General features: G+C 62.2%; 211 protein-coding genes, 4 tRNA genes, 3 rRNA genes and 1 riboswitch (2 of these 219 only partly in view). Of the genes, 120 read left to right on the forward strand and 98 right to left on the reverse strand.

Annotated features, from left to right (window positions below; genetic code table 11):
• The 9 genes from ACR3EK_RS15350 to dnaK all read right to left on the reverse strand — a co-directional run.
• Positions 1-693: the 5' portion of an ABC transporter substrate-binding protein gene (locus ACR3EK_RS15350; RefSeq protein ID WP_480633823.1), read on the reverse strand. It extends 243 nt beyond the left edge of the window; the window shows 693 of its 936 coding nt (coding positions 1-693); the start codon lies at positions 691-693; its stop codon lies off the left edge, out of view.
• A gap of 20 nt (positions 694-713) precedes the next feature.
• Complete coding sequence (locus ACR3EK_RS15355) at positions 714-1,676, reverse strand: ThiF family adenylyltransferase (RefSeq protein WP_480633824.1); 963 nt, start codon at positions 1,674-1,676, stop codon at positions 714-716.
• Positions 1,673-2,269 (reverse strand): thiamine phosphate synthase, encoded by a 597-nt coding sequence (locus ACR3EK_RS15360; protein ID WP_480633825.1) that lies wholly within the window; start codon positions 2,267-2,269, stop codon positions 1,673-1,675. The genes ACR3EK_RS15355 and ACR3EK_RS15360 overlap by 4 nt, the downstream gene beginning before the upstream one ends.
• Positions 2,266-3,036: a thiazole synthase gene (locus ACR3EK_RS15365; RefSeq protein ID WP_480633826.1), complete on the reverse strand. Its 771-nt coding sequence runs from the start codon at positions 3,034-3,036 to the stop codon at positions 2,266-2,268. The genes ACR3EK_RS15360 and ACR3EK_RS15365 overlap by 4 nt, the downstream gene beginning before the upstream one ends.
• 2 nt (positions 3,037-3,038) lie before the next feature.
• Entirely contained in the window at positions 3,039-3,233 is a 195-nt protein-coding gene (gene thiS / locus ACR3EK_RS15370) for a sulfur carrier protein ThiS (protein ID WP_170342698.1), read from the reverse strand.
• Entirely contained in the window at positions 3,217-4,194 is a 978-nt protein-coding gene (locus tag ACR3EK_RS15375) for an FAD-dependent oxidoreductase (RefSeq protein WP_480634032.1), read from the reverse strand. Before ACR3EK_RS15375 ends, thiS begins: the two co-directional genes overlap by 17 nt.
• The gene (gene thiD / locus ACR3EK_RS15380) at positions 4,191-4,994 is read right to left on the reverse strand and encodes a bifunctional hydroxymethylpyrimidine kinase/phosphomethylpyrimidine kinase (RefSeq protein ID WP_480633827.1); all 804 of its coding nucleotides are present in this window, start codon (positions 4,992-4,994) and stop codon (positions 4,191-4,193) included. The genes ACR3EK_RS15375 and thiD overlap by 4 nt, the downstream gene beginning before the upstream one ends.
• 46 nt (positions 4,995-5,040) lie before the next feature.
• Positions 5,041-5,143: riboswitch (TPP riboswitch) on the reverse strand.
• Between the two features lie 126 nt (positions 5,144-5,269).
• Positions 5,270-6,412: a molecular chaperone DnaJ gene (gene dnaJ, locus ACR3EK_RS15385; RefSeq protein ID WP_170361153.1), complete on the reverse strand. Its 1,143-nt coding sequence runs from the start codon at positions 6,410-6,412 to the stop codon at positions 5,270-5,272.
• Positions 6,413-6,486: 74 nt separating this feature from the next.
• The gene (gene dnaK, locus ACR3EK_RS15390) at positions 6,487-8,394 is read right to left on the reverse strand and encodes a molecular chaperone DnaK (RefSeq protein ID WP_170342692.1); all 1,908 of its coding nucleotides are present in this window, start codon (positions 8,392-8,394) and stop codon (positions 6,487-6,489) included.
• A 213-nt stretch (positions 8,395-8,607) separates the two neighbouring features.
• On the opposite strand from dnaK, the gene ACR3EK_RS15395 reads away from it, so the two are divergent.
• Positions 8,608-9,210 carry an alpha-ketoglutarate-dependent dioxygenase AlkB family protein gene (locus ACR3EK_RS15395; RefSeq protein ID WP_170342689.1) on the forward strand — a complete coding sequence of 201 codons (603 nt, stop codon included), beginning with the start codon at positions 8,608-8,610 and terminating at the stop codon, positions 9,208-9,210.
• Here ACR3EK_RS15395 and ACR3EK_RS15400 read toward each other — a convergent pair.
• Positions 9,207-10,028, reverse strand: a complete 822-nt coding sequence (locus tag ACR3EK_RS15400; RefSeq protein ID WP_093963926.1) for an ABC transporter permease — start codon at positions 10,026-10,028, stop codon at positions 9,207-9,209. The two genes, ACR3EK_RS15395 and ACR3EK_RS15400, sit on opposite strands and share 4 nt — an antisense overlap.
• 122 nt (positions 10,029-10,150) lie before the next feature.
• Here ACR3EK_RS15400 and cysQ point away from each other — a divergent pair, with 122 nt between their 5' ends.
• From cysQ to ACR3EK_RS15435, 7 genes are all read left to right on the forward strand, one after another.
• Positions 10,151-10,948, forward strand: a complete 798-nt coding sequence (gene cysQ / locus ACR3EK_RS15405; protein ID WP_480633828.1) for a 3'(2'),5'-bisphosphate nucleotidase CysQ — start codon at positions 10,151-10,153, stop codon at positions 10,946-10,948.
• A complete protein-coding gene (locus ACR3EK_RS15410) occupies positions 10,948-11,748 on the forward strand; it encodes a 3-deoxy-manno-octulosonate cytidylyltransferase family protein (RefSeq protein ID WP_480633829.1) in 801 nt (266 codons plus the stop codon). Before cysQ ends, ACR3EK_RS15410 begins: the two co-directional genes overlap by 1 nt.
• 73 nt (positions 11,749-11,821) lie before the next feature.
• Entirely contained in the window at positions 11,822-12,805 is a 984-nt protein-coding gene (gene galE, locus ACR3EK_RS15415) for a UDP-glucose 4-epimerase GalE (RefSeq protein ID WP_170529520.1), read from the forward strand.
• Between the two features lie 7 nt (positions 12,806-12,812).
• On the forward strand, positions 12,813-13,856 hold the full coding sequence (locus ACR3EK_RS15420) for a glycosyltransferase family 2 protein (RefSeq protein WP_480634033.1): 1,044 nt from the start codon (positions 12,813-12,815) through the stop codon (positions 13,854-13,856).
• Between the two features lie 185 nt (positions 13,857-14,041).
• The gene (locus ACR3EK_RS15425) at positions 14,042-15,028 is read left to right on the forward strand and encodes a glycosyltransferase family 2 protein (RefSeq protein ID WP_093963921.1); all 987 of its coding nucleotides are present in this window, start codon (positions 14,042-14,044) and stop codon (positions 15,026-15,028) included.
• Entirely contained in the window at positions 15,025-16,728 is a 1,704-nt protein-coding gene (locus tag ACR3EK_RS15430; protein WP_480633830.1) for a DUF5927 domain-containing protein, read from the forward strand. The genes ACR3EK_RS15425 and ACR3EK_RS15430 overlap by 4 nt, the downstream gene beginning before the upstream one ends.
• Positions 16,729-16,734: 6 nt before the next feature.
• The gene (locus tag ACR3EK_RS15435; RefSeq protein ID WP_480633831.1) at positions 16,735-18,171 is read left to right on the forward strand and encodes a nodulation protein NodH; all 1,437 of its coding nucleotides are present in this window, start codon (positions 16,735-16,737) and stop codon (positions 18,169-18,171) included.
• Here the strand turns inward: ACR3EK_RS15435 and ACR3EK_RS15440 are convergent.
• From ACR3EK_RS15440 to hslO, 8 genes are all read right to left on the reverse strand, one after another.
• A complete protein-coding gene (locus tag ACR3EK_RS15440; protein WP_170340715.1) occupies positions 18,155-18,673 on the reverse strand; it encodes a L,D-transpeptidase family protein in 519 nt (172 codons plus the stop codon). The two genes, ACR3EK_RS15435 and ACR3EK_RS15440, sit on opposite strands and share 17 nt — an antisense overlap.
• A 56-nt stretch (positions 18,674-18,729) precedes the next feature.
• On the reverse strand, positions 18,730-19,515 hold the full coding sequence (locus tag ACR3EK_RS15445) for an ion transporter (protein ID WP_170364388.1): 786 nt from the start codon (positions 19,513-19,515) through the stop codon (positions 18,730-18,732).
• A 20-nt stretch (positions 19,516-19,535) separates the two neighbouring features.
• Positions 19,536-20,765 (reverse strand): class I SAM-dependent RNA methyltransferase, encoded by a 1,230-nt coding sequence (locus ACR3EK_RS15450; RefSeq protein ID WP_480633832.1) that lies wholly within the window; start codon positions 20,763-20,765, stop codon positions 19,536-19,538.
• Between the two features lie 39 nt (positions 20,766-20,804).
• Positions 20,805-22,637, reverse strand: a complete 1,833-nt coding sequence (locus ACR3EK_RS15455; protein WP_480633833.1) for an ABC transporter ATP-binding protein — start codon at positions 22,635-22,637, stop codon at positions 20,805-20,807.
• Positions 22,634-24,484: an ABC transporter ATP-binding protein gene (locus ACR3EK_RS15460; RefSeq protein WP_480633834.1), complete on the reverse strand. Its 1,851-nt coding sequence runs from the start codon at positions 24,482-24,484 to the stop codon at positions 22,634-22,636. Before ACR3EK_RS15460 ends, ACR3EK_RS15455 begins: the two co-directional genes overlap by 4 nt.
• Before the next feature lie 191 nt (positions 24,485-24,675).
• The gene (locus tag ACR3EK_RS15465) at positions 24,676-25,827 is read right to left on the reverse strand and encodes a CCA tRNA nucleotidyltransferase (protein WP_480634034.1); all 1,152 of its coding nucleotides are present in this window, start codon (positions 25,825-25,827) and stop codon (positions 24,676-24,678) included.
• Positions 25,827-26,426, reverse strand: a complete 600-nt coding sequence (locus ACR3EK_RS15470; protein WP_480633835.1) for a CoA pyrophosphatase — start codon at positions 26,424-26,426, stop codon at positions 25,827-25,829. The genes ACR3EK_RS15465 and ACR3EK_RS15470 overlap by 1 nt, the downstream gene beginning before the upstream one ends.
• Positions 26,416-27,402 (reverse strand): Hsp33 family molecular chaperone HslO, encoded by a 987-nt coding sequence (hslO, locus tag ACR3EK_RS15475; protein WP_093963913.1) that lies wholly within the window; start codon positions 27,400-27,402, stop codon positions 26,416-26,418. Before hslO ends, ACR3EK_RS15470 begins: the two co-directional genes overlap by 11 nt.
• A 76-nt stretch (positions 27,403-27,478) precedes the next feature.
• Here hslO and ACR3EK_RS15480 point away from each other — a divergent pair, with 76 nt between their 5' ends.
• A complete protein-coding gene (locus ACR3EK_RS15480) occupies positions 27,479-27,922 on the forward strand; it encodes an NUDIX hydrolase (protein WP_480633836.1) in 444 nt (147 codons plus the stop codon).
• Here ACR3EK_RS15480 and ACR3EK_RS15485 read toward each other — a convergent pair.
• On the reverse strand, positions 27,919-29,184 hold the full coding sequence (locus ACR3EK_RS15485) for a PP2C family protein-serine/threonine phosphatase (protein WP_480633837.1): 1,266 nt from the start codon (positions 29,182-29,184) through the stop codon (positions 27,919-27,921). The two genes, ACR3EK_RS15480 and ACR3EK_RS15485, sit on opposite strands and share 4 nt — an antisense overlap.
• 157 nt (positions 29,185-29,341) lie before the next feature.
• Here ACR3EK_RS15485 and ACR3EK_RS15490 point away from each other — a divergent pair, with 157 nt between their 5' ends.
• On the forward strand, positions 29,342-29,668 hold the full coding sequence (locus tag ACR3EK_RS15490; protein ID WP_170364374.1) for an Hpt domain-containing protein: 327 nt from the start codon (positions 29,342-29,344) through the stop codon (positions 29,666-29,668).
• A 4-nt stretch (positions 29,669-29,672) separates the two neighbouring features.
• Here ACR3EK_RS15490 and ilvA read toward each other — a convergent pair whose 3' ends face one another.
• Positions 29,673-30,899 carry a threonine ammonia-lyase IlvA gene (gene ilvA, locus ACR3EK_RS15495; protein ID WP_170364371.1) on the reverse strand — a complete coding sequence of 409 codons (1,227 nt, stop codon included), beginning with the start codon at positions 30,897-30,899 and terminating at the stop codon, positions 29,673-29,675.
• A gap of 59 nt (positions 30,900-30,958) precedes the next feature.
• Positions 30,959-31,726 (reverse strand): hypothetical protein, encoded by a 768-nt coding sequence (locus ACR3EK_RS15500; protein ID WP_170364369.1) that lies wholly within the window; start codon positions 31,724-31,726, stop codon positions 30,959-30,961.
• 134 nt (positions 31,727-31,860) lie between these two features.
• Between ACR3EK_RS15500 and ACR3EK_RS15505 the strand changes: the two genes are divergently transcribed.
• The 4 genes from ACR3EK_RS15505 to msrA (ACR3EK_RS15520) all read left to right on the forward strand — a co-directional run bounded on the left by ACR3EK_RS15505 (position 31,861) and on the right by msrA (ACR3EK_RS15520) (position 34,641).
• Complete coding sequence (locus ACR3EK_RS15505) at positions 31,861-33,087, forward strand: argininosuccinate synthase (protein WP_170373152.1); 1,227 nt, start codon at positions 31,861-31,863, stop codon at positions 33,085-33,087.
• A 32-nt stretch (positions 33,088-33,119) separates the two neighbouring features.
• Complete coding sequence (locus ACR3EK_RS15510) at positions 33,120-33,518, forward strand: DUF1810 domain-containing protein (protein ID WP_480634035.1); 399 nt, start codon at positions 33,120-33,122, stop codon at positions 33,516-33,518.
• Between the two features lie 80 nt (positions 33,519-33,598).
• Positions 33,599-33,880: an SCP2 sterol-binding domain-containing protein gene (locus ACR3EK_RS15515; protein ID WP_005979840.1), complete on the forward strand. Its 282-nt coding sequence runs from the start codon at positions 33,599-33,601 to the stop codon at positions 33,878-33,880.
• Positions 33,881-33,975: 95 nt separating this feature from the next.
• A complete protein-coding gene (gene msrA, locus ACR3EK_RS15520; protein ID WP_480633838.1) occupies positions 33,976-34,641 on the forward strand; it encodes a peptide-methionine (S)-S-oxide reductase MsrA in 666 nt (221 codons plus the stop codon).
• Here the strand turns inward: msrA (ACR3EK_RS15520) and ACR3EK_RS15525 are convergent.
• The gene (locus ACR3EK_RS15525) at positions 34,638-35,510 is read right to left on the reverse strand and encodes a ribokinase (RefSeq protein WP_480633839.1); all 873 of its coding nucleotides are present in this window, start codon (positions 35,508-35,510) and stop codon (positions 34,638-34,640) included. The genes msrA (ACR3EK_RS15520) and ACR3EK_RS15525 overlap by 4 nt on opposite strands.
• Before the next feature lie 4 nt (positions 35,511-35,514).
• Positions 35,515-37,770 carry an NADP-dependent malic enzyme gene (locus ACR3EK_RS15530; protein WP_480633840.1) on the reverse strand — a complete coding sequence of 752 codons (2,256 nt, stop codon included), beginning with the start codon at positions 37,768-37,770 and terminating at the stop codon, positions 35,515-35,517.
• A gap of 160 nt (positions 37,771-37,930) precedes the next feature.
• Here ACR3EK_RS15530 and mutS point away from each other — a divergent pair, with 160 nt between their 5' ends.
• On the forward strand, positions 37,931-40,546 hold the full coding sequence (gene mutS / locus ACR3EK_RS15535) for a DNA mismatch repair protein MutS (RefSeq protein WP_480634036.1): 2,616 nt from the start codon (positions 37,931-37,933) through the stop codon (positions 40,544-40,546).
• A 35-nt stretch (positions 40,547-40,581) separates the two neighbouring features.
• Here the strand turns inward: mutS and ACR3EK_RS15540 are convergent, their stop codons facing one another.
• Together ACR3EK_RS15540 and hrcA are read right to left on the reverse strand one after the other, a co-directional pair.
• The gene (locus ACR3EK_RS15540) at positions 40,582-41,145 is read right to left on the reverse strand and encodes a nucleotide exchange factor GrpE (protein WP_093963902.1); all 564 of its coding nucleotides are present in this window, start codon (positions 41,143-41,145) and stop codon (positions 40,582-40,584) included.
• A 10-nt stretch (positions 41,146-41,155) separates the two neighbouring features.
• Positions 41,156-42,220 carry a heat-inducible transcriptional repressor HrcA gene (hrcA, locus tag ACR3EK_RS15545; RefSeq protein WP_170342649.1) on the reverse strand — a complete coding sequence of 355 codons (1,065 nt, stop codon included), beginning with the start codon at positions 42,218-42,220 and terminating at the stop codon, positions 41,156-41,158.
• A gap of 113 nt (positions 42,221-42,333) precedes the next feature.
• Between hrcA and rph the strand changes: the two genes are divergently transcribed.
• The 4 genes from rph to ACR3EK_RS15565 are packed head-to-tail and all read left to right on the forward strand — an operon-like array spanning position 42,334 to position 45,158.
• Entirely contained in the window at positions 42,334-43,047 is a 714-nt protein-coding gene (gene rph, locus ACR3EK_RS15550) for a ribonuclease PH (RefSeq protein ID WP_170433554.1), read from the forward strand.
• Positions 43,044-43,658 (forward strand): RdgB/HAM1 family non-canonical purine NTP pyrophosphatase, encoded by a 615-nt coding sequence (gene rdgB / locus ACR3EK_RS15555; protein WP_170433552.1) that lies wholly within the window; start codon positions 43,044-43,046, stop codon positions 43,656-43,658. Before rph ends, rdgB begins: the two co-directional genes overlap by 4 nt.
• The gene (gene hemW, locus ACR3EK_RS15560) at positions 43,648-44,802 is read left to right on the forward strand and encodes a radical SAM family heme chaperone HemW (protein WP_480633841.1); all 1,155 of its coding nucleotides are present in this window, start codon (positions 43,648-43,650) and stop codon (positions 44,800-44,802) included. The genes rdgB and hemW overlap by 11 nt, the downstream gene beginning before the upstream one ends.
• 2 nt (positions 44,803-44,804) lie before the next feature.
• Positions 44,805-45,158 carry a YbaN family protein gene (locus ACR3EK_RS15565; RefSeq protein ID WP_170342635.1) on the forward strand — a complete coding sequence of 118 codons (354 nt, stop codon included), beginning with the start codon at positions 44,805-44,807 and terminating at the stop codon, positions 45,156-45,158.
• Here the strand turns inward: ACR3EK_RS15565 and ACR3EK_RS15570 are convergent.
• The 7 genes from ACR3EK_RS15570 to ACR3EK_RS15600 form a co-directional block, all read right to left on the reverse strand.
• Positions 45,148-46,044: a ParB/RepB/Spo0J family partition protein gene (locus ACR3EK_RS15570; RefSeq protein WP_480633842.1), complete on the reverse strand. Its 897-nt coding sequence runs from the start codon at positions 46,042-46,044 to the stop codon at positions 45,148-45,150. The genes ACR3EK_RS15565 and ACR3EK_RS15570 overlap by 11 nt on opposite strands.
• A gap of 20 nt (positions 46,045-46,064) precedes the next feature.
• Entirely contained in the window at positions 46,065-46,868 is an 804-nt protein-coding gene (locus ACR3EK_RS15575; RefSeq protein ID WP_315901682.1) for a ParA family protein, read from the reverse strand.
• Positions 46,861-47,484 carry a 16S rRNA (guanine(527)-N(7))-methyltransferase RsmG gene (rsmG, locus tag ACR3EK_RS15580; RefSeq protein WP_480633843.1) on the reverse strand — a complete coding sequence of 208 codons (624 nt, stop codon included), beginning with the start codon at positions 47,482-47,484 and terminating at the stop codon, positions 46,861-46,863. Before rsmG ends, ACR3EK_RS15575 begins: the two co-directional genes overlap by 8 nt.
• Complete coding sequence (mnmG, locus tag ACR3EK_RS15585) at positions 47,481-49,349, reverse strand: tRNA uridine-5-carboxymethylaminomethyl(34) synthesis enzyme MnmG (protein ID WP_480633844.1); 1,869 nt, start codon at positions 49,347-49,349, stop codon at positions 47,481-47,483. The genes rsmG and mnmG overlap by 4 nt, the downstream gene beginning before the upstream one ends.
• A 12-nt stretch (positions 49,350-49,361) precedes the next feature.
• A complete protein-coding gene (gene mnmE, locus ACR3EK_RS15590) occupies positions 49,362-50,648 on the reverse strand; it encodes a tRNA uridine-5-carboxymethylaminomethyl(34) synthesis GTPase MnmE (RefSeq protein WP_480633845.1) in 1,287 nt (428 codons plus the stop codon).
• Positions 50,649-50,679: 31 nt separating this feature from the next.
• A complete protein-coding gene (rho, locus tag ACR3EK_RS15595) occupies positions 50,680-51,951 on the reverse strand; it encodes a transcription termination factor Rho (RefSeq protein ID WP_093963893.1) in 1,272 nt (423 codons plus the stop codon).
• A 135-nt stretch (positions 51,952-52,086) separates the two neighbouring features.
• Entirely contained in the window at positions 52,087-52,536 is a 450-nt protein-coding gene (locus ACR3EK_RS15600) for a CopD family protein (RefSeq protein WP_093963892.1), read from the reverse strand.
• 403 nt (positions 52,537-52,939) lie between these two features.
• On the opposite strand from ACR3EK_RS15600, the gene ACR3EK_RS15605 reads away from it, so the two are divergent.
• From ACR3EK_RS15605 to dnaQ, 4 genes are read left to right on the forward strand one after another with little or no spacing between them, the layout of a single operon-like run.
• A complete protein-coding gene (locus ACR3EK_RS15605; RefSeq protein ID WP_480633846.1) occupies positions 52,940-53,539 on the forward strand; it encodes a Maf family protein in 600 nt (199 codons plus the stop codon).
• Positions 53,536-54,369: a shikimate dehydrogenase gene (locus tag ACR3EK_RS15610; protein WP_170391389.1), complete on the forward strand. Its 834-nt coding sequence runs from the start codon at positions 53,536-53,538 to the stop codon at positions 54,367-54,369. The genes ACR3EK_RS15605 and ACR3EK_RS15610 overlap by 4 nt, the downstream gene beginning before the upstream one ends.
• Positions 54,366-54,959: a dephospho-CoA kinase gene (gene coaE, locus ACR3EK_RS15615; protein WP_480633847.1), complete on the forward strand. Its 594-nt coding sequence runs from the start codon at positions 54,366-54,368 to the stop codon at positions 54,957-54,959. Before ACR3EK_RS15610 ends, coaE begins: the two co-directional genes overlap by 4 nt.
• Positions 54,952-55,674, forward strand: coding sequence for a DNA polymerase III subunit epsilon (gene dnaQ, locus ACR3EK_RS15620; protein WP_170342610.1), 723 nt, complete (start codon positions 54,952-54,954; stop codon positions 55,672-55,674). Before coaE ends, dnaQ begins: the two co-directional genes overlap by 8 nt.
• 25 nt (positions 55,675-55,699) lie before the next feature.
• Here the strand turns inward: dnaQ and secB are convergent, their stop codons facing one another.
• Both secB and ACR3EK_RS15630 read right to left on the reverse strand, forming a co-directional pair.
• On the reverse strand, positions 55,700-56,200 hold the full coding sequence (gene secB / locus ACR3EK_RS15625; RefSeq protein WP_480633848.1) for a protein-export chaperone SecB: 501 nt from the start codon (positions 56,198-56,200) through the stop codon (positions 55,700-55,702).
• A 54-nt stretch (positions 56,201-56,254) separates the two neighbouring features.
• On the reverse strand, positions 56,255-56,749 hold the full coding sequence (locus ACR3EK_RS15630) for an FxsA family protein (RefSeq protein ID WP_480633849.1): 495 nt from the start codon (positions 56,747-56,749) through the stop codon (positions 56,255-56,257).
• A gap of 108 nt (positions 56,750-56,857) precedes the next feature.
• Between ACR3EK_RS15630 and ACR3EK_RS15635 the strand changes: the two genes are divergently transcribed.
• From ACR3EK_RS15635 to ACR3EK_RS15645, 3 genes are read left to right on the forward strand one after another with little or no spacing between them, the layout of a single operon-like run.
• Positions 56,858-57,517 (forward strand): Tim44/TimA family putative adaptor protein, encoded by a 660-nt coding sequence (locus ACR3EK_RS15635; protein ID WP_170340666.1) that lies wholly within the window; start codon positions 56,858-56,860, stop codon positions 57,515-57,517.
• A complete protein-coding gene (gene mltA, locus ACR3EK_RS15640) occupies positions 57,514-58,554 on the forward strand; it encodes a murein transglycosylase A (protein ID WP_480633850.1) in 1,041 nt (346 codons plus the stop codon). The genes ACR3EK_RS15635 and mltA overlap by 4 nt, the downstream gene beginning before the upstream one ends.
• Entirely contained in the window at positions 58,554-59,141 is a 588-nt protein-coding gene (locus ACR3EK_RS15645; RefSeq protein WP_170391393.1) for a Smr/MutS family protein, read from the forward strand. Before mltA ends, ACR3EK_RS15645 begins: the two co-directional genes overlap by 1 nt.
• Here ACR3EK_RS15645 and ACR3EK_RS15650 read toward each other — a convergent pair.
• The 3 genes from ACR3EK_RS15650 to hslU form a co-directional block, all read right to left on the reverse strand.
• Positions 59,138-60,283 (reverse strand): MFS transporter, encoded by a 1,146-nt coding sequence (locus ACR3EK_RS15650; RefSeq protein ID WP_480634037.1) that lies wholly within the window; start codon positions 60,281-60,283, stop codon positions 59,138-59,140. The two genes, ACR3EK_RS15645 and ACR3EK_RS15650, sit on opposite strands and share 4 nt — an antisense overlap.
• Before the next feature lie 71 nt (positions 60,284-60,354).
• Positions 60,355-61,452 (reverse strand): alpha/beta hydrolase, encoded by a 1,098-nt coding sequence (locus ACR3EK_RS15655; protein WP_170342596.1) that lies wholly within the window; start codon positions 61,450-61,452, stop codon positions 60,355-60,357.
• Between the two features lie 101 nt (positions 61,453-61,553).
• Positions 61,554-62,861 (reverse strand): ATP-dependent protease ATPase subunit HslU, encoded by a 1,308-nt coding sequence (gene hslU, locus ACR3EK_RS15660; RefSeq protein ID WP_170342594.1) that lies wholly within the window; start codon positions 62,859-62,861, stop codon positions 61,554-61,556.
• A gap of 200 nt (positions 62,862-63,061) precedes the next feature.
• Between hslU and ACR3EK_RS15665 the strand changes: the two genes are divergently transcribed.
• On the forward strand, positions 63,062-64,303 hold the full coding sequence (locus ACR3EK_RS15665) for an MFS transporter (RefSeq protein WP_170361080.1): 1,242 nt from the start codon (positions 63,062-63,064) through the stop codon (positions 64,301-64,303).
• 3 nt (positions 64,304-64,306) lie between these two features.
• Here the strand turns inward: ACR3EK_RS15665 and hslV are convergent, their stop codons facing one another.
• The gene (hslV, locus tag ACR3EK_RS15670; RefSeq protein ID WP_093963878.1) at positions 64,307-64,864 is read right to left on the reverse strand and encodes an ATP-dependent protease subunit HslV; all 558 of its coding nucleotides are present in this window, start codon (positions 64,862-64,864) and stop codon (positions 64,307-64,309) included.
• 195 nt (positions 64,865-65,059) lie between these two features.
• Between hslV and ACR3EK_RS15675 the strand changes: the two genes are divergently transcribed.
• Complete coding sequence (locus tag ACR3EK_RS15675; protein WP_170361078.1) at positions 65,060-65,254, forward strand: DUF1127 domain-containing protein; 195 nt, start codon at positions 65,060-65,062, stop codon at positions 65,252-65,254.
• Between the two features lie 128 nt (positions 65,255-65,382).
• Here the strand turns inward: ACR3EK_RS15675 and trxA are convergent, their stop codons facing one another.
• The 8 genes from trxA to regB form a co-directional block, all read right to left on the reverse strand.
• The gene (gene trxA / locus ACR3EK_RS15680; RefSeq protein WP_093963876.1) at positions 65,383-65,703 is read right to left on the reverse strand and encodes a thioredoxin; all 321 of its coding nucleotides are present in this window, start codon (positions 65,701-65,703) and stop codon (positions 65,383-65,385) included.
• Between the two features lie 60 nt (positions 65,704-65,763).
• Entirely contained in the window at positions 65,764-69,123 is a 3,360-nt protein-coding gene (gene addA / locus ACR3EK_RS15685; protein ID WP_480633851.1) for a double-strand break repair helicase AddA, read from the reverse strand.
• A complete protein-coding gene (addB, locus tag ACR3EK_RS15690) occupies positions 69,120-72,047 on the reverse strand; it encodes a double-strand break repair protein AddB (protein ID WP_480633852.1) in 2,928 nt (975 codons plus the stop codon). The genes addA and addB overlap by 4 nt, the downstream gene beginning before the upstream one ends.
• On the reverse strand, positions 72,040-72,726 hold the full coding sequence (locus tag ACR3EK_RS15695) for a nucleotidyltransferase family protein (protein ID WP_170391400.1): 687 nt from the start codon (positions 72,724-72,726) through the stop codon (positions 72,040-72,042). The genes addB and ACR3EK_RS15695 overlap by 8 nt, the downstream gene beginning before the upstream one ends.
• The gene (locus tag ACR3EK_RS15700) at positions 72,723-73,727 is read right to left on the reverse strand and encodes an aminoglycoside phosphotransferase family protein (RefSeq protein ID WP_480633853.1); all 1,005 of its coding nucleotides are present in this window, start codon (positions 73,725-73,727) and stop codon (positions 72,723-72,725) included. Before ACR3EK_RS15700 ends, ACR3EK_RS15695 begins: the two co-directional genes overlap by 4 nt.
• Positions 73,724-74,194 carry a tRNA (adenosine(37)-N6)-threonylcarbamoyltransferase complex ATPase subunit type 1 TsaE gene (tsaE, locus tag ACR3EK_RS15705; RefSeq protein ID WP_480633854.1) on the reverse strand — a complete coding sequence of 157 codons (471 nt, stop codon included), beginning with the start codon at positions 74,192-74,194 and terminating at the stop codon, positions 73,724-73,726. The genes ACR3EK_RS15700 and tsaE overlap by 4 nt, the downstream gene beginning before the upstream one ends.
• A gap of 41 nt (positions 74,195-74,235) precedes the next feature.
• On the reverse strand, positions 74,236-75,744 hold the full coding sequence (locus ACR3EK_RS15710) for a PAS-domain containing protein (protein WP_480633855.1): 1,509 nt from the start codon (positions 75,742-75,744) through the stop codon (positions 74,236-74,238).
• A 66-nt stretch (positions 75,745-75,810) separates the two neighbouring features.
• Positions 75,811-77,208, reverse strand: a complete 1,398-nt coding sequence (gene regB, locus ACR3EK_RS15715; protein WP_480633856.1) for a sensor histidine kinase RegB — start codon at positions 77,206-77,208, stop codon at positions 75,811-75,813.
• 90 nt (positions 77,209-77,298) lie between these two features.
• Here regB and ACR3EK_RS15720 point away from each other — a divergent pair, with 90 nt between their 5' ends.
• Together ACR3EK_RS15720 and ACR3EK_RS15725 are read left to right on the forward strand one after the other, a co-directional pair.
• On the forward strand, positions 77,299-77,925 hold the full coding sequence (locus tag ACR3EK_RS15720; protein ID WP_170340640.1) for an SCO family protein: 627 nt from the start codon (positions 77,299-77,301) through the stop codon (positions 77,923-77,925).
• An 80-nt stretch (positions 77,926-78,005) separates the two neighbouring features.
• Complete coding sequence (locus ACR3EK_RS15725; protein WP_093963867.1) at positions 78,006-78,560, forward strand: ActR/PrrA/RegA family redox response regulator transcription factor; 555 nt, start codon at positions 78,006-78,008, stop codon at positions 78,558-78,560.
• 50 nt (positions 78,561-78,610) lie between these two features.
• On the opposite strand, the gene ACR3EK_RS15730 is transcribed toward ACR3EK_RS15725, so the two are convergent.
• Together ACR3EK_RS15730 and ACR3EK_RS15735 are read right to left on the reverse strand one after the other, a co-directional pair.
• On the reverse strand, positions 78,611-79,684 hold the full coding sequence (locus ACR3EK_RS15730) for an alpha/beta hydrolase (RefSeq protein WP_480633857.1): 1,074 nt from the start codon (positions 79,682-79,684) through the stop codon (positions 78,611-78,613).
• Positions 79,685-79,978: 294 nt separating this feature from the next.
• Positions 79,979-80,572, reverse strand: a complete 594-nt coding sequence (locus ACR3EK_RS15735; RefSeq protein ID WP_170433501.1) for an HD domain-containing protein — start codon at positions 80,570-80,572, stop codon at positions 79,979-79,981.
• A gap of 204 nt (positions 80,573-80,776) precedes the next feature.
• Between ACR3EK_RS15735 and ACR3EK_RS15740 the strand changes: the two genes are divergently transcribed.
• The gene (locus tag ACR3EK_RS15740) at positions 80,777-81,091 is read left to right on the forward strand and encodes a hypothetical protein (protein WP_170361060.1); all 315 of its coding nucleotides are present in this window, start codon (positions 80,777-80,779) and stop codon (positions 81,089-81,091) included.
• A gap of 99 nt (positions 81,092-81,190) precedes the next feature.
• The gene (gene ahcY, locus ACR3EK_RS15745; protein ID WP_170433499.1) at positions 81,191-82,579 is read left to right on the forward strand and encodes an adenosylhomocysteinase; all 1,389 of its coding nucleotides are present in this window, start codon (positions 81,191-81,193) and stop codon (positions 82,577-82,579) included.
• Positions 82,580-82,633: 54 nt separating this feature from the next.
• Here the strand turns inward: ahcY and ACR3EK_RS15750 are convergent, their stop codons facing one another.
• On the reverse strand, positions 82,634-83,281 hold the full coding sequence (locus tag ACR3EK_RS15750; protein WP_480633858.1) for a DUF899 family protein: 648 nt from the start codon (positions 83,279-83,281) through the stop codon (positions 82,634-82,636).
• A gap of 188 nt (positions 83,282-83,469) precedes the next feature.
• Between ACR3EK_RS15750 and ACR3EK_RS15755 the strand changes: the two genes are divergently transcribed.
• Positions 83,470-83,811 carry a DUF2853 family protein gene (locus tag ACR3EK_RS15755; RefSeq protein WP_480633859.1) on the forward strand — a complete coding sequence of 114 codons (342 nt, stop codon included), beginning with the start codon at positions 83,470-83,472 and terminating at the stop codon, positions 83,809-83,811.
• 216 nt (positions 83,812-84,027) lie between these two features.
• On the opposite strand, the gene ACR3EK_RS15760 is transcribed toward ACR3EK_RS15755, so the two are convergent.
• From ACR3EK_RS15760 to tsaD, 4 genes are read right to left on the reverse strand one after another with little or no spacing between them, the layout of a single operon-like run.
• A complete protein-coding gene (locus tag ACR3EK_RS15760) occupies positions 84,028-84,450 on the reverse strand; it encodes an EVE domain-containing protein (RefSeq protein ID WP_170440106.1) in 423 nt (140 codons plus the stop codon).
• The gene (locus ACR3EK_RS15765; protein ID WP_170364310.1) at positions 84,450-84,719 is read right to left on the reverse strand and encodes a YciI family protein; all 270 of its coding nucleotides are present in this window, start codon (positions 84,717-84,719) and stop codon (positions 84,450-84,452) included. The genes ACR3EK_RS15760 and ACR3EK_RS15765 overlap by 1 nt, the downstream gene beginning before the upstream one ends.
• Position 84,720: 1 nt before the next feature.
• Complete coding sequence (locus ACR3EK_RS15770) at positions 84,721-85,683, reverse strand: NAD(P)H-dependent glycerol-3-phosphate dehydrogenase (protein WP_480633860.1); 963 nt, start codon at positions 85,681-85,683, stop codon at positions 84,721-84,723.
• Complete coding sequence (gene tsaD / locus ACR3EK_RS15775) at positions 85,680-86,777, reverse strand: tRNA (adenosine(37)-N6)-threonylcarbamoyltransferase complex transferase subunit TsaD (RefSeq protein WP_480634038.1); 1,098 nt, start codon at positions 86,775-86,777, stop codon at positions 85,680-85,682. Before tsaD ends, ACR3EK_RS15770 begins: the two co-directional genes overlap by 4 nt.
• A gap of 19 nt (positions 86,778-86,796) precedes the next feature.
• Here tsaD and ACR3EK_RS15780 point away from each other — a divergent pair, with 19 nt between their 5' ends.
• From ACR3EK_RS15780 to ACR3EK_RS15790, 3 genes are read left to right on the forward strand one after another with little or no spacing between them, the layout of a single operon-like run.
• A complete protein-coding gene (locus ACR3EK_RS15780) occupies positions 86,797-87,588 on the forward strand; it encodes a uroporphyrinogen-III synthase (protein ID WP_254439103.1) in 792 nt (263 codons plus the stop codon).
• Between the two features lie 53 nt (positions 87,589-87,641).
• The gene (locus ACR3EK_RS15785) at positions 87,642-88,991 is read left to right on the forward strand and encodes a COG4223 family protein (RefSeq protein WP_480633861.1); all 1,350 of its coding nucleotides are present in this window, start codon (positions 87,642-87,644) and stop codon (positions 88,989-88,991) included.
• A 10-nt stretch (positions 88,992-89,001) separates the two neighbouring features.
• Positions 89,002-90,510, forward strand: a complete 1,509-nt coding sequence (locus ACR3EK_RS15790) for a heme biosynthesis protein HemY (protein WP_170510682.1) — start codon at positions 89,002-89,004, stop codon at positions 90,508-90,510.
• On the opposite strand, the gene ACR3EK_RS15795 is transcribed toward ACR3EK_RS15790, so the two are convergent.
• The 3 genes from ACR3EK_RS15795 to ACR3EK_RS15805 are packed head-to-tail and all read right to left on the reverse strand — an operon-like array spanning position 90,507 to position 93,605.
• The gene (locus ACR3EK_RS15795) at positions 90,507-91,547 is read right to left on the reverse strand and encodes an ABC transporter substrate-binding protein (protein ID WP_480633862.1); all 1,041 of its coding nucleotides are present in this window, start codon (positions 91,545-91,547) and stop codon (positions 90,507-90,509) included. The genes ACR3EK_RS15790 and ACR3EK_RS15795 overlap by 4 nt on opposite strands.
• Positions 91,544-92,941 (reverse strand): sensor histidine kinase N-terminal domain-containing protein, encoded by a 1,398-nt coding sequence (locus ACR3EK_RS15800; RefSeq protein WP_480633863.1) that lies wholly within the window; start codon positions 92,939-92,941, stop codon positions 91,544-91,546. Before ACR3EK_RS15800 ends, ACR3EK_RS15795 begins: the two co-directional genes overlap by 4 nt.
• Complete coding sequence (locus ACR3EK_RS15805; RefSeq protein ID WP_170340612.1) at positions 92,934-93,605, reverse strand: response regulator transcription factor; 672 nt, start codon at positions 93,603-93,605, stop codon at positions 92,934-92,936. Before ACR3EK_RS15805 ends, ACR3EK_RS15800 begins: the two co-directional genes overlap by 8 nt.
• A 157-nt stretch (positions 93,606-93,762) precedes the next feature.
• Here ACR3EK_RS15805 and ACR3EK_RS15810 point away from each other — a divergent pair, with 157 nt between their 5' ends.
• From ACR3EK_RS15810 to ACR3EK_RS15865, 12 genes are all read left to right on the forward strand, one after another.
• The gene (locus ACR3EK_RS15810) at positions 93,763-94,731 is read left to right on the forward strand and encodes a Bug family tripartite tricarboxylate transporter substrate binding protein (protein WP_480633864.1); all 969 of its coding nucleotides are present in this window, start codon (positions 93,763-93,765) and stop codon (positions 94,729-94,731) included.
• Between the two features lie 78 nt (positions 94,732-94,809).
• A complete protein-coding gene (locus ACR3EK_RS15815) occupies positions 94,810-95,241 on the forward strand; it encodes a tripartite tricarboxylate transporter TctB family protein (RefSeq protein WP_170340610.1) in 432 nt (143 codons plus the stop codon).
• A gap of 9 nt (positions 95,242-95,250) precedes the next feature.
• Positions 95,251-96,789: a tripartite tricarboxylate transporter permease gene (locus ACR3EK_RS15820; RefSeq protein ID WP_170361033.1), complete on the forward strand. Its 1,539-nt coding sequence runs from the start codon at positions 95,251-95,253 to the stop codon at positions 96,787-96,789.
• A 141-nt stretch (positions 96,790-96,930) separates the two neighbouring features.
• The gene (locus ACR3EK_RS15825) at positions 96,931-98,007 is read left to right on the forward strand and encodes an MHYT domain-containing protein (RefSeq protein WP_480634039.1); all 1,077 of its coding nucleotides are present in this window, start codon (positions 96,931-96,933) and stop codon (positions 98,005-98,007) included.
• 133 nt (positions 98,008-98,140) lie between these two features.
• Positions 98,141-98,974, forward strand: a complete 834-nt coding sequence (locus ACR3EK_RS15830) for an FAD binding domain-containing protein (RefSeq protein WP_170361031.1) — start codon at positions 98,141-98,143, stop codon at positions 98,972-98,974.
• Between the two features lie 14 nt (positions 98,975-98,988).
• A complete protein-coding gene (locus ACR3EK_RS15835) occupies positions 98,989-99,483 on the forward strand; it encodes a (2Fe-2S)-binding protein (protein ID WP_480633865.1) in 495 nt (164 codons plus the stop codon).
• A complete protein-coding gene (locus ACR3EK_RS15840) occupies positions 99,480-101,897 on the forward strand; it encodes an aerobic carbon-monoxide dehydrogenase large subunit (RefSeq protein ID WP_480633866.1) in 2,418 nt (805 codons plus the stop codon). The genes ACR3EK_RS15835 and ACR3EK_RS15840 overlap by 4 nt, the downstream gene beginning before the upstream one ends.
• A 168-nt stretch (positions 101,898-102,065) precedes the next feature.
• Positions 102,066-102,866, forward strand: coding sequence for an AAA family ATPase (locus ACR3EK_RS15845; protein ID WP_480634040.1), 801 nt, complete (start codon positions 102,066-102,068; stop codon positions 102,864-102,866).
• Positions 102,866-104,056: a vWA domain-containing protein gene (locus ACR3EK_RS15850; protein WP_480634041.1), complete on the forward strand. Its 1,191-nt coding sequence runs from the start codon at positions 102,866-102,868 to the stop codon at positions 104,054-104,056. The genes ACR3EK_RS15845 and ACR3EK_RS15850 overlap by 1 nt, the downstream gene beginning before the upstream one ends.
• A gap of 12 nt (positions 104,057-104,068) precedes the next feature.
• Positions 104,069-104,881, forward strand: a complete 813-nt coding sequence (locus ACR3EK_RS15855) for an XdhC family protein (RefSeq protein WP_480633867.1) — start codon at positions 104,069-104,071, stop codon at positions 104,879-104,881.
• A gap of 106 nt (positions 104,882-104,987) precedes the next feature.
• Positions 104,988-105,440: an SRPBCC family protein gene (locus ACR3EK_RS15860; protein WP_093963846.1), complete on the forward strand. Its 453-nt coding sequence runs from the start codon at positions 104,988-104,990 to the stop codon at positions 105,438-105,440.
• Positions 105,441-105,513: 73 nt separating this feature from the next.
• The gene (locus tag ACR3EK_RS15865; protein ID WP_480633868.1) at positions 105,514-106,512 is read left to right on the forward strand and encodes a hypothetical protein; all 999 of its coding nucleotides are present in this window, start codon (positions 105,514-105,516) and stop codon (positions 106,510-106,512) included.
• Positions 106,513-106,568: 56 nt separating this feature from the next.
• Here the strand turns inward: ACR3EK_RS15865 and ACR3EK_RS15870 are convergent.
• Positions 106,569-106,655 (reverse strand) — tRNA-Leu (locus ACR3EK_RS15870).
• 211 nt (positions 106,656-106,866) lie between these two features.
• Between ACR3EK_RS15870 and ACR3EK_RS15875 the strand changes: the two genes are divergently transcribed.
• A complete protein-coding gene (locus ACR3EK_RS15875) occupies positions 106,867-107,850 on the forward strand; it encodes a complex I NDUFA9 subunit family protein (RefSeq protein WP_170539559.1) in 984 nt (327 codons plus the stop codon).
• On the opposite strand, the gene ACR3EK_RS15880 is transcribed toward ACR3EK_RS15875, so the two are convergent.
• Entirely contained in the window at positions 107,851-108,654 is an 804-nt protein-coding gene (locus tag ACR3EK_RS15880; protein ID WP_170588056.1) for an undecaprenyl-diphosphate phosphatase, read from the reverse strand. It lies immediately after the preceding gene.
• 228 nt (positions 108,655-108,882) lie between these two features.
• Between ACR3EK_RS15880 and ACR3EK_RS15885 the strand changes: the two genes are divergently transcribed.
• From ACR3EK_RS15885 to ACR3EK_RS15920, 8 genes are all read left to right on the forward strand, one after another.
• The gene (locus ACR3EK_RS15885; protein WP_170342501.1) at positions 108,883-110,316 is read left to right on the forward strand and encodes an NAD(P)-dependent oxidoreductase; all 1,434 of its coding nucleotides are present in this window, start codon (positions 108,883-108,885) and stop codon (positions 110,314-110,316) included.
• A gap of 29 nt (positions 110,317-110,345) precedes the next feature.
• Positions 110,346-110,783: a GFA family protein gene (locus ACR3EK_RS15890; protein ID WP_005979708.1), complete on the forward strand. Its 438-nt coding sequence runs from the start codon at positions 110,346-110,348 to the stop codon at positions 110,781-110,783.
• A complete protein-coding gene (gltB, locus tag ACR3EK_RS15895; RefSeq protein ID WP_480633869.1) occupies positions 110,780-115,312 on the forward strand; it encodes a glutamate synthase large subunit in 4,533 nt (1,510 codons plus the stop codon). The genes ACR3EK_RS15890 and gltB overlap by 4 nt, the downstream gene beginning before the upstream one ends.
• Positions 115,313-115,488: 176 nt before the next feature.
• Positions 115,489-116,406, forward strand: a complete 918-nt coding sequence (locus ACR3EK_RS15900; protein ID WP_480633870.1) for a Hint domain-containing protein — start codon at positions 115,489-115,491, stop codon at positions 116,404-116,406.
• Between the two features lie 40 nt (positions 116,407-116,446).
• Positions 116,447-117,187 (forward strand): monofunctional biosynthetic peptidoglycan transglycosylase, encoded by a 741-nt coding sequence (gene mtgA / locus ACR3EK_RS15905; protein ID WP_480633871.1) that lies wholly within the window; start codon positions 116,447-116,449, stop codon positions 117,185-117,187.
• Positions 117,188-117,246: 59 nt separating this feature from the next.
• Positions 117,247-117,912: an FtsZ-binding protein FzlA gene (fzlA, locus tag ACR3EK_RS15910; protein ID WP_170364267.1), complete on the forward strand. Its 666-nt coding sequence runs from the start codon at positions 117,247-117,249 to the stop codon at positions 117,910-117,912.
• 75 nt (positions 117,913-117,987) lie between these two features.
• Positions 117,988-119,025, forward strand: a complete 1,038-nt coding sequence (queG, locus tag ACR3EK_RS15915; RefSeq protein WP_170361004.1) for a tRNA epoxyqueuosine(34) reductase QueG — start codon at positions 117,988-117,990, stop codon at positions 119,023-119,025.
• A gap of 71 nt (positions 119,026-119,096) precedes the next feature.
• Positions 119,097-121,100 carry a hydantoinase/oxoprolinase N-terminal domain-containing protein gene (locus ACR3EK_RS15920; RefSeq protein ID WP_480633872.1) on the forward strand — a complete coding sequence of 668 codons (2,004 nt, stop codon included), beginning with the start codon at positions 119,097-119,099 and terminating at the stop codon, positions 121,098-121,100.
• A 3-nt stretch (positions 121,101-121,103) separates the two neighbouring features.
• Here the strand turns inward: ACR3EK_RS15920 and msrA (ACR3EK_RS15925) are convergent, their stop codons facing one another.
• A complete protein-coding gene (gene msrA, locus ACR3EK_RS15925; protein ID WP_149777158.1) occupies positions 121,104-121,616 on the reverse strand; it encodes a peptide-methionine (S)-S-oxide reductase MsrA in 513 nt (170 codons plus the stop codon).
• The gene (gene msrB / locus ACR3EK_RS15930; protein ID WP_005979690.1) at positions 121,613-122,062 is read right to left on the reverse strand and encodes a peptide-methionine (R)-S-oxide reductase MsrB; all 450 of its coding nucleotides are present in this window, start codon (positions 122,060-122,062) and stop codon (positions 121,613-121,615) included. The genes msrA (ACR3EK_RS15925) and msrB overlap by 4 nt, the downstream gene beginning before the upstream one ends.
• A gap of 145 nt (positions 122,063-122,207) precedes the next feature.
• On the opposite strand from msrB, the gene ACR3EK_RS15935 reads away from it, so the two are divergent.
• Positions 122,208-122,729, forward strand: a complete 522-nt coding sequence (locus ACR3EK_RS15935; RefSeq protein WP_480633873.1) for a glutathione peroxidase — start codon at positions 122,208-122,210, stop codon at positions 122,727-122,729.
• On the opposite strand, the gene ACR3EK_RS15940 is transcribed toward ACR3EK_RS15935, so the two are convergent.
• The gene (locus ACR3EK_RS15940; protein ID WP_480633874.1) at positions 122,705-123,592 is read right to left on the reverse strand and encodes a DMT family transporter; all 888 of its coding nucleotides are present in this window, start codon (positions 123,590-123,592) and stop codon (positions 122,705-122,707) included. The genes ACR3EK_RS15935 and ACR3EK_RS15940 overlap by 25 nt on opposite strands.
• A gap of 184 nt (positions 123,593-123,776) precedes the next feature.
• Here ACR3EK_RS15940 and ACR3EK_RS15945 point away from each other — a divergent pair, with 184 nt between their 5' ends.
• Positions 123,777-124,973: a BCCT family transporter gene (locus ACR3EK_RS15945; protein ID WP_480634042.1), complete on the forward strand. Its 1,197-nt coding sequence runs from the start codon at positions 123,777-123,779 to the stop codon at positions 124,971-124,973.
• Between the two features lie 108 nt (positions 124,974-125,081).
• On the opposite strand, the gene ACR3EK_RS15950 is transcribed toward ACR3EK_RS15945, so the two are convergent.
• The 3 genes from ACR3EK_RS15950 to ade form a co-directional block, all read right to left on the reverse strand.
• Positions 125,082-125,369 carry an HU family DNA-binding protein gene (locus ACR3EK_RS15950; protein WP_170340577.1) on the reverse strand — a complete coding sequence of 96 codons (288 nt, stop codon included), beginning with the start codon at positions 125,367-125,369 and terminating at the stop codon, positions 125,082-125,084.
• 130 nt (positions 125,370-125,499) lie between these two features.
• A complete protein-coding gene (locus ACR3EK_RS15955) occupies positions 125,500-126,963 on the reverse strand; it encodes an AMP nucleosidase (RefSeq protein WP_480633875.1) in 1,464 nt (487 codons plus the stop codon).
• Complete coding sequence (ade, locus tag ACR3EK_RS15960) at positions 126,960-128,762, reverse strand: adenine deaminase (RefSeq protein WP_480633876.1); 1,803 nt, start codon at positions 128,760-128,762, stop codon at positions 126,960-126,962. Before ade ends, ACR3EK_RS15955 begins: the two co-directional genes overlap by 4 nt.
• A 127-nt stretch (positions 128,763-128,889) precedes the next feature.
• On the opposite strand from ade, the gene ACR3EK_RS15965 reads away from it, so the two are divergent.
• Positions 128,890-129,315 carry a VOC family protein gene (locus tag ACR3EK_RS15965; protein ID WP_480633877.1) on the forward strand — a complete coding sequence of 142 codons (426 nt, stop codon included), beginning with the start codon at positions 128,890-128,892 and terminating at the stop codon, positions 129,313-129,315.
• Between the two features lie 3 nt (positions 129,316-129,318).
• On the opposite strand, the gene ACR3EK_RS15970 is transcribed toward ACR3EK_RS15965, so the two are convergent.
• A complete protein-coding gene (locus tag ACR3EK_RS15970) occupies positions 129,319-130,203 on the reverse strand; it encodes a LysR family transcriptional regulator (protein ID WP_480633878.1) in 885 nt (294 codons plus the stop codon).
• A 115-nt stretch (positions 130,204-130,318) separates the two neighbouring features.
• Here ACR3EK_RS15970 and ACR3EK_RS15975 point away from each other — a divergent pair, with 115 nt between their 5' ends.
• Together ACR3EK_RS15975 and ACR3EK_RS15980 are read left to right on the forward strand one after the other, a co-directional pair.
• Positions 130,319-131,074 carry a class II aldolase and adducin N-terminal domain-containing protein gene (locus ACR3EK_RS15975; RefSeq protein ID WP_480633879.1) on the forward strand — a complete coding sequence of 252 codons (756 nt, stop codon included), beginning with the start codon at positions 130,319-130,321 and terminating at the stop codon, positions 131,072-131,074.
• Positions 131,075-131,085: 11 nt separating this feature from the next.
• Complete coding sequence (locus ACR3EK_RS15980) at positions 131,086-132,075, forward strand: sterol desaturase family protein (protein ID WP_480633880.1); 990 nt, start codon at positions 131,086-131,088, stop codon at positions 132,073-132,075.
• On the opposite strand, the gene ACR3EK_RS15985 is transcribed toward ACR3EK_RS15980, so the two are convergent.
• The gene (locus ACR3EK_RS15985; RefSeq protein ID WP_480633881.1) at positions 132,072-133,019 is read right to left on the reverse strand and encodes a GlxA family transcriptional regulator; all 948 of its coding nucleotides are present in this window, start codon (positions 133,017-133,019) and stop codon (positions 132,072-132,074) included. The genes ACR3EK_RS15980 and ACR3EK_RS15985 overlap by 4 nt on opposite strands.
• A 78-nt stretch (positions 133,020-133,097) precedes the next feature.
• Between ACR3EK_RS15985 and ACR3EK_RS15990 the strand changes: the two genes are divergently transcribed.
• From ACR3EK_RS15990 to ACR3EK_RS16000, 3 genes are read left to right on the forward strand one after another with little or no spacing between them, the layout of a single operon-like run.
• A complete protein-coding gene (locus tag ACR3EK_RS15990) occupies positions 133,098-134,258 on the forward strand; it encodes an acyl-CoA dehydrogenase family protein (RefSeq protein WP_170360981.1) in 1,161 nt (386 codons plus the stop codon).
• Between the two features lie 2 nt (positions 134,259-134,260).
• Positions 134,261-136,318: an acetate--CoA ligase family protein gene (locus ACR3EK_RS15995; RefSeq protein ID WP_480633882.1), complete on the forward strand. Its 2,058-nt coding sequence runs from the start codon at positions 134,261-134,263 to the stop codon at positions 136,316-136,318.
• Between the two features lie 2 nt (positions 136,319-136,320).
• Positions 136,321-137,100 (forward strand): carnitinyl-CoA dehydratase, encoded by a 780-nt coding sequence (locus ACR3EK_RS16000; RefSeq protein ID WP_480633883.1) that lies wholly within the window; start codon positions 136,321-136,323, stop codon positions 137,098-137,100.
• A 6-nt stretch (positions 137,101-137,106) separates the two neighbouring features.
• On the opposite strand, the gene ACR3EK_RS16005 is transcribed toward ACR3EK_RS16000, so the two are convergent.
• The gene (locus ACR3EK_RS16005; protein ID WP_480633884.1) at positions 137,107-137,742 is read right to left on the reverse strand and encodes a class I SAM-dependent DNA methyltransferase; all 636 of its coding nucleotides are present in this window, start codon (positions 137,740-137,742) and stop codon (positions 137,107-137,109) included.
• A gap of 87 nt (positions 137,743-137,829) precedes the next feature.
• Between ACR3EK_RS16005 and ACR3EK_RS16010 the strand changes: the two genes are divergently transcribed.
• A complete protein-coding gene (locus ACR3EK_RS16010; protein ID WP_480633885.1) occupies positions 137,830-138,690 on the forward strand; it encodes an SDR family oxidoreductase in 861 nt (286 codons plus the stop codon).
• On the opposite strand, the gene ACR3EK_RS16015 is transcribed toward ACR3EK_RS16010, so the two are convergent.
• Positions 138,691-140,310, reverse strand: a complete 1,620-nt coding sequence (locus ACR3EK_RS16015; protein ID WP_480633886.1) for a GMC family oxidoreductase — start codon at positions 140,308-140,310, stop codon at positions 138,691-138,693.
• Between the two features lie 304 nt (positions 140,311-140,614).
• Between ACR3EK_RS16015 and katG the strand changes: the two genes are divergently transcribed.
• The 5 genes from katG (at position 140,615) to ACR3EK_RS16040 (ending at position 148,611) form a co-directional block, all read left to right on the forward strand.
• Entirely contained in the window at positions 140,615-142,822 is a 2,208-nt protein-coding gene (gene katG, locus ACR3EK_RS16020) for a catalase/peroxidase HPI (RefSeq protein WP_480633887.1), read from the forward strand.
• A 689-nt stretch (positions 142,823-143,511) separates the two neighbouring features.
• Positions 143,512-144,970, forward strand: a 16S ribosomal RNA gene (locus tag ACR3EK_RS16025).
• A gap of 148 nt (positions 144,971-145,118) precedes the next feature.
• Positions 145,119-145,194, forward strand: a tRNA-Ala gene (locus tag ACR3EK_RS16030).
• A 28-nt stretch (positions 145,195-145,222) separates the two neighbouring features.
• Positions 145,223-145,299, forward strand: a tRNA-Ile gene (locus ACR3EK_RS16035).
• Positions 145,300-145,786: 487 nt separating this feature from the next.
• Positions 145,787-148,611, forward strand: a 23S ribosomal RNA gene (locus tag ACR3EK_RS16040).
• A 31-nt stretch (positions 148,612-148,642) separates the two neighbouring features.
• Here the strand turns inward: ACR3EK_RS16040 and ACR3EK_RS16045 are convergent.
• Positions 148,643-148,879: a hypothetical protein gene (locus tag ACR3EK_RS16045; protein ID WP_480633888.1), complete on the reverse strand. Its 237-nt coding sequence runs from the start codon at positions 148,877-148,879 to the stop codon at positions 148,643-148,645.
• On the opposite strand from ACR3EK_RS16045, the gene rrf reads away from it, so the two are divergent.
• From rrf to ACR3EK_RS16070, 5 genes are all read left to right on the forward strand, one after another.
• Positions 148,868-148,982, forward strand: a 5S ribosomal RNA gene (gene rrf, locus ACR3EK_RS16050). The two genes, ACR3EK_RS16045 and rrf, sit on opposite strands and share 12 nt — an antisense overlap.
• The 16S, 23S and 5S rRNA genes sit together here with 3 tRNA genes alongside, the layout of an rRNA operon.
• An 87-nt stretch (positions 148,983-149,069) precedes the next feature.
• Positions 149,070-149,146 (forward strand) — tRNA-Met (locus ACR3EK_RS16055).
• A gap of 222 nt (positions 149,147-149,368) precedes the next feature.
• Positions 149,369-149,761 carry an MAPEG family protein gene (locus ACR3EK_RS16060; protein WP_170391678.1) on the forward strand — a complete coding sequence of 131 codons (393 nt, stop codon included), beginning with the start codon at positions 149,369-149,371 and terminating at the stop codon, positions 149,759-149,761.
• A 28-nt stretch (positions 149,762-149,789) separates the two neighbouring features.
• On the forward strand, positions 149,790-150,149 hold the full coding sequence (locus ACR3EK_RS16065; protein WP_170359778.1) for a YciI family protein: 360 nt from the start codon (positions 149,790-149,792) through the stop codon (positions 150,147-150,149).
• A gap of 3 nt (positions 150,150-150,152) precedes the next feature.
• Positions 150,153-151,382: an RNA polymerase sigma factor gene (locus ACR3EK_RS16070; protein ID WP_480633889.1), complete on the forward strand. Its 1,230-nt coding sequence runs from the start codon at positions 150,153-150,155 to the stop codon at positions 151,380-151,382.
• Between the two features lie 48 nt (positions 151,383-151,430).
• Here ACR3EK_RS16070 and ACR3EK_RS16075 read toward each other — a convergent pair whose 3' ends face one another.
• Positions 151,431-151,718 carry a hypothetical protein gene (locus tag ACR3EK_RS16075; protein WP_480633890.1) on the reverse strand — a complete coding sequence of 96 codons (288 nt, stop codon included), beginning with the start codon at positions 151,716-151,718 and terminating at the stop codon, positions 151,431-151,433.
• A gap of 82 nt (positions 151,719-151,800) precedes the next feature.
• Here ACR3EK_RS16075 and mgtE point away from each other — a divergent pair, with 82 nt between their 5' ends.
• Genes mgtE through ACR3EK_RS16095 form a run of 4 tightly spaced genes read left to right on the forward strand, consistent with a single transcriptional unit; the run spans position 151,801 to position 155,612 of the window.
• Positions 151,801-153,174 (forward strand): magnesium transporter, encoded by a 1,374-nt coding sequence (gene mgtE, locus ACR3EK_RS16080; RefSeq protein WP_170367478.1) that lies wholly within the window; start codon positions 151,801-151,803, stop codon positions 153,172-153,174.
• 2 nt (positions 153,175-153,176) lie between these two features.
• Entirely contained in the window at positions 153,177-153,662 is a 486-nt protein-coding gene (locus ACR3EK_RS16085; RefSeq protein ID WP_480633891.1) for an ATP-dependent zinc protease family protein, read from the forward strand.
• Entirely contained in the window at positions 153,659-154,564 is a 906-nt protein-coding gene (gene rimK, locus ACR3EK_RS16090; RefSeq protein WP_093963715.1) for a 30S ribosomal protein S6--L-glutamate ligase, read from the forward strand. The genes ACR3EK_RS16085 and rimK overlap by 4 nt, the downstream gene beginning before the upstream one ends.
• A gap of 4 nt (positions 154,565-154,568) precedes the next feature.
• The gene (locus tag ACR3EK_RS16095) at positions 154,569-155,612 is read left to right on the forward strand and encodes a succinylglutamate desuccinylase/aspartoacylase family protein (RefSeq protein WP_480633892.1); all 1,044 of its coding nucleotides are present in this window, start codon (positions 154,569-154,571) and stop codon (positions 155,610-155,612) included.
• Positions 155,613-155,676: 64 nt separating this feature from the next.
• Here the strand turns inward: ACR3EK_RS16095 and ACR3EK_RS16100 are convergent, their stop codons facing one another.
• The 3 genes from ACR3EK_RS16100 to ACR3EK_RS16110 are packed head-to-tail and all read right to left on the reverse strand — an operon-like array spanning position 155,677 to position 158,704.
• Positions 155,677-156,822 (reverse strand): ABC transporter permease, encoded by a 1,146-nt coding sequence (locus tag ACR3EK_RS16100; protein WP_480633893.1) that lies wholly within the window; start codon positions 156,820-156,822, stop codon positions 155,677-155,679.
• On the reverse strand, positions 156,819-157,745 hold the full coding sequence (locus ACR3EK_RS16105; protein WP_170365693.1) for an ABC transporter ATP-binding protein: 927 nt from the start codon (positions 157,743-157,745) through the stop codon (positions 156,819-156,821). Before ACR3EK_RS16105 ends, ACR3EK_RS16100 begins: the two co-directional genes overlap by 4 nt.
• Positions 157,742-158,704, reverse strand: a complete 963-nt coding sequence (locus tag ACR3EK_RS16110; protein ID WP_480633894.1) for an HlyD family secretion protein — start codon at positions 158,702-158,704, stop codon at positions 157,742-157,744. The genes ACR3EK_RS16105 and ACR3EK_RS16110 overlap by 4 nt, the downstream gene beginning before the upstream one ends.
• A gap of 300 nt (positions 158,705-159,004) precedes the next feature.
• On the opposite strand from ACR3EK_RS16110, the gene iolG reads away from it, so the two are divergent.
• The 10 genes from iolG (at position 159,005) to ACR3EK_RS16160 (ending at position 169,277) form a co-directional block, all read left to right on the forward strand.
• Positions 159,005-160,018 (forward strand): inositol 2-dehydrogenase, encoded by a 1,014-nt coding sequence (iolG, locus tag ACR3EK_RS16115; protein WP_480633895.1) that lies wholly within the window; start codon positions 159,005-159,007, stop codon positions 160,016-160,018.
• 122 nt (positions 160,019-160,140) lie between these two features.
• A complete protein-coding gene (locus tag ACR3EK_RS16120; protein ID WP_170343203.1) occupies positions 160,141-161,061 on the forward strand; it encodes a sugar ABC transporter substrate-binding protein in 921 nt (306 codons plus the stop codon).
• A 62-nt stretch (positions 161,062-161,123) separates the two neighbouring features.
• Positions 161,124-162,230: an ABC transporter permease gene (locus ACR3EK_RS16125; RefSeq protein ID WP_480633896.1), complete on the forward strand. Its 1,107-nt coding sequence runs from the start codon at positions 161,124-161,126 to the stop codon at positions 162,228-162,230.
• Between the two features lies 1 nt (position 162,231).
• The gene (locus ACR3EK_RS16130; protein WP_093963708.1) at positions 162,232-163,053 is read left to right on the forward strand and encodes an ATP-binding cassette domain-containing protein; all 822 of its coding nucleotides are present in this window, start codon (positions 162,232-162,234) and stop codon (positions 163,051-163,053) included.
• Between the two features lie 158 nt (positions 163,054-163,211).
• Positions 163,212-165,044: a 3D-(3,5/4)-trihydroxycyclohexane-1,2-dione acylhydrolase (decyclizing) gene (iolD, locus tag ACR3EK_RS16135; protein WP_480633897.1), complete on the forward strand. Its 1,833-nt coding sequence runs from the start codon at positions 163,212-163,214 to the stop codon at positions 165,042-165,044.
• A complete protein-coding gene (gene iolE / locus ACR3EK_RS16140) occupies positions 165,041-165,940 on the forward strand; it encodes a myo-inosose-2 dehydratase (protein WP_480633898.1) in 900 nt (299 codons plus the stop codon). Before iolD ends, iolE begins: the two co-directional genes overlap by 4 nt.
• 43 nt (positions 165,941-165,983) lie before the next feature.
• Entirely contained in the window at positions 165,984-167,165 is a 1,182-nt protein-coding gene (locus tag ACR3EK_RS16145; RefSeq protein WP_480633899.1) for a phytanoyl-CoA dioxygenase family protein, read from the forward strand.
• A gap of 43 nt (positions 167,166-167,208) precedes the next feature.
• Positions 167,209-168,015, forward strand: coding sequence for a 5-deoxy-glucuronate isomerase (iolB, locus tag ACR3EK_RS16150; protein WP_480633900.1), 807 nt, complete (start codon positions 167,209-167,211; stop codon positions 168,013-168,015).
• Entirely contained in the window at positions 168,012-168,770 is a 759-nt protein-coding gene (locus ACR3EK_RS16155) for an SDR family NAD(P)-dependent oxidoreductase (RefSeq protein WP_480633901.1), read from the forward strand. The genes iolB and ACR3EK_RS16155 overlap by 4 nt, the downstream gene beginning before the upstream one ends.
• 90 nt (positions 168,771-168,860) lie before the next feature.
• Complete coding sequence (locus tag ACR3EK_RS16160; RefSeq protein WP_480633902.1) at positions 168,861-169,277, forward strand: VOC family protein; 417 nt, start codon at positions 168,861-168,863, stop codon at positions 169,275-169,277.
• A gap of 42 nt (positions 169,278-169,319) precedes the next feature.
• Here ACR3EK_RS16160 and ACR3EK_RS16165 read toward each other — a convergent pair whose 3' ends face one another.
• Genes ACR3EK_RS16165 through ACR3EK_RS16175 form a run of 3 tightly spaced genes read right to left on the reverse strand, consistent with a single transcriptional unit; the run spans position 169,320 to position 172,006 of the window.
• Positions 169,320-170,159, reverse strand: coding sequence for a class II fructose-bisphosphate aldolase (locus tag ACR3EK_RS16165; RefSeq protein WP_480633903.1), 840 nt, complete (start codon positions 170,157-170,159; stop codon positions 169,320-169,322).
• Complete coding sequence (locus ACR3EK_RS16170) at positions 170,156-170,992, reverse strand: 5-deoxy-glucuronate isomerase (protein WP_480633904.1); 837 nt, start codon at positions 170,990-170,992, stop codon at positions 170,156-170,158. Before ACR3EK_RS16170 ends, ACR3EK_RS16165 begins: the two co-directional genes overlap by 4 nt.
• 9 nt (positions 170,993-171,001) lie before the next feature.
• Complete coding sequence (locus ACR3EK_RS16175) at positions 171,002-172,006, reverse strand: PfkB family carbohydrate kinase (RefSeq protein WP_480633905.1); 1,005 nt, start codon at positions 172,004-172,006, stop codon at positions 171,002-171,004.
• 96 nt (positions 172,007-172,102) lie between these two features.
• Between ACR3EK_RS16175 and ACR3EK_RS16180 the strand changes: the two genes are divergently transcribed.
• Both ACR3EK_RS16180 and ACR3EK_RS16185 read left to right on the forward strand, forming a co-directional pair.
• The gene (locus ACR3EK_RS16180; RefSeq protein WP_480633906.1) at positions 172,103-173,206 is read left to right on the forward strand and encodes a Gfo/Idh/MocA family protein; all 1,104 of its coding nucleotides are present in this window, start codon (positions 172,103-172,105) and stop codon (positions 173,204-173,206) included.
• 43 nt (positions 173,207-173,249) lie between these two features.
• The gene (locus ACR3EK_RS16185; protein WP_480633907.1) at positions 173,250-174,383 is read left to right on the forward strand and encodes a Gfo/Idh/MocA family protein; all 1,134 of its coding nucleotides are present in this window, start codon (positions 173,250-173,252) and stop codon (positions 174,381-174,383) included.
• Here ACR3EK_RS16185 and ACR3EK_RS16190 read toward each other — a convergent pair whose 3' ends face one another.
• Positions 174,384-175,382 (reverse strand): LacI family DNA-binding transcriptional regulator, encoded by a 999-nt coding sequence (locus tag ACR3EK_RS16190; RefSeq protein WP_170343223.1) that lies wholly within the window; start codon positions 175,380-175,382, stop codon positions 174,384-174,386.
• A 245-nt stretch (positions 175,383-175,627) separates the two neighbouring features.
• Between ACR3EK_RS16190 and ACR3EK_RS16195 the strand changes: the two genes are divergently transcribed.
• Both ACR3EK_RS16195 and amaB read left to right on the forward strand, forming a co-directional pair.
• A complete protein-coding gene (locus ACR3EK_RS16195; protein ID WP_480633908.1) occupies positions 175,628-176,734 on the forward strand; it encodes a saccharopine dehydrogenase family protein in 1,107 nt (368 codons plus the stop codon).
• Between the two features lie 17 nt (positions 176,735-176,751).
• Entirely contained in the window at positions 176,752-178,251 is a 1,500-nt protein-coding gene (gene amaB / locus ACR3EK_RS16200; protein ID WP_480634043.1) for an L-piperidine-6-carboxylate dehydrogenase, read from the forward strand.
• A 44-nt stretch (positions 178,252-178,295) separates the two neighbouring features.
• On the opposite strand, the gene ACR3EK_RS16205 is transcribed toward amaB, so the two are convergent.
• Positions 178,296-179,873: a DUF5928 domain-containing protein gene (locus tag ACR3EK_RS16205; RefSeq protein WP_480633909.1), complete on the reverse strand. Its 1,578-nt coding sequence runs from the start codon at positions 179,871-179,873 to the stop codon at positions 178,296-178,298.
• Positions 179,874-180,016: 143 nt separating this feature from the next.
• Between ACR3EK_RS16205 and ACR3EK_RS16210 the strand changes: the two genes are divergently transcribed.
• Entirely contained in the window at positions 180,017-180,835 is an 819-nt protein-coding gene (locus ACR3EK_RS16210; protein WP_170359822.1) for a sulfotransferase family protein, read from the forward strand.
• Positions 180,836-181,035: 200 nt separating this feature from the next.
• Here the strand turns inward: ACR3EK_RS16210 and ilvD are convergent, their stop codons facing one another.
• The gene (gene ilvD / locus ACR3EK_RS16215; RefSeq protein ID WP_480633910.1) at positions 181,036-182,868 is read right to left on the reverse strand and encodes a dihydroxy-acid dehydratase; all 1,833 of its coding nucleotides are present in this window, start codon (positions 182,866-182,868) and stop codon (positions 181,036-181,038) included.
• Positions 182,869-182,973: 105 nt separating this feature from the next.
• Between ilvD and ACR3EK_RS16220 the strand changes: the two genes are divergently transcribed.
• From ACR3EK_RS16220 to ACR3EK_RS16235, 4 genes are all read left to right on the forward strand, one after another.
• Complete coding sequence (locus tag ACR3EK_RS16220; protein ID WP_480633911.1) at positions 182,974-183,537, forward strand: helix-turn-helix domain-containing protein; 564 nt, start codon at positions 182,974-182,976, stop codon at positions 183,535-183,537.
• 22 nt (positions 183,538-183,559) lie between these two features.
• Complete coding sequence (locus ACR3EK_RS16225) at positions 183,560-183,829, forward strand: CBU_0592 family membrane protein (RefSeq protein WP_170510287.1); 270 nt, start codon at positions 183,560-183,562, stop codon at positions 183,827-183,829.
• Between the two features lie 80 nt (positions 183,830-183,909).
• Positions 183,910-184,764, forward strand: a complete 855-nt coding sequence (gene sseA / locus ACR3EK_RS16230) for a 3-mercaptopyruvate sulfurtransferase (RefSeq protein WP_170365657.1) — start codon at positions 183,910-183,912, stop codon at positions 184,762-184,764.
• Complete coding sequence (locus ACR3EK_RS16235; RefSeq protein WP_480633912.1) at positions 184,764-185,948, forward strand: amino acid aminotransferase; 1,185 nt, start codon at positions 184,764-184,766, stop codon at positions 185,946-185,948. Before sseA ends, ACR3EK_RS16235 begins: the two co-directional genes overlap by 1 nt.
• A 68-nt stretch (positions 185,949-186,016) precedes the next feature.
• Here ACR3EK_RS16235 and ACR3EK_RS16240 read toward each other — a convergent pair whose 3' ends face one another.
• Both ACR3EK_RS16240 and ACR3EK_RS16245 read right to left on the reverse strand, forming a co-directional pair.
• A complete protein-coding gene (locus ACR3EK_RS16240; protein ID WP_480633913.1) occupies positions 186,017-187,345 on the reverse strand; it encodes an ammonium transporter in 1,329 nt (442 codons plus the stop codon).
• A gap of 34 nt (positions 187,346-187,379) precedes the next feature.
• Positions 187,380-187,718 carry a P-II family nitrogen regulator gene (locus ACR3EK_RS16245; RefSeq protein ID WP_093963790.1) on the reverse strand — a complete coding sequence of 113 codons (339 nt, stop codon included), beginning with the start codon at positions 187,716-187,718 and terminating at the stop codon, positions 187,380-187,382.
• A 255-nt stretch (positions 187,719-187,973) separates the two neighbouring features.
• Here ACR3EK_RS16245 and ACR3EK_RS16250 point away from each other — a divergent pair, with 255 nt between their 5' ends.
• Positions 187,974-190,160, forward strand: coding sequence for a transglycosylase domain-containing protein (locus tag ACR3EK_RS16250; RefSeq protein ID WP_480633914.1), 2,187 nt, complete (start codon positions 187,974-187,976; stop codon positions 190,158-190,160).
• Between the two features lie 48 nt (positions 190,161-190,208).
• On the opposite strand, the gene leuB is transcribed toward ACR3EK_RS16250, so the two are convergent.
• Positions 190,209-191,312, reverse strand: coding sequence for a 3-isopropylmalate dehydrogenase (gene leuB, locus ACR3EK_RS16255; RefSeq protein ID WP_093963789.1), 1,104 nt, complete (start codon positions 191,310-191,312; stop codon positions 190,209-190,211).
• A gap of 143 nt (positions 191,313-191,455) precedes the next feature.
• Positions 191,456-192,349 carry a LysR family transcriptional regulator gene (locus ACR3EK_RS16260; protein ID WP_480633915.1) on the reverse strand — a complete coding sequence of 298 codons (894 nt, stop codon included), beginning with the start codon at positions 192,347-192,349 and terminating at the stop codon, positions 191,456-191,458.
• A gap of 96 nt (positions 192,350-192,445) precedes the next feature.
• Here ACR3EK_RS16260 and ACR3EK_RS16265 point away from each other — a divergent pair, with 96 nt between their 5' ends.
• Complete coding sequence (locus ACR3EK_RS16265; RefSeq protein WP_170421068.1) at positions 192,446-193,357, forward strand: Rossmann-fold NAD(P)-binding domain-containing protein; 912 nt, start codon at positions 192,446-192,448, stop codon at positions 193,355-193,357.
• On the opposite strand, the gene ACR3EK_RS16270 is transcribed toward ACR3EK_RS16265, so the two are convergent.
• From ACR3EK_RS16270 to ACR3EK_RS16295, 6 genes are all read right to left on the reverse strand, one after another.
• Positions 193,352-194,398, reverse strand: a complete 1,047-nt coding sequence (locus ACR3EK_RS16270; protein WP_170421066.1) for an endonuclease/exonuclease/phosphatase family protein — start codon at positions 194,396-194,398, stop codon at positions 193,352-193,354. The two genes, ACR3EK_RS16265 and ACR3EK_RS16270, sit on opposite strands and share 6 nt — an antisense overlap.
• On the reverse strand, positions 194,395-195,225 hold the full coding sequence (locus tag ACR3EK_RS16275) for a hypothetical protein (protein WP_093963685.1): 831 nt from the start codon (positions 195,223-195,225) through the stop codon (positions 194,395-194,397). Before ACR3EK_RS16275 ends, ACR3EK_RS16270 begins: the two co-directional genes overlap by 4 nt.
• Before the next feature lie 332 nt (positions 195,226-195,557).
• On the reverse strand, positions 195,558-196,163 hold the full coding sequence (leuD, locus tag ACR3EK_RS16280) for a 3-isopropylmalate dehydratase small subunit (RefSeq protein ID WP_170461225.1): 606 nt from the start codon (positions 196,161-196,163) through the stop codon (positions 195,558-195,560).
• A gap of 43 nt (positions 196,164-196,206) precedes the next feature.
• A complete protein-coding gene (locus ACR3EK_RS16285) occupies positions 196,207-196,761 on the reverse strand; it encodes an HdeD family acid-resistance protein (RefSeq protein ID WP_170343176.1) in 555 nt (184 codons plus the stop codon).
• 38 nt (positions 196,762-196,799) lie between these two features.
• Positions 196,800-198,203 carry a 3-isopropylmalate dehydratase large subunit gene (gene leuC / locus ACR3EK_RS16290; protein WP_170343175.1) on the reverse strand — a complete coding sequence of 468 codons (1,404 nt, stop codon included), beginning with the start codon at positions 198,201-198,203 and terminating at the stop codon, positions 196,800-196,802.
• Positions 198,204-198,254: 51 nt separating this feature from the next.
• The gene (locus ACR3EK_RS16295) at positions 198,255-198,353 is read right to left on the reverse strand and encodes an isopropylmalate isomerase (protein WP_141138497.1); all 99 of its coding nucleotides are present in this window, start codon (positions 198,351-198,353) and stop codon (positions 198,255-198,257) included.
• 116 nt (positions 198,354-198,469) lie between these two features.
• On the opposite strand from ACR3EK_RS16295, the gene ACR3EK_RS16300 reads away from it, so the two are divergent.
• The 4 genes from ACR3EK_RS16300 to ACR3EK_RS16315 all read left to right on the forward strand — a co-directional run bounded on the left by ACR3EK_RS16300 (position 198,470) and on the right by ACR3EK_RS16315 (position 201,361).
• The gene (locus ACR3EK_RS16300) at positions 198,470-199,831 is read left to right on the forward strand and encodes a mechanosensitive ion channel family protein (protein WP_480633916.1); all 1,362 of its coding nucleotides are present in this window, start codon (positions 198,470-198,472) and stop codon (positions 199,829-199,831) included.
• A 164-nt stretch (positions 199,832-199,995) separates the two neighbouring features.
• Positions 199,996-200,355, forward strand: coding sequence for a ribosome silencing factor (gene rsfS, locus ACR3EK_RS16305; protein WP_093963679.1), 360 nt, complete (start codon positions 199,996-199,998; stop codon positions 200,353-200,355).
• A 44-nt stretch (positions 200,356-200,399) separates the two neighbouring features.
• Entirely contained in the window at positions 200,400-200,870 is a 471-nt protein-coding gene (gene rlmH / locus ACR3EK_RS16310; protein WP_170589246.1) for a 23S rRNA (pseudouridine(1915)-N(3))-methyltransferase RlmH, read from the forward strand.
• Positions 200,871-200,875: 5 nt separating this feature from the next.
• Positions 200,876-201,361: a flavodoxin family protein gene (locus ACR3EK_RS16315; RefSeq protein ID WP_480633917.1), complete on the forward strand. Its 486-nt coding sequence runs from the start codon at positions 200,876-200,878 to the stop codon at positions 201,359-201,361.
• Between the two features lie 3 nt (positions 201,362-201,364).
• On the opposite strand, the gene ACR3EK_RS16320 is transcribed toward ACR3EK_RS16315, so the two are convergent.
• Both ACR3EK_RS16320 and ACR3EK_RS16325 read right to left on the reverse strand, forming a co-directional pair.
• Positions 201,365-201,712 (reverse strand): hypothetical protein, encoded by a 348-nt coding sequence (locus tag ACR3EK_RS16320; protein ID WP_480633918.1) that lies wholly within the window; start codon positions 201,710-201,712, stop codon positions 201,365-201,367.
• 35 nt (positions 201,713-201,747) lie between these two features.
• Complete coding sequence (locus ACR3EK_RS16325; protein ID WP_480633919.1) at positions 201,748-202,458, reverse strand: DUF599 domain-containing protein; 711 nt, start codon at positions 202,456-202,458, stop codon at positions 201,748-201,750.
• Positions 202,459-202,539: 81 nt separating this feature from the next.
• Between ACR3EK_RS16325 and ACR3EK_RS16330 the strand changes: the two genes are divergently transcribed.
• The 6 genes from ACR3EK_RS16330 to ACR3EK_RS16355 all read left to right on the forward strand — a co-directional run bounded on the left by ACR3EK_RS16330 (position 202,540) and on the right by ACR3EK_RS16355 (position 208,759).
• Positions 202,540-203,988: an FAD-linked oxidase C-terminal domain-containing protein gene (locus tag ACR3EK_RS16330; RefSeq protein WP_480633920.1), complete on the forward strand. Its 1,449-nt coding sequence runs from the start codon at positions 202,540-202,542 to the stop codon at positions 203,986-203,988.
• Between the two features lie 25 nt (positions 203,989-204,013).
• Positions 204,014-205,114 (forward strand): FAD-binding protein, encoded by a 1,101-nt coding sequence (locus ACR3EK_RS16335; RefSeq protein WP_480633921.1) that lies wholly within the window; start codon positions 204,014-204,016, stop codon positions 205,112-205,114.
• Between the two features lie 4 nt (positions 205,115-205,118).
• Positions 205,119-206,441 carry a glycolate oxidase subunit GlcF gene (gene glcF / locus ACR3EK_RS16340; RefSeq protein ID WP_480633922.1) on the forward strand — a complete coding sequence of 441 codons (1,323 nt, stop codon included), beginning with the start codon at positions 205,119-205,121 and terminating at the stop codon, positions 206,439-206,441.
• Positions 206,442-206,560: 119 nt separating this feature from the next.
• A complete protein-coding gene (locus ACR3EK_RS16345) occupies positions 206,561-207,352 on the forward strand; it encodes a trypsin-like serine peptidase (RefSeq protein WP_260063911.1) in 792 nt (263 codons plus the stop codon).
• Positions 207,349-208,167, forward strand: a complete 819-nt coding sequence (locus ACR3EK_RS16350; RefSeq protein WP_170365630.1) for a trypsin-like serine peptidase — start codon at positions 207,349-207,351, stop codon at positions 208,165-208,167. Before ACR3EK_RS16345 ends, ACR3EK_RS16350 begins: the two co-directional genes overlap by 4 nt.
• Before the next feature lie 124 nt (positions 208,168-208,291).
• The gene (locus tag ACR3EK_RS16355; RefSeq protein ID WP_170372489.1) at positions 208,292-208,759 is read left to right on the forward strand and encodes an Hsp20 family protein; all 468 of its coding nucleotides are present in this window, start codon (positions 208,292-208,294) and stop codon (positions 208,757-208,759) included.
• A 141-nt stretch (positions 208,760-208,900) separates the two neighbouring features.
• Here the strand turns inward: ACR3EK_RS16355 and ACR3EK_RS16360 are convergent, their stop codons facing one another.
• The gene (locus tag ACR3EK_RS16360; RefSeq protein ID WP_170342490.1) at positions 208,901-210,376 is read right to left on the reverse strand and encodes an NAD-dependent succinate-semialdehyde dehydrogenase; all 1,476 of its coding nucleotides are present in this window, start codon (positions 210,374-210,376) and stop codon (positions 208,901-208,903) included.
• A 289-nt stretch (positions 210,377-210,665) separates the two neighbouring features.
• On the opposite strand from ACR3EK_RS16360, the gene ACR3EK_RS16365 reads away from it, so the two are divergent.
• The 7 genes from ACR3EK_RS16365 to ACR3EK_RS16395 all read left to right on the forward strand — a co-directional run bounded on the left by ACR3EK_RS16365 (position 210,666) and on the right by ACR3EK_RS16395 (position 218,113).
• Complete coding sequence (locus ACR3EK_RS16365) at positions 210,666-211,745, forward strand: coiled-coil domain-containing protein (RefSeq protein WP_170583031.1); 1,080 nt, start codon at positions 210,666-210,668, stop codon at positions 211,743-211,745.
• 251 nt (positions 211,746-211,996) lie between these two features.
• Positions 211,997-213,115, forward strand: coding sequence for a hypothetical protein (locus ACR3EK_RS16370; protein ID WP_480633923.1), 1,119 nt, complete (start codon positions 211,997-211,999; stop codon positions 213,113-213,115).
• 21 nt (positions 213,116-213,136) lie between these two features.
• Positions 213,137-215,068, forward strand: a complete 1,932-nt coding sequence (locus ACR3EK_RS16375) for an AAA family ATPase (protein WP_480633924.1) — start codon at positions 213,137-213,139, stop codon at positions 215,066-215,068.
• Positions 215,065-215,724 carry a hypothetical protein gene (locus tag ACR3EK_RS16380; RefSeq protein ID WP_480633925.1) on the forward strand — a complete coding sequence of 220 codons (660 nt, stop codon included), beginning with the start codon at positions 215,065-215,067 and terminating at the stop codon, positions 215,722-215,724. Before ACR3EK_RS16375 ends, ACR3EK_RS16380 begins: the two co-directional genes overlap by 4 nt.
• Before the next feature lie 128 nt (positions 215,725-215,852).
• The gene (locus ACR3EK_RS16385; RefSeq protein WP_480633926.1) at positions 215,853-217,190 is read left to right on the forward strand and encodes a DUF6638 family protein; all 1,338 of its coding nucleotides are present in this window, start codon (positions 215,853-215,855) and stop codon (positions 217,188-217,190) included.
• A gap of 1 nt (position 217,191) precedes the next feature.
• Positions 217,192-217,458: a hypothetical protein gene (locus tag ACR3EK_RS16390; RefSeq protein ID WP_093963662.1), complete on the forward strand. Its 267-nt coding sequence runs from the start codon at positions 217,192-217,194 to the stop codon at positions 217,456-217,458.
• A 10-nt stretch (positions 217,459-217,468) separates the two neighbouring features.
• Entirely contained in the window at positions 217,469-218,113 is a 645-nt protein-coding gene (locus ACR3EK_RS16395) for a DUF1523 family protein (RefSeq protein WP_170359868.1), read from the forward strand.
• 50 nt (positions 218,114-218,163) lie between these two features.
• Here the strand turns inward: ACR3EK_RS16395 and ACR3EK_RS16400 are convergent, their stop codons facing one another.
• The 6 genes from ACR3EK_RS16400 to ACR3EK_RS16425 form a co-directional block, all read right to left on the reverse strand.
• Positions 218,164-219,258 carry a flagellar basal body P-ring protein FlgI gene (locus ACR3EK_RS16400; RefSeq protein WP_170365620.1) on the reverse strand — a complete coding sequence of 365 codons (1,095 nt, stop codon included), beginning with the start codon at positions 219,256-219,258 and terminating at the stop codon, positions 218,164-218,166.
• Complete coding sequence (locus tag ACR3EK_RS16405) at positions 219,255-220,262, reverse strand: flagellin (RefSeq protein ID WP_480633927.1); 1,008 nt, start codon at positions 220,260-220,262, stop codon at positions 219,255-219,257. The genes ACR3EK_RS16400 and ACR3EK_RS16405 overlap by 4 nt, the downstream gene beginning before the upstream one ends.
• Positions 220,263-220,264: 2 nt before the next feature.
• On the reverse strand, positions 220,265-221,704 hold the full coding sequence (gene flgK / locus ACR3EK_RS16410; RefSeq protein ID WP_480633928.1) for a flagellar hook-associated protein FlgK: 1,440 nt from the start codon (positions 221,702-221,704) through the stop codon (positions 220,265-220,267).
• Between the two features lie 38 nt (positions 221,705-221,742).
• On the reverse strand, positions 221,743-223,038 hold the full coding sequence (locus tag ACR3EK_RS16415; protein WP_480633929.1) for a flagellar hook protein FlgE: 1,296 nt from the start codon (positions 223,036-223,038) through the stop codon (positions 221,743-221,745).
• Between the two features lie 97 nt (positions 223,039-223,135).
• Positions 223,136-223,975 carry a flagellar motor protein MotB gene (locus tag ACR3EK_RS16420; protein ID WP_480633930.1) on the reverse strand — a complete coding sequence of 280 codons (840 nt, stop codon included), beginning with the start codon at positions 223,973-223,975 and terminating at the stop codon, positions 223,136-223,138.
• Positions 223,976-224,068: 93 nt separating this feature from the next.
• Positions 224,069-225,406, reverse strand: coding sequence for a FliI/YscN family ATPase (locus ACR3EK_RS16425; RefSeq protein ID WP_480633931.1), 1,338 nt, complete (start codon positions 225,404-225,406; stop codon positions 224,069-224,071).
• Positions 225,407-225,493: 87 nt separating this feature from the next.
• On the opposite strand from ACR3EK_RS16425, the gene ACR3EK_RS16430 reads away from it, so the two are divergent.
• Together ACR3EK_RS16430 and flgC are read left to right on the forward strand one after the other, a co-directional pair.
• Positions 225,494-225,883 carry a FlgB family protein gene (locus ACR3EK_RS16430; protein WP_480634044.1) on the forward strand — a complete coding sequence of 130 codons (390 nt, stop codon included), beginning with the start codon at positions 225,494-225,496 and terminating at the stop codon, positions 225,881-225,883.
• A 10-nt stretch (positions 225,884-225,893) separates the two neighbouring features.
• On the forward strand, positions 225,894-226,065 hold the beginning of the coding sequence (gene flgC, locus ACR3EK_RS16435) for a flagellar basal body rod protein FlgC (protein WP_480633932.1). The gene runs 215 nt beyond the window's last position; only the first 172 of its 387 coding nucleotides appear in the window; the start codon lies at positions 225,894-225,896; its stop codon lies beyond the right edge, outside the window.

Consider the following 226,065-nt stretch of genomic DNA (forward strand, 5'->3'; position numbering starts at 1 on the left):
CTTCTCGGTTGCGGCCAGGAAGCGGGCAATCATGTCCTTGTCCATCGTTTCGGGGTTGGCCACATAGATCAGCTCGTCATAGGGAGGCACGCCTTCTTCCTCGATGTAGAAGCAGCGGCCCGGAACGCCTTCGATGTCCATCTGGTTCAGCTCGAAATTTCGGAAGGCGCCGATCACGGCATCCACCTGCCCCGTCATCAGCGACGGCGACAGCGAGAAGTTGACGTTGATCATCTCGATATCGTCCAGCGACACGCCATGCGCATTCAGCATCGCGGTCAGGATCGCCTCTTCGACACCGGCAACCGAAAAACCGATCTTCTTGCCCTTGAGGTCGGCCAGCGATTTGATCGGGCCGTCCTCGAGAACCAGCAGGCAGTTCAGGGGCGTGGCGACCAGCGTCCCGACCCGTTTCAGCGGCAGGCCCTCGTGGATCTGCAGGTGCAGCTGCGGCTGGTACGACACGGCCAGATCGGCCTGACCGGCGGCCACAAGGCGCGGCGGGGCCGACGGATCGGCGGGCGGGACAATTTCGACCTCAAGCCCCTGTTCGGCGAAATAGCCGTTTTCCTGCGCCACGATGATCGGCCCGTGGTCGGGATTCACGAACCAGTCCAGCAGGACGGTCATCTTGTCCTCAGCCCAGGCGGGCGCGGCGGCCAGCAGGGCAAGGGCGGTGATCAGTTTCTTCATGGTCTGCGTTTCCTTTTGCTTCACGACGTTGCGGCGGCGACCAGAACGATCCGGCCGGGCCAATGGGGGTGGAGTTCCTCGGCCGCGCGCCAGGCGCGCAGCCCGGTGGCACAGCAGAGGGCCAGCGTTTTGCCTTTGTTAGGGTCTGTTTTCAGCGCCTTGACCGTCAGGCGGCGGGCGTCGGGGTGGATCGGCTGGGGGGCCTCATCGACGCTGCGCAGATCGACGATCAGGTCGTCCGGAGTCAGCTGCGCGGGCGCGACAAAGGGAAAATGGCTGTCGGGTTCCGGCGCGGTGTCAAAGCGGAAACCGCTGCTGGTGCAACTTCGCCCGTCCACCTGCACCATCTGGCCCAGCGGCGAGGGATCGAGGCCCAGGATCACGCCCAGCGCCATCTGTGCCTGCATCGCGCCGATCATCGCCACGACCGGTCCCAGAACGCCTGCGGTGGCGCAACTGGCCCCGCTGTCGGGCGCGTCGGGGAACACCGCGCGCAGGGACGGCGCGCCGCCGCAGAACCCGCCGACATACCCCGACAGACCCAGGACCGAGGCGCTGATCAGCGGCGTGCCCTGCGCCAGGCAGGTATCCGACAGCGTAAAGCTAGCCGCGTAACTGTCGGCGCAGTCCAGAACCAGATCGGCCTCGGCCAACAGATCAGCGGCATTCGCCGGTGTCAGAGGGTGTTTCTGCGGCTCGACAGTGATCTCACTGTTCAGCGCCCGGCAGCGTTCGGCGGCGGCATCGGCCTTGGGGCGGCCGCAATCGGATTCGGTGAACAGCGTCTGGCGGTGTAGGTTGGACAGGTCCACCGTATCGGGATCGACGATGGTCAGATACCCAACCCCGGCCCCGGCCAGCAGCGGCAGTGCGGGCGCGGCCAGCCCCCCGGCGCCCACCACCAGAACCCGCGCGCGGGCAAGGCGGTTCTGCCCCTCGGCCCCGACCTCGGGCAGGATCATCTGGCGGGCATAGCGGCTCATCGCGTGACCTCGATCCACCGGCGCACCCGGGCTTCGGGGTCGGGGTTAAGGGTAATGTCGGTTACTACCGAGACGATGTCGGCCCCGGCCTGAAACACACCCGGCGCGCGCTCGGCGCTCATGCCGCCGATGCCGACCAGGGGGATGTCGCCCACGCGTCGTTTCCACTCGGTCACGCGCGGCAGGCCCTGTTGGTGCCATTTCATCTTTTTCAGGATGGTCGGATAGACCGGCCCCAGGGCCACATAGTCCGGATCCATCGACAGCACGCGTTCAAGCTCGTCATCGTCATGGGTGGACACGCCCAGTTTCAGCCCGGCCTTGCGGATGGCGGGCAGGTCGGCGTCGTCCAGATCCTCCTGCCCCAGATGAATCCAGTCACATCCCGCGTCGATGGCCGCCTGCCAATAGTCGTTCACCACCAGCACCGCGCCGTGGTCCCGGCACAGGGCCTGCGCGGTGGCGATTTCCGCGCGCACCACGGCGTCAGGCTGATCCTTGATCCGCAGCTGCACCAGCTTCACACCCAGCGGCAGCATCCGCCGCAGCCAGTCGCTATGATCGAAGATCGGATAGAAGCGGTCGAGCGTCATGACAGAAAGGCCTTTCCGATCACCGGGGTCGAAGGCTCGGCCATGTCGCGCGGCTCGATCGGGTCGGCCTTATGCGCCAATTGCCCGGCCTGCACCGCAAGCGCCATGGCCCGCGCCATCGCCACCGGATCGCCTGCACGGGCGACGGCGGTGTTCAGCAGAACCGCGTCATAGCCCAGCTCCATCGCGTGGGCGGCGTGGCTGGGCAGGCCGATGCCCGCATCCACCACCAGCGGCACGTCGGGAAACTCGGCCCGCATCGCGCGCAGGGCGTATTCGTTGTTCAACCCGCGCCCCGACCCGATCGGCGCACCCCAAGGCATCAGCACCTGGCACCCGGCGGCCAGCAGGCGCTCGGCCACGATCAGGTCTTCGGTGGTGTAGGGAAACACCTGGAACCCCTCGTCGGTCAGAACGCGCGCGGCCTCGACCAGTTGGAACACGTCGGGTTGCAGGCTGTCGGTGTGGCCGATCAGTTCCAGCTTGATCCACGGCGTGTCGAACACCTCGCGCGCCATGTGGGCGGTGGTGACGGCCTCTTTGACGGTGTGACAGCCGGCGGTATTGGGCAGGATCAGCACGCCCAGATCGCGGATCATCGACCAGAATGCCTGACCGGCCCCACCGGCGCCCTCGCGCCGCAGCGAGACGGTGGCGACACCCGCGCCGCTGGCTCGGAAGGCCTGTTCCAGGATCGCCGGGCTGGGATATTGCGCGGTGCCCAACATCAGCGGGTTGGGCAGTTCGGTGCCGTAAAACGTCTTCATCTTCATCCCCCCTGCATCGGTGCGACGACCTCGACCCGGTCGCCCTCGGCCAGTTTATGCGCGATGCGCAGGCTTGAGGGCACGAATTCCTCGTTCACCGCGGTGGCGACGCGGCCGGAAAAGCCGCATTCGGCCAGCAATTCGCCAAGGGTTTCGGCGCGCACCTCGCGCGGCTCGCCGTTAAGCACGATCTTCATCGACCATCTCCGAATGTGTGTTGTTCAGCGCCAGATCGGCCACGCCCCGGGCCAGCGCCGGGGCCAGCAGGTAGCCGTGGCGATACAACCCGTTGGCATAGATCGTCCGCCCCAGCCGGCGGATCCGCGGCAGGTTGTCGGGAAAGGCCGGGCGCAGATCGACGCCGATCTCCAGCACTTCGGCCTCGCCAAAGGCCGGGTTCAGCGCATAGGCCGCACTGAGCAGCTCCAGCATCGAGCGCGCGGTGATGCGGCTGCTGTCCTCGGTTTCGATCATCGTTGCGCCCAGCATATAGATGCCCTCGCCCCGCGGTACGACATAGAGCGGCATCCGGGGATGCAACAGGCGCACGGGCCGGGTCAGCGTCACGTCGGGGCAGCGGATCACCAGCATTTCCCCCTTCACACCGCGCAAATCATGCAGGATGTCGCGCGCGTGCAGGCCACGGCAGTCGATGGCGTTGTCCAGCCGCGACGGGGCCAGCTTGCGGTGGAATTCGACCCCCTTGTCCTGCAAACCGCGATAGAGGTCCTGCAGCGCGCGGCGAGGGTCCAGATGCGCCTCGTCGGTGAAGAACAGACCTTGGGAAAACCCGTGCAGATCAGGCTCTAATTCGAAGATTTTCGCTTGATCGACCTGCGTGAATCCCTCGGTCCGGCGGGCAAAGCGGCGCAGGTCGGGCAGGTCGCGCGTGTTGGCCACGACCAGCGTTCCCTGCCGCGCGACCGGGGTGCGGGCCGCCCACCAGTCGATCGCCTGCTGCCCCAGCCTCAGCACCGGTTCCTCGGCATTTTCATATTCGCACCACGGCGCCAGCATGCCGCCGGCCCACCAGGAACACCCATGCGCACCGGGCGGCCCGCCCGGATCGAACACCTGTACCTGCGCGCCCCGCGCCACCAGTTCCGAGGCCACGGCCAAGCCGGCGACGCCGGCACCTATGACCGACCAGACCGTCACGCCGGCCATACCCGGTGGAAGTGATGTACCGGCCCGTGGCCCGAGCCGACCTGCAACTCATCCGCGCGGGTGATCGCGCCTTGCAGGTAGTCATGCGCCTGCACCACCGCATCGACCAGAGGCAGCCCCTTGGCCAGACCGGCCGCGACGGCCGAGGACAGGGTGCATCCGGTGCCGTGGGTGTTGCGCGTGTCCTGACGGGGCGCGGTAAATTCACCGATGACGCCGTTCTGATCGATCAGCAGATCATGGCAGGTATCGCCCTTCCCGTGTCCGCCTTTCATCAGGACGGCCCCAGCCCCCAGGGTGCACAGGTCATGGCCCTGCGCGACCATCTCCTCGGGCGTTTCGGCGACCAGCCGGTCCAGCAGACAGGCGGCCTCGGGCAGGTTCGGGGTCAGGACGGTGGCGCGGGGCAGCAGCACCTCGCGCAACGTTTGCACCGCCTCGCGCGCCAGCAGGGCATCGCCCGATTTGGCGATCATCACCGGGTCCAGCACGATGGGTCCGGCAAAGCCGGACAGGCCGTCGGCGACGGTTTGGATGATCTCGGGCGTGGCCAACATGCCGATCTTGACCGCGCGCACGTCCAGATCGGACAGAACCGCGTCGATCTGCGCGGCGATCACGTCCAGCGGGATACCATGCACAGCGGTGACCGCCTGCGTGTTCTGGGCGGTGACCGCGGTGATGACACTGGCACCGAACACACCCAGCGCCGACATCGCTTTGAGATCGGCCTGAATACCGGCCCCTCCGCCGCTGTCGGATCCTGCGATGGTCAAAGCGATATGCGCCATGTCGCTCCCTTCTTGCATGTGGGGCAACACGGGCATGGAAAACGTCTGAGTGTTTTAGACCGTTCCCTCCGCCGGTATTGCCCGGATCAGGTTCGATGGGTTGGCTCGCGCCTCTCAGCCCCGGCTCCGGGGCACCCCAACGGTTGGCGCGGACATTCTCAAGGCTGAGGCCGAGAATCAAGGGCCAATTCCGCGCAGTTTCGGGCCAATCTGGACTTAGAAAACAAAAAAGCCGGCGATGGTACGCCGGCCTTTCGGGGTCTGGAACGCTGGGATCAGCTTTGCATCCTTTCCCAGAAGGATTTAACGGACGAGAAAAAGCTTTTCGATTCCGGGTGGTTGTCCTCTCCCAAATCGTCGAACTCCTGCAGCAGCTCTTTTTGCCGCGCGGTCAGGTTGACCGGAGTCTCGACCGCAAGCTCGATGAACATGTCACCGATACCGCCGCCCCGCAGCGCAGGCATACCCTTGCCGCGCAGGCGCATCTGCCGGCCCGACTGGCTGCCGGCCGGAATCTGCACCCGGCCGCGGCCACCGTCAATGGTGGGCACTTCTATCGAGCCGCCCAGCGCCGCCTTCGCCATGCTGACAGGCACGCGGCAATACAGGTTCGGGCCATCCCGCTCGAACAGCTTGTGCGGAGTCACCTCGACAAAGATGTAGAGATCACCCGGAGGACCGCCGCGCATGCCGGCCTCGCCCTCGCCCGCCAAACGGATGCGGGTGCCGGTTTCGACGCCTGCCGGAATGTTGACCGACAGCGCGCGTTCCTTCTCGACCCGGCCCGAGCCGTGGCAGGATTTGCAGGGGTTTTTGATGATTTGCCCCAGACCCGCACAGGTCGGGCAGCTGCGCTCGACAGTGAAAAAGCCCTGTTGCGCGCGCACCTTACCCATGCCGGAACAGGTCGGGCAGGTGGTTGGTTCAACTCCGCCCTCGGCGCCGGTGCCCTCGCAGGACGAACAGGCCACGGCTGTCGGCACGTTGATGGTTTTCTGCAGGCCGGAATAAGCCTCTTCCAGCGAAACCCTCAGGTTGTAGCGAAGGTCCGAACCGCGAGCGGCACGGCGTCCGCCACCGCCACGCTGTCCACCCATGAAATCGCCGAACAGGTCATCGAACACATCGGAAAACGCGCTGGAGAAATCGCCCGATCCAAAGCCGCCACCACGCTGGCCGCCGCCCATGCCATTCTCGAACGCAGCATGGCCGAACCGGTCATACGCGGCCTTTTTGTCAGCGTCGCGCAGAACGTCATAGGCCTCGTTGGCCTCTTTGAAAAGGGCCTCGGCATCCGGGTTGTCTTTGTTGCGATCGGGGTGCAGCTCTTTCGCCTTCCGGCGAAAAGCTTTCTTGATCTCATCCGCCGAAGCACCCTTGGACACGCCGAGCACTTCGTAATAGTCGCGTTTTGACATCGGTATTTCCTTCTGCCTCAACGTAAACGGGCCGGCCCGGCATCCGGACCGGCCCGAATTGGCCCGGTTACCCGTTAGTTGCGCTTGTCATCGTCCAGGTCTTCGAACTCGGCATCGACGATGTCGTCATCGCCGGGACCCGCATCCGCGGCTGCCGGTTCGTCGCTGGCCTCTTCGGACTGCGCCTTGTAGATCGCCTCACCCAGTTTCATGGCCGCTTCGGTCACGTTCTGGATGCCAGCCTTGATCTTGTCGGCATTGTCCGACTCGACCTCGTCCTTGAGGGCCGCCAGCGCCAGTTCGATGGCCTCGATGGTCGACGGATCGACCTTGTCGCCATGCTCCTCGATCGATTTCTCGGTCGCGTGGATCAGGCTTTCGGCTTGGTTCTTGGCTTCGACCAGCTCCTTGCGCTTGCGGTCGGCTTCGGCGTTTTCCTCGGCGTCCTTGACCATCTTTTCGATGTCTTCTTCCGACAGTCCGCCCGAGGCCTGGATCGTGATCTTCTGTTCCTTGCCGGTGCCCTTGTCCTTGGCCGAAACCGAAACAATGCCGTTGGCGTCAATGTCGAAGGTCACCTCGATCTGAGGCATGCCGCGCGGGGCCGGCGGGATGTCTTCAAGGTTGAACTGGCCCAGGATCTTGTTGTCCGCAGCCATTTCACGCTCACCCTGGAACACCCGGATGGTCACGGCGTTCTGGTTGTCCTCAGCGGTCGAGAAGACCTGGGACTTCTTGGTCGGGATCGTGGTGTTGCGGTCGATCAGACGGGTGAACACGCCGCCCAGGGTTTCGATGCCCAGCGACAGCGGGGTCACGTCCAGCAGAACCACGTCCTTGACGTCGCCTTGCAGAACGCCGGCCTGGATCGCAGCACCCATGGCAACGACTTCGTCCGGGTTCACGCCTTTGTGCGGCTCTTTGCCGAAGAACTTGGTCACCTCTTCGATGACCTTCGGCATCCGGGTCATACCACCGACCAGAACAACCTCATCCACGTCGCTGGCCGAGATGCCGGCGTCTTTCAGAGCGGCCTGGCAGGGCTTCAGCGACTTCTTGATCAGGTCGCCGACCAGCGATTCCAGCTTGGCACGGGTCAGCTTCATGACCATGTGCAGCGGCTGGCCGTTCGCGCCCATCGAGATGAACGGCTGGTTGATCTCGGTCTGGGTGGTCGAGCTGAGCTCGATCTTGGCCTTCTCTGCGGCTTCCTTCAGACGCTGCAGCGCCATCTTGTCCTGGCTCAGGTCGACACCGTGTTCCTTTTTGAACTCGTCGGCCAAGTAGTTGACGATGCGCATGTCAAAGTCTTCACCACCCAGGAAGGTGTCACCATTGGTCGATTTGACCTCGAACAGGCCGTCGTCGATTTCTAGGATGGTCACATCGAAGGTACCACCGCCAAGGTCATAGACCGCGATGGTCTGGCTGTCCTGCTTGTCCAGGCCATAGGCCAGCGCGGCGGCAGTCGGTTCGTTGATGATCCGCAGCACTTCCAGACCGGCGATCTTGCCTGCGTCCTTGGTGGCCTGACGCTGAGCGTCGTTGAAATAGGCCGGAACGGTGATCACGGCCTGCGTGACTTCTTCACCCAGATAGCTTTCAGCGGTTTCTTTCATCTTGCCGAGGATGAAGGCCGAGATCTGGCTTGGGGAGTATTTCTGCCCGCGGGCCTCGACCCAAGCGTCGCCGTTGCCGCCATCGACGATGGCGTAAGGCACCATTTTCTTGTCCTTCTGGACTTCTGCGTCATCCACACGACGCCCGATCAGGCGCTTGACGCCAAAAATCGTGTTGTCGGGGTTGGTGACCGCCTGGCGTTTCGCCGGCTGCCCGACCAGTCGCTCGTCTTCGGTGAAGGCGACGATCGAGGGCGTGGTCCGCGCCCCTTCCGCGTTTTCGATGACCTTCGGCTGCGCGCCGTCCATGATGGCTACGCACGAGTTGGTGGTCCCGAGGTCAATCCCGATTACTTTTCCCATTTTTCGATCCCTTTCTTTTCAAGGCGATGTCCCGAGGCCGGAACCCGTTACGGCATCCCTGCCCCGATCTGCTGGGCGCGACAGGTCTACACCATCGCGCGTCCCGGCGTATATAAGGGCGAGGCCTGAGGCCTGCAAGCGTTGTGAAATGCAGGTTTTCGGGAATCTTGGGCCTTTTTTGGCAAGGATTTCGAAAGGAATGAGGTTTCTGTCATGACGCGCCTGAATTTACGGGGGTTCGACATCCGAAAAGGCCATCTGGACGGCGCTGCTCAGCGGCAGATCATCGAGCTACTGCGGCCGATTCTGAAAGCCGCTCCGCTGTTTCATCCCAGCACCGCTTCGGGGCGCAAAATGTCGGTTCGCATGACGTCTGCCGGAACCCTGGGCTGGGTGTCGGACGGGGCTGGATACCGGTACCAAGACGCGCACCCCAAGGGCATGGCGTGGCCTGCCATTCCGGACCCGATCCTGTCGATCTGGCGCGACCTTGCCGGAACCGATCGAGATCCCGATTGCTGTCTGATCAACTACTACGGCGAAGGCGCAAAGATGGGAATGCACCAGGACAAGGACGAGGCCGATTTCTCGTGGCCGGTCCTGTCGGTTTCGTTGGGCGATGACGCCTTGTTCCGGATCGGCAACACGACCCGCGGCGGCAAAACCGAGTCCGTCTGGCTGAGTTCCGGCGACGTGGTCGTCATGGGCGGTCCCGCCCGGTTGGCCTATCACGGTATCGACCGGATCCGCTTCGGCTCTTCGCGCCTGCTGCCCAAAGGGGGCCGGATCAACCTGACGCTGCGCGTGGCAACCTAACGGCGCGCATCCCAGCTTTTCGAGATGTGCTTGCGGGTAAAGAACTCTCCCAGCAACCCGATCATCATCAGGGCGATACCGACCCAAAGCGCATATTCCCAGCTGGAATTGCGCGGAAAATAGTTGCGAAACACGAAACCGCGGCACTGATCGATCACGTGAAACAACGGGTTCCAGGCGAACATGGCCAGCATCCATCCGCCCAGCGCATTGCCCACGAACATCTTGCCCGAGAAGATCATGTTCATCCGGCGATAGACATTGCTGAGAATGGTGGAGGTCTGCGGCATCCACGGCTTGAGCGCCATGAAGACCAGACCGACCGCGCAGCCGGTGTACCACGCAAGGATCAGCATCGCGAACGCGCCGCCCGGGTCCTGCATCTCGATCGGATTGACCGCGACGCTGTAGACGAACAGGATCACCAGGATTGAAACGACCTGCGTGTACAAGGTCCCGAAGGCGGCGGCCAATAGCAGAACCATCATGTTCATCGGCGAATGCAGCATCATGGGATTGTTGGTGCCTCCAAGCCCCGCGATCGCACCGACGGACTTGATATGCGTCATGAACAGAAAGATGCCGGACAGGATGTACAGGATGAACTCACCCCGTATCTTGGCAACCCGTCCGCCCAGAAACGACATGATGAAATAGAACACGGTCGCCATCAAAACGACCTGGACGATGTTCATCATGATGGCGATTACGGCGTTGGAATGCTGCGAGCGGATGTTGCGGACCACGGCATGAAACACCAGTTCCGCAAGGTTGAATGCCCCACCCACAAGGCTGCTGCTTCGCTTGTAATAGAACACTCGAACGCTCTTTCCCGGTTTTGTTCCGCCAGCGTGGCACGAATTCCTTGCCGTTCCGTATCCGGCACAGCATAAGTTCGTCAGGTTTTCGGATCAACAAACCATGGAAACGGAGCATTTTTGTGACCTATGACGACCTCATCCCCGTGATCAGACGCCTGGCCCTGGAAGCGGGCGACAAGATCATGGAGATCTACGATGCCGATGATTTTGACGTGAAGGTCAAGTCCGATTCCAGCCCCGTGACCGAAGCCGACGAAGCTGCCGATGCCTTGATCTCGGCCGGGCTGCGCGCCGCCTTCCCCGACATCCTGCTGGTGACCGAGGAACAGGCCGCGTCGCACAGCCAGCAGGGCGACACCTTTCTGATCGTCGATCCGCTGGACGGCACCAAGGAATTCATCAACCGGCGCGGGGATTTCACCGTGAACATCGCGCTGGTCGAAAACGGCGTGCCCACCCGCGGCGTGGTCTATGCCCCGGCCCGCGGGCGCATGTTCTATACCCTGGCCGATGGCCGCTCGGTCGAGGAAACCGGCGGCCTGGACAAGGACAAACCGGGCGAAGTGACCCCGATTTCAGTCTCTGATCCGGACAATTCGGCGCTTTTGGTGGTGGCCTCGAAATCGCATCGCGATCAGGCCACGGATGACTACATCAACAAATACCAAGTCAAAGACAGCAAGTCGGCGGGCTCGTCGCTGAAATTCTGCCTTGTGGCCACGGGCGAGGCCGACCTCTACCCGCGTGTCGGCCGCACGATGGAGTGGGACACCGCCGCTGGCCACGCGGTGCTGGCCGGTGCCGGGGGCCATGTGGTGCGTTTCGAAGACCACGCACCGCTGACCTATGGCAAGAAAGGCTATGCCAACCCGTTCTTCATCGCCTATGCCCCGGGCGTCGAACTCAAGGAGGCCTGATGTCGGTTCTGATCGCGATCCCCGCCCGCTATGCCTCGACCCGCTATCCGGGCAAACCGCTGGTGCCGCTGACCGGCGCAACGGGAAAGTCCATGACCCTGATCGAGCGGTCGTGGCGCGCGGCCATGTCGGTCTCAGACGTCGACCGGGTGGTGGTGGCCACCGATGACGACCGCATCCGCGCCGCAGCCGAGGGCTTTGGCGCCGAGGTGGTGATGACCTCGGAAAGCTGCGCCAACGGCACCGAACGCTGCGCCGAGGCGCATGACAGGCTGGGCGGCGGGTACGAGATCGTGGTCAACCTGCAGGGCGACGCCCCCCTGACCCCGCATTGGTTCATCGAGGATCTGGTCAATGGCCTGCGCGCCGCGCCCGAGGCCGGCGTAGCCACGCCGGTGCTGCGGTGCGACGGCGAGGCGCTGAACGGGCTGCTGAACGACCGCAGGCATGGCCGGGTGGGCGGCACCACCGCCGTCTTCGCGACCGATCACAGCGCGCTCTATTTCTCGAAGGAAGTGATCCCCTTCACGGCCGAAACCTATGCCGGGTCGGATCCGACGCCGGTGTTCCACCATGTGGGCGTCTACGCCTACCACCCCGACGCGCTGGCCGCCTATCCGGGCTGGCCGGTCGGACCGCTGGAGCAGCTCGAGGGGCTGGAACAGCTGCGGTTCATGGAAAACGGGCGCAAGGTTCTGTGTGTCGAGGTCGAGGCAAAAGGCCGCCAGTTCTGGGAGTTGAACAATCCGCAGGACGTGGCCAAGATCGAAAGCATGATGGCTGCGATGGGGTTGGAATAGGCGCAAATTCCCCGTTCCGCGCGGGCAGCCTGGCAGCTAACTCATGACGGGCAGACATTCGGCAGGACCACGGATGACCAACATACTTGTGACCGGCGGCGCCGGATATATCGGATCTCATGCCTGCAAGGCGCTGGCGCAGGCGGGCTATGTGCCCGTGACCTATGACAACCTTGTCACCGGCTGGCAGGATGCGGTGAAATTCGGCCCCTTCGAACAGGGCGATCTGCTGGACCGCGCGCGGCTGGAGCAGGTCTTTGCCAAGTACCAGCCGGCGGCAGTGATGCATTTTGCCGCGCTCAGCCAGGTCGGCGAAGCCATGAGCGAGCCGGGCCGGTACTGGCGCAACAACGTCACCGGATCGCTGAGCCTGATTGAGGCGGCCGTGGCCGCCGGCTGCCTGGATTTTGTGTTCTCGTCCACCTGTGCAACCTATGGCGACCACGACAACGTGGTGCTGGACGAAACCACGCCGCAACACCCGTTGAACGCCTATGGCGCCTCGAAACGCGCGATCGAGGACATCCTGCGCGATTTCGAACAGGCGCACGGGCTGAACCACGTGATCTTTCGCTATTTCAACGTGGCCGGTGCCGACCCTGACGGCGACGTGGGCGAGTTCCACCGCCCCGAGACGCATCTGGTTCCGCTGCTTTTGGACGCGATCGACGGCAAGCGCGACGCGCTGACCGTCTATGGCACCGATTACGACACGCCCGACGGCACCTGCATCCGCGACTATGTCCATGTCTGCGACCTGGTGGATGCGCATGTGCTGGGCCTGCGCTGGTTGGAACAGGGCAAGGGCAGCCGGGTGTTCAACCTGGGCACCGGCACCGGGTTTTCAGTAAAAGAGGTGATCGCGCAATCGCACAGCGTGACCAATCGCGAGGTGCCTTTCATCACCGGTCCGCGCCGGGCGGGCGACTGCACCAAGCTGGTGTCAGGCTCGACCCGGGCCGAGGCCGAACTGGGCTGGCGGCCCAAACGGTCGCGGCTGGAAGTGATGATCGCCGATGCCTGGCGCTGGCATCAGAATGGCCATTACGAAAAGTGATCGAGCCATGGGCGCCGCGCACCACCATGACGAAAACGCCCCGGGCTGGGTTCGCAGATACCGCCTGCGCCTGAAACGCAAGCGCCTGCTGTGGCGGTCCTTCCGCAGCCGCCACGCGTTGACGCCGGTTTCCGACAAGACCCGGCTGATCGCGCCCACCGACATTCTGGCCTTTACCACCCTGCGCAACGAGATCGAGCGCCTGCCCTGGTTCTTGCGCCACTATCGCAGGCTGGGGGTCGATCATTTCCTGATGGTCGACAACGGCAGCGATGACGGTTCGACCACCTATCTGCTGAACCAGCCGGACGTGTCGCTGTGGCAAACGCAGGCCAGCTATCGCGAGGCTCGGTTCGGGCTGGACTGGCTGACTTGGTTGCAGATGCGGCATGGCCATGGTCATTGGACGCTGATGGTGGATGCGGACGAACTGCTGATCTATGCCCATCACGACGGCCGCGACCTGCACGATCTGACGGGATGGCTGGACCAAATCGGACAGCCGGCCTTTGGCGCGCTGATGCTTGATCTATACCCGAAAGGCCCGTTGGGCGCGGCGCCCTATGATCCCGAGACCGACCCGACCGAAACTTTGAACTGGTTCGATTCCGGCCCTTACAGGGCCCGCCGGCAAGAGCCGCTGGGAAACCTGTGGGTGCAAGGCGGCGTTCGCGAACGCGCCTTCTTTGCCGATTGCCCGGACCGGTCTCCGACCCTGAACAAGATTCCGTTGGTGAAGTGGGACCGTCGCTATGCCTTCGTGAACTCCTGTCACTCGGCCCTGCCCCGACACCTGAATTTTGCCTATGGCGGGCCTTCCGGGCAAACCCCCTCGGGCGTCCTGTTGCACACGAAATTCCTGCCGCAAGTCGTCGAGAAGTCGCGCATCGAAAAACAAAGGCGCCAGCATTTTCATGATCCCGACCAATTCGGGCCATACTATGATGGCATCATTGCCGGGCCCGACCTTTGGACTCCACAATCAGAACGGTATTCAGGCTGGGCGCATCTGCAGAGCCTTGGACTGCTGTCAGCGGGCGGGTGGACGTGAACGGGGAATCCTGTGCCCCAAAAACCCATGCTTGGCTAATGGCTTTTAAATACATTGCTTCGCAAGGTGCGAAAATGTCATAAAACGTTAGTGTCCGGCTCCCGTCTGACCAAATGCGGACCCCGGGCATGCTCGCGTATTACAAGAAGGTTGGGCAGCGCGTGAGCCTTTTGGATTCTTACCGGATGAGACTGCGGCGCAAGCGCCGTCTTGTGCGCTGCATCCGCCGAAGACGCGATCTGCGCACCGTCCGCAACAACACCCGGCAGATCCGGTCCGGTGATGTTCTGCTGATGAGCGTCGTGCGCAACGAAAAGATCCGCCTGCCCTATTTTCTGGACTATTACCGCAAGCTGGGCGTCCGGCATTTCCTGTTCGTCGACAATGACAGCACGGATGGCACGCTGGACTATCTCAAGGCGCAGCCCGATGTCTCGGTCTGGTATACGAATGCCAGCTATCGCCGTTCTACATTCGGGATCGACTGGTCCAACTACTTGCTGCGGAAATACGCCCATGGACACTGGGTCCTGACCGTAGATCCGGACGAGTTCCTGATCTATCCGTTCTGCGACACACGTCCCATCGACGCGCTGACCGACTGGCTGGACGGCACCGGGGTGCGCAGTTTCGGGACGATGCTGCTGGACATGTATCCCGAGGGGCCGATACAGGACGCCACCTATCACGAGGGGCAGGACCCGTTCGAGATTGCCGCATGGTTCGACTCGGGCAACTACATGATCACCAAGAACCCGGCCTATGGAAACCTGTGGATTCAGGGCGGGCCACGAGCAAGGGTTTTCTTTCAGGACAAGCCCGCGAAAGCGCCCGCGCTGAACAAGATCCCTCTGGTCAAATGGGATCGGCGCTATGTCTATGTCAGCTCGACCCATGCGCTGCTGCCGCGCGGCCTGAACCAGGTCTACGACGAGTGGGGCGGCGAGAAAACCAGCGGCGCATTGCTGCATGCCAAGCTGATCAACACGCTGGGTGACAAAGCCCGCGAAGAACTGCAGCGCGGTGAACACTACCGCGCGTCCGGCGAATACAGGGCCTATGTCGACCAGTTGGAGAGCAAACCGGTTTTCTGGTGCAAATGGTCCGAGAAATACATCAACTGGCGCCAACTTGAGATTCTGGGTCTGATGTCCAAAGGGAACTGGGCATGAGCGGGACCCTGGGCATCGTGATGCTGGTCCACACTGCGCTGGACCGGGCTGAGCAGGTTGCCCGGCACTGGACCGCGGCGGGTTGTCCGGTGGTCATCCACGTCGACCGCAAGGTCGACCCGGCTGTGTTCAAAGACTTTGTCGCAGCCTGCGGGGATGATCCGCTGATCCTGTTCTGCGACCGCCAGATCTGCGAGTGGGGCGGCTGGGGCATCGTTGCCGCTTCGCAATCGGCCGCGACGCTGATGCTGGAGCGCTTTCCCGACGTACGCCATGTCTTTCTGTCATCGGGCTCTTGCCTGCCATTGCGCCCGGTTCAGGACCTGATCGATTACCTGAGCGACCGGCCCCGCGTGGATTTCATTGAAAGCGCCACCACTGCCGATGTCAGCTGGACCGTGGGCGGGCTGGACCTTGAACGCTTTACCCTGAGGTTTCCCTTCTCGTGGCGCAAACACCGCAAGCTGTTTGACCGCTTCGTCAAGCTTCAGCGGGCGGTCGGATATCGACGGACAATCCCCAACGGGCTGATCCCGCATATGGGCAGCCAGTGGTGGTGCCTGACGCGGCAAACCCTGACCGCGATCCTGCAGGATCCCAAGCGAGAGGTCTATGATCGATATTTCCGGCATGTCTGGATCCCCGACGAAAGCTATTTCCAGACGCTGGCGCGGCTCTATTCCACACAGATCGAAAGCCGATCGCTGACCCTGTCGAAATTCGACTATCAGGGCCGCCCGCACATCTTCTATGACGATCACCTGCAGTTGCTGCGCCGATCCGATTGCTTCGTCGCCCGCAAGATCTGGCCGCGCGCCGAACGGCTGTATCAGGCGTTTCTGAACGATCAGTCCCTCGCCGGAAAACCCGCCGAGCCAAATCCCGGCAAGATCGACCGCGTTTTCTCCAAAGCGGTCGAGCGTCGTACCCGCGGCCGCGACGGCCTGTACATGCAAAGCCGTTTTCCCCGCCATGGCAGCGAAAATGGCCTGACCGCGTTTCCTTACTCCGTGTTTCAGGGTTTTTCCGAGTTGTTTGAGGACTTTGAAAGCTGGCTGGGCAATGCGTCAGGCGCCCGCGTCCATGGGCATCTTTTCAACCCCAAGCGCGCCGAATTCGCCGAAGGAGAGACCATCCTGAACGGGTCCCTCAGCGACAACGCCATTTTGCGCGACTACAATCCGACGGCGTTTCTGTCGAACCTGATCTGGAACACCCGGGGCGAACGCCAGTGCTTTCAATTCGGCCCCGCCGACACCCAGAAGATCAATTGGTTTCTGGCGCGAGACAAGAACGCTCAGGTCTGCGTGGTCACCGGTGCCTGGGCTGTTCCGCTGTTTCGGTCGAACATGAATTTCGCCGACATCCGCGCCGAAGCGGCCCGCCTGCAAAAGATCGAGACCGAACAGCTTGAGGTGCTGGATTCCGTGTGGACCAAAGCGCGCGTGAATGTTTGGTCAATGGCCGAATTCGTCGAATCTCCGATGGAACACCTGCAAACCGTTCTTGAAGAGATGGGCGCGACGCAGCCCAGCCATCTGATCGAGGCGCCGACGATGGTTGATCTGGCCGGGTTTGGAAAGTTCCTGCAAAACCTCAAGAACCAGGGAATGCACCCTCACCTGATGGGCGACTTTCCTGCCGACGATGTATTCGGCAATCAGACCCGCCCGTATCGCAAGCCCTACCTGGTGCAATGACCCCGCATGCCGACCGACTTTGACTATTTCATCATTCTTGCCGAAATGCGCACCGGGTCGAACCTGCTGGAGGCAAACCTGAATGCGTTGGACGGCGTGCAGTGTCATGGCGAGGCGTTCAATCCCCACTTCATCGGATACCCGAAAGCAACCGAAGTGCTAGGATTTTCACTGGAAGACAGGGATGCTGCGCCGGACCGCCTGATCGAAGCAATGCGTTCCGCGCCGGAGGGTCTGCACGGGTTCCGGTTTTTTCACTCGCACGACCCGCGGGCCCTGACGAAGGCGCTGAACGATCCGCGCTGCGCAAAGATCATTCTCAACCGCAACCCGTTGGACAGCTACATCTCGCTCAAGATTGCGCGGGAGACCCAACAGTGGATGCTGACCAACGTGAAACGAAGGCGGGCCAGCAAGGTTGCGTTTGATGCGGACGAGTTTCGAGACTACGTGGATGAGCAGCAGGCGTTTCAACTGAGTTTGGTCAACCAGCTGCAAAAAACGGGCCAGACCGCATTTTACATCGGTTACGAGGATCTGACCCAACTGGATGTTCTGAACGGACTGGCGGCATGGCTGGGGGTTGAGGCGCGTCTGGATCAACTGGCCCCGGATCTCAAACCTCAGAACCCGGAACCGGCTTTGTCAAAGGTGACCAATCCCGAAGCCATGGATGCTGCCCTTGCGGCGCTGGACCGGTTCAACCTGCACCGAACGCCGAACTTTGAACCACGACGGGGCCCGGCCGTTTCGCGTCATATCGCGGCCGCGGAAACGCCGTTGATGTATCTGCCGATCCGTGGTGGACCGGAACAGATCGTGGTTCAATGGATGTCCGAACTTGATGGCGGCGAGCTAATCACCGACCGAAACCAGAAACAGGTGCGCCGCTGGATGAAGGCGCATCCGGGTCACCGGAAATTCACGGTCCTGCGACACCCGTTGGCGCGGGCGCATTCGGTGTTTTGCGAACGGATCCTCGACACCGGGCCCGGCGCATATGCCGGAATCCGAAACCGGCTGCGCAACGGGTTCAAGTTGCCGATCCCGGGCCAGGTGCGCGATGGAAACTATTCGCTCGAGCAGCACTATCAGGCGTTTTCGGCGTTTCTTGAGTTTCTGCAGCTGAATCTCTCTGGCCAGACCCCGATCCGGGTCGACGGGCTGTGGTGCACGCAGGCCCGCATGCTGGAGGGGATTGCGGGCTTTGCCCTGCCCGACCTCATACTGCGCGAAGAAGAGATGGCGACCGCGCTACCGGATCTGGCCCGCGGCCTGGGGCACAATGCCCCGCCGAAGCCCGGCGTGCCCGCGCCGGACCAGCCCTATTCGTTGGATCAGATCTACGATGGCAAACTCGAGGCGCTGGCCGAGGAAACCTATCAGCGCGATTATCTGCAGTTCGGATTCGGGAAATGGCGGCCTATCAGGGACGCACGGTGATCAACGTACCCTCGTTCACCATCGCATATATCTCTTCGATCTCTTCGTTTTTGACGGCGATGCAGCCAGCGGTCCAATCCGGTGTCTTCTTCGCGCGCTTGAACTCCTTGCGCAGGTTCGGTTGGCCGTGAATGAAGATATCTCCACCCGGGTCGAAGCCCATCGCCTTTGCCTTGGCGATATCCTGGCTGTTGGGATAGGAAATCCCCAGCGACAGGTGATATCGGCTGCGAGGGTTGCGGCGGTCGATCAGGTAACTGCCTTCGGGTGTGCGACCGTCTCCGCGCTTGACCTTTGTGCCGCTTGGAGCGAACCCAAGCTCGACATCATACTCACGCAAGATCTGCTCGTGATGCAGCAGGTACATCTTGCGCGCGCCCTTGTTCACCACGATGGATGTCACCTCGGGTCCGTTGTAGGTCAGAAACCGGGGGCCCGCACTTCCACAAGCCGAAAGGCTCAGTGTTGCCAGTGCACCCAATCCAAATGCTCGACGATCCATGATTTCACTGCCTGCTCGTTTTTTCGCATAATGCCAAAATCCGGCAGAAACGGAAATCACTTTTTGCTGTTCATATGCTCGGTCAGGCGGCGTTCGATCGACTCCAACCGGTCCAGCACCTCGTCCCGATAGGCATCCGTCTTGACTTCATCCTCGGCGTGGTGGGCATCCTGCATCGAATTCACGATCAGACCGACCAGCAGGTTCACGACCGCAAAGGTGGTGACCATGATGAAGGGCACGAAGAACAGCCAGGCGTAGGGATAGACCTCCATCACCGGGCGGACAATGCCCATCGACCAGCTTTCCAGCGTCATGATCTGGAACAGGGTATAGGCCGACAGACCCAGATCACCGAACCACTCCGGAAAGCTGTCCGAGAACAGTTTGGTCGAGATCACCGCGCCGATATAGAACAGGATCGCCATCAACAGGAACACGCTTGCCATGCCCGGCAAGGCCGAGATGAAGCCCTCGACCACCCGGCGCAGGCGTGGCGCAACCGAGATCACCCGCAGCACCCGCAGAATCCGCAGCGCACGCAACACCGAAAGACCCGCACCGCCGGGCACCAAGGCGATACCGACGATCACGAAATCGAAAATGTTCCAGCCATTGAGGAAGAACCGGCGCCCGTTGGCCACCAGTTTCATTGCAATCTCGACCACGAATATGGTCAGGCAGATGGTGTCGAGCAGCACGATCGCCGGCCCGAATTTGGCCATCAGGCCGTCCGAGGTTTCCATGCCCAGCAGAACCGCGTTCACCAGGATGACGCCGGTGATGAATTGCGAAAACCGCGGGTTTTCGACAAAGGCCTGCAGGCGCTGCCGGATCGTCATGCGGAGGGTCTCCTGTCGGGTCATGGGGTCTCTGCCAGTTTGAAGCTGCCCACCAGTTCGCTGTGGGATGACCATCGAAATTGGTCAACCACTTGGACCCATTCAAGGGCATAGCCCGCCTGAACCAGAATTTTTGCATCACGCGCGAAGGTCACAGGGTTGCAGGACACATAGGCGATGACCGGACGGCGGGCCTGAGCCAGCTCGGCCACCTGGGCCTCGGCGCCGGCGCGCGGAGGGTCCAGAACCACGGCGTCGAAGCGGCGCAGCTCGTCCGGCATCAAGGGGCGGCGGAACAGGTCGCGCGCCTCGGTCGCGACCTGTTTCAATCCCGTGGACTTGCGCCAGCCCTGATCCAGCGCACGGGTCATGTCGGCCGCGCCTTCTACGGCATGAACCTCGGCCCGTTGCGCCAGCGGCAACGAGAACGTGCCGCAGCCCGCGAACAGATCAACCACCCGCTTGGCTGGGCCGACAATCTCGAAAACAGCCTGTGTCAGAGCCTGTTCTCCATCTTTCGTGGCCTGCAGGAAGGCCCCCGGCGGCGGGACCACTGTGGCCGGTCCGAACCGCTGTTTTGGTGGGTTGCGCATGGCGATCACCTCGCCATCCCAGGCCAGCCGCGCCAGCCCGTGCTGCTCAGTCGCCTGCGCAAGCGCCAGTTCCAGCGGGCCATCCAGCGGCTTGCCGCCCTGCACCGCCACGTCCAGTCCGGCTTCGGACAGGGTCAGGGTGACCGACAACACTCCCTTGCGGCTGCCGCCCAGTTCGGCCAGCGTCTTGGCCACGGGGATGGCGGCGGTCAGCGCCGGGTCCAGCAGCTGACAATCGGGAATCTCGGTGATCACGTCCGAGGCGCGGCCGTGGAACCCCGCCAGCGCGCCCTTCTTGGTGCGGCGCACAGCGATGGTGGCGCGGCGACGCGACTGCGGTGGCGACGTCAGGATCGGGCGCATCTCGGCCTGCAGCCCCTGAGCTGCCAAGGCGGTACGCACCACCTCGACCTTCCAATCCGCCACGAAGGCGTCCGAGGCATGCTGCAACTGGCAGCCGCCGCAGCTTTTGTAGTGGCGGCAGGGCGGCTTGACCCGATCGTCCGACGGCGTCAGCACCTTGATATCGGTCAGCACCGAGCCGTCCAACGCGCCGCTGACCCGCTCTCCGGGCAGCGTTCGGGGGGCATAGACCGGGCCCTCGACGATGCCGTCGCCCTGATGCCCGAGGCGGAGAATGGTGTATTCCTGCGTCATGGCCTGCCTGATAGCTGGGCTGATGCGCCAACAAAACCCTTATTCGGCGGCTTCGGTCTGGATGAACCCGCCCGACTGGCGGTGCCAGAACCGCGCATACAACCCGCCCTGCGCGAGCAGGGTGTCATGCGGACCGCTTTCCACGATGCGCCCGTGATCCAGAACGATGATCCGGTCCATCTCGCTGAGGGTGGAAAGGCGGTGGGCGATGGCCAGAACGGTCTTGCCTTCCATCACCCGGTGCAGCGCGGTCTGGATCGCGGCCTCGACCTCGGAATCCAGCGCCGAGGTCGCCTCGTCCAGCACGAGGATCGGCGCGTCCTTCAGGATCGCGCGGGCCAACGCGATGCGCTGACGCTGGCCGCCGCTCAGCTTGACGCCGCGCTCGCCCAGATGCGCGTCATAGCCCTTGCGCCCCTGCCCGTCCTGCAGATCGAGGATGAAATCATGCGCCTCGGCCTTTTTGGCGGCGGCGATCATCTGGTCTTCGGTGGCATCGGGCCGACCGTACAGGATGTTGTCGCGGGCCGAACGGTTGAACATCGCGGTTTCCTGCGTGACCATGCCGATCTGGCGGCGCAGGCTGTCCTGCGTGACGCGGGAGATGTCCAGCCCGTCGATCAGAATTTGCCCACTTTCCCTGTCATAGAGCCTGAGTAGCAGCGAAACCAAGGTGGACTTCCCCGCCCCCGAGGCACCGACGATTCCCAGTTTCTCCCCCGGCTGCACCGTCAGCGTCAGGTCCGAGACCCCGCCCACGTCGCGACCATAGGCAAAGCTGACATCACGGAACTCGATCCGGCCTTCAGGCACCGTCAGCTCGGTGGCGTCCGGCGCATCCTCGACCCGGTCGGGCCGCGCCAAGGTTTTCATGCCGTTTTCGATCTCGCCCACATGGGCGTAGATCCCCATCAGGGTGAAGCTGACCCAGCCCGTCATCTGCGCGATGCGGATCGAAATGGCGCCCGCCGCCACGATATCCCCGGTGGTCGCCGACCCGGCCTGCCAAAGCCACAGCGTCGCGCCCAACAGCAGAACCGGCAGAAGCCCCGCCAGTGTCATCAAAATGAACCGGAAACTGGCCGACAGCTTGCCGAAGGCCAGCGACTTGTCGCGCAGCGCAACCATCGAGTCGCGCGCCGCCTGATCCTCGAACTCGGAATGGGCAAACAGCTTAACCGTCTTGATGTTGGTGATCGTGTCCACCACCTGCCCCGACACCATCGCCCGTGCCCCGGCCCGTGCGGCCGAGCGTGTGCGGATGCGCGGCAGGTACCAGCGCACCAGCAGGAAATACACCGCCAGCCAAGCCACGAAGGGCAGCATGACCAGGGGATGAATAGACCCTAACAAAAGCAAAGATCCCACGAGCGAGGCCAAGGCAAAGACGATGGCGCTGATGGTTTCCGATACGACCGAGGTCAGCGCATTGGCCGTCTGCATCTGTTTCTGCGCGATGCGACCGGCAAAATCGTCGTCGAAATAGGTGACCGACTGGCCCAGCGTCCAGCGGTTCAGCTTGGCCAGCACCAGCGGTGGGATGTTGGGCATGACGATATAGTTGTTCGACACCGAGGACAGCCCGAACAGCAGCGGCCGGATCAGCATGAAGAACGCCACGGCGCCCAGGATCATCCACAGGTTTCGCGGTGTCAGAAAGTTCTCGGGGCCGCTGGCGGTCGCGATGTCGATCACCCAGCCCAGAATCCAGGCGGTTCCGGCCTCCATCGCGCCTGCCAGGGCCGAAAACAGCGCAGCGGCGAACAACATGGGCCAGGCCCCTGTCAGGCACCAGCGAATGAACGCCCCCAACCTTTGCGGCGGGGGCGTCTGGGTGGGTTCAAACGGTTTGATCAGGTCTGCGACCGTCATTCTGCTGCCTCGTCCGCGGCCTCGGGGTTCATGAAGCCGCCAGATTGGCGCGCCCAGAACTGGGCGTAAAGACCGCCCTGCTCCAGAAGATCGGCATGGGTGCCTTCCTCGACGATCCGGCCTCCGTCCATCACCAGGATGCGGTCCATCTGGGCGATGGTGCTGAGCCGGTGCGCGATGGCGATCACGGTCTTGCCCTGCATCATGCCGTACAGCGTCTCCTGGATTGCGGCTTCGACCTCGGAATCTAGGGCGGATGTGGCCTCGTCCAACAACAAGATCGGCGCGTCCTTCAGGATCACCCGCGCCAGCGTCACCCGCTGCCGTTGCCCGCCGCTCAGCTTGACGCCGCGCTCGCCCACATGGGCGTCATAGCCGGTGCGGCCCTGCGGGTCCTGCAGGTCGAGGATGAAGTCATGCGCCTCGGCCTGTTTGGCGGCGGCGATCATCTGGTCTTCTGTCGCATCGGGACGGCCATACAGGATGTTGTCGCGCACCGAGCGGTGCAGCAGCGCGCTGTCCTGCTGAACCATGCCGATATTGCGGCGCAGGCTGTCCTGGGTGACAGTGCGGATGTCCTGCCCGTCGATCAGGATCGCACCGCTTTCCACGTCGTAGAACCGCAAAAGCAGCTTGACCAAGGTCGACTTCCCGGCCCCCGAGCGCCCGATCAGCCCGACCTTTTCGCCCGGCTGGATGGTCAGATTGACGTGATCCAGCCCGCCGGTCTCGCGGCCATAATGGTGCGACAGGTCGCGGATCTCGATCCGGCCGTCGGTCAGTTGCAATGGTTTGGCGCCCGGCGCATCCAGCAGGTCGACGGGCTGGGCGATGGTCTCCATCCCCTCGGCCACAACGCCCAGCTGGCGGAAGAAGCTGGTCAGAGCCCACATGATCCAGCCGGTCATGGCATTCAGCCGCAGCGTCAGCGCGGTGGCCGCCGCCACCACCCCGACCGAGGCACTGCCCTGCATCCACAGGTAAATGGCCCAGCCGACCACACCGATGATCAGCACGCCGTTCAGCGCGACCAGAACGGCATCCATGATGGTGAAGATGCGCATTTCGGTCTGGAAGGTGCGCCGGGTCTCTTCGATTGCTTCGCGCGCATAGTCGAGCTCCTGCTGGGCATGGGCGAACATCTTCACCGAGTGGATGTTGGTATAGCTGTCGACCACCCGGCCCGTCACCGTGGACCGCGCATCGGACGCGGCCTGCGACGCCGGCCCGACCCTCTGTACCGTCCAGCGCACCAGCAGCGCATAGAGCGCGAACCAGATCAGCAACGGCAGCAGCAGGCGCGGATCGGCTGCCATCAGCAGGATCGCCGCGCCGATCAGATAGGCCAGCGAGAACGAAATCGCATCGAACACCTGGAACACCACCTCGCCCGCGGCGGGCGGGGTCTGCATGATGCGGTTGGCGATGCGCCCGGCAAAATCATTCTCGAACCAACCGACCGACTGGCGCAGAACGTGCTTGTGCGCCCGCCAGCGGATCAGCGTTCCGAAATTGGGCAGGATCGCGTTGTTCAGCAACAGCACGTCCAGCACATGCAGGATCGGGCGCAGGAACAGGATGAACAGCGCGACCAGGACCAGCTCGGTCCCGTGGGCCTGCCAGACTTCGGACGGCGATGCGCCCAGCAGGTCGACGACCCGGCCCATATAATAGATCAGCCCGATCTCGACCGCGGCCACGATGATCGACATCAGCGCGGCCCAGAAGAAGACGCGCCGAAAAGGGCGGGAATAATCCAGCATGAAAGGCCACAGCCGCGTCGGCGGCGTGTCCACCTCTTCATATGCAACAAAAGGGTCTACGAGGTTTTCGAAATAGCGAAACATGGAGGTGCTCCGATTGAGCAGGAAAATTGAAAATGCGAAAGCAGATGGCGCCAAAACACCACCCGTACGGGTCAGGTGTTCTGGCTTTAGCCGAACCAGATCCCGTAATACATTCGCAGTCCTCCATCCATGTGACAGGCGCAACCTAGCCGAACACCTGCGGGCTTGTCATCCCCTTTTGAGACTTCCCGTCAATATTGCAGCAGCGCGTCCCGGTCCAGCGTGAATTCCGAGGCGATCCAGCGGCTCTCCAGTTCGGCCAGTTTCGCGCCCAGCGCAGGGCCGGAGTAGCGCCCGAGCAGATCGGCGGCCCTGACCGGGAATGTCTCTGCGGCCCCTTTTTTAACGGCCGCGCCCGTCTCAGCCGTCCAGGGCTGTTCCAGAAAGGCGCAGCGAAGCAGAGCAGCGTCTTGTCCGTCTGGCTGTCCCAGCCGATACCCCAGCTCGGCGGCCCCGGCACCGCCCTGCGCCCCGTCTCGGATTCGGATCAAGCGAGCCAACTGCGCCTTGCTGAGGCGCAGGGTTCCGGCAACCTCGGGCGCAGCGATGGCTGCCAGACGGCGCAGCGCGTCGGGGGCAAGCCCGGCCTGCGTTTCAAGATGGATCAGGATCGGCAGCGCCCGATCGTCGGCGCCGGGCAGCAGATGCGCCAGAACGCCGATGCTGCGCATGGCCGCCACTGATGGGGCCGGATCGGGCGCGGCCAGCAGTTTCAGCATCTCGGCCCCGACCCGTTCGCGCGACAGCCGGTCGAGCCCGTCCAGATCGGCCGCAATCGCCGCCAGCGCATCCGGGTCCATCCCGGCCTGCGCATCGCCATACCAGGCGTGGAACCGGAAATACCGCAGCGAGCGCAGATAGTCCTCGCGGATGCGATCTTGGGCCGTACCGATGAACCGCACGCGCCGCGTCTGCAGGTCAGGCAGGCCACCCAGCGGGTCCAGAATGGCGCCGTCGGGGCGGGCATAAAGCGCGTTCATCGTAAAATCGCGGCGGGCGGCGTCCTCTTCCACTTGGTCGGAAAAGGCCACGACCGCGCGTCGCCCATCGGTTTCGACGTCGCGGCGGAAGGTGGTGATTTCATGCGGTATGCCGTCGCTGACCACGGTCACGGTGCCATGATCAATCCCCGTCGGAATTGCCTTCAGCCCGGCCCGTTCGGCCAGGTCCATCACCTGTTGCGGGCGGGCGTCGGTGGCGATGTCGAGATCCGAGACCGATGCCCCCAGCAGCGCATTGCGTACGCAGCCCCCCACGAACAGCGCCTGCGCACCGCCCTCGGTCAGCGCCGCACACACGTTCTGCGTAGCCGGGTTCGTGATCCAGTCTTCGGTGATCCGCATCATTCGTTCATCCGTGCCGCCAACCCGCGCAACATGCGGGCCGTGGCGCCCCAGATGTAGTAGGGGCCATAGGGCACCGCGAAGTAATACCGCCGTGTTCCGCGCCAGATGCGCGATTCAACCACATAATTCGCAGGGTTCAGCACATGCGCAAGCGGAACCGAAAACACCTCGTCCACCTCGCCCGGTTCGGCCACCGGGTCAAAGCCGCGCTCCAGAACCGCGACCACCGGTGTCACGGCGAATGACGTGACCGTTTCATGCACCGGCAACGTACCCAGAATGGTTGGCAGGTCCGGCGGCAGGCCGATCTCTTCCTGCGCCTCGCGCAAGGCGGTGGCGGTCACATCCGCATCGGTGTCGTCCTGCTTGCCGCCCGGAAAGGCGATCTGCCCCGGATGGTGTTTCAGGGCCGAGGACCGCTTGGTCAGGATCAGGCGCGGATCGCTGCGGGCCAGGTCCACGGCGACCAGAACACCCGCAGGGCGCAGTTTGCGCCCCGCAGGCAGAACCGTGCCGGGATTGAGGTCGAAGTCGCTGGACCCGTCACCCGGACGGGCCAACGCCGCGCTCAGACGCGGGATCAGGTCAGCCGGCATCCGGATCTTCGGCCTCGAACCCGACCGATTTCGGATCCAGCACGTAATGCGCGCCGCAGAACTGGCAGTCGGCGGTGACGGTGCCTTCGTCCGTGGTCATCTTCTCGATGTCCTGGGCCGAGTAGATCGACAGGCTTTGACGCACGCGGTCCTCGGAGCAGGTGCAGCCGAACTGCACCGACTGGGCCTCGTACACGCGGGGCTGTTCCTCGTGGAACAGGCGCACCAGCAAATCGGTCGGTGCCACGGACGGACCGATCATTTCAAGATCCTCGACCGTGTCCAGCAGGATGTTGACCCGGCCCCAGTTCTCTTCTTCTTGGCCATCGACCAGATCGGCGGCTGTCAGAACTTCGCCTGTGCCCTCGCCGCTGGCGACAAACGGAGACGCCTTTGGCATGTGCTGCAGCATGATGCCGCCGGCGCGCCAGCGTTCGCCCACACCCGGCTCGGTTGACCGGCCAAAGCTGAGCGAGAAGCGGGTCGGCAGCTGTTCGGACTGCGCGAAATACGCCTCGGCACAGGCGCTGAGCGATCCTCCGGCCAGCGGCGTGATCCCCTGATAGGGTTGCGTCCCCTTGCCCTGGTCGATCAGGATCGCAAAGTATCCCTCGCCCACCTGATCAAAGGGAGCACCTTCGGTCAGACGGTCGCGGTCAAAGCTGGCATAGGCCCTGATCTGCGCGGGCTGGCCCTCTTCGCGCGGGGCGTAATAGTCAGTGGCGATCATCCGCACGGGCCCCTTGGACTGAACCTGCAGCGACAGCTTCCAGCGCAGCGCGACGGTCTGGCCGATCAGCGCGGTCAGCAAGGCCATCTCGGCCACCAGCGCCTCAACCTGCGCGGGGTAGTTGTGCTGCTTCAGGATGCCGTCCAGCACCCCGTCCAGCCGGGCCACGCGGCCACGCATATCCGATACATCAAGTTGAAAGGGCAGGACGGTATCGTCCCACGCGATTTTCGTTCCAAGAGACATGGGGTTTCCTTAAGCGCCGCAAGTTGGCATATCGCCACCATATAGGTCGTACATTCGGGGTTGAAAGGGTCCTTACATGATCAGACGGTTCGGCGAAACCCCGGAACCGGGGCGGAAATACACGCGCCGGGTCGGCGTCTATGCGCTGCTGCCGCGCGGGGCCAGCCTGCTGCTGACCTGCCAGACCGAACCCGGACCCGACTTGCAGCTGCCCGGTGGTGGGATCGACGCCGGCGAGTCGCCAATAGTCGCCCTGCATCGCGAGGTTTTCGAAGAAACCGGTTGGTCGATCGCGGACCCGCGGCGGGTTGGTGCGTTCCGGCGATTCACCTACATGCCCGAATATGATTTGTGGGCCGAGAAGGTCTGTCTGATCTACCGGGCCCGCCCGGTGCAGCGCAAAGGACCACCGACCGAACCCTTTCACGAGGCGGTTTGGATGAACACCGGCGATGCGGTTCACATGTTGGGCAATGCAGGCGACCGGCACTTCGCGCGTCTGCATCTATCCGGGTTTTAGTTTCCGTTGTACTCGAAAAACACGGCTGAAACGTCATCCTCCATCCCCGTTCCCGGCGGCATACCCTGAGTCAATCGCCAGAACATGTCGTCCAGAAACTCGGGCCCGCTGTTTGCTCCTAGGCATTCCAGCGCCATCCGTTGCAGCCCGTCCTCATCCAAAAGATCACCGTTTTTGACACGGCATTCGGTGAAGCCGTCCGAGTACAACAGCAGCTTGTCACCGCGCTGCAGATAGGTTTCGGTCTGCTGGAACGCCACATCGGGCAGCAATCCGATGGGTAGGCCGCCATCCCCAAGGAACTCTGCCCGGCCGGTCCGGCGCAACAGCAGTGGATGGGGGTGCCCAGCCTGAACCATTCTAAGGTGGCCGTTGCGCAGATCCACGATGGCGTAGACCATGGTGAAATATTCCTCGATCCCCGTGTCGGCCATCAGGCGGGCATTCAGGATAGCGGCTACCTGCTCGGGTGGCAGCAGGGCGTAGAACTTGTTGAACCGCTTCTCCATTGCGACGTTCTGATCGAAATGCTGGCTGGTCAGATATCCGCCCAACCGCGCTGTCATCATTGCTGACGTGATACCGTGGCCGGAGACGTCGATGCTGTAGAACCCGATCCGGTTCGCGCCTGGCGAGAACATCCCCACCAGGTCACCCCCGATGTGGCCGCAGGGTTTGAGCAGCAGGCTGACCCGGGACCTGCCAAATTCCCGATACAGTTCCGGCACCAGTGATTCCTGAATCTTGCGCGCCTGGATCAGATCCTTGTCGATGGCGTCATGCGCAAGGCGCAGTTCGGCCAAAGCTGTTTCGATCAACCGGTTCTTGTCCGAAAGTTCGCGCTGCATATCAAGAATGCGGGCCCCTGCCGAAATGCGGGCCCGCAACTCGTCTGCTTCAAGCGGTTTGATCAGGAAATCATCCGCACCGGCATCCAGACCGCGCGCGACTTCCTGCTTCTCACTTTTTGAGGTCAGAAGGATGAAATAGGTATACTGGTCGTTCTCCAACGCGCGAAACGCGCGGCAGAATTCCAGCCCGCCCATGCCCGGCATCACCCAGTCACTGAGCACCAGATCAGGCAGGGCCTTTTTGCAGATCTCGATCGCTTCTTCACCGCTGTCAGCCTCGACAACCGTAAATCCCCATTTCTTCAGCGACGCCACCAAAATACGGCGTTGCAGGCGGCTGTCATCGACCACCAGCACAGTCCGGATGGCTCCAAAATCCAGGTCAGCCTTGGCCTCAATTTGGCTGGACACTCGCACGCGAAACCTCTGCGTATTTTCCAACTGGGGTGGGGCAAAGCTACGGCGCTCGGCTTAACAACCGATGAAAGCTGTTCACCGCAGTGGCTTAACCCGGATTTTACCCCGGACCGGTATTCAGAGACGGTTTCGGTCAAGGTGGAGGACGGTGATGATACACTGGCCAAGGGTGCGCCAGCTGCGTGATGAAGTCGGGTCCGAGGAGTTCGACGAGGTCGTCCGGATTTTTCTGGATGAAGTCGGTGAGGTCATGGGCCGCTTGACGTCGGACACCGACCGATCCGCGCTTGAGCAGAACCTGCATTTCCTCAAGGGCAGTGCATTGAGCCTTGGTTTTGAGAGCCTGTCCAAACTCTGTCAGGATGGCGAACTGCGCGCTGCTGCGGGCCATGGGGCGGAAGTCGATCTGGACGCGGTCATTGCGGCTTTTGACCGCTCGCGCGCGGAATTCATGTCCGGCCTAAAGGACAACCTGTAATCGGTCAGATCACGAATTGTGCCAGCGTCTCGTCCTCGGTGATGTCGGTATAGACGAACCCGGCATCGTCCAGATGCGCAAACAGGCGCAGGAAATTGTCCGGCTTGCTGGTCTCGATCCCGATCAGGACTGAACCGAAATTGCGCGCTGATTTCTTCATGTATTCAAACCGGGCGATGTCATCTTCGGGGCCGAGGATGTTCAGAAATTCCTTCAGCGCACCGGGTCGCTGCGGCAGGCGCAGAATGAAGTATTTTTTGACGCCCGAGTAGCGCTGCGCCCGCTCTTTGACCTCGGGAAGACGCTCGAAATCGAAATTCCCGCCCGAGGTGACGCAGACGACCGTCTTGCCGCGCACAAAGCTCTGGACGTCGCCCACCGCCTCGATCGCCAGGGCCCCGGCGGGTTCCAGCACGATGCCTTCCACGTTCAACATCTCGATCATGGTGGTGCAGATGCGGTCTTCGGGCAGGACGATCACGTCCGACAGATGCCGGTCGCGCAACAGCTGGAACGGCTTGTCACCGATCCGGCCCACCGCCGCGCCGTCGACGAAATTGTCCACCTTGTCCAGCGACACCGGATGGCCCGCCGCCAGCGCCGCGCGCAGACAGGCCCCGCCCGCGGGTTCGACGAACAGGCAATGGGTGCGGTCGCCGAACCACGTCGCCACGCCCGAGGACATGCCGCCCCCGCCCACCGGCAGCACCACGTGATCGGGAAGGCGGCCCAGCTGTTCCTCGATTTCGACGGCCAATGAGGCCTGCCCCTCGATCACGTCGTCATCGTCGAAGGGCGACAGGAAATACCCGCCCTGCTGCGCGCACCAGTCCTGAGCCGCGGCAAGCGTGTGGTCGAAATAGTCGCCAGTCAGGTGGATCTCGACGTTGTCGCCACCAAAGATTCGGGTCTTCTGGATCTTTTGCTGAGGTGTCGTCACCGGCATGAAGATCACGCCTTTGACCCCCATGTGCTTGCACATAAAGGCCACGCCCTGCGCGTGGTTGCCAGCGCTGGCGCACACGAACAGGTCCTGTCCCTGCTGCTTGCGCATGGCGTTGAACGCGCCGCGGATCTTGTAGGACCGCACCGGGCTGAGGTCTTCGCGTTTCAGCCAGATGTCGGCATCGTATTTCTCGGACAGATGGGCATTGCGCTGCAACGGCGTTGCAGGAAACACGGTGCGCATCGCCTGTTCGGCGGCGCGGGCGCGGGTCATGAAATCACTCATGCCGCATTCCCTGCCCCATCAGGCCGACAAGGGCAAGGAATACATCGGTGTACGGGCGATCAGCCCAGTTCGCGCTTTTCGATGAACACGCCGTACATCGTGGTCAGGATGCTGACGTTGATCATCGGCAGGATCAGAATCCCGAAAAACAGGGCGATCAATACACCCAGTACCGGAATGATCGACAAAACTCCGATCGCCAGCTGAACCAGAAACTGAAACAGGAACGAGACCACGATAAGAACGACGATTGTACCTCCGGTACCCAGAGTGTTGTTCCAAGCCTCGGCCAACGTGATCGGCTGGCCGATTGCCGCAGCCGGCAGGATGATGGACAGCCGATAGAAGCAAATAGCCAGGAAAACCAGGTAGCCGATGGTCAGGATGATCGAAACGGCGATCAGTCCTTCGCCCAGCATGCCTGTCAGGATCCCCATCGGCAGGAATGCAATTGCCATCAGGATCCCGAGCATCAGTCCGCGTCCAAAATAGGCCAGAATGCGATCGAACCGAAAGGTGGGCAGCACGCCGGAAGGATACTCTTCCAGAAGAATGTATCTGTGCCAGGCCACCGCGATCCAGCCCATGATGAGGACCATCACGACGAATAGGAGAAACGCGAACAGAACAATGGCCCCCGGGTTCACTCCCGGCGGCAGCCCGTTCGGATTGTCATCAAATGCCTCGAGAGGAATTCCGGACACCATGAACAGGCCGATGATTGCAACCGTTCCGATTACGGCCGGTCCGATAACGATTTGCGCCACCTGCTTGAGATTGCCAAAAACCATCCGAAGCGAGTGGGCAAAAATATTCCATCCGAGCATTCCGAAATTTCCTTAATCAATCCATGGTTGTTACCGTTTGACTGCAATTCCGCCGCCCGGTCAATCCACAGCTTCTTGCCCCCACGTCGAAAACCCGCTAGGGGCCAATCGTCTTACGCATAAGGGGAAGTCAGATGTCCGCGCCCAAGAAAGTTGTTCTGGCCTATTCCGGTGGCCTTGATACCTCGATCATCCTGAAATGGCTGCAGACCGAGTATGGCTGCGAGGTGGTGACCTTCACCGCCGATCTGGGTCAGGGCGAAGAGCTTGAGCCCGCCCGCCAGAAGGCCGAGCTGCTGGGGATCAAGCCCGAGAACATCTATATCGAGGACATCCGCGAGGAGTTCGTCCGCGATTTCGTCTTCCCGATGTTCCGCGCCAATGCGCAGTACGAAGGGCTGTACCTGCTGGGCACCTCGATCGCGCGGCCGCTGATCTCGAAGCGCCTGATCGAGATCGCCAAGGAAACCGGCGCTGACGCGGTGGCGCATGGCGCCACCGGCAAAGGCAATGACCAGGTGCGGTTCGAACTGGCGGCCTATGCGCTGAACCCTGACATCAAGGTGATCGCGCCCTGGCGCGAGTGGGACCTGACCAGCCGTACCAAGCTGCTGGAATTTGCCGAGGCGCACCAGATCCCGATCGCCAAGGACAAGCGCGGCGAGGCACCCTTCTCGGTGGATGCGAACCTCCTGCATACCTCGTCCGAGGGCAAGGTTCTGGAAGACCCCGCTGTACAGGCGCCCGACTATGTCTATCAGCGTACCGTCCACCCCGAGGACGCCCCGAACGAGCCTGAATATATCGAGATCGGCTTTGAAAAAGGCGACCCGGTCAGCATCAATGGCGAGGCGATGAGTCCCGCCACCCTGCTGACCAAGCTGAACGAATACGGCGGCAAGCACGGCATCGGTCGTCTGGATCTGGTCGAAGGCCGGTTCGTGGGCATGAAATCGCGCGGCATCTACGAAACACCGGGCGGCACCATCCTGCTGGAGGCGCATCGCGGCATCGAATCCATCACCATGGACCGCGGCGCGATGCACCTGAAGGACCAGCTGATGCCGCAATATGCCGAGCTGATCTACAACGGCTTCTGGTACAGCCCCGAGCGCGAGATGCTTCAGGCCGCCATCGACAAGAGCCAGGAACATGTCACCGGCACCGTCCGCGTGAAGCTGTACAAGGGTCTGGCCTCGACGGTCGGCCGCTGGTCGGATCATTCGCTGTATTCCGAGGCGCATGTGACTTTTGAGGAAGACGCCGGTGCCTATGACCAGAAAGACGCTGCGGGCTTCATCCAGTTGAACGCGCTGCGGCTCAAGCTGCTGGCGGCGCGCGACAAGCGGTTGTCCAAGTGACCGAGGATGACAGCATAAACGACGAACTGGAAATGTTCATCGAAGCGCAGGACACGGTCTGGTCCGATGTCCTGCGCGAACTGGAACGGGGACAGAAGACCAGCCATTGGATGTGGTTCGTCTTTCCGCAACTGGCCGAGCTGGGCCAATCACACATGGCGCAGCTCTACGGGATCGAGGATCTGGACGAGGCTGCGGCCTACCTGGCCCACCCCGAACTGCGCCGCCGCCTGACCGAGGTGGCCCGGCTGATACTGACCCACGCAGGCAAGGACCCGGCCGAGATTCTAGGCAAGGTGGACGCCAAGAAGTTGCGGTCGTCCATGACCCTGTTCGCCGCCGTGCCTGATGCTCCGCCCGAATTCCAGGCGGTTCTGGATGCGTTCTACGACGGTCAGCCCTGCCTGCGCACGCAGCAGGCCCTGGGCTGAGCGGTTTCCCGTAAGGTCACGCTTGCCCCGGCCCCTGCCCTCTGTCACCCCGAACGCAAGTGCGAAAAAGGGAGGCAGGGATGCTGCAGGAGATCGCCGAGGGAATCCAGAAAGGGCTGGCCGACAAACGCTTTGACGGCTCGTTGAAATTCGATTGCGGCGCCGATGGCGTGATCGTGCTGGCCGACAACACGGCCACAACCCAGGACCGCGAAACCGATTGCACCATCCGCATCTCGCGCGAAAACCTGGGCAAACTGCTGACCGGCAAGCTGAACCCGATGACCGGGGTGATGATGGGCAAGCTCAAGATCTCGGGCGACATGGGCGTCGCGATGAAGCTGGGGCAGTTGCTGGGCTAGGCGATAAACTCGTCTCACCACCGCGTGACAAACGGTTTCAGCCGATTGTCAGCCGGCCCGTTGCGCGGCAGCCTGAGGCGGAAAGGAGATCCGCCATGACCCGTTGCCTCGACCAGATCAAGCTTACCCTTCTGCTTTCGCTGATTGCGCTGGCGCTGATCCTGCGCGCTCAGCCTTCCCCGGCGGCCGGAACCGAGACGCTGACCGTGGCGGGCGGCTGTTTCTGGTGCGTCGAAGCCGATTTCGAATCCGTACCCGGCGTGATCGAGGCGGTTTCGGGTTACACCGGCGGCACGACTCCGAACCCCACCTACAGCCAGGTCACGAGCGGCGGCACCGGCCATTACGAGGCGGTGCAGATCACCTTCGATCCGGCCCGCGTTTCCCGTGAAACCCTGCTGAACCTGTTTTTCCGCTCGGTCGATCCCACCGATGCCGGTGGACAGTTCTGTGACCGGGGCGACAGCTATCGCACCGCGATTTTCGTCTCTGACACAGGCGAAAAAGCTTTGGCCGAACGCAGCAAGGCCGAAGCACAGCGTGCGCTGGGTCAGGCCATCGTGACTCCGGTCCTGTCGCTTGGGGCGTTCTATCCGGCCGAGGCCTATCATCAGGATTACTACAAGGGCAAAAAGCTGGTGTTCACCCGGTTCGGGCCGAAACGCCAGCTGAATGCCTACAAGGCGTATCGCAAGGCCTGCGGCCGCGATGCACGGGTCCGGCAATTGTGGGGCAACGCCGCGCCGTTTGCCGGATCTTAATCCAGCGCGGCCTCGCGCACCTCTTTCAGATCGGGAATGACGTCCGCCGTACCAGGCCGCATCACCATCAGGGCAGCGGCCCGGTTGGCTTGGGTGATGGCCTGCGCCATCGGCATCCCCCGGTCCATTCCCGCCAGAACATATCCGGTAAAGGTGTCCCCGGCCCCGGTCGTGTCCACGGCCTTGACCTTGTGGGCGGGAAACTCTGCCGCCGCCTGCCCGCGTTGATGATAGCGGGCGCCTTTTGACCCCTGCGTGACGATCACATGCTCGACCGGCAGATCGGCCGGAGCCATCCCTGTGGCCTGTTGCAGCTGGGCGGCCTCGACCTCGTTCAGGATCAGGAAATCCAGATAGGGCAGCACCGCCTGCACCGCCGTTGCGCTGAAGGGGGCTGCGGCATAGCACACCGTCAAACCCCGCTCGCGGCCCAGCTTCGCGGCCTCGACCTGTGCGGTGGTCTCGTTCTGGAGCACCAGAAGACCGCCCGTGTCAGAGTCTGCCAGCGCGGCGGAAACCTGACCGGCTCCGATCGCATGGTTGGCGCCGGGGTACAGGATGATCAGGTTTTCGCCCTGCGCATCCACGGCGATGATCGCATGGCCCGTGGGCTGATCGACCTGCGCGATGTGCCGCGTGTCGACCCCGTATTCGGTCAACCGGTCGCGCGCCCACAGCCCGTCGGCCCCCACGGCGCCGATATGGCGCACATGCGCCCCGGCCCGCGCCGCCGCAACCGACATGTTCGCGCCCTTGCCGCCCAGAAACCGCTGCAAATCGCTGGCCGCCAGGGTTTCACCCGGCGTCGGCAGGTGCGGCAGCGCATAGACCATGTCGGCATTGATCGAACCCAGGTTCCAGATTGCCATCGGATCACGCCATGTCGCACGAGGCCAGGATGGCCATGTTCAGGATGTCATTCGCGGTCGAGCCGGTCGAACAGATCTGGATCGGCTTGTCGATGCCGGTCAGGATCGGGCCGATCACCGTAGCATCGGCCATTTCCTGCATCAGCTTGGTGGAAATCGAGGCCGAGTGCCGCGCGGGCACGATCAAGATGTTGGCCGGCCCGGTCAGGCGGCAGAAGGGATAGGCCTCTTGCTGGTGGGCGTTCAGCGCCACGTCGACGGTCATCTCACCTTCGTATTCGAAATCGACGCCGCGCGCCTCCAGCACCTGCGGCGCCTTGTACAGTTTCTCGGTCCGCTCGGAGACCGGATAGCCGAAGGTCGAGAAGCTGACGAAGGCCACCCGAGGCTCCAGCCCCATGTGGCGGGCAACCGTGGCGGCGCGTTCGGCAATCGTCGCCAGATCGTTCTCGTCGGGCCATTCATGCACCAGCGTGTCGCCGATCAGCACGATCCGGCCCTTGTGCAGCAGCGCGGTGATCCCGGCGGCGCCATGGGCGGCGTCGGCGTCGAACACATGGCTGATGCGATCCAGCACATGCGCCGATTTGCGGGTGGCCCCGGTCACCAGACCATCGCCATGCCCATGCGCGAGCATGAGGGCCGAGAACACATGCCGGTCGCGCGCGGCCAGGCGGTGGATGTCCTTGCGGTCAAAGCCTTTGCGTTGCAGTCGCTGATACAGAAAGTCCTTGTAGGCATCGAGATGCGTGGTGTTGGCGGCGTTGACCACCTCCAATTCGCGCACCGCGTCGCCCAGACCGGCGGCTTCCAGCTTGGTCTTCACGTCGTCGGGCCGGCCCACGACCAGCGCCTTGCCGAAGCCCGACCGCTGATACGTCACCGCCGCGCGCAAAACCCGCGGATCGTCGCCCTCGGCAAAGATCATCCGGCTTTGCGCCGCGCGGGCCCGGGCGTTCAGGCCACGCAGAATGCTGGCGGTCGGGTCCATACGCGACTTGAGGCTCAGCTCATAAGCCTCCATGTCAATGATCGGCCGCCGGGCCGCGCCGGTGTCCATCCCCGCCTTCGCGACGGCAGGTGGAATGCGATAGATCAGGCGCGGATCAAACGGCGTCGGAATGATGTAGTCGCGCCCGAAGGTCAGCGATTTGCCATAAGCCAGCGCCACCTCGTCGGGCACGTCCTCGCGCGCCAGACGGGCCAGCGCGTGGGCGCAGGCGATCTTCATCTCGTCATTGATGGCGCGGGCGTGGATGTCCAGCGCCCCGCGGAACAGGTAGGGAAAGCCCAGAACGTTGTTGACCTGGTTGGGGTAGTCGCTGCGCCCGGTGGCCACGATCGCGTCAACGCGCACCTCGTGTGCCTCTTCCGGGGTGATTTCCGGATCGGGGTTGGCCATGGCGAAGATCACCGGATTGTCGGCCATGCTGGCGACCATCTCCTGCGTGACCGCACCTTTGACGGATACGCCCAGAAACACGTCTGCGCCTTTCATGGCCTCTTCCAGCGTACGCAGTTCGGTCGAAATCGCGTGGGCCGATTTCCACTGGTTCATGCCCTCGGTCCGGCCCTGGTAGATCACGCCCTTGGTGTCGCAGACGATGCAGTTTTCATGCCGGGCGCCCATCGCCTTGAGCAGTTCGATACAGGCGATCCCCGCCGCCCCGGCCCCGTTGAGAACGATCTTCACGTCCTCAATCTTCTTACCCGAGATGTGCAGCGCATTGATCAGCCCCGCCGCACAGATCACCGCTGTGCCGTGCTGGTCGTCGTGAAAGACGGGGATGTCCATCTCTTCCTTCAGGCGCTGTTCGATGATGAAGCACTCGGGCGCCTTGATGTCTTCTAGGTTGATGCCGCCGAAGGTCGGCCCCATCAGCCGCACTGCACGGCAGAATTCGTCGGGGTCCTCGGTGTCCAACTCGATATCGATCGAGTTCACGTCGGCGAAGCGTTTGAACAGGACGGATTTGCCCTCCATCACCGGCTTGGACCCCAACGCGCCCAGATTGCCCAGCCCCAGAACCGCCGTCCCGTTCGAGATCACGGCCACGAGGTTGCCCTTGTTGGTATAGTCATAGGCGGTCTCGGGGTTCTCGGCGATGGCTTCACACGGAACCGCCACGCCGGGGCTGTAGGCCAGCGACAGATCGCGCTGCGTGGTCATGGGAACGGTGGCCTGCACCTCCCACTTTCCGGGGGTGGGTTCCAGGTGAAAGGCCAGCGCCTCTTCTTTGGTGATCTTCGCTTTGGGCATTTTGACGGTCGGTTCCATGACTTCGGGGCTTTTCGCCTCATACCGCAGGCAGGGGCGCGCCTCAACGACTATGCGATTTCACCTTTCGTCGCGGTTGGGGGATTTGTAAGGTCGCGCCGGAATACGCCAGAGGGGAGCAGCCTTGTCCAACGTCACGCCGATGATGGCGCAATACCTGGAAATCAAAGAGGCCCACAAAGACGCCCTGCTGTTCTATCGCATGGGCGATTTCTACGAGATGTTCTTCGACGACGCCGTGAACGCCGCCGAGGCGCTGGACATCGCCCTGACCAAGCGCGGCAAGCACAATGGCGAAGACATCCCCATGTGCGGCGTGCCGGTGCATTCGGCCGAGGGCTATCTGCTGACATTGATCCGCAAGGGCTTTCGCGTCGCCGTCTGCGAGCAGATGGAAAGCCCGGCCGAGGCCAAGAAAAGAGGCTCTAAGTCGGTGGTAAAGCGCGATGTCGTGCGCCTTGTCACTCCCGGCACCCTGACCGAGGACGCCCTGCTGGAGGCCCGCCGCCACAACTTTCTGGCCGCCTATGCCGAGGTGCGCGACGAGGCCGCGCTGGCCTGGGCCGACATCTCGACCGGGGCGTTTCACGTGATGCCGCTGACGTCGGTGCGCCTCAGCCCCGAGTTGGCCCGGCTGGCCCCGTCCGAGCTGATCGTGGCCGACGGCACTGAGGCCGGTCTGCGCGACACGGTCCAGGACCTGGGCATCGCGCTCACCCCCATCGGGCGGGCCAGTTTTGACAGCACTGCGGCAGAAAAACGCATCTGCGGGTTGTTTCACGTGGGCACGCTGGACGCGTTCGGCAGCTTTGGCCGGGCCGAGATCTCGGCCATGGGCGCGCTGATCGACTATCTGGAGATCACGCAAAAGGGCAAACTGCCGCTGCTGCAGACGCCGATGAAAGAATCCGAGGATCGCGTCGTGCAGATCGACGCGGCCACCCGCCGGAACCTGGAACTGACGCGATCCTTGTCGGGCGGACGGGCCGGATCGCTGCTGTCGGTGGTGGACCGCACGGTGACCCCGGGCGGTGCGCGCCTGTTGGAACAACGCTTGTCCAGCCCTTCCCGCAACCTGGATGTGATCCATGCCCGGCTGGACGCGGTCGATTTTGCCGCCCAGGACAGCCTTATTGCCGCCGATCTGCGCGAGGCGCTGCGCAAGACGCCCGATCTGGACCGCGCCCTGTCGCGCCTGTCGCTGGAGCGCGGCGGCCCGCGCGACTTGGCCGCCATCCGCAACGGGCTGACGCAGGCGCAGGCGATTGCCGAGATCTGCGCCGGTCAGGACCTGCCGGTGCTGCTGGCGACCGCGGTGCAGAACCTTGTGGGCTTCGACGACCTGCTCGACCTGCTGGATCAGGCGCTGGTCACCGACCCGCCGCTGCTGGCGCGCGATGGCGGCTTCATCGCCCCCGGTTTCGACGCAGAACTGGACGAGGCCCGCACCCTGCGCGACGAAGGTCGCTCGGTCATTGCCGGGTTTCAGCAGAAATACGCGGAACATACCGGCATCGCCTCGTTGAAAATCAAGCACAACAACGTGCTGGGCTATTTCATCGAAACCACGGCCACCCATGCCGAAAAGATGCTGAACCCGCCGTTCAGCGAGACCTATATCCACCGCCAGACAACCGCCAACCAGGTGCGGTTCACTACGGTTGAGCTCAGCGAGATCGAAACCCGCATCCTGAACGCCGGCAACCTGGCGCTTGAGATCGAAAAGCGGCTCTATCAAAGGCTGTCTGACGAGATTCTGGCGCAGGCTGGCCGCATCAATCAGGCCGCGCGCGGGCTGGCCGAGCTGGACCTGACCACCGCGCTGGCCGATCTGGCGCGGGGCGAGAACTGGTGCCGCCCGCAGGTGGACAGCTCGCGCGCCTTCGACATCGTCGCAGGCCGCCACCCGGTGGTGGAACACGCGCTGCGCCAGCAATCCGGTGATGCTTTCATCGCCAATGACTGCGACCTCAGCGCAGAGGACGGAGCGGCCATCTGGTTGCTGACCGGTCCGAACATGGCGGGTAAATCGACCTTCCTGCGCCAGAACGCGCTGATCGCGCTGCTGGCGCAAATGGGCAGTTTCGTTCCAGCCGAACGCGCGCATATCGGACTGGTCAGCCAGTTGTTCAGCCGCGTGGGTGCCTCCGACGATCTGGCGCGGGGCCGGTCGACCTTCATGGTCGAGATGGTCGAAACCGCGGCCATCCTCAACCAGGCCGATGACCGGGCGCTGGTGATCCTCGATGAGATCGGACGCGGCACCGCCACCTATGACGGCCTGTCCATCGCCTGGGCCACGCTGGAACATCTGCACGCCGCCAACCGCTGCCGCGCCCTGTTCGCAACCCATTACCACGAACTGACCGCGCTGGCCGGCAAGCTGGAGGGCGTCGAAAACGCCACCGTCGCGGTCAAGGAATGGGAGGGCGAGGTGATCTTCCTGCACGAGGTCCACAAAGGCGCGGCCGACCGGTCTTATGGCGTGCAGGTCGCGCAACTGGCGGGCTTGCCGGCTTCGGTCGTCGAGCGCGCACGGGTGGTTCTGGACCAGTTGGAGAAGACCGAGCGCGAGGGCGGCAAGCAAAAAGCGCTGATCGATGATCTGCCGCTGTTTTCCGCAGCACCGCCCCCGCCGCCACCGGTTGCGAAGGCCTCGCCAATCACCGACATGCTGGACCAGATCCTGCCGGACGAGTTGACCCCGCGCGAAGCGCTGGACCTGATCTACAAACTGAAAGAGGCGGCCAAATCCTGACCGCCCCATTCAATTGTCAGTGAAGCACTGGCCCGTCAGCTGGCCGGGGTCGAGCTGACCCCCACCTGCGCCGGACGCAGCAGGCGGTCATGCAGCATGAACCCTTCGGCCGAGACCTGGATGATCTCGCCCGCTTTGGTGCCCGGCACAGGGGCTTCGAACATGGCTTCGTGCAGATTCGGGTCGAACTTGTCGCCAACCTCGGGTGTGATCACCTCGATCCCGTGTTTCTGGAATACGTCCTTCAACACGCGCATGGTCAGCTCGACACCTTCGATCAGGCCGGCCGCAACCTCTTTCTGCTCGTCCGTAGCCGCCTCGAGCGCTCGTTTCATGTTGTCGTAGACCGGCAGCATGTCGCGCGCCAATTTGGACCCACCATACTGTTCGGCCTCACGGCGGGCCCTGTCGCCACGCTTGCGTGCGTTTTCCGCATCCGCCAGGGCGCGCATGAACTTGTCGCGCAACTCGTCGCGCTCGGCCTTCAGGGCATCCAGTTCCAGCGCTTCTTCGCTGATCTCGGCCATCTCCTCGGCCAGTTCTTCCGCCTCGGCAGTTGCAATGTCGTCCAGAAAGTCTTCGTTCTTCGGCTCTGCCATCTTTTACCCTCTAGCTCCGATCGGAAATCAGTTTCCCAACCAGTTGCGCCGTATAGTCCACGATCGGCACGATCCGCCCATAGTTCAAACGGGTCGGCCCGATCACGCCAACGGCGCCGATTATCTTTCGATCAGCGTTCATATAAGGAGACACCACCAAAGAGGAACCCGAAAGTGAGAAAAGTTTGTTCTCCGAGCCGATAAAAATGCGCACGCCTTCGCCTTCCTCGGTCAATTCGAGGAATTCGGCTATGTCACGCTTGCGTTCCAGATCGTCAAACAGGACCCGGATTCGCTCCAGCTCCTCTTCCTGACCGGTGTCGCCCAGCAGATTCGCCCGACCACGCACGATCAGACGCGCCGAGTCCGACGCCTCGCCCTCCCAGGCCGCAAGGCCGCTTTCCACAAGCTCGCGGGCCAGCACGTCGATCTCTTGCCTGCGCGCCGCAATCTCGGTCTGGATCATCCGGCGCACATCGGACAGTTTCCGGCCCTCGATCAGGGCGTTCAGGAAATTGGCCGCCTCACGCATCGAACTGGGCGTCTGACCCGGTGGTGGCGTGAACAGCCGGTTCTCCACATGGCCATCTGCGAAAACCAATACCACCAGGGCCCGGTCATGGCCCAGGGAAACGAACTCGATATGCTTGATTTCGGATTCGTGCTTGGGTGTCAGCACCAGCGACGCGCCATGCGTGACGTTCGACAAGGCGGCCCCGACGCGATCCAGCATACCGCTGACATCACCGGAATTGCTGCCCAGCGTCTCATCCAGCTTCTTGCGGTCGTCCTCGCCCAGGTCGCCAACTTCCAGCAGGCCGTCGACGAACATGCGCAGCCCAACCTGTGTGGGCACCCGGCCGGCGCTGACATGCGGACTGCCCAAAAGGCCCAGAAACTCGAGATCCTGCATGACATTGCGAACCGTTGCCGCGCTGACTTTTTCACTGAGCGACCGGCTGAGTGTGCGGCTGCCGACAGGTTCGCCGCTTTCCAGATAGCTTTCGACGATCAGGCGAAACACTTCCCGCGACCGGTCGTTCAACTCGTCCAGAATTTTGCTCGCTTCACTCATCGGTGGTTCCCTTGCTGGGTGGCCATTAAATAGCTGCCAACAGAAAGGTCAATCGGGGTTGCATCGCTGCCATGCCGGGCGTTATCCCCAAGCCAGCAGACAAAGGATATCTCATGCGACCCTCTGGACGAGATTTAAGCGAAATGCGCCCGGTTTCAATCGAGACCGGGTTTACCAAACATGCCGAAGGTTCCTGCCTGATCAAGATCGGCGACACCCATGTTCTGTGTACCGCCACGATCGAGGATCGCGTGCCGCCTTTTATCAAGGGGTCGGGCCTGGGCTGGGTCACCGCCGAATACGGCATGCTGCCCCGCGCGACAAACACCCGGATGCGGCGTGAGGCCGCCAGTGGCAAACAGGGTGGCCGGACCGTCGAGATCCAGCGCCTGATCGGCCGCGCCCTGCGCGCCGGGGTCGACCGCGTCGCCTTGGGCGAACGCCAGATCACCGTGGATTGTGACGTGCTGCAGGCCGATGGCGGCACCCGCTGCGCCTCGATCACCGGCGGCTGGGTCGCGCTGCGGCTGGCGGTGAACAAGCTGATGAAGGCCGGTGACGTGATCTCGGACCCGCTGGTCGATCCGGTCGCCGCCGTATCCTGCGGCATCTATGCCGGCCAGCCCGTTCTGGACTTGGACTATCCCGAAGACAGCGAGGCCGGCGTTGACGGCAACTTCATCATGACCGGTTCGGGCAAACTGATCGAGGTGCAGATGAGCGCCGAAGGTTCGGTCTTCAGCCGCGCGCAGATGGATCAGCTGATGGAACTGGCCGAAAAAGGCGTGTCCGAGCTGGTGGCTGCGCAAAAGGCCGCCACCGCATGACCCGCCGGTTCGAAGGCGATCGGCTGTTGGTGGCCACGCACAACAAAGGCAAGCTCGAGGAGATGGCCCATCTGCTCGAGCCCTTTGGCGTGACCGTCGTGGGCGCGGCCGAGTTGAACCTGCCCGAACCCGAAGAGACCGAGGACACGTTCGTCGGCAACGCGCGCATCAAGGCCCACGCCGCCGCACAGGCCACCGGCCTGCCCGCCCTGTCCGACGATTCCGGCATCACCATTGATGCGCTGGACGGTGCGCCGGGCGTGTACACCGCCGACTGGGCCGAAACCGGAAATGGCCGCGATTTCCTGATGGCCATGGCCCGCGCCCACACCGAGCTTGAGGCGCGCAACGCTCCGCATCCACGTACCGCCCAGTTCCGCTGCACGCTGGTACTGGCTTGGCCCGACGGCCATGACGAGGTGTTCGAGGGCGTCGCACCCGGTCATCTGGTCTGGCCGATCCGCGGCAAGGACGGGTTCGGCTATGATCCGATGTTCGTCCCTGAAGGATTCGACATTACCTTTGCCGAGATGGATCGCTGGGAAAAGAACAAGATCAGCCATCGTGGTCGCGCGGTCGAGCTGTTCGTGAAAGGCTGCTTTGGCGGATGATTGGCGCAACGGGGGCTTTGGCCTGTACGTGCATTGGCCCTTTTGCGAGGCCAAGTGCCCCTATTGCGATTTCAACAGCCATGTTTCCAGAAATATTGATCAAAAACAATGGCTTGACGCCTATCTGCCCGAACTGAAGCGCTCGGCCGCCGAAACCCCCGACCGGGTTCTGAATACGATCTTCTTTGGCGGCGGCACCCCGTCGCTGATGGCGCCCGAAACCGTCGCCGCCGTGATCGACACCGCCCGCAGCCTTTGGCGGCCCGCCAACGACATGGAAATCACGCTCGAGGCCAATCCCGGCTCGGTCGAGGCCGGACGGTTCGCCGCCTATCGCGATGCCGGTGTGAACCGGATCTCGATGGGCATTCAGGCGATGAATGATGAAGATCTGCGGCGGCTGGGCCGAATCCACAGCGTGGCCGAGGCGCGCGCCGCCTTCGACATTGCCCGCAGCTGTTTCGACCGGGTCAGCTTTGACCTGATTTATGCCCGCCAGTACCAGACGCTTGAGGCCTGGCGCGCCGAGCTGACCGAGGCGCTGTCGATGGCGATCGATCATCTGTCGCTGTACCAGTTGACCATCGAGGCCGGCACCGCATTCGGCGACCGCTATTCTGTCGGCAAGCTGCGCGGCCTGCCCGAGGACGACAGCGCCGCCGACATGTATCTGGCCACGCAAGAAATCTGCGAAGCCCACGGCATGCCCGCCTACGAGGTGTCGAACCACGCCGTCCCCGGGGCCGAGTCGCGGCACAACCTGATCTATTGGCGCTATGGCGATTATGTTGGCATCGGACCGGGCGCCCATGGGCGGATCACGGTGAACGGCCAACGGATCGCAACCGAAACCCGTTTGGCACCGAACGCATGGCTGAATGCTGCCACGCAAGGAAATGGCGAAAAGCTGCGGACCCCGCTGACCGCCGAAGAACAAGCGAATGAATACCTCATGATGTGTCTTCGCTTGACTGAGGGTCTAGATATGGACCGCTTCAATCGCCTGTCCGGGCACCCTTTGCCTCAACCCAAACTGGACTATCTGCAAGACATCGGAATGATCACCCAAGACGGCCCCCGCGTTTCCGCCACTGCTGACGGCCGCGCGGTTCTCAATGCGGTGATCCGTGAGTTGCTGGATTAGTCATGCACTATTTGTGGGCCACATTGGGATTGCTCTGCGTCGCGTTGGCCATGATCGGTGTTGCCCTGCCCCTGCTGCCCACCGTTCCGTTCCTACTGTTGGCCGCCTTCTGTTTCGCGCGCTCTTCTTCCCGGCTGCACGACTGGCTGATGTCTCACCGAACCTTCGGCCCGTTGATCCTTGATTGGCAAACCTCGGGCGCGATCCGGCCAGCCGCAAAAAAGGCGGCGACCCTGTCGGTTGCCGCCGTCTTTGGTTTGTCGGTTCTGGTCTCTGTGCCCAGCCATGTCCTGATTATTCAGGCCGTGACCTTGGGCGCGGTGATGATCTTTATCTGGTCACGCCCTAACGGCTGAGCTTGGCGCAGAGATCATCCAGTTGATCCAGGTTTTCATAGGTCAGCACGACCTGCCCGGTCTCGGTTCCGGGCTTGTGGTTGATGACCACCTTCATCGCCAGAATCGCGGAAAGGTCTTTTTCCAAGGCCCGCGTATCCGCGTCCTTACCTGCATTCAGGTCACGCGACCGCGGTGCGGGACGATCTTTGTCGCCCTGTTGCTGCTTCTTGACCAGCGCCTCGGTCGCGCGGACTGACAAGCCGTCTTTCACGACGATTTTCGCCAGTTCGGACGGGTTATCCGCCGTGATAAGGGCGCGTGCGTGTCCGGCCGAAAGTTTACCTTCAATAACAAGGGCTTGAACGTCACCCGGCAGGGACAGCAGCCTCAGAAGGTTGGCAATATGGCTGCGGCTTTTGCCCAGGGCTTCGGCCAACTTTTCCTGGGTGTGGCCGAACCGATCCATCAATTGCTTGTAGCCAGCGGCCTCCTCCACGGCGTTTAGATCAGCGCGCTGGATATTCTCGATGATGGCGACTTCAAGTACTTCGGTGTCGTCAAATTCGCGCACGACGACCGGAATGTCGTGCAACTGTGCCATCTGCGCGGCGCGCCAGCGGCGCTCACCCGCGACGATTTCATATTCGCCGCCGCCGACCGGGCGAACGATCAGGGGCTGGATGATCCCTTTCTCTTTGACCGAGGCAGCAAGCTCGTCCAGTTGATCCTGCGAGAATGTGCGGCGCGGCTGATTCGGGTTTGCCCGCAGCTTCTCGATCGGAACCTTCATGTCCGGCCGACGTGGTTCAGCCGTGACCCGGCCTTCAGGATCCTGTGATACATCCGCCATCAAGGCGGATAAGCCGCGCCCCAATCCGCGAGGTTTTCCTTTTCTGGCGCTCACTTCGCCCTCCTGACAGCCGCTCAGGCAGCCACTTTCTTATTCTTTTGCATGATTTCGCGTGCCAGATGCCGGTACGCCATCGCCCCCAGAGACCCCGAGTCATATTGAAGGACCGGAAGTGCAAATGACGGCGCTTCGCTGACCCGGACATTTCTGGGTATCTTGGTTTTAAATACCATCTCTCCCAGATTGTCACGCGCATCCTTTTCGACCTGCCGGGACAAGTTGTTGCGGTTGTCATACATGGTCAACACAATACCTTCGATTCTGAGGTCTGGATTTGCGGACTGGCGAACCTCTCGAATCGTCAGCATCAGTTGCGACAGGCCTTCCAGCGCAAAGAACTCACTCTGCAGCGGAACCAACACCGAATGCGCCGCCACCATCGCGTTGACTGTCAGCAGATTGAGGGACGGCGGGCAGTCGATCAGAACGAAGTCAAAACCGAACTTGTCGATCGCCGGTTGCCTGAGCGCGTCGTGCAGCAAGTAGCTGCGTTTTTCATTCGAGATCAGCTCAATATCTGCCGAGCTGAGGTCAACCGTAGCCGGAACGATACTGAGGTTTTCGATTTCAGTTTCCTGCACGACGGCCTCCAAGGGCGCCTCGTCCAGGATCAAATCATACGTGGTCCAATCACGATCCTCGACCCCAAGCCCGGTGGACGCGTTTCCCTGCGGGTCCAGATCCACGACCAGAACCTTGCATCCTGCCTCGGCCAAACCCGCCGCCAGATTGATCGCTGTCGTAGTCTTGCCAACCCCACCCTTCTGATTGGCAACCGCCATGATACGAGGTCCTGCAGGGCGCGACAGATCAACCACGTGAGACTCCTTTGATCTTCAGGATGACAGCCTGGGGGTCAGTTAAACTATTAGCCGTCTCCGTGGTGAAATTCCATTCCCGTTGTGCCGCGTCGATTTCTTTTTTCCAGGTGGCGCCTTTGGGAAACACGGCCACTCCATCTTCCCTTAAATGCCTGTCACAAAATGACAATAAAGTCGTAAGGTCCGCGAGCGCCCTCGCGGACAGGACATCGGCGCCTAGGGGATCAACAGCCTCGATCCGCTTTGAAATCACCGAGCAGTTGGCCTTGGTTTCACGGATGACGGTGCGCAAAAACGCCGATTTTCTCTGATCGCTCTCAACCAAGGTAAATTCCGTCTCATGCGAAGCTTCAGAGGCCAGTATCGCGCAGACCAGCCCTGGAAATCCCCCACCGCTTCCCAGGTCGACCCAGTGGTTTTTTGGCTCAACCAAATGAAAGACCTGGATCGAGTCCTTTACGTGCCGCGACCAGACTTCAGGCAGAGTGCTGCGCGAAACCAAGTTGATCTTTGGATTCCACTTCCGCAGAAGATCGACAAAGATTGACAGCTTTTCGAATGTTTCACGTGAAACATTCAAGCCATCGGGCGAAGCGCAGGAGTCTCCGTTCATGCCTTTTTTGCTCTCTGACTGCTTCTGAGTTTTGCCAGCACCAAGGTCAAAGCAGCAGGCGTAACACCCTCCACGCGGCTCGCCTGGGCAATGTTTGCCGGCCGCGCGGCTGACAGCTTCTGCTTCAACTCATTCGAAAGGCCTGTGAGCGACGAATAGTCAAAATCCGCGGGTATGGCATAGGTTTCGTCGCGCTTCATGGCTTCAACATCTCGTTGTTGCCGAGCTATATAGTTAGCGTAGAGCGCGTCCCTTTCGATCTGCCGACGGGTGTCTTGGTCGACATCCTCCAACTGCTGGATCAGCGGCACAAGGTCCTCGAAGCACACGTTCGGAAACGCCAAGACTGCCATTCCGTCCCTGCGGTTACCATCCTGATTTACTTCGATGCCAGCTGCGCGGATTTCCTTGGGTGTATAGGTCCGTTCGGTCAGTACTGACTTCACAGCATCCAGCTTTTCCATTTTTGTTTCAAAAGCCAGGCGACGATGATCCGATATACACCCAATTTCCAGGCCTTGCGGCGTAAGGCGTTGATCCGCATTGTCCGCGCGCAAGGACAGACGGAATTCGGCGCGCGAGGTGAACATCCGATACGGTTCCGCTACACCCCGTGTGGTCAGATCGTCAATCATCACACCAATATAGCTATTGGCTCGGATAAAATGAATTGCATCTCGCCCCTGAACTTCCAGCGCGGCATTCAGGCCTGCGACTAAGCCCTGAGCGGCCGCCTCCTCATATCCTGTGGTTCCATTGATCTGCCCCGCAAGATATAGTCCTGGGATATCCGGCAAGGCCAAGGACGCGTTCAACACACGCGGGTCCACATAGTCGTATTCAATGGCGTAGCCCGGCTGTAAGATCTCTGCAGACTCAAGGCCTTTGATGGATCGGACATACTCGACTTGGACATCCTGCGGCAGCGAAGTCGAAATCCCGTTTGGATACACAGTGTGGTCATTGACCCCCTCAGGCTCTAGGAAAATCTGATGAGAGTCCTTGTCCGCAAACCGAACGATCTTGTCTTCGATCGAAGGGCAATATCGCGGCCCTACTCCCTCGATATGCCCCCCATACATCGCAGAGCGACTCAGGTTCTTCTCGATGATTTCATGGGTTCGGGCGTTCGTGTGAGTGATGCCGCAAGATATCTGCGGCGCCACCGGTGTTTTGGACAAGAATGAGAACATGGCCGGGTCATCATCACCGTCCTGCCGTTCCAATCCGTCCCAGTCGATCGTGCGCCCATCTAGGCGCGGAGGCGTTCCTGTTTTCAGCCGCGCCATCGGCAGGTCATAGCTATCCAACCGCTCAGCCAGTCGTACAGACGGCCTGTCGCCCATACGGCCTCCTGGCCTCTGAACATCGCCGATATGAATCACGCCCCGCAGAAACGTTCCCGAGGTCAGAATCACCGATTTCGCAGTGATTTCAGATCCGTCGGACAGAACCACCCCGGCAACGCGATGACCGTCCATTCGGAAATCTATGACTTCTCCTGTAATGACTTCGAGGTTCTTGCGCGCCTTTGTTTCCTGTTGCATTGCAGCCCGGTACAGCGCACGGTCGGCCTGCGCACGAGGCCCTTGTACGGCGGGCCCTTTACGGCGATTCAGAAGGCGGAACTGAATTCCCGCCCGGTCTGCAACCCGCCCCATAACGCCGTCCAGCGCGTCGATCTCACGAACCAGGTGGCCTTTTCCAAGTCCGCCGATCGCCGGATTGCACGACATGACGCCGATGTCGGTTTCCGAAAGTGTCACCAAAGCTGTCTGAGCACCCATCCGGGCCGCGGCATGGGCCGCCTCGGCCCCCGCATGCCCCGCTCCGATAACGACGACGTCAAACTCCGAATGTTTCACGTGAAACACTCCTCATTTACCCAAACAAAAGCTGGCGAAAATTTCGTCCAGCAGATTTTCCACATCTACTCGACCGACCAAAGACTCCAACGCGCGGATGGCGGTTCGCAGCTCTTCTGCTGCAATATCGTACAGGTCCGGGCCGGAATCCAGAACGCTGAGCGATTCGGACAGAGCGGCCGAGGATTTCAGCATTGCAACACGATGACGTTCCCGGGTGGCAATACCAGAACTTGCGGTTCGTTCTCTCAAGACTACCGATATGTTGTGGATCAGGCGGTCGATTCCCTGACCTGTCTTCCCCGATACACCCTCGGTCCCGTCTGAACGAAGGTCGGACTTCGGCAAAACCTGGATGTCGCCGGATTGCATACCGATTCCCAACGCTTCCGGGTCCTCGGTCAGAAATACGCGAAGGTCGGCATTTTCCGCCCGCTTTCTGGCCAGAGCGATCCCAAGACCCTCTACGTGGTCCTCGGTTTCGCGCAACCCGGCCGTATCCAGCAACGTGACCGGCAAGCCTGCCAGGTCCATCCGCACCTCGATAATATCACGGGTTGTGCCAGCATATTCCGAAGTAATTGCCGCCTCCCGGCCCGCAAGTGCATTCAGCAAGGTCGACTTACCCGCGTTCGGTGGGCCGACGATAGCCACTTCAAAGCCGGAGCGAATCCGCTCGGCAATCCTCACGCCCTTCGCCTCCCGCTCCAGATCCGCCATGACAGCAGTTACAAGCGATCGGACTTCGGGCGACACATCCGTTGGCACGTCTTCATCGGCAAAATCGATGACGGCCTCCAGCAACGAGGCCGCCCGGATCAAATCCCGCCGCCACCGTTCCGCCAAGTCGCCCAATTCACCGGCCAGGATGGTCTGGGCCTGCTTGCGCTGGGCCTCGGTCTCTGCGTCGATCAGATCAGCTAAGCCTTCGACCTGGGCAAGGTCCATCTTCCCGTTTTCAAGAGCACGCCGGGTGAACTCGCCCGGCTCAGCCAGTCGCAGATCCGGCATTTCGGACAAGACGCGCAGAACCGCGTTGACCGAAGCCGTGCTGCCATGGATCTGCAACTCGGCCACATCTTCGCCGGTAAAGCTGGACGGACCGTGGAAGGTCAGGACCAGCCCGTCATCCAGACGCGACCCGTCAGGTGCCCGCAACTCACGCAGGCACATGCCACGCAATGGCAAATCTCCACCCGACAGAACCTTGGCCGCGTGGTGCGACTGCGGTCCTGACAGGCGGATAACAGCAACCCCTGCCTTGCCTTGCGCGCTGGCCAAGGCGAATATCGTATCCATTCGAAGGCCTCGCGTCGGTTACAAGACCGTATCAGGTATTCATCGAGTCGAAGAACTCGGAATTGGTCTTGGTCTGTTTCAGCTTGGACAACAGGAACTCAATCGCGTCGGTTGTGCCCATCGGGTTAAGGATACGGCGCAGAACGAAGGTTTTGGCCAGATCGCCCTTGTCGACCAGCAGGTCCTCTTTGCGGGTGCCGGACTTGAGGATGTCGATCGCCGGGAACACCCGCTTGTCTGCGATTTTGCGATCCAGAACGATCTCCGAGTTGCCGGTGCCCTTGAATTCTTCAAAGATCACCTCGTCCATCCGGCTGCCGGTGTCGATCAGCGCGGTGGCGATGATGGTCAGCGAACCGCCCTCTTCGATGTTGCGCGCTGCACCAAAGAATCGTTTGGGCCGCTGCAGGGCGTTTGCGTCCACACCACCGGTCAAAACTTTGCCGGAAGACGGGACCACAGTGTTGAATGCCCTACCAAGTCTTGTGATCGAGTCGAGAAGAATAACAACATCTCGTTTGTGTTCGACCAGGCGCTTGGCTTTTTCGATCACCATCTCGGACACGGCTACGTGGCGGGTCGCCGGTTCATCAAAGGTCGAGGATACCACCTCGCCCTTCACCGAGCGTTGCATGTCGGTCACCTCTTCGGGGCGCTCGTCGATCAGCAGGACGATCAGGTAGCACTCCGGATGGTTGCGCTCGATCGAATGCGCGATGTTCTGCAGGATCACCGTTTTACCGGTCCGCGGCGGTGCCACGATCAGCGACCGCTGGCCCTTGCCGATCGGCGCAACCAGGTCGATCACACGGGCGGATTTGTCCTTGATGGTCGGATCTTCGATCTCCATCTTCAGCCGCTCGTCCGGATAGAGCGGCGTCAGGTTGTCAAAGGCGATCTTGTGTTTCGCCTTTTCCGGGTCTTCGAAGTTGATCTTGGTCACCTTCGTCAGCGCGAAATATCGCTCGTTCTCTTCCGGGGCCTTGATCTCGCCCTCGACCGTGTCGCCGGTGCGCAGCGAGTGCTGGCGGATCATCTCGGGCGAGACATAGATGTCGTCCGGGCCGGGCAGATAGTTCGCCTCGGGCGAGCGCAGAAAGCCGAAGCCGTCCTGCAGCACCTCAAGCACGCCGTCACCGCCCACGGTCCAGCCCTCATCCGCGCGTTCGCGCAGAATCTGGAACATCATTTCGCCCTTGCGCATGGTCGAGGCGTTTTCGATCTCGAGCTCTTCGGCCATGGCCAGAAGGTCTTTGGGGCTTTTGGCCTTCAGATCGGCCAGATTCAGGGATTCGGTTGTCATGATGATACGGACCTTGGCCGCAAGGGTGCGGCACAGCGTTGAATTTCAAACAGGAAGATGCGCCATCCGGACGGATGGGTTGATCCCTACATAAGGCCGGTCGCCGCCCGAGTCAAACCGGTGCGGAAATGGCCCTCAGAACTTCAGAATGACCGCCAGAACGATAATGACCATCAAAACGGTCGGAACCTCGTTCATCATGCGGTACTGGCGCCCTGTGAGCGTGTTGCGGCCTTCGACGAAATCCTTGCGCCGGGCCAACAGCCAGTGATGGAACCAGGTCATGCCGATCACCGCCGCGCCCTTGACCCAGGGCCAGGACCAGTCCCACCCGACGATGCCGGGAGTGAATACCATGATGAGGCCACAGACCCAGGCTACGATCATCGCCGGCCGCATGATCACGCGCAGCAGCTTTTCTTCCATTTCAAAGAAAATCTCGGGCGCGCCGTCGACGGCCTGCGCCTTTTCGACGTGATAGACGAACAGACGAGGCAAATAGAACAAACCCGCCATCCACGAGATCACCGCCATGATGTGCAGCGATTTCACCCAAGGGTACAGCGTGAAGAGAAGATCGGTCATCGGGTTTCCCGGCACTGGTCGGACCCTCCCTAATAAAAAAAATAGAAAAGAGAAAGGATGATGGTTTTGTAGGGTGGGCAAAATCTGTGGATTATTGTTTTGTCCGCCAGTTTTCCCCAGGTGGATGAATAAATTCCAAAACTGGTTGATTCTGGTGATTTCGTTTTTTACATAATAAAAACAAACAGTTAAATTATAAATCTCGGACCTGTCTTGGGGATAACTCAAGGGACATCTTTTGATGAACAGGAAGTCCCAAGATCCCGAGTTATCCTTGTCCCGACCGGACAGTCTTTGAGCGACTCAGGGAAGTTTCAGGCCGAAATCGCGGGCTTGCGTGTCAACCGGAAAACCATACAAACCGTTCAAGACCAATGATCCACTTGCCCACGGGGTTTTCCACATGACTGTCCCCATCGTACTTGCCTCGGGGTCCGAGATCCGCGCGCAGCTGCTGCGGAACGCCGGGGTGCCGTTTTCCGTCCAGGTCGCCCGCGTGGACGAGGATACCGCCAAACGCGCGCTTGTGGCCGAGGGCGCGCCGCCCCGTGACATCGCCGATGCTCTGGCCGAGCTCAAGGCGCGCAAGATCAGTGACAAGACGCCCGGCGCGATGGTTCTGGGCTGTGACCAGGTTCTGGATTTCGATGGACGTCTGCTGTCCAAGCCCAAAACGCCCGAAGAGGCGCTGGCGCAGTTGAAGGCGATGCGCGGCAAGCGTCACATGCTGCTGTCGGCGGCGGTGATCTATCAGAACGGCGAACCGGTCTGGCGCCATGTCGGTCAGGTGCGGTTGCGGATGCGCGCCAGTTCGGATGCCTATCTGAAGGGCTATGTCGCGCGCAACTGGGACAGCATTCGCCATGCGGTCGGGGCCTACAAGCTGGAAGAAGAGGGTGTGCGCCTGTTCAGCAGCATTGACGGCGACTATTTTAACGTCTTGGGTATGCCCCTGCTGGAGCTGCTCAATTTTCTAGCGGTCCGAGGGGTGATCGAACAATGACCGACAAACGCATTCCACTGGCCGGAGTCATCGGACACCCGATTGCCCATTCCCGATCGCCTGCCCTGCATGGCTATTGGCTGAAGACCTATGGTTTGCCGGGCCATTATGTGCCGATGGATGTTGCGCCTGCCGATCTTGAAACGGTCCTGCGCAGCTTGCCCAAGGCCGGGTTCGTCGGGGCCAATGTCACCGTTCCGCACAAAGAGGCCGCGTTGCGTCTGGCCGATCATGTGTCGGACCGCGCCTCGGTGATCGGGGCGGCGAATACGCTGGTGTTCCGGGCCGATGGCTCGATCCACGCGGACAATACCGACGGGTACGGGTTCATGCAGAACCTGCGCGCGGGCGCGCCGGATTGGGTGCCGCAGGATGGTCCGGCTGTGGTATTCGGCGCGGGCGGTGCTGCGCGGGCGGTGCTGCAGGCGCTGGCCGAGGCCGGCGTGCCCGAAATCCTGCTGACGAACCGCACGCGGTCACGCGCCGATCACCTGAAAGAGGAATTCGGCCAGCGCATCACCGTGGTTGATTGGGTTCAGGCCGGAAACGTGATCGAAAACGCCGAGCTGGTGGTGAACACCACGTCGCTGGGTATGCAGGGTCAGCCCGAGCTGCGCGTCCCGCTGGACGGGTTGCAGCCGGGGACGGTGGTGACAGATCTGGTCTACACGCCGTTGAAGACCCGCCTTCTGGAACAGGCCGAGGCTGCCGGCTGTACGGTCGTCGATGGGCTGGGCATGTTGTTGCATCAGGCGGTCCCGGGGTTTGAGCGGTGGTTCGGCCTGCGCCCCGAGGTCACGGAAGAAACCCGCGCAGCGGTTCTGGCATGAGCTTTGCGCTGGGTCTGACCGGGTCGATCGGCATGGGCAAAAGCACTACCGCCGACCTGTTCGCGCAGGAAGGTTGCGCCGTGTGGGATGCCGACGCCGCGGTGCATCGGCTGTATGCGGAAGGCGGCGCGGCGGTCGCACCGATCCGCGCGGCTTTCCCTGAGGCCATCGAGAATGGGGCCGTCAGCCGCGACGCGCTGAAACGGATTATCGGCGCCGATCCGACCGCGTTGAAACGGATCGAATCCATCGTCCACCCGCTGGTGGCCCGAGATCGCGAGGCGTTTCGACAGGCGGCCAAGTCGGACATCCTTGTCTTTGATATTCCTCTGCTTTTCGAAACTGGCGGCGAGGCGCAGATGGATGCGGTGGCCTGCGTTTCGATCCCCCCGGACGAGCAGAAAAGCCGCGTCATGGCGCGGGGCACGATGACCGAGGCGCAGTTCGAGCAGATCCGCGCCAAGCAGATGCCGAATGACGAAAAATGCGCGCGGTCGGATTTCGTGATCGTCACCGACACTCTGGACCATGCCCGCGCACAGGTGCAGGATGTGGTCAGGCAGATCAGGGCAGGACTGACAGATGCGTGAAATCGTACTGGATACGGAAACCACCGGATTCGATCCCGAAAGCGGCGACCGGATCGTCGAGATCGGGGCTATCGAGCTGTGGAACCACGTCGCCACGGGCGAGACCTATCACGTCTACATCAACCCCGAACGCTCGATGCCGGCCGAGGCCTTCGGCGTGCACGGCATCGGCCCTGACCTGCTGGAGCCGCCGCAACCTGCCGAACCGGGCCAGATCACCCTGAAGGACAAACCTGTCTTTGCGAAGGTCGGGCAGGCCTTCCGCGATTTCGTGGGGGATGCACGGCTGGTGATCCACAACGCTTCATTCGACATGAAGTTCCTCAATGCCGAGTTGGGATGGATGGGCCTGCCCCCGATTCCGATGGAGCAGGCGCTGGACACGCTGGCGATCGCGCGCAAGCGGTTTCCCGGCTCGCCCGCCTCGCTGGATGCGCTGTGCCGGCGGTTCAACATCGACAATTCGAACCGGGTTCTGCACGGTGCGTTGCTCGACTCGGAAATCCTGGCAGAAGTCTATCTGGAGCTGATCGGCGGACGCCAACCAGATTTTGGCCTGTCTTCGGCGTCTGCCGAAAGCTCAACCGGTGGCGACATTTGGCGCCCCGGTCCACGGCCCAACCCACTGCAGCCCCGGATTACCGAGGATGAGCGCGCTGCGCATGATGCATTTGTCGAAAAGCTGGGCGAAAACGCCCTGTGGTCCCGCACCTGATCTGGGTCAGATGCGGGTTGCCTGATCACGCCTCGGTCTTGTCGGACGCCTCGGCCTGACGGCGCATCAACTCGTTGCGGTACAGACCGACGAAATCGATGTTGTCCAGGTTGACCGGCGGGTAGCCACCGTCGCGGGTGATGTCGCTGACGATGCGGCGCAGGTAAGGGAACAGCATCCGCGGGCATTCAATCATCAGGAACGGGTGCAACTGATCATTTGGCACGCCTTCCACGTGGAACAGGCCGCAATAATCGATCTCGCACAGGAACAGGATGTCCTCCAGACCCTTGGCCTTGGACTTGAGGTTCAGCTTGATCGACACCTCGTACTGGTGATCGGCCGAGCGCTTTTTCGCATCCAGGTTCACCTGGACCGAGATCTCGGGCTGCACGTCGCCCGAGACGCCTTTTTGCGCCATCACGTTTTCAAAGGACATGTCCCGGATGAACTGTCCCAGAATGCGCATCTGGATTTGGGGGGCTGCCTGGGGCTCGGTTGTGCCGGCGGTGGTTTCTTCGGTCATGGATCCGCTCCAAAATTTAAATTCGCCACTGCTTATCAAGTTGGGCCGGGCACCTCAATGCTGGTGCGGCCCTTCCACCCATTTCGACGGTTGTGCGGGTTTTGTGCGCACTTCCGAATACTCTCCATCTATGATGTCATCCCCACCGAACGGATCGCGCGCCGCCCCGTATTGCGGGCCGGGACCCATCTCGAACTGGGCAATCGTGACCCGTGATTTGAGATACCGAAAAACCGCGGCCCGCACCCCGGGAACCAGCAGCGCAAAGCCGATTGCGTCGGTGAAGAACCCAGGAGTCATCAGCAGAACGCCCGACAGCAGGATCATTGCACCATTGGCCAGCGGTTCGGTCGGGTCGTCCAGTTCGGAAAAGGCGCGCTGCAGCTGACCCATCGCCATGCGACCTTGTGTCCGCACCATCGCGGTACCCAGAACGGCGGTCAAAACCACGATTGCCAGCGTCGGCCACAGGCCGATCAGACCGCCGACCTGGATAAAAAGGGCGATTTCGATGATCGGCACCAATAAAAATGCCAAGAACAGATACATATGCGCTATCCTTTCCCATAGGCCGGGCTGTGGACTTGCCACCAACTGTCACCTACATAGTGGCACGAGGCCGCGTGTACAAAGTCTCGGTGCTGAAAAGAGGACGAAATGAATTCACCCCTGATCCAGCTTCTGGTGCTGGCTGGCATAGCCATCTTCCTGATCCTGCGTCTCAGAAGCGTGCTGGGCACGCGCGAAGGCTTTGAAAAACCACCGGTGCCGCAGCAACCCGACACCGGGAAGTCGCGTCGTGATTTCGAAGTGATCGACGGCGGTCCGGATCGTGACATTACCGACCATGTGCCCGAAGACAGCGAATTGGCGCAGACGCTGGCCGCAATGAAGCGAGTCGAGCCCAGCTTTTCGGTCAGCGAGTTTCTGCAGGGCGCCCGTGGCGCCTATGAGCTGATCGTCATGGGGTTCGAGCGGGGCAATCTGGATGAAATCCAGCCCTTCCTGTCCGAGGAAGTGTTCGAAACCTTCGTGTCGGTTGTCGCCGATCGCGAGGACAAGGGCCTGACGATCGAGGCCGAGTTCATCGGTGTGCGTGAGATGGGCCTGGTGGATGCACAATTCGACAAGGATTCAAACCGCGCCGAGATCACTGTGCGGTTCGTCGGCGAGCTGACGTCGGTCGTGCGTGACCGGGGCGGTGACATCATCGAAGGCAGCCCCAACACGATCAAGCGCCAAAAGGACAGCTGGACTTTTGCTCGCGTCATGGGCGCGGATGATCCGAACTGGCTGCTTGTCGCCACGGACGCATGATCGGAACGCTCCGGTCGCTGATGCTGGTGGCGGTTCTGACCGCCGCCAATGCCGCCGGAGCTGAGGCGACGCGATCCATCCTGTCATTTGCTGACCTTGATGGCTGGGCCGAGGATGACCACGGCGCGGCTTTGTCCGTTTTTCTGGACACTTGCGGGGACCTGGACGATCCGGACTGGCGTTCGTTGTGTGCGGCCGCACGGACATACGAGCCCGATGCCGCGCGCGCCTTTTTTGAGCTGTTCTTCCGGCCCATCCTGATCGAGGATGAAAAGGCCGCGCTGTTCACCGGATACTTTGAACCGGAATTGAATGGCTCGCGGACGCGGACTGAAACCTACAGATACCCGGTCTACAAGATGCCGCCCGAGGCCCGGGCGACCGGGCAATGGCTCAGCCGGCGCGAGTTGCTGACCAGTGACGTGATGAAGGGCCGCGGTTTGGAAATCGCCTGGGTCGATGACCCGGTCGAGTTGTTTTTTCTGCAGATTCAAGGCTCGGGGCGCATCCGTTTGCCGGATGGCAGTTCCGTGCGTGTTGGATATGGCGGGGCCAACGGCCACCCCTATCGGTCGGTTGGGGTTGAACTGGTCCGGCGCGGTATTCTGGGTGCGCATGATGTGAGCGCCCGGATGATCCAGTCGTGGGTGCGCAAGAACCCCGAGATTGGGGCCGAGCTGTTGATGCACAACCCGTCCTACGTCTTTTTCCGCGAGGTTTCGCGGGTGGCTGCAGACCGTGGACCTTTGGGCGCAATGAACCGGTCGATCACCGCAATGCGCAGCATCGCCGTGGATCCGGCCTATACCCCGTTGGGCGCGCCGGTCTGGGTCGAAAAAGACGGTAAGACTCCGCTGAGGCGCTTGATGATCGCACAGGATACCGGCTCGGCAATCAAGGGCGCACAACGGGCCGACATCTTTTTCGGAACCGGGGACGCTGCGGGACAGGCGGCGGGCCAGCTCAAGGATCCCGGTCGCATGATCGTTCTGCTGCCGATCCAGCGCGCCTATGCCATGCTGCCGGATGAGTTCTGATGACCCGTCGCAAGCTGACCGAAGACGAGATCGAACTGTGGCACAAGGTAACCCGGCAGACCGAGCGGCTGCACCCGGAGATTCCCCAATCCGTGCACCCATCGACCTTGCCGAAACCCAAGCCGAGAAAAGCCCCAAAAGCGCGGATAGACGCCTTTGAACTGGGTCAGAATGCACCGACAAATGGACGCGGCCACAGCTTGAAGCCCGCAATCGGCGATAGCCTGCGCGCCGCACCCGTGCAGATGGACAGCAAGGCCTTTGCGCGGATGAAACGCGGCAAGCTGAAGCCCGAAGGCAAACTGGACCTGCACGGAATGCGGGTCGATACGGCCCATCCTGCTCTGATCCGGTTCATCCTGTCGGCGCAGGCATCGGGAAAACGACTGGTTCTGGTGGTCACCGGCAAAGGCAAGGATAGAGACGAACCCGGCCCGATCCCGACGCCCCGCGGCGTGCTGCGCAACCAGGTGCCTCAGTGGCTGCATTTGCCGCCGCTGGCCCAAGCGGTTCTTCAGGTCAGTCCCGCCCATATCAGCCATGGCGGTGATGGGGCTTACTACGTGTATCTGAGGCGGGTCCGCTAAAGCAGCCGCCGGGCCCTGTGAATACCGATCCAGACTATGCCGCACGTGGCTACGAAGAACCAGGCGATCCACAGGAACTGCGTGCTGAGTGGCACGCCCAGATCGATCAGCCCGCCAGTCAGGCCGGGCCCGACAGCAGACCCCAGCACCATGACGGCGGCAGCCATCGCCTTGATCGCCCCGATGTGACGGGTGCCGTAGAACTCGGCCCAGAACGCGGCGGGCAGCGTACTGTTGGCGCCGACCGAAATGGCAAGACAGGACAAACCGATTACGGCGCCGGGGATTGTCTGGACAAACGCAAACAGGGCAAACCCGGCAGCCATCGGAATCTGATAGAACGGCATCATCCGCGCCGTGCCCCATCTGTCCAACGCCCAGCCCGAGGCGAACATCGCCAAGATCGACACCCCGGTATAGACCGGAAACAACGCAACCAGTTGGATGTGGGCCCAGCCCTTGGTCTGCGCCAGATGGACCTGGTGAAAGAAGAACGCAGTAATGAATGCCGAAGGCCCCATGAGCGCCGGCATCATGAACCAGAAAAGCGGGTTCAATAGCGTTTCGCGCCGGGTCCAGTGCCGCCCAAGCATCCCGGTCGCGCTGGTTTCCCGGGCTAGGCTTTGTGGTGTCCGTTCCTGACGCAGCATTCGCATCAACGCCGGTATTCCCAACAACGCGATGGCGGCGGAGAGCGCCCAAAGAAAATGCCAGTCGACAAAGGCCATGGCGGCGACGAACAGCACGGGCAGCAAGGCTTCGCCGACGGCAAATCCCAGCGTTGCGATGGAGAGCGCCCTGCCCCGCGTGGCCGTGAACCACCGGGCCATCGCAACCATGGCAATGTGACTGCACATGCCCTGGCCGAACAGACGCAGCAGAAAGATAACTACGGGCAACAGGATCACCCAGTGATTGACCGCCATCGCCAGCGCGGCACACGCAAGCCCAACCAGGACAGCCGGGCCCAGAACTCGGACACGATAGATGTCTGTCAGCCCTCCGGCCCAGATCATGACGATCGCAGAAACAGTCGTGCCCAACGAATAAAGACCGCCCCATGCGCCGTGGCTGAGGCCGAACTCGGCCTGGATCTGTCCGGCGAAGATCGAAATGAAAAAGGTCTGCCCGAAACTGGACATGAAGGTCAGCAAGACCCCCGCGCCCAACCACGGAGCATTGTCCGCAAGGAAAAGGCGGACCCCTCGCCCTATCACGGAGTGCTGACCCGCACCTGCCCGGTTTCGGTCAGAACAACCTCGGTCGCACCGGCATCGTTTCGCACGGCCGGCGGCACCAGAAGATCAATGCCGCCTTGATCCCGGCCAAAGGTCCTGCTGACCCGGCCCGCCGCGTTGAGAATCGACAGAAGTGCCGGAGATGTGGCGGCCACGAAATGCGAGGACTCCGCATCCTTGTTGAAGGCCGTGGTGTCGATGATGCTGACCGGGTACTGCGCCAGCTTCTCGGTCGAGCTGATGTTGCCCAGCCGCTCGCCTTTGGCAGTTCCGCGCAGGCGTCCGGACACGTTCAAGATCTTGTCTTTGCGCGAGACCATGATCACGAATGGCTCGGGCGGAGATTTGATCACCGCCATCTGCGACCGGAACACGTCAACGTCGAGATCGGGCGAGATCAGCAATACACCTTCCAGATTGCGCCGCGACCAGCCTGGCTCGCGCAGCTCAGCCTGGCGCATCATCTCCATGGTCAGCGCGCCTCCCATCGAGTGCGCAACGATCAGCACGCGCGGGACGCCCAGGGATTTCAGCGTAGATATGGTTTGTTGCAGCCCGTCGCGGGCAAACAGCATACTGTCCAGATCATAGGCATAGCCCGACCCGGCCCCTCGGCTGGGCCAGGAATAGACCAACGTCTTGCCGGGCAGGCCGATGTCGTGAGCCAACTGAGCCGCGCGAAAAACGGTTTCGGTCTGGGTGGCGTTGTAGCCATGAACAAATATCGTGACTTCCTTGGCGCCGTTCAGCCGTGCTTTCAGATCCTGCTCGGACGGAAATTCGCGCACACCGGCCAAAACGAACTGCCGGCTCGGGTTAGGGTCCGAATAGGAAAACTCAAGCGTCCCGGGGCGGTGGTTCGGCGGGATCGAGACGGTGGTTTCGAGGAATTGCAGGCGGTCAGCGCGACGATACCCGTATGAGCCATCGGCCTCGCGTGCGCGGGTGGTGGCCGCGAACACGGTCTGCGCCGTTCCGACGTCCAACGCTTCGGGCAAGGTGACCGAGATGGATCGATCAACGCAGCCTCCCAAAACGGAAACCGTGACGAAAATGATCAGATAGCGCAGCACGGATCGATCCCAGACCAACAGTTACGTGCTACGCATAGCGTAACCTGCCGACGCGTCCAGATAATTGCGCAGGATCAACCGGCGAAAACCGGCTGATCATGTTACAGAACGTAACGGCTCAGGTCCGTGGATTTGGTCAGCTCACCAAGGTTTTCATCCACAAAGGCCGCGTTGACCACGATTTCCGCACCGGCACGGTCCGGCGCGACAAAGGACAGATCTTCGAAAACGCGCTCCATCACGGTGTACAGGCGCCGGGCGCCGATATTCTCGACGCTCTGGTTCACTTCGGCGGCGATCCGGGCCAGCGCGGCGATCCCGTCCTCGGTAAAGCTGACGGTGACGTTTTCGGTACCCATCAAAGCCGTATACTGGCGGGTCAGCGCGTTGTCCGTCTCGGTCAGGATGCGCACGAAATCCTCTTCGGTCAGCGCACGCAGCTCGACTCGGATCGGCAGACGCCCCTGCAGTTCCGGCAACAGGTCCGAAGGCTTGGCGATATGGAACGCGCCGCTGGCGATGAACAGAATGTGATCGGTCTTGACCGGGCCATGCTTGGTGGACACGGTCGTGCCTTCGATCAGCGGCAGCAGGTCGCGCTGCACCCCTTCGCGGCTGACATCCCCGCCGCGGGTTTCTGCCCGGGCGCAGACCTTGTCGATCTCGTCCAGAAATACGATGCCATTCTGCTCGACCGATTCCAGCGCCGCGCGGGTGACGGCCTCGTCATCCAGCAACTTGTCGGCCTCTTCCCCGATCAGGATGTCATAGCTTTCGGCAACGGTCATGCGACGCTTGACGGTGCGCCCGCCGAAAGCTTTGCCGAAAATGTCGCCCAGGTTCATCATGCCCATCTGACCGCCCGGCTGGCCGGGAATGTCGAACATCGGCATCGGGTTGGACGTGTCGGCCAATTCAAGCTCGATCACCGTGTCGTCCAGCTCGCCGGATTTCAGCTTCTTGCGGAACATCTCGCGGGTGCTCTCGCGGGCGTCCGAGCCGGCGATGGCCTCGATCACGCGGTCCTCGGCAGCCTGATGCGCCTTGGCCTTGACCTCTTCGCGCATGTATTCACGGGTCTGGATGATAGCGGCATCGGCCAGATCGCGGATGATCTGTTCAACATCGCGGCCGACATAGCCGACTTCGGTGAATTTGGTCGCTTCGACCTTGATGAAAGGCGCGCGGGCCAGCTTGGCCAAGCGGCGGCTGATCTCGGTTTTGCCCACGCCGGTGGGGCCGATCATCAGGATATTCTTGGGATAGACCTCGTCGCGGATGTCATCCGGCAACTGCTTGCGCCGCCAGCGGTTGCGCAGGGCCACGGCGACAGCGCGCTTGGCATCCTTCTGCCCGATGATGAAACGATCCAGTTCCGAGACGATCTCGCGCGGGGTCAGGTCGGTCACAGGGCAGTCCTTTCGATGGTCGGCAGTCAGCTGCGGCTTAGGTAAGCACGGGGTCGGCAAAAACAACCGAGACCGCACATTTGGCCGCGTTGGTTAACAATGACCCGGCGCCAATGCAATTCTTTCCTGACCTCCGTGTTGGGAGATTTCGGTGTCCTCTGATAGGGTTGGCGGAATGTGCGCGGGACCCGGAGAGTGAAATGTCCAAGATTGCCAAGATTACCCTGCTGTTCGTGGTGTTCGTGGACTTGATCGGCCAAGGGCTGGTTTTTCCGATCATCAACTCGCTGATCATGGAGACGAAATCGGGCTTTCTGCCGGAAAGCACGCCAATGGGCAGCCGGCACTTCTACTACGGTCTGGTGATCGGGTGTTTCTTCCTGTCCTGGTTTCTGGGCGTCGTCTATGTCTCGAAAGTTTCGGACTCCATCGGGCGCAAGAATGCACTTCTGGTCTGCCTGGGCGGTGCGCTGGCCGGCTATGCGATCACCATTGCGGCGCTGTATCTCAACAGCCTGATCCTGTTGATCGTGGGCCGGTCGATCACCGGGTTCACGGCAGGAAACCAACCCATTGCGCAGGCGGCCATGATCGACGGCAGCACGGATGCAGCCGATCGTGACCGGAACATGGGTTATATCGTGACAGGGGTCAGCTTTGGCCTGGTCGGCGGCCCGATCATCGGAGCGGTCCTGTCGGATGCGGCGCTGTTGGGCAGCGTTGCCACGCTCAAGACCCCATTCTACGGCGCGTTTGTCCTGGTGCTTATCGCGATCCTGCTGGTGCTGTTCTTTTTCAAGGATACCCGAACCGAACGCGAACCCTTCGTCTTTCGCCCCCGCGATGTGACCGACAGCCTGGTCGCCGTACGTGGCCACCCCATGGTTCTGAAGATCCTGCCCGTCTACGCGTTCTTCATGATCGCGAACGTCACCTTCTACGTGTTTGTGGACAATTTCTTGACCAGCGCTTTTGGTTACGGCGTGATCGGCGGCAGCATGGCGATGGTCGTCATCGGTGTTGCGCTGGCCTTCTCAAGTACGTTTCTCGTGAAACCCGCGCAGGAACGGTTCAGCAAGCACAACATCATATATGTTTCGCTGATCGTCATGGTGATCTGCGGCTTTGCCTTTGCCTTCAGCCCCAGCGGCGTGCTCAGCTATGTGCCGGTGTTCCTGTTCTATTTCCTGTTCGGCGTGGCCTACCCGACCCTTCTGGGCCTGTTCTCCTCGTCGGTCAGCGAGGCGGATCAGGGCTGGGTCATGGGCGTAACCACGGCCGTGTTCTGCCTGGCGGGTGGAATCATGTCGCTGATCGGCGGCGGGTTGATGAGCATCGATATCCGCCTGCCCTATTACATCGTGATCGCCTCGGCCATTCTGGGGCTGATCGGGATGCACCGCCGGTGGAAGGGCAAGGAGATTTCGGCCCTGCTGGCCTGACCCCTAGCCCGAAATGCTCTCAACCGTCAGGTTGCCGTTGGTGTAGACGCAGATGTCGGCGGCAATTGCCATGGCCTCGCGGGCAACCTCCTCGGCCGACTTGTCGCTGTCCATCATCGCCCGCGCAGCTGCCAGGGCAAAGTTGCCACCCGACCCGATCGCCGCCACGTCATGTTCCGGTTCGAGCACGTCCCCGGCCCCGGTGATCACGAACAGGTCTCGGCCGTCGGTGACGATCAGCATCGCCTCAAGCTTTTGCAGGTACTTGTCGGTGCGCCAGTCCTTGGCCAGTTCGACCGAGGCGCGGGCCAGTTGACCGGGCGTGGCCTCCAGCTTGGCTTCCAGCCGTTCCAGCAGTGTGAAGGCGTCGGCAGTGGAGCCGGCAAATCCGGCGACGATCTCGAACCCGCCGGGCGACAGGCGCCGCACCTTGCGGGCGGTGCCCTTGATCACGGTCTGGCCCAGGCTGACCTGCCCGTCACCCGCGATGACGATCTGGCCGCCTTTCTTGACGCCGATGATCGTGGTGCCGTGCCAACCGGGAAAGTCGTTCTCCGCCATTCAAGCCTCCGTATCCGTTGATGCCCTATATGGGCCGGAGGCGCGATCCGCGCAACCCGTTCTCAAACTGCCCAAAAGATATGCAATCCGTGCATCACGGGGTTGTCGGACCAGCAATTGTGAGTCGCCTGTCGCAAGACTAGATGAGGCTTACAACCGACACAGGGTCGGCTGTTTCACAAAAGGAATGCGCAAATGGCAACCACCGCAAATATCCATGCGCCGCTCGGAGCAGCTACCATCCTGCGAGTAGTGGACGGCATCTCGCACGCTTTCGAAGCTGCCGCCGAATGGAACACCTCCCGCAAGACCCGCAAGCTGCTGTCGCAACTGAGCGATGCCCAGCTGGAAGATATCGGTCTGGTCCGCGAAGATATCGCCAAGATCTGAATTCAGACCGAATTCGACTAAAGACGAATGGCCGCTTGGATTTCCGGGCGGCTTTTTCTTTTTGCGCAGACCATGCACAAAAAAGGCGCCCGATGAGGAGCGCCTTTTTTGTTGAGTTCCGTTCGGTATCAGATGGATTCGTCGATCCAGCTTTGCAGGGCGGCCTTCGGGGCAGCGCCTGCGCGGTTCGAAACCACCTGACCGTCCTTGAAGATGAACAGCGCGGGAATACCGCGTACGCCCATGGCTGCGGCCGAGTTGGGGTTGCTGTCCACGTCGACCTTGGCGATCTTGACCTTGCCGCCATATTCGGCCGCCAGCTCTTCCAGAGCGGGGCCGATCTGCTTGCAGGGTCCGCACCACTCGGCCCAGAAATCCACCACGACGGGGACGTCCGAGTTCTTGACTTCGGCGTCAAAGGTTTCGTCGGTTACGGCTACGGTCGACATATTCTGTCTCCTGAATGACATGCGGTTGGGATTCGAACGTAGGTGTGCCAATTGGGGAGGTCAAGATATCTGGGCCCGCACCAGCGCATCTGTCACAAGATCGTGTGGCAGCCACATCAGGCGCGCCGTCCGCGTCCACAAAATCGCGGTGCGGATCTCGCGGCCGGGGTAGATCAGCGACAGCGCGGCGGCATAGGCGCCCATCTGGCGCAGCAGGCCCTCGGGGCAGGTTTCGGCCCGATCGGGAACCGTGGCGTTTGATTTGAAATCAATGACTTGCACCACGTCATCCGTCACGATCAACCGGTCGATCACCCCGTGGATCCGGCGACCGTCCAGAGTGGCCGAGACCGGCACCTCGGCCAGCGCGTCCGGGGCAAAGACGGGGGTCAGGTCCGGTGCGGTCAGCACGCCCGCCGCCTCTGCCAGAAGGTCGCGGCGGTCACCGTCCTGCATATCGGGCAGAAGCCGGGCGCAGAGCTGATCCCACCGGTCGCGCGGCGCCGGGGCCAGATGCTCGAGCAGCAGGTGCAGGCGGGTGCCGCGCAGCTTGGCGGCCTCTTCCTCAAGTCCGGTCTCGCCCGGCAGGGCCTTGGCCCCGCCCAGATCGGACGGGCTGAGCGTCTCGGGATCGGGCATCGGCTCGGGCGCGGGCCGGTGGAACAGGTCCGGCAGGGTATCCTGTACCGGCTCCGGGGTCGGGCGATGGTCCAGTGGCAGACCCTCCCAATCGCCATGCGCCAGACGGCGGATGCCGGTGTCGGGGATCTCCGTTGCCCCTGCCCGGCCCATCGCCTCTTCGACCAGTTGGTACCAGCTGGACCCGTCCCGGCCCAGATCGCCGGCCGCCGCCACGATCAGCCATTTCTCGGCCCGGGTCAGCGCGACGTACAGCAAACGCAGCCGCTCGTTCTCCTCGCGTTGGCGCGCGTCTTCGCGGGCACGGGTGACAAGGCTGGGCGACAGGTCGGCGGGCACCTTCCACAGCGGCGTTCCGTCGGCGACCATGATCTCGGCATCGCGGGGCGGCTGCCGCTTGCCGGTGTCCGGCAGGATCACGATCGGCGCCTCCAGCCCTTTCGAGCCATGCACCGTCATCACCCGGATCATGTTACCCACGCCGGTCATCTGGCGCTTGATCTCAAGGTCGTCGGTCTGCATCCAGACCAGGAAACCGGTCAGGCTGGGAATGTCCGACCGCTCATAGGCCAGAGCCTGCGACAGTAGCGCGTTGATGCCGTCCTCGGCCTCGGCTCCCAGACGGCCCAACAATTTGCGACGGCCGTCATGGCGGGTCAGCACCCGTTCGATCAGGTCATAGGGGCGCAGAAAGTCCACCTGCCCGCGCAGATCGTTCAACACAGCCAGCGTTTCGGCAAAATCCCCGGTGCGTTGGCGCAGCGCCGCCCACAGGTACCTTTCCTGCCGGCGATGAGCGAGGTCGAACAGCATCTGCTCGGACCAGCCGAACAGCGGCGATTTCAGCACCGTGGCCAGCGACAGGTCATCCTCGGGCGTGGCCAGAAAGCTCAGCAACGCGGCCAGATCCTTGACCGCCAGTTCCGCGCCCACCTTCAGCCTGTCGGCCCCTGCGATCGGCAGACCCTGGGCCTTGCAGGCGCGGATGATCTCGGCGAACAGGTCCGAGCGGCGCTGCACCAGGATCAGGAAATCCCCCGGCCGCACCTTGCGGCGTACGAATGTGCCGCGCGTGGGGCCGTCTTCGGGGATGGTTTCTCCGGCGTCGATCATGGCCTTGATGCGCGCGGCGATCTGGTTGGCCAGGATCACCGTGTGATGCTGCGCCGCGGGCCGATCGACCGGATCGGTCCAGTCGCCCTCGTCCGCGTCCTCGACCTTTTCCACCACCGGCCACAGATCGACCCGGCCCGGCAGATCGGCTTTGAAGGCGCGGTGCTGCGACTCTTTCTGAAACCCTGCCTCGGCGCGGTTTTCGAACAGAATATCGACCAGCGACAGGATGGAGCTGGAGGAACGGAACGAATATTCCAGCGTCCAATCCCACAGTTTAGAGCCTGATTCCTGCAGTTTCCGCCCGAACTCGGCCTGCATCCGGTCAAAGGCCTGCGGGTCGGCCCCCTGGAAGGAATAGATCGACTGTTTCTTGTCGCCGACCACGAAGATCGTGCGCTCGACCCCTGATCGTGCGCCTTCGCCGCTGGTGAATTCCTGCGCCAGTTTCTCGACCACATCCCATTGATCGGGGCTGGTGTCCTGCGCCTCGTCCACCAGGATGTGGTCGATGCCGCCATCCAGCCGGTACAGAACCCAAGCGGCCACCGCCGGATCGTTCAGCAACAGGCGCGCGCGCAGGATCAGGTCGTCGAAGTCCAGCCAGCCGCGCAGTTGCTTGAGGCGCTCATATTCCGGCAGGAATGCCGCCGCGAAGCGGTGCAGCACCATGGATTTGCGGGCTGCTGCCAGCGCCAGGCGCCCTTCCCGCGCGGCCTCGACACGCCGCATCAGCGACTCAAGCGAATCCATCTGCCCCGCCATAGCCCCCTCGCGCAGCGCCTTGGTGGGAAAACTGCCGATCTTGGCGGTAAAGGGCTCTTTGGCGGATTTTCCGGTCAGGAACACGTCTTCCAGCACGGGCAGCTGACCCAGCGCGGGTTCGGTGAAGCCCGACAGTTTCTCGGCCGCCTTGGCGTCGGTCTTGCCGCCGCCCGCCAGCGCCGGAAGGATCGACCGGATCAGCTCGACCTCGCCGCCCAGAAACACCTGCGCCAGCAGCGCGTCCTCGTCGAAACCCTCGGGCAGGCCAAAACGGGCCAGCACTTCGGGCCATTGCAGCGCGGGCGTGAACAGGGTGCGCTTCTGGGCGATTGCGGCGGTCAGCTTGTCAAAGCCGGTATCGGTGATGTGGCGGGCCACGTCTTCGATCAGGCGGGCCTGCGGGCCTTCGGCGAAATCCTCGACGATTTCCTCGCGCAGAAGGGCCGCGGCGCGGTCTTCCATCTCGGAAAACTGCGGGCTGACCCCGGCCTCGAGCGGGAACCGCCGCAGCAGCGAGGCGCAGAACGAGTGGATCGTCTGGATCTTCAGCCCGCCCGGCGTTTCGATGGCGCGCGCGAACAGGGTGCGGGCACGGGCCAAGCGGTCGGGGTCGATCACCCCCTCGACGCCCAGTTCGGTCAGTTGCCGCAGCAACGCCGCGTCGTCCAGCATCGCCCACTCGCCCAGCCGTTTGAACAGGCGGTTCTGCATCTCGCTGGCGGCGGCCTTGGTGTAGGTCAGGCACAGGATGTGCTGCGGCTGTACGCCGTCCAGCAGCAGCCGCGCCACGCGGTCGGTCAGAACCCGCGTCTTGCCCGAGCCCGCATTGGCCGCCAGCCAGGTCGACGCATCGGGCCGCGCCGCCTGAACCTGCCGTTCGGTCGCATCGTCGCGCGGGGTCATGTCAGATCCTCGGGCCTGGTTTCGGCGGTGCGGTCCCATTCGCCGAACCGCGCCAGGTGGTCATAATCGCCCACGTCGCTGTCCTTGTGCATCATCCGGCGCGACGAAAAGCCCTGATCAGGCTCTAAATAGGCAGAAATCAACTCTTTCAGCTCGGCCAGAACCTTGTCGGGCGGCTCTTTGTCCAGGGGTGCCGGGACCTCTTTGTAGGTGCCGCCCATACCGATGAACACGGCGCTGGCCACGGCCATCGGGTCAAATCCGTCGATCCCGCCCTGCTCGGCCATCGCGGCCTCGATCAGCAGCTGTTTGTCGAACTTGGCCTGCTGCGATTCCGAGGGCGGCGTGCCGGTCTTGTAGTCGATGATGGTCAACGCGCCGCGGCTGTTGCGGTCGATCCGGTCGGCGCGGCCATTCAGGGTGAACCCAAGCGGTTCCAGCGTCAGGCGCATCTTTGCCTCGAACGCGATCGGGCCGCCGTCGCTGCGGCTGCTGATCTCGGCGCGCAGAAAGTCGTCGGCGATCCGCTCCAGCCGCGCCAGCCACAGTTTCCGGGCGGTGGGCCAGGCGACATGCTGATCCAGCAGCGCCTCGGCCCGTTTCAGGAAGTTGTCGCGGGTCAGCAGCGCACCGTCCAGCACGCTGTCCTTGACGAAATGTTCCAGGATCTCGTGGATCACGATGCCGCGCAGCAGGGCGTCGGGCGCCTGTACCAGTGGGTCCAGCGGTTTCAGGCGCAGGACGTGCTTGGCATAGATCGCATAAGGGTCGCGGATCAGCCGCTTGATCTCGGTCACCGAAAGGCGGCGCGGGCGCGCGGCCACCGGCGGGCGCGGTGAAGGACGCGGTGCGGCGGCGATCCGGGGCGCCTGTTCCAGCATCTCGGACCAGCGCAGCCATGTCTTGCCCCGGTCGCGCATCTGTTCCAGCGCCGCGCGGCCGCCCTGATCCGGCAGGCCCTGCAACAGGTTGGTCAACCGGTTCAGCCAGCGTGACGGCACGGTTTCGGCATCATCCGAGCGGACCGCGCGGGTCAGCCAGACCTCGGTCGCGCCGATGGCCTGCTGGAAATCATGCGCCGACAGGCCGATTCGCCGTTCCGGCAGCAACAGGCCGGCACGGTCGCGCATCTGGCGGTTCAGCCAGGGGTCTGGCGCGGGAGCCTCGGGCCAGCTGCCTTCGTTCAACCCGCCCAGGATCAGCAGGTCGGCACCCTGAACGCGCGCTTCGAGCGTGCCCCAGATCATGATCCGCGGGTGGGGGGCGTCGCGGTCGCGGACCTCTTGCCCGGCCAGCAGCGCGCCCAGCAGATCGGCGAAATCCAGCGCCGTCATCTCGCCGCCGTGCTCGGCCTCGTCTGCAAGTCCCGAGATCACCGCCAGCGCCGATTGACCTGCGTTCTTGTCCCACAACTCGCCCGCGCCGTCGGTTCCGGCGCTAGCAATCGCCTCGGCCAGATCGCGCAGGCGCTGCACCCAGTCGGTCAGGGGCAGGGTGCCGCTGATCTGCTGGTTGCAGAAATTGCGGATCAGCCACAGAGCCCACGCATCCGGCACGTCTTTTTCGACGGCAAAACCTGTCAGGCTGGCGCTGTCGGGGAAGGGCGGGCCGTTGCGGCGCAGGTGCAGTTCCAGATCGCGGCTGTGCAACAGATGCGCGCCGCGGTCGCCGGCGCTGTGACACAAAGGGTGTTTCAGCAGGGTCAGCAGTGCCTCGGCATCCAGACGGCGCGCGAACAGCCCGGCCACATGGCGCAGGAACCGGCCCGGTGGCGACAGTTGCAGCGGCAGGCCGGCGCTGTCATCGGGCAGGATGTTCCAGCGGTCCAGCGCGGCGCTGACCTGGCGGGTCAGCATCCGGTCGGGGGTGATCAGGGCGGCGGTCTGGCCGGTCTCGGCCGCCTGCCGCAGGCGCAGGGCGATGGCCAGCGCCTCGGCCCGCGGCGATTGCGCCTCGACCAAGGTGATGTTGCGAGTCGCGGCATCCAGATCGCGCAGCTGCGGGCCTTCGCTCATCCAGGCATCGGTGATCGGGGCAGGGCGCAATGCCAATGAAACCAGACGGTTGCGCGCGGGCGAGGGGGGCTGGTCCGGGGTCCAGGCTGCAATCTGGGCCGGCCCGATCCCCAGTTCGGTCATCAGCTTGCGGAACCGGTATTGCGGGTGATCCTCCGAGGTCATTGCCGAATCCAGCCGCTCCCAGACATGGGCGGGCTGGTCGAAATCGTACCCCGGCAGGATCAGCGCCCCCTGCGGTAGCCGCGCCACCGCCTGCATCAGCATCAGCGTGGTTCCGCGCGAGCCGGTGGACCCGGCCAGGATCACCGGGTGTTGCGGCGGCGCGTCCTGCCAGCGGGCGATCAGGTTCTCGACCACGCGGCGTTGGCGGGCCTGCACGTCCAGGCTGCCATCCTCGGTCTTCAGGAACTGGTCGGCGATGCCGATGAAGGCCTGCGCCCGTGCCCAATGGCCCGACAGGTCGGTCACGTCCAGCTGCCGGATTGCCTCGGGCGGGACGCCTTCGCCCTGCATCTCTTCGATCAGGGCGGCGAGGCTGTCGGACAGGTCGAACAGCGAGGACCGTGCGGCCAGGTCCGGTTGCTGGTCCAGAAGTCGCGCCACCAGTTGCGTCAGTTCCAGCCGGCGACGCAAGGGCGGCACGGCGGGCGGTACCTGATCCAGATCGACGCTTTCGCCCAGATCGGTCACCAGCGAAATGCGGGGCAACAGGCAGGGCGGACCCTGATCGAACAGCTCGCGCACGCGGCGGGCCATGCGGCGGGTGTTCAGCACCAGTTGCACGCGGGCCAGTGCCTCGGGCGGGTGGCCGTCGCAGCGCGCCCGCAGCCCACGCACCAGTGCCTGCGGAAAATCCGCACCGGGCGGCACCGCAAAGACCCGGGGGGTGGCGCTGGGTTCAAACATCGGCCAGCATCTCCTCGGCCAGGGCGATGCCTTCGGGCCGGCCCACATCGCACCAGCGCCCGGGATACTGCAGACCGTACAGCCGGCCATCGCGGTGCATCCGGTCCCACAAGATATTGAGCGAGAACGCTTTTTCCGGAATGTCCGCCAGACCGTCGGTCTTCAGGATCTGAATGCCGCCATAGACGTGACCCGGCCCGCGTTCAAGCCGGCCTTGGGGGTCGATCCTGAAATCTCCGAGGCCTGCATGTCCGATCGTCTGTGCGATCGGCACGCAGATCAACAGAGCGTCCATCCGCGCCGGATCCCAAGCCGCCTTCAGCAACTCCAAAGGGTTGGGCCCGGACCAGATCGCATCGGTGTTCATCGTGAAAACCGGCCCCGGACCCAGCAGCGGCAGGGCCGCGCGCAATCCGCCGCCGGTTTCCAGGATGTCCGGCTGTTCGTGTGAAAGCAGGACACCACGTGGCGCCAAATGATCTGTCAGCTGATCAGCCAGGTAATGCAGGTTCGCGACCACCCGGCGCGGCCTTAGCGCATCCGTCAGGTCCAGCGCATGGTCGATCAGCGGCCGTCCGGCCACTGGGATCAGCGGCTTGGGTCGGGTGCGGGTCAACGCGCCCATGCGGGTGCCGAAACCGGCGGCAAACAGCATGATGGCCTCGGGTGTATCGGTCATCCGGCCCTCAGCCTTGCAAGGTTTTCGGGCGTTGGGGATGGCAGCGCCTGCCGAACCAGATCCGCGACCGAGACCAGCGCCGGATGCTCGAGATCGCGCATCAGATGAGCCCAAGCCGCCGGGATAAGATCCACGTAATGCGGTTTGCCATAGTCGGTGGCAAGGCGGGCAAATCCACCCAGTATCCGCAGGTTGCGTTGGGCGCCGAGGACACTGTACGCCGTGCGGAAATCGTGGTCATCCACACCTGTTGCCGTGATGTAGCGGTTGACCATGCTCATTTCGATTGCGGCGGGCACAGTGCGGCGGACATCCTGCAGCAACGACATCAGGTCATAGGCGGGATGGCACAGCATTGCGCTTTGAAAATCCAGCAGACCGACCCGGCGGACCCCGTCGCGCTCAGGCAGCCAGATCAGGTTCTCGGCATGGTAGTCCCTTAGGGTCGCCACCCGCGTGCCCGAGGTTTCCTGCAGCAATATGTCGGCGAACCGATGCTGAAAACGATCATGGGCGTCTTGGTCATAGGCGCCTTGTATCCCTTGGGCATATTTGGTGAAGGCAAGAGCCGACAATTCCGCCATGAGGGACGGGTCATAGCTGTCCAATGAGGGCAGGGGCCCAGAGTGCAGATGGATCAGCACGTCGGTTGCGGCCTCGTACAATTCACGCTCGACTTTCGGTTGCTTCTCGATCAGGCGGGCAAACAGATCGTCGCCGAAATCCTCCAGTAGGAGGAACCCGTTCTCGGCGTCCTCGGCAAGAATCTCGGGCGCGCTCAGATCGACGGACCGCAGGTATTCTGCCACCCTGACAAACGGTTCCACGTCTTCCCCCTTGTCCGGGGGCGCGTCCATCAAAACGGCGGTCCGCCCGGTGTCCGGGTCGGTCAGACGTTCATACCGGCGGTTCGAGGCGTCTCCGGCCAGCGGCGCGTGCGAGGCTTTGGCCCAAGGGGTCCGTGCGATCAGCGCCTCGGCCAGAACTGCGCGGTTGGTCATGCGATCCTCTTCAATTTGTCGGTCCACTTGGGGTCGGACCACGTCAGCGTCAGGTGTCGGGTTTCTTCGGCAGCAGGGTCGGCGTGAAACTGCAGCAACAGGGCCGAGGCCGGTTGTAGCGGACCCAGCTTGTCAGGCCATTCCACAAGGCAGATCGCCGTATCAAAGGCCTCGGTCAGGCCCAATTCCTCGATCTCATCCACCGAGGTAAGCCGGTACAGGTCGGAGTGCCAGATTTCGCCGGCTTCACCATCGTAAACCTGAATCAGCGTGAATGTGGGCGATGGCACATCTTCGGGCACAGGCAGGGCCGATTGGATCAGATTGCGTGCAAAATGGGTTTTGCCACTGCCGATTGGGCCGTCCAGCAAAATAACGTCGCCGGGCGCCAAATGGGCGGACAGGCGGCTGGCCAGATCGGCGGTTTCTTCCGGTGATGTCAGAGTGATCGAAGCGGGCGAATTCATGGCGCCACAATGAACGGGGGCCGAACCCTCTGCAACCCGGTTCAGGCGGTGATCTGCAACATATCCGGCGTTTCTCCACGCGCGTGTTCGATCGTGAACCGGACGATGGTTGCGCCATTCTGGATAGGGCTGACCGTACACAAGAGCCGGGTGCCGTCGCGCTTGTACAGATCAGAGCTCCACTCGGCCCGGTTGTTGCGCATTTCCACGAAGTCCCGAATATCACCCAGAATTGGATTGGCCTGGCATTGCGACTGCCACTGGCGCGTGACGTCCAGAACCGTGGCTGGTTCAAAGCCGACCTCGTCCGAGTCTCCCCACAGCAGCTGGTAGGCGTAGTTGGTGAAAGCCAGTGTCCCGTCATCGGCAAAAACTGCGACGGCGTCCGCAAGCTTGTCGAGGATTGACTGCATAAGGTCCATCTCGGACCGGAACCGGCGGGTCAGGGTGATCTCGGCCGTGATGTCCTCGAACAGAAAGGCGACGGCGCCGTCGGGATGGGGGCGACCGTTGACCGAATAGACTGAGCCCGACGGCAGTGACCAGGTTTCCTGATAGTTTCCGTCCTCGGCCGCTTCCAGAAGATCGTTCATCTGCCGGCGCCAACTGCGGTAGTTCTTGGGTTCGGGCATCATGTGCTGATCCCGAAGGCGGTCAAAGAAGCTTGAGATATTCGGCCGGCAACTCAGGAAGTCGGGCGGCAATGCGGTCAGGTCGATCAAGGCGGGGTTGAACAGCGCCAACTGGCGGTTTCGATCAAAGATTGCCAGGCCGATCGACAGTTGCGCGAAGGTTTTCGTCATCGTCTGGACGAATTTGCGCTGGGCGGTCTCGGCCTCGACAATGGCGTTTACGTCGACCGCGTAATGCAGGTGACCTTCGTCCAGCCCCACAAGCGTCAGATCGAACCACAGCTTGCTGCTGCTGTCCTTCACCGGAATTGACACGCGGGTCTTCTTGCCGGGCCGCGCGTCTTCGGTCAGTTCAGGGAACATGGGTTGGGTCAGATCCGTGTCCTGCCCGCGCGCCTTGCGGGCCAGCGCGACATAGGCGGCGTTGCACCATCTTACCTTGTTGGCATGATCCAAAAGCCACACGGGGTAGGGCGCGCGATCCATGGCGAGGCGGATCGGATCGTTCGGATCCCTCCTTGTCGGTTCGGTGATGCCGGTCAGATCACGCAACTGCACCCGGACGATGCCGTCGATCCATTCACACCGAACCTCGCGCTCGACCGTACAATCTATCGCCGAAACCACGATATTGCCTTGCTGGCGGACGGTTTCGTAAGTCTCGGGGAAGGCCGGAAAGTCGCGCTGCAACAGGCGCCTGAGATCATCCCAGTCATTCACCGCCTCGAACCCGGACAGGGCGGTGTCGGAGTGGCTGATCAGGCGGCTTCCGTTGAACAAAAACACCGCATCCAACAACGAAGCCGGCGCAGACAAACCAAAATTGTCACCACGCCGCGGACGGCGCGGCATGAGCCACTGCAGGGCAAAGCCCGACGAAACCAGGCTGGTCGCCGCAAGTATGATCCAGTCGGCCACAGTGCCGCCTACCCCAAAAACAAACCGGACCCGACTTTGCGCTTAAATAGTTAACGGTGTCTTAACTCAGACCTGGAACCGTTCGTTCACGCCCGATGGCACCGGGTTGTCGCCTGTCTGCGCATCGATCAGCTTGCGCGGCCATATCACCAGCACGATTGCACCGCGTCGCTCGGCCTGGTCCGTCACCGCCTGGTAAGGGTCTGACCCATTTGCAAATTTCAGTTCGGCGCCGCTGCGCTCCAAGAGCGTTTTTGCGATGAATAGGCCCAACCCCATACCCTCGTATTCGGGGCGTGTGCGCAGATCGCTTTCGGCGCGTCTGCGGCGCATGAACGGGTCACCGATACGGCCGATGATGTGTGACGGATAACCACGCCCGTCATCCATGATGCTGACGGTGATCCGGTCCGGCGTCCATTCGGCCTCGACCCAGACTTGTGCGCGGGCAAAGTCCACGGCGTTCTGGATCAGGTTTCGCAGCCCATGAATGATCTCGGGCTTGCGCAGGATCGAGGGCTGCTGGACATCCCCGTCAGGCCCCGGGCCTTCGTCAAAATGTACCTGTTTGCCCCTGTGTATATGGGGCTCGGCCGCCTCGTGGATCACGGCGGACAAAGGTGCCTGGCGCAGGTGCAGGTCATCTTTGCCGGCCCGACCCATGTCGCGCAGGATGTCGCGGCATCGGTCGGCCTGTTCGCGGATCAGGGCGGCGTCTTCTTTCAGGTCCGGGCGGTCGTCCAATTCTTCGATCAGTTCCGAGCTGGTCAGCTTGATCGTGGCCAGTGGGGTCCCCAACTCGTGCGCGGCGGCGGCGACAACGCCGCCGAGGTCGGTCAGCTTCTGCTCGCGCGCCAGGGCCATATGGGTGGCGGCCAGCGCCTCGGACATCGACTGAACTTCGGCGCTGATGCGGTGCGAATAGGCGCCGATGAATACGATCGCGATCACGATGGCGGCCCAGTTGCCGAACAGCAGGATGTCGGGGATGTCCAGAACAAGGCCGAGATCGGTGCGCAGCGGCAGGTGAAACTGGGCCAGAAGCGTCGCCAGCACGATTGCGGCGCCCCCGATGATCAGGGTCGACCGGGTGCTCATGACGTTGGCCGCAATCGTCACGGGGCCCAGCAAAAGCAGGGCAAACGGGTTGTTCAGACCGCCTGTGAGATACAGCAGGAAAGCCAGCTGCAGCAGGTCGAACATCACCATGAGGAAGTTTTCAAATTCCGACAGGCGCTTGTTCTGCGGGAACAGCAGGATGGCGGTCAGGTTGCCCATGACCGAAACACCGATAGCAAGGTAGCACAGCCCAAGCTCCAGCTGGACGTGATAGGTCTGCTGGGCAACGGTGATGGCCGTGATCTGGCCGATGATTGCCACCCACCGCAGCAGGATCAGCGTGCGCAGCCGGATCCAGCTGCTGCGTTCCTGTCCGCGCCAGAGGCTGGTGTTGGAATCCGTCATCGGGCGATTATGTCCTGTTGCGTCCGCTGGTCAACTTGATAGGTGTCCCGGCCGAACCGATCAACAACCCCATGTGTCAGGAATTTCGCCATGACCCGCCTTTATGCCATTCTTGCAACCGTCGTGCTGGCCGTGGGCCTGGGCGCCATGTGGCTGATGACGCGCGGCGGCGGCTCGGATGACAAGTTTGCCCAGTGCCGGTCGAGCCAGATTGCAGGCGGCACCGCAACCATCGGCGGCCCGTTCGAGTTGATCAACTCCAAGGGTGAAACCGTGACCGACAAAGACGTGATCACCGAACCCTCGCTGATCTATTTCGGTTATACTTTCTGCCCCGATGTCTGCCCGCTGGACACCACCCGCAATGCCGAGGCGGTCGACCTGCTGACCGAGCGCGGTTATTCGGTCACTCCGATCTTCATCTCGGTGGACCCGGATCGGGACACCCCCGACGTCGTGGGGGATTTTGCCTACAACCTGCATGAAAAGATGATTGGCCTCACCGGTACGCCGGAACAGGTCAAGGCCGCGAGCCAGGCCTACAAGACCTATTACAAGGCCCAGGACAAGAGCGACGAGTACTACCTCGTCGACCATTCGACATTTACCTACCTCGTCACGCCGCAGGACGGGTTCCTTGAGTTTTTCAAACGCGACGCGACGGCCGAGCAGATGGCCGACACCGTTGCCTGCTTTGTGGACCAGGCGGCAGAGTAACCGTCGGTTTGACCTTTGGTGTGGCGCTGCTATTACTCATCTCAAAGCCTACCGGCATGAAATAGCAGAAAGACCACACCATGGCAGACAGTGCTCAGCTTGACATCGGCCCCGACAAATCCCTGCTTTTGGTGGATGATGACGAGCCGTTTCTGAGACGTCTCGCCAGAGCGATGGAAAAGCGCGGGTTCGAGGTGGAAACCGCCGGTTCCGTCGCCGCCGGACGCGCGATCGCCACCGCCCGCCCGCCTGCCTTTGCCGTGGTGGACCTGCGGCTCGAGGACGGCAACGGGCTGGACGTGGTCGAGGTGCTGCGGGAAAAGCGCCCCGACAGCCGGGTCGTGGTTCTGACCGGATACGGTGCAATTGCGACTGCCGTGGCGGCGGTGAAAATCGGCGCCACCGACTATCTGTCGAAACCTGCCGACGCCACCGACATCACCAACGCGCTGCTGGCCAAGGGCGACGAACTGCCCCCGCCCCCCGAAAACCCCATGAGCGCGGACCGCGTGCGGTGGGAGCACATCCAGCGGGTTTACGAGCTGTGTGACCGAAACGTCTCGGAAACAGCGCGGCGTCTGAACATGCACCGCCGGACCTTGCAGCGGATTCTGGCGAAACGCAGCCCGCGGTAGCGTTTTGCCGATCGGCACTATTCTGGCAACAGGCTTGGGAAATCAAGAAATTAAGGTTCGCCTACAACTTCCACTGAACCTTCGCCAATAAGGTCCTGAAGTTCTGTTGTAGAACGCCTGCCGGTCCGTCCGCTCGTGCGGATTGCTTCACCAGCAATTCGAACAACCTCAGGGGACGAAGCAAATTTCGAGTGACTTGTGCTTTGAGAGTCCTGTACTTGGCTGAGATCAATAACGGTGACTCCTGACTTTGCGAGTTCGGCGGCATCGGCTGTGCCAACACGGTCGACTCCGCCAGAAATGAACTTCGAAAAACTCAAGGCTCCGTCGTCCGAGGATACGAGAACAAAGATTTTCTGATTGTCGTGGGTGATAGTTGAGAGCTGGCTTTCGAATACCGCCAAATCGATATCGGGTGCTGCCAGAATTATGTTTCGAATTTTTTTGTTGGGATTAAACTCGCCAGCAATTTCGGCTTGTGAGATGGCTTCCATCGTAAGGAACGCTCCCATCGAAAACGCGAGTATGTCAAATTGTTGAGCCTGTGATCGCGAAATGATCTCACCGGCTTTCAAAAAGTCTGATCTGGCAGCGAGGGCGCTGTTGATATCGTAGACGTATTTCAGAGTCTCTGCAGCAGACGCCCATGACATCAATACGGGGATCCCGTCATACTCGGTATCCTCGACAAACTGTGCCAATCTAAGGATGGCATCGCTCAGGGTCGTGTTGTAGCCGTGCACAAAGACCAGAACGTTTCTGTCGGAAACGCTGAGGTTCAGTAACTGATTGTCAATTTCAGAAACAAAGGCGGCTTCCGAAACATAGACTTTTGGTTCAACTATGGTGAAGTGCTTTGAGGCAATAGGTGGCAGAGAGCTGGCTCTTTCAATTTTCCCTGCTTTGTGAATTGGCGGGATGGTGACGACTACTGAAGCCAAGCCCAAACCCTCACCGCGGTCACCGGAAAAGAAGACCCCTTCTGCACCGGACGCTTGACGCGTCGTGGCAATGAAGACTGTTTGGCGCTTGGCCTCTTTTACCTCAGATGCAGGCAGTCTTGGATTATCGATCCCTACCAATTCCGGCGGGCGGCCGCATGAAGCCGCTCCCAGCAACATCATTGTGGATAAACACAGAAGCCGGAATGCGCGCGGTAGATCCGAAGTTCCAATTCTGAGGCGTTTCATACAACGACGATCACTCGGTTCGGTTGCGCCTCATTAGACTGACGGTGCCGTTCTTCTGTCAACCGACGAACGCTGGAGCCGCTTTTTTTGGCTCAAGCAGTGTCTTCTCTGCGGAACGATATTGAGTAAATGAGGCCGTTCTTCGGAGTTTAGTCACACGGACTGCGTGGGCGCCGCAAAGGCAAATATGCGGCTGGGGGCAAGCAAGATTCCGTTACCATTCGAGTTTCATAGCTCCGCCAACAGCTCCGCGTGCCGCGCCGTATATGCCTGCCGAACCTCAACCGGTGGCCTGAGTGTGATCTGCAACCTCTCCATCACCGCCGCGTCCGGTCGGCCGAAGAACTTGGTTGCCTCGGCCTCGGAAAACCCCGCGATCTGGGTGGCCTCCATCCACGCGCTGATCCGGTCGGCTTTCTTGATCTGACGTTTCACCGTTTTCGGCACCGCGGCGGGCAGGCCAAAGCGGATGTGGATTGCAGCCGCCAGCCGGTCGTCCAGCGCGCCATAGCCCGGGCCGACCGCGGCCTTCACCGGCGAGATCATGTCGCCGATCACATATTCCGGCGCATCGTGCAGCAGCGCCGCCAGCCGCCATTTCACTGGCGCCTTGGGGGCGATCCGGCCGAACAGCTCTTCGACCAGCAGGGAATGCTCGGCCACGGAATAGGCGAAATCACCCGCCGTCTGGCCGTTCCAGCGCGCCACGAAAGCCAGACCATGGGCGATATCCTCGATCTCGACATCCACCGGTGTCGGGTCCAGCAGGTCCAGCCTGCGGCCCGACAGCATCCGTTGCCATGCCCTGGGTTGTGTTGCCATTCTGCCATGCCCCATCTTGTCCACCGTGCCCGAGATCCGGTTTTATGCTATGCTTAAGCCATCCTGATCACTGGCTGCCAACAATTTCTTGAGCAATCGTGCTTTGAACCGGCACCTTGTGATCACGACATGAAGACTGAGGGGGGCATACGCTCCTCCCAGTGTGCCCCTCTCGGATTGAAACCCAACCGAAAGGAGCCTGTCATGTTCAAGCGTGTATTCGGACTGGCACTTGTCTTTGGAATGGCTGCGGCAGCGCCGCCTGCATTGGCACAGAACTGTGCCTTGCGCGGAGATGTGATCGCCAAACTGCAGCAATCCTATTCAGAGGAGCTTGCCTTTGGCGGCTTGCAGAACTCGCGAGGCGGACAAACGGTCATGGAGGTATGGGCCTCACGCGAAAGCGGGACCTATACCGTTCTGGTGACCCACGCCAACGGCATCAGCTGCATTGTCGCCGCCGGCACCGATTTCTTTGAAGCGATCCCAAAGATTCAAGCCGAGGGGACGCCCAGTTGAACTGAGCGCCGCTCGCGGTCCACTGCCACCCACATTGCCACTTTTCCCCAACGGTGTTAGGGGCTGCCCAAACCGTTGTTGATCGGAATGGAGCATCTGATGGCTGGCGACTACATCGTCAAAGACATTTCACTGGCCGGGTTCGGCCGCAAGGAATTGGATATCGCGGAAACCGAAATGCCGGGCCTTATGGCTCTGCGTGCGGAATACGGCGACAACAAGCCGCTGAAAGGGGCGCGCATCGTCGGGTCGTTGCACATGACGATCCAGACTGCCGTGCTGATCGAAACGCTGGTCGCGCTGGGCGCGGATGTGCGCTGGGCGTCGTGCAACATCTTCTCGACCCAGGACCATGCGGCAGCGGCCATCGCCGAGGCGGGCATTCCTGTCTTTGCCATCAAGGGCCAGACTCTGGAAGAGCATTGGGACTATCTCGACAAGTCTTTCCTGTTCGAAGACGGCCCGAACATGATCCTGGATGATGGCGGCGACGCCACGCTGTACATCCTGCTGGGCGCGCGCGCCGAAGCGGGCGAGGACATCATCCCCGTCCCGTCCTCGGAAGAGGAAGAAGTCATCAAGGCGCAGATCAAGAAGCGGATGGCCGCCAGCCCGGGCTGGTTCACCAAGGTACGCGATCAGATCAAGGGCGTGTCCGAGGAAACCACCACCGGCGTCAACCGCCTGTATCAGCTGGTCAAGGACGGCCAACTGCCGTTCCCGGCGATCAACGTGAATGACAGCGTCACCAAGTCGAAGTTCGACAACAAGTACGGCTGCAAGGAATCGCTGGTCGACGGTATCCGCCGCGCCACCGATACGATGATGGCTGGCAAGGTTGCCGTGGTCTGTGGCTATGGCGACGTGGGCAAGGGCTCGGCCGCGTCCCTGCGCGGCGCTGGCGCCCGCGTGAAGGTGACCGAGGTCGACCCGATCTGCGCCCTGCAGGCCGCCATGGACGGGTTCGAGGTGGTTCTGCTGGAAGACGTGGTTTCGACCGCCGACATCTTCATCACCACCACCGGCAACAAGGACGTGATCCGCATCGAGCACATGCGCGAGATGAAGGACATGGCCATCGTCGGAAATATCGGCCATTTCGACAACGAGATTCAGGTGGCCAGCCTGAAAAACCACAAATGGACCAACATCAAGGACCAGGTGGACATGATCGAGATGCCCTCGGGCAACCGCATCATCCTGCTGTCCGAAGGCCGTCTGTTGAACCTGGGCAATGCCACCGGACACCCGTCCTTCGTGATGTCGGCCTCGTTCACCAATCAGGTTCTGGCCCAGATCGAACTGTTCACCAAAGGCGACCAGTACGAGAACAAGGTCTATATCCTGCCCAAGCACCTGGACGAGAAGGTTGCACGCCTGCATCTGGACCGGATCGGCGTCAAGCTGACCAAGCTGGACAAGGAACAGGCGGATTACATCGGCGTTACGCCCGAAGGCCCGTTCAAGCCCGAGCATTACCGGTATTGATCCGTCAGAAATACGCGGAGAAGGCGGCCATTTGGGCCGCCTTTTTTGTTGCGCTCAGCGGAGCGGCGGCACGAAATCGCCGCGCCCCTGCGGCGTCAGGTCCAGAATGTTCCACAGGGGCCAGGCAGCATCGACATGGCGTGGATGCCAGTCGCTGGGCTGAAAGAACAGCTCGGAGCTCCAGAAATGGTGAATGCCATCCGCATCGCGTTGAAACACGTTCAGAATCGGCAACTGGTTTCCGTCCTCGGTCTCGGCCAGATAGTCTTGCTGGTACGTTGTATCCAACGCGGAATAGAGCGGCAGATCCTGCCAGCCCATGCGCTGGCTCAGCGCAGCCAGGGCATCCGGTGTATTCTGCGCCACGACCGCAAAGGCGGTTTTTCGGGTCAGATGTGCGACCTGCCCGGTCAGCCCGTCCAGAAAGGCCGAGCACATGGGGCAGGGGTCCTTCGCCTTGGGGCCAAACATCAGCGAATACACGACCAGAGTGTCATGATCACCGAACAGGCTTGAAATCGGGGCAATTTTGCCCCCGAGGTCCCGAAACGCGTAATCCTGCGGGATTTGGCCGCCCTTGGGCAAGGTCCGGCGCAGCGCGGCCACTTCCTCGACCCGCGCACGCAGATCGGCTTCGGCGGCCAACAGAGCATTTCGGGCGGTTCGGTATTCGGCGCTTTCGTTCGGTAGGGCGATGGTCATGGCAGTCTCCTCGACTCAATGATTAACTAAAATGTTAAATAAAACTGAAACAATGATCAACCCGAAGGTGCGCGTATCCCTGCCTTGGGGGGAAACCGTAGGATTTTTCCCTTTGTTGAAAAGCTGTCAGCCGTTACCGTTCAGCCAGCGCCGCAAAGGCCGGAACCCAACCCACACAGGAGAGGACAATGGGAAAACGTGACGAGTTGATCGCCAAATACGCGGATGATCTGACGAACAAATGCTGTATGACGCCGGACATGGACCTGCTGACCAAGGTTACCATTGGATGCGGCCCGGCCATCTATGACGCGGATGCCGCGACCGTCGCCGCCAGCCAGGAAGGTGAGCTGGAGACCGTCAAGAACAACTTCCTGATCAAGAAACTGGGCCTGTCGGATGGCCCCGAGCTGATGGCAGCGATCAACAAGGTCATGGAGACCTATGGCATGTCCGAGCGCAACAAATACCGTGCAGTGGTCTATTACATGCTGACCAAGCATTTCGGCAAAGAGTCGGTCTACGGCTGATTCCACCGCGACATTCGGAAACGCCCGCCCGACTGGTTCGGCGGGCGTTTTGCATTTGAATCATAATCTATTGATTTCATGTTTGAAAAACCGCCGTGTTCTGGGGTACGTTCAACCCGTGACCAGGACGGTCAGAACCAGAGATTTCTTTGCGTGTGGTGAGTAGGGAGCACGCGGGGTAGGGAAGGTTCTGCATCGTCAGGGCCTTCCCTTTTTTCAATCCGGTTCGGTCTGGCCCAATTCGCAGATCACCGCCCATTCAGCATCCGAGACGGGCTGCACCGACAGGCGCGAGTTTTTCACCAGCACCATGTCGGCCAGCCTCGGATCAGCCTTGATCTGGTCCAGCGTGACCGGTTTGGCGAAGGGGCGCACCGCCTTGATGTCCACGCAGTCCCACCGGTCGTCGTCGGTGGTGCTGTCGGGGTGAGCCTCGGCGCAGACCTCGACGATGCCGACGATCGCCTTGTCCTTCTGAGAATGATAGAAAAACCCCCGGTCGCCCAGCTTCATCTGCCGCATGAAATTGCGGGCCTGATAGTTGCGCACCCCGTCCCATTCCTCGCCCGCGTCGCTCTTGGCGACCTGCTGGTCCCAGCTCCAGGTCGAGGGTTCGGATTTGAACAGCCAATAAGCCATCAGCCGATGACCTTCTTCCACGGGATCAGTTCGACCGATTTGAACAGACCGGCCTTGGCGTAGGGATCGTTGTCGGCCCAGGCCTGTGCGGCGGCCAGGTCCTCGACATCCAGGATGACCAGCGACCCGATCATGGCATCGCCGTCCAGCAACGGCCCGGCCTGTGCGACCACGCCGGTTTCTTCGATATAGGCCAGGTGCGCGGCGCGGTTGTCCAGCCGGGTCTGCAGGGCGCCGTCCTTGTCGCGGGCGATCAGGGCGATAAGCATGTCATTCCTCCTTGAGTGGGCGATTGAGCAGGGATTGCAAAGCCTCGGCAACACTGTAGGCGCCACGGCTGAGCTGCGCCACCGTCTGGCATATGGGCATGTCCAGCGCCTCGGTCGCGGCGATGGCGGCCATGGCATTTGCCGTGGCCACGCCTTCGACGGTGGTCGCGGCGTCAAAGGACTCGCTGCGGCCCAGCGACAGGCCGAACCGGAAGTTGCGCGACAGGTCGGACGAGCAGGTCAGGACCAGATCGCCCAGACCCGACAGGCCCATCAGGGTTTCGGGCCGGGCGCCGCGCATCGCGGCAAAGCGCTGCATCTCGGCAAAGCCGCGCGTCATCAGGGCCGCGCGGGCGCTGTCCCCCAGACCCGCGCCGATGCAGGCCCCGCAGGCGATGGCCATCACGTTCTTCAGTGCGCCGCCCAGTTCGGCCCCGGTCACGTCGGTGGTCCGGTAGAGCCGCAGGTTGGCGGTGGTCAGCGACTGTTGCAGCCGGGTGCCCAGGTCCGCGTCGCCGCAGGCCAGTGTCAGCGCCGTAGGCAACCCGCGGGCGATGTCGTCGGCAAAGCTGGGCCCGGTCAGCAAGGCAGTGCGTGCACCGGGCAGCACCTGTTCGATCACGGCAATCGGACCCAGACCGGTGGACAGTTCGATGCCTTTGCAGCAGGCCACGAGGGTGCGACCCTGCAGGTCCGCTGCATAGTCCGACAGGACATCGCGCAGTTTTTGCATGGGCACGGCCAGCAACAACACGTCGCTTTGACAGGCCAGGGTGATTTCAGCTGTCACCGTGATGGCGTCGGGCAGGGTGACACCCGGCAGACGGGTGTCATTGCGGCGGGTCGCCTGCATCGTCTGCGCCTGCTCGCCCGACCGGGCCCACAAGGTGACCGGACCCTTGCCCGCCAGCGAAATCGCCAGCGCGGTGCCGAAGGCGCCCGATCCAAGGACCGAGACGTTCATGCCTTGGCCCCCTTGCGCCCGCCGCCCAGCATGGCCGGGCTGGTTTGATCCAGCGGCCAGCGCGGCCGGGCGGTCAGGTCCAGCCCGTCACGCGCGCCCAGCCGGAACCGCTCCAACCCGGCATAGGCAATCATCGCCGCATTGTCGGTGCACAGGTGCAGCGGCGGGGCGGTAAACCGTGCGCCCGCATCCGCGCAAACAGACTCTAACGCGGTCCGAATGGCTGTGTTGGCCGCGACGCCCCCGGCCACGGCGATGACCGGCTCGGCCGGGTTGGTTTCAAGATACAGGGCGATGGCGCGGCGGGTCTTTTCGGCCAGCGTATCCACGACCGCCTGTTGGAACCCGGCGCACAGATCGGCGCGGTCCTGACGCGTCAGCCCGCCCTTGTCGGCCACGATCTGGTCGCGCATCCGCATCAAGGCGGTCTTGAGCCCGGAAAAGGACAGATCGCATCCGGGCCGGTCCAGCAGCGGCCGCGGAAAGCGAAAACGTTTGGGATCGCCATCGCGCGCCTCGGCCTCGACAGAGGGGCCGCCGGGCTGGGGCAGGCCCAGCAGACGCGCGGTCTTGTCGAAGGCCTCGCCCGGGGCGTCGTCGATGGTGCCGCCCAGCCGGGTGAACTGCTCGGGGCCGTGGGCGATCAGGTATTGGCAATGCCCGCCGGACACCAGCAGCATCAGGTAGGGAAAGGCGATCCCGTCCGTCAGCCGCGGGGTCAGCGCGTGGCCGGCCAGGTGGTTGACGCCGATCAGCGGCAGACCGGTGGCCGCGCTGATCCCCTTGGCGCACATCACGCCGGACATGACCCCGCCGATCAGTCCCGGCCCGGCGGTCACGGCCACGGCGTCTATATCCTGCAGAGTCAGGCCCGCCTGCTCCAACGCCTGCTGCACGCAGACATCCAGCTTTTCGGCATGCGCGCGCGCCGCGATCTCGGGCACCACGCCGCCAAAGGCACTGTGCAGCTCCGTCTGGCCATGCACGACCGAAGACAGAACCTCAGCCCGTTGCCCGCCGGACTGGCGCACCACGGCCGCCGCCGTGTCATCACAGCTGCTTTCCAATCCCAGAACGGTAAGTGTTTGCACCATCTGCCTGAACCATTGCATCATGATCTGGTCGCGGGGTATCACCCCGCGCCGCAGCAAACAATCCTCAAGGCCCGAACGCCCGCCCGTGTACCTGTTGATGACCCGCCCCCGCGCCGCCTCGGAAAGGTTCGTGGCGCAGCTGCCCGAACGTTTGCGGTCGCGGGTTCAGGTGGTCTATTCCCCGCTGCTGGATATCCGACCGATGGAACAGGCGGTGGACACGACTGGAATTCGGGGCCTGATCTTCACCTCGGCCAATGGCGTGGCGGCCGCCGCGGCGCAGGATGTGCGCCGGGATCTACCCGCCTATTGCGTGGGGCCGGCCACCACCGAAACGGCCCGCCAGGCCGGGTGGGAGGCCCGAATGGCCGGCGAAACCGCCGAGGAACTGGTCGCCAAACTGCTCAAAGAGCGCCCGGACAGCCCGCTGCTGCATCTGCGCGGCGAACACAGCCGGGGAAACATCGCGGCCCGGCTGACCGAACTGGGCCTGACCGTGCGGGAACAGCCGGTCTATCGCCAGCATTTGCTGCCTTTGACGCCCGAGGCCCGGGCGGCTGCGGCTGGTTCGGCCCCGGTGATTGCGCCCTTGTTCTCGCCGCGGACCGCGCGACAATTTGCCGACCTTTGGCCCGGACCGGCGCCGCTTTTGGTCGCCGCGATGAGCGGACCGACCGCCGAGCCCCTTGAAAACTTGGCGATTGCCTGTTTGCGGATTGCCAAACGCCCGACGCCCAAGAAAATGCGGAAAGCCGTGAAAAAACTCGTTAAATACGCGATCCGGCTTGAGGGTGCGATGGGCGCGGATTAACTTGGACGCGTCTGCGCGTCAGGTTTTATGGGAATCGACAGGGGGAAGTGACGGTGGCTGCCAAGAAAGACACAGACCAGAAACCGGCCGACGACCCCAAGGTCGATGAGGTGCCCGAAGCGGTCGACGCCAAGACTGACGCCTACACGCTTGACCCGGAAGATCGGGTTGAACAAAGCCCTTCCGAAGCCGAAGCCGAAGCCGAAGCCGAAGCCGAAGCCGAAGCCGAAGCCGAAGCCGAAGCCGAAGCCGAAGCCGAAGCCGAAGCCGAAGCCGAAGCCGAAGCCGAAGCCGAAGCCGAAGCCGAAGCCGAAGCCGAAGCCGAAGCCGAAGCCGAAGCCGAAGCCGAAGCCGAAGCCGAAGCCGAAGCCGAAGCCGAAGCCGAAGCCGAAGCCGAAGCCGAACGGGCTACGGCAACCGATCAGCAACCTGAGGCCAAGCGAAGCGGGTTCATGCCGGCGCTGATCGGTGGCGTCATCGCGGCGGCGCTGGGGTTCGCCGCCGGACGCAGCGATCTGCTTTGGCCGGCGGGGTCCGATCCGTCCGAGGCGATTGCAGCGCTTGAGACCAAGGTGTCCGACCAGGCTCAGCAACTGGCTGACCTGAGCAAGCAATTGTCTGGAGTTCCCGACCCGTCCGCTGAAATCGCGGCGCTGAGCGCCAAGCTGACACCGATCGAAAGCGATCTTGGCGCGCTCAAATCCAATGTCGACGATCTGTCCGGCAAGCTCGACCCCTTGGCGCAACGCGTCGCACAGCTTGAGGCACGTCCGTTGACCGACGCCGCCTCGCCCGAAACCGTTGCGGCCGTCGAGGCCGAGCTGAAGAAGCTGCAGGAGTCGCTGGCCGCCCAGCGTGCCGAAGTCGAAAAGATGGTCGCCGAAGCGCAAACCCTGGACGCGCAGGCCCAAGCCCGGGCACAGGCGGCAGAGAACCTGGCCGCGCTGTCCAAGATTCAGGGTCAATTGGATGCCGGCGCACCCTATGCCGATCTGGTGGCCCAGTTGCAGACCGGCGGCGTGCAGGTGCCGGACGCCCTGTCCACTCCGGCCGGCGAAGGTGTGCCGACACTGACGGATCTGCGCGAGAGTTTTGCGCCTGCCGCCCGAACTGCGCTGGCAGATGCGCGCGAAGCCGACAAGGGAACGGGCCTTGTCGCCTTTCTTCAGCGGCAGACCGGCGCCCGGTCCGTTTCGCCAAAAGATGGCAATGATCCCGACGCCATCCTGTCACGAGCAGAGGCCGCGTTGGGCAAAGGTGACATCAGCACGGCCTTGACCGAGCTGGGCGCGATTCCGGAAGCGGCGCAGCCAGCAATGGCCGAATGGACCGCGGCTGCCAAAACCCGCCAATCCGCGGTCGAAGCCGCCAATGCGCTTGTGACAAGCGTGAACTCGAACTGAGGGGCCTGCCATGCTCTGGTCATTGTTGAAGATCCTGGTTTTTGTCGCGATCGTCGGCCTTCTGGCCATGGGGGCAGGCGTTCTGATGGAAACCAGCGGCGGCATCCAGATCACCGCGATGGGAACCGAAGTCACGCTCAGCCCGCTGCAGTCGGTGATCGCGCTGGGCCTGCTGGTTCTGGCGGTTTGGCTGTTCTTCAAGCTGCTCAACCTGCTGATTGCGACCCTGAAATTCCTCAACGGTGATGAAACTGCCCTTTCGCGCTATTTCGACCGCAGCCGCGAGAAACGGGGCTATCAGGCGCTGGCTGACGGGTTGATGGCGCTGGCCTCGGGCGAGGGGCGGACGGCCATGACGATGGCGCACAAGGCCGAACGGCTGCTGAACAAGCCGGAACTGACGAACCTTCTGGTGGCCCAGGCGGCCGAAATGGTCGGTGACACCAAGAAGGCCTCGGAAACCTACAAGAAACTGGTGACGGATCAGGCCACACGTTTCGTCGGCGTGCGCGGAATCATGAAACAGAAGTTGGCCGAGGGCGACGATGAAACCGCGCGCAAACTCGCCGAAAAAGCACTGGCGCTGAAGCCGCGGCATCAGGAAACGCAGGATGTGCTTCTGAAACTGCAGACCAAGGCGCAGGACTGGGCCGGCGCACGGTCGACCCTGACCGCCAAGTTGAAGTCCGGCGCGCTGCCGCGTGATGTGTACAAGCGACGCGACGCAGTTCTGGCCCTGTCCGAGGCCAAGGGAATTCTGGACGAAACCGCCAGTGTCGAACAGCAGGAGCGCGCGATCGAGGCGAACCGCCTCTCACCCGACCTGGTGCCGGCGGCAGCCATGGCCGCACGCGCTTACATCGCCAAGGGCAAGCCGCGCGCCGCGACAAAGATTCTCAAAAAAGCATGGGAGGCGCAGCCGCATCCGGATCTGGCCCATGCCTTTGCCGAGATCGTGCCCGACGAAACCGCCGAGGAACGGGTCAAGCGCTTTACGGCATTGACGCGCATCCATCCCGAGCATCTGGAAACCCGCCTGATTTTGGCCGAGCTGAACATCGTCGCTGAAGACTTTCCCGAGGCCCGCCGGGCGCTTGGAGATGTGGTCGAGAAAGGTGCCGATGCCCGAGCCTATACCCTGATGGCCGCCATCGAGCGCGGCGAAGGAGCCTCGGACGCGGTGGTTCAGGGCTGGCTGGCCAAAGCGTTGAATGCGCCGCGCGGGCCGCAATGGGTTTGCGACAACTGCCATGACATCCAGGCTGAATGGGCGCCGGTCTGCCCCAACTGTCACAGCTTTGACACGCTCAGCTGGCAGACCCCCAAAACCCCTGAGATCGCCACGGCGACGGGTGTTCACATGCTGCCTCTGATCGTGGGGGCGTTGGAAGACCGCTCGGATATGGCCGAGGACGCCGAGATCGAGGATATCCCCGAGCCTGAGATTGTCGATGCCAGCATGGCCGATCAGGCCCCCGAAGAGCCAGAGACCGAAGACGCCGGACCGAAACCGGCCTAGCGGGCGGTTTCGACGTCAAACGCGTCGTTCCACAGTTTGAACAACTCTGCCCGGCGGTTCGGGTCGCTGGCCACCAGAAGGGCGGGCGACAAGGGGATGAACCGTCGTGCGCTGGGCGTCAGTCCGGTCTCGGCCGAATCCATCCGGGATACAAGCCCCGAGGTTGCGAGCAAGTCCTGCGCTTGGGCAGAAAGCAGGAAATCCAGCAAACGGGCTGCGGCGGCGCTGTTGCCTGCATTCTTCGGGATCAGAAAGGCGCGGGACAGGACGAGGGTGTAGTCCTCAGGCAAGATCACCCCAACTGCGGGGTCCTGGGCATTCGCGACATATGAGCCAAGCACGTTGTAGGCGATCAGGAACCGGCCCTCGGCAACGTCGCGAATGATCTCGGCGGAACAACAGGTGGCGATGGCATCTATGCGCGCGAAACCTTCGATCAGTGACCCGAAGGTGGTCGCCTCGAGACTGTCGCCATAGGCAAACAGATACCCCAGCCCCGAGGCCGCGATGTCGTAGGTCGCCACCCGGCCGCGCAGCAGGTCGGGGCGGGTGCGCATCGCGTCCAGAAGGGCAAAGCGGCTGCGCGGCACCTCCAGATCGTCCAGACGATCCTTGTTGTAGACGATGACCGCGGGTTCGGTGGTGATCCCCCACAGCTCGTCCCGCCAGCGCCGGGCCGGGGGCAGCGCCTGCGTCTGGGCCGAGCTGTAGCGGTGGGCGCAGGCGGCATTGACCAACCAGACCATCTGCTGAACGGCCGAGGAAAACACCGCATCGGCCGGGCTGTGACCGGTCTTGCAGGCCGTCTTGCTGTGCTGGAACAGCGCGTTCGAGCCCCATTGTTCATAGGTGATGGTCAGGTCTGGGTTCTGCGCCGCGAACTGTTCCATCACCGGGCGGATAATGCCGATATCCGTGGTCGAGCGCACAAGCAGGGGGGTGGGCCCGGTGCCGAATTCGGTAACTGCTTCCTGCGCCGCGGTGCGGGTACCCAACGTCAGCAGGCACAGGGCCAGCGGGATCAGAAACCGTATCATGCGCCTGTTCCTTCGGTGGCGGCCGGAAAGTTCAGCGATACGCGAAACCCGTCATCGGTGCGGGTCATCTCGACGGTGCCGTCAAAGGCTTCGGCGGTGGATTTGACGATCGACAGACCCAGCCCGCTGCTGTCCTCGCCCGAGCCTGCGTTGCGGTTGAACCGGTCGCCCAGCCGGGCAGAGACCGACGTTTCCGGCCCCGGACCGCTGTCGCGCACCCACAGAACGGCGCGGCCACCCTCCAGGCTGGCGCCGATGCTGACCGGGGCCTTGCCGTGACGCAGCGCGTTGCCCAGCAGGTTCTTGGTGGCCTCGCCCAGCGAAAACGCATCGCCCCGCACCCAGACCGGGTTTTCCCCGATTTTCAGATGCACCTCGACGCCGGGGGCGATCACCTCGTGGTCGCTCTGCTCCAGCGCCTCGAGCGCCACTTCGCGCAGATCGACCGGCAGGCGCGGGGCGCTGTCGATGCGGTGGATGACCATCGCGCGCGACAGGAGCTGATCCAGAAGTGTCCCGAGCGACCGCGTACGGTTCAGCAGCCGGTCCAGCGCGCGGTGGCGAGCTGGGGCATCCGGATCCGCCTGCGCGATTTCGGCCTGCACCCGGATCGCCGCGACCGGGGTGCGCAACTGATGCGCGGTGTCGGCGATCAGGTTGCGCATCGACAGAACCTGCCGGTCCAGCCGCCCCATGAACCGGTTCATCGCCGCGATCATGACCTGCAATTCGCGCGGCAGCCCGTCGCTGGCCACGGGCGTCAGGTCATAGGGGTCACGGCGGATCAGGTCATCTGACATAGCCTCGAGCGGGCGCAGCGCAGAACGGGTGACGAACCAGGACATGATCAGCAGCAACGCGCCCGCCACCGCCATCGGCAGCAGAGCATCCAGCATCAGCCCGGCGGTCATCGCGCGCCGCGCCAGCAAGGTCTGCCCGACCACGATTTCGACCTCGCCGGAAAAGTCGCGCTCGGCGAACAGGCGGGGCAAACGGACGAACCGGGCCGGCTCCCCGTTCAGGTCTGCCGCGAAATATTGGGCCGACTGGCTGAAGGGTTGCGGGGGCGCGATCACCGTGTCCGGGTCCAGCCCGGTGATGAAGCGCCCGTCGGGCCCGCGCACCGCGTAGTAGATCCGGTCATCCGGGGCCTGTGCCAGCAGTTCAAAGGCCGAAACCGGCAGGTCGACGATGGGCTGGCCGTCCTGGATGCGCACGGATTCGGCGATGTCGCTGGCCGCGCCCAACAGCAGCCGGTCATAGGCCTGACGGGCCGCCAACCGGCCGTTGGCCCAGATCGACAGGCCGACCAGCACGCCGCCCAGAACAAGGATCAGCATCACCGCGCTCAGCACCCGGGCGGTCAGGCTGTGGGGCAGGGGCGGCCTAACCATGCAGGCCGATCCGGTACCCGACCCCGCGCTGGGTTGTGATGGTCACACCGCTGCCCGAGAATTTCTTGCGCAGCCGGGCGATATACAGCTCGATCGCGTTCACGCCCACATCGGCATCCTCGAACCCGTAAAGCGAGTCGTACAGCCGCGCCTTGGACAGGAACTGCCCTTCGTGCCGGATCAAGGCGTCCAGCACGGCGGCCTCGCGCGCGGTCAGGTTCAGGCGTTTGCCGCCCAGCGTGGCGCTGCGGTCTTTGGGGGCATAGACCAGCGGGCCCAGCGTGATCTGCTCGCTTTTGCGGTCGGCATCTCGGCGCACCAGCGCGCGCAACCGCGCCTCGAGCTCGCGCTGGTCGAAGGGTTTGCCCAGATAATCGTCGGCCCCTTTATCCAGCGCGGCGACCCGGTCCTCGACCGCAGTCAGCGCGGTCAGCATCAAGACCGGAATGCGGTCGCCCCCGCCACGGATTTCGTCCAGAAAGCCCAGGCCCGACCCGTCGGGCAGGTTGATGTCCAGCAGGATCGCGTCATAGCCCTGGACCGCGCGGAAATCGCGCGCGGCCTCGACCGAGGTCGCCAGATCGCATACGACACCGGACCGGCCCAGATGGGCCACGACGCCCTCGGCCAGATCCTCGGCATCCTCGATCATCAATACGCGCATTGTCCCCCCGAACGCCCGTCGCAACATGACAGGTTCGTGACAGCATTATTCGTTAAAGAAAATCAACCTGCAAGGAAGGGCTGCGCGTCCGACTCACTGCAGGGACCGGTTTCGTCTGCGTAACAGCAGGCCAAGAAGACACTAGGAGGAGAACCAAATGAAACTGTTTGGAACCGGCGGCGTCGTAGCCGCTGCCGTATTCGCCCTGACCGGCTTTGCCGCCAGCGCTCAGGAATGTATTGCACCTGCAAACCCCGGTGGTGGTTGGGACTTTACCTGCCGTCAGGTGGGCAAGTCGCTGCAGGATCTGGGCCTGATCGACCAGACCATGCAGGTCGTGAACCTGGCCGGTGGCGGCGGTGGCGTGGCCTTTGCCGAGGTGGTGAACAAGCGCAATGACGACAACAACCTGATTGTCGCCGCAAGTGCCGCAACCGCAACCCGTCTGGCCCAGGGCGCCTATCCGGGCAACACCATGGATCAGGTCCGCTGGCTGGCCGCGATCGGCGCCGACTATGGCGTGATCGCCGTGGCTGCCGACAGCTCCGTCAACACCCTGCCCGAGCTGCTGGACCAGATCAAAGCCGACCCGGCTTCGGTTTCGGTTGCTGGCGGTTCGGCCGTGGGCGGCTGGGACCACCTGAAGGTGCTGATCGCGGCCAACGCCTATGGCATCGACGATGTCCGCTCGGTCAAGTACATCGCCTTTGACGGCGGTGGCGAGGCGGTGACCCAGCTGCTGGCCGGCTCGGTCCAGGCCTTTACCGGTGACATTTCCGAAGCCAAGGGTTTCGTGGATTCCGGCGACATCAAAGTGATCGCGGTTCTGGCGCCCGAGCGTCTGCCCGGTGAATTCGCTGACTTCCCGACCGCCAAGGAACAGGGTGTGGATGCCATCGGCGCCAACTGGCGCGGTTTCTACGCTCCGGGCGGCATGTCGGACGAGGCCTACAACGACTGGGTCGCAAAAATCGGTGACCTGTATGCGTCGGACGAGTGGAAAGAAGTGATGGCCGCCAACGGTCTGGCTCCGCTGGACCTGCAGGGCGAGGACTTCCAGAACTTCGTTGCCGAGTCCGTCGGTCAGATCCAGACCATCTCGAAAGAGATCGGGATCATCAAGTAACCTCACCACTCACGTGCAGGCGGGTGCCGCGACAGCGTGGCGCCCGCACTCTTTTTTCCCGAACAACAGGAGACACCGATGAGTGACCGCATCTTCGGGGTTGTCGGACTTCTTCTTGCCATTGGTTTCGCGATATCCGCGCTGGCGATCGAAGAAAGCTTTCTGTCCGATGCCGTTGGGCCCAAGGCCTTTCCTTTGATCATCGCCGCCATTCTGGGCGTGTCCAGCGCGGTGATCGCCCTGCGCCCGGACGCCGAGCCGGAGTGGCCGGCCCTTGGCCGTCTGGTCGAGATCGCCGCCGCGGTGGTGGTCATGATCCTGTATGCCGAATTGCTGCCCGAGCTGGGCTTCGTCATCGCAACGGCCTTTGCCGCGGCCTACCTGGCCTGGCGATTGGGGTCCGGCCCGATCGAAAGCGTTCTGGTCGGCGTGGGTACCTCGGTTGGCATCTACGTCATTTTCCACCTGGTTCTGGGCCTGTCGCTGGCCAAAGGGCCGCTGGGTTTCTAGGGGGCGATCATGGAAACTTTTGCATCCTTGGCCGATGGGTTCGCCATCGCGCTGACTTGGCAGAACCTGATGTTGGCCCTTCTGGGCTGTTTTCTGGGCACGGTCATGGGCGCGCTGCCGGGCCTGGGCCCGTCGAACGGCGTGGCCATCCTGATCCCGCTGGCCTTCACGCTGGGGCTGGGCGCGACACCGTCGCTGATCCTGCTGACCAGTGTCTATTACGGGGCGATGTACGGGGGGCGGATCTCGTCGATCCTGCTGAACATCCCCGGCGACGAGCCTGCGATGATGACCTGTCTGGATGGGCATCCCATGGCCAAAAAAGGCCTGGCGGGTGAGGCTCTTTCGCTGTCGGGTATCGCCTCGTTTGTCGGCGCGTTCCTGGCGACCTGGGGTCTGATCCTGCTGGCGCCTCAGCTGGTCAAAGTGGCACTGCTGTTCGGCCCGGCCGAATATTTTGCCCTTTTTGCGCTGGCGTTCATGACGCTGGGCGGTGTGTCGTCGACCAACCAGGCCAAATCGGCTTTTGCCGCCGCGCTGGGGCTTGGACTGGCGACCATCGGCGTTGATACCCAAACGGGCGTGCCGCGCTTTACCTATGGCGAAGTGCATCTGTACGACGGGATCGATTTCCTGGTGGCCATCGTCGGGCTGTTTGCCCTGTCCGAGGTATTCATTTTCCTCGAACACCGGCATGGCGGGTCTGACGCCGAGGGCAGCAAGCTGAAAATCGGCAAGCTCTACCCTCCGATGTCGATGATCAAGAGCTGCACGCCGACGATGCTGCGCACCTCGTTCCTGGGCTTCATCGCCGGGGTTCTTCCCGGGGCCGGGGCATCACTGGGGTCGTTCATTTCGTACTCGATGGAAAAGCGGCTGGTGGACAAGAAAAACACCTTTGGCACCGGTGATCCGCGCGGCGTGGCCGCGCCCGAGGCTGGCAACAACGCCGCCGCCGGAGGCGCATTGGTACCGATGCTGGCGCTGGGCGTTCCGGGGTCGGGTACCACGGCGGTACTGCTGGCGGTGTTGCTGGCGCTGAACATCACGCCCGGGCCGCTGTTGTTCACCCAGAATCCGGATGTGGTTTGGGGCCTGATCGCGGCGCTGTTCATCGCCAACTTCATGCTGCTGGCCATGAACATCCCAATGGTGGGCCTGTTCACCCGCGTGCTGATGATCCCGTCGCGCATCCTGATGCCGATCGTGGCCATGGTCAGCTTTGTCGGCATCTACGGCATTTCCGGGTCCAGCTTTGACCTGCTGGTGATGATCGGGTTCGGCGTGATGGGCTGGGTCCTGCGCAAGCTGGACGTGCCGCTGGTGCCGATCATTCTGGGTACCCTGCTGGGCAACGCGATGGAGAACAACCTGCGTCGCGCCGTGACCATCGACAATGGCAACTGGTGGACCCTGATCGACAGCCCGCTGTCCATCGGGTTGTGGGCGATCGCGATCATCGGCTTTGTCCTGCCCCTGATCGTGGGCGCCCGGGTCAAGGCCAAGATGCACCAGCGTCGTGACGAAGAAGGCGCGATCAGCGATTGATCTGCCTGTCCGCCGCCCGCCGAAATGGTCGGGCGGCGGATCGTTTTCCGGCCCGTGACCTGCAGGGTCCGCCTGCCGATTGTCCCAGACACTTCGCTTTGCTAACGTCACTCTCGCGTCGGGGAGGGCGTGCAAACCGAAATGCTGGATTACTCGCATAACGCTTGGCTCGTAGCGGCCTCGTTGGCCGTCGCACTCATGGCCGGTTTCACCGGCCTGTATCTGACGCATGGTGCTTCAAAGCTGGATGACCAGAGGCGGAAGTTCGTCGTCGCCCTGGCTGCGGTCATTCTGGGCGGCGGCATCTGGTCGATGCATTTCGTGGCCATGCTGGGCCTGCAACTGCCGATCCTGTTTTACTATGACGCGTTGATCACTCTGATCTCGGCCCTGGTTGCCATTCTGATGGTCGGGCTGGCGCTGCTGCTGTTGCATTTTCGCGCGCGTAGCCAGGGCACGATTGTCGGCGCGGGTGTGATCGTGGGTCTTGGTATCGTGGTGATGCACTATATCGGCATGGCCGGGATGGAGCTGTGCCGCCCCGTCTACACCGCATCGGACGTTGCGATCGCGACCGTGGCTTCGGTGTTGCTGTCAGTGCTGGCGATCTGGGTTGCCTACGACAATCGCACCCAGCGCAATATCCTGCTGGGCACCGTCTGTTTCGGCCTGGCCGTGTTCACCATGCACTTCGTCGCCACGGGCCTGACCGATTTTACCGCCAGTGACAACGCAGGTGGCGCGGGCCCGGCTTTGAACAATCAGGTTCTTGCGATGGGGGTGACCGTTGCGGTGTTCCTGATTTGCGGGGCATTTCTGCTGACCGGGATCACCTTTATCGGGCCCGAGCCGGCGGTCGAAGCGCCGCAGCCGGAACCGGCTCTGCGCGCCGGCGTCCCGTTCGAGCGCGAGGGCCAGACCTTTTTCACCGAACCAGCGCGCGTCGCCGCCATTCGGGCCGAGGGGCACTACACCGTTTTGTACATGGGCGCCGAGAAACTGTTCTGCCCTTGGTCGATCACCGAGGCCGAAACCCGCCTGAAACCAGACGGCTTTTTGCGGGCCCACCGAAGTTACCTTGTGAACCCCCGACACGTTTCCCGGTTTGAGCGGCACAAGGACAACGGCACCTGTTATTTCGACCAGGTCGATGCGCTCAGCAAGGTGCCGGTCAGCCGATCCCGCCTGACGGACATCCGCGAGGCGCTGGGCCTCTGATCGCAACTCGTGCAGCCCATTCGCATTTCGTGAAACAACCCGCGCCCCCCGTTCCTGCGCGATAGCCTGCGCACGCCCTCAGGACTTTGCTTAATCTCAAGGCCCCGACGTGAACGGGCCAAGGGAGGAAAACATGATACCAGCCGGTTTCGAGTATCACCGGCCAGGCGACATCGCCTCGGCCATCGGCATTCTGCAGGAACACGGGGACGAAGCGCGCGTGATCGCAGGCGGGCACAGCCTGATCCCGATGATGAAGCTGCGCATGGCCGAGATGGGCCATCTGGTCGACCTGCAGGCCATCGAGGAACTCAAAGGCATTGAGGTCGGGTCCGATACTGTGACCCTGGGCGCGATGGTCACGCAGCACGAGTTGATCACCCACGACGGTCTGGCCGACGCGATCCCGCTGATCCGCGAAGCGGCGCTGCAGATCGCGGATCCGCAGGTGCGATACATGGGTACGGTCGGCGGGAACGTGGCCAACGGGGATCCGGGCAATGACATGCCGGGTCTGATGCAGTGCCTGAACGCGTCGTTCGAACTGTCCGGCCCAGACGGCACCCGCAACGTCCCGGCCCGCGATTTCTACGAGGCGGCCTATTTTACCGCCCGCGAGGACGAGGAGATCCTGACACGGATTTCCATCCCTGTTCCCGGCCCCGGTGTCGGGCAGGCCTATGAAAAGCAGAAACGCAAGATCGGCGACTACGCAACCGCGGCTGCCGCAGTGATGGTTGGCAACGGTCAGGCATCGGTGGCGATGACCAACCTGTCCGACACGCCCGTCTGGTCTGACGCGGCCAGCGCGGCACTGGCTTCGGGCGATGTCGACGGCTGCGTGGCCGCGATGCTCGAGGCGATCGACCCGGTGGCCGACAACCGCGGCCCCGTCGAATTCAAGAAACACGTGGCCGCCGTGATGCTGCGCCGCGCCATCGACCGTGCGCAGAGCCGCGCGGGCTGAGGGGAGGAACACAGATGTCGAAGATGCATATCAAACTCACCGTGAACGGCAAGCAGGTCGAGGGCCTGGCCGAGCCGCGCACGTTGCTGATCCACTTCCTGCGGGAGGATCTGAAAATCACCGGCCCGCATATCGGTTGCGAAACCAGCCACTGCGGAGCCTGCACCGTGGATATTGATGGCAAATCCGTCAAATCCTGCACGACCTTCGTGGCGCAGGTGAACCGGGCCGATATCACCACCGTCGAAGGGCTGACCAATGACGACGGCAGCCTTGGTGTGTTGCAGGAAATGTTCCGCGAGCATCACGGGCTGCAGTGCGGTTTCTGCACGCCGGGTATGATCACCCGCGCGCATCGCCTGCTGCAGGAAAACCCCAACCCGACCGAAGAAGAAATCCGCTTTGGCATGGCCGGCAATCTCTGCCGCTGCACCGGGTACCAGAACATCGTCAAGGCGATCTCGGCCTCGGCTGACATGCTGAACGCGCAGAAGGAGGCCGCGGAATGAACGACCAGACCATGACCCCCGAAGAACGCGCCGCAAACCTCAAGGGGATGGGCAGCTCGCGCAAACGCGTCGAGGACGTGCGCTTTACCCAAGGCAAGGGCAACTACGTTGATGACATCAAGCTGGACGGAATGCTGTTCGGTGCCTTTGTCCGTTCACCCTATGCCCATGCCCGCGTTGTCAGTGTCAACAAAGAGGCCGCTCTGGCCGTGCCAGGTGTCGTGGCCGTTCTGACGGCCGAGGACTTGGCGCCGCTGGGTCTGCACTGGATGCCCACGCTTGCCGGCGACAAGCAGATGGTGCTGGCCGACGGCAAGGTCCTGTTCCAGGGCCAGGAGGTGGCCTATGTGGTTGCAGAAGACCGCTATGTCGCCGCGGATGCCGTCGAACTGGTCGAAGTCGAATACGAGGAACTGCCGGTTCTGACCGACCCGTTCGAGGCGCTGAAATCTGACGTGGTGCTGCGTGAAGATCTGGAAGGTCAGACCGAAGGCGCCCACGGGCCGCGCAAGCATCACAACCACATCTTCACCTGGGAACAGGGCGACAAGGACGCGACCGAAGCCGTTCTGGCCGAAGCCGATGTGGTGGCCGAGGAGATGGTCTATTACCACCGGACACACCCCTGCCCGCTTGAGACCTGCGGCTGCGTGGCCAGCATGGACAAGGTGACCGGCAAGCTGACGCTGTACGGCACCTTTCAGGCGCCGCATGCGATCCGCACCGTCGTGTCCCTGATTTCGGGCCTGGCCGAGCACAATATCCGGGTGATCAGCCCCGATATCGGCGGCGGTTTCGGCAACAAGGTGGGCGCTTATGCTGGTTATGTCTGTTCGGTCGTGGCCTCGATCGTCACCGGTCAGCCGGTGAAATGGGTCGAGAACCGGATGGAAAACCTGATGTCCACCGCCTTTGCCCGCGACTACTGGATGCAGGGCAAGATCGCCGCCACCAAAGACGGCAAGATCACGGGCCTGTGGTGTCATACAACCGCGGACCACGGTGGGTTCGACGCCTGCGCCGACCCGACCAAGTTCCCGGCCGGGTTCATGAACATCTGCACCGGGTCCTACGACATCCCGACCGCCTATCTGGCCGTGGACGGCGTCTACACCAATAAGGCTCCGGGGGGTGTGGCCTATCGCTGTTCCTTCCGCGTGACCGAGGCCGCCTATTTCATCGAGCGGATGATCGAGGTTCTGGCCATCAAGTTGAACATGGACGCGGCCGAGCTGCGCCGGATCAATTTCATCAAGGCCGACCAGTTCCCCTATCAGTCCGCGCTGGGATGGGAATATGACTCGGGCGATTACCACACCGCCTGGGACAAGGCGCTGGCTGCGGTTGGATACGAGGATCTGCGTGCCGAACAGGCACAGCGGGTCGAGGACTTCAAGGCCGGCAAGACGCGGAAGCTTCTGGGGATTGGTCTGACGCATTTTACCGAAATCGTCGGGGCAGGGCCTGTGAAGAACTGCGATATTCTGGGCTTGGGGATGTTCGACAGCTGCGAAATCCGCATCCACCCGACCGGGTCAGCCATCGCGCGGCTGGGGACGATCTCTCAGGGTCAGGGTCATGCCACGACCTTTGCCCAGATCATCGCCAGCGAGATCGGTCTTCCAGCCGACGACATCACGTTGGAGGAAGGGGACACCGACACCGCGCCTTATGGGCTTGGGACCTATGGGTCTCGGTCGACACCTGTGGCCGGTGCGGCAACGGCGATGGCCGCCCGCAAAATCCGCGCCAAGGCGCAGATGATCGCAGCCTACTTGCTGGAGGTGCATGACGACGACGTTGAATGGGACGTGGACCGGTTCTCAGTCAAAGGCGCGCCAGAGCGGCTCAAGACCATGAAGGAAATCGCCTTCGCTGCCTACAATCAGGCAATCCCGGGGTTGGAGCCGGGTCTGGAGGCTGTCAGCTACTATGACCCGCCAAACATGACCTACCCCTTCGGTGCCTATATCTGTGTCATGGAGATCGACGTGGATACCGGCGAATGGGACGTTCGGCAGTTCTACGCGCTGGACGATTGCGGAACCCGGATCAACCCTATGATCATCGAAGGGCAGGTCCATGGTGGCGTGACCGAGGCGCTGGCCATCGCGATGGGTCAGGAAATCGCCTATGATGAGATGGGCAATGTGAAGACTGGCACCCTGATGGACTTCTTCCTGCCCACGGCATGGGAGACGCCCAACTACACCACTGATCACACGGTGACCCCCTCGCCGCATCATCCGATCGGCGCGAAGGGTGTCGGCGAAAGCCCGAATGTGGGTGGCGTGCCGGCGTTCTCGAATGCGGTGCATGATGCGTTCCGACCGTTTGGCCTGGTTCAGAGCCACATGCCGCATGACCATTGGCGGATCTGGAAGATCGCCAACGGTTTGGGGATGCACGGGTAGTCGGTTTCGGACCGGCGAGGCCCGGTCCGACCGAACGGAGGGGGCGCTGACCCCCTCCAACCCCCTCGGGATATTTTGGTCAAACGAAGATTGGACCCTGGTGTGACACTGAGTGACGTTCAGAACGGTTTGGCCCAGCAGGGCTATGTTGCCGACGACCGGTTGGCGATGGCGTTGCATTTGGCCCAGAACCTAGGACGACCGCTGCTGCTGGAGGGTCCGGCCGGCGTCGGCAAGACCGAAGTGGCCAAGGCGCTGGCGGCGTGGCGAGACGCCCGTTTGATCCGCTTGCAGTGTTACGAAGGGTTGGACGCCAGTCACGCGATCTATGAGTGGAACTACCAGCGGCAGCTGCTGGCCATCCGAGCCTCCGAGGCGCGCGGCGGAACCAGCGAGGCCCAGCTGTTTTCCGACGACTATCTGCTGAAGCGGCCGTTGCTGGAGGCGATCAGCGCCGATGATCCGCCCGTTCTGCTGATCGATGAGATTGACCGGGCCGATGAAGAATTTGAGGCCTACCTGCTTGAAATCCTGTCGGACTTTCAGATCACGATCCCGGAACTGGGGACGATTTCCGCCAAAACGCGACCCATCGTCATTCTGACCGCGAACGGTACGCGCGATCTTTCGGATGCGCTGCGGCGGCGGTGTCTGTACAGCTTTTTGAACTATCCGTCTGGCGAGACCGAAATGGCCATCCTGCGGGCACGGATGCCCGAAGTCGAAGGGCTGTTGGCGCGCCAGATCATCGGAGTGGTTCAGAACCTGCGCAAGGAAGATCTGGAAAAGACACCCGGCATTGCCGAGATGCTGGATTGGGCCGCGGCCCTGTCGGGTCTTGGCGTCAACGATCTGTCCCAATCACCCGAGGCCGTACAGGCCACACTGGTTTGTCTGCTGAAGACCGCTGCGGATTACGATGCCGTTCCACCCGAGGTGATGGATCGCCTGATCGGAAAGGTCGCGTGATGCAGGTGACACGGTTTCCAGCGCGGGCGAACGGATTGGCTGACCGGATGGCGGGATTCGTGGCGCATCTGCGCGGGAACGGTTTGCGGGTCGGACCGCGTGAGACCGGAGATGCGCTGGCCGCACTGGCCTCGGTCGAGGCCACCGATGTCGGGCAGGCGCGGGATGCCTTGTGTGCCCTGATGTCCGGGGATGCCGAGGATTGCCGGCGCTTTGACGATTTGTTCAATGCCTATTGGTTCAACGCGGGCAAGCAGCGGAGCGGTGTCGCACAGAACACCCATGTCAGGGTCCAGTCGGCCAATCCGATGATCTGGCAGACCGAAGATCGCGGAGACTCCGCTGACGCTTCCCCCGATGCGCAGGATGCCAGCACTCCGGGTTCCGGGGATGGACAGGCCGAAGGAATGGACGGGAAGCTGATCGCAACCCGGACCGACAACCTGTCGCGCCGGGATCTGCGCGAGTTGATGGACGAGCAATCCCTGCGCCGGGCCGAAGCCGCGGCCCTCGCCCTGGCGCGGGCGATCCGGGATCGACGTTCGCGCAGGCGCAAACAGGCGCGGCGGGGTCCGGCGCTGGACATGCGTCGCATCCAGCGGGCGAGCCTTGCGCGCGGGGGCGAGCCTTTGGAGCTGTTTCGCCGTGCCCGACCACCACGCCCGATGCGGATCGTCGCGCTGTGTGATGTCAGCGGGTCCATGACCGTCTATTCGCGTGTATTTCTGGCCTTTCTCAAGGGCCTTGTGGCCAGCGGAACGGATGCGGATGCCTATCTGTTTCACACGCGGTTGATGCGGGTCACCGATGCGTTGCGGGACCACGACACACTGCGCGCCGCTGGCCGGTTGTCGCTGATGGCCGAAGGTTTTGGCGGCGGCACGGACATCTCCGGCAGTCTCGAAGGATTTCTGGACGGATACGGCGCGCGAGCGCTGAATGGGCGCACCATCGTGCTGATCCTTTCGGATGGCTATTGCAGCTCTGACCCGCAGGCGCTGGGTGCGGCTTTGGCGAGGATCCGGCGCAAGGCGCGCCGGATCGTCTGGCTGAACCCTCTGAAAGGTTGGGAGAACTATCAGCCCGTCGCCGCCGCCATGCAGGCCGCCTTGCCCCATCTGGATGCGCACCTTCCGGCAAATACGCTCGACGCGCTGGCCGCGTTGGAGCCCGAGTTTCAAAAGTTGTGAGAGGAACCGACCATGCCTGGTTTCGACATTTTCGACACGATTGACCAGTTGCGCAGCAGCGGCGAAGCGTTCTGCGTCGCAACGGTGGTGCGGACGGCAGATGCGACCTCGGCCAAGGCGGGCGCCAAGGCGGCGATCACCCGGGACGGGAGGATCCTTGGCCATCTGGGTGGAGCCTGTGTCCAGCGGGCGGTGCGCGCCTCGGCACAGGAAGCGCTGGCCAGCGGTGCGTCGCGGATGATCCGCGTGAAACCCTCGGACAAGGTGGTGGCAATGACCGATCCGGATGGCGTTCAGACCTTCAAGAGTGGTTGCCCATCCGGCGGTACGGTCGATCTGCTGGTCGAACCCTATCAACACGCGCCCCGCCTGGTGATCTTTGGCGACACCCCGATTGCCCATGCGCTGGCGGACCATGCGGCATTGGCCGGGTTGCGCGTATTCGTTTCGTTTGAGACCAGCGACGCGGCTGCGCAATCATGTTTCGACCCAGACGACGTGGATGCGTTGGGGGTTGAGCCCCGCGATTTTGTCGTCGTCGCCTCGCAAGGCCGGAACGACAGGGCAGCGTTGGCCTCGGCGCTCGGTACGCCGGCAAGGCGGGTGTCGATGGTGGCCAGCCAGCGCAAGGCGAAGGTTCTGACGGACAGGTTGGTATTGCAGGGTATGGACACCGAGAAGGTTGCGCGCCTGAAGTCGCCTGCCGGCTTGGATATCGGGGCCATTGATCCGCACGAAATCGCCTTGTCGATCCTGGCCGAGATCGTGCGCTGGCGAAATGCGGACACTGCCGAGGAGACAACTCATGATGAAAAACTTGCGTAGCTGGGTGGCGCGGCTATGGCCGCCCCGACCCGCCCAAACCCCCGAGGATGCCGCGGAACAGGCGCTGCGCGTCTTTCCCAGATGTTGCTGAGCAGAGGAATACCCAATGGAACTGACTGACGAAATTCGCATTGCGGCCCCCCGGGACGCGGTTTATCGCGCGCTGAACGATCCCGAGGTTCTGCGTGAGTGCATCCCCGGCTGCGAAGAGCTGACCCAGACCGCCCCCAACGAGCTTGAGGCCAAGGTGGTGCTGAAAATCGGTCCGGTGAAAGCGCGGTTCGCTGGCGAGGTGACACTGGACCAGACCAACGCCCCCGACGGGTTTTCGCTGGTGGGCGAGGGCAAGGGCGGAGCCGCAGGCTTTGCCAAGGGTGGTGCGGACGTAACGCTGACCGAGGATGGTGACGAGACCGTTCTGACCTATACCGCCAAGGTTGATGTCGGGGGCAAGATCGCCCAGTTGGGCAGTCGTCTGATCGCCGGGACGGCCAAGAAGCTCTCGGGCAAGTTCTTCACCCGGTTCGGCGAGGTCGTTGCCGCGCAAACCGCTGCCTGAGGCAGGCGCCCGGCGCCGTTCCGGTTGACGAATTGCGTGAGGGGGGTATGCACCTGCATAGTGTTTGGTGCTGATGCAGCAGGAGACAGTGGTGCCCCCCACCTCGAAAATTGCCGAACTTGAGAATTGGCTGGCGATGAAGCCCGGTGACCTCAAGTCGATTCGTCAGCTGGTCACACGGCTGGAACATGCGCCCAAGGCTCCGGGTTCGGCTGGGCGTTTTTCTGCGGCACAAGCGGACATCGTTACCTCGCTGGGCGCCGATTGGCAGGCGGATCTTTTTGAGCCCGAGCACATGGTCAAACAGTACCGCGCATGGTTGGCTGCATTGCGAAGCCGCGGAGTTTCGCAAGCGGTGCCGATCGGGCAGGTCTTTTCCGGGCGAGTCCTCAAGGTACGCGGGCAGAACGCCTATTGCGGCGTTTTTCTGGACTTCTTCAAAGAGACCGGCGCCATCCCGGCGTTGTGCAACGACTGCTACAAAGTGCAGATTTTGCCGCATGACCTGCGTGCGATGTTCCAGACCTATGCCCTGCTGCTTAAGCTGGATCTACCCAATGACAATGCCCGCAAATGCATGATTGAGCTGCGCGACGGGATCAAATTCCCGTACAAGGCCTATATCTATTGCGACACCGTTGATGACGTGCGCGCCTGCCTGCACGCGTTCCGCGATCTTCAGGCCAAGCATGGGATTGAAGGAATCAGCAGCAAGATCTCGCACGGATGTTCGGAATACGGGCAGAAGTATCCAGCATTCAAATTTCCGGAAACCGATGACGCGCCCGAGTTCGTTCCCGATCCGCAATGGCCCGCTATCGAAAAGGCCTATTTCAGGTCGATCAAGCTTCCGGCACAGGCCCGGGACAGCAACACCCGTGAGCATGTGAGCCTGCGCGATGTCTTCGCCTTCTGCACATGGGTCAAATACGCCGACCTGATCGGCGACCCGACCAGCGAGGCCTACGCGGCGCTGCGCGGACCGGACCTTCCCCAGCAATTCATCAAGCGGGTGCGGTCTCAGGCAAAGATCCGTCGCCGCGAGATGGAGGAATTGCAGAAGACGGAATGAGAGCCGACCACCCGTTCGAGGGTGGTTTGCGCGGTCGTCAAATCTTTTCGGGGATATGGTGCCCAGGAGAGGACTCGAACCTCCACGTCCATACGGACACTAGCACCTGAAGCTAGCGCGTCTACCAATTCCGCCACCTGGGCAGGTGTCGTGGAGGGGCGTTTAAGCCTACTCGCCGAGGGCGTCAACAGGATTCGAACGGATTATCGAAAGTTTTTTTTCGGTCACCTTCTCGCGGCGCGATCCCGTCGGTTCCGGCAGTGTTTTTTGCCTTATGCGCGGCGTTATTGCGCCTTGTTTGCCGGGCTTTGGAGCGGTAGATCGGAACAAGACCTACACAGCAGGAGCCCAACCATGTCCAAACTGGTCACGATTTACGGTGGATCGGGATTCGTCGGCCGCTATATCGCGCGACGCATGGCGAACGAAGGGTGGCGTGTACGGGTGGCGGTCCGCCGTCCGAACGAGGCAATCTTCGTCAAGACCTATGGCGTCGTGGGCCAGGTCGAGCCCATTCTGTGCAATATCCGCGACGATGCCTCGGTGGCCAGTGCGATGCATGGTGCCGATGCGGTCGTCAACTGCGTGGGCGTTCTGAACGAACTGGGCAAGAATGGATTTGGCGCCGTGCAAGCCGAAGGCGCGGGCCGCATCGCCCGTCTGGCGGCCGAGCAAGGCATTTCCCGCATGGTCCACATTTCGGCCATCGGTGCTGACGCGAATTCCGACAGCGAATACGCCCGCACCAAGGCTGCGGGCGAAGCTGCCGTGCTGACCCATATGCCCGAGGCCGTGATCCTGCGGCCCTCGGTGATCTTCGGGACCGAAGATCAGTTCTTCAACCGTTTCGCCGGCATGACCCGTATCTCGCCCTTCCTTCCGATCTTTGGTGCCGACACCCGGTTCCAGCCGGTGTTTGTGGATGACGTGGCGCAGGCCGCAGTCAAGGGCGTGTTGGGTCAGGCCGCACCGGGCGTCTACGAATTGGGTGGGCCCGAGGCCAAGACCTTCCGCGAGCTGATGCAGCAGATGCTCGGGGTGATCCACCGCCGCCGCATCATCATCGGTCTGCCGTTCTGGGTTGGGCGGATCATGGCCGGGGTTCTGGACATGTTGAAATTCATCAGCTTCCAGCTGTTTCCGAACAACATTCTGACCCGCGACCAGTTGAAGAACCTGCGCCGTGACAATGTGGTGTCCGAAGGAGCGAAGGGTTTTGCCGATCTGGGGATCGAGCCTGCTTCGCTGGAATCGGTTCTGCCGGAATATTTGTGGAAATTCCGTCCGTCGGGTCAGTACGACGACATCCAGAACTCGGCCCGGAACCTGCGCATCTGATCAGCTGTAAGCGACAATCAGCAGGATCGTACCCAGTATCACGCGATAGATCACATATGGCGTGAAGCTGACGCTACGCAGCAGACGCATCATCAGGCTCAGCGCCAACAGGGCCGAAACAAAGGCGAACACGGCTGCAATGGCGCTGTCCTTGGCCAGCTGAGCGTTGGCCTGCCCGATCACGTCCAGCGACAGCAGCGCGCCTGAGGCGATGATTGTAGGGATCGACATCAGCATCGCGATGCGCGCGCCGTCCTCGCGGGTATACCCCAAGTACCGCGCGCCGGTGATGCAGATCCCCGACCGCGAGGTGCCGGGAATCAGCGCCAGGACCTGCCACAGACCCAAAATAACCGCGTCACGCAGCCCCCAGTCGCCGGCCTCTTTGGTCTGGGGGCCTTTTTGGTCCATCCAATACAGCAGCAGTCCGAAACCCAACATCGTCCACCCGATCACCGCCACGGACCGCATCGCACTGCTGAGGCCGGTCAGGTGCAGGATGGCACCAACGATGACGGTCGGGATGGTGGCTACGATCAACGCCAGGGCCATTCGGGACTGTGGGGTGTCGATGCGCCCGCGCAAAGCACGTGGCAGGCCCGCAAGGGCCAGTTTCACGTCGCTCCAGAAATACAGAACCACCGCGCCCAATGTGCCCACATGCACCGCGACGTCGATGGCGAGGCCCTGGTCTTCCATTCCGGTGAGGCTTGGCAGCAGGATCAGGTGGCCTGATGACGAAATCGGCAGAAACTCGGTGATCCCCTGGATGATCGCCACCAGAATCAGCTGAAAAAGACTCATCTGCCCGCCCGTGTTTGCGCCCGTGTTCTTTGCATTCAAGGCGTATAAGCGCGATCAGCAAAAGGAAAGTCAGGATTTAGGTCCGAAGTGGTCCTAAAAATGAACAGAAAGTCGCCGAAAGAGATCGATCTTTCTGATTTTTTCCAATTTAGGTCAGTACAGTTGACTTTTCATCCGAATTGGCTTCGCATAAAGAAATCCGACCAAGCCAATTCATGGAGTCTGACCGTGGCCAAGCAACCGATGCTGAAATTTGTGCAGATCGATCGTGACATGCCTGAAAAGCGCGCCGCAACCGATCGCAGAGCGGACTTTCATGAAATCTATGCCGAATACGCCGCCGAAAAAGCCGCCGAGCAGGCCAGCCGTTGCAGCCAATGCGGTGTGCCGTATTGTCAGTCGCACTGCCCGCTGCACAACAACATCCCGGACTGGCTGCGCCTGACCGCCACCGGACGGCTTGAAGAAGCCTATCAGACCAGCCAGGCCACCAATACCTTCCCCGAGATCTGCGGACGTATATGCCCGCAGGACCGACTGTGCGAAGGCAACTGCGTGATCGAGCAATCGGGCCATGGCACTGTCACCATCGGTGCGGTCGAGAAATACATCACCGACACCGCGTGGGAGGAAGGCTGGGTCAAACCTGTCGCTCCAACCGCCGAACGCCCCGAAAGCGTCGGCATCATCGGGGGCGGACCCGGTGGTCTGGCGGCGGCGGACATGCTGCGCCGGGCCGGGATCCAGGTCACGGTCTATGACCGCTATGACCGCGCGGGCGGCCTGCTGATGTACGGCATTCCGGGCTTCAAGCTGGAAAAGGACGTGGTTCAACGCCGCAACGACCTGCTGGCCGAGGGCGGCGTCACTTTTGAACTGAACTGTGACGTCGACGCTGCCAAGTTCGCCGATATCCGCGCCAAACATGACGCCGTGATCATTGCGACGGGCGTCTACAAGTCGCGGGATCTGTCCATGCCCGGCAGTGGCCTGCCCGGTATCGAAAAGGCGATCGATTTCCTGACTGCCTCGAACCGCAAAAGCTTTGGTGACGCGGTTCCCGAGTTCGACGATGGCCGCCTGAACGCCAAGGACAAGAAGGTGGTCGTGATCGGTGGCGGTGATACTGCGATGGATTGCGTCCGAACCTCGATCCGCCAGGGCGCGACCTCGGTCAAATGCCTGTATCGCCGCGACCGGGCAAACATGCCTGGCTCGCAGCGCGAAACCCAGAACGCCGAGGAAGAGGGCGTGATCTTTGAATGGCTCAGCGCGCCCAAGGGGTTTGTTGGCGACGAGCGGGTCACCGGCGTGATGGTGCAGAAGATGCGCCTGGGCCAACCCGACGCCACCGGCCGCCAGGCCCCCGAAGTGATCGAAGGCGCGGATTACGTCGAAGAAGCCGATCTGGTCATCAAGGCGCTGGGCTTCGAGCCCGAGGACCTGCCCACCCTGTTCGGCCAGCCCGACCTGCCCGTGACCCGCTGGGGCACCATCAAGGCCGCGTTCGAAACCGGCGAGACCGAGATGGACGGCGTCTATGCCATCGGTGACATCGTGCGCGGTGCCTCGCTGGTGGTCTGGGCGATCCGCGACGGCCGCGACTGCGCGCAGGCCATCATCGACCGGTTCAACGGCAAGGCCGCGCTTGCGGCCGAATGATCCCGCAGCCCAGCGACAGGAGGGACAGGATGCCCGAATTGCAAGGCCAATGCATGTGCGGCGCAGTCACCGTGACCGCGACCCCCGCCCGCGACGCGCTGGGCGCCTGCCATTGCGACATGTGCCGCCGTTGGACCAGCAGCGCGCTGGTCACCTTTCCGGCCCAGCCTGGCTATGCGGCGCTGGGGCCGGTCAAGACCTTCACCTCGTCCGACTGGGCCGAACGCGCCTTCTGCGAAGAGTGCGGCTCGGCCCTGTGGTACCGGATCACCCTGCCGGGCGAGATGCACGGCCAGACACAGATCGCGGCCGGCCTGTTCGACAACGCGGCCGGCAACACGCTGAAACTTGAACTCTACATCGACAAGAAGCCCGAGGGTTACGCGTTCGCAGGTGAACGCCGCCAGATGACCGAAGCCGAGGTCATGGCCATGTACGCCCCGTCGGAAGAAGGAGACAGCCAATGACGAAATATGATGCCGATTGGGTCCGGGCCGAGGAAGCCAAGCGAAAGTGGATGGCCGAAAATGGCCTGTATTCCGAGCAGGAAGAGCATTCCTCGTGCGGGGTCGGTCTGGTGGTTTCGGTTGACGGCAAGAAAAGCCGCAAGGTGGTCGAGGCCGGGATCGATGCGCTCAAGGCGATCTGGCACCGCGGCGCGGTGGATGCCGACGGCAAGACCGGCGACGGCGCGGGCATCCATGTGCAGATCCCGGCCCCCTTCTTCTATGACCAGATCCGCCGCACCGGGCACGAGCCCAAGATGGACGAGTTGATCGCCGTGGGGCAGGTGTTCCTACCGCGCACCGATTTCGGCGCGCAGGAGCGCTGCCGAACCATCGTGGAAACCGAAGTTCTGCGGATGGGCTATTACATCTATGGCTGGCGCCATGTGCCGGTGGACGTGACCTGCCTGGGCGAAAAGGCAAACGCGACCCGGCCCGAGATCGAGCAGATCCTGATCTCGAATTCCAAGGGCGTTGACGAGGACACGTTCGAGCGCGAGCTGTACGTCATCCGCCGCCGGATCGAAAAAGCCGCCGCCGCCGCGGGGATTTCGAGTTTGTACCTGGCCTCGCTCAGCTGCCGGTCGATCATCTACAAGGGCATGATGCTGGCCGAGCAGGTCGCCGTGTTCTACCCCGACCTGATGGACGAGCGTTTCGAGTCGGCCTTTGCCATCTATCATCAGCGCTATTCCACCAACACCTTCCCGCAATGGTGGCTGGCGCAGCCGTTCCGGATGCTGGCGCATAACGGCGAGATCAACACGCTGAAGGGCAACATCAACTGGATGAAAAGCCACGAGATCCGCATGGCCTCGGCGACCTTCGGCGACTATGCCGAAGACATCAAGCCGATCATCGCCGGTGGGTCGTCGGATTCGGCGGCGCTGGATTCGGTGTTCGAGGTTCTGGTTCGCGCGGGCCGCTCGGCCCCGATGGCCAAGACGATGCTGGTGCCGGAAAGCTGGTCGAAACAGGCGGTGGAACTGCCGCAGGCCTGGCGCGACATGTATTCCTACTGCAACTCGGTGATGGAGCCCTGGGACGGCCCCGCCGCGCTGGCCATGACGGATGGCCGCTGGGTCTGCGCCGGGCTGGACCGCAACGGCCTGCGCCCGATGCGCTATGTAGTCACCGGCGACGGTCTGGTGATCGCCGGGTCCGAGGCGGGCATGGTCCCGATCGACGAGGCCAGCGTTAAGGAAAAAGGCGCGCTGGGTCCGGGCCAGATGCTGGCCGTCGACATGAAGAAGGGCAAGCTGTACCGCGACAAGCAGATCAAGGACAAGCTGGCCGCGGCCCTGCCGTTCGGCGAATGGGTCAGCAAGATCAACGATCTGGACGAAAAGCTGGCGAAGGTCGCCGAAAAGCCGCTGTTCACCGGTGAGGAACTGCGCAAGCGCCAGATCGCGGCGGGCTACACGGTCGAGGAACTGGAGCAGATCCTCGCACCGATGGCCGAGGATGGCAAAGAAGCGATCGCCTCGATGGGCGACGACACGCCCTCGGCGGTTCTGTCCAAACAGTACCGACCGCTCAGCCATTTCTTCCGCCAGAACTTCAGTCAGGTGACCAACCCGCCCATCGACAGCCTGCGCGAATACCGCGTGATGTCGCTGAAGACGCGGTTCGGCAACCTCAAGAACGTGCTGGATGAGGACAGCAGCCAGACCGAGATCGTGGTGCTGGAAAGCCCCTTTGTCGGCAACGCCCAGTGGGAAGAACTGGTGGCGAATTTCGATGCGCCGCTGGCCGAAATCGACTGTACCTTCGAACCCGGCACCGGCGCGCTAAGCGCCGCGCTGGCGCGCATCCGCGCCGAGGCGGAGGAGGCCGTGCGTTCGGGCGCGGGTCACCTGGTGCTGACCGACCAGTATTCCGGCCCCGGCAAAGTGGCGATGCCGATGATCCTGGCCACCAGCGCGGTGCATTCGCACTTGATCCGTCAGGGCCTGCGGACCTTCTGCTCGCTCAACGTGCGCTCGGCGGAATGCATCGACCCGCATTATTTCGCGGTGCTGATCGGCTGTGGCGCGACCGTGGTGAACGCCTATCTGGCCGAGGATTCGTTGGCCGACCGGATCGAACGCGGGTTGCTGGAAGGCAGCCTGACTGAAAACGTCGCGCGTTACCGCGAGGCGATCGACCAGGGCCTGCTGAAGATCATGGCCAAGATGGGCATCTCGGTGATCTCGTCCTATCGCGGCGGCCTGAATTTCGAAGCCGTGGGCCTGAGCCGCGCCATGGTGGCCGAATATTTCCCCGGCATGACCAGCCGGATTTCCGGCATCGGCGTCACCGGCATTCAGTCCAAGGCTGAAGGAATCCACGCCAAAGGCTGGGAGAGTGGCCTGGATGTTCTGCCTATCGGTGGCTTCTACAAGGCCCGCAAATCGGGTGAGACCCATGCGTGGGAAGCGACCTCGATGCACATGATGCAGATGGCCTGCAACCGCGCCTCGTACGAGCTGTGGAAGCAGTACTCGGCCAAGATGCAGGCCAACCCGCCGATCCATCTGCGCGATCTGATGGATTTCAAACCGCTGGGCAAGCCGATCCCGATCGAGGAGGTCGAGTCGATCACTTCGATCCGCAAGCGCTTTGTCACGCCGGGCATGTCGCTGGGTGCGCTCAGCCCCGAGGCGCACAAGACGCTGAACGTGGCGATGAACCGGATCGGCGCGAAATCCGACTCGGGTGAAGGTGGCGAAGATCCCGCACATTTCGTGCCTGAGCCGAATGGCGACAACCCCTCGGCCAAGATCAAGCAGGTGGCCTCGGGCCGGTTCGGCGTGACCGCCGAATACCTCAACCAGTGCGAAGAGCTGGAAATCAAGGTGGCCCAGGGTGCCAAGCCCGGCGAGGGCGGCCAGCTGCCCGGCATGAAGGTCACCGATCTGATCGCGCGCCTGCGTCACTCGACCAAGGGCGTGACGCTGATCTCGCCGCCTCCGCACCACGACATCTACTCGATCGAGGATCTGGCGCAGCTGATCTATGACCTCAAGCAGATCAACCCGCGCGCCAAGGTGACGGTGAAACTGGTGGCGTCCTCGGGCGTGGGCACGATCGCCGCCGGGGTGGCCAAGGCCAAGGCCGACATCATCCTGATCTCGGGCCACAATGGCGGCACCGGCGCATCGCCTGCGACCAGCATCAAATATGCCGGCCTGCCGTGGGAAATGGGCCTGACCGAGGCGCATCAGGTTCTGGCGATGAACAACCTGCGCGACCGGGTAACCCTGCGGACCGATGGCGGCTTGCGCACTGGGCGCGACATCGTCATGGCGGCGATGATGGGGGCCGAGGAGTACGGCATCGGCACCGCCGCCCTGATCGCGATGGGTTGCATCATGGTGCGCCAGTGCCAGTCAAACACCTGCCCGGTGGGCGTATGTACGCAGGACGAGAGCCTGCGCGCCAAGTTCACCGGCAATGCCGACAAGGTGGTGAACCTGATCACCTTCTACGCACAGGAAGTGCGCGAGATCCTGGCCAGCCTCGGCGCACGGTCGGTCGACGAAATCATCGGTCGGGCGGATCTGCTGGCGCAGGTCAGCCGCGGTTCGGCGCATCTGGACGATCTGGACCTGAATCCGCTGCTGATCACCGTCGATGGCGCGCAAAACATCGTCTATGACCGTGACAAGCCCCGCAACGCGGTGCCTGATACGCTGGACTCTGAAATCGTGCGCGACGCTGCGCGGTTCCTGAAGGATGGCGAGAAGATGCAGCTGTCTTATGCCGTGCAGAACACGCACCGGACGGTCGGCACCCGCGTGTCCAGCCACATCGTGCAGAACTTTGGCATGCGCAACACGTTCCAGCCGGACCACCTGCATGTGAAACTGCAAGGCTCGGCCGGCCAGTCGTTGGGCGCCTTCGCCGCGCCGGGGCTCAAACTGGAAGTGTCGGGTGACGCCAACGACTATGTCGGCAAGGGCCTGTCGGGCGGCACCATCGTCGTGCGCCCGCCGCAGGTCAGCCCGTTGCAGGCCGACCGGAATACGATCATCGGCAACACGGTCCTTTACGGCGCGACCGACGGGTACCTGTTCGCGGCTGGCCGTGCTGGGGAACGCTTTGCCGTGCGGAACTCGGGTGCCACCGTGGTGGTCGAGGGCTGCGGCTCGAACGGGTGTGAGTACATGACCGGCGGCGTTGCGGTGATTCTGGGTGACATCGGCGCGAACTTTGGCGCGGGGATGACGGGCGGCATGGCCTATCTGTACGACCCCGAAGGCAAGGCGCAGCTGCTGATGAACATGGAAACCCTGGTGACCTGCCCCGTAACGGTCGAGCATTGGGAGACCCAGCTGAAGTCGCTGATCGAGCGTCACGCCGCAGAAACCGGCAGCCGCAAGGCCGCCGACATCCTGCAGCACTGGGATGTCGAGCTGGCGAACTTCCTGCAGGTCTGTCCGAAGGAAATGCTGAACAAACTCAGCTACCCGCTGAGCCACGAGGCAGCGGCGGTTCCGGCCGAGTAAGACCGCCTGTGAAGCCTGCCCCGCGTGTTTGAAAAGACACGCGGGGTTTTCGTTTTGTGCCCTCCCGTTTCCGGATTTCTTGAAAAAACATTGCGTGTCGCTAGGCCTGTACACGGAAAGTTTGGAAATCTCGCCAATGCTTCCGCTTGCCGCCAATTTCGCCAGGGAGTCGTCGCATGCCCACGACCTATCTTGACCAGTTCTTTGCCATGGATCCGGCCAGCCCGCCGGCAACGGGGACCCTTCTGACGGTTGAGAAGTACAATCTGGTCGACCAGAACGACGATGGCGACATCGACAGTTCCGACAATGACTCGGTCAACGGCATTGATGTCACCCGATCCTGGCCGGGCGACACGGTGACGATCAACGTGTCCGGTGTGGGGAACGTCACCTACACGGGAATCACCTTCTATCTGGCTGATGGCAGCCGCGTGTTCACCCCGACGGACGGTCAGGTGCTGCAAGAGGGGACGCTAGTCTCGACGACTTTCGTCAATACCGAAGGTCCCCTGGTGGTTCCGGGTGAGCTTGGGCCGCCGTGTTTTGCTGCCGGAACAATGATAAAGACACCCGATGGATTGCGCCGCGTCGAGGATCTGCAGGCCGGTGACCTGGTCACGACGGTCGACAATGGTGCGCGGGCCCTGATCTGGGTCGGCAGAACCGCCGTCGCGGCCGAGGGCAACGCCGCACCGATCCGCTTTGCCGAAGGGGTTTTGGGACTGGACCGTGACACTCTGTTCTCGCCCCAGCACCGGATGCTGATCGACGATTGGCGCGCGGCTTATTTCTACGGCCACCCCGAGGTTTTGATTGCCGCACATTCCCTGGTCAACGGCACGACGGTGACCCGGGTCGAAGGTGGAGAGATCGAGTATTTCCACCTGTTGTTCGACCAACACGAGATCGTCATCGCCAACGGCGCCAAAAGCGAAAGCTACTATCCTGGCCACGCCGTTATGCGGTCTGACCGGGAAACCCAGGCCGAGCTGTTGCGCCTGTTCCCGCAGTTGGCAGCGGTGGAAGATGGTGGTTCGAAAACCGCCCGTCCGGTGGTGCGCCCGCGCGAAGGACGGCTGATCGCGTCATAATTCCGTTCCAAATACCGGTGCTGCGGCGTATAGCAGGAACATGGCGAAGAAAGCAGCGCGCAAATCCCGCGGTAAGTCCAAAAAGGCAACCCGGTCTCGGAAAACGGAAACGCTCATCGTTCGGATTCGGCGGTGGGTACTGCGTGTCATTGGGGCTCTGGCCGCGGCGTTCGTGGCGCTTGTTTTGCTTTACACCATGGTCAACCCGCCGATCACCCATACGATCTGGTCCGAGTGGCGTCGCCTCGGCAAGGTGGACAGGGAATGGGTCGCGATCGAGGATATGTCTCCGGTCATGGCCCGATCGGTCGTTGCGGCCGAGGATGCGAATTTCTGCCTGCATTGGGGCTTTGACGTAAACGCGATCCGCGATGCGCTTGAAGATGGTGGCAACCGCGGGGCGTCGACCATTTCTCAGCAGGTGGTCAAGAATGTCTTTCTGTGGCAGGGGCGCAGTTGGGTGCGCAAGGCGCTTGAGACCTCCATGACCCCGGTCGTCGAAATCTTCTGGAGCAAGAAGCGCATACTCGAGGTGTATCTGAACGTGGCTGAGACCGGTGAGGGCCTGTTCGGGATCGAGGCGGCCGCCCGCAAGAATTTTGGAGTCAGTTCCGCCCAACTCAGCCCGGTGCAGGCGGCGCGGCTGGCGGCAATCCTTCCGTCACCGCGAAACCGTTCGGTCACGGATCCGTCGGTTTACACCCGCAGACGAGCCGCCGCGATCCGCGATGGAGCGGCCACCATCCGCGCAGATGGTCGCGCAGATTGCTTCGAGGATTGAAACTTCTGCCCGTCAGCGGCTATTGCTGAGCGGTACTCAATTGGTTCGAATGGATCCACATGGCGCGTTTGTTTCACGTTCCCCTGTCCCCCTTTTGTCGAAAAGTCCGCCTGTCCCTGGCGGAAAAGAAGATCGAAGTCGAATTGGTCGAGGAAAAGTACTGGGAAAAATCCCCGGACTTCTTGCGCAGAAACCCTGCGGCCAAGGTCCCGGTTCTGCGGCTGGATGGCCGGGTGATGTCAGAAAGCGCGGCGATCTGCGAATACATCGAAGAGACACGGCCGGAACCCGCATTGATGCCGAAAACTCCCGAAGCACGGTTCGAGGTGCGCCGTCTGGTCAGTTGGTTTGATGACAAATTCCACCATGAGGTGACATCCAAGCTGCTGTACGAGCGGGTGAACAAAAAAGTGACCGGTCAGGGCTATCCCGACAGCAAGAACGTCAAGGAAGGCGCGCGGGCAATCAAGTTCCACTTGGATTACATGGCCTGGCTGCTGGATCAGCGGCGCTGGCTGGCGGGGGATCAGATGACATTGGCCGATTTTGCGGCTGCCGCGCATCTGTCGGCGTTGGACTATATTTCGGACGTGGACTGGAATCGCAGCCATGTGGTCAAGGACTGGTACGCCAAGATCAAGTCTCGCCCGGCCTTCCGGTCGATTCTGGCGGATCAGGTGCCGGGCTTCCGCCCGCCCGCCCATTACGCCGACCTGGATTTCTGATAGGTTGGGGCAGGGGGCGGTCTGCCCCCTCTTGGCCCATTGGGCCAATTCACCCCCGAGGATATTTTGGGCCAGATGAACAGCGCGACGGCATTGAAGGACAGGTTGGTGTCGCAGGCCCGGGCCGAGGGGTTCGTGTCGTGCCGGATCTGCCGACCCTGGGACGTGCCGGAAGTGCCTGCGCGGTTGGCCGCCTTTCTGGCGGCCGGTTATCACGGGCAGATGGGCTGGATGGCCGAGCGGGCCCATTGGCGGGGGGATCCGGCGGAGCTGTGGCCTGAGGCGCGCTCGGTCATCATGCTGGCCGAGAGTTACACGCCGGATCATGATCCGACCGAGGTTCTGGGCCGACCCGATCGCGGGGCGATCTCGGTCTATGCTCAGAACAAAGACTACCATGATCTGGTCAAAAAGCGGCTGAAGCGGCTGGCCCGGTGGCTGATTGCCGAAGCCGGGGGCGAGGTGAAGGTGTTCGTCGACACCGCGCCGGTGCCCGAGAAAGCACTGGGCCATGCGGCCGGGTTGGGCTGGCAGGGCAAACACACCAATCTGGTCAGCCGGGAGTGGGGCAATTGGGCCTTTTTAGGGTCTGTTTTCACCACTCTGGACCTGCCGACGGACCCGCCGGAAGTGGATCATTGCGGGTCGTGTCGGGCCTGTCTGGATGCCTGTCCGACGGATGCCTTTCCGGCGCCCTATCAACTGGATGCGCGGCGCTGCATTTCCTATCTGACCATCGAGCACAAGGGGCCGGTGGATCAGGAGTTGCGCGGCAAGCTGGGCAACCGGATCTATGGCTGTGATGATTGCCTGGCCGCCTGTCCGTGGAACAAGTTCGCGGTGGCGGCCAGTGACATCCGATATGCCGCGCGCCAAGACCTGATGGCGCCGCCGTTGGCGGAACTGGCCGGGTTGGACGATGCGGCGTTCCGGGCCAGATTCTCGGGTTCTCCGATCAAGCGGATCGGGCGCGACCGGTTCGTGCGAAACGTTCTGTATGCCATCGGCAATTCCGGGTCGTCGGAGTTGATTCCGGTCGCGCAGGCGTTGATCGAGGATGCCGACCCCACGGTGGCCGACGCGGCGCGCTGGGCGGTCGAACAACTGTCGTGAATGCCGCAAACAGGCTGGACGCGTCGGTTCAAACCGCTACACCCGTGACTGCGAACAGGATGGAGATCCCGATGGCGTTGGCTTTGGGCGTGGATACCGGTGGAACCTACACCGATGCGGTGCTGATCCGGGACGAGGAAGAGGTGATCGCCTCGGCCAAGTCCCTGACCACACGCGAGGATCTGGCGATCGGCGTCGGGCGGGCGATCCGGGCGGTGCTGGACCAGGCGCAGGTCGCGCCCGTTCAGATCTCGATGGCGTCGCTGTCGACGACGCTGGCCACGAACGCGCTGGTCGAGGGGCAGGGCGGGCGCGTTGCGCTGATCTATGTCGGGTTTCGGGACGGCGATCTGGACAGGCATGGGCTGCGCGATGCGCTGAAGGGTGACCCGGCGCTGGTGATCTCGGGCGGGCACAGCCATGCCGGGGCTGAGGCCGCGCCGTTGGATACAGGGGCGTTGACCGAATTTCTGGACCAGCAGTCCGGGATTTCCGGGTTCGCGGTCGCAGCCCAGTTCGCCACGCGCAACCCCGCGCACGAGCTTGAGGTCGCGCGGATCATCGCCGAAAAGACCGGTGCGCCGGTGACCTGCTCGCATCAGTTGTCGGCCAAGCTGAACGGGCCGAAACGTGCGGTGACGGCAGTGCTGAACGCACGTCTGATCGGAATGATCGACCGCCTGATCGGCCGGGCGCAGGATGTGTTGCTCGAGCTGGGCATCGACGCGCCGATGATGGTGGTGCGTGGGGATGGCGCCTTGATGAGCGCCGAGCAGGCGCGGGAGCGGCCGATCGAAACGATTCTCAGCGGTCCGGCGGCCTCGATCGTGGGGGCGCGCTGGCTGACCGGAGTTCAGGACGCACTGGTGTCGGATATCGGAGGGACGACGACCGATGTGGCTCTGATCCGCGACGGAAAGCCGGCGATCGACCCGGCGGGCGCACGGGTCGGCGGGTTCCGCACCATGGTCGAGGCGGTGGCGATGCGCACGCATGGTCTGGGCGGTGACAGCCAGGTGCACGTGGTGACCGAAGGCCTGCGCGGCGGCGTTTTCCTGGGTCCGCGCCGGGTGCTGCCGGTGTCGCTGATCGCGTCTGAGGCGCCCGAAGTGGTCCATGCCGCGCTGGACGAGCAGTTGCGCGCGACCACGGTGGGCGAGCACGACACCCGTTTCGCCCGCCGCGTGCCCGGCATCCACGCCGAGGGTCTGGGACCGCGCGAGGTGGGGCTGCTGGAGCGGCTGGGGGACAAGGTTCTGCCCCTGAGCGCCCTGTTGCGCACCCGGATGGAAAACGGTGCTCTGACCCGGCTGGTGGATCGCGGGACCGTTCAGGTTTCGGGGGTGACGCCGTCGGATGCCAGCCACGTTCTGGGGCGTCTGTCCGATTGGGATGCCGATGCCGCGCGCAAGGCGCTGGAGTTGATTGCGCGCCGACGTGTGGGGTCGGGCGATCGGCTCGCGGGCTCGGCTGATGAATTGGCCGGGATGATCGTGGATCAGCTAACCGAACAGACCGTTTTGACCTTGTTAGAGACTGCTTTTTCGGAAGAGGCCGAGGCGTTCGGCCTGCCGCCCGAGGATCTGGCGCGCCATGTGCTGACCCGGCGGGGCTTGCGCGGGCATCGCGGTCTGCTGGCGTTGGATGCGAAGCTGAACGTGGATGTGGTCGGGCTGGGGGCCTCGGCGCCGAGCTATTACCCGGCGGTCGGTAAGCGCCTGCGCTGTACCATGGTGCTGCCCGACCATGCCGGGGTGGCCAATGCGATCGGGGCCGTCGTGGGGCGGTTGACCATGCGGCGGGCGGGCACGGTGACCGCTCCGTCCGAAGGCCGGTACCGCGTGCATCTGAACGACGGGCCGCAGGATTTCCCCGAACCCGAACCCGCGCTGGCCCTGCTGGAGGCCGAACTGCGGCGCGAGACCGAAAGCGCCGTGCGCGCGGCCGGGGCCGAGGATATCCGCGTGATCGTCAACCGCGACATCCGCACCGCCCGGATCGAAGGCAAGGATGTCTTCGTCGAGGCGATGCTGACCGTCGAAGCCAGCGGCCGCCCGCGGGTGGCCGTCGGCTGAGCGCTATTCGGCAGCGCTGCTGCGTTTGGGCAGAACCCAGTCCGGGCGCGGGAAGTGGCAGGTATAGCCGTTGGGGATACGCTGAAGGTAGTCCTGATGCTCGGGCTCGGCCTCCCAGAAATCGCCCACGGGTTCGACCTCGGTCACGACCTTGCCGGGCCACAGGCCGCTGGCATCCACATCGGCGATCGTGTCCAGCGCGATCTGTTTCTGCGTCTCGTCGCAGTAATAGATGGCCGAGCGATAGCTCATTCCGATGTCATTGCCCTGGCGGTTCACGGTGGTCGGGTCGTGGATCTGGAAGAAGAACTCGAGCAGATCGCGATATGTGATCTGCGCGGGGTCGAACCAGATCTCGATTCCTTCGGCATGGGTGCCGTGGTTGCGATAGGTCGCGTTGGGCACGTCGCCGCCGGTATATCCGACGCGGGTGCGCAGAACGCCGGGCAGCTTGCGGATCAGGTCCTGCATGCCCCAGAAGCAGCCTCCGGCCAGAACGGCGCGGTGTTCGGTCATTTCGGGTCCTCCACTTGATCGAGGTATTCGCCATAGCCCTCGGCCTCCATGTCGTCACGATGGATGAACCTCAGCGCGGCGGAGTTGATGCAATAGCGTAGCCCACCCTGATCCAGCGGACCATCGGGAAACACATGGCCCAGGTGGCTGTCGCCGTGTTTCGAGCGGACCTCGGTCCGGATCATGCCCAGCGAGCGGTCCTCCAGCTCGGTTACGTGGTCATGCACGATGGGTTTGGTGAAGCTGGGCCAGCCGCAGCCCGACTCGTATTTGTGGGTCGAGGCGAACAGCGGCTCGCCCGATACGATATCCACGTAGATGCCGGGTTCCTTGTTGTTCAGGTGTTTTCCGGTGCCGGGGCGTTCGGTCCCGTTGCGCTGGGTGACGTGGAATTCCTCGGGCGACAGGGCCGCGACAACCGATGGATCTTTGGTATATTTGGGCATGGGTCCTCCGGCATTGCATACGTTGCCGAGATATTTGGGGTGCGCCGCGACAAAAGCAAAGCCCTGTTTCACCCGGCTCGCGCGATCGTGCGGGTGATCTGCCGCCGTGCTTCGAGCGTATCAATATCAAAGAGGAGGTCACGCCATGTTCAGAATGTTGCTGTTGTCTGCTATGTTGTTGATCGGTCGAACGGTGCAGGCCGCGCCCGTGTCCGGAGAGTTCCCTTCGATCGATGGCGGCACGCTGTCGCTGTCGGACTGGCGCGGCCAGCCGGTTCTGGTGGTCAACACGGCCTCGCAATGCGGGTTTACCGGGCAGTATTCCGGGCTGCAAAAGCTGCAGGACACCTATGGACCCAAGGGTTTGGTGGTTCTGGCAGTCCCGTCGGATTCCTTCAACCAGGAACTGGAAACCGCCAGTGAGGTCAAGGAATTCTGCGAGTTGAACTATGACCTGACCCTGCCCATGACCGACATCACCCCCGTGACCGGCCCGCAGGCCCACCCGTTCTACAAGGCGGTCGCCGCCGAGACCGGGTTTGTGCCGGGCTGGAATTTCAACAAGATCCTGCTGAGCCCCGAAGGCGAGGTCGTGGCGACCTTTGGGTCGACGACCCGGCCGGACTCTCGCAAGCTGCGCCGTCAGGTCGAGGCCCTGCTGCGCTGAACCGGCTGGCGTGACAACTGCACAGCCAGAATGCCCAGCGTGGTGACCGCAACGCCGACGGCATCCATTGCGCCCAACCGCTCACCCAGCAGAATCGCGGCGATCGTGACCCCGAACACCGGGTTGAGGAAATGGAAGGTCGCCGCGCGGATCGGCCCGATCCGGTTGAGCAGAAGGAACCAGATCAGCGTGGCCAGCAGGCCGGGGAACAGGGTCGTGTAGGTGAAGGCCAGCGCCAGCGGCCAGGTCGGGCGGACATAGATCGTCTCGAACAACGGGGCGGCGACGAACAGAACCGCCGAGCCGACCAACATCTGCAAACCGACGACCATCATGAAATTCCCGCCCGAGGTCGCCCCGCGCACGGCCAGCGTGGCGAAGGTCAGCGCCAGCGCGCCCAGCCCGCAGAGGGCAACGCCAAACAGGTCGATCCCGGCGCTGATCCGGCTGCTCATGATCAGGGCCACGCCAGCGAACCCGGCCAGCAGACCCAGAACACCCAGCGGACGCAACCGTTCCCCGAACAGCAGCCAACCGGCCAGCGCCACCAAGAGTGGCATGGTCGAGGCGATGATCGCCGCTACCGAGGCTTCGACCGTTTGCATCGCATAGAAATTCAGACCCAAATAAAGGGCATTCTGGCAGATTCCGAACAGGATGGTCGCATGCCATTGCGACCGCGTCAGGCGCCAGCTTTGGCCCATGGCCCGGGCGATTGCGACACCCAGGATGCCGGAAATCAGGAAGCGAACCGCCAGTGAAAACAGCGGCGAGGCATCCGCGACGATGATCCGCGCCGATGTAAAGGCCGACGACCAGATGAAGGCAAAGGCCAGCCCCATGGCGATGGCGCGCAGATCCATGACCGCTCCTGTTTGAATGTGCGGCGACTGTTTCCGATTTTCTCTCGGGCCACAAGCGCCCGAGCGTCAAAAAAGACACATGGTGCGGGCAAGTTTTCCCTGGGTGCCGGTTTTATTGATTGACTGGCCAATTAAAGATATCCGCTCGGTGATCTGACATCTAAAGGGAGGTTTGTCGGTGCTATTGGAATACATCCTGTCATTCGGGGTCCTGCTTGCTCTTGGGCTGGTAGCGTTCTTCGTCGTGAAATGGTGGAACCTGCGGTGCGTGGGCGTGACACCTGTTCATCTGTTCACTTTCATCGCGATCCTGTTCACATCCGGCCTGGATGTCGGGCTGATCATGTTCCCGCTCACCGAATTCGGAGGCTATGCCGAAGATCCGGCCTATGCGTTCGCAAACCCGCTGGCGATCGAGTTCGGGTTCTGGGGTTTCCTGATCTGGGCCTTCTATTTCCTGACGGCCTTCTATTTCTGCGTCATCGAGCCCCGAGTGCAGTTCTTTGAAATCCCGGTGGTCAAGCTGATCAACAATGTGGTGATCATCGGGACCTGCGCTTTCACCGCCAGCCTGTTCCTGATCTACCTGCCCGGATACCTGCCCGAAGTTGGCGATGGCGAGTCCGTAGTGACCACGTTTTACATCATCGTGTTTGTCGTCATTCTGGCCGCGGCCTATTCCTCGACTGACCTGAAATACGTGCGGATTCTTTCTGTCGGCTCGACGTTTCTGTTTCTGGCGCTGATCCTTGGCATGTGGGCCGCGGCCGGTATGGGCGTTGCGGGTTTCGTGGAAACCAGCAGCAATATCGGGGCGTATTTCGCCAATATCCACAAGTTCGTACTGCCTCTGACCGACTATCACGCCTTCTACCTGTTCTGGTGGTTTGCCTGGTCGATCATGATCGGTCAGTTCACCTCGCGCTTTGTCGGAGGGCTGACCACCTGGCAATTGCTGGCGGCGCTGCTGATCTTTCCGTCGATCCCCTTGGCGATCTGGTTCAGCGTGCTTTATTACTATCACCTGAACGGCATCAGCACCGCAGGCATCACCAACATTGCGATGGTGATCGTCGGCGTGACCTTCGTAATCAACTCACTGGACTCGCTGATCAGGCTCTATACCGACAACCTGAACATGACGGTCGAACGCTTCGGCAAGACGGCCTATGTTGCCGGTAATGTGGGGCTTCTGTTTGTGCTGACGCTTCTGTTCCAGAGCCAGTGGCTGCAGATTCAGTGGATCGGCGCCGTGGTGGTTGGCCTCTACCTCGCCTGCGTGGTCTATATCCTGATCGCCAAGCGCAAAGAGGTGATGAGCATCGACTCGATGCCCGAAGGTCGGGATCTGGATTTCCACAAGGTCGAGACTGTTCACTGACCTCGGCCAACGACAAAACCGGGTCCGGCCCAACGGACCCGGTAAACATATACCATAGAAAAAGGGCCGCGAAATCGCGGCCCTTGATCGTTTTCACTAAGGCGCGGATCAGCTGTTGACGCTGTCCTTCAGGGCCTTGGCGATGGTCATCTTCACAACCTTGTCGGCTTCTTTGGTGAAGGTCTCACCAGTGGCCGGGTTGCGCACCTGACGCTCGGGGCGCTCGCGGCAGTAGATCTTGCCGACGCCCGGCAGGGTCACAGCGCCACCGGCCGAAACTTCGCGGGTGATCAGGCCAGTGATCGCCTCCAGCGCCGCGTTCGCGGATTTCTTGTCGGTTCCCATTTCCTCAGCGAGAGCAGCAACCAGCTGAGTCTTCGTCATAGGCTTTGCCATTTCTTGGTCTCCTTAACGTGCCCGATCTATTGGGCCTCACCGCGTAACTGTAACGGGATATTGTGGGCGAACACAACGAATAGTAGCACTGAAACCCCAAAAAATATGGGGATTTCGTTGCTTTTTTGCGTCAGAGGAAGGCCGTTTCGTCGAACGAGCGCAATTTCCGGCTGTGCAAACGTTCCAGCGGCATCCCTCGCAGGTGTTCCATCGCCCGGATTCCAATCGCCAGATGGCGGCTGACCTGAGTTGTATAGAACTCGGACGCCATGCCGGGCAACTTCAATTCGCCATGCAACGGTTTGTCGGATACGCACAGCAAGGTGCCGTAGGGCACACGGAACCGATAGCCGTTTGCGGCGATCGTGGCGCTTTCCATATCCAGCGCGATGGCGCGCGACTGGCTCAGCCGTTGCACCGGGCCGGATTGGTCGCGCAGTTCCCAGTTACGGTTGTCGACCGAAGCCACCGTGCCGGTGCGCATGATCCGCTTCAGCTCATAGCCTTCCAGCTCGGTCACTTCGGCTACGGCGCGTTCCAGCGCGACCTGAACTTCGGCCAGCGGCGGGATCGGCACCCAGACGGGCAGATCGTCATCCAGCACCTTGTCTTCGCGCAGATAGGCATGGGCCAGCACGAAATCCCCCAGGGCCTGCGTGTTGCGCAGCCCCGCGCAGTGGCCGACCATCAGCCAGGCATGTGGGCGCAGCACCGCGATGTGGTCGGTGGCGGTCTTGGCGTTCGATGGCCCGACGCCGATATTGACCAGCGTGATCCCCGACCCGTCGGCGCGTTTCAGGTGATAGGTCGGCATCTGCGGCAGTTTCAGCGGCTGTTCCAGCGGCGCGTCGGGGTCGGTGATCTCGACATTCCCGGTCGAGACGAAACTGGTATAGCCGCTGTCGGGGTCGGCCAGTTGCGCGCGGGAGTAGTTTTCGAATTCCGAGACGTAGAACTGGTAGTTGGTGAACAGAACGTGGTTCTGGAAATGGTCCGGATCGGTGGCGGTATAGTGGGCTAGCCGGGCCAGCGAATAGTCGATGCGCTGGGCGGTGAACAAGGCCAGCGGGCCGACGCCATCCTGCGGTTCGTGCACACCGTTGACGATGTCGTCATTGGTGGTGGTCAGGTCGGGCACGTCGAACACGTCGCGCAGGGTGAACCCGGCCGCTCCCTGATGCGGCACCACCAGATCGGGGTTGCCGGCCACGGCGAAATGCACCGGCATCGGCGTGGTCGAGGGGCCGATGGTCACCGGCTGGTTGTGGTTCTTGATCAGCAGCGCGATCTGCTGCGTGAGGTAGGACCGGAACAGATCCGGCCGGGTCACCGTGGTGGCATGAACCCCCGGCTCGGACACGTGACCAAAGCTCAGGCGGCTGTCCACATGCGCGTAGGACGCCGTACGGATACGAATTTCCGGGTAATAGGCTCTGTAACGGACCTTGGGCGTGCCGCTTTCCATGGCCTCGGCAAAGCTGTCGCACAGAAAGGCGGTGGCCTCGTTGTACAGCTCTTCCAGCCGGGCAACGGCCGCGGCGGCATCGGTGAAAATCTCGGGGTCCCGTGGGTCGGGCGTTGTTATTTTTGTCATGCGAGGGGTTCCAGAAGGTCAATTTTTTCGAATGTGCGGACATCCACCAGTCCCAGATCGGATATCCGCAGTTCGGGGATGACGACAAGGGCCAGCAGCGAGTGCTGCATATAGGCGTTGTTCAACTGGCAGCCGCAGGCCTGCATCGCCTCGACCATCTTCTGCGCCTTGGCCGCGACGTCCGCGGCAGGGCTGTCGGACATCAGGCCCGCAATGGGCAGTTCGACCAGCGCCAGCTCTTCGCCATCACGGAAGATGGTGATGCCGCCGCCCACTTCGGCCAGACGATTGGCGGCCAGCGCCATTTGCTCGCGGTCGGTGCCGACCACGATCATGTGGTGGCTGTCATGCGCCACGGTCGAGGCCATGGCCATTCGGCCCTGATAGCCAAAGCCCGACACGAATGCGTTGGTGACGCCGCCCGTGCCCCGGTGCCGTTCGACCAGCGCGATCTGGCAGACGTCACCTTCGCCCTCGACCAGCCCGCCGATGATCGGCAGCTCGGCCTTCAGCGCCTGGGTAGGGGCCTGGTTCTCGACCACGCCGATCACGTTGGCGCAAACGCGGTTGGCGCCGTTTGGCGCGGGGATCTCGAAATCGGCGGCGGTCATGGCATGGCCCAGATGCACCGTGTTGCGTGCCCGGTCGGGCCAGTCGTAATGCGGGCAATCCACCGTGATCGCGCCATTTTCGGCCACCACCTGTCCGCGCGCTACGACCATCTCGATCGGCAGTTCGGTCAGGTCCGAACTGAGGATCACGTCCGCCCGGCGGCCCGGCGTGATCGATCCGATCTCGCGCTCCAGCCCGAAATGGGTGGCGGTGTTGATCGTGGCCATCTGCAGGGCGATCAGCGGGTCGCACCCACAGGCGATGGCATGGCGCACGACGCGGTTCATGTGACCCTCGTTCACCAGCGTGCCCGAGTGGCAGTCATCGGTGCACAGGATGAAGTTGCGCGGGTCCAGCCCCTTTTCGGTGACGGCGGTGATCTGGCTTTCCACGTCATACCAGGCCGAGCCCAGCCGCATCATCGACCGCATCCCCTGCCGCACGCGGGCAATGGCGTCGGCCTCGCAGGTGCCTTCGTGGTCATCCGCCGGGCCGCCGGCGACATAGGCTGCAAAATCAGGCCCTAAATCAGGGGATGCATAGTGTCCGCCCACCGTCTTTCCCGCGCGCTGGGTGGCGGCGATTTCGGCCAGCATCTTGGGATCGGAGTTGATCACACCGGGAAAGTTCATCATCTCGCCCAGCCCGATGATGCCGGGCCAGGTCATCGCCTCGGCCACGTCTTCGGCGGTGATCTCGTAGCCCGTGGTTTCCAGCCCGGGCGCCGAGGGCGCGCAGGACGGCATCTGGGTGAAGATGTTGACCGGCTGCATCAGCGCCTCGTCATGCATCATCCGCACGCCGTCCAGCCCCAGCACATTGGCGATCTCATGCGGGTCGGTGAACATCGAGGTGGTGCCATGCGGGATCACCGCGCGCGCGAACTCGGCCGGGGTCAGCATGCCGGATTCGATGTGCATATGCGCGTCGCACAGGCCGGGGATCATGTAACGGCCTTTGGCCTCGATGATCTGGGTGTCGGGGCCGATGCAATGGCTGGCGTCAGGGCCGACATAGGCCACACGTCCGGCGGCGATGGCGATGGCGTGATCGGGCAGCGCCTCGCGGCTGTGCACGTTGATCCAGATCCCGCCGCGAATGACCATGTCGGCGGCTTCGCGGCCAGCGGCAACGGCGATCAGGCGGGGGGCGACGTCGGGCCAAGAGGGGAAGGGTGCGTATTCCATGGCACAACTTTCCCGAATGCATCGGAAGGTGCAACCCCTGCCGTGCCACCTTCATGAAACCGTCATGCGACTGGGCGCGGGGCAGCAAATGCTTGATCCGCGCCGCGATGCGGGGTCTGGTAGGGACATGGATTATGAAACCATCGATGCGGACAGTTTCGGCCGCAGCCTGCGCGGGATCGGGCTGAACCTGCTGGTGCGCGACGTTCCAGCGGAATGCGCCTTCTTGGAGACTGTTTTCTGCTTGAAGTCCCATCAGGTGACGGCGGATTTTGCCATCGTCACTTATGGCGATCAGGTGTTTCAGTTGCATTCGGACGGCACCTATCATTCCAACCCGCTGCTGGGGCTGGTTCCCGAAACGCCCCCGCGCGGTGGCGGGATCGAGATTCACCTGTACGACACCGACCCGGACGAGGCGGCGGAGCGCGCAAGGTCCGCAGGCGCGGTCGTGCTGCAGGAGCCGACCGACAAGCCCCACGGTCTGCGCGAGACCTATATCCTGTGCGAGAACGGCTATGCCTGGGTCGCCAGCCGCCCCAAGGACGGCTGAAAGTCAGATGCGGTGTTGCTCGGCCGCGATTTCCGCCCGGATCCACTCGGCAAAAGCCACGGCACCCGGCGTCTCCTCGGCCTGGGGCGACAGCAGCAGGTAATAGGCTTCGGGCATCGGCGCGCGATGCCCGAACGGTGCGATCAGACGGCCTTCGTCCAGGAGGCGCGTTGCGATGGTGTCATGGGCCAGGCAAAGCCCGCCGCCGGCCATCGCGACGGACAGGCCGACCATATACGTCGTGGCATAGGCAATCGGTGGATTGCCCCAGTTTAGACCCTGATCTTCGGCCCAGCTGGCCCAGTTCGACAGAAGATTCGAACAGTCGTACAGCGGTTGCTGCTGAAGGTTTTCCAGTGTGACCAGATAGTCGGGGGCGCAGACGGGGTAGTAGTGATCGCTGCGCAAAAGCTCGGTTCGGACCGTGTCGGCCGGGCGAAGGGAATAGCGGATTTCCACCGCCGCGCCTTCGGCCATCTCGCGCGGCTCCCACAACTCGGTGAAGATGTTCAGGCGGACATCGGGGTGCAGCGCGCGGAAGGCGGGCAGGCGGGGGGCCAGCCAGTTGACCGAGAAGGTGATGTTGCACTGCACCTGGACGGTATTTTCCTGCTGCCCGGTCACGGCCTGGGTGCCACGCACCAGCGTCCGGAACGCCTCGCGCACCACGGGCAGATAGGTGATTCCCGCCTCGGTCAGTTCCAATGCGCGGGGGCGGCGGTGAAACAGAGGCTGGCCCAGATAGCCCTCGAGCGATTTGATCTGCTGGCTGACCGCGCTTTGCGTCATGTTCAGATCGCGCGCCGCGCCGGTGAAGGACAGGTGGCGGGCCGCGGCCTCGAACGTGCGTAGCCAGCCAAGCGGGGGAAGCGGGTTCCGGGGTTTCATAATCCAACCATAAGCTCAGCTAATGCCAAAGCGCCATTTTTTTCGTTGGTCAACCGCGCCCCGGCCCGGCACGGTTTTCACCAGCTACCTGAACAAGCCGAATGGAGTCCCCCGGATGACCGTCACCAGCCTGAAACCGAATATCGACCATTGGCAGGAGCGCGTGGACATGGCCGCCGCCTTCCGCTGGACCGAGCGGTTGAACATGCATGAAGGGGTGGCCAATCACTTCAGCCTTGCGGTGAACGAGGATGGCACGCAGTTCCTGATGAACCCGAACCAGATGCATTTCGCGCGCATCCGTGCCTCGGACCTGCTGCTGCTGGATGCCAACGATCCCGACACGATGCGCAAGCCGGGCGCACCGGACCCGACCGCATGGGGTCTGCATGGTTCGATTCACCGGAAATGCCCGCATGCGCGTTGCGTGATGCATGTGCATTCGATTTTTGCCACCGTCCTGGCCTCCTTGGCCGACAGCAACCTGCCGCCGATCGACCAGAACACCGCAACCTTTTTCAACCGCTATGTCATTGATGACGAATTCGGCGGTTTGGCTTTTGAAAGCGAGGGTGAGCGTTGCGCGACAATGCTGCAGGACCCGGCCAAGAAAGTCATGATCATGGGCAACCACGGTGTGCTGGTGATCGGCAGCGATGCGGCAGATGCCTTCAATAGACTCTATTATTTCGAGCGCGCCGCCGAGACGTATATCCGCGCCCTTCAGACGGGCCAGCCATTGCGGGTGCTGTCGGATGAAATCGCGGAAAAGACCGCGCAGGAACTGGACGACTATCCCGATCAGGCCGCTGCGCATCTGCGCGAGATCAAGGCCGTTCTGGATGCCGAAGGCTCGGACCACGCCACCTAGAGGGTTTTGTCATGACCGATGCCTCGCATGATCCCGAAGCCGCCCGCTGGCACTATCGGCCGTCTGACCCTGTTGCGTTGAACCCTTTGTTCAGTTGGCCACCGCGCCCGATCGCCGTTTTGAAATGGTATTCCGGGGCGTGGCTGCCGATCACAGCGCTGACCTTGTGCATGGGGCTGGCCGTGATTGCTTATGTGCTGTTCCTGCCGCCGCTCGAGGCGATGCAAAGCTTTGCGCCCGGCTGGATGTTCCGCGTCTGGCTGCTGAACATGGTGCCTCAGATCCTTGTTGCGGGTGGGCTGCATTGGTGGCTCTACATGCGCAAGGGGCAGGGTATGTACAAAAAGTTCGATCGCCGCGACCTGACCCGCGACAACGGAACCTTCACCTTCCGCAATCAGGTCTGGGACAACATCTGGTGGACCCTGGGCAGCGCCATGACGGTGGCGACCGTCTATCAATGGGGTATCTACTGGGCGATGGCCAACGGGTATGCGCCAACGGTCACTTGGGCCAGCGCGCCGGTCTGGTGCGTGGTCTGGATGCTGTTCATTCCGATGTGGTCGGGTCTGCATTTCTATTGGGTGCACCGGCTGGAGCATCAACCGAAACTGTACAAGCATGTGCACGCCGTTCATCACCGCAACGTCAATGTTGGGCCGTGGTCGGGCATCTCGAACCACTGGTACGAGAATCTGCTGTATTTCACGACCTATTTCATCCACCTGATCGTGCCCTCAAACCCGTTGCATCTGCTGTTTCATGTCTATTTCCAGCAGATCAGCCCGGTCCTGTCCCATTCGGGGTTCGAAAAGCTGAAAGCAGGGGACACGGATGCTGTGCGGGCAGGCGATTTCTTTCACCAGCTGCACCACCGGTATTTCGAGTGCAACTACGGCACGTCCGAGATCCCGTTCGACAAGTGGTTCGGCACCTACCACGACGGGTCGGCCGAGGCGACGACGCGGACGCGGGCCTACAAGAAACAGATGTATACCTAGCCGGACCGGCTGCGCAGGGCTCGTGGACTGAGACCGAACTCGGCCCGAAAGGCGCGGGTCAGCGCGCTGGGGTCTTCATAGCCCGCGCGCAGAGCGATTTCGGCGATACTCAGGTCGGTTTCCGCGGCCAGCTTGCGCGCAAGGTTCAGACGCATCCGACGATAGACCTTGGCCGGCCCGGCCCCCAGGTCCGCCCGCATCCGGGATTCCAGTGCTTTTTGCGACCGTCCCACGCGCCGGGCGATCTCGGGGATCGGCAGAGGGGTCTCGAGATTTTCCTGCATCAGTGCCAGCGCCTTGTTGACATGCGAACTGGCCGAGCCTGCGCCGCCGGAATGTGACCGGGCGGAGTCGCGCGTCATGAACAGCTGCGCGACTTCCAATGCCAGCGCCTGACCGTGATCCTGCCCGATCAGGTGCATCACCAGATCAAAGGCGGCCATGGCGCCCGAGCAGGTGATGCGGTCACCGTCGATGACATAGCGCTCGCGGCAGGTCTCGACTTCGGGGAAACGCTCGGTGAACGCGGTCAGTTCCTCCCAATGGATCGTGGCGCGGTGGCCGTTCAGCAATCCGGCCTGAGCCAACAACCAACTGCCGGTGTCCAGCCCGGCGAGGGTGCGAAAGCGCCGCGTCGCCGCACGCAACCCCGCCTGGGTGCGCCAACCACCATGTGCCTGAAACCCGTAGGAGGGCATCACCAGCAGCATATCCCCATCCGCATCCGTAAGCGCCGCATGGGGTGCCACCTGCAACCCTGAGGACGACGTGACCGGCCTTGGATCCAGTGACAGGAATTGCCAGTCATACAGTCGCTGCCCCGACAGCGTGTTGGCCGCGCGCAGCGGCTCGACCGCATTGGCCAGGCAATGGTTCGAGAACCCGTCGAACAGAAGTACCCCGAATCGCTGCAGTGCGGCGGGTGATTTGGTCCATCTCTGCATGATTGAAGTCTAGTTCTGCATTATTGAGACCTCAAGCCGCGTCAGGATTGTCGCACGCTCAGGAACCGGAGACCCGCGATGCAATATGGCCTGACCGACGAGCAGGAGATGATCGTCTCGACCGTCCGCAGCTTTGTGGAGAATGAGATCTATCCCCACGAAGAGCTGGTCGAGCGCTCCGGCGATGTGCCGAAAGAGATCGCCGACGAGATCAAGCGCAAGACGATCGAGCTGGGCTTCTATGCCTGCAACTTTCCCGAAAGCGTGGGCTGTGCCGGGCTGAACCACTTGGAATTCGCGCTGGTCGAGCGCGAGTTGGGGCGCGGGTCGATGGCGTTGAACCATTTCTTCGGGCGGCCGCAGAACATCCTGATGGCCTGTCAGGGCGATCAGGTCGAGCGCTATCTGATGCCCACCGTGCGCGGCGAGAAAATGGACGCGCTGGCGATGACCGAACCGGGCGCGGGTTCGGATGTGCGGGGCATGAAATGCTCGGCCGTGCGTGACGGTGGCGATTGGGTCGTGAACGGCACCAAGCATTTCATCTCGGGCGCGGAACATGCCGATTTCATCATCGTCTTCATCGCCACGGGCGAGGATCAGACGCCGAAAGGTCCCAAGAAGCGCATCACCGCCTTTCTGGTCGATCGCGGCACGCCGGGCTTCACCATCCGCGACGGCTACAAATCGGTCAGTCATCGCGGTTACAAGAACATGGTGTTGGATTTCGACGACTGCCGCCTGCCCGACGCGCAGGTGCTGGGCGAGGTCGATGGCGGGTTCGAGGTGATGAACACCTGGCTGTATGCCACTCGCATCACCGTGGCGGCCATGTGCGTGGGCCGCGCCCGCCGGGCCTTCGACTATGCGCTGGACTATGCCGCCACCCGCGAACAGTTTGGCCAGAAGATCGGCAAGTTTCAGGGCGTCAGCTTTCAGATCGCCGACATGATCACCGAGATCGACGCCGCCGACCTGCTGACCCTGGCCGCCGCCGACCGGCTGGACAAGGGCCTGCCCGCCAACCGCGAGATCGCCTCGGCCAAGCTCTATGCCTCGGAAATGCTGGCGCGGGTGACCGATGCGGCGATCCAGGTGCATGGCGGGATGGGCCTGATGGACGACTATCCGCTGGAACGCTTCTGGCGCGATGCCCGGGTCGAGCGGATCTGGGACGGCACCAGCGAGATCCAGCGCCACATCATCAGCCGCGATCTTCTGCGCGCGTTGGGGGCGTGAACATGACGCCGGGCCTGAGCGGCGCGGCGGGTGCGCTCGCGCCGGGAAAGCTCGCCGCGCTGAGGCGGATGCTAGGGTTCCGCTCGCTGGCGGTGATTGGCGGGGGCGCATGGTGCGCCGAGGTCATCCGGCAGGTGCGGAAACTGGGTTTCACCGGCCCGGTCTGGCCGGTGCATCCCAAGGCCGACGAGGTGGCGGGCGAGCGCGTCTTTGCCACGATCGAGGACCTGCCCCAAGCGCCCGACGCGGCCTTTGTCGGCATCAATCGCCGCGCCACCATCGAGGCGGTCGAGGTTCTTTCCCGCATCGGCGCGGGCGGGGCGGTGTGTTTCGCCTCGGGCTTTACCGAGGCGCAGGCCGAGGACGCCGATGGGGCCGACTTGCAGGTGCGCCTTGTAACTGCAGCGGGGGACATGCCGATCCTCGGACCCAACTGTTACGGCTTTGTCAACGGTCTGGACCGGGTGGCGATCTGGCCCGACCAGCACGGGATGCGCCCGGTGGACCGGGGCGTCGCGATCCTGACACAAAGTTCGAACATCGCCATCAACATGACCATGCAGCGCCGGGCGCTGCCACTGGCCTTCATGCTGACCTGCGGGAATCAGGCGCAAACCCATCAGGCCGAAATCGCGATGGCGCTGCTGGATGATGACCGGATCACCGCCATCGGCCTGCATGTCGAAGGCTTCGGCGACCTACGCAAATGGGAAGCGCTGGCGGCCAAGGCGCGTGACCGGGGCGTACCGATCGTGACCCTCAAGGTGGGGCGGTCAGCTCAGGCGCAGGCGGCCACCATTTCGCACACCGCCTCGCTGGCGGGGGGCGATGCCGGGGCGCAGGCGTTTCTGGACCGGCTGGGAATCGCGCGGCTGAACGACGTGCCCGAGTTTCTGGAAACACTGAAGCTGTTGCATGTCACCGGGCCGCTGGACGGGACCGGAGTGGCGACGATCAGCTGTTCCGGTGGCGAGGCCAGCTTGGCCGCCGACATGGCCGAAGGATCCGGCCTGCACTTTCCGCCGCTGACCGCGGATCAGGTCTCGGGCCTGCGCGCGGCGCTGGGGCCGATGGTGGCGCTGGCCAATCCGCTGGACTACCACACCTATGTCTGGCGCGACGCTGACGCGATGGCACGGGCGTGGTCGGCGATGACGGGGCCGCATGTGGCGATGACGATCTCGATCGTTGACTACCCTCACACCGATGCCGCCGATTGGGACTGCGCCACCCGTGCGGCGTTGACCTGCGCAAGCGAAACCGGTCGTCCCTTTGCCGTGGCCGCGACCTTGCCGGAACTGATGCCCGAGGACGTAGCCGAGCGGTTGATGGCGGGCGGTGTCGTGCCCTTTGCCGGGCTGCGTGAGGCGCTGGCGGCGACACGCGCTGCGGCCCGCCCGCATCCCCAACCGCAGGAGCCGGTTCTGCTGCCCGCCGCCAATGCGGCCACAACCGCTCTGACCGAGGCCCAGGCCAAGGCCGAACTGGCCGCTTGCGGCGTGCCGATTCCCCGCTCGGTCGTCGCGCGGGCGGATCGGGCGGAAAAGGCGATGGACGGTCTGAGCGGGTCCTTTGCGGTGAAAGGCGTTGGCCTGGCGCACAAATCCGAACATGACGCGGTGCGGCTGGGCATTTCTGCACAAGATCTGCCCGAGGTCGCGAGATCAATCGGCACCGATGAGGTTCTGATCGAGGAAATGGCCCCGGCCGGGATTGTCGAGCTGTTGATCGGCGTCACCCGCGACCCGGCGCATGGCTATGTGCTGACCCTTGGGGCGGGTGGGGTTCTGACCGAGATCCTGCTCGACTCGACCTCGATCCTGATCCCGTCCACGCCGTCTGCGGTCCGCGACGCGCTGGGCAAGCTGGCCTGTGCGCCCGTGTTGAGAGGATATCGGGGCAAGTCCGGCGTGGATATCGATGCGGTCGTGCGGGTGGTCATGGCGGTTCAGAACTACGTCATTGCCAACGCGGCGGTCGTGGACGAAGTTGAAATCAACCCTCTCATCTGCGTGGCCGACAGTGTGGTCGCCGTTGATGCCCTGATCCGAAAGGCATGACCATGAACCCGATCAAAACCTACCGCGATGGTGCAATCCTTCAGGTCACGTTGGACCGGCCCAAGGCGAACGCGATCGACTTGGCGACCAGCCGGGTGATGGGCGAGGTCTTCCGCGACTTTCGCGATGACCCCGACCTGCGCGTGGCGATCCTGACGGGGGGCGGCGAGAAGTTCTTCTGCCCAGGCTGGGACCTGAAGGCCGCGGCCGAGGGCGATGCGGTGGATGGCGATTACGGCGTCGGCGGTTTTGGCGGTTTGCAGGAGCTGCGCGACATGAACAAGCCAGTGATCGCCGCCGTGAACGGGATTGCCTGTGGCGGCGGGCTGGAGCTGGCCCTGAGCGCCGACATGATTCTGGCCGCCGATCACGCCACCTTTGCGCTGCCGGAAATCCGTTCGGGCACGGTGGCGGATGCGGCCAGCGTCAAACTGCCCAAGCGCATCCCCTATCACATTGCGATGGAACTGCTGCTGACCGGCCGCTGGTTCGATGCCGAAGAAGCGCACCGCTGGGGCTTGGTGAACGAGATCGTCCCGGCCAACCAGTTGATGGACCGGGCATGGGAGCTGGCGCGCCTGCTGGCCAGCGGCCCGCCGCTGGTCTATGCCGCGATCAAGGAGATCGTGCGCGAGGCCGAGGATTCCAAGTTCCAGGACATCATGAACCGCATCACCAAGCGGCAACTGCGGACGGTCGATGTTCTCTATGGCTCCGAGGACAATCTGGAAGGCGCCCGCGCCTTTGCCGAGAAACGCGACCCGGTCTGGAAAGGCCGCTGAGTCGGATCAGGATTTCTCGAACAGGGCGATCAGCGCGGTGTCGTCCTTGTTGGGGCCGGCGGCCAGATCGCCGTAGATACGAACCGGGGCCAGGGTCAGATGTTCGATCCGGTCCTCGGCCTGCAGATTGTCGAAGGCGGTTGCGAATCCCAGGGCCTCGAAGTGTTTGGCGTTGATCGACAGGGCGAATTGCGCCCCGGGCCGGGCCACCCGCAGCAGGGCGGGCAGAACCTCGGGGCCTAGATGGCCGTGGGTGAAGGTGCCCGACGACACGATGCCCGAATAACTGTCGCGCGGAACGGGGATGCCCTCGTTCAGGTCGGCCTCGATCGCGTCGCGGTAGATGTCCTTGCGCATCGCCTTGTCCAGCATCTCGGCGCTGATGTCGGTGGCATCGATCGGCCCCACGCCCAGATCGGCCAGAACCGCGCCGCACAGGCCGGTTCCCGCGCCCACATCCAGCACCGGACCCTGTCCCCCTGCGCCGACAAAAGCGCGGGCGGTGTGAATATGCAGCTGGTAATCCTCGCGCGCGGCGAATCCGCGATCGTAATCTCCGGCCCATTCGGCATAGAGCCGTTTGTTGTCTGCCGGAGTTTTCAGCGCATAGGCCGCGTGCAGGCTGGGTTTGTCATCACTCATGACACCATGAAGGCGCAGGCGGGGATTCGAATCAAGTGCGGCCATCCGGCGCTTGCATCCCGCCCGCGGCGCGATCATCAAGGGACCATGACTGGAACGCTTTTTTCATTCGGGCACGGCTATACCGCCCGCGCCCTGTCGCGCCGGCTGGCCCCCAAGGGTTGGCGCATCGTCGGAACCACCCGCGATGCCGCCGAGAAGGACGCCATCCGCGCCGCCGGAGCCGAACCGCTGGTCTGGCCAGGCGAGGCCCCCGATCTGGACGGGGTCACGCATCTGCTGATTTCGACCGCGCCCACGGCCAAGGGAGATCCGGTTCTGGCCGCCCTGCGGGATGAGATCGCTGCCCGCGCCGGGCAGTTCGACTGGGTCGGGTACCTGTCGACCACCGCCGTCTATGGCGACCACCAGGGGAACTGGGTCGATGAAACCACCCCGGCGACGCCGACGGCCGAGCGCGGGCGCTGGCGGTTGCAGGCCGAGCAGGACTGGGCCGCGATCCCCGGCCTGCCGCTGCACATCTTTCGCCTTGCGGGCATCTACGGGCCGGGGCGGGGGCCGTTTTCCAAGCTGAAGAAAGGCGGGCTGCGGCGGATCATCAAGCCGGGGCAGGTGTTTTCGCGCATTCATGTCGAAGACATCGCGCAGGTGCTCGAGGCGTCGATGCGCCGTCCCGATCCGGGCGCGATCTACAATGTCTGCGACGACGAACCGGTGCCGCCGCAGGACGTGATCGGCTATGCCGCGCAGCTTCAGGGCCTGCCGCTGCCGCCTGCGGTGGATTTCGACACGGCCGACCTGACGCCGATGGCCCGCAGTTTCTACAACGAGAATAAGCGCGTTCGGAACGACCGGATCAAGACCGATCTGGGCGTGACGTTGAAATATCCCAACTACCGCGTGGGCCTTGAGGCGCTGCACGCGGATCAGACGTTGAACGGCGACTGATCAGACCACATCCGCCAGGATCATGTCGGCGGCCTTTTCCGCGATCATGATCGTGGGGGCGTTGGTGTTGCCCGAGACCAGCGTCGGCATGACCGAGGCATCGACCACCCGCAGCCCCTGCAGCCCACGCACGCGCAGCTGCGGATCGACCACTGCCAAATCGTCCACCCCCATCTTGCAGGTGCCCACGGGGTGATAGATCGTATCGTCCCGCGCGCGGATATGGCCTTCCCAATCCGGGTCGGTCCGGGCGGTGTCGGTGCCGAACATTTCCTTGTGGCGGTATTTGGCGAGGGCCGGTGCCTCGAGGATTTCGCGCGTCATCCGCGCGCCCTTGATCATCGTGTCCAGATCGCGCGGGTCGGACAGAAAGGCCGGGTCGATCGCCGGGGCGGCAAAGGGGTCGGCGCTGTGCAGCGAAACGGTGCCGCGGCTTTCGGGGCGCAGTTTGCAGATATGGCAGCTGAACCCGTAGCCCAGGTGCAGTTTGCGCGCGTGGTCATCCACCAGCGCGATGGTGAAATGCAGTTGGATGTCGGGGCGGTCCAGATCGGGAGAGGTCTTCAGAAAGGCCGCGCCTTCCGCAAAGGGGGTGGCCGCCATCGACGCACCGGTCTTGCGCCACCGCAAAAGGTGTTTGACCAGCCCCACCGTACCGGCGGCGCCGATGCCGAAATTGTCTGTGTCCTTTGTCTTGTAGGCCAGGATGAAATCCAGGTGATCTTGCAGGTTCTTGCCCACGCCCGGCAGCGCGTGGCGGACGGCGATTCCATGCGGGCTCAGGTCCTCGGGGTCGCCGATGCCCGACAGCTGCAGCAGTTGCGGCGATTTCAGCGCGCCCGAGCAGACCAGAACCTCGCGCGTGGCGGTGACGGTGAGATCGGCGCCTTTGCCGCCCTGGCGATAAATCACGCCCGTGGCGCGGTGGCCGTCAAAGGTGATCTCGCGCGCCTGCGCCCCGGTGATGACCGTCAGGTTGGGCCGGTCCATGACTGGAAACAGATAGGCTGCGGCGGCCGAGCACCGCTCGCCGTTTTTGGCGGGGTCATGGAACTGGGTGACCTGGTACAGCCCCGCGCCTTCGTTGTCGCCACGATTGAAATCGTCGGTCACCTTGTGTTGCAACTGGGCGGCGGCCTTGACGAAGGCGCGCGTGATCGGGCGTTCTTCTTTCTGGTCGGACACCTGAAGCGGGCCGTCGGCGCCATGCAGGTCATCCGCGCCGCGTTCGTTGTTCTCGGACCGTTTGAAATAGGGCAGAACGCTGTCCCAGTCCCAGCCCTCGCAGCCCAGATCGGCCCAGCCGTCATAATCCTGCCGCTGCCCGCGCACATAGAGCATTGCGTTGATCGCGCTGGACCCGCCCAGGGCCCGGCCACGCGGCTGATAGCCCTTTCGCCCGTTCAACCCCGGTTGCGGCACCGTTTCAAAGGCCCAGTTGTTGATCTTGGGTCGCCCCGGTAGCATGGCAACCACAGCGGCAGGCATCCGCACCAGAATGCTGTTGCCGCCCCCGCCCGCCTCGAGCAGGCAGACCCGCGTGCCCGGATTGGCGCTTAGACGGTTGGCCAGCACGCATCCCGCGGACCCTCCGCCGACGATGACGTAGTCGAATTGCATGGCGATCCTCCCCTGTGGCCCGCGCGGTGTCGCGCGTCACGGCCCGCAGTTTGAAGCACCGGCGGCAAAACGCAATCGGGGCGGCGGGGAACGCCGCGTCATGTGAATGGGGATCGGTTTGAAAGATCATGGCAGAGCCATAATCAATAGCTATCAAATCAATCCGAAAACAAAATTTTTTCTCATGGCTGGGATTTGCTATGACTCGGCGTATTCAAGCGGACTGCGGTCCGCCCCTTTTTGACGTGCCATACGCACGGTTGCCTCGCAAACAGACTGACACCAGCCAGGATCGGAGATTGAGATGGACGGAAGCGACAACCCCAACACGGGCAAATGCCCCATCATGCACGGCGCCGGAACCCGATCGAACCGGGACTGGTGGCCCAACCAGCTGAACCTGGCGATCCTGCACCAGCACCAGCCGGCCGGGAATCCGCTGGGGGCCGATTTCAACTATGCCGACGCGTTCAAGAAGATCGACTATGACGCGTTGAAACAGGACTTGTATGACCTGATGACGGATTCGCAGGATTGGTGGCCGGCGGATTACGGCCATTATGGCGGTCTGTTCATCCGCATGGCCTGGCACAGCGCCGGCACCTACCGGACGGCTGACGGGCGGGGCGGCGCCTCGACCGGGAACCAGCGGTTCGCGCCGCTCAACAGCTGGCCGGACAACGGCAACCTCGACAAGGCCCGTCGTCTGCTGTGGCCGATCAAGCAGAAGTACGGCAACCAGATTTCGTGGGCCGACCTGATGATTCTGGCCGGCAACTGCGCCATTGAATCGATGGGCGGCAAGACCTTCGGCTTTGCCGGCGGCCGGGAAGATATCTGGGCGCCCGAGGAGGACATCTATTGGGGTGCCGAGACCGAATGGCTGGCCCCGACCGAAAACCCGCACAGCCGCTACTCGGGCGAGCGCGATCTGGAAGATCCGCTGGCCGCCGTGCAGATGGGCCTGATCTATGTGAACCCCGAAGGCCCGGACGGAGAGCCGGACGTGCTGGCCTCGGGCCGTGACATTCGCGACACCTTTGCCCGGATGGCAATGAACGATGAAGAGACCGTCGCACTGGTTGCCGGTGGCCACACATTCGGCAAGGCGCATGGTGCCGGGGACCCGGCGCTGGTCGGCCCCGAACCCGAGGCCGCGCCGATCGAAGAGATGGGCTTTGGCTGGATCAACAAATTCGGCACAGGCAAGGGTGACGATACCACGACCAGCGGAATCGAGGGCGCCTGGACCGCGAACCCGATCAAGTGGGACAATGGCTATTTCGACCTTCTGTTCGGTTATGACTGGAACCTGACCAAAAGCCCTGCCGGAGCGTGGATCTGGGAGCCGGTCGGCGTCAAGGAAGAGGACATGGCACCAGCTGCGCATGATCCGTCGAAAAAGGTCAAGACGATGATGACCACCGCCGACATGGCGATGCGCATGGATCCGATCTATGGGCCGATCTCGAAGCGGTTCCACGAAAACCCCGACGAGTTCGCCGACGCCTTCGCTCGCGCGTGGTTCAAGCTGACCCATCGCGATATGGGGCCAAAGGCGCGCTACATCGGTCCCGAGGCGCCAGCCGAAGAGCTCATCTGGCAGGACAACGTGCCGGCGGTGGACCATGATCTGATCGATGCCGCGGACGTGGCCGACCTGAAAGCCCGGCTGCTGGCTTGTGGCCTGTCGGTGTCGGAACTGGTCGCGACGGCATGGGCCTCGGCTTCAACCTTCCGCGGCTCGGACAAACGCGGTGGCGCCAATGGTGCCCGCATCCGGCTTGCGCCCCAGAAGGACTGGGACGTCAACGAGCCCGAGAAACTGTCCAAGGCGCTGGACGCTCTTGCGGCGGTGCAAGCCGAGTTCAATGCCGCGCAGTCTGGCAACAAGAAGGTTTCGCTTGCGGATGTAATCGTTCTGGGCGGCGTTGCGGCGATCGAAAAGGCCGCCAAGGCCGCCGGGCACGACATCGATGTTCCCTTTGTGCCCGGCCGTACGGATGCCACGCAGGACCAGACCGATGCTGAATCCTTCGCCCCGCTTGAACCGATCGCGGATGGGTTCCGGAATTACCAGCGCAAGGAGTACAGCGTGTCTCCTGAAGAGTTGCTGGTGGACAAGGCGCAACTGTTGACCCTGTCGGCACCCGAGATGACCGTCCTGGTCGGCGGTATGCGCGTTCTCGGTGCGAATTTCGGTGGTACGGCGCATGGCGTCCTGACAGACCGGGTCGGGGTTCTGAGCAATGACTTCTTTGTCAATCTGCTGGACATGGGCACCGAATGGAAACCGGCGGCAGACGCCAATGGAGTGTATGAAGGCCGGGATCGGGCTTCGGGTGAGGTGAAGTGGACCGGAACCCGGGTGGACCTGGTATTCGGTTCCAACTCACAACTCCGGGCTCTGGCCGAGGTTTACGGCCAGAAAGATGCCGACGCCAAATTTGTCGGTGACTTCGTATCGGCGTGGACCAAGGTGATGAACGCGGACCGCTTCGACCTGACTTGAGGGCGGAACAGGTCCAATGATCAGCGCCGTCACGGGAAACCGTGGCGGCGTTTGTCGTGTCCGAGTCCTGGTCTTGCCAAGACGCGCGGCCACGATTCCACCCGCACCGCGCAGAGGGACCCTGAAAAATGGCCGACGCAAACCGCAAAAATGGGGAATATCGTGGGAGTTATTAAGCTAACCTATTGTTTTTATTAACACATGAAAGATTCCGCCGAGAATTGCGAAGTTTTTTCAAAATGGGGGTTGCAGGTCCCGGACCTAATCCGTAAATACCCCTTCACCGGCGCTGCTGAGGCGGTGTTGGTTGGTCGGAGTGACGGCCTGACGGACTGGAAAGACGGTTGAGACGCCTGGGAGAGACCGGGGGCATCTTGAGTTAGGGTTTAGGCGGGCGCGCTGATTTATTGGCGCAACGGTCTGGTTTTTGGCTCTTGGTGTTATGTTCTTTGACATTGCTGGATACTGAAGAGATATGTGGGCGGTTTGGTTCGTTTCGACGGATTGAATGTCTGTATATCGCGCTCTTAGGGTTTCGGCCCGATGATAGAGTGTCAGCTTCACTGTTTGAGTGGTTCACTGATTTCTTAGGAGATCTGTGTACATCAAACAGATGACTTCATCTGGTTTAGCCACCAGATGAGATGTGCAGAGGTTCGAACGTCAAGGATAGGTTAGCAATAGCCTTTCAACTTGAGAGTTTGATCCTGGCTCAGAACGAACGCTGGCGGCAGGCCTAACACATGCAAGTCGAGCGCGCCTTTCGGGGCGAGCGGCGGACGGGTTAGTAACGCGTGGGAATATGCCCAAAGGTACGGAATAGCCTCTGGAAACGGAGAGTAATACCGTATGTGCCCTTCGGGGGAAAGATTTATCGCCTTTGGATTAGCCCGCGTTAGATTAGGTAGTTGGTGGGGTAATGGCCTACCAAGCCTACGATCTATAGCTGGTTTTAGAGGATGATCAGCAACACTGGGACTGAGACACGGCCCAGACTCCTACGGGAGGCAGCAGTGGGAATCTTGGACAATGGGGGCAACCCTGATCCAGCCATGCCGCGTGAGTGATGAAGGCCCTAGGGTCGTAAAGCTCTTTCGCCTGTGAAGATAATGACGGTAGCAGGTAAAGAAACCCCGGCTAACTCCGTGCCAGCAGCCGCGGTAATACGGAGGGGGTTAGCGTTGTTCGGAATTACTGGGCGTAAAGCGCACGTAGGCGGATCGGAAAGTTGGGGGTGAAATCCCGGGCTCAACCCCGGAACGGCCTCCAAAACTATCGGTCTAGAGTTCGAGAGAGGTGAGTGGAATTCCGAGTGTAGAGGTGAAATTCGTAGATATTCGGAGGAACACCAGTGGCGAAGGCGGCTCACTGGCTCGATACTGACGCTGAGGTGCGAAAGTGTGGGGAGCAAACAGGATTAGATACCCTGGTAGTCCACACCGTAAACGATGAATGCCAGTCGTCGGGTAGCATGCTATTCGGTGACACACCTAACGGATTAAGCATTCCGCCTGGGGAGTACGGTCGCAAGATTAAAACTCAAAGGAATTGACGGGGCCCGCACAAGCGGTGGAGCATGTGGTTTAATTCGAAGCAACGCGCAGAACCTTACCAACCCTTGACATCCTAGGACCGTCCCAGAGATGGGTCTTTCACTTCGGTGACCTAGTGACAGGTGCTGCATGGCTGTCGTCAGCTCGTGTCGTGAGATGTTCGGTTAAGTCCGGCAACGAGCGCAACCCACGTCCTTAGTTGCCAGCAGTTCGGCTGGGCACTCTAAGGAAACTGCCCGTGATAAGCGGGAGGAAGGTGTGGATGACGTCAAGTCCTCATGGCCCTTACGGGTTGGGCTACACACGTGCTACAATGGCAGTGACAATGGGTTAATCCCAAAAAGCTGTCTCAGTTCGGATTGGGGTCTGCAACTCGACCCCATGAAGTCGGAATCGCTAGTAATCGCGTAACAGCATGACGCGGTGAATACGTTCCCGGGCCTTGTACACACCGCCCGTCACACCATGGGAGTTGGTTCTACCCGACGGCCGTGCGCCAACCTTTTGGAGGCAGCGGACCACGGTAGGATCAGCGACTGGGGTGAAGTCGTAACAAGGTAGCCGTAGGGGAACCTGCGGCTGGATCACCTCCTTTCTAAGGATGTATCTAGTTAGATCTGTTCTCAGATCTCGTGATACACTTAGCAGAAGATCAACAAACAAAGTTGGTCAAACTCAAGGACCGAGCCGTCCTCATATCTCTTCAGACAGATGGATCCTGCGATTGGTGCTGGATCCGGCAAGGGGCCTTAGCTCAGCTGGGAGAGCGCCTGATTTGCATTCAGGAGGTCAGGAGTTCGATCCTCCTAGGCTCCACCATGATTTGCAGTCGGCCCTATTGAGAGATGGGTCGGTAGCTCAGGTGGTTAGAGCGCACGCCTGATAAGCGTGAGGTCGGAGGTTCAAGTCCTCCTCGACCCACCATTCCTCGCTTCGATCAGATCGTTGAGCACTTGTTTGAGTGTTCAGCCGTCCGATTGGACGTATCCTTTGACATCGTTAAGAGAGAAATCAATCAACACTGTTTGATTGGCGCCGAGTGTGGCGTTGATCTCAGTCGTTCTCATCTTCGGGTGAGCGGGTTGTGACACGGGTGTTTCCTCGCCTGTCCACGGCTATCGCGGCTGAAACGAACAGAGTTGTCCAAGTCAAGTACACTAACCCGCATGATCTGACGATCATGCATGTCTTCCATTCTCCGTGCGGGGCCGACCGACATCGGCAGCGCGGGTTCCAGGATGGAAGGCGGGAAAGTATGCTTTTGGTTCAGAAGAAAGATCGCCTTTAGTTACCAGCTGGGCGGTCGCGATTGATTTGATTACTAGCGCAGCTTTGGTTGTGTGCGGTCAAACGCACTCAAGTAGCCGAATAGGCGGTAGTGCCAATATCAAGTCTTTCTCTTTCTGGATCAAATCAAGCGCGAGAAGGGCGTTTGGTGAATGCCTTGGCAGCAAGAGGCGATGAAAGACGTGATACTCTGCGATAAGCCATGGGGAGCTGAGAATAAGCTTTGATCCATGGATCTCTGAATGGGGCAACCCACCTGAAAGTTCGTTGTAAATTGCTCTGCAATGTTACAACGGATTTAAACAGGTACTTAAGACCTGAATACATAGGGTTTTAAGGGCAAACCCGGGGAACTGAAACATCTAAGTACCCGGAGGAAAGGAAATCAATTGATACTCCCCTAGTAGCGGCGAGCGAACGGGGACCAGCCGAGCCGGATAAGTGAGAAGAACATGTTGGGAAGCATGGCCATAGCGGGTGACAGCCCCGTATTCGAAGCTTTGACGGACGTATTAAGTAGGGCGGAACACGTGAAATTCTGTCTGAAGATCGGAGGACCACCTTCGAAGGCTAAGTACTCCTTGCTGACCGATAGCGAACCAGTACCGTGAGGGAAAGGTGAAAAGCACCCCGACGAGGGGAGTGAAACAGTACCTGAAACCGAACGCCTACAATCAGTCGGAGGCTCCTAGCGAGCTGACGGCGTACCTTTTGTATAATGGGTCATCGACTTGGTCTCACGAGCAAGCTTAAGCCGTTAGGTGTAGGCGTAGCGAAAGCGAGTCTTAATAGGGCGTATGAGTTCGTGGGATCAGACCCGAAACCGAGTGATCTAGGCATGGCCAGGTTGAAGGTGCGGTAACACGCACTGGAGGACCGAACCCACATCCGTTGAAAAGGATCGGGATGAGCTGTGCCTAGGGGTGAAAGGCCAATCAAACTCGGAGATAGCTGGTTCTCTGCGAAATCTATTTAGGTAGAGCGTCATCCGAATACCCCGGGGGGTAGAGCACTGGATGGGTAATGGGGCCCCACAGGCTTACTGATCCTAACCAAACTCCGAATACCCGGGAGTACTAGATGGCAGACACACTGCGGATGCTAACGTCCGTAGTGGAGAGGGAAACAACCCTGACCTACAGCTAAGGCCCCCAATTCATGGCTAAGTGGGAAAGCAGGTGGGACGACCAAAACAACCAGGAGGTTGGCTTAGAAGCAGCCATCCTTTAAAGATAGCGTAACAGCTCACTGGTCTAAACAAGTTGTCCTGCGGCGAAGATGTAACGGGGCTCAAGCCATGAGCCGAAGCTTAGGATGCCGTAAGGCATGGTAGCAGAGCGTAGTGTGACATAGATCCATGCCTCCTTGATCCCTTCGGGGATATTGGAGGCGAGGATCTTTCGATGAAGCCGGCCTGTGAGGGATCCGGTGGAGAGATCACTAGTGAGAATGATGACATGAGTAGCGACAAAGAGTGTGAGAGACACTCGCCGAAAGTCCAAGGGTTCCTGCTTAAAGCTAATCTGAGCAGGGTAAGCCGGCCCCTAAGCCGAGGCCGAAAGGCGTAGGCGATGGGAACTAGGTTAATATTCCTAGGCCAGGAGGATGTGACGGATCACAGGTGTAGTTCAATCTTATCGGATTGATTGGGCTGCTGAGTGGTTCCTGGAAATAGCCCTCCATCAGACCGTACCCTAAACCGACACAGGTGGACTGGTAGAGCATACCAAGGCGCTTGAGAGAACGATGTTGAAGGAACTCGGCAAAATACCTCCGTAAGTTCGCGAGAAGGAGGCCCGGTTCCTAGGCAACTAGGGGCTGGGGGCACAAACCAGGGGGTGGCGACTGTTTATTAAAAACACAGGGCTCTGCGAAGTCGCAAGACGACGTATAGGGTCTGACGCCTGCCCGGTGCCTGAAGGTTAAAAGGAGAGGTGAGAGCCTTGAATTGAAGCCCAGGTAAACGGCGGCCGTAACTATAACGGTCCTAAGGTAGCGAAATTCCTTGTCGGGTAAGTTCCGACCTGCACGAATGGCGTAACGACTTCCCCGCTGTCTCCAACATCGACTCAGCGAAATTGAATTGCCTGTCAAGATGCAGGCTTCCCGCGGTTAGACGGAAAGACCCCGTGCACCTTTACTACAGCTTCGCACTGGCATCAGGACTGCAATGTGCAGGATAGGTGGTAGGCTTCGAAGCAGGGACGCCAGTTCCTGTGGAGCCTCCCTTGAGATACCACCCTTTGCATTCTTGATGTCTAACCGCGGTCCGTTATCCGGATCCGGGACCCTGCGTGGCGGGTAGTTTGACTGGGGCGGTCGCCTCCTAAAGCGTAACGGAGGCGCGCGAAGGTTGGCTCAGAGCGGTCGGAAATCGCTCGTTGAGTGCAATGGCAGAAGCCAGCCTGACTGCGAGACTGACAAGTCGAGCAGAGTCGAAAGACGGCCATAGTGATCCGGTGGTCCCGAGTGGAAGGGCCATCGCTCAACGGATAAAAGGTACGCCGGGGATAACAGGCTGATACTGCCCAAGAGTCCATATCGACGGCAGTGTTTGGCACCTCGATGTCGGCTCATCTCATCCTGGGGCTGGAGCAGGTCCCAAGGGTACGGCTGTTCGCCGTTTAAAGAGGTACGTGAGCTGGGTTTAGAACGTCGTGAGACAGTTCGGTCCCTATCTGCCGTGGGTGTAGGAGACTTGAGAGGAGTTGCCCCTAGTACGAGAGGACCGGGGTGAACGATCCACTGGTGGACCTGTTGTCGTGCCAACGGCAGTGCAGGGTAGCTATGATCGGACAGGATAACCGCTGAAGGCATCTAAGCGGGAAGCCCCCCTCAAAACAAGGTCTCCCTGAGGGCCGTGGAAGACCACCACGTCAATAGGCCGGAGATGTAAGCGCAGCAATGCGTTCAGTTGACCGGTACTAATCGCCCGATAGGCTTGATTTGATCCAGTAACAGAAAGACAAAGCTCACCGCCTCAAGTAGCGAAGCGGTAGGCGATCAAACAAGACCAGAAGCATACACTGACCTTGAGTTGGACAATTACGTCGCTTTTGCTACGCAAATAGCGACGGTGTTGATTGATGTGAAACCCCGCAAGGGGTGACACAACCGTGCGGGAACGCGCATTCGCAAGCGAATACGCCGCCTCCCGCGCTTCGCCTTTTTGCAAAGCAAAAAGAGCGACGGGGATTTTCCTCGGTTTGGTGGTCATAGCGCAAGTGAAACACCCGGTCCCATCCCGAACCCGGAAGTTAAGCACTGCAGCGCCAATGGTACTTGGGCTCAAGCCCCGGGAGAGTAGGTCACCGCCAAACCTAGAAAAATCCCCCCCTCTCTAAAACGATCAAAAAACACGACCAGGTCTCAAACAGCCAAATAGGCAACAGACCAACCCAAAGTGTCGCGGGATGGAGCAGCCCGGTAGCTCGTCAGGCTCATAACCTGAAGGTCGCAGGTTCAAATCCTGCTCCCGCAACCAAATCCACAAAATCAAAACACCAAACGAGCCGCCCAAGGGCGGCTTTGCTCGTTTTCCACCGCTCGTTCAGCACCAACCCAACAATCGCCGACATACAAAACGTAAGAAACACGCAAAATGCGCAAGAATTGCAGCGCGCCACCAAAAAATCTCAGCACCTGTCGAAATTTGAGAAAACCAGACGTCCTTGGGGCACGAACCTGAAAACAGGAAGGACGATAGGTGGTTTTTTCAACGACACCGATTTATGCGTTGCTAGTGGCGATGATCTGGCTCGTCTTATGGTTTCGTGTCTCGGGGATGCGGTCGGCCACGGGCCAATCCATCGGCGATGGCGGCGATATGGCGCTGATTTTGCGCGTGCGCCAGCACGGAAACTGCCAGGACTGGGCGACCTTCATAGTGATATTGATGATGCTGGGCGAAGGGGTCGGTACATCAGCGCTTTTCCTCAACGCGGCGGGCATTTTGCTGGTGATCGGACGAGCTGTGCATCCCTTCGGGTTGAAGATTGACAATGCCGGCCACCCGCTCCGCTATGTCGGTAATGGCACCAATGTCCTGGCCGCGCTGATCATGATGATCTGCATCGCAGCCCGGATATTCGGTCTTTGACCCATAACTTTTGAAAAGGATTATTGCTATGAAATACATGCTGTTGATCTACACTGACCCCGCGCAGGAACCGGCCTATGGCACCCGGGAGTTTGACGAGATGATGAGTGGCTTCTTTGCCGCCAATGAGCGGATGAAAGCGGATGGTGTTCTTTGCGATGGCGAGGGTCTGCAAGGGATCGAAACAGCAACCACCCTTCGGATCCGCTCCGGAAAAGCTGAAACCATGGACGGGCCCTATGCCGAAACGCGTGAGCATCTTGGCGGATACTATGTGGTTGACGTTGCCGACTTGGATGCGGCGTTGAAATACGCGGCGCTGATCCCGGCCGCCAACTACGGTACCATCGAGGTTCGGCCTTTGATGGACTACAATCCGGCAGGATGATCCATGAAGAATACCGCCCCCAAAGCGATCGCAGTTGGGCATGTCATTGATGATGTGTTGCGGCGGGATCGGGGGCGGCTATTGGCCGGCCTGATCAACCGGTTGGGTGACTTCCAACTGGCCGAGGACGCACTGCAGGAGGCCGCAATCTCGGCCGTGAAACACTGGAGCCGCAACGGAGTTCCGGACAACCCGACCGCATGGTTGATGCGGGTTGGTCTGAACAAGGGCATCGATCACTTTCGAGCGCAACACAGGGAGGGTCGGAAAACAGCAGCCCTGGCCGTAACCCTGCCCGACTCCGTGACGGACGACCTGCCTGAGCAGATACCGGATGACCGGTTGCGTCTGATCTTCACCTGCTGCCACCCCGCGCTGGACCAGAAGTCACGCATCGCGCTGACCTTGCGCACGGTCTGCAACCTGACCACACGGGAAATCGCCGCGGCATTTTTGGACAACGACCAGGCGATGGGACAGCGCCTGTCCCGAGCCAAGGCCAAGATTCGCGCCAAGGGGATTGGGTACTCCGTTCCCGATCCGGAAATCTGGCCGGAACGTTTGGATACGGTGCTGACGACCCTCTACCTGATCTTCACCACCGGATACGTGACCGAGGATACGGGACCGCGGGATCTCTGCCACGAAGGTATCTACCTTGCGCGGGTTCTGCGAGATCTCCAACCGGGAGAGCCCGAGATCGAAGGTGCGCTGGCCCTGATGCTATTGACCGATGCCCGCCGCCCTGCGCGTATCGACGCTGATGGCGCTATGGTGCCCGTAGAGGATCAGGACCGAACACTTTGGCGGCAGGGTCAGATACGTCAGGCGCAGCGGCTCCTGCAAGCTGCGGTCGACCAGAGAAAACCGGGACCGTTTCAACTCAAGGCCGCCATTGCGGATTGCCACATGATGGCGCCGGCCCCGGATTGGTGGCAGATGTCGCTGCTGTATCAGTCCCTTTGGGCCTGCGAGCCAACCCCGGTGGTTGCCCTGAACTGGGCCGTCGTGATGGCCGAGGCAGGTCATGCCCAACTGGCCTTGGACAAGCTGGACAGCCTGCGGCCCGATCTTGACGATTTTCAGCCATGGCACGCGGCCCGCGCGCATATTCTTCAGAAGACGGGCCGCACCGCCGGGGCGGTCGCGGCCTATCGGCAGGCCATAGAAGCGGCACCGAACCTGGCGTCCAGAAAGTTTTTGCAACAAAGACTGCGGCGGCTCGCGCACTGAGGATCTGACAAGATCGGGCGCCATTGCGACGATTGCCTGGAATGGGACTCAGCTGGTGCCTTCCGCGTGGGCCAGCATTTCCTTGCCGACTCGCCGATAGTTCACGAAGGAATTGGCGCTCATGACGACAAAGAAGCTGTCCAAATCAATCATGACATAGCCCATTTCCAGAAGTTCACGGGTCAGAGCCGTGATGTCCTCCTGGTACAGCCTTCTCCGGCCACACAGTTCACGCAGCAGCTTCTGCGGGATGCGATACCGGCCCGAGGCCTTTCCTCCGAACTCCCGGGCATACAGCCCGGCCAGGGTTTCCGCGGCATTCGTGAAGTTAGACATTCTATATCTCATATAATTTTGGCTATAGACAAAGATTTATCACCAATATAAAGGAACGACAACCCAATTGAATGGCCAAGGCATGGACGGAAACGTAGACATTCCCTCAACCGACGAAGAGCTTTCGCTTCGGATCAAGGAAGCGGTCGAGCAGTCCAATGCGTCCGAGCTTGAGGCGCTTCTGAATCCGCTGACCAGCAGCGAAGCCCTGCGCGAAGTTCTTCAGCTGACACCGGCTGAGCGCGATACCGTTCTGGAAATCGTGCCCGTTGGACTTGCCGCGGAACTGGTCGAAGAAGCGCCAAACGAGATGGCGGTCGAGCTTGTGGAACGCCTCAAGCCCGAGCGTGCTGCCGAGATCATCGAACAGCTGGATTCGGACATTCAGGCCGACGTTATCGGCGAGTTGGATACGCCGGATGCCGAGGCCATCTTGTCCGAAATGGACGCCGAAGAGGCTGCGGATGTCCGCCTGCTCAGCACGTTCGAGGATGACACCGCTGGCGGTCTGATGATGACCGAGGTGTTCAAGTTCCGCGACACGCAGACCGTTGGCAATGTCCTGCGCGAACTTGCTTCGGACGACGAGGATTTTGAAAGGTATCGCGGGCAGCACCCCTATATCGTCGATTCCGAGGGGCGCGCGGTGGGCGTGGTATCGCTGCGCAGCCTGCTGACCGCCAAGCGCAGCGAAAAGCTGACAAGCATCATGGTTCCACCTCTGACCGTGACCGTGGATACCCCGTTGGAACAGCTGGAAGACGTGTTCAACGATCATCCTTTCCTGGGGGTGCCGGTGGTTTATGCCGACGGAGTCCTGGCGGGTGTCGTGTCCCGCACGGCGGTGGCAGAAGCCACTCTGGAACGCTCGGAAAGTGAAAGCCTCAAACGTCAGGGTGTGGTTGGCGACGAGTTGCGCTCGATGCCTTTGTCGGTTCGGTCCCGTCGCCGGCTGGCCTGGCTTGCGGCCAACATCGTGCTCAACATCATCGCGGCCAGCGTGATCTCGGCCTACGAAGAAACACTGGCCGCAGTGATTGCGCTGGCCATCTTCCTGCCGATGGTATCGGACATGAGCGGCTGTTCCGGCAACCAGGCCGTTGGCGTCACCATGCGCGAATTGAGCCTTGGATTGGTACGGCCGCAAGATGCCATGCGGGTCTGGATCAAGGAGATTTCGGTCGGGGTCATCAATGGGATCGCGCTGGGTATTCTGATCGGGCTGGTCGCGTGGTTCTGGAAAGGCAATCCAGCTCTGGGTCTGGTGATTGGTACTGCGCTGGCACTCAACACGATGCTGGCGGTATCCATCGGCGGTGTTGTTCCTTTGCTGCTGAAGCGGATCGGACAGGACCCGGCCGCCGCAAGTGGCCCGCTGTTGACCACGATTACGGACATGGCCGGCTTCTTCTTCGTGCTCAGCCTTGCAACCCTTCTGATGCCCTGGCTGGTGTGATTATGGCAAACGTTTCCGACAAGGGTCAGCCGCAGACGCCGAAGGTCATTGGTTGGATGGAATACATCGACCTTCCCGACCTGCCTTTGAACGAAATCAAGGCCAAGATCGACACCGGCGCCCGCACGTCAGCGCTGCATGCAACCGACATTCGGCGGTTTCAACGGGACGGACATCATTGGGTGTCCTTCCTGACGGAGGTGCCGGGTGGAGAAGGCATGGTCCGTATCGAGGCTCCGATCAAGGAACGGCGCAACATCAAGAACACCAGCGGAATTCCTGAAAACAGGATCGTCATCCGAACCACCATCCGGTTGGGCGACGAAACCTGGCCGTTGGATCTGTCTCTGACCGATCGCACGAACATGACCTTTCAGATGATCGTGGGCCGGGCGGCGCTGAAGAACCACGCGATCGCCGTTCACACCAAGCGCGCGCATCTGTTGCGCGGCAAACCAAAACACCAGGACAAAGGGGATTTGTCATGAAGATTGCAATGCTGGCGCGCAATGCCAACCTGTACACGCACCGCCGCCTCAAGGAAGCGGCCGAGGAGCGTGGGCATCAGCTCGACATCATCGACACCCTGCGGTGCTACATGAACATCGCAACCCGTCGCCCCGAGATCTATTACAACGGCGAAAAGCTGACGGGGTATGACGCGGTGATTCCGCGGATCGGTGCCTCGGTGACCTTCTACGGAACCGCAGTGCTGCGTCAGTTCGAAATGATGGGTGTCTACCCGTTGAACGAAAGCGTCGCCATCGGCCGGTCGCGTGACAAGCTGCGGTCGATGCAGTTGCTGGCCCGCGACGGTGTCGGCCTGCCCGTCACAACCTTTGCTCACGACCCCAAACAGACCGACGAGGTGCTGAGACTGGCCGGTGGCGCGCCCATCGTCATCAAGCTGCTGGAAGGGACGCAAGGCATCGGTGTCGTTCTGGCCGATACGGACCGGTCCGCCAAATCGGTTGTCGAGGCGTTCCGCGGTGCGGGTGTGAACATCCTGCTGCAGGAGTTCATCAAGGAAGCCGGAGGAACCGACATTCGGGCCATCGTGGTGGGCGGAAAGGTTGTCGCTGCGATGAAACGCACCGGCGCCGAGGGCGATTTCCGCTCGAACCTGCATCGCGGCGGTTCGGCCAAGGTGGTCAAGCTGACACCGGAAGAGCGTGCAACGGCCGTTCGCGCGGCCAAGTCGATGGGCCTGAATGCCTGCGGCGTCGACATGCTGCGCGCCAACCACGGCGCTGTGGTGATGGAGGTCAATTCCTCGCCGGGCCTGGAGGGTGTGGAAAAAGCCACGGGTCTGGATATTGCCGGAAAGATGATCGAGTTCCTGGAAAAGAACGCAAAAGCCGGGGCCACCAAGACCAAGGGCAAAGGGTAACGGCATGGCAAAGCGGCAGCCATTCACGATCGGCCAGGCCACTGTGGCGCCGGGATCGCGGCTTACCGTGGATCTGCCGGTCAGCGTTCTGTCGGACCATACCCCGGTGACCATGTCAGCGCATGTGGTGCACGGCCGACAGGACGGGCCCACCGTTTTTGTCAGCGGTGGGGTGCATGGTGATGAGGTGATCGGCGTCGAGATCATACGCCGTCTGTTGCGTGCGCCCAACCTGGCGACCTTGAAAGGCACGCTGATCGCGGTGCCGATCGTGAATGCGTTCGGCTTCATCAACCATTCGCGCTATCTGCCCGACCGCCGCGACCTGAACCGGGCGTTTCCCGGCAGCGAGAACGGGTCGCTGGCCTCGCGGCTGGCGCATCTGTTCATGACAGAAATCGTCGCCCGCTCGGATCTGGGGATCGATCTGCATTCGGCGGCGATCCATCGTACGAACTATCCGCAGATCCGGATCTCGCCCGACAACCCTCGGACCAAGGAACTGGCCAGCGTTTTCGGAGTACCGATCGTCATCCAGTCGCCCTTGCGCGACGGATCATTGCGCGGCGCGGCCAAGGCGCAGGGGAAAGACATCCTGTTGTACGAAGCGGGCGAGGGTCTTCGCCTGGATGAACTGTCGATCCGCGCGGGCCTTGCGGGCATTCTGCGGGTGCTGAGGCACATGGGGATGGTTCCCGCCAAGCGGATCTCCAAGCCCAAAGCGGCACCGCAGTTCTGTTCGTCCAGCAAGTGGTTGCGCGCCCCGATGGGCGGAATCCTTCGGATCTACAAAGCGGACGGTGAACTGGTTCGCAAAGGTGATCTGCTGGGTGCCGTATCGGACCCGTTCGGCGAAGCCAGCGAGGACATCATCGCTCCGTTCGACGGCTTGATCGTCGGGCGTGCGGTCATGCCTGTGGTGAATGAGGGCGATGCCGTGTTTCACCTGGGGCGGGTCGGGTCCGTGGAAAAGGCCGAAGACTCGATGGAAGATATCAACGCGCAGCTGGAAGATGATCCCATGTTCGACGAGGACGAGATCATCTGAACGGTCCGACACGGATAAGAGACTGGCAATCCAGACACTTGGGGCGGCCTTGGCCGCCCTTCTTTCATCCCAGGCGTTTCTTGAACCTGAGCGTCGCAGCCAGCATCCCAAGGACGGCAAACCCGATCATCCACAGAATGTCACCGCGCAGAGCGTAAAGCGTTGCATCCCGCAGAACCACGCCGCGGATCATGTCCATGAAATGGGTGGCCGGCAGCACTTGGGCGATCACCTGAACCGGTTTGGGCATCCCGTCGAACGGGAACATGAACCCCGACATCAGGATCGAGGGCAGCAGAACGAAAATCGTCATCTGCATGGACTGCAGCTGGTTCTGGGCCAGCGTCGAGATCACTAGGCCAAGCGACAGGCTGGCGATGATGAACAGAAGCGTTACCACCAGCAGCGGGATCATCCCTCCGTTTATGGGGACGTCGAACAGGAAATGTCCCAGCCCGAGGATGATCGCGACCTGCAGCAAGCCCAGGAAGATGTAGGGAATGATCTTGCCGATCATCAGTTCGATGGATTTGACCGGGGTGTTGATCAGCATCTCCATGTTTCCCCGCTCGCGCTCTCGGACGATGGCGGCCGAGGTGAACAGGATCATGGTCATGGTCAGGATGACGCCCACAAGGCCGGGAACGATGTTCACCGCCGATCGTTGCTCGGGATTGAAATACAGCGTGACCTCGAAGGCCGGGACCTGACGGTTTGGCGGCTGTCGCAGCAATTCGGTCAGTGGCATGCTGCGCAGGGATTTGATGGCGCTGGCCACCATGGTGTCCGACCCGTCCACGATCCAATGAGCCACGGGGCGGCTGGATGTCTGGTTCGTCGCGTTGGGCAGGCCCAATCCGATGGACGGGCTTCGGGCAAGCCGGTCATCGACGTCGGGCGGAATGATGAACGCGGCGCGCACGGTGGATTCGGTGATCGCCTGCTCGGCCTCTTCCGGGGTCGCGAAGACCTCGGTGATGGTCACGACCTGCGTAGCCTGAACGATCTGAGCCAAGGTCCGGGACAGCGACGAGTCGGCCTGATCCACGATCCCGACCGGTATATGGCGGATGTTTGTGTTGATTGCGTATCCGAACAACAGCAGCTGGATCAGCGGGATCATGACGACCATGGCAAAGGTCATCCGGTCACGCCGCAGTTGCAGCAGCTCTTTCTTGAGAACGGCGGTGATACGGCGGAGCGATTTCATTGGGCGGGCCCCTTCGTCGCGCTGACGAACACGTCTTCCAGATTGGGACGCTGCACGGACATCGCCACGTTGGGAAAGTCCGACAGGCGCGACGTGATCATCGCCATCGGATCGGTTTCCGACTTGTCCACCAGTACGCGCAATCGGGCACCCACCTGCGCCGTCGACAGCACCTTGGGCGTGTCGTCCAGCAGGTGTTTGACCTGCCGCAGACCCTCGCCTTCGACCTCGATCACGGTGGCGTTCAGGTCTTCCATCAGTTGCCGGGGCGATCCATCCGCCTTTTTCACCCCATGCTCGAGGATGGCCAGCTTGTGACACCGTTCCGCCTCGTCCATGAAATGCGTGGACACGATCATCGTCGCGCCCTGATCGACCAGGTCGAACAGCTGTTCCCAGAAAGACCGGCGGGTTTCGGGGTCGACGGCCGATGTCGGCTCGTCCAAAAACAACAGCTTGGGGCCGTGCAGCACCGTGGCGGCCAGCGCCAGTTTCTGCCGCTGCCCGCCGCTCATGCTGCCGCTCAGTTGATTGGCGTTTTCGGTCAGGTCGTAGGTTGTCAGTAACTCGTCGATCCGGTCGGCGGATTTGCGGCGCGGCATTCCATAGATCTCGGCGGCAAAGCGCAGGTTCTCAAGCACCGTCATGTCGCGGTAATACGAAAAGATCTGCGTCATGTACCCGATTTCATTCTTCAGCGGCTCGGCGTATTGCGGCATTGGTCGGCCCAGCACCGAGACGGATCCGCTGCTGGGTGTCAGCAGTCCGGTCAGCATTCGCATCGTCGTTGTCTTGCCGCAGCCGTTCGGGCCCAGAAACCCATAGATCTGACCCTGGCGTATCTCCAGGTCCAGGTTGCTGACGGCTGTCTTTTCCTTGAACCGGCGCGTCAGACCCTGGGTCGAGACCACCAGATCGCTCATGGCATCTTCACCTGGACGGGAACGCCTGCGGGCAGATCTCGGGCGGTTTCCGGCAGGTCGATTTCAGCCAGATAGACCAAGCGCGTCCGATCATCCTTGTTCAACCCGTAGTAGGGGGTGAAGGACGGGTCGTCGCTGACCCATCGCACGGTGCCCGTCAGAGGTTGGTCCAGCCCATCAATCCGAACCTCGAGAGAGTCTCCGGGCGCGATGTCCACCCGGCTGGGTTCGGGGATATAGACGCGGGCGTAAGGGGCCGCGCCGGACACCAGCACGGCGACCGGGCTGCCCTGGGCGACCCGTTCCCCCAGGTTCCAGGGCAGGGAATCCAGGATGCCGTCCCGTGTCGCAACAACCGTCAGGTCATCCAGGACGGTCTGCTCGGCGGCAACCGCCGCTTCGGCCGCCCGCACATTGGCCCGGGCCACCGACAGATCTTCGGGGCGGGTTCCGTTTTCCAGTTCTTTCAGGGACTCCCGAGCGCTTTCCAGTGCCGCCCGAGCGGAATCGCGTGCGGCAATATCCTGATCCAGGCGCGCCTGGCTGACGACCGAGTTGACGACCAGCTGGGAATTCCTCTGATACACGGCTTCTGCGTCCAGCAGACGCGCCTCGGCCCCGGCGACGTTGGCGCGCGCGATCGCTATCTCCTCCTCGCGCGGACCGACTTCCAGTTTCAGCAGCGTGGCCTGCGATTTCTCCAGTTCCGCCTGCGCGAGGTTCAGCTTCGCGGTCTGCAGATCCGTGTCAAACCTGACCAGCACGTCGCCGACCTTGACCGGAGACCCTTCTGCAACAGGCAGTTCCACGATGATCTCATTGGCCGTTGCCGTCAGTGCGACCCGGTCCCGAGCCAGAACTCCCAGCGCGGTGCCGGTGTTCTGGCCCGAACATCGGTCCAGCAACGCAGCAGGGAGAATGGCCATGACCAGCAGCGGAATCGGCAGGGACAAATTCATCAAATCATCGTCTCCTTGGTCGGGGCGGTTCGGTATCGGTGTCAATTTCTGCCCCGACTCAAAGGTTTAACAGAGGACGGAGAAATCACAAAAGCCGAACCGAATGGGCCAATACCAAGCCATCCAAAGTCGCCCGGGCTGCAAATTCAAGAGATTGGCACCGCCCACGACTGGCTGAGTTCTGTCCTGACCGCGGTGCAATGATGGGCCAGAGCACGGGCACGCACCGGTCGCAATTAATCCTTGCAACCGGTTGCAAAAAAGAACATGCTCCCGCCAGAAATATACCCAGAGGTCACAATGCTCAGAATCGGATTGCTTGGAGCAGGGCGCATCGGAACCGTCCACGCGCAAGCCATTTCGGACCACCCGGACAGCACGCTTGTTGCAGTTTCGGACGCAATGGAAGACGCCGCCGCACGTCTGGCGCAAGCTCATGGAGCCGTAGCGCGCACGTCGGAGGACATCATCGCCGACCCGGATATCGACGCGGTGCTGATCGCCACGCCGACGGATACGCATTCGGACCTCATCGAGGCAGCGACCGCCGCGGGCAAGGCCGTTCTGTGCGAAAAGCCGGTCGATCTGGACTTGAACCGCGCCCTTGCCTGCCAGCAAGCCGTGGCAGGTACCGGTCAACCGGTCATGATCGGGTTCAATCGGCGTTTCGATCCGGGCTTCGGCGCATTGAAATCCGCCGTTCAGTCTGGCGAGATCGGAAGCCCCGAATTGCTGTCGATCACTTCTTTTGATCCGGCGCCGCCCCCGATTTCCTATGTCAAAGTATCGGGCGGATTATTTCGGGACATGACGATACATGATTTCGACCTCGCCAATTTCATCATGGGTGACGTACCAGTCACTGTTTCGGCCGTTGGCACATCAACCGTGGACCCGGCCATCGCAGAGGCGGGGGATGTGGACACAGCCGTCGTCACCATGACCTACAAGGATGGTCGGATCGCCGTCATCAAGAATTCTCGCCGGGCCGTATACGGCTATGACCAACGGGTCGAGGTGTTGGGGTCCGGCGGGCTGCTGCAGGCGCGCAACGTGCTCGAGAACAACCTGGTGAAATCCACGGCCGACGGCGTGATCAGCGCCAAGCCGACCTACTTCTTCCTCGAACGCTACATGCCTGCCTATAGGGCGGAATGGGATGCGTTCGTGACTGCGGTCAAGACCGGATCCGCTGTGCCGGTGACGTTGGAAGACGGCGTCGCAGCGCTGGCCCTGGCCGAAGCTGCGACCAAGTCGGCCAGGACCGGTATTCCGGCAAAGCTGGAGGAAATTTTGAAACCGGTTGCAAAATGACGTGAAGTATTGAAACTGAAACGGCCCCGATGCGTATCGGTGCGACAGAGATTCGGCCTTGCCGGATGAATGGGTCCAGGACCCGGACAAGACAAATATCTGTCCTAGTGGGAGGAAACGTAATGAACAAATTTTTCAAAGGTGCTTTGGCCGCCGGCGCGCTGGCGCTGGCCACTCCGGCCTTTGCGCAGGACATCGTCGTGGTATCGCACGGCCAGGCGAATGACGCGTTCTGGAACGTGGTCAAGAACGGGGTCGAGCAGGCCGGCACGGATATGGGCGTAAACGTCGAATACCGCGCGCCCGAAACCTTCGACATGGTTGCCATGTCGCAGCTGATCGACGCTGCCGTGAACCAGGAGCCCGACGGGCTGATCGTCTCGATCCCGGACGCCGACGCGCTTGGCCCCTCGATCGAACGCGCGGTCGCCGCAGGCATCCCGGTGATCTCGATGAACTCGGGCTCGGACGTGTCCAAGAAACTGGGCGCGGCGCTGCATGTCGGCCAGGATGAGTTCGACGCCGGCAAGGCCGCCGGTGAGAAGCTGGCCGAAATGGGCGGCAAGAACGCGATCTGTGTGAACCACGAGGTCGGAAACGTCGCGCTGGACCTGCGCTGCGCGGGCTTTGCCGAAGGCTTTGGCGGCAACGTGACTGTTCTGCCCACGTCGAACGACCCGTCCGAGATCGAGTCGAAAGTGTCGGCGGCTCTGGCTTCGGATGAAAGCGTCGATACCGTGATGGCGCTGGGAGCAAGCTCGGCCGGTGAGCCCACAGTGGCCGCCGTCAAAGGGTCGGGGCGCGACGTGAACGTGGCCTCGTTCGACCTGTCGGCCAACTTCCTGCAGTCGATCGTCGATGGTGACGCGGCCTTTGCCGTGGACCAGCAGCAGTATCTGCAGGGTTACCTGCCGGTCGTGTTCATGGCGCTGAACGCCAAGTACGGCCTGATGCCGGGCGGCAACGTGCCCTCGGGTCCGAACCTGATCACCGCCGACAAGGCCGGTCAGGTGGTCGAGCTGTCCGCTCAGGGCATCCGCTGATACCGGCGGGCTGAAAATCGGGGCGGCGTCAGGGCGCCGCCCCTGCCAAACGGGAGGAAACCATGACCGAGTCTGCACAAGCGGCGATGGACGAACGGATCAAGAAGGAACCGTTCCTGACCAAGCTGATGAAGCGGCCCGAACTGGGGGCCATCGCAGGGGCGATCCTTGTCTTCATCTTCTTCGCCATCACGGCCGATGAATCGATGTTCACGCTTGCCGGCATCATGAACTTCATGACCCCGGCCGCCCAACTGGGTATTCTGGCCATCGGCGCGGCGCTGCTGATGATCGGGGGCGAGTTTGACCTGTCGATCGGCTCCATGGTGGCCTTTGCCGGCCTGTTCTTCGGGGTCTGCGTGGTGACCTGGCAGCTGCCCTTGGTGGCCGCGATCCCGATGACTTTTGTTTTTGCCGCCTTTGTCGGGGCAATCAACGGCACCATCGTCATCCGCTCGGGTCTGCCATCCTTCATCGTGACGCTGGCGTTTCTGTTCATTCTGCGCGGCCTGTCTCTGGTGGGGCTCAAGGCCGCCACCGGCGGATCGACCCAGCTGCGCGGCGTGCGCGATCAGGTCGAAAATGACTGGCTCGCGCCGTTCTTTTCCGGCGAAGCCTTTGCCAGCCTGTTCACCTGGCTGGCCGAAAAAGGCTTGATCGACACGTTCAAAAGCGGCGCGCCCAAAGTGCCGGGTGTCCCGGTTGAAATCCTGTGGTTCGTGGCCTTCGCCATTGCCGCCACCTATGTTCTGCTGCGCACCCCGTCCGGCAACTGGATCTTCGCCTCGGGCGGCGACCGGGTTGCGGCGTCGAACTCGGGCGTGCCGGTGAACCGGGTCAAGATTTCACTGTTCATGCTGACTGCCTGTTGTGCCGCACTGGTGGCGATCATCACCGTGATCGACGCAGGCTCGACCGATGCGCGGCGCGGCTTCCAGAAGGAATTCGAGGCGATCATCGCCGCGGTGATCGGTGGCTGTCTGCTGACCGGCGGGTATGGATCGGCCATCGGAGCATTCTTCGGGGCGATCATCTTTGGCATGGTGGTCATCGGCCTGACCTATACCGATTTCGATCAGGACTGGTTCCAGGTGTTCCTGGGGGCGATGCTGCTGATCGCTGTTCTGTTCAACAACGCGATCCGCAAACGCGTAACCGGGGAGCGCTGACATGACCGAAGACACCAAGTTCCATCACGGCGACGCGGTCAAGGACGTGGCCCCGGTCGTCGAAATGAAAGAGATCGAAAAGCATTTCGGCAACATCATCGCGTTGGCGGGCGTCAGTTTCGACGTCAAGCCGGGTGAATGCCACTGCCTGCTGGGTGACAACGGGGCGGGCAAATCGACCTTCATCAAGACGATGTCGGGCGTGCACAAACCCACCAAGGGCGAGATCTATTTCGAAGGTCAGCCGATGTCCTTCGACACGCCCCGCGACGCGATGGAGGCGGGCATCGCCACCGTGTTCCAGGACCTGGCGATGATCCCGCTGATGAGCGTCACCCGCAATTTCTTCATGGGGCGCGAGCCGACCAAAGGGAAAGGCCTGTTGAAACGGTTCGACATCGAGCACGCCAACGAGGTCTGCATGGAAGAGATGCGCAAGATGGGCATCAACCTGCGTGGCCCCGATCAGGCGGTAGGCACCCTGTCGGGGGGCGAGCGCCAGACCGTGGCGATTGCCCGTGCGGTCTATTTCGGCGCCAAGATCCTGATTCTGGACGAACCGACCTCGGCGTTGGGCGTGCGGCAGACATCGAACGTGCTAGCCACCATCGACAAGGTGCGCCACCAGGGCATCGGCGTGGTCTTCATCAGCCACAATGTCCGGCACGCGTTGGCCGTGGGCGACCGGTTCACGGTTCTGAACCGCGGCAAGACGCTGGGCACCGCCCGGCGCGGCGAGATCTCGCCCGAAGAGCTGCAGGACATGATGGCCGGCGGGCAGGAGATGGCCGAGCTGGAAGGGTCGCTGGGCGGTACCGTCTGAAGGTTTCTCCCCGGTGTCCCGTATCGTGCGGGGCACCAATATCACCAGGGTCCGGCAGGCCGGGCCACCCGGTCTGGGTGGTGGGCGTGTCGGATCCTTTCACGACAGAATGATTGCAACGGATTGCCCATAGCGGCCTCGTTCTGAAAGGGATCATGATGAGCAAGACAATCCGACTGACCGCGGCGCAGGCCTTGGTGCGCTACCTTGGCGCGCAGATGAACGAGAACGGCGAGCCCTTCATCGCCGGTGTCTGGGCGATTTTCGGCCATGGCAACGTGGCCGGTCTGGGCGAGGCGCTGCACGGTGTACGCGACAGCCTGCCCACCTATCGCGGTCACAATGAACAGACCATGGCCCATTGCGCGATCGCCTATGCCAAGCAGATGCGGCGCAGCCGCGCCATGGCGGTCACCTCGTCGATCGGGCCGGGGGCGACCAACATGGTGACGGCCGCCGCGCTGGCCCATGTGAACCGCCTGCCGGTGCTGCTGTTGCCCGGCGATGTGTTCGCCAGCCGTGGCCCCGACCCGGTGCTGCAACAGACCGAGGATTTCACGGATGGCACCGTCAGCGCCAATGACTGTTTCCGCCCGGTCAGCCGCTATTTCGACCGGATCACCCGGCCCGAACATCTGCTGACCGCTCTGCCGCGCGCCTTCCGCACCATGACCGACCCGGCCAATTGCGGGCCGGTGACCCTGGGCTTTTGCCAGGACGTGCAGGCCGAGGCCTATGACTATCCGCTCAGCTTCTTCGAGCCGCGCATCTGGCACCAACGTCGCATCCGCCCCGACGCAGGCGAGCTGGCCCGCGCGGCCGACGCCATCCGGTCGGCCAAACGCCCGATCATCGTGGCCGGCGGCGGTGTCCATTATTCCGGCGCGACCGACGCGCTGCAGGCCTTTGCCGAGACCCACAGCATTCCTGTTGCCGAGACGCAGGCCGGCAAGTCGGTCCTGGCTTGGGATCACCCGCTGAACCTGGGCCCGGTTGGCGTGACCGGAGGTGAGCCCGCCAACACCGTGTGCGCCGAGGCGGATCTGATCCTGGGCATCGGCACGCGGTTTCAGGATTTCACCACCGGGTCCTGGGGGCTGTTTTCCAACCCCGAGCGCAAAATGGTCTGCCTGAACACCGCCGCCTATGACGCCGCGAAACACGGCGCGATGCCGCTGTTGGCCGATGCGCGGGTCGGGATCGAGGAATTGGGCGCGGCCCTTCAGGGCTATCGCGCCGACCCGGTTCCCGACACGCTCAAGGCCGAGTGGTTTGCCAAGGTCGATGCGCTGACCCATGCGCCGGGTGACGCCAACGCGCTGCCCACCGACATGCAGGTGGTGGGTGCGGTACAGCGCGCGGCACATGACGACACGGTGGTGATGTGCGCCGCCGGCACCATGCCGGGCGAGCTGCACAAGCTGTGGAAGGCGCCGCGTCCGGGGGCCTATCACATGGAATACGGCTTCAGCTGTATGGGCTACGAGATTGCCGGCGCCATGGGCATCAAGATGGCCCAGCCCGATCGCGACGTGATCTGTTTCACCGGGGACGGCACCTACATGATGGCCAACTCGGAAATGGCGACGGCGGCGATGATGGGCGTGTCCTTCACCGTGGTGATCACCGACAACCGGGGCTTTGGCTGCATCAACCGGCTGCAGATGGGCACCGGCGGGGCCGAGTTCAACAACTTGCTGGACCATGCGGTGCACGAGACGCCCTCGGCCATCGACTTTGCGGCCCATGCGGCGGCGATGGGGGCGACCTCGGTCAAGGTCGGCTCGATCGCCGAGCTGGAAGAGGCGCTGGCAAAGCGTGCTGAAGTCAAAGGCCCCTATGTGATCGTCATCGACACCGACCCGTACCCCTCGACCGAATATGGCGGCACGTGGTGGGAAGTGGCGGTGCCCGAGGTCAGCACCCGCCCTGCAGTGAAAGAAAAACGTGCGGCCTACGAGGCTGCCATCAAGGAAAGAAACACCAAATGAGCGTGAAGATCGGCATCTCTCCGATTGCGTGGCAAAATGACGACCTGCCCGACCTGACGGCGGCGTTCACGATGGAACAGGCCCTGAAAGAGGCGCGTCAGATCGGCTATACCGGGGTTGAGCGCGGGCAGCGCATGCCCGCCGATACCGCAGGCCTGCGCGCCTATCTGGAAGGCAACGACATCGCCCTGTGCGGCGGCTGGTGTTCGGGCAATTCGCTGATCAACGATTTCGCCGCCGAACGCGACGCGGTGCGCGCGCAGGTCGAACAGTTCGTGGCGTTGAACAGCCCCTGCATCGTCTATGCCGAATGCTCGAACACGGTTCAGGGCCAGATCGGCACCCCGGTCAATGACCGCCCGCAGCTGTCGAAAGACGAGATCAAGGCCTACGGCGCCAAGATCACCGAACTGGCCAAGTGGATGGCCGATCAGGGCATGCCAATGGCCTATCACCACCACATGGGCACGATCATCGAAAGCGAAGATGACGTGAACTGGCTGATGGACGGATCCGGGCCGGAGGTGAAGCTGTGCTTTGACACCGGGCATCTGCTGTTTGGCGGCGGTGATGTGCTGGCCACGCTGAACCGCTGGGGCGACCGGGTGCATCATGTGCATTTCAAGGATATCCGCCCCGGCATCGTGCGCGACACCCGCGGCAACCGGCGCAGTTTCCTGGATGCGGTGATCGCAGGGGCCTTCACGGTGCCCGGCGATGGCTGCATCGATTTTCAGGAGGTCGCCCATGCGTTGAAAGCCATGGATTACGAAGGCTGGATCGTGGTCGAGGCCGAGCAGGATCCGGCCAAGGCGCCGCCCTATGAATACTCGAAGATGGGCTATGACCACATCGTCGAGGTCTGCGGTCAGGCCGGATTGACGATCACGGCCTGATCTTTCGCGCCCCCGGGGCGCCGCCATGGGAAAGGAGCGTTTCATGGTTCGTCAGCAACCCGGTTTCGCCGGCTATTTCGGCCCCGAGTCCTGTGATCTGGATGAATTCACGGTGCTGACCTCGCAGAGTCTGCGGCCCGAGCAGGTGCCCCACGCTGCCGCGGTGGAAAAGAACGTGCCGATCTATGACATGCACGCGCTGCGCCCCGCCTTGGAAACGCCCGACGCCCGGCGCGCCCTGCTGGCCGAATGGGGTTGGGTTCTGGGCCGATCGGCCGGGGTGATCGCGCTGAAAGGCGCCTATGCCGATGCCGCGGTCATCGACCGGGCGACCGAGGTGTTTCGCCGGATCATCGAAGATGAGCGTCAGGCCGGGGGCGGCGAAGGTGATCACTTTGCGGCTTCGGGCGCGAATGACCGGGTGTGGAACGCGTTGCAGAAGCAATGCCTGCGCGACCCCGAGGGCTTTGCGCACTATTTCGGCAACACGGCGATTGCCGCCGCCTGCGAGGCCTGGCTGGGCCCCGACTACCAGATGACCGCGCAGATCAACCAGGTGCGGCCTGGCGGCAAGGCGCAGCAGGCGCATCGCGACTATCACCTGGGGTTCCAGACCGCCGACAAGGCGGCGCAGTTCCCGGCGCATGCCCATATGGTCACCGCCGCGCTGACCCTGCAGGGCGCGGTTGCCCATTGCGACATGCCCGTTGAGAGCGGCCCGACCAAGCTGTTGCCCTTCTCGCAGCTGTATGGCCCCGGCTACGTCGCGTTCCACGACGACGCGCATCGGGCGCATTTCGAACAGGCCTGCATCCAGTTGCCGCTGGCCAAGGGCGATGCGGTGTTCTTCAACCCTGCGCTGTTTCATGCCGCCGGCAAAAACAGCAGCGCCGACATCCACCGGATGGCCAACCTGTTGCAGGTTTCGTCGGCCTTCGGGCGCGCGATGGAGGCGGTGGACCGCAAGGCGATGTGTCTGGCCGTATTCCCGGCACTGATGGCGTTGAAACAGCGCGGCGATTTGGATGATGCCCGCATCGGCGCCGCAATCGCGGCCACCGCCGAAGGCTATCCCTTTCCGACCAATCTGGATACCGATCCGCCGGTGGGCGGAAACGCTCCGCCCAGCCAGGCCGACATCCTGCGCCGGGCGGTGTCGGAAAGTTGGACGCAGGCACGGTTGGAACAGGCGCTGGACGCGCTGCAGTCGCGGCAGGCGGCATGACGGAACCCGGGCGGCCGGTGCTGCCCCAACACAGGTGAAACCGATGGCAGAACTGCTGAGAAAACCGTTCGGAACCCATGGCAAGGTGCATGACATCACGCCGGCCAGTGCCGGCTGGCGCTATGTGGGCTTTGGCCTCTATCACCTGCGGGCCGGGGATCGCGCCGCCGAGGTCACCGGCGACCGCGAGGTCATTCTGGTGATGGTCGAGGGCAAGGCCCGGATCACCGGCGCCGGGCAGGATTGGGGCGTGTTGGGCGACCGGATGAACGTGTTCGAAACGTCTCCGCCCCATTGCCTGTACCTGCCCAACGGCACCGAGTGGGAGGCCACGGCCGAAACCGATTGCGTGATCGCCGTGTGCTCGGCCCCGGGCAAGGGCGGCCATGCCCCGCGCCGGATCGGGCCCGAGGGCATCACCCTGACCGAGCGCGGCAAGGGAACGAACACGCGCCACATCAACAACATCGCGATGGAGGCCGAGGATTACGCCGACAGCCTTCTGGTGACCGAAGTCTTCACCCCCAGCGGTCATTGGTCATCCTACCCCAGCCACCGGCATGACGAGGATGACTATCCCCGCATCACCTATCTGGAAGAGACCTATTATCACCGCCTGAACCCAGCCAGCGGCTTTGGCATCCAGCGCGTCTATACCGATGACGGTCAGTTGGACGAAACCATGGCCGTGTCCGATGGCGATGTGGTACTGGTGCCGCGCGGGCACCACCCTTGCGGGGCGCCCTACGGGTTCGAGATGTATTACCTGAACGTCATGGCCGGGCCGCTGCGCAAATGGCGTTTCGTTCCGGCGCCCGAAGTGGAATGGATTATGGAGCGCGACAAATGACCAAGGCCTTTGCCAACTATCCCAGCCTGAAAGGGCGCACCGTATTCGTGACCGGCGGGGCATCGGGCATCGGGCGTGAGATCGTGCGTGGCTTTGCCGAGCAGGGGGCCAAGGTCGGTTTTGTCGACATCAACGCCGAGGGCGGCAACGCGCTGCTGGCCGAACTGGACGGAACCCACGCCTTTGCCGCCTGCGACCTGCGCGACATCGCGGCGCTGCGGTCGGCATTCGAGGAACTCGCCGACGCGCTGGGCGCGGCGGACGTTCTGGTCAACAACGCCGCGCATGACGACCGGCACGACTGGCGCGAGGTGACGCCGGACTATTGGGACGAGCGCATGGCGACCAACCTCCGCCACATGTTCTTTGCCATCCAATCCGTGGCGCCCGGCATGATCGACAAGGGCGCGGGGTCGATCATCAATATCGGCTCGAATTCCTGGTGGGAGGCCGGGGCGGGCTTTCCCGCCTATGCCACCGCGAAATCCGCAGTGCACGGCCTGACCCGCACCATGGCGCGGGAACTGGGCGATCATCGGATCCGGGTCAACACGGTCGTGCCCGGCTGGATCATGACCCAGCGCCAGAAAGACCTGTGGGTCACACCCGAGGCGCTGGCCAAACAAATCGACCGCCAATGCCTGCCCGACCCGATCGACCCGGTCTATGTGGCGCGGATGGTGCTGTTTCTGGCCTCGGACGACGCGGCCATGTGCAGTGCCGGGAACTTCATGGTCGAGGGCGGCTCGATCTGACGATCATGGGGTCGTTCCCGTCCGGAATGGATGTGCGTCGATACGCTGGGGCCGGTTGACGGATCGACACCCGGCAAGGAAAGATGCGGGATGATTTCCTATGTCACGGTCGGCGCAGACGACATCGCGCGTGCAAAACGGTTCTACTGCGCCTTTCTGCCGGATCTCGGCTATGCGTTGGAAGAGGGTCCCGAGGGGCTGAGTTTCGCCCTGCCGGTGCCGCCGGGCCAGCAACCGGTTCTGCCGGAATTTTATGTCAAACCGCCTTTTGACGGGGCCGCGGCCTCGGCCGGGAATGGTGCGATGGTCGCGTTCGAGGCGCGCAATCAGCAGCAGGTGTGCGACCTGCACGCCGCCGCGCTGCGGGCCGGCGGGTCTGACGAAGGCCAGCCGGGCTTTCGCGCCATGTACGGGCCGCGTTTCTATGTCGGCTATCTGCGGGACCCACAGGGCAACAAGATCGCCCTGTTTTCCAGCAATCCAAACGAACCGGGGCGCAACGACTAGGGCCCGCCAGCGCATTTTGCGGTATGGCATAGGTCGGAGCGGTTAGCGCTGCGGCGGCGCACCAAAGGCGCGGATCACGGTGCGGGCGGCGGCCTCAACCGGGTCATGGGTTTCCTTCAGGATCGTCACCCGGTCGAACCGGTCGGGGTCGCGATTTACGGCCACGCGCAGGGCGGCGCCGAAGGCCATGCGCAGCTCGGTCCCGATGTTGAACTTGCAGATCGCGGTTTCACGCGCCAGCCGCGCGCGCTGTTCCACGGGCACGCCCGAACCGCCATGGATCACCAGCGGCACGTTGGTCACGGCCTGAATCCGGCGGATGCGGTCCTCGTCCAGTCCACCTTCCTTGTTCTGCTGCAGGTGGACGTTTCCGACCGAGATCGCCATCGCGTCCACGCTGGTCTGGGCGGCGAAGGCGGCTGCCTCGTCCGGGTCGGTCCCGGCCGAGCCTTCGCCCCCGGAATACCCGACGAAGCCGATTTCGCCCTCGCACGAGATCCCGGCGGCGTGGGCCATTTCGGCAATCCCGGCGGTCTCGTCGATATTCTGCTGCAGGGGCTTGCGCGATCCGTCGAACATCAGCGAGGTGAACCCGCTGTCCAGCGCGATCTTGCACTCCTCGAACGTATAGCCGTGGTCCAGATGCGCCACGACGGGCACCGAGGCGTTTTCGGCCAGATACCGGAACATCTTGCCCAAGATCGGCAGCGGCGTGTGTTCGCGGCAGCTGGGGCCGGCCTGCAGGATCACCGGGGCGTTCTCGGCCTCGGCCGCGGCGACATAGGCGCGCATGTCCTCCCAGCCCAGCGTCACCAGGCCGCCGACGGCATAGCCCTGTTCATAGGCGGGTTGCAGGACGTCTTTGAGCGTAACGAGGGTCATTTGAACTTGGCGATCATGTCTTTGATGCCCGGGATCGTCTCGATCTGATAGGCATGGGTGGGTTGGAAATACTGCACCAGCGATCGTTGGGTCAGCCCGCCGAGGATGGTGAAGTAATACATCTCGTATCCCGGCAGAACGCAGCAGGGGTGATAGCCCTTGTCGATACAGATCGTGGAGCCATCGACGATGTGATAGGCGTCACCCGGTTCGTTGTCCTCGCGCTGCAGCATCTGCAGGCCCGAGCCCCAGTTCGGTTTGAAACGGAAATTGTAGGTCTCGTCATGCCGGGTCTCGTCCGGCAGGCGGTTGGTGTCGTGCTTGTGGCTGGGAAAGCCCGACCAGCCGCCCTGACCCACGGTGAACAGCTCGCTCACCAGCAGGCGGCCGACCTTGTCATGCTGCTTCTGGCCCAGGATATGCTTGATCTTGCGATGGGTCTTGGTGTCGTCGCTGCCATATTGCACCAAGTCATGCTCGCGCACGTCGAACGGGTCCAGCACCTTGTCATACTTTGCGCCGGCCACGAACACCTCGGCCGTATCCGAGACGCAGACCATCTGCGCCCGTGCCCCTGACGGGACATAAACCCCCTCGGGCTCGCCATCCCAGACATCCTCGCCCCGGTTGCCCAGATGGGCAAAGTGCACGCCCTCGACATCCACATCGACGCTGCCGGTGGCGGGCACGATGCAGGTCTCGTACCCTGGGACCTGGTATTCGAAGGCTTCGCCGCGCTTCAACTTGACGATGTTGAAATAGTTCAGCGGCACGGTCGGATCATCGACATCGACGATGGGTTTGTTCTGGTTGTCGAACGGGGGGATGTGCATCGGGCTCTCCTATCCGGCCGGGGTGGGGCCGGGGTGGGACGCAAGGAAAGCGTCCAGGTCTTCGGTGGTTGGCATGGCGGGCGCGCAGCCTGGTTTGGACACGACGATCGAGGCGCAGGCCGAGCCGCGCAACACCGCCTGTTCCAGCGAATGGCCCGCCGCGACCGAGGCCAGCAGCCCGGCCATGAAGCTGTCGCCCGCGCCGTTGGGTTTGACGGCGGTGACCGGGTAGATGCCGGTGTGGATCTCTTGCCCGTCGGTTAAGGTGACGGCGCCCTTCTCGCCCATCTTGTAGATGACGATGCGGCCGGGTTTCTCGGCCAGATCGCAGGCTTTCCGGAAGCCTTTCTCGATCCCGCCGGCCATGAAACCGAACTCTTCGTCATTGCCGACGATCATGTCGCTGGCCTCGCCCGCGCGCGACAGCACGTTGGCGGCGACCTGCGCCGAAGGCCAGCTGTAGGGCCGGTAGTCGATGTCGAAGATCACCGGCAGCCCGGCCTTGCGCGCGTTTTCGAAGGCGCGGAAGGTGGCGCTGCGCGACGGTTCGGCGGCAAACACGGTTCCGGCCGAGATCGCCGCGCTGAAACGGCCATAGTCGACCCGGTCCATGTCATCTTCGGTGACCTGAAAATCGACGGCGCCGTTTCGGTAGATGACGTTCTGAAAGTCCTCGATGCAGCTTTCATAGACCGCCAAGGACATGCGGTATTCACCGCCGACGACGCGGATGAAAGAGGTGTCGACACCATAGTGATGCAACTTGTTGAGGCAGAACCGCCCAACCGCGTCATCCGAGACGGAGGTGATCAGCGACGCCTGGCTGCCCAGCTTGACCAGACCCGCGCAGATATTCGCGGACGAACCGCCCAAGTCCGCGCGGAACATGTCGGCATGTTCGCTTTTGACACCGACCGGATCGGCGAACATGTCCATGCCAGCGCGCCCGAAAACGGCAAACCGGTTTCCTTTGATGCCGTCGATCAAGTGACTCAAACTGTACCTCCCAGGCATTTTGATCCCGCCGATCCGATGGACCTTGCATTGGATCGATTCTCACGATACTGATTTTGCAACCGGTTGCAATCAGTATGTTCGGAGCCGCCCAAAATGCCAGAAATCGGAATTGGAATCGTCGGAGGCGGCTATATGGGCAAGGCCCATTCGGTGGCCATGTCCGCCGTGGGCGCCGTGTTCGACACCGCGCTCAGACCGCGGCTCGAGATGATCTGCGCCTCAAGCCCCGACAGCGCCGAACGCTATCGTGCCGCCTATGGGTTCCGCCGTGCCACGGCCGACTGGCAGGCGCTGGTCAATGACGCGGCGGTCGAGGCCGTCGTGATCGCCTCGCCCCAGTCCACGCACCGGCAGATCGCCGAGGCGGCGCTCGCACTGGGCAAGCCGGTGCTGTGCGAAAAACCGCTGGGCGCGTCGCTCGAGGACAGCCGTGCCATGGTGGCGGCGGCCGAGGCCTCGGGCACCGTCAACATGGTCGGGTTCAACTATATCCGCACCCCGGCCAGCCAGTTTGCACGCCAGTTGATCGCCGACGGCGCGATTGGCGACATCACATGGTTCCGCGGTGAACATACCGAGGATTTCTATGCCGACCCCGAGGCCCCGGCGACCTGGCGCACGACCGGCATGGCCAACGGCACCATCGGCGATCTGGCGCCGCACATGGTCAATGGCGCGCTGGCTCTGGTGGGGCCGATCGCGCAGGTCATGGCCGATGTGGAAACCGTTCACCACACCCGCCCGGGCGGTGCAGTGACCAATGACGACCACGCCCAGATGATGTGTCGGTTTGAAAACGGCGTCATGGGGAACCTATATTTCAGCCGCATCGCGACCGGCCGCAAGATGGGTTATGCCTACGAGATTTCGGGCACCAAGGGCGCGATCCGGTTTGACCAGGAGGATCAGAACGCCCTGTGGCTCTATCGCCGCGAAGGCCCCGAGGCCCAGCGCGGTTTCACCAAGATCCTGACCGGTCCGGAGCATCCCGATTATGAGCCCTTTTGCCAGGGTCCCGGCCACGGCACCGGATATCAGGATCAGATCATCATCGAAGCCAAGGATTTTCTGACCGCCATTCATTCCGGCCGGAGCAACTGGCCCACCTTCCGGGACGGGCACGAGGTCAACCGGGTGCTGGCGGCGGCGCTGGCCTCGGCCGACAGTCGCGGCTGGCAGGACGTCGGCGCGTTCTAGGCCCGGCACGTTTTCCAACATCGTTCGCAGAGAGACCAAGACCATGGCAAAGTTGAAATGGGGCATGATCGGGGGCGGAGAAGGCAGCCAGATCGGACCCGCCCACCGTCTGGGCGCACAGGCCGACGGCCTGTTCGAATTCGCCGCCGGCGCGCTGGACCACCGGCCCGAGGCGGGGCGCACCTATGCGCAGCGGCTGGGTGTGCCCGCCGACCGCGCCTATGGCGACTGGCAGGAAATGCTGGCCGGCGAAAAGGACCGGCCCAACCGGATCGACCTTGTAACCATCGCCACCCCGAACGCCACCCATTTCGAGATCGCCAAGGCGTATCTCGAGGCCGGGTTCAACGTGCTGTGCGAAAAGCCGATGACCATGACCGTGGAAGAGGGCGAAGAGATCGTGCGCGTGGCCCGGGAGTCGGGTAAGATCTGTGCGGTCAACTACTGCTATTCGGCCTATCCGATGGTGCGGCAGGCCCGCGCCATGGTCCGCGCCGGCGAGATCGGCAAGGTGCGCCTGGTCGTCACCAATTTCAGCCACGGCCACCATGGGGACGCCACCGACGCGGACAATCCGCGCGTGCGCTGGCGCTATGACCCGGCCATGGCGGGCGTGTCGGGGCAATTCGCCGATTGCGGCATCCACGCGCTGCACATGGCCAGCTTCATCTGCGATGACGAGGTCGCGACGCTGTCGGCCGACATGGCCTCGACCATTCCCAGCCGCCAGCTGGAGGACGACGCCATGGTCAATTTCCGGATGGAGGGCGGCACCGTGGGCCGGTTGTGGACCTCGTCCGTGGCGATCGGGCGGCAGCACGGGTTCGACATCCAGGTGTTCGGCGAGACCGGCGGGCTGCGCTGGGCGTCCGAACACCCCAACCAGCTGATCTATACCCCGGTCGGTGGACGAACCCAGATCATCGAAAAGGGCGAGGGCGGCCTGCATGAAGACGCGGTGCGCCTGTCGCGCGTGGCGATTGCCCATCCCGAAGGCTTTCCGCTGGCCGTGGCCAATATCTATTGCGATCTGGCCGACGCGATCCGGGGCGAACCGCGCGATGGGCTGCCCAACGCCGCCGATGGCGTCCGCTCGATTGCCGCGGTGCACGCAGCGGTGGCCTCGGCCCGGGCCGAGGGCGCCTGGCAGGACGCGCGCCCGCCGATGTTCCGTTGATCAGGGGCGGGGCCGCAACGTGCCCCGCTCGATCACCCGGCAGGGGAAGATCCGCGCCTCGGGGTAGCGATCGGGCGTTTTCAGCATCTCTTCGACCAGATCGACCGACGCGGTGATGATCTGCTTGATCGGCTGATGGATGGTCGTCAGGTTGATGTATTCCCAGCGCGACATCTCCATGTCGTTCAGGCCGATGATCCCGATGTCGGAACCCGGTTTCAGCCCGTGGTCGGCCAGCGCCGACAGCGCACCGATCGACAGGATGTCGTCGCCGCAGAAATAGGCCTGCGCCGGGTCACCCGCCAGCAGGCGCAGCATCTCGGCCCGGCCGGCCTCGAAGGAGTAGGCCCCGGCGAAAGAGTGGCTGACGGGAACCTGTGGGTGGTTTGCCATTTCCTCGGTAAAGCCCCGTTGCCGGTCCCGTGCCGAGGTCGCATCGATCGGCCCGCCCAGATAGCCCACGCTGGCATAGCCTCGCGAGACCAACTCGCGCGCGGCCATGCGTCCGCATTCCACATTGTCGATGCCCACCACATGCACCTCGGGCGAGGTCGCCGAGCGCCCGAAGGTGTGCACCACCGGCACGCCGGCATCGTGGAACGCCTTGGCAAAGCTGGGCGGCAAGGTCGACGAGGCGACGATCACCGCATCCACCGAATATTGCCGCAGCATGCGCACGGAATTGGCGGGCTCGGTCTCGTCGGTCAGGTTCACGATCAGGGGGCGCAGCCCGCGTTCCTGCAGGGCGCGGGTGAACTGGTCGAAAACCTCAAGAAAGATGGGGTTGTGGAAGTTGTTCGAGATCAGCCCGATCAGCTTGGTCCGCCCCGTCGTCAACGACGAGGCCAGCGCGTTGGGGCTGTAGCCCAGTTCCTTGGCGGCCTTTTCCACTTTGGCGCGGGTCTTGGCCGAGACCGAGGCGCCCGGCGTGAAGGTGCGCGACACCGCCGACCGCGACACCCCGGCCAAGGCCGCAACTTCCTTCAGCGTAACGCCCACTTGCCTGGTCTCCTTCGTGAGGTCGATCGGGTCTGTTGAATGTCGCATCATTGCAAAAATGGTGCAATCGGTTGCAAGGCATTTCCACCCCTGACGTCAGGTTCCAAGACGCTGCGGCCGTGATCCGACATTATGATTCAACTTTCGTCATTATGGCGGAAAAGCCGCCCGTTTCGTCAACTCGATTGCTGTGCCCGGACGGCGGCGCGGTCATACTGGAACCAGAGCAGAGGAGGAGGCGCGCAATGAGTTGGAACATCTGCGTCGTCGGGGCCGGAAAGATCGGACAGATGATCGCCGCCCTGTTGAAGAAATCGCACAATTATACCGTAACCGTGGCCGACCATGACCTGACGGCCTTGTCGGCGTTGAACAGGCAGGGCATCACCACCCGCCAGATCGACGCGGGCGACGAAGCCGGGCTGGCACAGGGGCTTGCGGGGTTCGATGCGGTGATCTCGGCCGCACCGTTTTTCCTGACGCCTGCCATCGCCAAGGCGGCCAAGGCCGCGGGTGCGCATTATTTTGACCTGACCGAGGATGTCGCCGCGACCAACGCCGTGCGCGAACTGGCCCGCGACAGCGGCACCGCCTTCATGCCGCAATGCGGATTGGCCCCGGGTTTCGTCGGCATAGCGGGAGCCGCACTGGCGGCCGACTTCGACACGCTGGACAGCCTGCACATGCGGGTGGGCGCGCTGCCGCTCTATCCGACCAATGTGCTGAAATACAATCTGACCTGGTCCACCGATGGGCTGATCAACGAATACTGCAACCCCTGCGACGCCATCGTGAATGGCGAACGGGTCAAGACCGCGCCGCTCGAGGATTACGAGATCATCGGCCATGACGGTGTGGAATACGAATGCTTCAACACTTCGGGCGGCCTGGGCACCTTGCCCGAGACGCTGGCCGGCAAGGCGCGGGCGGTGTCCTATCGCTCGATCCGCTATCCCGGCCATCGCGACATCCTGAAGCTGCTGTTGACCGATCTGGGCCTGGGCCAGCGCCGCGACCTGTTGAAGGACATCTTTGAAACCGCGCTGCCGCGCACCGATCAGGATGTGGTTCTGGTCTATTGCACGGCCAAGGGCATGATCGACGGGGCCCTGCGCGAGAAATCCCTGATCAACAAATCCTTTGCCCGCACCATCGACGGCCAGGTCTGGAGCGCGATCCAGATCACCACCGCCGCCGGCGTTCTGGGCGTGGTCGACCTGATGCGCACCGGCGCGCTGCCCACCCAAGGCTTTGTCCGGCAAGAGCAGGTCGGGCTGGATGACTTCCTGAACACCGAATTCGGCCAGCTGTACCGCGCTGGCGAAGTGACCCCCCAGAACAAGGCGGCCTGAACATGAAAGACGTAGTCATGACTGCAGAACACACACTCGAAAAACTGGGCCTGACGGCAGCCGAGCTGACCGGCGGGACGCTGGAGGTCCGCTCGCCCATCGACGGGCGCGTGCTGGCGCGGGTGCATGAAACACCCGTTGCCGACATGGATGCGGTCTTGGCCCGCGCCACGGCGGCCTTCAAGGCTTGGCGCACCGTGCCCGCCCCGCGCCGGGGCGAGCTGATCCGCCTGCTGGGCGAGGAATTGCGCGCTGCCAAGGAAGACCTGGGCGCGCTGGTCAGCTGGGAGGCCGGCAAGATCACCTCGGAAGGTCTGGGCGAAGTGCAGGAGATGATCGACATCTGCGATTTTGCCGTGGGCCTTTCGCGGCAGCTCTATGGCCTGACCATCGCCTCGGAACGCCCCGGCCACCGGATGATGGAGACCTGGCACCCGGCCGGTCCGGTCGGCGTGATCTCGGCCTTCAACTTCCCGGTCGCGGTCTGGTCGTGGAACGCGGCGCTGGCGCTGGTCTGCGGCGACCCGGTGATCTGGAAACCGTCCGAGAAAACGCCCCTGACCGCGATGGCCTGTCAGAAGATCTTTGAAAAGGCCGTGGCCCGGTTCGGCGATGCGCCCGACGGGCTGCTGCAACTGCTGATCGGCGGTGCCGATCTGGGCAAGACGCTTGTGGCCAGCGAGGCGGTGCCGATCATTTCGGCTACCGGCTCGACCCGGATGGGCCGCGCGGTCGCACCGATCGTGGCGCAGCGGTTCGGCAAATGCATCCTGGAACTGGGCGGCAACAACGCCATGATCGTGGGCCCCTCGGCCGATCTGGAAATGGCGGTGCGGGCCATCGTGTTTTCGGCCGTGGGCACCGCGGGTCAGCGCTGCACCACGCTGCGGCGGCTGATCGTGCACAACTCGATCCGCGCCGATCTGGTTGCGCGGCTGAAAAAGGCCTATGCCGGTCTGCCCATCGGTGACCCGCTGGCCGAAGGCACGCTGGTCGGGCCGCTGGTGGATGAGGCCTCGGGTCAGGCGATGGAGGCCGCACTGAAGGCGGCAGAGGCCGAGGGCGGCACCGTCTTTGGCGGCAAGCGCGTGACCGACGGCGTGCCCGAGGGCGGTGTCTACATGCAGCCCGCGATCGTCGAAATGCCGGGCCAGACCGAGATCGTGAAGACCGAAACCTTCGCGCCGATCCTCTATGTCATGGGCTATGACGGTTTCGACGAGGCGCTCGAGATGCAGAACGACGTGCCGCAGGGCCTGTCGTCTTGCGTGTTCACGCTGAACATGCGCGAGGCGGAACAGTTCCTGTCGCCCGCCGGGTCCGATTGCGGCATCGCCAACGTGAATATCGGCCCCTCGGGCGCCGAGATCGGTGGCGCGTTCGGCGGTGAGAAGGAAACCGGTGGCGGACGCGAAAGCGGCTCGGATGCCTGGAAGGGCTATATGCGGCGCCAGACGAACACCGTGAACTATTCGGCCGAATTGCCATTGGCGCAGGGCGTGAAGTTCGACATCTGAAAACCCGGCCCGGCGGCATAGTGCGGCCGGGCCAACACTTTCGTTCAGTCCGTGAACAGGTAGTCAAGCTGCATGATTGACTGGGCGGTTTCCTCCGAAACCCCAAGGAATCCTGCGATCGCGGCCACGTTCTCGGCCGGGTCAGCGGTTTCGCGCAATCGGAAGAACCTCTCGATCCCAGCACCGCGCAGCTGTTCGGAATCATAGGCCAGATCGCCGCGTATCGTCGGTAACAGGCGTTCGACGGTTGCGGCTGGGCTGTTTTCTCCGGCCAACCCGACCCTGTGGGCGTGGCCAACAAGATACGCGTCTGAATAAGTGCACTCGATTTCAAGCACATGGGTGCGCGCCTTGTCCGAGCAGAAATCCTGTACGATATCCAGACTGGCGGGATCGAGGCAGATCAGCAACCGGTCGGTGCCGAAGTGATCATACAGCATCCGGGTGACCGCCCTGCGATGCCGGGATCGTTTGACCAGCGTGGTCTCCAAGCCCCCCAGATCGGGCAGCGGGGCGGCCTCCTCGTTGAACAGGTACTCGGTGCAGGGCAGGTTGGTCTCAGAGGCGATCTGGTCGATCAGCCGCTTGGCTACATGCCACTTCTTGCAGACGATCATGTACAGATCGCGATCGGCGCCCAGCGTGTTGGCGGTTTCCCAGAAGCGGGGTGCATACCGGCGTCCCACGCGGCCACGGCCGGTCAGAAATCCGTGCAGATTCCGACCCTCGTTCGAGATCTGGAACGCGACCCCTTCGCTGGCATAGAGCGCACCCAATTTCTGCTTCAGCAACTGCGCCTCGGGGCTGATCTTGCGGGCGAACAGGTAATCTTGCGTCAGCAGCAGGTCGTAGTGATCGTTGTAAAACGTCACCGGCATCCCGTAGTCCGAGAACATCAGGAAAGTCAGCGTACGGTTTTCGATTTCGGTTTTCGGGATCAGGTGGCGCACGAGGGTCTGAAAGAACGTCTCGTCCGGAATCCAGGTGGTCGAGAAAAAACGGACCACGTCCCGACGCTGGCGCAGGAAATCCAGGATCATCTCGATTGTCCGTCGGCGCAGGCACCACCACTGGCTGCCGATCATGATCTGGAGATCCTCCGGGATCTCGCGGGTCAGGCCGAGACGTTTCTGGGCCTCGTAGGCGGCATAGAACAGTTTGCTCTGCGTGCGCTCGTTGAAATAGTGACGGTAGATCAGCCGGTCTTCCTTCATGCCGGTCTTGATCCAGTCGCTTTCGAAAAAGTCGTGGCTTTCGATGAAATCCTTGTCGGTTTCATCCAGAAACCGATGCGCATATTCCGCGGTCTTTATCGCCATGCAGTCGCCCGACAGCATGTAGAAATGGGTCGCTCGCGGGAAGGCCTCGACCGCGGCTTGCACCGCGTTCAGTGTTGCCTGCACCAGAGACCATTCCCCCCAGCCACATTTGATCCGTCTGGCCGCGAAGGTCAGATTGGGATTGCTTTTCAGGGCCGTCTGGATCCGGTCAAAGTCCTGTGCGGATGCGCTGGCATCGAAATGGATGGCCATGCAGTCCCCTGCGGCCGTCAGCCGTTCGGCCTGTGCGATAATCGCGTCAGGGTCTTTGTGACACAGCAGAATGTAGGCGATCTTGGCCATTGGCGTTGCATGAAGTCCGTTACTGCCCGGTTCCAACCGTGATACTGAGGATGAGCGATTGAATAAACAGAATATTTTTGCTTCTCTGGCGTCAAAAGCTGGCGCATCACCTTGAGACTCGGCCGGCTAAGGAGGCATGGCAGATGGGATTTCCCGGTACATGGATGACCGAAAGCGAAAGCATGGTCTATCGCGTCGTGCCCAAATGCGCCTGCTCGACCATCGGGCAGATCATGTATTACTCCGATCACGGTCGGTTCTTTGACGGCGATATCCACGACGCCAAAGACGGGATGCACAAATGGGCGTTTGACCACAGCCAGGATGTGATCTCGGCCAATGTGCGCGGGCACAAGTCGTTCGCCTTCACCTGTGTGCGCAACCCCTACACGCGGATCCTCAGTTCGTTCTTCGACAAGATCTGCGGCATTCAGCGCAACGGGAAACGGTACCGGGGCAATCTGGTGCCGACGCTGATCTACAATTACGGGATCGAGGTCGGGGGCGAGGACGGCAAGGGCGAATTCGACCAGATTGCCAGTTTCCGCCGGTTTCTTCTGTTTGCCCGCGACACGATCCGTTGGCGGCGGCCAATGGACCCGGACATTCACTGGTCGGCCATGTCGGGGCATGTGTCGACCTTCATCGTGAATGGCGGACGCTATGACCGGGTTTTCTGGACCGAGAAATTCAACGACGGGATGCAAGGCGTGCTGGACGCGCTGGAAACCCCGCATCCCGTGACCCTGTCCGAAATTCCGCGCTTCAACGAATCCGAGGGCCACGGCCCCAAACGTGCGCACCCGGTCGAGGACTATTTCGACGACCTGTCGATGCACCTGGTCTATGAGATCTACAAACAGGATTTCGAACTGTTCAAATACGATTTCGAGAACCCGGCCAACAAGATGCCGACAGGTGAAATCGACCTGGATGAGATTCACGCCAAGCTGGGTGATTGACCCCACAGGCAGGGGCGCTCCCGCCCATCGTCGAGGTCTCTGGCGAGACATCTCCTCTGGTTGGGCCGGGCGCCGCGCACAGCGCGGCGCCCGGCCCAAGACTGAAGGAGGCAGCGGCGCAGCCGATGGGTCCCTGTCAGGCGCGGGAGCACTTCGGTTTCAGGCAACGGACCGGCCCGCATGACGCGGGCCGTCAGCGTTCAGACCTGACGCACCGCGCCTTTTGCAGCGCTGGTGGCCAGCTTGGCATAGGCCTTCAGTGCTGTGGACACCTTGCGCTTGCGCGGTGCAGCGGGAACCCAGCCCTTTTCGTCCTGGACTTCCCGGCGGGCTGCCAGCTCTTCGTCGGACACGGCCAGGTGGATCGAGCGGTTTGGGATGTCGATTTCGATCGTGTCCCCGTTCTGCACCAGACCGATCTCACCGCCTTCGGCCGCCTCGGGCGAGACGTGCCCGATCGACAGACCCGAAGTGCCGCCCGAGAAGCGACCGTCGGTCAGCAGCGCGCAGGCTTTGCCCAGACCTTTGGATTTCAGGTACGAGGTCGGGTACAGCATCTCTTGCATACCAGGCCCGCCGCGGGGGCCTTCATAGCGGATCACGACCACGTCACCTTCCTTGACCTTGCCGGTCAGGATGTCGTTCACCGCCTGGTCCTGACTTTCGCAGACATAGGCGGTGCCGGTGAATTTCAGGATGTTCTCGTCCACACCTGCGGTCTTCACGATGCAGCCGTCGCGCGCGATGTTGCCGAACAGAACGGCCAGACCGCCATCCTGACTGAACGCATGGTCCTTGGATCGGATCACGCCGTTCACGCGGTCGGTATCCAGTTCCTTGTAGCGGTTCGACTGGCTGAACGCCTGGGTCGTGCGCACGCCACCGGGGGCGGCCTTGAACAGCTCTTGCGCTTTGGGGTTGTTGGTCACCGTGATGTCCCAGTTAGCGATGGCCTCGGCCATGCTGGCCGAATGCACCGTGCAGCAGTCGTCATGCAGCAGACCGGCGCGGCTCAGCTCGCCCAGGATCGAGAAGATGCCACCCGCGCGATGCACATCCTCCATGTGGACGTTTTCGGTGTTGGGCGCGACCTTGCACAGGCAGGGCACCTTGCGGCTCAGCCGATCCATGTCGGACATGGTGAAATCCACCCCGCCCTCATGCGCGATGGCCAGCAGGTGCAGCACCGTGTTGGTCGAGCCGCCCATGGCGATGTCCAGGCTCATGGCATTTTCGAAGGCCTCGAAGGTCGCGATCTCGCGCGGGAGGAAGCCTTTTTCGTTCAGCTCATAGTGGCGCTTGGTGATTTCGACGATGCGGCGGCCGGCCTCCAGGAACAGCTCCTTGCGGTCGGCATGGGTTGCTAGCGTCGAGCCATTGCCCGGCAGCGCCAGACCCAGCGCCTCGGCCAGGCAGTTCATCGAGTTCGCGGTGAACATGCCCGAGCACGATCCGCAGGTGGGGCAGGCGTTTTCTTCGATATGTTTGACCTGCTCGTCGGTGTATTTGTCATCGGCGGCGGCGACCATGGCATCGACCAGGTCGATCTTCTTCACATCCAGATCGGCGATGTCGATCTTGCCGGCCTCCATCGGCCCGCCCGAGACGAAGATGGCCGGGATGTTCAGGCGCATCGCTGCCATCAGCATGCCCGGGGTGATCTTGTCGCAGTTCGAGATGCAGACCATCGCATCGGCACAGTGTGCGTTGACCATGTATTCGACGCTGTCGGCGATGATCTCGCGCGAGGGCAGCGAATACAGCATCCCGTCATGGCCCATGGCGATGCCGTCATCGACGGCGATGGTGTTGAACTCTTTGGCCACGCCGCCGGCGGCCTCGACCTCGCGGGCGACCATCTGGCCCAGGTCCTTGAGGTGGACATGGCCCGGCACGAATTGCGTGAACGAGTTGACGATGGCGATGATCGGCTTGCCGAAATCGTCGTCGCCCATCCCGGTGGCGCGCCACAGGCCGCGGGCACCGGCCATGTTGCGGCCATGGGTCGAAGTTCTGGATCGGTACATTGGCATGATGCTGTTTCCCTTTTGCCCGGTTGCAAAACCGGGGGTGCGTGCGTTATAGCGCACGTAGCACATGTGCGTTATAACGCACAAGGTAAATCGCGGGACGTGGCCATGGAATCGGATGACATCACCCTGAAACTCAGAGACGTCCGTGCGGCATCGGGGCTGAGCCTGGCCAAAGCGGCCGAGTTGACCGGAGTCAGCAAGGCCATGCTGGGCCAGATCGAGCGCGGCGAATCAAGCCCCACCATCGCGACGCTGTGGAAGATCGCCAAGGGGTTCCAGATGCCGCTGAGCGCGCTGATCGGCACCAGCGCCCTGCGCGATCCGGCGGATGAGGCCCGGTTCCGCACCGTGACCTTTCCGGGCAGTCTGAAGGTCAAGATCGTCTTTCCTTTCGACCCGGTTCTGGGGGCCGAGACCTTTCACGTCGAACTGGACCGCAACCAATGCCACGAATCCCCCGCCCATGCCGCCGGCGTAACCGAGGAAGTCTTTGTGCTGAGCGGCGCGCTCGAGGTGCTGCGGAACGGCGAATGGGTGCCGCTGAGCGCGGGCCAGGGGTTGCGCTTTCCGGCCGACCTGCCGCATGGCTATCGCGCCGGGCCCGAGGGCGCGGCGTTTCTGAACATGCATCACTACGGACATCGGCCCGCCACCGCCGCGGCCGGTTGATACGGCAGAAGGAGATGACCCGATGACGGACTTCCTGAACGCCCTGACGTTGGCCGATGGCATCGGGTCCTTCGGGGCGCTGATCGTGGTCGCGGCTTATTTCGCCACCCAGATGCGGATGATGAATTCCGACGATCTGGCCTTTCCGGTGGTCAACCTGGTGGGGTCGGTTCTGATCGTCTATTCGCTGCTGCAGAACTTCAACCTGGCCTCGATGCTGATCGAAAGTTTCTGGATCGCCATCAGCTTGATCGGCATCATCCAGCATTTCCGCCTGCGACGGGCGCGATAGGGCCGCAGGGACCCGATCCAGCCTTGAACCCGCACCTTTGCGCGTATAGGGAAATCCCTGCGCGTAAAGGGGAGGCTTTGATGCTGGACGATCCAAAAACCCTGGTTTCCACCGAGTGGCTTGCCGCCCACCTCAAGGACCCGGATCTGAGGATCCTCGACGCCTCGTGGTACCTGCCGCAGCAGGGGCGCGACGCCCGCGCCGAATACGAGGCCGGACATATTCCCGGCGCGCGGTTCTTCGACATCGACGAGATATCGGACCACCGCTCGGACCTGCCGCACATGGCGCCTCCGGTCGAGAAATTCATGTCGCGCCTGCGGGCCATGGGCGTGGGCGACGGCCATCAGGTCGTGGTCTATGACGGCGCGGGCCTGTTTTCGGCCGCACGGGTCTGGTGGCTGTTCCGCCTGATGGGGCAGGAGAACATCGCCGTTCTGGACGGCGGCCTGCCCAAATGGGTTGCCGAGGGGCGCGAGATCGAGGACCTGCCCCCCGTCATCCGCGACCGCCACATGACCGTGCGCGTGCAGAACCACCTGGTCCGCGACGTGACCCAGGTCTCAGCCGCCGCCAAGCTGGCCGATCACGAAATCATCGATGCCCGCGCCGCCGACCGTTTTGCCGGATCGCAGCCCGAACCGCGCGAGGGGCTGCGGGCGGGGCACATCCCCGGTTCGCGCAACGTGCCCTTCGGACAATTGCTGAATGCCGATGGCACCATGAAATCGCCCGAGGACTGCCGCGCGGTGTTCGAAGCCGCAGGCGTCGATCTGTCGAAACCCGCCATCACCACCTGCGGGTCAGGCGTGACCGCCGCGATCCTCAGCCTTGCGCTCGAGCGCATGGGCAAGAAAGACCATTCGCTTTATGACGGCAGCTGGGCCGAATGGGGCGCCTTCCCGACCCTGCCCGTCGCAACCGGAGACTCCTGATGTTTGAAAACCTCAAGCCGCAGCCAGCCGACAAGATCCTGGCCCTGATGCAGATGTATCGCGAGGACCCGCGCGAACAGAAGATTGATCTGGGTGTCGGCGTCTACAAAGACGCCAATGGGGTGACCCCGGTGATGCGGGCGGTCAAGGCCGCCGAGCAGCGGATCTGGGAAGAGCAGGACTCAAAGGCCTATACCGGGCTGGCCGGTGATCCGGTCTATGCCGATGCGATGATCAGCCTGATCCTCGGCACCAGCGTGCCGCGCGCCAACATCGCCGCCGTGGCCACCCCGGGCGGCACCGGTGCCTGCCGGCAAGCGTTCGAGCTGATCCGCATGGCCAACCCCTCGGCCCGGGTGTTCGTGTCGAACCCGACCTGGCCGATCCACATCTCGATCCTGAACTACCTGGGCATCGAAACCGTCGCCTACCGCTATTTCGACGAGGAAACCCGTGGCGTCGATTTCGACGGCATGATCGAGGACCTCAAGACTGCCAAGGCGGGCGACGTCGTGCTGCTGCACGGCTGCTGCCACAACCCGACCGGCGCCAACCTGAACATGGTCCAGTGGCAAGAGGTGGTGAACCTGATCAACGACCGTGGTCTAGTGGCGATGATTGACATCGCCTATCAGGGCTTCGGCGACGGTCTGAGCGAGGATGCCCAGGCGACCCGGCTTGTCGCTGCGTCGGTCAAGGAATGCCTGATCGCGGCGTCCTGTTCGAAGAATTTCGGTGTCTACCGCGAGCGGACCGGCCTGCTGATGGCTATCAGCGCCGATGCCGGCCAGACCGCGCTGAACCAGGGCACGCTGGCGTTTCTGAACCGCCAGAACTACTCGTTCCCGCCGGATCACGGCGCGCGCGTGGTGACCACGATCCTGATGGATGAGGGTTTGCGCGCCGATTGGATGGCCGAACTGGAGGAGGTTCGCCTGTCGATGCTGGGCCTGCGCCGCCAGTTGGCCGACGAGCTGCAGCGGCTGAGTGGATCGGACCGGTTCGGCTTCCTCGCCCAGCATCGCGGCATGTTCTCGCGCTTGGGCGCCGCGCCCGAGCTGGTCGAGAAGCTGCGGGTCGAGTACGGCATCTACATGGTCGGCGACAGCCGCATGAACATTGCCGGGTTGAACGAGGCCACCGTGCCGATCCTGGCCAAGGCCATCATCGACGTCGGCGTCTGAGATCAGGCATTTCAAAAAAAGAAACCCGGGCACGAATGCCCGGGTTTTTTGTTTGGATTGAAGAGAGCTCAGCCCTTCGAGAACTCGGGATAGGCTTCCATGCCCAGCTCGCCCATATCGAGGCCGTTGATCTCTTCTTCCTCGCCCACCCGCAGGCCGACGGTGGCCTTGAGGATCGAGAACAGGATGTAGCTGACCACGAAGACGAAGATCCCGATGGCCGCAAAGCCGATGATCTGGGTCACGAAGGACGCGTCGCCGTTGGTCCAGGCCACGATGAAGGTGCCCCAGAAGCCCGCGATCAGGTGAACCGGGATGGCGCCGACCACGTCGTCGATCTTCATCTTGTCCAGCAGCGGCACGGTGTAGACCACGATCACGCCACCGATGCCGCCGATGATCAGCGCCTGGAACAGCGACGGTGCCAGCGGTTCGGCGGTGATCGAGACCAGCCCGGCCAGCGCACCGTTCAGCACCATGGTCAGGTCGACCTTGCCGTACATCACCTGGGTCAGGATCAGGGCAGCGACGGCGCCGGCGGCTGCGGCCATGTTGGTGTTGGCGAAGATGCGGCTGATGTCAGCCATGTCGCCGATTGTGCCCATGGCCAGCTGCGAGCCGCCATTGAAGCCGAACCAACCCAGCCACAGGATGAACGTACCCAGGGTGGCAAGCGCCAGGTTCGAGCCGGGGATCGGAACGACCTTGCCGTCCTTGCTGTATTTGCCGATCCGGGGGCCCAGCACGATGGCTCCGGCCAGCGCGGCAAAGCCACCTGCGGCATGCACCAGGGTCGAGCCCGCGAAATCGCTGAAGCCCATTTCGGACAGCCAGCCGCCGCCCCACTGCCACGAGGCTTCGATGGGGTAGATGACACCGGTCAGGACGATCACGAAGATGAAGAAGGGCCACAGCTTGACCCGCTCGGCCATGGTGCCCGACACGATCGAGGCGGTGGTGGCGCAGAACATCAGCTGGAAGAAGAAGTCCGAACCGACCGACGCATAGGACAGATCGGTTTCGACGCCATCAAGGCCGACCGGTTCCAGCGAGGTGGGCGAGAAGGCGCCCAGAATGTTGGTGATGGTCCAGCCGTCGCCCGGATACATCAGGTTGAAGCCGACCAGCCAGTACATGATCGCGGCAAAGGAAAACAAGCCGATGTTCTTAACCAGCTGCATCGCCACGTTCTTGGAGCGCACCAGACCGGCCTCGAGCATTGCAAAACCCGCGGCCATCCAGAACACCAGGAAGCCGCCCATCAGGAACAGCAGCGAAGTCAGGATGTATTGCGTATGCTGCGCGGTTTCGCCGGATGCGGCGGCCTCCTGCGCCAGGCCCATCTGCGGCAGCGCGACGATCGCGGCGGCAGGGATGAGTGATTTCATCAGGTTCATGTTCAGTCCTCGAATGATTGTCGGTCGCGGCGCCTTACAGCGCCTCCTCGTTGAGTTCCCCGGTCCGCACGCGCAGGGCCTGCTCGACATCGAGGACGAAAATCTTGCCGTCGCCGATCTTGCCGGTCTTGGCGGTTTTGGTGATGGTCTCGACGATCTGGTCGGTCATCGCGGCGGGCACCACGATTTCCAGCTTGATCTTGGGCACGAAGTTCACCGCGTATTCGGCGCCCCGATAGATTTCGGTGTGACCGGATTGCGAGCCGAAGCCCTTGATCTCGGTCACCATCATGCCGCGCACGCCCGCCTCGGTCAGTGCCTCGCGCACCTCCTCGAGCTTGAACGGCTTGATTGTCGCAATGATCAGTTTCACGTCTTTCCCCTCTTCTGTTCCGGTGGGTCCGGCTTTGCACCTGCAGAAAAAGAGCCCGACATGGCCGCTCAAGGAACGATTTCGGCAAAAAGACGCTGGGGAAGAGAGGCAAAGTTGCACATTTTTTGCACAAAAACGGCAAAATGATTAAAAAATACGCAAGTGTGAGAGGGGAATTCGCGCTATTTCACACCTCTACATGGGCGCGACAGCGCGGTATGGTGCCACAAAAGCAAAAACGGGCAGAGTTTGAGCATGACTGAGTCCAAGCGTCGAAAACCGCTGGTGGCGGACAAACGGTATCCGTCCGGAGGCCGCAAGACCTCGTCTGCCAAGCGGACGGCGAAACCGGCGGGCAAGAAGGCGACGGCGCGCAAGACTACGACCCGAAAGACCAGCCGCAAGCCCCGGCGCAAACGTTCGGGAGGCGGGCAGGGCGGCTTCTTTCGCCGGCTGTTCCGCTGGATAGGGCGCCTGATCTGGGGGCTGACCTGGCGAGTGGGTGCGATAGCCGCGCTGCTGCTGGCGCTTGCCGTTGGGGTTGTGTACTCAACCCTTCCCGAGGTCGATGCCCTGCTGGACGGGCGCGCACGCGGGTCGGTCACGCTGCTGGACCGGGACGGCAAGGTCTTTGCCTGGCGCGGGGATCAGTTCGGCGGCGTCATCACCACCGACACCGTGTCGCCGCATCTGAAAAATGCGGTTGTCGCGACCGAGGACAAGCGGTTTTACCGTCACTTCGGCGTAAGCCCGCGCGGCATTGCCAGTGCGGTGAAGATCAACCTGTCCGAGGGGCGTGGCCCACTGTCGGGGCATGGCGGTTCGACCATCACTCAGCAGACGGCCAAGCTGCTGTGTCTGGGCGTCCCGTACGATCCGACCGAGTGGGAATCGGAAGCGGCGTATGAAGCCGACTGCCGTCAGGGCTCGCTGTGGCGCAAGGCCAAGGAAGCGATCTACGCGATGGCGATGGAGGTCAAATACTCCAAGGATGAGATCCTGACCATCTATCTGAACCGGGCGTTTCTGGGGGCCGGGGCCCGCGGATTCGAGGCGGCCAGCCAGCGCTATTTTGGCAAGTCCGCAGCCGAGGTGGACCCGGCCGAGGCGGCGATGCTGGCGGGGTTGCTGGTGGCGCCCACGCGTTATGCGCCCACCAACGACCTGCAACGCTCGCAGGACCGGGCCAAGGTGGTCATCAGCCTGATGGAGGATCAGGGTTACCTGACCACGTCACAGGCAACCGCGGCCCGCAACAACCCGGCCGAGCTGTCCGAGGCCGCCGCCGCCCGCGCCGGGGGCTATTTTGCCGACTGGGTCATGGCCAGCGGCCCCGAATTCTTTACACGCAACACCACCGAGGACGTGGTGATCAAGACCACGCTGGACCAGCGGATCCAGCAGGCGGCCGAGGCGGCGCTGAAACAGGTGTTCGACGAAAAGGTCAGTGAAGGCTCGAAAGCGCAGGCCGCGATCGTGGTGATGTCGGCCGATGGTGCGGTCCGGGCCATGGTGGGTGGACGCAAGACCAAGGTGTCGGGCGCGTTCAACCGCGCGACGCAGGCGCTGCGCCAGACCGGGTCTTCGTTCAAGCCCTTTGTCTATGCCACCGCGCTGGAGCTGGGCTATTCACCGCTGGCCACGGTGGTGGACGAGCCCTATTGCATCGACATCCCGGGGTCCGGCCAGTGGTGCCCAAAGAATTACACCAACAAGTTCTACGGTCGCGTGACCCTCGCGGATGCGCTCAAGAACTCGCTGAACATCCCGGCCGTCAAGGTGGCCGAGGTTGCTGGGCTGGACAATGTGCGCACGGTGGCCAGCGGGTTCGGCATCGAAAGCGATCTGGCGGCCGGGCCAGCGCTGGCGTTGGGCGCGTCGGAAAGCACGCTGATCGAAATGACTGGCGCCTATGCCGGTATCCTGAATGGCGGCTCGTCCGTGGAACCGTACGGCCTGACCGAGTTGAAACTGCTGGGTGACGATGCCCCGATGATGGTAACGACGACTGGGATCGGCGAGCGGGTGATCCGAGACGAAGCTGCCAAGCAACTGACCTGGATGATGGAACGCGTGGTATCCGAGGGAACTGGACAACGCGCCAAGTTGCCGGGATGGCAGGTTGCAGGCAAAACAGGCACGACCCAGGCCGCCCGGGATGCGTGGTTCATCGGCTTTACCGCAGACTATGTGGCCGGTGTCTGGATGGGCTATGACGATAACACGCCGTTGTCGGGCGTGACCGGCGGTGGGCTGCCAGCCGAGATTTGGAAGGAAACCATGGTGCGGGTCACCGAAGGTATTACTCCGACACCGCTGCCGATGTTGGCTCCGGCCGCTCCGGTCCAGACAACTCAGCAATCCCAACCACGCCGCAGGCAGCAGGGTGGCTTTGCCAAGGCTGTCGACAGTCTGTTGAAGGATCTCTTTGGCGGCAACTAGACCGCAGATGATCAGACGGGCGGCGCTGGGCGCCGCCCGGATCGGTCGTTACAGGCTTTCGTCCAGCGCGGCGACGATCGCATCGCCCATTTCGCTGGTCGAAACCGGCTGAACGCCTTCTTCGGCCAGCAGATCAGCCGTGCGGACACCATCGGCCAGAACCTTTTCGACCGCGGCTTCCAGACGATCGGCCTCGGCGCCTTGGTCAAAGCTGTAGCGCAGCGCCATCGCAAAGCTGAGGATACAGGCGATCGGGTTGGCCTTGCCCTGACCGGCGATGTCGGGGGCCGAGCCGTGGACGGGTTCATACAGCGCCTTGGGTCGGCCATTGGCCATCGGCGCGCCCAGCGAGGCCGAGGGCAGCATGCCCAGCGAGCCGGTCAGCATCGCCGCGCAGTCCGACAGGATATCGCCGAACAGGTTGTCGGTCAGGATCACGTCGAACTGCTTGGGTGCGCGCACCAGCTGCATGGCGCCGTTGTCGGCATACATGTGGCTCAGCTCGACCTCGGGATAGTCCTGGCCCACGCGGGTCACCACCTCGCGCCACAGGATGCCCGATTCCATTACGTTGGCCTTTTCCATCGAGCACAGCTTCTTGTTGCGGCGCATCGCCAGTTCAAAGGCCGAGCGCGCGGCGCGTTCGATCTCAGATTCGGTGTAGCGCTGGGTGTTGATGCCCACGCGCTCGTTGCCTTCCTCGAAAATGCCGCGCGGTTCGCCGAAATAGACGCCCGAGGTCAGTTCGCGCACGATCATGATATCGAGACCGGCAACCACGTCCTTTTTGAGCGACGAGAAATCGGCCAGCGCGTCAAAGCACTGGGCCGGGCGCAGGTTCGAGTACAGGTCCATCTCCTTGCGCAGGCGCAGCAGGCCGCGCTCGGGCTTCACGCTGAAATCCAGATCGTCGTATTTCGGGCCGCCCACGGCGCCCAGCAGAACCGCGTCGACCTCTTGCGCCTTGGCCATCGTCTCGTCCGACAGGGGCTTGCCGTGCACGTCATAGGCGGCACCGCCGACCAGATCCTCGCTCACGTCGAATTCAAGGCCGCGCTTGGCGCCGAACCAGCCGATAATCTTGCGCACTTCGGCCATGACTTCGGGGCCAATTCCGTCTCCGGGCAGGATGAGGAGCGAGGGGTTGGACATGAACGGTCTCCTTGCGTTTTTCAGCATCGGGCCTAGCGTTTGCGGTGCATCTGGTCAATGAGGCGTTCTGGTCAAAATGCGCGGAATCAGGGCCGTACAGCGCGAAAAACGCCGCTGAACATGCGCCGGTCACCCGATCTGGGTCACAGGCTGGCTTTCAGCCCTTCTGCCAGCAGGTCCCAGACCCGGCGAATGCGCGGTGTCTGCCGCATGGCCTGCGGCGCAGCCAGCCAGACCGGCAGAACCGGGATGTCCACATCCAGCGGCAGAATTTCGACCGCAGGATCAGCCTCGGCCACTTGAACCTGGCTGAAACCGATGCCGCAACCCGCACGGATCAACTCCCAATAGGCGCTTTGAAGATCGCAACGGGTGGCAAAGTCTTCCTTGCTGGCAGGCCAACCCTTGGCCTGCATTTTCGAGATGATCAGGTCGTTGGAGTCGAAACCCACCAGGTCATGCTGAAACAACTCTTCGGGGGTGGTTGGCCGACCGGCGCGGTCCAGATACGACCGGGCTGCGCAGAAACACAACGGTACGTCGCCCAGATGCCGGGTCACGATATCGACCTGCTCGGGGCGATACATGCGAACTGCGATATCAGCTTCGCGGAACAGCAGGTTTTCGCTGGTGTCGGTGGCGACCAGTTCCAGCTGGATTGAAGGTTCTTGCCTGCGGATGTCCGCCAGAATGGACGGCAGGATATGGTGCGATGCGAAGACCGAGGCGGTGATGCGGACCGTACCGCCCAGCTGTTGCGACTGCCCGGCGGCGGCCAGGCTCAGCTCACGCATGGCCGCGTGCATCTGTTGCGCCATCGGCAGCAATTGCTGGCCGGCCGCGCTGAGCTTGAGGCCTCGCGCATGGCGATCGAACAGCGACACGCCCAAATCCGTCTCGAGCGCCTGCACTTGGCGACCAAGCGTCGGCTGACTGCGCCCCAGTTCCCGCGCGGCCGCCGACAGGGATCCCGTTTCCGCAACTGCCAGAAAGCTCTGCACCAAAGACCAATCGGAAAGTGCCAAGGTTTTATCCATGCGCAGATGAATACATGCTCTGCGTTTTTCGGCAATTCCCAAAGGTGAGTGAATGGATATCTTTTGTTCAACCGCCAGGGCTGACAGGAGGTTGCGATGACGGGAAAGGTGCTGATCCTAGGATCTTCGGGGCGTTTTGGCCGCAATGCCGCAGACGCGTTTCAAGCGGCCGGATGGACGGTGCGGGGATTTGACCGCGCGAGGGATGATCTGTCCACCGCAGCCCGGGGCGCGGATGTCATCGTGAATGGCTGGAACCCGCCATACACCGAGTGGGCGCGGCAGGTGCCGGATTTGCACGCTCAGGTAATCGGTGCAGCGAAGGCAACCGGGGCGACCGTGATCGTGCCCGGGAACGTCTATGTTTTCGGGGCCGACACGCCTGGGCCGTGGGCGGCAGATACGCCGCATCTTGCAACCAACCCTCTGGGCCAGATTCGGATCCGTATGGAGGAGTCCTATCGGTCGTCGGGCGTGCGCACCGTGATCCTGCGCGCCGGGGATTTCCTCGACACGCAAGCCTCTGGCAATTGGTTCGACCAGATCATGATCAAGCCGCTGGCCAAGGGGCGTTTTGTCTATCCCGGTGACCCCGACATTGCCCATGCCTGGGCCTACCTGCCGGATCTGGCCCGCGCTGCGGTTCAGTTGGCCGAGATGCGGCATGACTTGCCGCGCTATTGCGACATTCCTTTTGCCGGATACACGTTGACCGGCCGCCAATTGGCGCAGGCCTTGTCGGAAGTGACCGGGGCTACGGTGCGCTTGAAGCAGATGAACTGGTGGCCAATTGTTCTGGCCCAGCCGTTCTGGAAACTGGCCCCGCATCTGCTTGAGATGCGCTATCTGTGGGACACGCCGCACCGCTTGGATGGCTCGTTCTTCGACTCGTTGATCAGCGATTTCGCATCCACGCTGCTGCACGAGGCATTGAAAACCGCTGTGTCTGACCTGTCGCATGATATCCCGCGAACCACAGACGTGGATCGAGTTCAGGGCCTGTCATAGGCCCGGCGGCATGTCAGGGTGTGACAGGTCAACCCAAATCAGACGATGTCGGCTGGCCTTGCGGGCCGCGGCAAGGGGCACGCCTTTGGCGTCGGTCCAGTGGATGCCGGCGTCTTCAACCACCCAGTCGACTGATGGCAGCAGATAGTCAACACGCCGTTCACCCACCGCCTTCCAAACCACCGTTACAGCCGAGCCTGCGCCATCCACGGGTTGCGGATCCTGCAGGCTGGGGTGCTGTAACAGATCGCGGATGGCTTCATTGCGCCCATCGCCCAGGTTCGGGTCGAGATTTGCGTCACCGGCAATGATGAAACGACTTTTCGGGGCTGGACCCAGCCCGCCGTCAAGCAACACCGACCACAGCCGGATCTCATCGCGATTGCGCAATCCGTTGCGATCCTCAGGCCCGTCGAAGACAGGAGGGGTGGCGTGAAAGGTCATCAGGTTCAGGCGGCCTTGAGGTGTCTCCACCGGCACGATCCAATGGGCGGTCGACGACAGGCGCTGAACAGCGTGGGCCTGTTCGGACGGGAAAGGCAACCCGCCAAGGGTGGGTAGCGTCGCGCCGGGCAGGTCCTTCCAAAGCAGCGCTGAAAGGTCACGAACCTCATCCTTTGCGATCGGATAACGGGACAGCACGGCCAGCCCGCCATTTCCGGTGAAACGGCCCCATCCCTGGGCGTCTCCGGGTCCGCCCCGTTCTCCGTCCCCGTCCAGATCGAGCGACGTCATCAGCCCCGAGTTGGGCTGACCAGCGAAGAGATGCGGGTAATCCAGCCCTGCCGCGCGCAACCGATCAGCCAGCGCGGACAGGGCCAGGTTGTCATGGTCCCAGTCGATGCCTTGCAGGGCCAGAACATCGGGGGCAGCGGCGGTCAGAACCTCGATCACGGCCTGCACCTGGGGATCATCACGCCGAATATCCCGCAGCAGCAGGCCCGGACCTTTCCGGCCGAGCTCAGCATTGAAGCTGGCAACGCGCACTGGCTCTGCCTGCGCCGCAAACGGCAGCAACAGCAGAACAAGAATACGGATCATGCGGTTTGGGTCGTCTCGGCGGTCGAGTAGGCGCGGCGTTTTTCCACGATCAGCCCGGCAATGCGCAGGGTTGCCATCCCTCGCATGATCATGCTGGCCGGCAGGAAGGCCCACGCGCTCATGGTCCAGATCAGCGTCTGCGGATTGGACAACGACAGCGGATCAATGAAATCCGTGAGCAGCTTGATCAGGGCCGGAATCAGGAAAGGCAGCAGAACGCCGACCGAGATGTTCAACCGACCGTCACGCTGCAGGCGAGTCACCACGTCTCCGCCCTTGGTGGGGTCGAACAGGGGCAGGTTGGTCCAGACATTGAACGCCCCGTTGCCAGTGGGCCACCCACGCAGTTTGACCGCATAGGCAAAGCTGGCGATCGTGACCAAAGCGGCGACATAGGCGACACTTGCCGTGATGCGTACCAACTCGACCAGGGGTTGGCTCGCGTCAGCAGGCAGCATCAACACCACCAGGCGGACAGGTGAATAGGGGAAGTCCACGACATTCGCGACGGCCAGGCCGACCGAATACACGGTGCTGGTCAGTTCCGTCGGCGCATAGGCGTTCTTGCAGATCAAGGTCAGGAACGAGATCATCGACATCAGGCCGACAAAGCGCAGTCTGTTCACGGGTGGCGCATCGCGGAATTCGATAAAGCTGGGAAAGGCCGAGTTGTATTCGGCGAAGGTCAGGATGAATGCCAGGATTGCCAGAAAGACAACGATCTCGGTCCCGTTGGACGTTGATGCGGGCAGATACAATGCGGGTGTCAGCACCAGAAGTGCCACCAACAATCCCCGTATCGCAGCCCCTGTTGTGCGAGCAATCACTATCCGAACCCTTTCCAAACCGGACCAGTCGATTCTTCGCCGACTTGGTTCCAACTTGATGCCCGCCAATCTCGATATTTGGCGGATGCCCCTTTAGCGCCATCATTGGCGATAAGCGGCATTTCGCTCAAGCCGAGGTGCAGAAAACACGTGATTTCGGGCAAAAAGATGGCGAAACTGGTGCGGCTTTGCATCATTCACGTCGCAAATTCGACGTGTAATGGAAATAGTTCTCTACATGTTGTGGTTGCTTTGACTTTAACCCCAAGAATGCGAACGGGGCCGCCTTGGCGACCCCGTCAGGTTGAGTATCCACAGATTCATCCCCAGAATCACACCCAGGGGCGCGCCTGTCCGGCATGGGATTCGAACGAGTCGATGTGGTGATCTTTTTCCATCGTCAGGCCGATATCGTCCAGACCGTTAAGCAGGCAATGCTTGCGGTGCGGGTCGATATCAAACTCGATCACGACGCCGTCCGAGGTCACGATCTGCTGATCTTCCAGGTGCACGGTCATACGTGCGTTCTCGCCCTTGTGGGCATCCTCCATCAGAATGACGTGGTGGTGTTCTTCGACGACGATGGGCAGGATGCCGTTCTTGAAGCAGTTGTTGAAGAAGATGTCGGCGAAGCTGGTCGAGATGACCACCTTGATACCGAAATCCTTGATCGCCCAAGGCGCGTGTTCCCGAGATGAGCCGCACCCGAAGTTGTCGCCGGCCACCAGAATCTCTGCGTTGCGATAAGCGGGTTTGTTCAGGACGAACTCTTCGTTCTCGCGCCCGTCATCGTGATAGCGCATCTCGTCGAACAGGACGACGCCGAGGCCGGACCGTTTGATTGTTTTCAGATGCACCTTGGGAATGATCATATCGGTGTCGATATTGATCAGGGGCATGGGGGCTGCCACACCGTGGACTTTTTCAAACTTTTCCATGTTCACACTCCTGCGGGAGAGGTCAGGCCCCATGCCCCGCGTTTCAAGCTTGTTGAGCTTCTGTTGTTTCGTCTTTGGGCGCGTTCTTGACGAAGAACGCCATGAAGACCAATCCGAACCCGTTGAACAGCATCTCGATGCCCAGCAGGATGCCCAGCAACTGGAACAGCACCGCCGGTTCCGAGCTTGCATAAGACCAGATGATGCCTGCCAGGATGATCGACAAGATGCCCGAGATCAGGGTTGGCCAGAAAAATGACGTGCCTCGCATCTGAAACGAGAGAATGATCCGTGCGATCCCGCCTGCCATGAACAAGATAAGCACCACTGTTGCCAGCGTCAGAGTGCCTGCCAGCGGATGGTCCAGAAACGACCAGCCCAGGAACAGCATGACCGCACCCATGATGAAGGCCAGGATCTTGTTTCCGGTTCCTTCGACGGTGAAACCGCCGACAACCTGCAGAACGCCGGACACCAGCAAAAGGACGCCGGTGACCACGGTCACTGCCACGGATGCCACAACCGGTGCGCCCAGCACGAATATGCCGAACACGATCGACAGAAGCCCCATCAGGAGCCATTTGACCCATTCACTCATTTCAGTCTCTCCCTCAAATATCTAGATATGAGGGGACCTTACATCAATTCACGCACATCTGTCAGCTTTCCCGTGATTGCCGCAGCGGCAGCCATCGCGGGGCTCAGCAGATGGGTGCGTCCGCCGCGGCCCTGACGGCCCTCGAAATTGCGGTTCGAGGTGGCGGCGCAGCGCTCGCCCGGCGTCAGCTGGTCGGGGTTCATGGCCAGGCACATCGAACAGCCCGCAAGGCGCCATTCAAAGCCGGCCTGCTTGAAGATGTCGGCGATGCCTTCCTCTTCGGCCTGCGCGCGGACAAGGCCCGAGCCGGGCACGACCATGGCGCGGATGCCGTCCTTGATCTTTTTGCCCTTCAGTATCTCGGCAGCGGCGCGCAGGTCCTCGATCCGGCCGTTGGTGCAGGAGCCGATGAAGACCGTGTCGATCTCGATGTCGCTCAGTTTCTGGCCCGGCTTGAGCCCCATGTATTCGATCGAGCGGCGCGCGGCCTCGACCTTGCCGCCCTCGAAATCCTCGGGGTTGGGCACGGTCGCGGTGATCGGCAGAACGTCTTCGGGGCTGGTGCCCCAGGTAACCACGGGGGCGATTTCTTCGCCGCGGATGGTGACGACCTTGTCCCAATGGGCGTCGTCGTCGGAATAGAGCGTCTTCCACCAGGCCAGGGCGGCCTCCCACTGCGCGCCCTTGGGAGCGTGCGGGCGGCCCTTGACGTATTCGAACGTCTTTTCGTCCGGCGCGATCAGGCCGGCGCGGGCGCCGCCCTCGATGGCCATGTTGCAGACGGTCATGCGGCCTTCCATCGACAGGTCGCGGATCGCTTCGCCGCAATATTCGATCACATAGCCGGTGCCGCCGGCGGTGCCGGTTTCGCCGATCACGGCCAGGGTGATGTCCTTGGCGGTCACGCCCGGCTGCAGTTTGCCGGTGATCTCGACCTTCATGTTCTTGGACTTCTTCTGGATCAGCGTCTGCGTGGCCAGAACATGCTCGACCTCAGAGGTGCCGATGCCGTGGGCCAGCGCGCCGAACGCGCCGTGGGTGGCGGTGTGGCTGTCGCCGCAGACAACGGTCATGCCCGGCAGGGTCCAGCCCTGTTCGGGGCCGACGATGTGGACGATGCCCTGACGGATATCATTCACCGGGTAGTAGTGAATGCCGAATTCGCGGGCGTTCTTGTCCAGCGCTTCGACCTGAATGCGCGATTCGGGGTTTTCGATCCCGTTCACGCGGTCGGGCGTGGTGGGCACGTTATGGTCCGGCACGGCGATCGTCTTTTCCGGCGCGCGCACCTTGCGGCCCGCCATGCGAAGGCCTTCGAAGGCCTGCGGGCTGGTCACTTCGTGCACCAGGTGGCGGTCGATATAAAGCAGGCAGGTGCCATCGTCGGCTTCATGCACGACATGGGCATCCCAGATCTTGTCATAGAGTGTTTTGGGGGACATCGGTCCTCTCCCGTCTGTATTGAGAAATGCTGGCGAGTGGCTGGGCGCCGATTATAGGCGGGCCAGAACCGTGCGGGCGGCCCCGAAGAACCGTTCACGCAGGCGCGCGCGGTCTTGCAGGTTCGGAGCAGGGGCCTGATGGAATCTCATGCGATCCAGATATATCGCGCCCCCTCGTCAATCAAGGCTCAATCCGCGTCCCTGGACAGGTCGGTGGGCCTTGCAAGCCGCCACATTGCTGTTCAATCTGGCGGCAGGAGACCCGCATGGACAATGATTTGATCCCAAGTTCGATTTCAGAGCTGTTCGACAACATGGCCGAGGCCTTTCTGTTGCAGCTTGGGAACCTGGTCGAGCTGATCGTGACTCCGGGGTGGCGGCAGTATCAGATCGCCATCATCCTGGGGCTGGTGGCGCTGTCCTTCCTTTTGACTCTGCTGACAAAAAGCCGGTGGGAAGCCTGGGCGCGGGCACGCAGTGGATGGCCAAAATGGCGGTTGCGGGTTCTGGTTCAGCTGATGCAGCGGATGACGCTGGTCTACTTCGTCGTGCTGGCTTGGGGTGTTTATCTGGTGATGCAGCAGGTCACCTGGCCATCGCGGAGTTACATCATCGGTGTTCTGGCAACGCTGGCAACCGCGTGGCTGGCGATCGCGCTGATTTCGCGACTGGTCCGCAACCGGACGATTCGGCGCATCTTCCGCTGGTCGATGTGGATCTACGCCACGCTGGTCGCGCTGAGTCTGACCGATGACGTCGCCGAGTTCCTGGACGGCGTGGCGATTTCGATCGGCAGCCTTCACATCTCGGCATTGGGGATTCTCAAGGCCATTCTGCTGATCGGCGCGTTGTTGGTGCTGGCGCGGCTTGGCACCCGGGCGGCTGAACGCGGGCTGAAAAGCAATGACGACATCTCGCCCTCGATGCAGGTGCTGCTGGCCAAGGGTATCCAGGTCGCGTTTTACGGGCTGGTCTTTCTGGTCGGGATCCGGACGCTGGGATTCGACCTGACCGGGATCGCGCTGTTGTCCGGTGCGGTCGGCGTGGGCATCGGCTTCGGCCTGCAGAAGGTCGTGTCGAACCTGATCTCGGGGATCATCATCCTGATGGACCGGTCGATCAAGCCGGGCGACGTGATCTCGCTGGGCGACACGTTCGGTTGGATCAACGCGCTGGGCGCCCGCTACGTCTCGGTCGTTACCCGCGACGGGCGCGAATACCTGATCCCGAACGAGGATCTGATTACCGGGCAGGTGGTGAACTGGTCCCATTCCGACGAGTTCGTCCGCCTAGATCTGACCTTCGGCACCAGCTACGGCGACGACCCGCACAAGGTGCGCGAGACCGCCGTGCGAACGGTGAAATCAGTCAAACGCGTGCTGAGCGGCGGCAAGCACGAACCGGTCTGCCACATCACCGGGTTCGGCGACAGCAGCGTCGATTACGTGCTGCGGTTCTGGATCCGGGACCCGACGGCCGGCCTGACCAACATCCGCGGCAATGTCTATCTGGCGCTGTGGGATGCATTCCAGGCCGAGGGCATCTCGATTCCCTTCCCGCAGCGCGAAGTGCGCCTGCTGGGGCAGGGTGCCACCGACACCGCTGTGCCACATCTGGACACGGATTGATCAGCCCCGAGCCATCAACGGTTGCCGTTCATTGAAATGTTGCAATTGCCTTGCTACCTTAATAGTACCCCGGCGCCGGGGTTACGCGGCGCTTTAGCAAGGAGGACCATGTCCTGTCTCTACACACACAGGCGGGTTTGCCCGCCGATGAAGGGGCCGCTGTGATGGCCCGCTCTCAGTCAATCAGCGACAAGCTGCTTGAACGCATCCTTTCCTCACTTTCCGATGACAAGGCCGAAGATGTTGTGCAGATCAACCTGCAGGGCAAGTCTTCGGTGGCCGACTACATGGTTATCGCTTCGGGCCGGTCGACGCGTCAGGTGTCGGCGATGGCGGAAAAGCTGACGGATCGCATCAAGCAGGAATTCGGTTTCACCTCGAAGGTCGAAGGCAAGGATGCCGGCGACTGGGTGCTGATCGATACGGGCGATGTGATCGTCCATATCTTCCGCCCCGAAGTGCGCGAATTCTACCAGCTGGAAAAGATGTGGCTGCCTCAGGGCGGCAGCGCCTCGGCCAACTGAGGCGCCATCCCGGCCCGTATTGAAGGGCCGGCGGCGAGAGCGACATGCGTATCAGCATTTGTGCGGTCGGGCGATTGCGTGCCGGACCGGAGAAGACCCTGCTTGACGACTATCTGACCCGTTTCGACCGGACCGGCCGCAGCCTGGGCTTGGGGCCTGCGCGCGTGATCGAGGTCGAAGACAAGAAGAACGCCGGTATGGGCGCCGAGGCCGGCTTGCTGCGCAAGGCGCTGCCCAATGGGGCGGTGATCTGCACATTGGACGAGCGGGGAAAGGTGATGTCTTCCCCCGATTTCGCGCGGAAGCTGGCCGGGTGGCGTGACATGGGCCGGCAGGATCTGGCCTTTGTCATCGGCGGCGCCGACGGTATCGACCCGGCGCTGCGGGCCGAGGCCGATTTTTCGATTTCTTTCGGCGCCATGGTCTGGCCGCATATGCTTGTCCGGGTGATGCTGTCGGAACAACTCTATCGTGCCGCGACGATCCTGTCGGGCGGCCCGTATCATCGGGCCTGACCACTGTGGCCCGTCTACTGATCGTCTATCATTCGCGCACCGGCGGCAGCCGGCAGATGGCCGATGCGGCCGCACAGGCGGCCAGCGCCGAGGCCGAGGTCAGCCTGAAACCCGCCGAGCAGGCGGGACCCGACGATTTGCTGGCGGCCGACGGATACATCTTTTGCGCGCCCGAGAACCTCGCGGCGCTGTCAGGCGTCATAAAGGACTTTTTCGACCGCTGCTACTATCCGGTTCTGGGCCGGATCGAGGGGCGGCCCTACGCGCAGATGATCTGCGCCGGGTCCGACGGTCAGAACGCGGCGCGGCAACTGGCGCGCATCGCCACCGGTTGGCGCCTGAAACAGGTGCAACCGCCCCTCATCGTCTGCACCCACGCCCAGACGCACGAGGCGATACTGGCGGAAAAGACCATCCCCGAGGATGAACTGGTCAAATGCAGCGAGATCGGCGCGGCGCTTGGCGCCGGGCTGTCGCTGGGCGTGTTCTGACGATCAGTCGAGCGTCACAAGCGTGGTGTCCGCGTTCCAGCCATCGACACTGCACCGGGCCTGCACCTGAACCTGACTCGCGCCTTCGGGGATCGCGACCCCGGCCAGCGACCGGGTAAAGGGCTGCTCGGTCTCGTGCGGGTGATGCAGCACCCTCATCCCCAGCTCGGTTCCGTCCATCGCCAGAACGCGCCAGCCATCGGCATAGTGGTCCCACCCGGTATCGGGATGGCGGATGGTCACGTCGAATCGCCAGGTCTCGCCCGTGCGCGTCGCGGTGACATTTTCGACCATCGGCGGATCGGCGAGGGCCGGGGCGGCCAGAAACAGGCAGGGGATCAGGTGTCGCATTTCGCCAGTCTATGATCTGATCGGGCGGGGCGCTATCACGTCTGCGTGTCCGGCGGCAGGCTCAGCAGGATCGCGCGGGAATGCGAGGCAAACTCGCGTCGGTACAGCACTCCCAGCGTCAGAAGCGTGCCGATGATCAGCGCGATCGGGCCCAGGATCCAGGCCAGCGACGCCAGCGCGAAATAGGTGGAGCGCAGGGCACGGTTGAAGCTGCGCGCGGCGGTCACGCAGATCTCGGCCGCCTGCGCCGCGCGGGGATAGGCCTGCGGATCCACGGGCTCGTTGGGCACCGCCGCCATCAGCACCGCGCAGTAGCCGAACAGCCGGTGCGCCCAAACGTATTTCAGAAAGGCATTCGACAGAAACAGCAGCACGATCAGGATCTTGACCTCCCACACCATGGCCGGTGCGCTGCCGATGGCCAGATCCTTGGCGACGCCCGACAGCCGCTCGGTATTGCCCAGAAGGGCCAGCCCGCCCCCGATGGCGATCATCGTGGTCGAGGCAAAAAACGTACTGCCCTGACGCATCGTGCCCACGACCTGGGCGTCGAACATGCGGGGCTGACGGGTCACCATTTCGCGCATCCAGCAGCGGCGGAATTCGTCCATCATCACCGCGACCGAGCGCTTGCCGGGCGCGGGGTTCTCGATCCGCCATCCGATCCATTGCCAGGCGATCAGCAACAGCAGGACGGCGGCGTAGTCCAGGGGCGAAAACAGCAGGGCGCGTTCGGTCAATGTCATGGCGCGACAGTACGTCCGACGAAGGCAACTTGCCAGATGCAGAAATTGGTAATATTATTTTACCAAACTGGAGGATCCGCCATGGACATGCCACAGCCCAACCCCGACGTTTTGGCCCGCAAGGCCAGCGTTCTTGCCCGTCTGCGGCAGGTTCTTCCCGAAGATGCCGTCATTGCCGATCCGTCCGAAACCCGCGCCTATGAGTGCGACGCCCTGACCGCCTACAAATGCGCGCCGATGATCGCGGTACTGCCGTCTTCGACGCAGGAGGTCTCGGACATTCTGCGAATCTGCCACGACGAAGGCGTGCCGGTCGTGCCGCGCGGGGCCGGGACCTCGCTGGCTGGTGGGGCGCTGCCCACCGCCGATTGCGTGATCCTGGGCGTGGCCCGCATGAACGAGGTGCTCGAGATTGACTATGACAACCGCTTCATCCGTGTGCAGACCGGCCGCACCAATTTGAGCGTCTCCGGCGCGGTCGAAGAGCAGGATTTCTTCTATGCGCCCGATCCGTCGTCGCAGCTGGCCTGCGCCATCGCGGGCAATATCGCGATGAACTCGGGCGGCGCGCATTGCCTGAAATACGGCGTGACCACCAACAACCTGCTGGGCGTGACGATGGTGCTGATGGATGGCCGCGTGGTCGAGATCGGCGGCGCGCATCTGGATTCCGGCGGGCTGGACCTGTTGGGCGTGGTCTGCGGCTCGGAAGGGCAGCTGGGGGTCGTCACCGAGGCGACGCTGCGCATCCTGCGCAAGCCCGAGGGCGCGCGCCCGGTCCTGATGGGTTTTGATGACAATGCGGTGGCGGGCGAATGCGTCTCGGACATCATCAAATCCGGCATCCTGCCCGTGGCGATCGAGTTCATGGACCGGCTGTGCATCGAGGCCTGCGAGAATTTTGCCCATGCCGGCTATCCGAATTGCGAGGCGCTGCTGATTGTCGAGGTCGAAGGCTCGGACGCCGAGATCGACAGCCAGTTGGCCAAGATCGTCGAGATCGCCAAACGACACAACCCGGTCGAGCTGCGCGAAAGCCAGTCGGCCGAGGAAAGCGCCCGCATCTGGCTGGGCCGGAAATCGGCCTTTGGCGCGATGGGGCAGATCAACGACTATATGTGTCTGGACGGCACGATTCCGGTGTCGGCCCTGCCGGACGTGCTGCGCCGCATCGGTGAATTGAGCAAGGAATTCGGCCTGCCCGTGGGCAACGTGTTCCACGCCGGCGACGGCAACATGCACCCGCTGATCCTGTTCGATGCGAACAAGCCCGGCGATCTGGAAAAGTGCGAGGCCTTCGGGGCCGAGATCCTGAAACTGTGCGTCGATGCCGGCGGCTGCCTGACCGGCGAGCATGGGGTGGGCATCGAAAAACGCGACCTGATGCATCATCAATACGCGCCTCAGGACCTTGAGGCGCAGATGGCCGTCAAGGACGTGTTCGACCCGAAATGGCTGCTGAACCCCGCCAAGGTGTTCCCGCTGGACGCCAGTGCGGCCCGGCGCGTCGTGCCGATGGCGGCGGAATGACTCCCAAGACAGAACGGACCCCGCAATGAGACCTGAATCAGAGTCTGAACTGGCCGAAATCGTGGCCGGCCTGAATGAACCGGTACGCGTTGTCGGTGGCGGCACGCGCGGTGTGACCGGCCCCGACCGGATGCTGAGCACCGAGGGGCTGCGCGGGATCACCCTGTACGAGCCGGGGGCGTTGACGCTTGTGGCGCAGGCCGGAACCCCGCTGGCTGAGATCGAGGCCGCTTTGGAGGCCGAAGGTCAGCAGCTGGCGTTCGAGCCGATGGACCATCGCGCCCTGCTGGGATCCTCGGGCGCGCCCACGATCGGCGGTGTCGTGGCGGCCAACGTCTCGGGGCCGCGCCGGATTCAGGCCGGGGCCTGCCGTGATTTCCTGCTGGGCGTGCGCTTTGTCGACGGGCAGGGGCAGATCATCAAGAATGGCGGGCGGGTGATGAAGAACGTCACCGGCTATGATCTGGTCAAGCTGATGGCCGGGTCCTGGGGCACGCTGGGCGTGCTGACCGAGGTGTCGCTGAAAGTGCTGCCCAAACCCGAGGCCAGCGCGACGCTGGCCGTACCCGCCAAGGACGCCGCGACTGCGGTTCGCATCCTGTCCGAGGCCCTGAAATCACCCTTTGAGGTCACCGGCGCAGCCTATGATCCGCAGCAGCAGCGCGCCTTGATCCGGATCGAGGGGTTTGCTGAATCGGTCTCGTATCGCACCGGGCGTCTGCAGGAGTTGCTTGCCCAGTTCGGCGCAGTTGATCCGGTCGAGCCATCGGACGCCCTGTGGCAGGCGATCCGCGATGCGGCCGATTTAGCCGACACGCCCGGCGAAGTCTGGCGGATTTCGGTCAAACCCGGCGACGCGCCCGAAATCGCCGCGCGGGCCGAGGCTGATCGGACCCTGTTCGACTGGGGCGGCGGGTTGATCTGGGCGCTGGTGCCCGCAGGCACCGACCTGCGCGCGCGCATCGGCGCGTTTTCCGGCCACGCCACGCTGGTGCGGGCCGGGGCCGATACCCTTGCCCGGTTGGGCCGGTTCCAGCCGGAACCGCAGGGTATTGCTGCTCTGACACAGGGGATTCGACAGAAATTCGACCCGCGCGGCGTGTTTAACCCCGGGCTGATGGGATAGGGCGATGCAGACCACATTCACCGAAGACCAGTTGAAAGACCCCGGCACCCGCCGCGCGAACGAGATTTTGCGCAACTGCGTGCATTGCGGGTTCTGCACCGCCACCTGCCCAACCTATCAGGTGCTGGGCGACGAATTGGACAGCCCCCGCGGGCGCATCTACCTGATCAAGGACATGCTGGAAAACGAGCGTGTGCCGGATGAAAAGACCGTCAAGCATATCGACCGCTGCCTGTCCTGCCTGGCCTGCATGACGACCTGCCCGTCGGGCGTGCATTACATGCATCTGGTCGATCACGCGCGTGAATATATTGAAAACCGCTACAAGCGCCCCTTCTCGGACCGGGCGCTCCGGTGGGTTCTGGCGCGGATCCTGCCCTATCCGATGCGGTTCCGCTGGGCGCTGATCGGGGCCAAGCTGGGGCGGCCGTTCCGCTTTCTAATGCCCGACGCGCGCCTGCGGGCGATGCTGGACATGGCGCCGAAACACATCCCGCCCGTCAGCCGCAATGACGACCCCCAAAGCTTTGCGCCCAAGGGACAGGCGATCAAACGCGTGGCCCTGATGACGGGCTGTGCGCAAAAGGCGCTGAACACCGACATCAACGATGCCACGATCCGCCTGCTGACCCGGCTGGGCTGCGAGGTCGTTGTGGCCGAGGGCGCCGGCTGCTGCGGGGCGTTGACCCATCACATGGGCAAGACCCGCGAAAGCCATGCCACCGCAGCCGCCAATATCCGCGCCTGGACCCGCGAGATGGACGGCAAGGGGCTGGATGCGATCGTCATCAATACCTCGGGCTGCGGCACCACGGTCAAGGATTACGGGCACATGTTCCGCGACGATCCACTGGCCGAGGACGCGGCGCGGGTGTCGGGCATTGCCATGGATGTCAGCGAGATCCTGATGCAGCTGGACTTGCCGCAGGGTGACGACAAGGGGCTGACGGTGGCCTATCACGCGGCCTGCTCGCTGCAACACGGGCAGCAGATCAAGACCTATCCCAAGGACCTGCTGAAACAGGCGGGGTACACGGTGGTCGAGCCCGCCGACAGCCACCTGTGCTGCGGCAGCGCCGGCACCTACAACCTGATGCAGCCCGAGATCTCGGCGAAGCTGAAACAGCGCAAGGTGCGCACGCTCGAGGCCAGGAACCCCGATCTGATCGCGGCCGGGAACATCGGCTGCATGATGCAGATCGGGTCGGGCACCCGACTGCCCATCGTGCATACGGTCGAGCTGTTGGATTGGGCCACGGGCGGGCCTCGGCCCCTTGCGCTGGATCGGGCCGGACAGCCTGCGGATACGGTGCCGATCCTGCGGTGATCGGGCCTGATGCGCCGACGCATCAGTCTGGTGCGGATTAGGCGCGGTCCGGCTCTGCCCTATTTTCGCCAAACGCCACGCGTAAGTAGATTGGCCGATACCTCATGCCGGAGAACCGCGTGCGCACATGGATCAGGGCGATAGCGTTATGTGTTCTGCCATTGGCAGCCACGGCGCAGGATACTGGGCTGCAAAGCCTTGAAACCTCGGATTCCGGGCGCGAATGGATGGCGGTCGGACGGCTGAACATCGACGGCACCGGCTTCTGCACTGGTGCGTTGATCTCACCCACGCTTGTTCTGACTGCAGCGCATTGTCTGTTCGACCAAGCGACCCGCCAACGAATTGATCCGGGCCAAATCGAGTTTCTGGCGGGGTGGCGACACGGCCGCGCATCGGCATATCGTACGGCGCGCCAGGCGGTCATTCATCCGGAATACGAGTATGACCGCGCCGCATCCGTCAGCCGCGTGCGCCACGACGTCGCGCTGATCGAGTTGTGGCAGCCGATCCGAAATACGACCGTGATCCCGTTTGAAACCGGCTACAGGCCAACACGTGGTGAGGATGTCGGAGTGGTTTCGTACGCCCACAACCGCGCAGAAGCCCCTTCGCTGCAACAGGTCTGCTCGGTCATGGCGCAGCAATCGGGGGTGCTGGTCATGTCCTGTGACGTGGATTTGGGTGCGTCCGGCGCGCCGATCTTCTCGTTCTCAGGGGATCACCCCCGGATCGTATCGGTCGTGTCCGCAAAGGCCGAATTGGAAGGCCGGCGGGTATCGTTGGGAACAGCGCTGGAAGAGTCGCTGGAGGTGCTGCGTACCGAGCTGTCCGCAGGGAATGGATTTGGCGCTTCCGGCAATACGCTCGAGCCTGGAAAGAACGTCGGCGCAAGGTTTGTCCGGCCATGACCTGCCGTATCGTGACATTGGCCCTGATTTTGGCCGGGATTGCTGCATCGGCGCTGGCCCAGGACAGTGGCAAGCGCCGGTTGACCGATCGGGACGACCTGTATGGTTGGGAGGCGATCGGACGGCTGGACATCGGAGACCGCTCGTTCTGCACAGGCACGCTGATCGCGCAGGATCTTGTTCTGACCGCAGCCCATTGTGCGACGGACAAGGCCACCGGCCGGACCTATGCACCCGGCGAAGTCACCTTTCGCGCAGGTCTGAGCGATGGACATGCGCTTGCCGAAGGCACGGTCGTGCAGATCGCCGTCCTTCCCGACTATGATCCCCGGGTTGGCCTGTCACCCGAGATGGTGCGGGTCGATGTCGCCCTGATGCGACTGGATCAACCGATCCCGTATACCGTCGCCAACCCATTTGCGTTGCACAGTGGCCGGGTCGCCGGGGACGAGATCAGCATCGCTTCGTACGGGCGCGGCCGGTCCGAGGCAATCACGCGCCAGCGGTCCTGCCGGATTCTCGAGCGGCGCCAAGGTCTGATTACCTTCAATTGCGATGTCACGTTCGGATCCTCCGGTTCGGCCATTCTGGCCCGAAACGGGCCGCGTTGGCAGATCCTTTCTGTGGTATCGGCGGTTGGTACCGACGGCCGTCGCAAGGTCGGGTTCGGCATGGAACTTGAGGGGATCGTCTCGGACCTCAAGGCCATCATGCGGCGGGATGCGCCGCAGCCAAAGGCCAAGATCCGGCGGCTGCAGGTCGGCTCGGGCAAGTCCAGCTCGGGCGCGAAATTCATCAGCTCCGGCGGGTCTTGAACTCAGCCAGATCCTTTCCCATCTCATGTGTGTCGGGCAGCCAAACCGGGGTCCGACAATCGCCAACGCCCGTCCAATCGGAGGGCAAAACTCGTAAATCGCTCTGAACATGAGGATAACGAACATGCGTAGCTTTGATTTTGCACCACTGCACCGTGCAACCGTCGGCTTTGACCAGATTGCCGACATCATGGATCGGGTTATGACCAGCGAAGTGTCACAACCCAGCTATCCCCCGTACAACATCGAAAAAACCGATGCCGATGCGTATCGTATTTCGATCGCAGTCGCCGGCTTTGCCGAAGATGACCTGACGATCGAAGTCAAGGAAAACGCGCTGGTCGTGGCCGGCAAGAAAGCCACCGAAGACACCAAGCGCACCTATCTGCATCGCGGCATCGCCACCCGCGCCTTCGAGCGTCGTTTTGCTCTGGCCGACCACGTCCGCGTGACCGGCGCCAGCCTGGAAAACGGCATGCTGCACATCGACCTGAAGCGCGAGGTGCCCGAAGCGCTGAAACCGCGCCGGATCGAGATCACCTCGACCAAGGCGATCGAACAGGACGTGGTTGACGCCAAGCCCGTGAACTGAGGCCAAGACTGCCCAAGCGGCGATGATCGTCTCCTCCCTCGGTTGTCGCACAACCCCGCGTTCCTCCGGACGCGGGGTTTTTCATGACGGTTGCAAAGAAAAAGGGCGCCCAGAGGCGCCCTTGTCTCATGGTCCGTCCGATCAGACCGCCATGCAGATGTATTTCATCTCGAGATAGTCTTCCATGCCGTGGTGGCTGCCTTCACGGCCAAGGCCGGATTGCTTGACACCACCAAACGGGCCCAGTTCCGAGCTGATGATGCCGGTGTTGATGCCGACGATGCCGTATTCCAGCGCCTCGGCCACCTTGTACACGCGGCTCAGATCCTTGGCGTAGAAATACGAGGCGAGGCCGAAGATCGTGTCATTGGCCATGGCGATCACCTCGTCCTCGTCCTCGAATTTGAACAGGGGCGCCAGCGGACCAAAGGTCTCTTCCTGCGCGACCTTCATGTCCTGGGTCACGTCGGTGATGATCGTCGGCTGGAAGAAGGTGCCGCCCAGATCGTGCGGCAGGCCACCGGTCAGGATCGCGCCGCCATTGGCCGTGGCATCGGCGATATGTTCCTGCACCTTGGCCACCGCCTCGTCGCTGATCAGCGGGCCGGTCGTTGTGCCATCGGACAGGCCGTCGCCGATTTTCAATGCCTCGACCGCGGCCTTGAGCTTGGCGGCAAAGGCGTCATAGACACCGGCCTGCACATAGATGCGGTTGGCACAGACGCAGGTCTGGCCGTTGTTGCGGAATTTGCACAGCATCGCGCCTTCGACGGCGGCATCCAGATCGGCGTCGTCGAACACGATGAACGGCGCGTTGCCGCCCAGCTCCATCGAGCATTTCATGACCTGGTCCGCGGCCTGACGCAGCAAGATCCGGCCCACCTCGGTCGAGCCGGTAAAGGTCAGCTTGCGCACGCCGGGGTTCTCGCAGAACTCCTTGCCGATCTCGCTGGCCTGTGACGAAGGCACCACGTTGAACACGCCCGCCGGAACGCCGGCCTGTTCGGCCAGCAGCGCCAGCACCAGCGCCGACAGGGGCGTTTCGGTGGCCGGGCGCGCGACGAAGGCGCAGCCAGCGGCCAGTGCCGGGCCTGCCTTGCGCGTGATCATCGCGTTGGGGAAGTTCCACGGCGTGATCGAGGCCGCCACCCCGATCGGCTGTTTCAGCACCATGATCCGCTTGTCGCGCTGATGGCCGGGGATGGTCTCGCCATAGACCCGCTTGGCCTCTTCGCCGAAGAATTCGATGAAGGACGCGCCATAGGCGATCTCGCCCACCGCCTCGGCCAGGGGCTTGCCTTGCTCGGCGGTCAGGATCTTGCCCAGATCCTCGGCGTTTTCCATCATCAGGTCGAACCACCGGCGCAGGATCGCGGCGCGCTCCTTGCCGGTCAGCTTGGCCCATTCCTTCTGTGCGGCCTCGGCCTGCGCGATGGCACCGGCCACCTGGGCGCGGCTGACATCCGCGACCTCGGCGATCACGTCGCCGCGGGCCGGATTGGTGACGGCAAAGGTGCCGTTGTCACCATCGACCCATTGCCCGCCGATATAGGCCTTGGTGACCAGAAGGTCGGGGTTCTTCAAAAGCGATTTCAGGTCGGTCGTGGTATCCAGCATGGGTCGGCCTCCGGGCAGGGAAAGAATTTGCGCGTACCCAATCAGGTGGCGCAGAACATGTCTAGGGCCACCCGGGGGCGTCAATCAATCCAGATTTGATCAAAAAATAGATCGGCGTGCGATGCAAGGGCCGGAAAGCATCAAGAGCCAGCCAGCTGTTGGTTTTGACGCCTATCTTTTTCGATAGGGTTTTGCCAAAGTTCCGGTGATTTGAGAGACCCAGGGGGATGTAAATCGTTATAACATTTCCTATCTTGTTGGGTAGATAAGAAAAACAAGGATTGGACAGATGTCGAACCAGCAATTCGAAGCATTGATCGAGGAAACCCAGGCCAAGGTGCGCGAAAGCCAGTCGCAGATCGAAGGGCTGACCTCGCGGATCGAGGCCGCACGCGCCAAGATCGGAACGGCCGAAGCGGATATCGACATCGAAAATGCCACGCTTGAAGACGTGCACGCCCATACCGAGGTGATGAACGCAAACATCGCCGAACTGATCATGGGGCTGGACGACGTCACCAGCGCGTTTTCCAAGGATTTCGACGAGATGCGCTCGAAGACCGGGTGGGAATCGTTCGTGGGCATCTTCTCGAAGGGTAAATCCGAGTCCATGCGCCAAGAACGGATGCGCTCAGCCAATATCGACGACAAGCTGCAGGACCTGATCGCGAAATCAGACGTGATCGTGAAGCTGCTGGAAGGACAACTGGCCGTGCTGGAAGAGCAGCGCGTGAAGGTGGAGAACAACCTGACCGTCACGCTGGATGACCGCGAGGCGACCGTGGCGGAACTCGAGGCGCTGCGCGCAGAGATTCAGGGCATGGATCCGACGATCATCACATTGGAAAACAAGATCAGCGTCGAACAGGACGCCGCCGCGCGCACCCAGTTTGAGTCTGAATTGGCCGAGCTGAACAAGCAATACAACGCCAAGGTTCAGGAAGAACAGGTGAAGCTGGCCAAGTCCCAGACGCTTGAGCGCTATATCGAAAAGGGCAAGACCTGGGTCGACTCCCTGCAAAATCAGGCGGCGACGCAGATGGTGCTGATCAACAAGCTGCAGACAGACACGCAGCAACGCGTGGTGCTGTATGACGCCCTGACCAAATCGCTGAAAACCGCGCAGCAGCAGGACGTGGCCCACCGCATCAACGAGATCGGCGTGCAGACCGACCAAGAGGCTCAGACGGCAATGGCCGCCATCGGCACCGCGACCAACCAGAAAATGGCCGACATGCTTGAGGCGCATGAGGACCACATGGTCTTTGCCCGCGACGTGCTGGAGAAAAAGGCCAAGGCGGATGAGCGGTTCGCCCGCCGGTTTGCCTCGATTGTCGAGAAGCATGATAAGAATTTGTATGGGGGGTGAGGACGCGATCCGTTCGCCGCTAAAGATGCTAAGTTCAGCAGTGGGCGTTGCGCTCTTAGGGGCGCTTCTCATCCTGTTCGGGTACCTGACCCAATTGATTCCAGCATACCTTGGTCCCGATCTGAGATTGATGATGTTCTTCGTGCCATTGGTCTTCGCGCTCGGCTCATTTGGAGTTTCAGTCGTGTTCGCAGTCTGGGGCGCACTTTGGTTGGCATTCGAGGTATTCCTTCTATTGGTCGATAAGCTAAATGAGTAACCCAACCCAAGACCATGTCGGCCTGACCGATACCTTTGCCTCGCGCCGCTATTTCCGCAAATTCGAGGTGATCACCGTCCACCTCCTGCGCGTGGCCGCGACGATGGAGGCCGAGGGCGCGATCAGCAAGCAAGAGGTGCGGATCGTGTCGCGCTACCTCTCGGGGCTGCTCTACACCTTCCGCGCGCTCAGCATGAAATACCTGCTGGTCGGGCGCGACACGGGGCGGTTCTTTGGCAGCCTCGCCATGGACAAACGCGACAGCGGGTTTCCGGTGGCGGCCGAACTGCTGACCATGGCCAATGACGCGCAGCAGGCGCAGGTACATTTGGCGAATATGCCCTCGGAAGAGGACCTGAAAACCGAGATGGTGCGGACGATCATCAGCGACAGGGAAATCCCCACCAAGCTGCAGTTCGCACTGTCCCAAAGGCTCTATTACGAGGAATTGTTGAAAGGTCAGCTGTTCTGGGCTCGCAATGACCCGGAATGCCATTGGATCGAGACCGAGGGCGAGCGGCGGAAATTCCTGATTCATTGGGCGGTCTATGACAGCCAGATCAACCTGCCGGTCATCTACCTGATGCAGTTGGAGGACAGCGGCAAAACGGCCCTGCCCAAGGACCAGCGTCGCTGGCCCGAAGTGCAGGCGCATCTGATGGCGCAGTCGCTTGGTGGCTTGAAACTGGTGACCATCGCCAAAGGCTTCGACCAGGATTTCGACGACCTGCACCCCAAACATCTGCGCCGCATTCATGTGGGTCCGATGTATTCCTCGGCCTATACCGAGCAATCCGGCCCCCTGCGGCAGGTGTTGGAGGACGCGCAAGCCCCCGAGGGGCAGGATTGGGCTCTGGCCTGGACCACCGAAGAGCTGCACAGCGAAGAGGTCATCGAAGAACGCGCCGGATGGTTCTCGACCGTCGAGCGCGAGGTCTTTGCGTTGGACCCCTTCGGCGGACAGGGGGCCGAGACCGGGGCCACACGCACCCAGCGCTCGATCATTCTTCCCCAGCGTCCGTTCCAGGTTCTGGCCGAACGCAATCCGCCAGGCTTTGCGGATGTGCGCAAGTTTGTGGTCAGCAAGTCCGGGCAGGTGTTGCGATATTGATAATACAAAGGCGATTTTGAAATGAGTTTGACGTCAGACCAGATGGAATTGCGCGAAGACGATATTCGCAAGCACTATCCTGCCGCCACCGCGTTGCTGAACGGGTTCGAGCATGCGCCGCGCATAGCCAAACCCGCCGAGGCCGCCGTCGAACGGTCACCGGGTGTGTCGACGGGACGGCGGTTCCGGTCGACCACGCCGGGGTTGGTAACCCGCCGCACTGCGCGGGCCGATGGGGTGCATCTGGTCGAACGGATAGAGGCCGCGGATGACGGCGACGCGCTGGTGTCCCCGCAGCAGGCGACCACACAGCAGGCGATCCGCCGGGCGATTGCCATCGCTTTGGCGGTGGCCGAAACCTATGCGGACCAGACCCCGCTGGCCGATCTGAAACGCGCCAATCTGGCCGGAGATCTTGCCGCCGCGCGCAAGACCGAATTCTCGGATCTGCTGACCGCCGAAGCGTTGATCACCTTGCACACCTTCGGCAATGCGTTGGCCTATTTGATGTCCTCGCATCTGGGTGAGACCACGGTCGAAATCGGTGAAATCGATGAGGTCCTGACAGACAACGGCCAACTCGCCCTGCACGGTGCCCTTTGGGAGCTGGATCAGGTTCTGGCCAAGCACGCGCCCGATGATGCCCATCTGATCGCGGCCACCAGTGCCTATGCAGAGCAACTGATGGAAAAAGCTGCTCTGCGCGCGCAAACGGCTGGCTATCTGGCCCCGTTCCAGAACGCCGCCTGGCATATCGAGGCCGACGATCTGACGATCCGTGGATTTGAGCCCGCGTCGAAGGCCAAATCCACCACGCTCACCATGACGTTCAAGAAACCGAACGAGGTGGTGGGCAACCATATCGCCAAATATCAGGCCATGAAGCTGGCCAAAATGCTGATGGCTTATGATTTTGACCGTCGCCTGAACCCGTTCGCGGAGCTTGGCGGATTCATCTTTACCTTCATGGGCGACGGCAAACCGGGCACCGGCAAGACCACTCTGATCCAGATGATGGCCGGGCTGATCAATGACTACTGCCAGAACGCGGGCTATCCGTTTCGTTATCAGAACCTGAGCACCGACAATATCGACAGCTATCAGGGCAAATCCGGCCAGAATGCCAAGGCGTTCATCAACACGATCATCGACCCCTCGGTCATCGGCTTTGGCACGATCGACGATATCGACCAGCTGGCGGGCAAACGCGGCGACAGGCAGTCCAGCGCGGGCCAGCTGGAAATCACCGCCGTGCTGATGGAGAGCTTCGCGGGTGCCAACACTGTCGTGCGCGGCAATTGCACTTTTGGCATGTTCTCGAACTACCCCGAGAATGTGGACGACGCCCTGCGCCAGCGTGCCGGAGCACGGTTTCTGGTGGACGGCCCGCAAACGCGTGAGGATTACATTGACATTCTGCACCTGCTGATGGGCCGCAACCACGACATCCCGCTGGGCGAGCACGACGCCTATGCCGCGCAGGAAATCAAGAAGGCCGTCGCCGCCAGTTTCGAAAGCCACTCGCGCCCGCATGAGGATGCTTTGCTGCTGGTCTATGAGCGTGTTTCTGGTGAGATCGGCCAGATGGACACGATCGCCAAGCTGGGCACCTACCTCAAGGCGATCCAGCAGGCGGATGAGCGGTTCACCGGCCGCGCGATCAAGAACATCACCGACGCAGTCAAGGTCCGCGCGATGGATTTCGAACTGCCCGACGAGTGGATGGAAAACCCCGACCTGTTCCTGTTCCGCGACTACGACACCAAGAAGGCGATGATCGAGGAGCTGCGCCAGCCGATCACCGTCGAGATGGTGATCCAGGAGATCAACCGCTACGCCGACAGCGAGTTCCGCTATGCCGACAAGAGCGACGAGGTCGCCATCGAAAACGCCGTCCGCGAGATGGGCCGGATGGAAGAGGCCAAGCGGCGGTATCTGGAGGGGAAGGGGTGATTGTTGACCGGGTTTTCAGATGGTCGCTGGTCACTTTTCTCTGGATTATAATTCTGGGCTACATGTTTTCGGAACTAAACATTGCTTATTGGGAGAATATCGAATTGCTAGAGGCAATTTCAAACCTTGGAATAGCAATTGGTGCAATTCTCACGCCAATTGCTGCTTTCAAAGGTCTTTCCACGTGGAAGAGACAACTGGATTCAGATCTCGCACGGAGATTAGCCGCTGCAGTATTCCAGCACCGGAAGTCGTTGCTGGCAATCACATACCCAGATGTCTCTATTGAAGAGAGGAATCTTGATGGCGCGCCAGAACCACCTCACGGACCAAATTATGTAGTCTACTGGTACAGGTTTGGGAAAACTAAGAAGCATTTGGCAGACGTAGAGACACTTCTCGCCGAGGCGGAGCTAAGATGGGGTGCAAAAGTCGTACAGAGTTATGAACCAGTGGCCGCTGTTGGACTTGAATTGATGCGCAAAATTTTAGCAACCGAAGAAACGAGATATGCCACGCCTAGAGATGCCATCCAAGGGAGAGACGATGCAGAAAACTATCTTTTAGACTTAGCTTACAAGCAAAAATGCGAAGCCGCGGTGAGCATAAACGCTGCGTTCGAACAAATTCAGACAGCACTGAAAGGCAAGGTGTAGCTGGTTATGGTGGCTGATATAATCGCGGCGCAGCCGCGACGCGCCCGACCCGCCCCCCAGGGCGGGAGCGTTCCGCACCCACCCTCGGGCCGGGCGCATCGCTATCGTTTCGCGGGAAGGCAAATGTCATGATCCGCCTCATCGAAAAAGGCCTGATGTTCGGCAATCTCGTCCACATCTCCAGCCCGGCTTTGGTCGAGCGATATAACCGCGCGCTGCAGCATCTGGCGGGCAAGACCACGGCGCTGACGGATTTCCATGTCGATATCTCGGGCTATTCGCCGGAGGTGGGGATTGAGCTGGAGGATGAGCTTTACCTCAACCCCAACGGGGTCAACCGGCATTTCATTCTGCTGACGACCGAACAGAAACGCGCGCCGCTGCTGAACGTCAAATTCTCGACCTCGCGCGATATCCTACGCGAATTCATCGAGATGAACGAGGCGCAGTTGTTCGCCCTGACCGCCACCGATGCGGTGGCCGGAGAGCTGGTGAACTCGGTCTTCAAACTCACGACGCCGCGCGACCTGCTGAACCTGCGCAATATTGAAATCGAGGCCGACACCGTGGGCGGCACCCTGCGCAAAGCCGAGCAGCTGGCAGGCATGGTCGAGCGGTTCAAGACCGAGGAAGACGCCTGGTTCGATGATGTGCTGATCGCGAAAATGATCGAAACCGCTAAGGAAACCGGCGACGTCACCCGCAACCCTGTCCGGCTGCGCCACACGGTGTTTGAACAGCGCAACTTCTGGACGGCGCATTTCGGCGGCATGTATCTGTTCCCGGATCTGGATCACCCGGCGGCGATCTGCATGGGTGAAAGGCCAGAGGATTTGCCGATCAAATATGTCTTTGATCCGTCGCAGCGAAACCAGATTGCCAAATTTCTGAATTACAACGATCTGGTCGAGCCGATCGTCAAGGCCCGCGGCGTGGATGCCGCCGCGATCCTGCAACAGAAGATGGACTTTCTGACCGTTGACGCCGCCGCGGATGCGGGCATTGATCTGACCGGGCTGGACCGCAGCGACATGCGGCGTTTGGCGCGCAATCACGCGGATCGCTTGCCCGAAGCCTATCATGGCCTCGCGCAATTGTTGCGCTGGGCGACAGATGGCGGGCCTTGGCCGCGTATCACCTCGGATCATCCGGCCTATTTCTATTCGCTGCGCGCCGCCAATACCCCGAACCGCGATCTTGTGAATATGCTGCTGGCCGAACTTGCCCCGCTGGACCCGCGCCAGATGTTCATTTGCCACAAGGAACTGTTCTACCGCACCTATGGTGGCTGGGCAGAGCCAAAAAAGGCCTATGTGGCCGAGTTTCTTGCCCGTGAATATCAAGTGGACAAGGCCGGGGCCCGCGCCGCACTGTTCGGGCATGAACCCGACATGAGTGGCGAGGACCGGGTCAGCGAGGCGGTGATCGCACGGGTCGGCCCTTGGGGCGCGGTAAGGAAAGAGTGATATGTTCGGAGCAATGCGCCTGTTTCTCGGTTTGCTTGTCGTTCAGACGATTGCCTACTTTGCCTTGTCACTTTACTCGCGTCGCGTCCGGCGGCAAAAGCTTGAGACGTGGTGGGAAGAGAAGGGCAAGACCGGCAACAAGGAAGCATTTGTCGAACGCGGATTGCATGTCTATGACAATTCGTTCCGTCGCAAACTGATCCTGGGTGTTTATATCGTGCCTTGGGTGGCGATCGCCGCGCTGATCTATGTCGTGAACTACATGTGAGGTTTTGGGAATGGTCTACATCAAATGGGCGTTCATCCTGATTTTCTGGATCACGCTGGGTGCGATCCTGCAATACTCGCTGCCGCAGCACGACATTGTCCGCATCGTAAACACCTACGAAGAGCGGCAGGATCTGACGGATTGGACCCGCGTTTTCTGGTCTGAGCCCGATGATCAGTCGACCAGCCTTTCGAACCGCGATGTGCAGTTCATCCAAGCCGTGCGGGCGAACGGCAAGCCGATCGTCTATCGGAACGAAGATACCAGCTGGGGTTGGCCACCCTATTTCAAGTTCGATACCGCCAACCTTTACACCGAAGCCAACGACGCGATCTCGGACAAGGATGATCCGGATTGGGTTGTCGTGACCCACTACGGCTGGCGCAACGAGTTTCTGTCGATCTTCCCGAATGCCATCTTCATCAAACATGTCGAAGGACCGGACGTCCGCATCATTCCCTGGTTCAACATCATTTTCCTGACCGTTTTTTTTGCCATCGTCTGGGCGCTTTGGGTGCGTTGGCGCAGGTTCCGCGAAGCCCGCATCGACCCCATGCTTGAAAGCGTCGAGGATGGTCTCTACGCCGCTGGGGATGCGATCGACGAACGAAGATCCAGCTTCCGGCGCTGGCTGGACAGCTGGAAGTCAAAATAGACCAGAACCGGGAACCAGTTTGACCATCGGCTACCCGGCTAGGCGTCCCGCTATCTGACGACAAACTCGGCATGAAGGGCCCCGGCGGCTTTGATGGTTTTGAGGATGTCGATCATATCCCGCGGGGACACGCCCAACGCGTTCAGGCCGGCAACCACCTGCGACAGCGTCGTCGCTTCGGGGATTTCTGCCAACCCGGTGCCGGCGTCTTCCTCAATCCCTGCGATGGTTCGCGGCACAACAACGGTCTCCCCTGTGGCAAAGGGATTGGGCTGAACGGCGATCGGAGATTCCTCTACCCGAAGTGTCAGGTTGCCTTGGGAAACCGCGACACGTGAGATTCGGACCTCCTGCCCCATGACGATCGTGCCGGAGCGTTGATCTACAACCACGCGAGCCTTGGTTTCGGGTTCAATCAGGATGTTTTCGATCCGGCCGATCGCATGCGCGGTGGAAGGAGCCCGCGTTTCCGGGATGCTCAATTCCACCGTGCCCGAGTCGCGCATGACCGCAACGGCGCGATTGAACTCGCGATTGATGGCCGCTTCGATCCGACCGGCGGTCGTAAAGTCCGGCTCGCGCAGGGCCAACCGCAATTGGGAAAGACCTGACAATTCAAAGTCGATCTCCTGCTCGACCCGGGCCCCGGCGGGGATGACACCGGATGTCGGGACTCCTTGAACAACCGATGCAGCGTCGCCCTCGGCGACTGCACCACCTGCCAGAACAGTGCCTTGTGCAACTGCGTAGATCTGCCCATCCGCGGCGTTCAACGGTGTCATGACGAGCGTGCCGCCCAGCAGGCTTTTGGAATCTCCGATCGCCGAAACGGTCACATCGATCTGCCCGCCCACCCGCGCAAAGGGCGGAAGGGTGGCGGTGACAAGAACGGCGGCGACGTTCTTGGGGCGAAAGTCCTCACCAGTGACATTTACACCCAACCGTTCCAGTATGTTCGACATGATTTCTTCGGTGAACGGGGAATTGCGCAAACCGTCACCGGTTCCGTTCAGTCCGACGACAAGGCCATATCCCACCAGATCGTTGCCGCGTACGCCGTCAAAATTCACCAGATCCTTGAGCCGTACAGCCCCGGAAACTGCCACCGAAGGCAGCATGATCAGAAGGAAGGCCAGAAGTCTCATCTCAGGAAATTCACCAATGATAGGGTCGAGTTGCGGACAGTGACCGAATAGAGGCTTTCGAGCTGGAACTGCACGGTCTGCAGGTGTGCCGCAGTTTCGTAGGGATCGGCGGCGACAAGTTCGTTGCGCGCGTATTCAAAACTGGTCCTGGCCGCCGCATTTCGTGTTTCGGCCTGTTCGATGCGGGCTTGCACCGCTCCGATCTGAGCGCGCATCGTCACGACGTTATCTTTGGTGTTGGCCAGAGCCACGCCCAGATCGGTAAACAAGGCAGTCTGCAGGTCTGGTGGCCATTCCAGCGCGCCCTCCGTCGCCAAGGCCGCAAGCGCGACATTGCGCAATCCATCCCGAAGTTTCGGATCATTGGCCGTGAACTGCATGTTCACCCGCTCGGTCTCCGAAATCTGCATTGGCGCGAGGGTCGTGTTTGACCCGTTGTACATGACTGCCTCGAATCCGGCAGGATCATTGAACCAATCTTCGGCCGCCTGGCGAATATCGGTCAGGGTTGTCAGCCCTGCCAATTCGGTTCGCAGCGCAGCCAGTAGCGTGTCCGTCGACTTCAACGGAGAGGTGTCCGTGGCGGTTCCCGCGAACAAGCTGCGGCCACCGACCCGCGTGTTCAGTGAAGAAATCATCGTGTCCAGTTCGTTGCGCGCCTGAGCCGAGGCCTGAGCATGCGAAGTCGCTTGGTTGGACGTCCCAAACGCGAGCAGAGAAGCCGAAACCTCGCCGATCGAGGTCTCAAATGTCTCGAGACTGATCTGAGTGGCATCAGCAAACAGATTTGCCTCGGCGGTCGCCGTAGAGAAGGCGTCCAGCTGTGCAATTTTTCGATCCAGGTCCAGCAGATGCGAGTAATCGCCACTGAGACGCCCAGAAATGTCAGCGGTTTGACCCGTAGACATCTCATAGGACAGGGTTTCGATCTGCGTTTTGATCTCGGTGCTGCGCGCGCGCAAGGTCAGACCGCGGGCCAGATCACCAATCGAATTCAAGGTCATCGTTACATCCTCAGCAGCAAATCCATCAATTCGTCGACAACAGTGATGATCCGCGCATTGGCGGCATAGGCCTGTTCAATCTGCATCAAGCGCTGCAACTCGGTGTCACTGTCCACGCCCTGCTCGGCCACTAACTGTTCCATTTGGAGTTGTGCATTGGATGCGTAGCTTTGGCGTGATTGAGCGGTATGGGCAGCTGCGCCAGCTTTGGACAAAAGCGCCGCCGACACCTCACTGGCCCGGAGGGCCCCTGTGCCGAAAGCCAGGGCAGGGCGCGGCGTGGTCAATACGGCGCCAAAAGCCTGCAGCTGGGTTGCCTCACCGGGGTCGTTCGGTCCAACGGCCCCCAACCCCGCGCGCAGTTTCCAACTGTCGCCGCCGGCATCAGGATCGACAATCGGGTTGAGCTCAAGACGGGACGCGAGCCCCGCCGGCGCCGTGGCATCGAAACGGGCGCCGGCATCGGTGAACAAGCCCGGATCAATCGGCATCGCGGTCGGGTCCAGGCCGGCAGTTTCGAACCGTTCGATCAGATCGCGCGCAACTGCGTCCAGGTCCTCATGCGCGTCGATGGCCAACACGTCGCGAATGTCAAACTGGGCTGCCAGAGCGCCGCCGTGGATCTGTGCGGAATCACCGGATGTGCGGACTGGCCGTCCATTGAGTTCGAGCCCGGACAGCAGTCCGTTTCCTACGGTCATGTGCGGTTCGGTATTACCGGTGACCGAGAACGCGAACTCTGCGGCTGATCCTTCTAGAAGTATCAGCCCACCGTCGGAGTACAGCGAGACGCGGTTGTTGTCGCGCGCCACGACATTGACCGGAACCAGCTGGTTGACTTGGTCAATGAGAACCTGGCGTTGATCCAGCAACCCATTGATATCGCCGCCCGCGTTCTCAACAGCCGGGATCTTGGCATTCAACGCTTCGATATCTTTCAGGTTTGTATTCAGTGTTTCGACATACGTCCCGATTGTTCGGTCCGCGTCAGAACGCATCTTGCTGAGGCCGTCGAACGCCTTATTCAAATCGGCAACCAGATCCCCAGCTGCGCGCGCCGCCAGATCCAGACGCTCGACCGAGCCGGGAATGCTTGCGGCCGTGATCAAGCTGTTCTCGAATGCGCTCAAAGATACCGCGATCGATCTGCCGTCATCGGGGGTACCGACCAATGCTTCGAATTGCGAGTAAAACTCCGAGATTGCCGAGGCCGCCGCGTTATCCGCCGTTGCCGCGCGCAGGTTCGCCATCAGAACAGGATCTTGATGGCGGGTGATTCCCACGACCCTGACGCCGTTGCCGGAAATAGAGTTGGTGGTCAGCTCCAACGTCCGCTTGGCGTAGCCGGGCGTCAGCGCATTGGCTATGTTGCCCGAGACGACGGCGGCGCCGCGGCTTGCCGCGCCCAGCCCACCCAGCGCGTTATTCAGGGCCGTTGACATGCTCATGAGGCCGTTCCTTTCCGCTTTGCAGGTTCAGATCAGCGCTTGATGTTGGTTGTTTCCTGCAACATCTCGTCGACTGTCTGGATCACCTTTGCGCTTGACGAATAGGCGCGCTGGGTTTGGATCATCGACGTCAGTTCAGTCGCAACGTCGGTCGTCGACTCTTCGCGCGCGAAGGAAATCAATTCGCCCGTCGGACCTTTGCCGGCATCCCACAGGAAATAAGTTCCACTGTCGCGAGACGGCGCATATGTCTGGCTGTCGAGTGCGGTCAACCCATTCGGGTTGGGGACGTCCGCCAGCGGTATCTGGTACATCCGACGGGTGACGCCCGTGTCATACAGCGCGTAGACGTATCCGTTTTCATCGACCTGAACGCTGGACATGGTCCCGACTGCGGATCCGTCCCGGGTGATCGAAACCGGCGCAAACGTGTCGGACAGTTGAGTGATTCCATCGCTGTCACCGATCAGACCGATATTGACCTCCATCGGGCCGCCGGCGACGTTGACGACAAAGCTGCCGGTGGTCGGATCATAGGTGCCACCGGACACGGTGGTCACACTGGCAAGGGTACCGCCTGCGGTTCTGCTGTCCGTAAATGTCAGCGTATATTCACCGATCACGGCACCGCCCGAAGCGGAGTCGCGCAAGATCATCGTCCATTCGTTGCTGGACCCGGCGGCCGGCACCGTCGGGACAAGCTCGATATCGACATTCTCGGGTTTGCCCAAATTGTCGAAATATTCGACGGACAAGGGCTGCGTGTCACCAGGTGCGCCGGCATCAGTGGCCGTGGCGGGCAGGTTCATGCGCAGGTTCATTGCGGTGGTCGGCGAGCCGGACAGTTGATTGACGCTGAGTTGAACCGGCTGCAATGCTGCGGATGTGTCGCGCGAAACGTTGGGAATGGACCCATCGGCGTTGGCGGGCCAGCCCAGCAGCACAAGTCCGGACTCGGTAACCAGATACCCTTCCGCATTGGTTCGGAAGGATCCGGTGGTGGTCAGAAGCATTTCGTTTGAATCGGTTCCGATCTGGGAACTTGGGCGAACCGGCAGCATGCCCCGGCCGCGCACGGCCAGGTCGGTTGAGTTGTTGGTGGTAACCAGCGAGCCACGCTGATCGATCAGTCGCTGGCTGGTGGTCCGGACGCCGCCCGCCGAATAGCTTCCGCCCTGGCCCGACGTCACCATCGAATGAAAATCCGTCTCAACCCGCTTGTAACCGTAGGTCGAAGAGTTGGCGATATTGTCCGATATGGTCGCCAACCTGTTCGCGTTGGCCTTCAAGCTGGCCACACCGGCATTCAGCGAAGAGGAAATTGTCATCGGCACGCCCTTCTGTTGCGTAAATCGTTACCGCAACAGCTAACGCGCTGGGCCTTAACAGCGCGCTAACAAGTAAAATGCCAGATATCCTCCGATCTCAGGGATTGCGTAGAAACACGATCTCGATCCGGTTGTTGCGGGCCGCCATCGGGTTTTTCACCGCCAGCTTGCGATCGGCATGACCCGTGACCCGTTCAAGCCGTTTGGCGCCGACCCCCTTGTCCTGAAGCATCTGCCGTATCACCTGCGCGCGCGAAGTCGACAGATCCCACGACTGATTTCGGGCCAGAACCACCGGAGAGGAATGCACGTGACCCTCGACCGAGATGGAATTCATCACCATGTCCGATGAACGTGCAACCAGCAGTACCAGTGCACGCATCATCTGCGTTGGAGAATCGGAACCTCTCTCGAACAACGGCTCATCTTCGGTATCGAACAGCTCGACGATCAGACCCTCGTCCGTCACCCGAGTGACAATATGCTTCAAGGCCTTTTTGGACACCATGCTTTCGCCTGACCGCCCCAGCAGCCGCGCCTCGAGCGACGAGAAGTCTTCGAACGCGCCGCGCCCGCCGCCATCGGCATCCACACCGGTCGAACCCCGCGCGCGCTTGGCCTCGGTCGGGTTCTTGTTCGTCGCTCCCGAGCCGTCCATCACCATGGTTTTCTCCGAGAACATATTGTCGCCCCCAAAGGCCCCGTCGCCCCCGCCGGAAACGGGATTGATCGGAATTGTCGGAGAGAAGTAGTCCGCCAAACCCTTGCGTTGCTTTTCTGTCGTTGCGTTCAGCAGCCACATCAACATGAAGAACGCCATCATGGCCGTCACGAAGTCCGCATACGCGACCTTCCAGGCGCCGCCGTGATGGCCATCGCCACCCGAAACGCGCTTCTTCTTGATGATGATCGGCGCCGCATTTGATTGCGCACCCATCTAAACCACCCTTTTTCACCCACCCATTGGATTAACAGCGCGGGGATTAAGGGCGGCTTAATACCTAAAACTGTTCAGACCTTTGCCGACCCATCATTGGACGATCCCGGCGCTGGCCCGGCGCAGGATGACCGAAAGGCGGTTGAAACTGTTCTGGACTCCGTCCGGATCGAGTTTGCCGAAAAAGCCATCAAGCTCGTCATGGATGCGAACCGCCTGATCCAGGAGCGGGTCCGTGCCCGGCGTGTACAGACCCGCCTTGATCATCACTTCGGACTGCTCGTAGCTTCCGACCAACCGGCGGGCTTCGGTGATCAGCTTGTTTTCCTCGGGTGTCGCCGCAGCCGGTAAAGAGCGCGAGACCGAACGGCTGAGCGCGATGGCTGGAAAGCGCCCTCGCTCGGCGATCTCGCGACTTAGCACGATATGCCCGTCAAGAACGCCGCGCAGGATGTCGGCCACCGGTTCATCCATGTCCGAACCCGCGACCAGAACGCTGAACACGGCGGTGATGTCGCCCTGATCGGCGGTTCCCGGGCCGGCGCGTTCACAAAGGCCGGCGATCATCGGTGTGACCGAAGGCGGAAAACCCCGCAGGGACGGGGCCTCACCCATGGCGACGGCGATCTCGCGATGCGCCTCGGCGAACCGGGTGACCGAGTCGCAGAGGAACAGAACGCTCAGACCCTGATCCCGCAGAAACTCGGCCGCTGTCATTGCAGACCAGGCGCAGCGCCGGCGGGCCAGAGCTGATTGGTCGGACGTGGCCGCAACCACGATCGAGCGCCCCATACCTTCGGCGCCCAACGCGGTCTCGACGAATTCATTCACTTCGCGCCCGCGTTCGCCCACCAGCGCGACGACCACTGCATCGGCCTGCATGGATCTGGCCAGCGTTGCCAGCAAACTTGATTTTCCCACACCCGACCCCGCAAAAAGGCCGACACGCTGCCCCTGGACGATCGGAAGCAGGGTGTTCAAAATCGCCAACCCGGTGGCCATACGGTCTCCCAGCGGTTTGCGGTCGACGGCCCGGGGTGGCGCGGACATGACGTTGCGGGCCTGCGCCCCGGGCAGAAGCGGTTTGCCGTCCAGCGGTTTGCCGAACGGATCGACCACGCGACCAAGCCAATGCAAACCGGGTGCAAAAACCGGAGTCGGCTCAAGATAGACCCGGTCTCCCAAGCGCACGCCGTCAGGGGCTGCGCCAGGCAGCATGTGAACGGCTCCGGCCTCGACCTGCAACACTTCGCCGGCCAACGGTTGGTCGTGGCGTCGCTGCAAAATCAGATGGTCGCCGATGCGCGCTTGTTCTGCCAGCCCTTCGACCTCGATCACCCCACCGGAAACACCCGCGACCAGACCCATGTGCCGCACCGGAGAAAGTCGATCGAACTGGTACTTCAGAATCGAGGGATCGAGGTCGGACATGGCGTCGGCTCCAATTGGTTTCTGAAAACGGTTTCTAAAGGAATCGGGGTTAAGCCTTGATTGAAATTGATCGAGGGAGAAGCCCCGATGTTCTCGGACCTGAACGTCTTTAAAGTTGCGTACGCCCTGGCAACCCATGCCGGAGAACGGCAGGCCGTCATCTCGCGCAACATGGCCAATGCGGATACGCCCGGCTACCGGGCTCGCGATATTGAGCCTTTCGCGGAAGCCTTTGAAAAATCCAGTGCCACCAGCGCAATGAGCGCGACCCGCGAAGGTCATCTGAACGGTGTCGGGCCGGGCGGCATGACTTGGGCCGAACATATGCGCGGCGGCGCCGTCGATCCCAATGGTAATGGAGTTTCGCTTGAAGAAGAAATGGTGAATGCGGTCGAGGTCAAGCGACAGCATGACCGCGCGCTGGCCATCTACAAGACCTCGATCGGGATCCTGCGCACCGGTCTGGGCAAGGCGTGAGGAAGCCGTCATGAGCGATTTCTCCAAATCCCTGGCCGTTACGGCCAGCGCGCTGCGGGCGGAAGCCGCGCGCCTGCGCCATGTTTCGGAAAACATCTCGAATGCGGATACTCCGGGCTACCGGCGGAAATCGGTTCCTTTCGAGACGGTGCAAAAAGACGGCACTGAATTGGTTCAGGCCG

Source organism: Ruegeria sp. BC8 (genome assembly GCF_056535705.1).

Excerpts from the sequence above, each read along its gene's own strand:
- ACR3EK_RS16015 (WP_480633886.1), bottom strand. The coding sequence starts at position 140,310 with ATGCAATTCGACTACGTCATCGTCGGCGGAGGGTCCGCGGGATGCGTG.
- ACR3EK_RS16110 (WP_480633894.1), bottom strand. The coding sequence starts at position 158,704 with ATGAATTTGTCCCTGCCGATTCCGCTGCTGGTCATGGCCATTCTCCCT.
- trxA (WP_093963876.1), bottom strand. The coding sequence starts at position 65,703 with ATGTCGACCGTAGCCGTAACCGACGAAACCTTTGACGCCGAAGTCAAG.
- ACR3EK_RS16185 (WP_480633907.1), top strand. The coding sequence starts at position 173,250 with ATGGCAAAGTTGAAATGGGGCATGATCGGGGGCGGAGAAGGCAGCCAG.
- ACR3EK_RS15730 (WP_480633857.1), bottom strand. The coding sequence starts at position 79,684 with ATGATGTTGCTGGGAGCGGCTTCATGCGGCCGCCCGCCGGAATTGGTA.
- addA (WP_480633851.1), bottom strand. The coding sequence starts at position 69,123 with ATGACCCCGCGCGACGATGCGACCGAACGGCAGGTTCAGGCGGCGCGG.
- ACR3EK_RS16375 (WP_480633924.1), top strand. The coding sequence starts at position 213,137 with ATGAGTTTGACGTCAGACCAGATGGAATTGCGCGAAGACGATATTCGC.
- ACR3EK_RS15880 (WP_170588056.1), bottom strand. The coding sequence starts at position 108,654 with ATGAGTCTTTTTCAGCTGATTCTGGTGGCGATCATCCAGGGGATCACC.
- sseA (WP_170365657.1), top strand. The coding sequence starts at position 183,910 with ATGCTGGACGATCCAAAAACCCTGGTTTCCACCGAGTGGCTTGCCGCC.
- ACR3EK_RS15740 (WP_170361060.1), top strand. The coding sequence starts at position 80,777 with ATGTTCAAGCGTGTATTCGGACTGGCACTTGTCTTTGGAATGGCTGCG.
- ACR3EK_RS15830 (WP_170361031.1), top strand. The coding sequence starts at position 98,141 with ATGATACCAGCCGGTTTCGAGTATCACCGGCCAGGCGACATCGCCTCG.
- ACR3EK_RS16370 (WP_480633923.1), top strand. The coding sequence starts at position 211,997 with ATGAGTAACCCAACCCAAGACCATGTCGGCCTGACCGATACCTTTGCC.
- tsaE (WP_480633854.1), bottom strand. The coding sequence starts at position 74,194 with ATGAATTCGCCCGCTTCGATCACTCTGACATCACCGGAAGAAACCGCC.
- ACR3EK_RS16155 (WP_480633901.1), top strand. The coding sequence starts at position 168,012 with ATGACCAAGGCCTTTGCCAACTATCCCAGCCTGAAAGGGCGCACCGTA.
- gltB (WP_480633869.1), top strand. The coding sequence starts at position 110,780 with ATGACGAAATATGATGCCGATTGGGTCCGGGCCGAGGAAGCCAAGCGA.
- ACR3EK_RS15565 (WP_170342635.1), top strand. The coding sequence starts at position 44,805 with ATGCACTATTTGTGGGCCACATTGGGATTGCTCTGCGTCGCGTTGGCC.
- ACR3EK_RS15435 (WP_480633831.1), top strand. The coding sequence starts at position 16,735 with ATGCCGACCGACTTTGACTATTTCATCATTCTTGCCGAAATGCGCACC.
- ACR3EK_RS15355 (WP_480633824.1), bottom strand. The coding sequence starts at position 1,676 with ATGAGCCGCTATGCCCGCCAGATGATCCTGCCCGAGGTCGGGGCCGAG.
- ACR3EK_RS16000 (WP_480633883.1), top strand. The coding sequence starts at position 136,321 with ATGAACCCGATCAAAACCTACCGCGATGGTGCAATCCTTCAGGTCACG.
- ACR3EK_RS16205 (WP_480633909.1), bottom strand. The coding sequence starts at position 179,873 with ATGGCCAAGATCGCCTACATTCTGCTGTGTCACAAAGACCCTGACGCG.
- ACR3EK_RS15965 (WP_480633877.1), top strand. The coding sequence starts at position 128,890 with ATGGATTATGAAACCATCGATGCGGACAGTTTCGGCCGCAGCCTGCGC.
- ACR3EK_RS15600 (WP_093963892.1), bottom strand. The coding sequence starts at position 52,536 with ATGACCGATCTTCTCTTCACGCTGTACCCTTGGGTGAAATCGCTGCAC.
- ACR3EK_RS16430 (WP_480634044.1), top strand. The coding sequence starts at position 225,494 with ATGTTCTCGGACCTGAACGTCTTTAAAGTTGCGTACGCCCTGGCAACC.
- ACR3EK_RS16250 (WP_480633914.1), top strand. The coding sequence starts at position 187,974 with ATGACTGAGTCCAAGCGTCGAAAACCGCTGGTGGCGGACAAACGGTAT.
- ACR3EK_RS16420 (WP_480633930.1), bottom strand. The coding sequence starts at position 223,975 with ATGGGTGCGCAATCAAATGCGGCGCCGATCATCATCAAGAAGAAGCGC.
- ACR3EK_RS15490 (WP_170364374.1), top strand. The coding sequence starts at position 29,342 with ATGATACACTGGCCAAGGGTGCGCCAGCTGCGTGATGAAGTCGGGTCC.
- iolE (WP_480633898.1), top strand. The coding sequence starts at position 165,041 with ATGAGCGTGAAGATCGGCATCTCTCCGATTGCGTGGCAAAATGACGAC.
- ACR3EK_RS15530 (WP_480633840.1), bottom strand. The coding sequence starts at position 37,770 with ATGCCCAAAGCGAAGATCACCAAAGAAGAGGCGCTGGCCTTTCACCTG.
- ACR3EK_RS15500 (WP_170364369.1), bottom strand. The coding sequence starts at position 31,726 with ATGCTCGGATGGAATATTTTTGCCCACTCGCTTCGGATGGTTTTTGGC.
- iolD (WP_480633897.1), top strand. The coding sequence starts at position 163,212 with ATGAGCAAGACAATCCGACTGACCGCGGCGCAGGCCTTGGTGCGCTAC.
- ACR3EK_RS16070 (WP_480633889.1), top strand. The coding sequence starts at position 150,153 with ATGAAGAATACCGCCCCCAAAGCGATCGCAGTTGGGCATGTCATTGAT.
- ACR3EK_RS15750 (WP_480633858.1), bottom strand. The coding sequence starts at position 83,281 with ATGACCATCGCCCTACCGAACGAAAGCGCCGAATACCGAACCGCCCGA.
- ACR3EK_RS15700 (WP_480633853.1), bottom strand. The coding sequence starts at position 73,727 with ATGACCAACCGCGCAGTTCTGGCCGAGGCGCTGATCGCACGGACCCCT.
- ACR3EK_RS16145 (WP_480633899.1), top strand. The coding sequence starts at position 165,984 with ATGGTTCGTCAGCAACCCGGTTTCGCCGGCTATTTCGGCCCCGAGTCC.
- thiS (WP_170342698.1), bottom strand. The coding sequence starts at position 3,233 with ATGAAGATCGTGCTTAACGGCGAGCCGCGCGAGGTGCGCGCCGAAACC.
- ACR3EK_RS15515 (WP_005979840.1), top strand. The coding sequence starts at position 33,599 with ATGCTGCAGGAGATCGCCGAGGGAATCCAGAAAGGGCTGGCCGACAAA.
- ACR3EK_RS15975 (WP_480633879.1), top strand. The coding sequence starts at position 130,319 with ATGACCGTCACCAGCCTGAAACCGAATATCGACCATTGGCAGGAGCGC.
- ACR3EK_RS16325 (WP_480633919.1), bottom strand. The coding sequence starts at position 202,458 with ATGACATTGACCGAACGCGCCCTGCTGTTTTCGCCCCTGGACTACGCC.
- mtgA (WP_480633871.1), top strand. The coding sequence starts at position 116,447 with ATGGCGAAGAAAGCAGCGCGCAAATCCCGCGGTAAGTCCAAAAAGGCA.
- ACR3EK_RS16415 (WP_480633929.1), bottom strand. The coding sequence starts at position 223,038 with ATGACAATTTCCTCTTCGCTGAATGCCGGTGTGGCCAGCTTGAAGGCC.
- ACR3EK_RS16170 (WP_480633904.1), bottom strand. The coding sequence starts at position 170,992 with ATGCACATCCCCCCGTTCGACAACCAGAACAAACCCATCGTCGATGTC.
- ACR3EK_RS15805 (WP_170340612.1), bottom strand. The coding sequence starts at position 93,605 with ATGCGCGTATTGATGATCGAGGATGCCGAGGATCTGGCCGAGGGCGTC.
- ACR3EK_RS15985 (WP_480633881.1), bottom strand. The coding sequence starts at position 133,019 with ATGCAGAGATGGACCAAATCACCCGCCGCACTGCAGCGATTCGGGGTA.
- queG (WP_170361004.1), top strand. The coding sequence starts at position 117,988 with ATGAACAGCGCGACGGCATTGAAGGACAGGTTGGTGTCGCAGGCCCGG.
- ACR3EK_RS15395 (WP_170342689.1), top strand. The coding sequence starts at position 8,608 with ATGACGCGCCTGAATTTACGGGGGTTCGACATCCGAAAAGGCCATCTG.
- dnaK (WP_170342692.1), bottom strand. The coding sequence starts at position 8,394 with ATGGGAAAAGTAATCGGGATTGACCTCGGGACCACCAACTCGTGCGTA.
- ACR3EK_RS16385 (WP_480633926.1), top strand. The coding sequence starts at position 215,853 with ATGATCCGCCTCATCGAAAAAGGCCTGATGTTCGGCAATCTCGTCCAC.
- ACR3EK_RS15980 (WP_480633880.1), top strand. The coding sequence starts at position 131,086 with ATGACCGATGCCTCGCATGATCCCGAAGCCGCCCGCTGGCACTATCGG.
- ACR3EK_RS15445 (WP_170364388.1), bottom strand. The coding sequence starts at position 19,515 with ATGACGATCCGGCAGCGCCTGCAGGCCTTTGTCGAAAACCCGCGGTTT.
- katG (WP_480633887.1), top strand. The coding sequence starts at position 140,615 with ATGGACGGAAGCGACAACCCCAACACGGGCAAATGCCCCATCATGCAC.
- msrA (WP_149777158.1), bottom strand. The coding sequence starts at position 121,616 with ATGACCGAACACCGCGCCGTTCTGGCCGGAGGCTGCTTCTGGGGCATG.
- rsfS (WP_093963679.1), top strand. The coding sequence starts at position 199,996 with ATGGCCCGCTCTCAGTCAATCAGCGACAAGCTGCTTGAACGCATCCTT.
- ACR3EK_RS15810 (WP_480633864.1), top strand. The coding sequence starts at position 93,763 with ATGAAACTGTTTGGAACCGGCGGCGTCGTAGCCGCTGCCGTATTCGCC.
- ilvD (WP_480633910.1), bottom strand. The coding sequence starts at position 182,868 with ATGCCAATGTACCGATCCAGAACTTCGACCCATGGCCGCAACATGGCC.
- thiD (WP_480633827.1), bottom strand. The coding sequence starts at position 4,994 with ATGGCGCATATCGCTTTGACCATCGCAGGATCCGACAGCGGCGGAGGG.
- ACR3EK_RS15990 (WP_170360981.1), top strand. The coding sequence starts at position 133,098 with ATGCAATATGGCCTGACCGACGAGCAGGAGATGATCGTCTCGACCGTC.
- ACR3EK_RS15460 (WP_480633834.1), bottom strand. The coding sequence starts at position 24,484 with ATGTTTCGCTATTTCGAAAACCTCGTAGACCCTTTTGTTGCATATGAA.
- ACR3EK_RS15840 (WP_480633866.1), top strand. The coding sequence starts at position 99,480 with ATGAACGACCAGACCATGACCCCCGAAGAACGCGCCGCAAACCTCAAG.
- ACR3EK_RS16105 (WP_170365693.1), bottom strand. The coding sequence starts at position 157,745 with ATGAGCGATCTGGTGGTCTCGACCCAGGGTCTGACGCGCCGGTTCAAG.
- coaE (WP_480633847.1), top strand. The coding sequence starts at position 54,366 with ATGAGCTTTGCGCTGGGTCTGACCGGGTCGATCGGCATGGGCAAAAGC.
- ACR3EK_RS15725 (WP_093963867.1), top strand. The coding sequence starts at position 78,006 with ATGGCAGACAGTGCTCAGCTTGACATCGGCCCCGACAAATCCCTGCTT.
- ACR3EK_RS15890 (WP_005979708.1), top strand. The coding sequence starts at position 110,346 with ATGCCCGAATTGCAAGGCCAATGCATGTGCGGCGCAGTCACCGTGACC.
- ACR3EK_RS15450 (WP_480633832.1), bottom strand. The coding sequence starts at position 20,765 with ATGACGCAGGAATACACCATTCTCCGCCTCGGGCATCAGGGCGACGGC.
- mgtE (WP_170367478.1), top strand. The coding sequence starts at position 151,801 with ATGGACGGAAACGTAGACATTCCCTCAACCGACGAAGAGCTTTCGCTT.
- ACR3EK_RS16095 (WP_480633892.1), top strand. The coding sequence starts at position 154,569 with ATGGCAAAGCGGCAGCCATTCACGATCGGCCAGGCCACTGTGGCGCCG.
- fzlA (WP_170364267.1), top strand. The coding sequence starts at position 117,247 with ATGGCGCGTTTGTTTCACGTTCCCCTGTCCCCCTTTTGTCGAAAAGTC.
- rimK (WP_093963715.1), top strand. The coding sequence starts at position 153,659 with ATGAAGATTGCAATGCTGGCGCGCAATGCCAACCTGTACACGCACCGC.
- ACR3EK_RS16335 (WP_480633921.1), top strand. The coding sequence starts at position 204,014 with ATGAGACCTGAATCAGAGTCTGAACTGGCCGAAATCGTGGCCGGCCTG.
- ACR3EK_RS15800 (WP_480633863.1), bottom strand. The coding sequence starts at position 92,941 with ATGGTTAGGCCGCCCCTGCCCCACAGCCTGACCGCCCGGGTGCTGAGC.
- ACR3EK_RS16220 (WP_480633911.1), top strand. The coding sequence starts at position 182,974 with ATGGAATCGGATGACATCACCCTGAAACTCAGAGACGTCCGTGCGGCA.
- ACR3EK_RS15780 (WP_254439103.1), top strand. The coding sequence starts at position 86,797 with ATGATCTGGTCGCGGGGTATCACCCCGCGCCGCAGCAAACAATCCTCA.
- ACR3EK_RS16270 (WP_170421066.1), bottom strand. The coding sequence starts at position 194,398 with ATGATCCGTATTCTTGTTCTGCTGTTGCTGCCGTTTGCGGCGCAGGCA.
- hslO (WP_093963913.1), bottom strand. The coding sequence starts at position 27,402 with ATGTCTCTTGGAACGAAAATCGCGTGGGACGATACCGTCCTGCCCTTT.
- ACR3EK_RS15665 (WP_170361080.1), top strand. The coding sequence starts at position 63,062 with ATGTCCAAGATTGCCAAGATTACCCTGCTGTTCGTGGTGTTCGTGGAC.
- msrA (WP_480633838.1), top strand. The coding sequence starts at position 33,976 with ATGACCCGTTGCCTCGACCAGATCAAGCTTACCCTTCTGCTTTCGCTG.
- ACR3EK_RS15645 (WP_170391393.1), top strand. The coding sequence starts at position 58,554 with ATGACCCGTCGCAAGCTGACCGAAGACGAGATCGAACTGTGGCACAAG.
- ACR3EK_RS15360 (WP_480633825.1), bottom strand. The coding sequence starts at position 2,269 with ATGACGCTCGACCGCTTCTATCCGATCTTCGATCATAGCGACTGGCTG.
- ACR3EK_RS15815 (WP_170340610.1), top strand. The coding sequence starts at position 94,810 with ATGAGTGACCGCATCTTCGGGGTTGTCGGACTTCTTCTTGCCATTGGT.
- ACR3EK_RS15935 (WP_480633873.1), top strand. The coding sequence starts at position 122,208 with ATGTTCAGAATGTTGCTGTTGTCTGCTATGTTGTTGATCGGTCGAACG.
- ACR3EK_RS15735 (WP_170433501.1), bottom strand. The coding sequence starts at position 80,572 with ATGGCAACACAACCCAGGGCATGGCAACGGATGCTGTCGGGCCGCAGG.
- ACR3EK_RS15955 (WP_480633875.1), bottom strand. The coding sequence starts at position 126,963 with ATGACAAAAATAACAACGCCCGACCCACGGGACCCCGAGATTTTCACC.
- ACR3EK_RS15790 (WP_170510682.1), top strand. The coding sequence starts at position 89,002 with ATGCTCTGGTCATTGTTGAAGATCCTGGTTTTTGTCGCGATCGTCGGC.
- rdgB (WP_170433552.1), top strand. The coding sequence starts at position 43,044 with ATGACCCGCCGGTTCGAAGGCGATCGGCTGTTGGTGGCCACGCACAAC.
- ACR3EK_RS16100 (WP_480633893.1), bottom strand. The coding sequence starts at position 156,822 with ATGAAATCGCTCCGCCGTATCACCGCCGTTCTCAAGAAAGAGCTGCTG.
- ACR3EK_RS16225 (WP_170510287.1), top strand. The coding sequence starts at position 183,560 with ATGACGGACTTCCTGAACGCCCTGACGTTGGCCGATGGCATCGGGTCC.
- ACR3EK_RS16005 (WP_480633884.1), bottom strand. The coding sequence starts at position 137,742 with ATGAGTGATGACAAACCCAGCCTGCACGCGGCCTATGCGCTGAAAACT.
- ACR3EK_RS15760 (WP_170440106.1), bottom strand. The coding sequence starts at position 84,450 with ATGGCTTATTGGCTGTTCAAATCCGAACCCTCGACCTGGAGCTGGGAC.
- ACR3EK_RS16085 (WP_480633891.1), top strand. The coding sequence starts at position 153,177 with ATGGCAAACGTTTCCGACAAGGGTCAGCCGCAGACGCCGAAGGTCATT.
- ACR3EK_RS15440 (WP_170340715.1), bottom strand. The coding sequence starts at position 18,673 with ATGGATCGTCGAGCATTTGGATTGGGTGCACTGGCAACACTGAGCCTT.
- ACR3EK_RS16180 (WP_480633906.1), top strand. The coding sequence starts at position 172,103 with ATGCCAGAAATCGGAATTGGAATCGTCGGAGGCGGCTATATGGGCAAG.
- ACR3EK_RS15650 (WP_480634037.1), bottom strand. The coding sequence starts at position 60,283 with ATGTCCAGTTTCGGGCAGACCTTTTTCATTTCGATCTTCGCCGGACAG.
- leuC (WP_170343175.1), bottom strand. The coding sequence starts at position 198,203 with ATGTCCCCCAAAACACTCTATGACAAGATCTGGGATGCCCATGTCGTG.
- ACR3EK_RS15430 (WP_480633830.1), top strand. The coding sequence starts at position 15,025 with ATGAGCGGGACCCTGGGCATCGTGATGCTGGTCCACACTGCGCTGGAC.
- ACR3EK_RS15920 (WP_480633872.1), top strand. The coding sequence starts at position 119,097 with ATGGCGTTGGCTTTGGGCGTGGATACCGGTGGAACCTACACCGATGCG.
- ACR3EK_RS16425 (WP_480633931.1), bottom strand. The coding sequence starts at position 225,406 with ATGTCCGACCTCGATCCCTCGATTCTGAAGTACCAGTTCGATCGACTT.
- ACR3EK_RS16065 (WP_170359778.1), top strand. The coding sequence starts at position 149,790 with ATGAAATACATGCTGTTGATCTACACTGACCCCGCGCAGGAACCGGCC.
- ACR3EK_RS16295 (WP_141138497.1), bottom strand. The coding sequence starts at position 198,353 with ATGAGATTCCATCAGGCCCCTGCTCCGAACCTGCAAGACCGCGCGCGC.
- ACR3EK_RS16320 (WP_480633918.1), bottom strand. The coding sequence starts at position 201,712 with ATGCGACACCTGATCCCCTGCCTGTTTCTGGCCGCCCCGGCCCTCGCC.
- ACR3EK_RS15605 (WP_480633846.1), top strand. The coding sequence starts at position 52,940 with ATGACTGTCCCCATCGTACTTGCCTCGGGGTCCGAGATCCGCGCGCAG.
- hrcA (WP_170342649.1), bottom strand. The coding sequence starts at position 42,220 with ATGAGTGAAGCGAGCAAAATTCTGGACGAGTTGAACGACCGGTCGCGG.
- ACR3EK_RS16260 (WP_480633915.1), bottom strand. The coding sequence starts at position 192,349 with ATGGATAAAACCTTGGCACTTTCCGATTGGTCTTTGGTGCAGAGCTTT.
- ACR3EK_RS15845 (WP_480634040.1), top strand. The coding sequence starts at position 102,066 with ATGGCGTTGCATTTGGCCCAGAACCTAGGACGACCGCTGCTGCTGGAG.
- flgK (WP_480633928.1), bottom strand. The coding sequence starts at position 221,704 with ATGTCAACGGCCCTGAATAACGCGCTGGGTGGGCTGGGCGCGGCAAGC.
- ACR3EK_RS15610 (WP_170391389.1), top strand. The coding sequence starts at position 53,536 with ATGACCGACAAACGCATTCCACTGGCCGGAGTCATCGGACACCCGATT.
- ACR3EK_RS15865 (WP_480633868.1), top strand. The coding sequence starts at position 105,514 with ATGCAGCAGGAGACAGTGGTGCCCCCCACCTCGAAAATTGCCGAACTT.
- ilvA (WP_170364371.1), bottom strand. The coding sequence starts at position 30,899 with ATGAGTGATTTCATGACCCGCGCCCGCGCCGCCGAACAGGCGATGCGC.
- rlmH (WP_170589246.1), top strand. The coding sequence starts at position 200,400 with ATGCGTATCAGCATTTGTGCGGTCGGGCGATTGCGTGCCGGACCGGAG.
- ACR3EK_RS15940 (WP_480633874.1), bottom strand. The coding sequence starts at position 123,592 with ATGGATCTGCGCGCCATCGCCATGGGGCTGGCCTTTGCCTTCATCTGG.
- ACR3EK_RS15850 (WP_480634041.1), top strand. The coding sequence starts at position 102,866 with ATGCAGGTGACACGGTTTCCAGCGCGGGCGAACGGATTGGCTGACCGG.
- ACR3EK_RS15765 (WP_170364310.1), bottom strand. The coding sequence starts at position 84,719 with ATGCTTATCGCCCTGATCGCCCGCGACAAGGACGGCGCCCTGCAGACC.
- ACR3EK_RS15770 (WP_480633860.1), bottom strand. The coding sequence starts at position 85,683 with ATGAACGTCTCGGTCCTTGGATCGGGCGCCTTCGGCACCGCGCTGGCG.
- ACR3EK_RS16355 (WP_170372489.1), top strand. The coding sequence starts at position 208,292 with ATGCGTAGCTTTGATTTTGCACCACTGCACCGTGCAACCGTCGGCTTT.
- ACR3EK_RS16405 (WP_480633927.1), bottom strand. The coding sequence starts at position 220,262 with ATGACCTTGAATTCGATTGGTGATCTGGCCCGCGGTCTGACCTTGCGC.
- ACR3EK_RS15695 (WP_170391400.1), bottom strand. The coding sequence starts at position 72,726 with ATGACCGATACACCCGAGGCCATCATGCTGTTTGCCGCCGGTTTCGGC.
- addB (WP_480633852.1), bottom strand. The coding sequence starts at position 72,047 with ATGTTTGAACCCAGCGCCACCCCCCGGGTCTTTGCGGTGCCGCCCGGT.
- ACR3EK_RS16010 (WP_480633885.1), top strand. The coding sequence starts at position 137,830 with ATGACTGGAACGCTTTTTTCATTCGGGCACGGCTATACCGCCCGCGCC.
- ACR3EK_RS15525 (WP_480633839.1), bottom strand. The coding sequence starts at position 35,510 with ATGGCAATCTGGAACCTGGGTTCGATCAATGCCGACATGGTCTATGCG.
- amaB (WP_480634043.1), top strand. The coding sequence starts at position 176,752 with ATGACTGCAGAACACACACTCGAAAAACTGGGCCTGACGGCAGCCGAG.
- ACR3EK_RS15875 (WP_170539559.1), top strand. The coding sequence starts at position 106,867 with ATGTCCAAACTGGTCACGATTTACGGTGGATCGGGATTCGTCGGCCGC.
- ACR3EK_RS15995 (WP_480633882.1), top strand. The coding sequence starts at position 134,261 with ATGACGCCGGGCCTGAGCGGCGCGGCGGGTGCGCTCGCGCCGGGAAAG.
- ACR3EK_RS15455 (WP_480633833.1), bottom strand. The coding sequence starts at position 22,637 with ATGACGGTCGCAGACCTGATCAAACCGTTTGAACCCACCCAGACGCCC.
- rsmG (WP_480633843.1), bottom strand. The coding sequence starts at position 47,484 with ATGAACGGAGACTCCTGCGCTTCGCCCGATGGCTTGAATGTTTCACGT.
- ACR3EK_RS16390 (WP_093963662.1), top strand. The coding sequence starts at position 217,192 with ATGTTCGGAGCAATGCGCCTGTTTCTCGGTTTGCTTGTCGTTCAGACG.
- ACR3EK_RS16240 (WP_480633913.1), bottom strand. The coding sequence starts at position 187,345 with ATGAACCTGATGAAATCACTCATCCCTGCCGCCGCGATCGTCGCGCTG.
- ACR3EK_RS15835 (WP_480633865.1), top strand. The coding sequence starts at position 98,989 with ATGTCGAAGATGCATATCAAACTCACCGTGAACGGCAAGCAGGTCGAG.
- glcF (WP_480633922.1), top strand. The coding sequence starts at position 205,119 with ATGCAGACCACATTCACCGAAGACCAGTTGAAAGACCCCGGCACCCGC.
- ACR3EK_RS16265 (WP_170421068.1), top strand. The coding sequence starts at position 192,446 with ATGACGGGAAAGGTGCTGATCCTAGGATCTTCGGGGCGTTTTGGCCGC.
- dnaJ (WP_170361153.1), bottom strand. The coding sequence starts at position 6,412 with ATGTCAAAACGCGACTATTACGAAGTGCTCGGCGTGTCCAAGGGTGCT.
- ACR3EK_RS15630 (WP_480633849.1), bottom strand. The coding sequence starts at position 56,749 with ATGTATCTGTTCTTGGCATTTTTATTGGTGCCGATCATCGAAATCGCC.
- ACR3EK_RS16235 (WP_480633912.1), top strand. The coding sequence starts at position 184,764 with ATGTTTGAAAACCTCAAGCCGCAGCCAGCCGACAAGATCCTGGCCCTG.
- iolB (WP_480633900.1), top strand. The coding sequence starts at position 167,209 with ATGGCAGAACTGCTGAGAAAACCGTTCGGAACCCATGGCAAGGTGCAT.
- secB (WP_480633848.1), bottom strand. The coding sequence starts at position 56,200 with ATGACCGAAGAAACCACCGCCGGCACAACCGAGCCCCAGGCAGCCCCC.
- ACR3EK_RS15365 (WP_480633826.1), bottom strand. The coding sequence starts at position 3,036 with ATGAAGACGTTTTACGGCACCGAACTGCCCAACCCGCTGATGTTGGGC.
- ACR3EK_RS16125 (WP_480633896.1), top strand. The coding sequence starts at position 161,124 with ATGACCGAGTCTGCACAAGCGGCGATGGACGAACGGATCAAGAAGGAA.
- ACR3EK_RS15720 (WP_170340640.1), top strand. The coding sequence starts at position 77,299 with ATGACCCGCCTTTATGCCATTCTTGCAACCGTCGTGCTGGCCGTGGGC.
- ACR3EK_RS15825 (WP_480634039.1), top strand. The coding sequence starts at position 96,931 with ATGCTGGATTACTCGCATAACGCTTGGCTCGTAGCGGCCTCGTTGGCC.
- rho (WP_093963893.1), bottom strand. The coding sequence starts at position 51,951 with ATGACAACCGAATCCCTGAATCTGGCCGATCTGAAGGCCAAAAGCCCC.
- ACR3EK_RS15425 (WP_093963921.1), top strand. The coding sequence starts at position 14,042 with ATGAGACTGCGGCGCAAGCGCCGTCTTGTGCGCTGCATCCGCCGAAGA.
- ACR3EK_RS16360 (WP_170342490.1), bottom strand. The coding sequence starts at position 210,376 with ATGCTGGATACCACGACCGACCTGAAATCGCTTTTGAAGAACCCCGAC.
- ACR3EK_RS15855 (WP_480633867.1), top strand. The coding sequence starts at position 104,069 with ATGCCTGGTTTCGACATTTTCGACACGATTGACCAGTTGCGCAGCAGC.
- dnaQ (WP_170342610.1), top strand. The coding sequence starts at position 54,952 with ATGCGTGAAATCGTACTGGATACGGAAACCACCGGATTCGATCCCGAA.
- ACR3EK_RS15410 (WP_480633829.1), top strand. The coding sequence starts at position 10,948 with ATGTCGGTTCTGATCGCGATCCCCGCCCGCTATGCCTCGACCCGCTAT.
- mnmE (WP_480633845.1), bottom strand. The coding sequence starts at position 50,648 with ATGGATACGATATTCGCCTTGGCCAGCGCGCAAGGCAAGGCAGGGGTT.
- ACR3EK_RS15505 (WP_170373152.1), top strand. The coding sequence starts at position 31,861 with ATGTCCGCGCCCAAGAAAGTTGTTCTGGCCTATTCCGGTGGCCTTGAT.
- mltA (WP_480633850.1), top strand. The coding sequence starts at position 57,514 with ATGATCGGAACGCTCCGGTCGCTGATGCTGGTGGCGGTTCTGACCGCC.
- ahcY (WP_170433499.1), top strand. The coding sequence starts at position 81,191 with ATGGCTGGCGACTACATCGTCAAAGACATTTCACTGGCCGGGTTCGGC.
- ACR3EK_RS16395 (WP_170359868.1), top strand. The coding sequence starts at position 217,469 with ATGGTCTACATCAAATGGGCGTTCATCCTGATTTTCTGGATCACGCTG.
- ACR3EK_RS16045 (WP_480633888.1), bottom strand. The coding sequence starts at position 148,879 with ATGACCACCAAACCGAGGAAAATCCCCGTCGCTCTTTTTGCTTTGCAA.
- ACR3EK_RS16160 (WP_480633902.1), top strand. The coding sequence starts at position 168,861 with ATGATTTCCTATGTCACGGTCGGCGCAGACGACATCGCGCGTGCAAAA.
- ACR3EK_RS15950 (WP_170340577.1), bottom strand. The coding sequence starts at position 125,369 with ATGGCAAAGCCTATGACGAAGACTCAGCTGGTTGCTGCTCTCGCTGAG.
- ACR3EK_RS15635 (WP_170340666.1), top strand. The coding sequence starts at position 56,858 with ATGAATTCACCCCTGATCCAGCTTCTGGTGCTGGCTGGCATAGCCATC.
- ACR3EK_RS16210 (WP_170359822.1), top strand. The coding sequence starts at position 180,017 with ATGGGATTTCCCGGTACATGGATGACCGAAAGCGAAAGCATGGTCTAT.
- msrB (WP_005979690.1), bottom strand. The coding sequence starts at position 122,062 with ATGCCCAAATATACCAAAGATCCATCGGTTGTCGCGGCCCTGTCGCCC.
- ACR3EK_RS15470 (WP_480633835.1), bottom strand. The coding sequence starts at position 26,426 with ATGCCGGCTGACCTGATCCCGCGTCTGAGCGCGGCGTTGGCCCGTCCG.
- ACR3EK_RS16365 (WP_170583031.1), top strand. The coding sequence starts at position 210,666 with ATGTCGAACCAGCAATTCGAAGCATTGATCGAGGAAACCCAGGCCAAG.
- mutS (WP_480634036.1), top strand. The coding sequence starts at position 37,931 with ATGATGGCGCAATACCTGGAAATCAAAGAGGCCCACAAAGACGCCCTG.
- ACR3EK_RS15510 (WP_480634035.1), top strand. The coding sequence starts at position 33,120 with ATGTTCATCGAAGCGCAGGACACGGTCTGGTCCGATGTCCTGCGCGAA.
- ACR3EK_RS15900 (WP_480633870.1), top strand. The coding sequence starts at position 115,489 with ATGCCCACGACCTATCTTGACCAGTTCTTTGCCATGGATCCGGCCAGC.
- hslV (WP_093963878.1), bottom strand. The coding sequence starts at position 64,864 with ATGGCGGAGAACGACTTTCCCGGTTGGCACGGCACCACGATCATCGGC.
- ACR3EK_RS16130 (WP_093963708.1), top strand. The coding sequence starts at position 162,232 with ATGACCGAAGACACCAAGTTCCATCACGGCGACGCGGTCAAGGACGTG.
- ACR3EK_RS16075 (WP_480633890.1), bottom strand. The coding sequence starts at position 151,718 with ATGTCTAACTTCACGAATGCCGCGGAAACCCTGGCCGGGCTGTATGCC.
- ACR3EK_RS16165 (WP_480633903.1), bottom strand. The coding sequence starts at position 170,159 with ATGACCCTCGTTACGCTCAAAGACGTCCTGCAACCCGCCTATGAACAG.
- leuD (WP_170461225.1), bottom strand. The coding sequence starts at position 196,163 with ATGGAAAAGTTTGAAAAAGTCCACGGTGTGGCAGCCCCCATGCCCCTG.
- ACR3EK_RS16175 (WP_480633905.1), bottom strand. The coding sequence starts at position 172,006 with ATGCCTGGGAGGTACAGTTTGAGTCACTTGATCGACGGCATCAAAGGA.
- ACR3EK_RS16300 (WP_480633916.1), top strand. The coding sequence starts at position 198,470 with ATGGACAATGATTTGATCCCAAGTTCGATTTCAGAGCTGTTCGACAAC.
- ACR3EK_RS15675 (WP_170361078.1), top strand. The coding sequence starts at position 65,060 with ATGGCAACCACCGCAAATATCCATGCGCCGCTCGGAGCAGCTACCATC.
- iolG (WP_480633895.1), top strand. The coding sequence starts at position 159,005 with ATGCTCAGAATCGGATTGCTTGGAGCAGGGCGCATCGGAACCGTCCAC.
- regB (WP_480633856.1), bottom strand. The coding sequence starts at position 77,208 with ATGACGGATTCCAACACCAGCCTCTGGCGCGGACAGGAACGCAGCAGC.
- ACR3EK_RS16330 (WP_480633920.1), top strand. The coding sequence starts at position 202,540 with ATGGACATGCCACAGCCCAACCCCGACGTTTTGGCCCGCAAGGCCAGC.
- ACR3EK_RS15755 (WP_480633859.1), top strand. The coding sequence starts at position 83,470 with ATGGGAAAACGTGACGAGTTGATCGCCAAATACGCGGATGATCTGACG.
- ACR3EK_RS16195 (WP_480633908.1), top strand. The coding sequence starts at position 175,628 with ATGAGTTGGAACATCTGCGTCGTCGGGGCCGGAAAGATCGGACAGATG.
- leuB (WP_093963789.1), bottom strand. The coding sequence starts at position 191,312 with ATGTCCAACCCCTCGCTCCTCATCCTGCCCGGAGACGGAATTGGCCCC.
- ACR3EK_RS15420 (WP_480634033.1), top strand. The coding sequence starts at position 12,813 with ATGGGCGCCGCGCACCACCATGACGAAAACGCCCCGGGCTGGGTTCGC.
- ACR3EK_RS16285 (WP_170343176.1), bottom strand. The coding sequence starts at position 196,761 with ATGAGTGAATGGGTCAAATGGCTCCTGATGGGGCTTCTGTCGATCGTG.
- ACR3EK_RS16120 (WP_170343203.1), top strand. The coding sequence starts at position 160,141 with ATGAACAAATTTTTCAAAGGTGCTTTGGCCGCCGGCGCGCTGGCGCTG.
- ACR3EK_RS16350 (WP_170365630.1), top strand. The coding sequence starts at position 207,349 with ATGACCTGCCGTATCGTGACATTGGCCCTGATTTTGGCCGGGATTGCT.
- galE (WP_170529520.1), top strand. The coding sequence starts at position 11,822 with ATGACCAACATACTTGTGACCGGCGGCGCCGGATATATCGGATCTCAT.
- ACR3EK_RS15480 (WP_480633836.1), top strand. The coding sequence starts at position 27,479 with ATGATCAGACGGTTCGGCGAAACCCCGGAACCGGGGCGGAAATACACG.
- ACR3EK_RS15540 (WP_093963902.1), bottom strand. The coding sequence starts at position 41,145 with ATGGCAGAGCCGAAGAACGAAGACTTTCTGGACGACATTGCAACTGCC.
- ACR3EK_RS15795 (WP_480633862.1), bottom strand. The coding sequence starts at position 91,547 with ATGATACGGTTTCTGATCCCGCTGGCCCTGTGCCTGCTGACGTTGGGT.
- ACR3EK_RS15820 (WP_170361033.1), top strand. The coding sequence starts at position 95,251 with ATGGAAACTTTTGCATCCTTGGCCGATGGGTTCGCCATCGCGCTGACT.
- ade (WP_480633876.1), bottom strand. The coding sequence starts at position 128,762 with ATGGAATACGCACCCTTCCCCTCTTGGCCCGACGTCGCCCCCCGCCTG.
- tsaD (WP_480634038.1), bottom strand. The coding sequence starts at position 86,777 with ATGGTGCAAACACTTACCGTTCTGGGATTGGAAAGCAGCTGTGATGAC.
- ACR3EK_RS15970 (WP_480633878.1), bottom strand. The coding sequence starts at position 130,203 with ATGAAACCCCGGAACCCGCTTCCCCCGCTTGGCTGGCTACGCACGTTC.
- ACR3EK_RS16400 (WP_170365620.1), bottom strand. The coding sequence starts at position 219,258 with ATGAGACTTCTGGCCTTCCTTCTGATCATGCTGCCTTCGGTGGCAGTT.
- ACR3EK_RS15860 (WP_093963846.1), top strand. The coding sequence starts at position 104,988 with ATGGAACTGACTGACGAAATTCGCATTGCGGCCCCCCGGGACGCGGTT.
- rph (WP_170433554.1), top strand. The coding sequence starts at position 42,334 with ATGCGACCCTCTGGACGAGATTTAAGCGAAATGCGCCCGGTTTCAATC.
- ACR3EK_RS15465 (WP_480634034.1), bottom strand. The coding sequence starts at position 25,827 with ATGCGGATCACCGAAGACTGGATCACGAACCCGGCTACGCAGAACGTG.